This is a genomic window from Luteibacter rhizovicinus DSM 16549, from assembly GCF_001887595.1.
Lineage (GTDB): Bacteria > Pseudomonadota > Gammaproteobacteria > Xanthomonadales > Rhodanobacteraceae > Luteibacter > Luteibacter rhizovicinus.
The window spans coordinates 4,252,122-4,480,722 of the sequence record NZ_CP017480.1 but is presented as its reverse complement, the minus strand read 5'-3'; the positions used below and the strand labels follow the sequence as shown (position 1 = coordinate 4,480,722).

Annotated in this window: 213 protein-coding genes, 1 tRNA gene and 4 pseudogenes (1 of these 218 running past the window's edge); 133 read left to right on the top strand and 85 right to left on the bottom strand. The window is 63.6% G+C overall.

Features of this window, described 5'->3' with window-relative positions:
• Positions 1–797: the 3' portion of a dimethylarginine dimethylaminohydrolase family protein gene (locus BJI69_RS20490; protein WP_046969354.1), read on the top strand. It extends 37 nt beyond the left edge of the window; the window shows 797 of its 834 coding nt (coding positions 38–834); its start codon lies beyond the left edge, outside the window; it ends in the stop codon at positions 795–797.
• Positions 798–1,584: 787 nt separating this feature from the next.
• Here BJI69_RS20490 and BJI69_RS20485 read toward each other — a convergent pair.
• Positions 1,585–2,040, bottom strand: coding sequence for a YaiI/YqxD family protein (locus tag BJI69_RS20485; protein WP_046969355.1), 456 nt, complete (start codon positions 2,038–2,040; stop codon positions 1,585–1,587).
• Positions 2,041–2,042: 2 nt separating this feature from the next.
• The gene (locus BJI69_RS20480; protein WP_046969356.1) at positions 2,043–2,918 is read right to left on the bottom strand and encodes a PhzF family phenazine biosynthesis protein; all 876 of its coding nucleotides are present in this window, start codon (positions 2,916–2,918) and stop codon (positions 2,043–2,045) included.
• A 137-nt stretch (positions 2,919–3,055) separates the two neighbouring features.
• Between BJI69_RS20480 and BJI69_RS20475 the strand changes: the two genes are divergently transcribed.
• From BJI69_RS20475 to BJI69_RS20455, 4 genes are all read left to right on the top strand, one after another.
• Positions 3,056–3,661 carry a rhomboid family intramembrane serine protease gene (locus BJI69_RS20475; RefSeq protein WP_046969357.1) on the top strand — a complete coding sequence of 202 codons (606 nt, stop codon included), beginning with the start codon at positions 3,056–3,058 and terminating at the stop codon, positions 3,659–3,661.
• Positions 3,662–3,829: 168 nt separating this feature from the next.
• Complete coding sequence (locus BJI69_RS22565; protein WP_154670755.1) at positions 3,830–4,936, top strand: hypothetical protein; 1,107 nt, start codon at positions 3,830–3,832, stop codon at positions 4,934–4,936.
• Positions 4,937–5,075: 139 nt separating this feature from the next.
• A complete protein-coding gene (locus BJI69_RS20460) occupies positions 5,076–5,651 on the top strand; it encodes a hypothetical protein (protein ID WP_052767371.1) in 576 nt (191 codons plus the stop codon).
• A gap of 130 nt (positions 5,652–5,781) precedes the next feature.
• The gene (locus BJI69_RS20455; protein ID WP_078023385.1) at positions 5,782–8,094 is read left to right on the top strand and encodes a DNA internalization-related competence protein ComEC/Rec2; all 2,313 of its coding nucleotides are present in this window, start codon (positions 5,782–5,784) and stop codon (positions 8,092–8,094) included.
• Positions 8,095–8,472: 378 nt separating this feature from the next.
• Here the strand turns inward: BJI69_RS20455 and BJI69_RS20450 are convergent, their stop codons facing one another.
• The 3 genes from BJI69_RS20450 to BJI69_RS22425 form a co-directional block, all read right to left on the bottom strand.
• Positions 8,473–8,841 carry a hypothetical protein gene (locus BJI69_RS20450; RefSeq protein ID WP_125903148.1) on the bottom strand — a complete coding sequence of 123 codons (369 nt, stop codon included), beginning with the start codon at positions 8,839–8,841 and terminating at the stop codon, positions 8,473–8,475.
• A 183-nt stretch (positions 8,842–9,024) separates the two neighbouring features.
• Complete coding sequence (locus BJI69_RS20445) at positions 9,025–9,390, bottom strand: hypothetical protein (RefSeq protein ID WP_046969555.1); 366 nt, start codon at positions 9,388–9,390, stop codon at positions 9,025–9,027.
• 29 nt (positions 9,391–9,419) lie between these two features.
• Positions 9,420–9,635: a hypothetical protein gene (locus BJI69_RS22425; RefSeq protein WP_125903147.1), complete on the bottom strand. Its 216-nt coding sequence runs from the start codon at positions 9,633–9,635 to the stop codon at positions 9,420–9,422.
• Between the two features lie 242 nt (positions 9,636–9,877).
• Here BJI69_RS22425 and BJI69_RS20440 point away from each other — a divergent pair, with 242 nt between their 5' ends.
• The 5 genes from BJI69_RS20440 (at position 9,878) to lpxK (ending at position 17,307) form a co-directional block, all read left to right on the top strand.
• A complete protein-coding gene (locus BJI69_RS20440; RefSeq protein WP_052767388.1) occupies positions 9,878–13,246 on the top strand; it encodes a GH92 family glycosyl hydrolase in 3,369 nt (1,122 codons plus the stop codon).
• Positions 13,247–13,444: 198 nt separating this feature from the next.
• Positions 13,445–14,104: a MotA/TolQ/ExbB proton channel family protein gene (locus BJI69_RS20435; RefSeq protein ID WP_181016732.1), complete on the top strand. Its 660-nt coding sequence runs from the start codon at positions 13,445–13,447 to the stop codon at positions 14,102–14,104.
• 3 nt (positions 14,105–14,107) lie between these two features.
• A complete protein-coding gene (locus BJI69_RS20430; protein ID WP_046969271.1) occupies positions 14,108–14,536 on the top strand; it encodes an ExbD/TolR family protein in 429 nt (142 codons plus the stop codon).
• On the top strand, positions 14,533–16,305 hold the full coding sequence (msbA, locus tag BJI69_RS20425; RefSeq protein ID WP_046978527.1) for a lipid A export permease/ATP-binding protein MsbA: 1,773 nt from the start codon (positions 14,533–14,535) through the stop codon (positions 16,303–16,305). The genes BJI69_RS20430 and msbA overlap by 4 nt, the downstream gene beginning before the upstream one ends.
• 3 nt (positions 16,306–16,308) lie before the next feature.
• Positions 16,309–17,307, top strand: coding sequence for a tetraacyldisaccharide 4'-kinase (gene lpxK, locus BJI69_RS20420; protein ID WP_046969227.1), 999 nt, complete (start codon positions 16,309–16,311; stop codon positions 17,305–17,307).
• Here lpxK and BJI69_RS20415 read toward each other — a convergent pair.
• Both BJI69_RS20415 and BJI69_RS23085 read right to left on the bottom strand, forming a co-directional pair.
• Positions 17,298–18,176, bottom strand: coding sequence for a methylglyoxal synthase (locus BJI69_RS20415; RefSeq protein ID WP_046969228.1), 879 nt, complete (start codon positions 18,174–18,176; stop codon positions 17,298–17,300). The genes lpxK and BJI69_RS20415 overlap by 10 nt on opposite strands.
• A gap of 221 nt (positions 18,177–18,397) precedes the next feature.
• A complete protein-coding gene (locus BJI69_RS23085) occupies positions 18,398–18,847 on the bottom strand; it encodes a glycine zipper 2TM domain-containing protein (protein WP_046969229.1) in 450 nt (149 codons plus the stop codon).
• Positions 18,848–18,961: 114 nt separating this feature from the next.
• Here BJI69_RS23085 and BJI69_RS20405 point away from each other — a divergent pair, with 114 nt between their 5' ends.
• Positions 18,962–20,401 carry a cryptochrome/photolyase family protein gene (locus BJI69_RS20405; RefSeq protein ID WP_046969230.1) on the top strand — a complete coding sequence of 480 codons (1,440 nt, stop codon included), beginning with the start codon at positions 18,962–18,964 and terminating at the stop codon, positions 20,399–20,401.
• Here BJI69_RS20405 and BJI69_RS20400 read toward each other — a convergent pair.
• Both BJI69_RS20400 and BJI69_RS20395 read right to left on the bottom strand, forming a co-directional pair.
• The gene (locus BJI69_RS20400; RefSeq protein ID WP_046969231.1) at positions 20,340–21,527 is read right to left on the bottom strand and encodes a cation:proton antiporter; all 1,188 of its coding nucleotides are present in this window, start codon (positions 21,525–21,527) and stop codon (positions 20,340–20,342) included. The two genes, BJI69_RS20405 and BJI69_RS20400, sit on opposite strands and share 62 nt — an antisense overlap.
• A gap of 34 nt (positions 21,528–21,561) precedes the next feature.
• Positions 21,562–23,037 (bottom strand): MFS transporter, encoded by a 1,476-nt coding sequence (locus tag BJI69_RS20395; RefSeq protein WP_078023383.1) that lies wholly within the window; start codon positions 23,035–23,037, stop codon positions 21,562–21,564.
• Positions 23,038–23,080: 43 nt separating this feature from the next.
• Here BJI69_RS20395 and ligA point away from each other — a divergent pair, with 43 nt between their 5' ends.
• The 3 genes from ligA (at position 23,081) to gloA2 (ending at position 27,007) form a co-directional block, all read left to right on the top strand.
• The gene (ligA, locus tag BJI69_RS20390) at positions 23,081–25,471 is read left to right on the top strand and encodes an NAD-dependent DNA ligase LigA (RefSeq protein WP_046969232.1); all 2,391 of its coding nucleotides are present in this window, start codon (positions 23,081–23,083) and stop codon (positions 25,469–25,471) included.
• Entirely contained in the window at positions 25,468–26,418 is a 951-nt protein-coding gene (gene epmA, locus BJI69_RS20385; RefSeq protein ID WP_046969233.1) for an EF-P lysine aminoacylase EpmA, read from the top strand. Before ligA ends, epmA begins: the two co-directional genes overlap by 4 nt.
• A gap of 205 nt (positions 26,419–26,623) precedes the next feature.
• Positions 26,624–27,007 carry an SMU1112c/YaeR family gloxylase I-like metalloprotein gene (gene gloA2 / locus BJI69_RS20380; RefSeq protein ID WP_046969234.1) on the top strand — a complete coding sequence of 128 codons (384 nt, stop codon included), beginning with the start codon at positions 26,624–26,626 and terminating at the stop codon, positions 27,005–27,007.
• A 155-nt stretch (positions 27,008–27,162) separates the two neighbouring features.
• Here the strand turns inward: gloA2 and BJI69_RS20375 are convergent, their stop codons facing one another.
• Positions 27,163–27,849 carry a DUF2461 domain-containing protein gene (locus BJI69_RS20375; protein ID WP_046969235.1) on the bottom strand — a complete coding sequence of 229 codons (687 nt, stop codon included), beginning with the start codon at positions 27,847–27,849 and terminating at the stop codon, positions 27,163–27,165.
• Positions 27,850–27,866: 17 nt separating this feature from the next.
• A complete protein-coding gene (gene sbcB, locus BJI69_RS20370) occupies positions 27,867–29,297 on the bottom strand; it encodes an exodeoxyribonuclease I (protein ID WP_046969236.1) in 1,431 nt (476 codons plus the stop codon).
• Positions 29,298–29,347: 50 nt separating this feature from the next.
• Between sbcB and orn the strand changes: the two genes are divergently transcribed.
• The 4 genes from orn to BJI69_RS20350 all read left to right on the top strand — a co-directional run bounded on the left by orn (position 29,348) and on the right by BJI69_RS20350 (position 33,393).
• On the top strand, positions 29,348–29,914 hold the full coding sequence (gene orn / locus BJI69_RS20365) for an oligoribonuclease (RefSeq protein WP_046969237.1): 567 nt from the start codon (positions 29,348–29,350) through the stop codon (positions 29,912–29,914).
• 4 nt (positions 29,915–29,918) lie between these two features.
• Positions 29,919–30,821, top strand: coding sequence for a dihydropteroate synthase (gene folP, locus BJI69_RS20360; protein ID WP_046969238.1), 903 nt, complete (start codon positions 29,919–29,921; stop codon positions 30,819–30,821).
• Positions 30,822–31,034: 213 nt separating this feature from the next.
• Positions 31,035–32,438, top strand: a complete 1,404-nt coding sequence (glmM, locus tag BJI69_RS20355; protein ID WP_046969239.1) for a phosphoglucosamine mutase — start codon at positions 31,035–31,037, stop codon at positions 32,436–32,438.
• 19 nt (positions 32,439–32,457) lie between these two features.
• Complete coding sequence (locus BJI69_RS20350) at positions 32,458–33,393, top strand: isopenicillin N synthase family dioxygenase (protein ID WP_046969240.1); 936 nt, start codon at positions 32,458–32,460, stop codon at positions 33,391–33,393.
• Positions 33,394–33,711: 318 nt separating this feature from the next.
• Here the strand turns inward: BJI69_RS20350 and BJI69_RS20345 are convergent, their stop codons facing one another.
• Entirely contained in the window at positions 33,712–34,608 is an 897-nt protein-coding gene (locus tag BJI69_RS20345) for a DMT family transporter (RefSeq protein ID WP_046969241.1), read from the bottom strand.
• A 188-nt stretch (positions 34,609–34,796) separates the two neighbouring features.
• Here BJI69_RS20345 and BJI69_RS20340 point away from each other — a divergent pair, with 188 nt between their 5' ends.
• Entirely contained in the window at positions 34,797–35,651 is an 855-nt protein-coding gene (locus tag BJI69_RS20340) for an SDR family NAD(P)-dependent oxidoreductase (RefSeq protein ID WP_046969242.1), read from the top strand.
• A 36-nt stretch (positions 35,652–35,687) separates the two neighbouring features.
• Positions 35,688–36,671, top strand: a complete 984-nt coding sequence (locus tag BJI69_RS20335) for an SDR family NAD(P)-dependent oxidoreductase (RefSeq protein ID WP_052767343.1) — start codon at positions 35,688–35,690, stop codon at positions 36,669–36,671.
• A 90-nt stretch (positions 36,672–36,761) separates the two neighbouring features.
• Here BJI69_RS20335 and BJI69_RS20330 read toward each other — a convergent pair whose 3' ends face one another.
• The 5 genes from BJI69_RS20330 to BJI69_RS20310 form a co-directional block, all read right to left on the bottom strand.
• Positions 36,762–38,915: an AsmA family protein gene (locus BJI69_RS20330; RefSeq protein ID WP_425477387.1), complete on the bottom strand. Its 2,154-nt coding sequence runs from the start codon at positions 38,913–38,915 to the stop codon at positions 36,762–36,764.
• Positions 38,916–39,061: 146 nt separating this feature from the next.
• Positions 39,062–40,591, bottom strand: a complete 1,530-nt coding sequence (locus tag BJI69_RS20325) for a hypothetical protein (protein ID WP_046969243.1) — start codon at positions 40,589–40,591, stop codon at positions 39,062–39,064.
• A 46-nt stretch (positions 40,592–40,637) separates the two neighbouring features.
• The gene (locus BJI69_RS20320; protein ID WP_046969244.1) at positions 40,638–41,396 is read right to left on the bottom strand and encodes a siderophore-interacting protein; all 759 of its coding nucleotides are present in this window, start codon (positions 41,394–41,396) and stop codon (positions 40,638–40,640) included.
• Positions 41,393–42,004 carry a PadR family transcriptional regulator gene (locus BJI69_RS20315; protein ID WP_046969245.1) on the bottom strand — a complete coding sequence of 204 codons (612 nt, stop codon included), beginning with the start codon at positions 42,002–42,004 and terminating at the stop codon, positions 41,393–41,395. Before BJI69_RS20315 ends, BJI69_RS20320 begins: the two co-directional genes overlap by 4 nt.
• A gap of 157 nt (positions 42,005–42,161) precedes the next feature.
• The gene (locus tag BJI69_RS20310) at positions 42,162–43,136 is read right to left on the bottom strand and encodes a thioredoxin family protein (RefSeq protein WP_053057256.1); all 975 of its coding nucleotides are present in this window, start codon (positions 43,134–43,136) and stop codon (positions 42,162–42,164) included.
• A 115-nt stretch (positions 43,137–43,251) separates the two neighbouring features.
• Here BJI69_RS20310 and BJI69_RS20305 point away from each other — a divergent pair, with 115 nt between their 5' ends.
• Entirely contained in the window at positions 43,252–44,769 is a 1,518-nt protein-coding gene (locus BJI69_RS20305; RefSeq protein WP_046969246.1) for a fumarate hydratase, read from the top strand.
• A 112-nt stretch (positions 44,770–44,881) separates the two neighbouring features.
• Here BJI69_RS20305 and BJI69_RS20300 read toward each other — a convergent pair whose 3' ends face one another.
• From BJI69_RS20300 to BJI69_RS20280, 5 genes are all read right to left on the bottom strand, one after another.
• On the bottom strand, positions 44,882–45,916 hold the full coding sequence (locus tag BJI69_RS20300) for an acetate/propionate family kinase (protein ID WP_181016731.1): 1,035 nt from the start codon (positions 45,914–45,916) through the stop codon (positions 44,882–44,884).
• Complete coding sequence (locus BJI69_RS20295) at positions 45,913–48,282, bottom strand: phosphoketolase family protein (RefSeq protein WP_046969247.1); 2,370 nt, start codon at positions 48,280–48,282, stop codon at positions 45,913–45,915. Before BJI69_RS20295 ends, BJI69_RS20300 begins: the two co-directional genes overlap by 4 nt.
• 98 nt (positions 48,283–48,380) lie before the next feature.
• Positions 48,381–49,181 carry an aldo/keto reductase gene (locus BJI69_RS20290; protein ID WP_078023380.1) on the bottom strand — a complete coding sequence of 267 codons (801 nt, stop codon included), beginning with the start codon at positions 49,179–49,181 and terminating at the stop codon, positions 48,381–48,383.
• A gap of 63 nt (positions 49,182–49,244) precedes the next feature.
• Entirely contained in the window at positions 49,245–49,595 is a 351-nt protein-coding gene (locus BJI69_RS20285) for a hypothetical protein (RefSeq protein WP_046969248.1), read from the bottom strand.
• 245 nt (positions 49,596–49,840) lie between these two features.
• Complete coding sequence (locus BJI69_RS20280; RefSeq protein WP_052767345.1) at positions 49,841–50,704, bottom strand: restriction endonuclease; 864 nt, start codon at positions 50,702–50,704, stop codon at positions 49,841–49,843.
• A gap of 198 nt (positions 50,705–50,902) precedes the next feature.
• Between BJI69_RS20280 and BJI69_RS20275 the strand changes: the two genes are divergently transcribed.
• On the top strand, positions 50,903–51,445 hold the full coding sequence (locus BJI69_RS20275; RefSeq protein WP_046969249.1) for a hypothetical protein: 543 nt from the start codon (positions 50,903–50,905) through the stop codon (positions 51,443–51,445).
• Positions 51,446–51,450: 5 nt separating this feature from the next.
• Here BJI69_RS20275 and BJI69_RS20270 read toward each other — a convergent pair whose 3' ends face one another.
• Positions 51,451–52,500 (bottom strand): HDOD domain-containing protein, encoded by a 1,050-nt coding sequence (locus tag BJI69_RS20270; protein ID WP_052767346.1) that lies wholly within the window; start codon positions 52,498–52,500, stop codon positions 51,451–51,453.
• 120 nt (positions 52,501–52,620) lie between these two features.
• Between BJI69_RS20270 and BJI69_RS20265 the strand changes: the two genes are divergently transcribed.
• Both BJI69_RS20265 and BJI69_RS20260 read left to right on the top strand, forming a co-directional pair.
• A complete protein-coding gene (locus BJI69_RS20265; RefSeq protein WP_425476896.1) occupies positions 52,621–53,484 on the top strand; it encodes a pseudouridine synthase in 864 nt (287 codons plus the stop codon).
• Positions 53,485–53,502: 18 nt separating this feature from the next.
• Complete coding sequence (locus tag BJI69_RS20260; protein WP_046969250.1) at positions 53,503–54,927, top strand: MFS transporter; 1,425 nt, start codon at positions 53,503–53,505, stop codon at positions 54,925–54,927.
• 149 nt (positions 54,928–55,076) lie between these two features.
• On the opposite strand, the gene aat is transcribed toward BJI69_RS20260, so the two are convergent.
• From aat to trxB, 3 genes are read right to left on the bottom strand one after another with little or no spacing between them, the layout of a single operon-like run.
• Positions 55,077–55,787: a leucyl/phenylalanyl-tRNA--protein transferase gene (gene aat, locus BJI69_RS20255; RefSeq protein ID WP_046969251.1), complete on the bottom strand. Its 711-nt coding sequence runs from the start codon at positions 55,785–55,787 to the stop codon at positions 55,077–55,079.
• On the bottom strand, positions 55,784–56,920 hold the full coding sequence (locus BJI69_RS20250) for a GNAT family N-acetyltransferase (RefSeq protein WP_046969252.1): 1,137 nt from the start codon (positions 56,918–56,920) through the stop codon (positions 55,784–55,786). Before BJI69_RS20250 ends, aat begins: the two co-directional genes overlap by 4 nt.
• Before the next feature lie 40 nt (positions 56,921–56,960).
• A complete protein-coding gene (gene trxB, locus BJI69_RS20245) occupies positions 56,961–57,923 on the bottom strand; it encodes a thioredoxin-disulfide reductase (protein WP_046969253.1) in 963 nt (320 codons plus the stop codon).
• A gap of 206 nt (positions 57,924–58,129) precedes the next feature.
• Between trxB and BJI69_RS20240 the strand changes: the two genes are divergently transcribed.
• The 24 genes and pseudogenes from BJI69_RS20240 (at position 58,130) to BJI69_RS20125 (ending at position 79,122) form a co-directional block, all read left to right on the top strand.
• Positions 58,130–59,194: an alanine dehydrogenase gene (locus tag BJI69_RS20240; protein ID WP_046969254.1), complete on the top strand. Its 1,065-nt coding sequence runs from the start codon at positions 58,130–58,132 to the stop codon at positions 59,192–59,194.
• A 32-nt stretch (positions 59,195–59,226) separates the two neighbouring features.
• Positions 59,227–61,575 (top strand): DNA translocase FtsK, encoded by a 2,349-nt coding sequence (locus tag BJI69_RS20235; protein ID WP_046969255.1) that lies wholly within the window; start codon positions 59,227–59,229, stop codon positions 61,573–61,575.
• A gap of 7 nt (positions 61,576–61,582) precedes the next feature.
• Positions 61,583–62,011: a hypothetical protein gene (locus BJI69_RS20230; protein ID WP_046969256.1), complete on the top strand. Its 429-nt coding sequence runs from the start codon at positions 61,583–61,585 to the stop codon at positions 62,009–62,011.
• Between the two features lie 31 nt (positions 62,012–62,042).
• Entirely contained in the window at positions 62,043–62,693 is a 651-nt protein-coding gene (gene lolA, locus BJI69_RS20225) for an outer membrane lipoprotein periplasmic chaperone LolA (RefSeq protein ID WP_046969257.1), read from the top strand.
• Positions 62,694–63,099: 406 nt separating this feature from the next.
• Positions 63,100–63,438, top strand: coding sequence for an STAS-like domain-containing protein (locus BJI69_RS20220; protein WP_046969258.1), 339 nt, complete (start codon positions 63,100–63,102; stop codon positions 63,436–63,438).
• 7 nt (positions 63,439–63,445) lie between these two features.
• Complete coding sequence (locus BJI69_RS20215) at positions 63,446–63,910, top strand: hypothetical protein (protein WP_046969259.1); 465 nt, start codon at positions 63,446–63,448, stop codon at positions 63,908–63,910.
• A 395-nt stretch (positions 63,911–64,305) separates the two neighbouring features.
• On the top strand, positions 64,306–64,653 hold the full coding sequence (locus BJI69_RS20210) for a DUF805 domain-containing protein (protein ID WP_046969260.1): 348 nt from the start codon (positions 64,306–64,308) through the stop codon (positions 64,651–64,653).
• 125 nt (positions 64,654–64,778) lie between these two features.
• Complete coding sequence (locus BJI69_RS20205) at positions 64,779–67,634, top strand: DUF2339 domain-containing protein (protein ID WP_052767347.1); 2,856 nt, start codon at positions 64,779–64,781, stop codon at positions 67,632–67,634.
• Entirely contained in the window at positions 67,624–68,997 is a 1,374-nt protein-coding gene (locus tag BJI69_RS20200; protein WP_046969261.1) for a DUF3999 family protein, read from the top strand. The genes BJI69_RS20205 and BJI69_RS20200 overlap by 11 nt, the downstream gene beginning before the upstream one ends.
• A 56-nt stretch (positions 68,998–69,053) precedes the next feature.
• Entirely contained in the window at positions 69,054–70,385 is a 1,332-nt protein-coding gene (locus BJI69_RS20195; protein ID WP_046969262.1) for a replication-associated recombination protein A, read from the top strand.
• 216 nt (positions 70,386–70,601) lie between these two features.
• Positions 70,602–71,186 (top strand): hypothetical protein, encoded by a 585-nt coding sequence (locus BJI69_RS20190; protein ID WP_046969263.1) that lies wholly within the window; start codon positions 70,602–70,604, stop codon positions 71,184–71,186.
• Positions 71,187–71,272: 86 nt separating this feature from the next.
• Positions 71,273–72,814 (top strand): cation:proton antiporter, encoded by a 1,542-nt coding sequence (locus tag BJI69_RS20185; RefSeq protein WP_046969264.1) that lies wholly within the window; start codon positions 71,273–71,275, stop codon positions 72,812–72,814.
• 367 nt (positions 72,815–73,181) lie between these two features.
• Positions 73,182–73,832 carry a LuxR C-terminal-related transcriptional regulator gene (locus BJI69_RS20180; protein ID WP_046969265.1) on the top strand — a complete coding sequence of 217 codons (651 nt, stop codon included), beginning with the start codon at positions 73,182–73,184 and terminating at the stop codon, positions 73,830–73,832.
• Between the two features lie 117 nt (positions 73,833–73,949).
• Positions 73,950–74,510: a glycoside hydrolase family 108 protein gene (locus BJI69_RS20175; protein ID WP_046969266.1), complete on the top strand. Its 561-nt coding sequence runs from the start codon at positions 73,950–73,952 to the stop codon at positions 74,508–74,510.
• A gap of 3 nt (positions 74,511–74,513) precedes the next feature.
• Positions 74,514–74,936, top strand: a pseudogene (locus BJI69_RS20170) (DUF2589 domain-containing protein); the annotation flags it as partial.
• Positions 74,919–75,035 (top strand): annotated as a pseudogene (locus tag BJI69_RS23210) (DUF2589 domain-containing protein); the annotation flags it as partial. The pseudogenes BJI69_RS20170 and BJI69_RS23210, both read left to right, overlap by 18 nt.
• A gap of 68 nt (positions 75,036–75,103) precedes the next feature.
• Positions 75,104–75,781, top strand: a complete 678-nt coding sequence (locus BJI69_RS20165; RefSeq protein WP_046969268.1) for a DUF2589 domain-containing protein — start codon at positions 75,104–75,106, stop codon at positions 75,779–75,781.
• A gap of 69 nt (positions 75,782–75,850) precedes the next feature.
• On the top strand, positions 75,851–76,111 hold the full coding sequence (locus tag BJI69_RS20160; RefSeq protein ID WP_046969269.1) for a hypothetical protein: 261 nt from the start codon (positions 75,851–75,853) through the stop codon (positions 76,109–76,111).
• A gap of 4 nt (positions 76,112–76,115) precedes the next feature.
• On the top strand, positions 76,116–76,559 hold the full coding sequence (locus BJI69_RS20155; protein ID WP_046969270.1) for a hypothetical protein: 444 nt from the start codon (positions 76,116–76,118) through the stop codon (positions 76,557–76,559).
• Positions 76,560–76,801: 242 nt separating this feature from the next.
• On the top strand, positions 76,802–77,206 hold the full coding sequence (locus BJI69_RS20145) for a hypothetical protein (RefSeq protein WP_125903145.1): 405 nt from the start codon (positions 76,802–76,804) through the stop codon (positions 77,204–77,206).
• Between the two features lie 14 nt (positions 77,207–77,220).
• The gene (locus BJI69_RS20140; RefSeq protein ID WP_046967419.1) at positions 77,221–77,550 is read left to right on the top strand and encodes a hypothetical protein; all 330 of its coding nucleotides are present in this window, start codon (positions 77,221–77,223) and stop codon (positions 77,548–77,550) included.
• Complete coding sequence (locus tag BJI69_RS20135; protein ID WP_046967420.1) at positions 77,547–77,855, top strand: hypothetical protein; 309 nt, start codon at positions 77,547–77,549, stop codon at positions 77,853–77,855. The genes BJI69_RS20140 and BJI69_RS20135 overlap by 4 nt, the downstream gene beginning before the upstream one ends.
• Positions 77,856–77,929: 74 nt before the next feature.
• The gene (locus BJI69_RS20130) at positions 77,930–78,514 is read left to right on the top strand and encodes a hypothetical protein (protein WP_125903144.1); all 585 of its coding nucleotides are present in this window, start codon (positions 77,930–77,932) and stop codon (positions 78,512–78,514) included.
• Positions 78,515–78,573: 59 nt separating this feature from the next.
• On the top strand, positions 78,574–79,122 hold the full coding sequence (locus tag BJI69_RS20125; RefSeq protein ID WP_046967421.1) for a glycoside hydrolase family 108 protein: 549 nt from the start codon (positions 78,574–78,576) through the stop codon (positions 79,120–79,122).
• Positions 79,123–79,323: 201 nt separating this feature from the next.
• On the opposite strand, the pseudogene BJI69_RS20120 reads toward BJI69_RS20125, so the two are convergent.
• Both BJI69_RS20120 and BJI69_RS20115 read right to left on the bottom strand, forming a co-directional pair.
• Positions 79,324–79,446, bottom strand: a pseudogene (locus BJI69_RS20120) (DUF4262 domain-containing protein); the annotation flags it as partial.
• A 59-nt stretch (positions 79,447–79,505) separates the two neighbouring features.
• Complete coding sequence (locus tag BJI69_RS20115) at positions 79,506–80,543, bottom strand: hypothetical protein (RefSeq protein WP_046967422.1); 1,038 nt, start codon at positions 80,541–80,543, stop codon at positions 79,506–79,508.
• A 90-nt stretch (positions 80,544–80,633) separates the two neighbouring features.
• Between BJI69_RS20115 and serS the strand changes: the two genes are divergently transcribed.
• The 20 genes from serS to BJI69_RS20015 all read left to right on the top strand — a co-directional run bounded on the left by serS (position 80,634) and on the right by BJI69_RS20015 (position 97,340).
• Positions 80,634–81,914: a serine--tRNA ligase gene (gene serS / locus BJI69_RS20110; RefSeq protein WP_046967423.1), complete on the top strand. Its 1,281-nt coding sequence runs from the start codon at positions 80,634–80,636 to the stop codon at positions 81,912–81,914.
• Between the two features lie 60 nt (positions 81,915–81,974).
• Positions 81,975–82,064: transfer RNA gene (locus tag BJI69_RS20105), tRNA-Ser, on the top strand.
• Positions 82,065–82,948: 884 nt separating this feature from the next.
• The gene (nadA, locus tag BJI69_RS20100) at positions 82,949–83,962 is read left to right on the top strand and encodes a quinolinate synthase NadA (RefSeq protein ID WP_046967424.1); all 1,014 of its coding nucleotides are present in this window, start codon (positions 82,949–82,951) and stop codon (positions 83,960–83,962) included.
• Positions 83,962–85,491 carry an L-aspartate oxidase gene (locus BJI69_RS20095; RefSeq protein ID WP_071925046.1) on the top strand — a complete coding sequence of 510 codons (1,530 nt, stop codon included), beginning with the start codon at positions 83,962–83,964 and terminating at the stop codon, positions 85,489–85,491. The genes nadA and BJI69_RS20095 overlap by 1 nt, the downstream gene beginning before the upstream one ends.
• Complete coding sequence (locus BJI69_RS20090; protein ID WP_046967426.1) at positions 85,488–86,843, top strand: MATE family efflux transporter; 1,356 nt, start codon at positions 85,488–85,490, stop codon at positions 86,841–86,843. The genes BJI69_RS20095 and BJI69_RS20090 overlap by 4 nt, the downstream gene beginning before the upstream one ends.
• Positions 86,840–87,541 (top strand): HAD family hydrolase, encoded by a 702-nt coding sequence (locus tag BJI69_RS20085; protein ID WP_125903143.1) that lies wholly within the window; start codon positions 86,840–86,842, stop codon positions 87,539–87,541. The genes BJI69_RS20090 and BJI69_RS20085 overlap by 4 nt, the downstream gene beginning before the upstream one ends.
• A gap of 17 nt (positions 87,542–87,558) precedes the next feature.
• A complete protein-coding gene (locus BJI69_RS22420) occupies positions 87,559–88,131 on the top strand; it encodes a hypothetical protein (protein WP_125903142.1) in 573 nt (190 codons plus the stop codon).
• 262 nt (positions 88,132–88,393) lie between these two features.
• Entirely contained in the window at positions 88,394–89,137 is a 744-nt protein-coding gene (locus BJI69_RS20075; RefSeq protein WP_125903141.1) for a hypothetical protein, read from the top strand.
• A gap of 20 nt (positions 89,138–89,157) precedes the next feature.
• Positions 89,158–89,652 (top strand): dCTP deaminase, encoded by a 495-nt coding sequence (locus tag BJI69_RS20070; RefSeq protein WP_046967429.1) that lies wholly within the window; start codon positions 89,158–89,160, stop codon positions 89,650–89,652.
• Positions 89,649–90,200 carry a dCTP deaminase gene (dcd, locus tag BJI69_RS20065; RefSeq protein WP_046967430.1) on the top strand — a complete coding sequence of 184 codons (552 nt, stop codon included), beginning with the start codon at positions 89,649–89,651 and terminating at the stop codon, positions 90,198–90,200. Before BJI69_RS20070 ends, dcd begins: the two co-directional genes overlap by 4 nt.
• A gap of 304 nt (positions 90,201–90,504) precedes the next feature.
• Positions 90,505–90,861, top strand: a complete 357-nt coding sequence (locus BJI69_RS20060; RefSeq protein ID WP_046967431.1) for a hypothetical protein — start codon at positions 90,505–90,507, stop codon at positions 90,859–90,861.
• Positions 90,858–91,253: a hypothetical protein gene (locus BJI69_RS20055; protein WP_071925045.1), complete on the top strand. Its 396-nt coding sequence runs from the start codon at positions 90,858–90,860 to the stop codon at positions 91,251–91,253. The genes BJI69_RS20060 and BJI69_RS20055 overlap by 4 nt, the downstream gene beginning before the upstream one ends.
• Positions 91,254–91,327: 74 nt before the next feature.
• The gene (locus BJI69_RS20050; protein WP_071925044.1) at positions 91,328–92,407 is read left to right on the top strand and encodes a GMC oxidoreductase; all 1,080 of its coding nucleotides are present in this window, start codon (positions 91,328–91,330) and stop codon (positions 92,405–92,407) included.
• A gap of 224 nt (positions 92,408–92,631) precedes the next feature.
• Positions 92,632–93,171, top strand: coding sequence for a PucR family transcriptional regulator (locus BJI69_RS20045; RefSeq protein ID WP_052767139.1), 540 nt, complete (start codon positions 92,632–92,634; stop codon positions 93,169–93,171).
• 20 nt (positions 93,172–93,191) lie between these two features.
• Complete coding sequence (locus BJI69_RS20040; RefSeq protein ID WP_125903140.1) at positions 93,192–93,671, top strand: SRPBCC family protein; 480 nt, start codon at positions 93,192–93,194, stop codon at positions 93,669–93,671.
• A gap of 152 nt (positions 93,672–93,823) precedes the next feature.
• Complete coding sequence (locus tag BJI69_RS20035; protein ID WP_046967434.1) at positions 93,824–94,153, top strand: BufA1 family periplasmic bufferin-type metallophore; 330 nt, start codon at positions 93,824–93,826, stop codon at positions 94,151–94,153.
• Positions 94,154–94,284: 131 nt separating this feature from the next.
• A complete protein-coding gene (bufB, locus tag BJI69_RS20030; RefSeq protein WP_219811408.1) occupies positions 94,285–95,097 on the top strand; it encodes an MNIO family bufferin maturase in 813 nt (270 codons plus the stop codon).
• Positions 95,081–95,857 (top strand): HvfC/BufC N-terminal domain-containing protein, encoded by a 777-nt coding sequence (locus BJI69_RS20025; protein WP_046967436.1) that lies wholly within the window; start codon positions 95,081–95,083, stop codon positions 95,855–95,857. The genes bufB and BJI69_RS20025 overlap by 17 nt, the downstream gene beginning before the upstream one ends.
• Positions 95,854–96,363: a DoxX family protein gene (locus tag BJI69_RS20020; RefSeq protein ID WP_046967437.1), complete on the top strand. Its 510-nt coding sequence runs from the start codon at positions 95,854–95,856 to the stop codon at positions 96,361–96,363. Before BJI69_RS20025 ends, BJI69_RS20020 begins: the two co-directional genes overlap by 4 nt.
• A 110-nt stretch (positions 96,364–96,473) precedes the next feature.
• On the top strand, positions 96,474–97,340 hold the full coding sequence (locus BJI69_RS20015) for a hypothetical protein (RefSeq protein WP_219811407.1): 867 nt from the start codon (positions 96,474–96,476) through the stop codon (positions 97,338–97,340).
• Between the two features lie 151 nt (positions 97,341–97,491).
• On the opposite strand, the gene BJI69_RS20010 is transcribed toward BJI69_RS20015, so the two are convergent.
• Positions 97,492–97,731 (bottom strand): hypothetical protein, encoded by a 240-nt coding sequence (locus tag BJI69_RS20010; RefSeq protein ID WP_046967439.1) that lies wholly within the window; start codon positions 97,729–97,731, stop codon positions 97,492–97,494.
• A gap of 843 nt (positions 97,732–98,574) precedes the next feature.
• On the opposite strand from BJI69_RS20010, the gene BJI69_RS20005 reads away from it, so the two are divergent.
• Positions 98,575–99,108 (top strand): energy transducer TonB, encoded by a 534-nt coding sequence (locus BJI69_RS20005; protein ID WP_125903139.1) that lies wholly within the window; start codon positions 98,575–98,577, stop codon positions 99,106–99,108.
• 23 nt (positions 99,109–99,131) lie between these two features.
• Here BJI69_RS20005 and BJI69_RS20000 read toward each other — a convergent pair whose 3' ends face one another.
• Positions 99,132–99,608 carry a hypothetical protein gene (locus tag BJI69_RS20000; protein ID WP_046967442.1) on the bottom strand — a complete coding sequence of 159 codons (477 nt, stop codon included), beginning with the start codon at positions 99,606–99,608 and terminating at the stop codon, positions 99,132–99,134.
• A gap of 128 nt (positions 99,609–99,736) precedes the next feature.
• Complete coding sequence (locus BJI69_RS19995) at positions 99,737–100,801, bottom strand: GlxA family transcriptional regulator (RefSeq protein ID WP_244465254.1); 1,065 nt, start codon at positions 100,799–100,801, stop codon at positions 99,737–99,739.
• Positions 100,802–101,025: 224 nt separating this feature from the next.
• On the opposite strand from BJI69_RS19995, the gene BJI69_RS19990 reads away from it, so the two are divergent.
• The 5 genes from BJI69_RS19990 to BJI69_RS19970 all read left to right on the top strand — a co-directional run bounded on the left by BJI69_RS19990 (position 101,026) and on the right by BJI69_RS19970 (position 104,670).
• Positions 101,026–102,033 carry a zinc-binding alcohol dehydrogenase family protein gene (locus BJI69_RS19990; RefSeq protein ID WP_046967443.1) on the top strand — a complete coding sequence of 336 codons (1,008 nt, stop codon included), beginning with the start codon at positions 101,026–101,028 and terminating at the stop codon, positions 102,031–102,033.
• Positions 102,033–102,872: a helix-turn-helix domain-containing protein gene (locus BJI69_RS19985; RefSeq protein WP_052767140.1), complete on the top strand. Its 840-nt coding sequence runs from the start codon at positions 102,033–102,035 to the stop codon at positions 102,870–102,872. The genes BJI69_RS19990 and BJI69_RS19985 overlap by 1 nt, the downstream gene beginning before the upstream one ends.
• A gap of 16 nt (positions 102,873–102,888) precedes the next feature.
• A complete protein-coding gene (locus BJI69_RS19980) occupies positions 102,889–103,671 on the top strand; it encodes a hypothetical protein (RefSeq protein ID WP_211258484.1) in 783 nt (260 codons plus the stop codon).
• A gap of 8 nt (positions 103,672–103,679) precedes the next feature.
• Complete coding sequence (locus tag BJI69_RS22415; protein ID WP_125903138.1) at positions 103,680–104,213, top strand: hypothetical protein; 534 nt, start codon at positions 103,680–103,682, stop codon at positions 104,211–104,213.
• Between the two features lie 70 nt (positions 104,214–104,283).
• Complete coding sequence (locus BJI69_RS19970) at positions 104,284–104,670, top strand: hypothetical protein (protein WP_125903137.1); 387 nt, start codon at positions 104,284–104,286, stop codon at positions 104,668–104,670.
• Positions 104,671–104,942: 272 nt separating this feature from the next.
• Here BJI69_RS19970 and BJI69_RS19965 read toward each other — a convergent pair whose 3' ends face one another.
• The 3 genes from BJI69_RS19965 to BJI69_RS19950 are packed head-to-tail and all read right to left on the bottom strand — an operon-like array spanning position 104,943 to position 107,728.
• Complete coding sequence (locus tag BJI69_RS19965; protein ID WP_046967447.1) at positions 104,943–105,794, bottom strand: alpha/beta fold hydrolase; 852 nt, start codon at positions 105,792–105,794, stop codon at positions 104,943–104,945.
• Positions 105,795–105,832: 38 nt separating this feature from the next.
• Entirely contained in the window at positions 105,833–107,122 is a 1,290-nt protein-coding gene (locus tag BJI69_RS22150; protein ID WP_078023374.1) for a C2 family cysteine protease, read from the bottom strand.
• Between the two features lie 9 nt (positions 107,123–107,131).
• A complete protein-coding gene (locus BJI69_RS19950) occupies positions 107,132–107,728 on the bottom strand; it encodes a hypothetical protein (protein WP_046967448.1) in 597 nt (198 codons plus the stop codon).
• 657 nt (positions 107,729–108,385) lie between these two features.
• Between BJI69_RS19950 and BJI69_RS19945 the strand changes: the two genes are divergently transcribed.
• The 6 genes from BJI69_RS19945 (at position 108,386) to BJI69_RS19915 (ending at position 112,543) form a co-directional block, all read left to right on the top strand.
• On the top strand, positions 108,386–108,661 hold the full coding sequence (locus BJI69_RS19945; protein ID WP_046967449.1) for a hypothetical protein: 276 nt from the start codon (positions 108,386–108,388) through the stop codon (positions 108,659–108,661).
• 866 nt (positions 108,662–109,527) lie between these two features.
• Positions 109,528–109,938, top strand: a complete 411-nt coding sequence (locus tag BJI69_RS19940) for a hypothetical protein (protein WP_046967450.1) — start codon at positions 109,528–109,530, stop codon at positions 109,936–109,938.
• 503 nt (positions 109,939–110,441) lie between these two features.
• Positions 110,442–110,771 carry a hypothetical protein gene (locus BJI69_RS19930; RefSeq protein WP_046967452.1) on the top strand — a complete coding sequence of 110 codons (330 nt, stop codon included), beginning with the start codon at positions 110,442–110,444 and terminating at the stop codon, positions 110,769–110,771.
• A gap of 521 nt (positions 110,772–111,292) precedes the next feature.
• Entirely contained in the window at positions 111,293–111,793 is a 501-nt protein-coding gene (locus BJI69_RS19920) for a YciE/YciF ferroxidase family protein (protein ID WP_046967454.1), read from the top strand.
• A gap of 18 nt (positions 111,794–111,811) precedes the next feature.
• Positions 111,812–112,027, top strand: coding sequence for a hypothetical protein (locus BJI69_RS22410; protein ID WP_125903136.1), 216 nt, complete (start codon positions 111,812–111,814; stop codon positions 112,025–112,027).
• An 81-nt stretch (positions 112,028–112,108) separates the two neighbouring features.
• Positions 112,109–112,543: a pyridoxamine 5'-phosphate oxidase family protein gene (locus BJI69_RS19915; protein WP_046967455.1), complete on the top strand. Its 435-nt coding sequence runs from the start codon at positions 112,109–112,111 to the stop codon at positions 112,541–112,543.
• Between the two features lie 18 nt (positions 112,544–112,561).
• On the opposite strand, the gene BJI69_RS22685 is transcribed toward BJI69_RS19915, so the two are convergent.
• Positions 112,562–113,014, bottom strand: coding sequence for a hypothetical protein (locus BJI69_RS22685; protein WP_046967456.1), 453 nt, complete (start codon positions 113,012–113,014; stop codon positions 112,562–112,564).
• Between the two features lie 213 nt (positions 113,015–113,227).
• Between BJI69_RS22685 and BJI69_RS19905 the strand changes: the two genes are divergently transcribed.
• Positions 113,228–114,817 (top strand): putative bifunctional diguanylate cyclase/phosphodiesterase, encoded by a 1,590-nt coding sequence (locus BJI69_RS19905; protein WP_052767141.1) that lies wholly within the window; start codon positions 113,228–113,230, stop codon positions 114,815–114,817.
• Here BJI69_RS19905 and BJI69_RS19900 read toward each other — a convergent pair.
• Entirely contained in the window at positions 114,788–115,096 is a 309-nt protein-coding gene (locus BJI69_RS19900) for a hypothetical protein (RefSeq protein ID WP_125903134.1), read from the bottom strand. The two genes, BJI69_RS19905 and BJI69_RS19900, sit on opposite strands and share 30 nt — an antisense overlap.
• 170 nt (positions 115,097–115,266) lie before the next feature.
• Positions 115,267–115,878, bottom strand: coding sequence for a YajG family lipoprotein (locus tag BJI69_RS19895; RefSeq protein ID WP_125903133.1), 612 nt, complete (start codon positions 115,876–115,878; stop codon positions 115,267–115,269).
• 372 nt (positions 115,879–116,250) lie between these two features.
• On the opposite strand from BJI69_RS19895, the gene BJI69_RS19890 reads away from it, so the two are divergent.
• Both BJI69_RS19890 and BJI69_RS19885 read left to right on the top strand, forming a co-directional pair.
• Positions 116,251–119,310, top strand: coding sequence for a TonB-dependent receptor (locus tag BJI69_RS19890; RefSeq protein WP_046967592.1), 3,060 nt, complete (start codon positions 116,251–116,253; stop codon positions 119,308–119,310).
• Positions 119,311–119,642: 332 nt separating this feature from the next.
• Positions 119,643–120,854 carry a sensor domain-containing diguanylate cyclase gene (locus BJI69_RS19885; protein ID WP_052767142.1) on the top strand — a complete coding sequence of 404 codons (1,212 nt, stop codon included), beginning with the start codon at positions 119,643–119,645 and terminating at the stop codon, positions 120,852–120,854.
• 47 nt (positions 120,855–120,901) lie between these two features.
• On the opposite strand, the gene BJI69_RS19880 is transcribed toward BJI69_RS19885, so the two are convergent.
• Together BJI69_RS19880 and BJI69_RS22145 are read right to left on the bottom strand one after the other, a co-directional pair.
• Complete coding sequence (locus BJI69_RS19880; protein WP_181016772.1) at positions 120,902–121,864, bottom strand: alpha/beta fold hydrolase; 963 nt, start codon at positions 121,862–121,864, stop codon at positions 120,902–120,904.
• Between the two features lie 122 nt (positions 121,865–121,986).
• A complete protein-coding gene (locus BJI69_RS22145; protein WP_071925041.1) occupies positions 121,987–123,543 on the bottom strand; it encodes a GDSL-type esterase/lipase family protein in 1,557 nt (518 codons plus the stop codon).
• 174 nt (positions 123,544–123,717) lie between these two features.
• Here BJI69_RS22145 and BJI69_RS19870 point away from each other — a divergent pair, with 174 nt between their 5' ends.
• Positions 123,718–124,290 (top strand): hypothetical protein, encoded by a 573-nt coding sequence (locus BJI69_RS19870; protein WP_046967459.1) that lies wholly within the window; start codon positions 123,718–123,720, stop codon positions 124,288–124,290.
• An 11-nt stretch (positions 124,291–124,301) separates the two neighbouring features.
• Here the strand turns inward: BJI69_RS19870 and BJI69_RS19865 are convergent, their stop codons facing one another.
• The 4 genes from BJI69_RS19865 to BJI69_RS19855 all read right to left on the bottom strand — a co-directional run bounded on the left by BJI69_RS19865 (position 124,302) and on the right by BJI69_RS19855 (position 127,870).
• On the bottom strand, positions 124,302–125,138 hold the full coding sequence (locus BJI69_RS19865) for a hypothetical protein (RefSeq protein ID WP_046967460.1): 837 nt from the start codon (positions 125,136–125,138) through the stop codon (positions 124,302–124,304).
• A gap of 133 nt (positions 125,139–125,271) precedes the next feature.
• The gene (locus BJI69_RS22405) at positions 125,272–126,081 is read right to left on the bottom strand and encodes an SEL1-like repeat protein (RefSeq protein ID WP_125903132.1); all 810 of its coding nucleotides are present in this window, start codon (positions 126,079–126,081) and stop codon (positions 125,272–125,274) included.
• A gap of 23 nt (positions 126,082–126,104) precedes the next feature.
• On the bottom strand, positions 126,105–126,380 hold the full coding sequence (locus BJI69_RS19860) for a hypothetical protein (protein WP_046967461.1): 276 nt from the start codon (positions 126,378–126,380) through the stop codon (positions 126,105–126,107).
• 50 nt (positions 126,381–126,430) lie between these two features.
• Positions 126,431–127,870 (bottom strand): APC family permease, encoded by a 1,440-nt coding sequence (locus tag BJI69_RS19855; protein ID WP_052767144.1) that lies wholly within the window; start codon positions 127,868–127,870, stop codon positions 126,431–126,433.
• A 175-nt stretch (positions 127,871–128,045) separates the two neighbouring features.
• On the opposite strand from BJI69_RS19855, the gene BJI69_RS19850 reads away from it, so the two are divergent.
• A complete protein-coding gene (locus BJI69_RS19850; RefSeq protein WP_125903131.1) occupies positions 128,046–128,888 on the top strand; it encodes a hypothetical protein in 843 nt (280 codons plus the stop codon).
• 143 nt (positions 128,889–129,031) lie between these two features.
• Here the strand turns inward: BJI69_RS19850 and BJI69_RS19845 are convergent, their stop codons facing one another.
• On the bottom strand, positions 129,032–131,482 hold the full coding sequence (locus BJI69_RS19845; protein WP_078023367.1) for a glycosyl hydrolase family 95 catalytic domain-containing protein: 2,451 nt from the start codon (positions 131,480–131,482) through the stop codon (positions 129,032–129,034).
• A 286-nt stretch (positions 131,483–131,768) separates the two neighbouring features.
• On the opposite strand from BJI69_RS19845, the gene BJI69_RS19840 reads away from it, so the two are divergent.
• From BJI69_RS19840 to BJI69_RS19830, 3 genes are all read left to right on the top strand, one after another.
• The gene (locus BJI69_RS19840) at positions 131,769–134,675 is read left to right on the top strand and encodes a TonB-dependent receptor (protein WP_078023365.1); all 2,907 of its coding nucleotides are present in this window, start codon (positions 131,769–131,771) and stop codon (positions 134,673–134,675) included.
• Positions 134,676–134,782: 107 nt separating this feature from the next.
• Positions 134,783–136,609: a glycoside hydrolase family 35 protein gene (locus tag BJI69_RS19835; RefSeq protein WP_052767145.1), complete on the top strand. Its 1,827-nt coding sequence runs from the start codon at positions 134,783–134,785 to the stop codon at positions 136,607–136,609.
• A 70-nt stretch (positions 136,610–136,679) separates the two neighbouring features.
• Positions 136,680–137,870, top strand: coding sequence for a glycoside hydrolase family 27 protein (locus BJI69_RS19830; RefSeq protein WP_244890698.1), 1,191 nt, complete (start codon positions 136,680–136,682; stop codon positions 137,868–137,870).
• Between the two features lie 84 nt (positions 137,871–137,954).
• Here BJI69_RS19830 and BJI69_RS19825 read toward each other — a convergent pair whose 3' ends face one another.
• On the bottom strand, positions 137,955–138,353 hold the full coding sequence (locus BJI69_RS19825; protein WP_046967465.1) for a hypothetical protein: 399 nt from the start codon (positions 138,351–138,353) through the stop codon (positions 137,955–137,957).
• Complete coding sequence (locus BJI69_RS19820) at positions 138,343–138,798, bottom strand: hypothetical protein (protein ID WP_046967466.1); 456 nt, start codon at positions 138,796–138,798, stop codon at positions 138,343–138,345. Before BJI69_RS19820 ends, BJI69_RS19825 begins: the two co-directional genes overlap by 11 nt.
• Before the next feature lie 195 nt (positions 138,799–138,993).
• On the opposite strand from BJI69_RS19820, the gene BJI69_RS19815 reads away from it, so the two are divergent.
• The 6 genes from BJI69_RS19815 (at position 138,994) to BJI69_RS19790 (ending at position 146,909) form a co-directional block, all read left to right on the top strand.
• Positions 138,994–140,244 (top strand): efflux RND transporter periplasmic adaptor subunit, encoded by a 1,251-nt coding sequence (locus BJI69_RS19815; protein ID WP_046967467.1) that lies wholly within the window; start codon positions 138,994–138,996, stop codon positions 140,242–140,244.
• A 16-nt stretch (positions 140,245–140,260) separates the two neighbouring features.
• Entirely contained in the window at positions 140,261–141,007 is a 747-nt protein-coding gene (locus tag BJI69_RS19810; protein WP_078023535.1) for an ABC transporter ATP-binding protein, read from the top strand.
• On the top strand, positions 141,004–143,442 hold the full coding sequence (locus tag BJI69_RS19805; RefSeq protein ID WP_052767148.1) for an ADOP family duplicated permease: 2,439 nt from the start codon (positions 141,004–141,006) through the stop codon (positions 143,440–143,442). Before BJI69_RS19810 ends, BJI69_RS19805 begins: the two co-directional genes overlap by 4 nt.
• A 34-nt stretch (positions 143,443–143,476) precedes the next feature.
• Positions 143,477–144,865 carry a sigma-54-dependent transcriptional regulator gene (locus tag BJI69_RS19800; RefSeq protein ID WP_046967469.1) on the top strand — a complete coding sequence of 463 codons (1,389 nt, stop codon included), beginning with the start codon at positions 143,477–143,479 and terminating at the stop codon, positions 144,863–144,865.
• A gap of 97 nt (positions 144,866–144,962) precedes the next feature.
• Positions 144,963–146,165 (top strand): sensor histidine kinase, encoded by a 1,203-nt coding sequence (locus tag BJI69_RS19795; RefSeq protein ID WP_244465256.1) that lies wholly within the window; start codon positions 144,963–144,965, stop codon positions 146,163–146,165.
• 429 nt (positions 146,166–146,594) lie between these two features.
• Entirely contained in the window at positions 146,595–146,909 is a 315-nt protein-coding gene (locus BJI69_RS19790; RefSeq protein WP_046967471.1) for a hypothetical protein, read from the top strand.
• Between the two features lie 6 nt (positions 146,910–146,915).
• On the opposite strand, the gene BJI69_RS19785 is transcribed toward BJI69_RS19790, so the two are convergent.
• Positions 146,916–147,146, bottom strand: coding sequence for a hypothetical protein (locus BJI69_RS19785; protein WP_046967472.1), 231 nt, complete (start codon positions 147,144–147,146; stop codon positions 146,916–146,918).
• Between the two features lie 124 nt (positions 147,147–147,270).
• Here BJI69_RS19785 and yidA point away from each other — a divergent pair, with 124 nt between their 5' ends.
• Positions 147,271–148,128: a sugar-phosphatase gene (yidA, locus tag BJI69_RS19780; protein WP_244465257.1), complete on the top strand. Its 858-nt coding sequence runs from the start codon at positions 147,271–147,273 to the stop codon at positions 148,126–148,128.
• Here yidA and BJI69_RS19775 read toward each other — a convergent pair.
• Positions 148,121–148,855, bottom strand: coding sequence for a 3-keto-disaccharide hydrolase (locus tag BJI69_RS19775; protein ID WP_046967473.1), 735 nt, complete (start codon positions 148,853–148,855; stop codon positions 148,121–148,123). The genes yidA and BJI69_RS19775 overlap by 8 nt on opposite strands.
• Positions 148,856–149,059: 204 nt before the next feature.
• Here BJI69_RS19775 and BJI69_RS19770 point away from each other — a divergent pair, with 204 nt between their 5' ends.
• Positions 149,060–149,827 (top strand): SDR family NAD(P)-dependent oxidoreductase, encoded by a 768-nt coding sequence (locus BJI69_RS19770; RefSeq protein WP_046967474.1) that lies wholly within the window; start codon positions 149,060–149,062, stop codon positions 149,825–149,827.
• Positions 149,828–149,881: 54 nt separating this feature from the next.
• Here BJI69_RS19770 and BJI69_RS19765 read toward each other — a convergent pair whose 3' ends face one another.
• On the bottom strand, positions 149,882–150,775 hold the full coding sequence (locus BJI69_RS19765; protein ID WP_046967475.1) for a LysR family transcriptional regulator: 894 nt from the start codon (positions 150,773–150,775) through the stop codon (positions 149,882–149,884).
• A 96-nt stretch (positions 150,776–150,871) separates the two neighbouring features.
• Here BJI69_RS19765 and BJI69_RS19760 point away from each other — a divergent pair, with 96 nt between their 5' ends.
• Positions 150,872–151,636 carry a DUF72 domain-containing protein gene (locus BJI69_RS19760; protein WP_244890697.1) on the top strand — a complete coding sequence of 255 codons (765 nt, stop codon included), beginning with the start codon at positions 150,872–150,874 and terminating at the stop codon, positions 151,634–151,636.
• Positions 151,637–151,646: 10 nt separating this feature from the next.
• On the opposite strand, the gene BJI69_RS19755 is transcribed toward BJI69_RS19760, so the two are convergent.
• A complete protein-coding gene (locus BJI69_RS19755) occupies positions 151,647–152,399 on the bottom strand; it encodes an SDR family oxidoreductase (RefSeq protein ID WP_046967477.1) in 753 nt (250 codons plus the stop codon).
• A gap of 134 nt (positions 152,400–152,533) precedes the next feature.
• Between BJI69_RS19755 and BJI69_RS19750 the strand changes: the two genes are divergently transcribed.
• Positions 152,534–153,439 carry a LysR family transcriptional regulator gene (locus BJI69_RS19750; RefSeq protein ID WP_046967478.1) on the top strand — a complete coding sequence of 302 codons (906 nt, stop codon included), beginning with the start codon at positions 152,534–152,536 and terminating at the stop codon, positions 153,437–153,439.
• On the opposite strand, the gene BJI69_RS19745 is transcribed toward BJI69_RS19750, so the two are convergent.
• From BJI69_RS19745 to BJI69_RS19710, 8 genes are all read right to left on the bottom strand, one after another.
• Entirely contained in the window at positions 153,411–154,517 is a 1,107-nt protein-coding gene (locus BJI69_RS19745) for a sulfate/molybdate ABC transporter ATP-binding protein (RefSeq protein ID WP_046967479.1), read from the bottom strand. The genes BJI69_RS19750 and BJI69_RS19745 overlap by 29 nt on opposite strands.
• Positions 154,514–155,362 (bottom strand): sulfate ABC transporter permease subunit CysW, encoded by an 849-nt coding sequence (cysW, locus tag BJI69_RS19740; protein ID WP_046967480.1) that lies wholly within the window; start codon positions 155,360–155,362, stop codon positions 154,514–154,516. Before cysW ends, BJI69_RS19745 begins: the two co-directional genes overlap by 4 nt.
• Positions 155,359–156,183 carry a sulfate ABC transporter permease subunit CysT gene (cysT, locus tag BJI69_RS19735; RefSeq protein ID WP_046967481.1) on the bottom strand — a complete coding sequence of 275 codons (825 nt, stop codon included), beginning with the start codon at positions 156,181–156,183 and terminating at the stop codon, positions 155,359–155,361. The genes cysW and cysT overlap by 4 nt, the downstream gene beginning before the upstream one ends.
• Positions 156,184–156,185: 2 nt before the next feature.
• On the bottom strand, positions 156,186–157,184 hold the full coding sequence (locus BJI69_RS19730; protein ID WP_125903129.1) for a sulfate ABC transporter substrate-binding protein: 999 nt from the start codon (positions 157,182–157,184) through the stop codon (positions 156,186–156,188).
• Positions 157,185–157,291: 107 nt separating this feature from the next.
• Positions 157,292–157,636: a hypothetical protein gene (locus BJI69_RS19725; protein WP_046967483.1), complete on the bottom strand. Its 345-nt coding sequence runs from the start codon at positions 157,634–157,636 to the stop codon at positions 157,292–157,294.
• The gene (locus BJI69_RS19720) at positions 157,633–157,812 is read right to left on the bottom strand and encodes a hypothetical protein (protein ID WP_046967484.1); all 180 of its coding nucleotides are present in this window, start codon (positions 157,810–157,812) and stop codon (positions 157,633–157,635) included. Before BJI69_RS19720 ends, BJI69_RS19725 begins: the two co-directional genes overlap by 4 nt.
• 69 nt (positions 157,813–157,881) lie before the next feature.
• Complete coding sequence (locus BJI69_RS19715) at positions 157,882–158,475, bottom strand: hypothetical protein (RefSeq protein WP_046967485.1); 594 nt, start codon at positions 158,473–158,475, stop codon at positions 157,882–157,884.
• 61 nt (positions 158,476–158,536) lie between these two features.
• Positions 158,537–159,091: a hypothetical protein gene (locus BJI69_RS19710; RefSeq protein ID WP_046967486.1), complete on the bottom strand. Its 555-nt coding sequence runs from the start codon at positions 159,089–159,091 to the stop codon at positions 158,537–158,539.
• A 127-nt stretch (positions 159,092–159,218) separates the two neighbouring features.
• Between BJI69_RS19710 and BJI69_RS19705 the strand changes: the two genes are divergently transcribed.
• Complete coding sequence (locus BJI69_RS19705; protein WP_046967487.1) at positions 159,219–159,812, top strand: TetR/AcrR family transcriptional regulator; 594 nt, start codon at positions 159,219–159,221, stop codon at positions 159,810–159,812.
• On the opposite strand, the gene BJI69_RS19700 is transcribed toward BJI69_RS19705, so the two are convergent.
• Positions 159,790–160,101 carry a hypothetical protein gene (locus BJI69_RS19700; protein WP_046967488.1) on the bottom strand — a complete coding sequence of 104 codons (312 nt, stop codon included), beginning with the start codon at positions 160,099–160,101 and terminating at the stop codon, positions 159,790–159,792. The genes BJI69_RS19705 and BJI69_RS19700 overlap by 23 nt on opposite strands.
• 227 nt (positions 160,102–160,328) lie before the next feature.
• Between BJI69_RS19700 and BJI69_RS19695 the strand changes: the two genes are divergently transcribed.
• Positions 160,329–160,880, top strand: coding sequence for a hypothetical protein (locus BJI69_RS19695; RefSeq protein WP_181016729.1), 552 nt, complete (start codon positions 160,329–160,331; stop codon positions 160,878–160,880).
• 2 nt (positions 160,881–160,882) lie between these two features.
• On the opposite strand, the gene BJI69_RS19690 is transcribed toward BJI69_RS19695, so the two are convergent.
• Positions 160,883–161,182, bottom strand: coding sequence for a hypothetical protein (locus BJI69_RS19690; protein WP_046967490.1), 300 nt, complete (start codon positions 161,180–161,182; stop codon positions 160,883–160,885).
• A gap of 137 nt (positions 161,183–161,319) precedes the next feature.
• Here BJI69_RS19690 and BJI69_RS19685 point away from each other — a divergent pair, with 137 nt between their 5' ends.
• The 3 genes from BJI69_RS19685 to BJI69_RS19675 are packed head-to-tail and all read left to right on the top strand — an operon-like array spanning position 161,320 to position 163,220.
• A complete protein-coding gene (locus BJI69_RS19685) occupies positions 161,320–161,892 on the top strand; it encodes a cytochrome b (protein ID WP_046967491.1) in 573 nt (190 codons plus the stop codon).
• 22 nt (positions 161,893–161,914) lie between these two features.
• Positions 161,915–162,469, top strand: a complete 555-nt coding sequence (locus BJI69_RS19680; protein ID WP_046967492.1) for a sigma-70 family RNA polymerase sigma factor — start codon at positions 161,915–161,917, stop codon at positions 162,467–162,469.
• Positions 162,459–163,220, top strand: coding sequence for an anti-sigma factor family protein (locus BJI69_RS19675; RefSeq protein ID WP_052767151.1), 762 nt, complete (start codon positions 162,459–162,461; stop codon positions 163,218–163,220). The genes BJI69_RS19680 and BJI69_RS19675 overlap by 11 nt, the downstream gene beginning before the upstream one ends.
• Positions 163,221–163,274: 54 nt before the next feature.
• Here the strand turns inward: BJI69_RS19675 and BJI69_RS19670 are convergent, their stop codons facing one another.
• Positions 163,275–166,544 carry a protease pro-enzyme activation domain-containing protein gene (locus tag BJI69_RS19670; protein WP_046967493.1) on the bottom strand — a complete coding sequence of 1,090 codons (3,270 nt, stop codon included), beginning with the start codon at positions 166,542–166,544 and terminating at the stop codon, positions 163,275–163,277.
• A 204-nt stretch (positions 166,545–166,748) separates the two neighbouring features.
• On the opposite strand from BJI69_RS19670, the gene BJI69_RS19665 reads away from it, so the two are divergent.
• On the top strand, positions 166,749–168,176 hold the full coding sequence (locus BJI69_RS19665; RefSeq protein ID WP_046967494.1) for a sensor histidine kinase: 1,428 nt from the start codon (positions 166,749–166,751) through the stop codon (positions 168,174–168,176).
• Between the two features lie 4 nt (positions 168,177–168,180).
• On the opposite strand, the gene BJI69_RS19660 is transcribed toward BJI69_RS19665, so the two are convergent.
• From BJI69_RS19660 to BJI69_RS19635, 6 genes are all read right to left on the bottom strand, one after another.
• Entirely contained in the window at positions 168,181–168,897 is a 717-nt protein-coding gene (locus tag BJI69_RS19660; RefSeq protein WP_046967495.1) for a response regulator transcription factor, read from the bottom strand.
• Between the two features lie 114 nt (positions 168,898–169,011).
• Positions 169,012–169,311 (bottom strand): DUF3253 domain-containing protein, encoded by a 300-nt coding sequence (locus BJI69_RS19655; protein WP_244890696.1) that lies wholly within the window; start codon positions 169,309–169,311, stop codon positions 169,012–169,014.
• Between the two features lie 28 nt (positions 169,312–169,339).
• Positions 169,340–169,930: a DUF4124 domain-containing protein gene (locus BJI69_RS19650; protein WP_046967497.1), complete on the bottom strand. Its 591-nt coding sequence runs from the start codon at positions 169,928–169,930 to the stop codon at positions 169,340–169,342.
• A 107-nt stretch (positions 169,931–170,037) separates the two neighbouring features.
• Complete coding sequence (locus BJI69_RS19645; RefSeq protein ID WP_046967498.1) at positions 170,038–171,054, bottom strand: LLM class flavin-dependent oxidoreductase; 1,017 nt, start codon at positions 171,052–171,054, stop codon at positions 170,038–170,040.
• 72 nt (positions 171,055–171,126) lie between these two features.
• Positions 171,127–171,909, bottom strand: a complete 783-nt coding sequence (map, locus tag BJI69_RS19640; RefSeq protein ID WP_046967499.1) for a type I methionyl aminopeptidase — start codon at positions 171,907–171,909, stop codon at positions 171,127–171,129.
• Positions 171,906–172,118 carry a ParD-like family protein gene (locus BJI69_RS19635; RefSeq protein ID WP_046967500.1) on the bottom strand — a complete coding sequence of 71 codons (213 nt, stop codon included), beginning with the start codon at positions 172,116–172,118 and terminating at the stop codon, positions 171,906–171,908. The genes map and BJI69_RS19635 overlap by 4 nt, the downstream gene beginning before the upstream one ends.
• Positions 172,119–172,285: 167 nt before the next feature.
• Between BJI69_RS19635 and BJI69_RS19630 the strand changes: the two genes are divergently transcribed.
• The 7 genes from BJI69_RS19630 to BJI69_RS19600 all read left to right on the top strand — a co-directional run bounded on the left by BJI69_RS19630 (position 172,286) and on the right by BJI69_RS19600 (position 182,474).
• On the top strand, positions 172,286–172,930 hold the full coding sequence (locus BJI69_RS19630) for a YceI family protein (protein WP_052767152.1): 645 nt from the start codon (positions 172,286–172,288) through the stop codon (positions 172,928–172,930).
• A 26-nt stretch (positions 172,931–172,956) separates the two neighbouring features.
• Positions 172,957–173,406 (top strand): hypothetical protein, encoded by a 450-nt coding sequence (locus BJI69_RS19625; protein WP_125903128.1) that lies wholly within the window; start codon positions 172,957–172,959, stop codon positions 173,404–173,406.
• Positions 173,407–174,034: 628 nt separating this feature from the next.
• A complete protein-coding gene (locus BJI69_RS19620) occupies positions 174,035–176,848 on the top strand; it encodes a TonB-dependent receptor (RefSeq protein ID WP_052767153.1) in 2,814 nt (937 codons plus the stop codon).
• 2 nt (positions 176,849–176,850) lie between these two features.
• Positions 176,851–178,794 carry a beta-galactosidase gene (locus BJI69_RS19615; protein WP_052767154.1) on the top strand — a complete coding sequence of 648 codons (1,944 nt, stop codon included), beginning with the start codon at positions 176,851–176,853 and terminating at the stop codon, positions 178,792–178,794.
• Entirely contained in the window at positions 178,794–180,155 is a 1,362-nt protein-coding gene (locus tag BJI69_RS19610) for an APC family permease (protein ID WP_046967503.1), read from the top strand. The genes BJI69_RS19615 and BJI69_RS19610 overlap by 1 nt, the downstream gene beginning before the upstream one ends.
• Positions 180,134–181,081: a carbohydrate kinase family protein gene (locus tag BJI69_RS19605; RefSeq protein ID WP_244465259.1), complete on the top strand. Its 948-nt coding sequence runs from the start codon at positions 180,134–180,136 to the stop codon at positions 181,079–181,081. Before BJI69_RS19610 ends, BJI69_RS19605 begins: the two co-directional genes overlap by 22 nt.
• Positions 181,059–182,474: a family 4 glycosyl hydrolase gene (locus tag BJI69_RS19600; RefSeq protein WP_046967504.1), complete on the top strand. Its 1,416-nt coding sequence runs from the start codon at positions 181,059–181,061 to the stop codon at positions 182,472–182,474. The genes BJI69_RS19605 and BJI69_RS19600 overlap by 23 nt, the downstream gene beginning before the upstream one ends.
• Positions 182,475–182,577: 103 nt before the next feature.
• On the opposite strand, the gene BJI69_RS19595 is transcribed toward BJI69_RS19600, so the two are convergent.
• A complete protein-coding gene (locus tag BJI69_RS19595) occupies positions 182,578–184,161 on the bottom strand; it encodes a methyl-accepting chemotaxis protein (protein WP_052767155.1) in 1,584 nt (527 codons plus the stop codon).
• A gap of 436 nt (positions 184,162–184,597) precedes the next feature.
• On the opposite strand from BJI69_RS19595, the gene BJI69_RS19590 reads away from it, so the two are divergent.
• Genes BJI69_RS19590 through BJI69_RS19570 form a run of 5 tightly spaced genes read left to right on the top strand, consistent with a single transcriptional unit; the run spans position 184,598 to position 194,498 of the window.
• Positions 184,598–185,737 (top strand): hypothetical protein, encoded by a 1,140-nt coding sequence (locus tag BJI69_RS19590; protein WP_211258485.1) that lies wholly within the window; start codon positions 184,598–184,600, stop codon positions 185,735–185,737.
• Positions 185,737–186,894: an efflux RND transporter periplasmic adaptor subunit gene (locus BJI69_RS19585; protein ID WP_052767156.1), complete on the top strand. Its 1,158-nt coding sequence runs from the start codon at positions 185,737–185,739 to the stop codon at positions 186,892–186,894. The genes BJI69_RS19590 and BJI69_RS19585 overlap by 1 nt, the downstream gene beginning before the upstream one ends.
• Complete coding sequence (locus tag BJI69_RS19580) at positions 186,891–190,004, top strand: efflux RND transporter permease subunit (protein ID WP_046967505.1); 3,114 nt, start codon at positions 186,891–186,893, stop codon at positions 190,002–190,004. Before BJI69_RS19585 ends, BJI69_RS19580 begins: the two co-directional genes overlap by 4 nt.
• Positions 190,005–190,014: 10 nt before the next feature.
• Positions 190,015–193,131, top strand: coding sequence for an efflux RND transporter permease subunit (locus BJI69_RS19575; RefSeq protein WP_046967506.1), 3,117 nt, complete (start codon positions 190,015–190,017; stop codon positions 193,129–193,131).
• Positions 193,128–194,498 (top strand): efflux transporter outer membrane subunit, encoded by a 1,371-nt coding sequence (locus BJI69_RS19570; protein ID WP_052767157.1) that lies wholly within the window; start codon positions 193,128–193,130, stop codon positions 194,496–194,498. Before BJI69_RS19575 ends, BJI69_RS19570 begins: the two co-directional genes overlap by 4 nt.
• Before the next feature lie 170 nt (positions 194,499–194,668).
• On the opposite strand, the gene BJI69_RS19565 is transcribed toward BJI69_RS19570, so the two are convergent.
• The 10 genes from BJI69_RS19565 to BJI69_RS19520 all read right to left on the bottom strand — a co-directional run bounded on the left by BJI69_RS19565 (position 194,669) and on the right by BJI69_RS19520 (position 204,480).
• Positions 194,669–195,508, bottom strand: a complete 840-nt coding sequence (locus tag BJI69_RS19565) for a hypothetical protein (protein WP_046967507.1) — start codon at positions 195,506–195,508, stop codon at positions 194,669–194,671.
• Between the two features lie 95 nt (positions 195,509–195,603).
• On the bottom strand, positions 195,604–196,446 hold the full coding sequence (locus tag BJI69_RS19560; protein WP_046967508.1) for a hypothetical protein: 843 nt from the start codon (positions 196,444–196,446) through the stop codon (positions 195,604–195,606).
• Entirely contained in the window at positions 196,443–197,777 is a 1,335-nt protein-coding gene (locus BJI69_RS19555) for a lipopolysaccharide biosynthesis protein (RefSeq protein ID WP_046967509.1), read from the bottom strand. The genes BJI69_RS19560 and BJI69_RS19555 overlap by 4 nt, the downstream gene beginning before the upstream one ends.
• Positions 197,774–198,958, bottom strand: a complete 1,185-nt coding sequence (gene spt, locus BJI69_RS19550) for a serine palmitoyltransferase (protein WP_046967510.1) — start codon at positions 198,956–198,958, stop codon at positions 197,774–197,776. The genes BJI69_RS19555 and spt overlap by 4 nt, the downstream gene beginning before the upstream one ends.
• Positions 198,959–199,019: 61 nt before the next feature.
• The gene (locus BJI69_RS19545; RefSeq protein ID WP_046967511.1) at positions 199,020–199,262 is read right to left on the bottom strand and encodes an acyl carrier protein; all 243 of its coding nucleotides are present in this window, start codon (positions 199,260–199,262) and stop codon (positions 199,020–199,022) included.
• Positions 199,262–200,242 (bottom strand): NAD-dependent epimerase/dehydratase family protein, encoded by a 981-nt coding sequence (locus BJI69_RS19540; RefSeq protein WP_046967512.1) that lies wholly within the window; start codon positions 200,240–200,242, stop codon positions 199,262–199,264. The genes BJI69_RS19545 and BJI69_RS19540 overlap by 1 nt, the downstream gene beginning before the upstream one ends.
• A complete protein-coding gene (locus BJI69_RS19535) occupies positions 200,239–202,002 on the bottom strand; it encodes a fatty acyl-AMP ligase (RefSeq protein WP_046967513.1) in 1,764 nt (587 codons plus the stop codon). Before BJI69_RS19535 ends, BJI69_RS19540 begins: the two co-directional genes overlap by 4 nt.
• Before the next feature lie 195 nt (positions 202,003–202,197).
• Positions 202,198–202,956 (bottom strand): aspartyl/asparaginyl beta-hydroxylase domain-containing protein, encoded by a 759-nt coding sequence (locus tag BJI69_RS19530; RefSeq protein ID WP_211258486.1) that lies wholly within the window; start codon positions 202,954–202,956, stop codon positions 202,198–202,200.
• A 58-nt stretch (positions 202,957–203,014) separates the two neighbouring features.
• Positions 203,015–203,731 carry a nucleoside/nucleotide kinase family protein gene (locus BJI69_RS19525; RefSeq protein WP_046967515.1) on the bottom strand — a complete coding sequence of 239 codons (717 nt, stop codon included), beginning with the start codon at positions 203,729–203,731 and terminating at the stop codon, positions 203,015–203,017.
• 11 nt (positions 203,732–203,742) lie between these two features.
• The gene (locus BJI69_RS19520; RefSeq protein WP_211258487.1) at positions 203,743–204,480 is read right to left on the bottom strand and encodes a nucleoside/nucleotide kinase family protein; all 738 of its coding nucleotides are present in this window, start codon (positions 204,478–204,480) and stop codon (positions 203,743–203,745) included.
• A gap of 194 nt (positions 204,481–204,674) precedes the next feature.
• Here BJI69_RS19520 and BJI69_RS19515 point away from each other — a divergent pair, with 194 nt between their 5' ends.
• Positions 204,675–205,376, top strand: coding sequence for a nucleoside/nucleotide kinase family protein (locus BJI69_RS19515; RefSeq protein WP_046967516.1), 702 nt, complete (start codon positions 204,675–204,677; stop codon positions 205,374–205,376).
• 6 nt (positions 205,377–205,382) lie between these two features.
• On the opposite strand, the gene BJI69_RS22680 is transcribed toward BJI69_RS19515, so the two are convergent.
• Positions 205,383–205,718 carry a hypothetical protein gene (locus tag BJI69_RS22680; RefSeq protein WP_046967517.1) on the bottom strand — a complete coding sequence of 112 codons (336 nt, stop codon included), beginning with the start codon at positions 205,716–205,718 and terminating at the stop codon, positions 205,383–205,385.
• 28 nt (positions 205,719–205,746) lie between these two features.
• On the opposite strand from BJI69_RS22680, the gene BJI69_RS19505 reads away from it, so the two are divergent.
• The 3 genes from BJI69_RS19505 to BJI69_RS19495 all read left to right on the top strand — a co-directional run bounded on the left by BJI69_RS19505 (position 205,747) and on the right by BJI69_RS19495 (position 208,684).
• The gene (locus BJI69_RS19505) at positions 205,747–206,823 is read left to right on the top strand and encodes an alpha/beta hydrolase (RefSeq protein ID WP_052767158.1); all 1,077 of its coding nucleotides are present in this window, start codon (positions 205,747–205,749) and stop codon (positions 206,821–206,823) included.
• Between the two features lie 91 nt (positions 206,824–206,914).
• Entirely contained in the window at positions 206,915–207,817 is a 903-nt protein-coding gene (locus BJI69_RS19500) for an SDR family oxidoreductase (protein ID WP_046967518.1), read from the top strand.
• A gap of 99 nt (positions 207,818–207,916) precedes the next feature.
• Positions 207,917–208,684, top strand: coding sequence for a TIGR00266 family protein (locus BJI69_RS19495; RefSeq protein ID WP_046967519.1), 768 nt, complete (start codon positions 207,917–207,919; stop codon positions 208,682–208,684).
• Between the two features lie 11 nt (positions 208,685–208,695).
• Here the strand turns inward: BJI69_RS19495 and BJI69_RS19490 are convergent, their stop codons facing one another.
• Entirely contained in the window at positions 208,696–209,001 is a 306-nt protein-coding gene (locus BJI69_RS19490; protein ID WP_046967520.1) for a hypothetical protein, read from the bottom strand.
• A 272-nt stretch (positions 209,002–209,273) separates the two neighbouring features.
• Here BJI69_RS19490 and BJI69_RS19485 point away from each other — a divergent pair, with 272 nt between their 5' ends.
• The 7 genes and pseudogenes from BJI69_RS19485 (at position 209,274) to BJI69_RS23100 (ending at position 218,449) form a co-directional block, all read left to right on the top strand.
• Positions 209,274–211,529 (top strand): TonB-dependent receptor, encoded by a 2,256-nt coding sequence (locus BJI69_RS19485; protein ID WP_046967521.1) that lies wholly within the window; start codon positions 209,274–209,276, stop codon positions 211,527–211,529.
• Positions 211,530–211,559: 30 nt separating this feature from the next.
• Positions 211,560–213,566, top strand: coding sequence for a serine hydrolase domain-containing protein (locus BJI69_RS19480; protein WP_046967522.1), 2,007 nt, complete (start codon positions 211,560–211,562; stop codon positions 213,564–213,566).
• A gap of 21 nt (positions 213,567–213,587) precedes the next feature.
• Positions 213,588–214,598 (top strand): dipeptide epimerase, encoded by a 1,011-nt coding sequence (locus tag BJI69_RS19475; RefSeq protein ID WP_046967523.1) that lies wholly within the window; start codon positions 213,588–213,590, stop codon positions 214,596–214,598.
• A 5-nt stretch (positions 214,599–214,603) separates the two neighbouring features.
• On the top strand, positions 214,604–215,905 hold the full coding sequence (locus BJI69_RS19470; protein ID WP_244465261.1) for a peptide MFS transporter: 1,302 nt from the start codon (positions 214,604–214,606) through the stop codon (positions 215,903–215,905).
• A 10-nt stretch (positions 215,906–215,915) separates the two neighbouring features.
• Positions 215,916–216,836 carry a MurR/RpiR family transcriptional regulator gene (locus tag BJI69_RS19465; protein WP_046967525.1) on the top strand — a complete coding sequence of 307 codons (921 nt, stop codon included), beginning with the start codon at positions 215,916–215,918 and terminating at the stop codon, positions 216,834–216,836.
• Positions 216,833–217,924: pseudogene (locus BJI69_RS22140) on the top strand (serine hydrolase domain-containing protein); the annotation flags it as partial. The gene BJI69_RS19465 and the pseudogene BJI69_RS22140, both read left to right, overlap by 4 nt.
• A 30-nt stretch (positions 217,925–217,954) precedes the next feature.
• The gene (locus BJI69_RS23100) at positions 217,955–218,449 is read left to right on the top strand and encodes a DUF3471 domain-containing protein (RefSeq protein ID WP_342351449.1); all 495 of its coding nucleotides are present in this window, start codon (positions 217,955–217,957) and stop codon (positions 218,447–218,449) included.
• Here BJI69_RS23100 and BJI69_RS19455 read toward each other — a convergent pair.
• Together BJI69_RS19455 and BJI69_RS19450 are read right to left on the bottom strand one after the other, a co-directional pair.
• Positions 218,446–219,573 (bottom strand): NAD(P)/FAD-dependent oxidoreductase, encoded by a 1,128-nt coding sequence (locus tag BJI69_RS19455; protein ID WP_046967526.1) that lies wholly within the window; start codon positions 219,571–219,573, stop codon positions 218,446–218,448. The two genes, BJI69_RS23100 and BJI69_RS19455, sit on opposite strands and share 4 nt — an antisense overlap.
• Positions 219,574–219,575: 2 nt before the next feature.
• On the bottom strand, positions 219,576–219,920 hold the full coding sequence (locus tag BJI69_RS19450) for a RidA family protein (RefSeq protein WP_046967527.1): 345 nt from the start codon (positions 219,918–219,920) through the stop codon (positions 219,576–219,578).
• Positions 219,921–220,030: 110 nt separating this feature from the next.
• On the opposite strand from BJI69_RS19450, the gene BJI69_RS19445 reads away from it, so the two are divergent.
• From BJI69_RS19445 to BJI69_RS19425, 5 genes are all read left to right on the top strand, one after another.
• Positions 220,031–221,494, top strand: a complete 1,464-nt coding sequence (locus tag BJI69_RS19445) for a M81 family metallopeptidase (RefSeq protein ID WP_046967528.1) — start codon at positions 220,031–220,033, stop codon at positions 221,492–221,494.
• Between the two features lie 77 nt (positions 221,495–221,571).
• On the top strand, positions 221,572–222,624 hold the full coding sequence (locus tag BJI69_RS19440) for a class I SAM-dependent methyltransferase (RefSeq protein ID WP_046967529.1): 1,053 nt from the start codon (positions 221,572–221,574) through the stop codon (positions 222,622–222,624).
• A gap of 113 nt (positions 222,625–222,737) precedes the next feature.
• On the top strand, positions 222,738–223,517 hold the full coding sequence (locus BJI69_RS19435; RefSeq protein ID WP_046967530.1) for a YkgJ family cysteine cluster protein: 780 nt from the start codon (positions 222,738–222,740) through the stop codon (positions 223,515–223,517).
• 57 nt (positions 223,518–223,574) lie between these two features.
• Positions 223,575–224,348, top strand: a complete 774-nt coding sequence (gntA, locus tag BJI69_RS19430; protein ID WP_078023355.1) for a guanitoxin biosynthesis heme-dependent pre-guanitoxin N-hydroxylase GntA — start codon at positions 223,575–223,577, stop codon at positions 224,346–224,348.
• Positions 224,345–224,929 carry a DUF1989 domain-containing protein gene (locus BJI69_RS19425; RefSeq protein WP_046967532.1) on the top strand — a complete coding sequence of 195 codons (585 nt, stop codon included), beginning with the start codon at positions 224,345–224,347 and terminating at the stop codon, positions 224,927–224,929. The genes gntA and BJI69_RS19425 overlap by 4 nt, the downstream gene beginning before the upstream one ends.
• 109 nt (positions 224,930–225,038) lie before the next feature.
• Here BJI69_RS19425 and BJI69_RS19420 read toward each other — a convergent pair whose 3' ends face one another.
• On the bottom strand, positions 225,039–226,076 hold the full coding sequence (locus BJI69_RS19420; protein WP_046967533.1) for an alpha/beta fold hydrolase: 1,038 nt from the start codon (positions 226,074–226,076) through the stop codon (positions 225,039–225,041).
• A 129-nt stretch (positions 226,077–226,205) separates the two neighbouring features.
• A complete protein-coding gene (locus tag BJI69_RS19415; protein ID WP_046967534.1) occupies positions 226,206–226,499 on the bottom strand; it encodes a hypothetical protein in 294 nt (97 codons plus the stop codon).
• Positions 226,500–226,600: 101 nt separating this feature from the next.
• On the opposite strand from BJI69_RS19415, the gene BJI69_RS19410 reads away from it, so the two are divergent.
• Positions 226,601–227,566: a GlxA family transcriptional regulator gene (locus tag BJI69_RS19410; RefSeq protein ID WP_046967535.1), complete on the top strand. Its 966-nt coding sequence runs from the start codon at positions 226,601–226,603 to the stop codon at positions 227,564–227,566.
• 13 nt (positions 227,567–227,579) lie between these two features.
• On the opposite strand, the gene BJI69_RS19405 is transcribed toward BJI69_RS19410, so the two are convergent.
• Positions 227,580–228,587, bottom strand: coding sequence for a GlxA family transcriptional regulator (locus BJI69_RS19405; RefSeq protein WP_046967536.1), 1,008 nt, complete (start codon positions 228,585–228,587; stop codon positions 227,580–227,582).
• Positions 228,588–228,601 lie beyond the last annotated feature (14 nt).

Here is a 228,601-nt window from a genome sequence, read left to right as displayed (position 1 = left end):
CGACGTTTTTCGAAGTCAGCTACGTCATCAACCCCTGGATGACCGACCACGTCCACAACACCACGGCCGAGCGCTCACGCCGGCAGTGGGACGCGCTCCGGGAAACGGTCACACGTCATGCGGATGTCGCCCTGGAGGAGCCCGCCCACGGCCAACCGGACATGACCTTCGCCGCCAACGCCGGCCTGGTCTTCGGCAATACCTTCGTCCCCAGTCGCTTCCGTTATGCCGAACGCCAGGGCGAGGAAGCGCCTAACCGCGACTGGTTCCGCCGCCACGGCTTCGACATCGTCGAGCTTCCCGATGACGTGTTCTTCGAAGGCGCAGGCGACGGCCTGTTCGATCGCGGCGTCTCGCGTCGCCTGTGGATGGGCTACGGCCATCGCTCCGACCAGGCCGCGGCGCCCGCACTGGCTTCGCTGCTCGACGTCGAAGTGTTGCCGCTGAAGCTGGCCGATCCACGCTTCTACCACCTGGACACCTGTTTCTGCCCCCTGGCGAACGGCTACACGCTGTATTTCCCGGCAGCCTTCGACGCGCCATCGCTGGCACTTATCGAGAAGCACATCCCACCCAGCCACCGACTCGCCGTGCACGAACACGACGCCCTGGATTTCGCCTGCAATGCGGTGAACCTCGGCAAGGTGGTGATCCTCAACCGCGCGAGCCCGGATCTGCGATCCCGCCTGGAAGGCGCCGGCTTCATGGTGATCGAGGTGGCCCTGGACGAGTTCATGAAGTCGGGCGGCGCAGCGAAGTGCCTGACGTTGCGACTCGATGAGGTCGTCGGGACGTAGCCGCTTGTGTGGGAGCTGCTTGATGTGGGAGCCGCTTCAGCGGCGATAGCCAGGTTGCCAGGATCTTTTTCGCAAGCGGATAGCTCGCTCCGCGAGCTCATGTCCTTAGCGGCGTTCGCCGCCACACGCCGAAGCGCTTGCGAAAGCCGCGAGTGGCAAGGCCCTTGGGGCCGCCGGCGCAGCTCTTCGAGGCGGGCGGTAGCTGCTCGCTCGCTCCGTCAGTGAGTCGGGGCCGCCCTCAGCTCATGCGGCCCCAAGGGCCTTGCCCCTCGCGGCAGCGAACACTGAGGTGGCATGTGGTCGAGCGCACCGCCCGTAGGAGCCGACTATGTCGGCGAACCCTCAACCGTAATATCGCGACTGAGGCTGTGCGTCGCATCGTGCAGGCGGTTTAACCGCTCGCCAAATCATCGGAATGCCTCTTTCGCACACTGGAGAGCCCGAGGGTTCGCCGACGCAGTCGGCTCCTACAATGGCGTCGACGCTTGCCGGCGGTGCGCTCGACCTCACGCAACCTCACGGCACGGTGTCGCGGTCGGGTTGGCTCTGGGGGCCGCATGAGCTGAGGGCCGCTCAGTTCCATTGCAAGCGAAAGCGTAACTACGGCCCGTCTCGAAGAGCTGCGCCGGCGGCCCCCAGGGCCAACCCGACTGCGACTCCCCAGCAGCACGAGCGTGAGGCGGCTATGCCGCTTAAAACATGCGCTCGCGAAGCGGGCGGTCTTCTGCCAAGAGCATCGCCGATGAATCGGCTCCTACACAAAGCCGTGCTTCCACATCGAGCAGGTCTATTTGGTGGCGCGTCGTTTTGCCAGCCAAGTGTCGAGCGCATTGGCAAACGCCTGCCGGTCGCGCGGGTGCATCGTGGCGGGGCCGCCGGTGTTCACGCCGGAGCCGCGGAGTTCTTCCATGAAATTTCGCATGGAAAGGCGCTGCGCGATCGTGTCTTTCGTGTACATCTCGCCGCGTGGGTGCAGGGCCAGCGCGCCTTTTTCGATCGCGAAGGCCGCCAGCGGAATGTCCTGGGTGACGACGAGATCGCCCGGCTCGACGCGCCGTACGATCTCGTCATCGGCGACGTCGAAACCGCCCGGTACCTGGATCGAGCGGATGAAACGCGAGGTCGGCGTGCGGATCCAGGCGTTGGCGACCAGGGTCACGTTGACCTGCTCGCGCTCGGCGGCGCGGAACAGGATGTCCTTAATCACGTTCGGGCAGGCATCCGCGTCGACCCAGATCTGCATGCTCAGGCGTCCGTCCAGTCCACGTGGCCGTCGACGATCGTGTTGGTGCAGCCGCCGACCCACACGGCTTCGCCGTCGATGCGGATGATGATGCGCGCGTCGTGACCCACTTCGCGGCCCTGGCTGACCACGTAGCCCTTGGTCAGCGTGCCGCTGGTGTCACGCGCGGCGACATAGGCGGCGATGAGGCCGTTGGCGGCGCCGGAGGCGGGGTCTTCCACGATGCCGACGCCGGCCGGGAAGGCGCGCACGGCGAGACCTTCGGCGGAACGGGCGAAGACACAGAGGCCGAGGGTGTCGGTGGCGAGGGCAAGTGCGCGGATCGCGGCGTGATCGGGGCGCCAGCCGCGCAGCGCGGTCTCGTCGGCGAACTCGGCGACCCACCAGCGGCGACCGCCTTCGACGCAGGCCGGGGCGAGGGCGCCGAGCTTGACGCCGTAAAGGACGGCGGACAGCGTCTCACCGGCGCAGGAGGCGTCGCCGACGACGCGTGCCTTGGGCGACTGCACGAACAGCTCGCGCGCCTTGCCGTCCTTCTCCACGCGGATCGGCAGCACGCCGGCACCGCATTCCTGCCAGATGATGCCGGCGGCGTCGGGGGTGACCAGGCCGGCGTCGAGCGCGGCGTGGGCGCTGCCGATGGTCGGGTGGCCGGCGAAGGGAATTTCCTTGGTCGGGGTGAAGATGCGCGCCCGGTAATCGGCGCCTTCGGCGCGCGCGGGCATCAGGAAGGTGGTTTCGACCAGGTTGGTCCAATGGGCGAAGCGCTGCATGCGCTCGTCGGACCAGCCCTTGGCGTCGATGACGACGCCCAGTGGATTACCGCCGCCGTGACGGGCGGCGAAGACGTCGAGCTGCTTGTAACGAATGGGGGACATCGGTCGTGCCGGGAGCGGGGGAGGTCGGCCATGATAGCCGTCCATCGCCGGGTCGGCATGGGCCCGGGGGTTCGACATCGCCGCGCGTTACCGCCAAGATGCGGGCTGGCTCGGTCCCCAAGGACGCTGTTCGTCGCATGATCACGCTGCTTATCATCCTCGTGACCTCCGTGGTCTCGTTCTTCGCCTTCAGCAACCGCCGCCTGATGGACGACCTGATCCTCTGGCCGCCCGCGCTCTCGCGCAGCCGTGAGTACTACCGGCTGGTGAGCTACGGCCTGGTCCACGCGGACTGGTCGCACCTCATCTTCAACATGTTCACGCTGTACTTCTTCGGTCGGACGATGGAAGGCCTTTACACGCAGGCGATGGGCCCGCTGGGCTTCGTCACCTTCTACATCGGCGCGCTGCTCTTCTCGATCCTGCCGACGTACATGAAGAACCGTAATAACGCCTCGTACCGCAGTCTGGGCGCCTCCGGTGCGGTGTCGGCCGTCCTCTTCGCCTACGTGCTGATCAGCCCCTGGTCGAGCATCTACGTCTTCATCGTCAAGCTGCCGGCGATCATCTACGCCGTGCTTTTCGTGGCGTATTCGATCTACATGGACAAGCGCGGCGGCGACAACGTGAACCACAGCGCGCACCTGTGGGGCGCGGCTTACGGTGTGATTTTCACCATCGCGCTCGAGCCCTCGCTGCTGCCCCGGTTCATCGCGCTGCTGTCACAACCCAGCTTTTCCTGACCCGCAACCTGAATTTTTCCGAACCATTTATGTGACTTCGGACGACAGCTGATACATCATGCGTTTGTCCGGATCGAACGCCACCCTTTTCCAAGTCATCCGGCATGCACGCGGGTCTTCCCCGGTGGGGCAGTTCGCGTCGGCTACTAACGTAGGAGGAGTGAACGCATGGCTACCCGTAAATCCGCCGCGAAGAAATCCGCGGTAAAGAAGACCGTCGCGAAGAAAGCGGGCGTTCGCGCCGCTGCCAAGAAGACCGCACGCAAGGCCGCCGCCCGTCCGGCAGCGGCGAAAAAGGCTGTCGGAAAGTCGGCAAGCAAGAAGTCGGCTGTGAAGAAGACGGCGGTCAAGAAGTCAGCCGTTAAGAAGTCGGCGGTGAAGAAGTCGGCGGTGAAGAAGGCAACCGGCAAGAAGACCGCGGTCAAGAAGGCGGCGGGAAAGAAAACGGCAGTCAAGAAAGCCGTGAAGAAAGCCGCAGGCAAGAAGACTGCCGTCAGGAAGTCCGCCGCGAAGAAAGCGGTCAAGAAGACCTCCGCACGCAAGGCTGCCGTAAAGAAGTCGCCGGCACGCAAGGTCGCGGCCACCAAGGCTTCGCCGCGTAAGGCCGCCAGGAAAGCCAGCACCAAGGCCTCGGCTCGCAAGGCCCCGGCTCGTAAGACGGCTGCTACGAAGGCCGTCCGCAAGGCTCCGGCTCGCAAGGTCGCCGCCACCAAGGCGCCTGTAGCGAAGGCACCCGCACGCAAGACCCCAGCTCGCAAGGCCGCTGCGCCCGCCAAGAAAGTCCAGGCGACGCCGGTATCGAAGTCCGTCGCCAAGCCCGCGCCGACCAAGCGCAGCGCGAGCGCGCACACGATCGAGCAAAAGCCGGTATCGCGCGTTCCGGCGACCAGCACGCCGCGCAAGCCGCCGTTGACTGTCGCCCCGGCTGCGTCGTCGGCACCCACGCCTGTCGCCAAGGCGAAGCCGGCCGCAAAGCCCCGTCCGAAGCCGGCGCCGAAACCCGCTGCGAAGCCGGCCGAGCCGACCACCACGGACGAGCCGGTTCAGCACATCAGCCAGGAAGAGGCGGTTGCGCACATCCAGGCCCTCCTCGAAGCCAAGCGCGAGCGCGATCGTCAGCCGCCGTCGTGGCCGACGGGCGAGAACGGCAACGGCGTCCCGGCGTCGCAGCCTGGCAACGAGTCGACCCCGCCGTCGCCGACCGCCGCTTCGCCTGAGGCCAACTACGCCAACGAGGCGCATCAGCGCGGCGATCAGCAGAAGAACAAGGGCTGATCAGCTCGGTCTGACGTCGGCGAAGGCTGAATGAAGGGGAAGGGTCGCTTTCGCGACCCTTTCTTTTTTAGCGGGCGTTCAATCGCGCAGGCGCAGTGTCGAAGTCGTTCCTCACCGTTGTTCTCATCAGAGACTTCCTATGCGTCGTGCGCATTCCCTGCTTCTGGCTCTCGCGGCAACCCTGCCGCTCGCGGGTTGCTACTACGACCCGGGCTACGTTCGCAGTAGCTCCGGCGGCGACGCGTACTACGGCACGGAAACGACCACGGTCGTTCAACCGGTGGGTGGGTATTACGACCCTGGCTACGGTTACGGCTATGGACCGGGCTATTACGGTGGTTACTCGAACATTGCCGTCGGCTCGGTCTGGTATGGCGGTCGGGGTTACGACCGCGGATACGACCGTCGCTACTACCGCGACCGTGACGGACACGATCATCCGCGTCCGCCACCGCCGGGTGGCTGGCACGACCGTCCGGGCGATGGCGATCATCGGCCGCCGGGCGGTTGGCAAGGTGGTATCCATCAGCGTCCGCCAGGTGGCTGGCAGGGCGGCGATCATCAGCGTCCACCGGGCGGCTGGCAGGGTGGTGGTCGTCCGCCGTCGCAAGGCGGGCAGGTTGGCAATCGACCCTCGCAGGCGCCGGGCAACTCGGGTGGACATCCGGGTGGGCGCGGTAACTACCGAGGTAACAGCAACCGCGGCGATCACTGAGGGCCTGACGCCGCTGGATCATCGGTGATCACTCTGCCGGGATGACGACGCGGCGGTGACCTACAGCGAGTGACGGACTCCGACCCCGTCATTCGCACCTAGGCTGGGCTGCCGTCCGTCGGCCTTCCTCGTGGCGCTTCGCGCTCCATCGTTTTCGCTCATCTCGCTTGCCCTTTCCGCGCTGCTTGGCTGCACGGCGGTGCAGGGATGTGCGTGGCTTCCGGCGCTGCCGTGGTCGGTCGTCGCCATGGTGATCGGCCTGGTGGTAGCCGTCACATGCCGTTGGTCTCCTGCACGCCATGTCGCCGTGGTCACGTTGTTCGCGGCATGGGCAGCCGTGCAGGGTGCTCGCGGCGTGGCCGCTCGCCTGCCTCCGGAGCAGGAGGGTCAGGACGTCGTCGTTACCGGCCAGGCGACGGATCTTCCGCGCGCACGGGGTGGCGACGCGTCGTTTCTCTTCGTGCCTGACACGGTGGATGGCGCAGCGCCGTGGGCTCGCGGCAAACTTCGGCTCAGCTGGTACCGCACGCACGTCGTGCCGGCCCCTTGCGAGCACTGGCGACTGACGGTTCGCCTGCGACGTCCTCGCGGTAACGTCAATCCAGGCGGAGGGGACGCGGAGCGTACGGCGCTGCAGCGCGGCATCATCGCCACGGGCTACGTGCGCGCCGCTACGGACAACGCACGCATCGCTCCCGGTCGCTGTGTGGATGCCTGGCGAGACGGCGTAGCGCGGGCACTGGACGAGCGCCTCGGGGCCGCTGACGCACGCATCCTGAAGGCCCTGGCCGTTGGCGATACGCGTGGGCTCGACGCTGCCGACTGGGATATCGCCCGTGCGACGGGCGTCTCGCACCTCATCGCCATCTCGGGATTCCATGTCGGTGTCGCGGCCGGCGGTGGTGTGCTCGCGATACGGCTTCTTTACGCGTGGTGGCCCTTGCTAGGGCTGTGGCTACCGAGGCAGATCGCCCAGGCCTTGCTCGGCCTGCTGGTGGCAGGCGGCTACGGCATGCTCGCCGGTCTGGGCCTGCCGACCGTGCGCACTTTGCTGATGATCGGCGTTGTCGTGCTCGCCGGAATGTCGCGACGTCGCGCGGGTGGTCTGTCGCTGCTCGCGTTTGCGATGCTCGCGGTGCTCGTTTTTGATCCGCTGGCCGTGCTGTCGGCGGGGTTCTGGTTGTCGTTTGCCGGCGTTGGCTTTCTCATCTGCTGCGTGGCGCCACGGTCGCGAGGTTTTGTCGGATGGGTCAGTGAATTGCTTCGCGCGCAGGCGGCGATGAGCATCGCGTTGCTGCCGTTATCTCTATGCCTGTTCGGCAGCACGTCGTTGATGGGCTTTGTCGCCAACCTGATCGCGGCGCCGCTGGTGAGCTTCGTCGTGGTGCCGCTGACCTTGCTCGGCTGCGTGCTGTTGCCCCTGCCATCGCTTGCAGGGCCTCTGTTAGCCGGCGCTGCGTGGATGCTGGGCGGCCTGTGGCAGCTGCTTGCGCAGTTGGCGCGCGTGCCCGGCGCTCAGTTGACCGTGGCGGACAGTGGCGTGCTGCCGGTCGTCCTCGCTACCGCCGGAGCGCTGTGGCTCTTCACGCCGCGTGGCGTTCCCTTACGCGGTTACGGCGCGCTGCTGTTCCTGCCTCTGTTGATGCCACCGCGTGATATGCCAAAGCCGGGCGCGTTTCGGGTCTGGGCGCTGGACGTCGGGCAGGGACTCGCTGTGATCGTGCGTACGCGACAGCACACGCTGATCTATGACACCGGTCCGGCCTATGGTGGTGGCCGGGATGCGGGTGCAGGCATCGTGCTGCCCTCGATCACGGCACTGGGGCTTGGGCCGGTCGACACGCTCGTGGTCAGTCATGGCGATATCGATCACGCGGGCGGGGCGGCTGCCATTGTCGATCGTTATCCGGCGGCGCGGAGGCTATCGGGCGAACCGGGGCGGTTGTCGTTTGCGGCAGATCGGTGTACGTCGAAGACGAGCTGGAGTTGGGACGATGTCGTGTTTCGTTTCACCGACGTCCCGGGCAGTGAGCAAGGCAAGACCGCGAGCAACGATCGTTCCTGCGTGCTTTCGATCGAGGGGGAAGGGGGCCGCCTGTTACTCACTGGCGACATCAGCGGCAAAGCCGAGCGCCGCATCAATCGCGAGGCGCTGTGGTCGGACCTGCCGACGGTGACGACGGTGGCGCATCACGGCAGCAAGCATTCGTCCGATGTGCTTTGGTTGCGTGCCGTGCAGCCGGATCTGGCGATCGTGTCGGCGGGGTGGCGTAATCGGTTTGGGCATCCGCATGCGTCGGTGTTGGCGCGGCATCGGGATGCGGGGGCTGAGGTGCTTAATACCGCCGCGAGCGGTGCGGTCCGGGTCGACTTTCCTCGTGACGTCCTGCCACGCGTCGCCCGGGAATGGCGTCGACCGACTGGGCGTTATTGGCGCGAGTGAGGGTCTGGGATCGATACTAGCTGAGAGGGCGTTCTCACCTATTCGATAGCGGTGACTTCGATACCCACTGGCTTGCACGAATTGACTGAAACCACTCCTGGAGATGCGATATCGACGATACGGCCGATTACGGTCACGACGTATCCGTACTTTTTCTTGGCCAGCTCTAGCAGCGCGCGGTTGTCACTGGTGATTAGTACAGGAAGGCAAGTTTTCGAGGAGATGTGGTCGGTGCTCGTTCCGGGTGGGAAGAGGTTTCGATTCTCGAACGTCCGGTGCAACAGGCCTCTTACCTTGACGGTGGTATTCAGTAATGGAGGCTTATCGTCGAGGTCATAAAAACATCATGCATGAAGCGACAGCTCCGTTTTCGATGGCTTAAGGGGCGGGCGGTGCAGGCGCAGTGAGCATGCGGGCGATCGTGTCATCTACATTGGGATCCTTTCCGGTCGCTTTTTGCATCGTGCGGCTCGCGCTCTCCCGGCTCGGCTCAGTCATGGACGGCCATTGCGCCTCAAGACCTTTCAACGTGCTCGACAAGCGCATTTTTGCAAGATGTTCCGATAGGTCGGTTTTTGACGAATGGACGGCATTCAACATTGCTACGTCCTGGTTCAGATCGCCGAGAAGACGAAGCGTGTAGGACGCGACGATGAATCGCTGGAAAAAAGCGATGGATACAACGGTGCCGATGCCACACCCCAATGTGCAGAGGGCAGCTCCTTTTAGTAGTTGCTTTTTATTCAACGAAGGCCCCTGTTTACTTCATGAACCGCTCATCTTCGATCTTGTCGCTCGCACGATTGACCCCTGAGACGAGAAAGATGCGCATCATGCAAATTTGGCAGTTCGCGCACGTTGTGCGGTCGGGCGCGATTTCTGACTGCATGGACGATTGGCTGAAGAGTCCTGTGTCGACAAAAGTATGCACTAAAGACTCGACTCACCCGCTGTTGGCGGAACGTAGTCCGGTAAGTCTTTATATAGTTCCGAGATCCAGTAAGCAGCAGGATCCCGGAACCACGCATCGTCAGCTGGTGCTAAAAACTTGCGAAGCATGGCTAGCGGATATCCGTACCTAGTGAACAATGCCAGCAAGTCGTGGGCGCCTCCACGAGACAGGTATGCGCCGCGCAACGTTACTCGAATGCCTCTCGGCGTCCCCTCGGCCTTGACGACATCGTCGATGGACTCGAGCCATGCGTAGAAGTGATGTTCGTCAAGATATGAGAAGTACATCTTCTCTTTGAAGTAAAACGCATGTTCTTCTTCAACATCCTCGATGTTAGAAGTCATTTATGTTCTCGCCCGGTCTGACATTGATGTTACCGCCAGTTTTCCAGTGCGCAGGTCTCTGGTGATCCGACCGATGAGAAGTACGAGGTCCACGCTTCGGCTGTGGTGTCCTCTGTCCACGATTGTGCCGTCGGGCCGTCCCACTGGCGTAGTGTCGCGGTAAAGGTGCTGACGGCGTTGTAGTTCTGTGCGTACACCAACGGCGAACAGAAGTACAGCAGAAGGAAAATCCATATCCGGTTCATCGGTTCGCTCCACCACGAAATACAACGTCAGCACCGGCGCCATGGCGTCCGAGCACAGGTAATGGGGGCGTGTCCTGCCGCGCCGTGGCCCAACCCCCCAACAGTCAGGCGCCGTCGCGGCGAATCCTAAATCGGCGATATCTGGAAGTCTGTAGGGGAAGCCCTACGCACCCCCTTGCTGCACCGCCGTTTGACATTCCCAATTTAGAACGATTTAAATGCGGGTTCCGCTAGACAAGGGGATGAGCGTGACGGTATCGAAGCACGGTTGGGGCAGGGCGGCATTCGCCCTGGTGACGGCGTCTCTTGTGGTACCGGTGGGGGCTCTCGCGGCCACCCAGCGCTTTGACAGCTCCTTCGAGTCGGGTCAGCCCGCGCCGCTGGCGGCGAAGGGTGCGCTCGACGTTAGCGTGGTCGGTGGGCCGCCGGCCGAGGCCGTCCTGACGGCCAAGGCCAATGTCGGCTTCACCGGCATGCACTCCCTGCGCTACACGGGTAAGGGCAGCGGCGCTCCGGCGACGACGAAGCTGTTCGACACCGATGTCCGCATCGGCGACGACACGGTGCTCTCCTGGCTGGTCTTCCCGCGCTCGAACAAGGACGACCTGGTCAATCCCGTCAACTACGTGGCCGTGGATCTGGTCTTCGACGACGGCTCGCGCCTTTCCACCAGCGCAGCCCTCGACCAGCATCGCGTGCCCGCCACGGCGAAGGGGCAGGGCGAAGGTCGCGTGCTCTATCCCGACCAGTGGAACTATGTGAGCGTGGATCTGGGCAGCGTGGCCAAGGGCCGTCGTGTCCGCTCGATCGAACTCACCGCGGCCGCACCGGCTGGCGAAGCCTTCGAGGGTTACCTCGACGATGTCCGCATCGGCGACGTCAAGGCGATCAACAGCACGCACCCGACCGATTACGTCGACACGCGTCGCGGCTCGAACGCCAACGAAAACTACTCGCGCGGCAACAATTTTCCCGCGGTGGCGATGCCGCACGGCTTCAACTTCTGGACGCCGACGACCAACGCCGGCTCCAACTGGCTCTACCAGTACCAGGCCCGCAACGGCGACGACAACCGTCCGCGCATCGAGGCCTTCGCGCTCTCGCACGAGCCGAGCCCGTGGATGGGCGAGCGCCAGACCTTCCAGATCATGCCCGCGCAGGCGGCTTCGGGCGCCCCGGCGCTCAAGCGCGAGACGCGCGCGCTGTCGTTCGGCCACGATGCCGAGCTGGCCCATCCGGATTACTACCGGGTGCGCTTCGACAACGGCATCACCACCGAGATCACGCCGACCGATCGTGCGGCGATCTTCCGCTTCACCTTCACCGACAAGCGCTCCCAGCTGGTCTTCGACAACCTCAACGAGAAGGCTTCGGTCACGCTCGATCCCGGCCAGCGCAGCATCCAGGGCTGGTCGGACGTGAAGAGCAGCCTGTCGACCGGTGCCACGCGCCTGTTCTTCTACGCCGTTTTCGACAAGCCGGTGACCGAGAGCGGCCGCCTGACCGGCGAGAAGCGCGATGCCGCCTCCGCATGGTTCGGTTTCGACACGGCGAAGAAGGGCGATCGCGTCGTCACCATGCGCATCGCGACCTCGCTGATGGGCGTCGACCAGGCCAAGGCCAACCTCGCGCAGGAGATCGCGGCGGACGATACCTTCGACAGCGTCCGCGAGCGTGCACGCAAGGCCTGGGACGATCGCCTGGGCGCGATCAAGGTCGAGGGTGCGTCGCCTGACGAGAAGACCGTGCTGTACTCGAACCTGTACCGCCTGTTCCTCTATCCGAACCATGCCTACGAGAACACCGGCAGCAAGGATGCCCCGGTGTGGCGTTACGCCAGCCCGTTCTCGGCGCCTGCCGGCAGCAACACCGACACGACGACCGGTGCCCGCATCGTCGATGGCCAGCCGTTCGTCAACAACGGCTTCTGGGACACCTACCGCACCGCTTGGCCGGCCTACGTCCTGCTGACGCCGACCGAAGCGGGCAAGATGATCGACGGCTTCGTTCAGCAGTATCGCGACGCCGGCTGGATCGCGCGCTGGTCGTCGCCGGGCTATGCCGACCTGATGGTGGGTACGAGCTCGGATGTGGCCTTCTCCGATGCCTGGCTCAAGGGCGTGCGTAACTTCGACGTCTCGGCGTTCTATCAGTCGGCCATCCGCAACGCCTCCAGCGTCAGCGAGGAGAAGGGCGCCGGCCGCAAGGGTATCCAGCGTTCGCTGTTCAACGGCTATACCGATGACGGCGTGATGGAAGGCCTGTCCTGGTCGATGGACGGCTATATCAACGACTTCGCGATCGGCAACCTCGCCAAGGCGCTGGCCAAGGATGCGCCGGCCGGCGACGCGTATCGCGCCAACTATGCCGACGATGCGGCCTGGTATCGCTCGCGCGCCCTCGGTTACACCAACCTGTTCGATCCGGCCGTCGGTTTCTTCGTGGCGCGCGATGCGGCCGGCAAGTGGCGCTGGGATGCGAAGCAGTTCAGCCCGATTCGCTGGGGTGGCGATTACACCGAGACCGACGCCTGGAACATGGCCTTCCACGCGCCGCAGGACGGTGCCGGCCTGGCTGCACTCTACGGTGGCCGCGAGGCGCTGGGCGCGAAGCTCGACCAGTTCTTCAGCACGCCGGGCAAGTACGACGTGGGCGACTACGGCGACGTGATCCACGAGATGCTCGAGGCCCGCGACGTGCGCATGGGCCAGTACGGCCATTCGAACCAGCCCTCGCACCACATCATCTGGATGTACGACGAAGCCGGCCAGCCGTGGAAGACGCAGGACAAGCTGCGCGACGCGGTCTCGCGTCTGTATGTCGGCAGCGAGATCGGCCAGGGCTATCCGGGTGATGAGGACAACGGCGAGATGTCGGCATGGTGGCTGTTTGGCGCCGCCGGCTTCTATCCGCTACGCATGGGCACGCCGGAGTACGTGATCGGTGCGCCGCATTTCCCGCACATGAGCATCCGCCTCGAAGGCGGCGCGACGATCGACGTGAAGGCACAGGGTGTCAGCGACACGAATCGCTATGTGCAGTCGCTGACGGTCAACGGCCAGCCCTGGAACAAGGTGACCCTGCCGCACGAATTGCTGGCCAAGGGCGCCACGCTCGAGTTCACCATGGGGCCGACACCGTCGACCTGGGGCACGGGTGCCGACGCGCTCCCGGCCTCGATCAGCGCCGAAGGCAGCAAGCCGGCACCGCTGGTCGATCTGACGAGCGAGGGCGGCAAGGCCTTCGGTTCGTTGAAGGGGCCAGAGCTGGACAAGCTGTTCGACAACACCTCGGACACCTCCGCGCATCTCGCCGCGAAGAACGCGGTGGTCGGCTGGCACTTCGCCAAGCCGGTGACCGTCCAGATGCTCACGCTGACCTCCGGCGCCAAGCCGGGCGACGCGTCCGGGTGGGTGCTCGAAGGATCGACGGACGGCAAGCACTACCAGGCCGTGGACAAGCGCGACGGCGAGACCTGGCCGTGGCGCCGGCAGACCCGTGCGTTTGCCGTGGGTACGCCGGGCGCGTACGCCTGGTACCGCCTGCGTCTCGTTGCCGGTGATACGAAGGGGCTGGATCTGAGCGAAGTGGAGTTCCTCGGCCACAAGTAAGACGGGCTTTTGCTCGGTAGGAGCCGATTCATCGGCGATGGGTGCTCGCGGCGAACCTTGGCCACCCATCTCCGCAGGGTTCGCCGATGAATCGGCTCCTACCGAGCTGTCCCGATCTCGCAAGTGTTAAGGGCGCCTCAGTCCCCGTTGCGGGCCCTGCTATGATGCCGGCCTGACTTGTGTTCATTCGGGGTTGACGTGCTCGAGATTCTTCTGGCTGGCGGCTGGGCTCTGCTGCCGATCCTCATTTGTTCGTTCGTTGCGCTCGCCATCGTCCTCGAGCGTTTCTGGGCGTTGCGCCGCGCCGCCGTTTTTCCGCCGGGCCTGGGTGCCGAGGTGCGCGAGTGGGCGCGCTCGTCCTCGCTCGATGCCGCCCACCTGGAAGCGCTCGAGAAGGGTTCCCCGCTGGGTGAGTTGTTCGCCGGCGCGCTCGCCGTGCGCGACCGCCCGCGTGAGCTGATCAAGGAGCGCATCGAAGACACCGGCCGCCATGTGGTCCATCGCATGGAGCGCTACCTCAATACGCTCGGTACCGTTGCCCTCATCGGCCCGCTGCTCGGCCTGCTGGGCACCGTTATCGGCCTCATCCGCATGTTCCTCAGCGTGATGGCCGGCGGCATCGGCGATCCAACCAAGATGGCCGGCGGTATCGGCGAGGCGCTGATCTGCACGGCGTTCGGCCTGGTCGTCTCGATCCCGGCGTACGTGCTGCACCGATACTTCCGTTCCAAGGTCGGCGGCTATGTCGTCCAGATGGAGAAGGAGGCCACGGCCCTTCTCGACGATCTCTCCGCGCCGCGCCCGGTGCCGCGCCGTCGCACCGCCGCGTCGGAAGCCGCGACCTCGCAGGCTGGCTGATCCATGCGCATCGGTTCCCGTCGCGAGGACGATTTCGAGATCAACGTCATTTCGTTGATCGACGTGCTGCTGACCCTGCTGATGTTCTTCGTGCTCAGTACGACCTTCGTCGAGCACTCCCGTCTCAAGGTCAACCTGCCCAAGGCCGACAGCCAGGCGCGCGAGTCCACGGACAACGCGCTGACCCTGGTCGTCGACCGTGATGGCCATTACTCGGTCGGCAGCGACGAGGTGCTCGGCGAGGGCATCGAACCGCTCAAGGCGACCATCGAGCGTGTCGCCGGCAACGACCGCGATCGCCTCGTGGTGATCCGTGCCGACGCGATGACGCCGCACCAGAACGTGGTTCGCGCGATGGATGCGCTCGGCCAGGTGGGCTTCACCCGTCTGTCGATCGCGACCACGCCCAGTGAGGCGGGTCCGGCGCGGTGAGCAAGCAGAAGGTATCGGTGTGGGACGCCAGGACCTGGCAGACCTATAAGCGTCTGCTCGGTTATACGAAGCGCTACCGCACGGCGGGCATCGTCGCGATCGTCGGCATGATCATCGATCCGGCCTGCCTGTCGCTGTTCACCGGCATGCTGAAGCCCTTGATCGACCGGCTGTTCATCGACAAGGATCCGTACAACATCTTCTGGATGCCGATCTGGATCATCGCGATTTTCGCGGTGCGCGGCGTGGCGTCGTACTGCACGGATTACGGCATTGCCTACGTGGGTCGCAACGTCGTGCAGGCCATGCGCATCGACGTCTTCGCGGCCTACCTGCGCCTTCCGGCCACGTTCTTCGCGAAGGAGCCGTCCGGTCAGCAGATCTCGCGCATCACCTACACCAGCGAGCAGGTCGCCGCGGCCTCCGCGGACTCGCTGAAGGTCGCCATCACCGAAGGCCTGACGGTCATCGGCATGCTCTGCGTCATGCTGTACTGGAGCCCCTACCTGGCAATGGCGCTGCTCGTGCTGGTGCCTTGCGTGGTGGTGATCGTCACCGTCATCAGCCGCCGCTATCGCAAGATCAGCAAGCGCATCCAGGGCAATATGGGCACCGTGACCAGTGCCGTCGAAGAAGCCGTCGCGGCCAATCGCGAAGTGCGCATCTACGGCGGCCAGACCCGCGAAGGCGACCGTTTCGCCGAGATCGCCGAACGCCAGCGCCGGCTCAACCTGAAGGTATCGGCGACGAGCGCCGCGTCCAGCGCGACCATCCAGACGGTCGGCGCGATGGCGCTCGCTACGCTTGTCTTCCTCGGGACACGCCCGGACATCATCAACACCGTCACCCCCGGCGTGTTCACCGCCGTGCTTACTGCCATGGGTGGCATGTTGCCGTCGCTGAAGCGCCTGGCCGGCATCCAGGCCAGCCTGCAGAAGGGCGTGACGGCGGCCGAAGACCTGTTCGAGATCATCGACACGCCGGCCGAGATCGACACAGGCACGGAAGACCTCGTCCGCACCAAGGGCGACATTCGTTTCGAGAACGTCCACCTCGTGTACGAGCGCAACAACCACGTCGCCCTGCGTGGCGTGGACCTGATCTGCCAGCCCGGTACGGTGACGGCGCTCGTCGGCCGCTCCGGCAGCGGCAAGTCCAGTCTCGTCAGCCTGTTGCCGCGCTTCTACCAGGCCACCGAAGGCCGCATCCTGGTCGACGGTCGCGATTATTCGCAGTACACCTTGCCTTCGCTGCGCCGGCAGATCGCCTGGGTCGGGCAGAACGTGGTGCTGTTCGACGATACCGTGGCCGCCAACATCGCCTACGGCGAAATGGCCGGTGCTTCCGAGGCCGACATCACCGCGGCGGCCAAGGCCGCCAACGCGATGGAATTCATCGAGCGCTTGCCGGAAGGCCTGAACACGCAGATCGGGCAGGGCGGTAACTCGCTTTCCGGTGGCCAGCGCCAGCGCATCGCCATCGCGCGCGCCATCCTCAAGAACGCTCCGATCCTCGTCCTCGACGAAGCGACCAGCGCGCTCGATACCGAATCCGAACGCCTGATCCAGGATGCGCTCACGCGCCTGATGCGCGACCGCACCACCCTGGTGATCGCGCATCGCCTGTCGACCATCGAGCACGCCGACCAGATCGCCGTGATGGACCAGGGCCGCATCGTCGAGCTCGGCACGCACCGCGAGCTGCTCGACAAGGGCGGCCAGTATTCGGCCCTGCACCGCATGCAGTTCCACGAGCAAGCGGCGAGCTAAGCCGTGGGCCTGGGCGCCTCACTGCAACGACGCTGGTACGGCAGCGGCAAGCCGCCGCTCTGGACCCTGCCTCTCGAGGCGCTGTATCGCTCCGTCGTGCGGCGTCGTGCCGAGGGTTTCCGCAACGATCCGTCCTCGGTGGTGCGCCTGTCGGTTCCGGTCGTCGTTGTTGGCAACATCACCATCGGCGGCACCGGCAAGACGCCGCTGATCGTCGCGCTGGCGGCGGCGATGTCGGGGCGCGGCTTCGTGCCCGGTGTCGTCAGCCGTGGTTACGGCGGCAGCGAGCGCGGCCCGTATCTGCTCACCGGTCAGGACGATCCTTCGAAAGTCGGCGACGAGCCGAGCCTGATTCGCCAGAGTGGCGTACCGGTGGCCATCGGGCGCGAGCGTCCGGAAGCGGCGCAGCTGCTGATCGATGCCGGGTGCAACCTGATTCTCGCGGACGACGGGCTGCAGCATCATCGGCTCGGTCGCGACGTGGAGATCTGCGTGATCGACGGGGAACGCCGCCTGGGTAACGGACACCTGTTGCCGGCGGGCCCGCTGCGGGAGCCGGCGAGTCGTCTCGCCGATGTGGACTTCGTCGTCGTCAATAGCGGATCGCCGGGCGCCAACGAGATCGGCATGACGCTGGAAGGTGGCATGGCAGTCAACATGGCCGATCCGACGCTTACGGCGCCGTTGAGCGACTTTTCGGGGCGGCCTGCGCATGCCGTTGCGGGCATCGGCAATCCAGCGCGCTTCTTCGCCAGCCTTACGGCGCAGGGCATTGCCGTCGATGGTCATCCCTTCGCCGACCATCACGCATTCACTCGCGACGACTTTACCTTCGCCGACGGTTGCCCTGTCTTGATGACGGACAAAGACGCGGTGAAGTGCCGCCATTTCGCGCGCGCGAACTGGTGGCGCGTGCCGGTGCGCGCGGTATTGCCTGAATCCTTCTACGACGCCATAGCCGCACATGTGGGAGCCGCTTCAGCGGCGATGCTTCAACGCTGACTGACGTAGGAGGCCCTGTATGCCGCCTCGGCCCACCGCGAGGCTACGACAGGGCTGCCGATGTAGACGGTGTCTTCGGTATTCGCGGTGATGGCGCGTTCCAGCATGCTTATGTCGGCATCGTGCGGATGGGGTACGAGCGGGTCGCAGAAGAAGATGACGCGTTGGCATTGATGCCTTAGAACCAGATCGGCTATTTCTGCGTCGCCGCCGAGTGGGCCGCTCCTGTAGCACGATGTCCACGCGATATCGATCGGCCAACCTCGCCCTCGCGCAAGCTCATTGAGTCGCAGACCCGTGGATGCTGTCGAGACACGGCGCGCAAAGCGTGACAACAGGTCGAAATAGTCCTCGACGAAGGTCAGCATGGCCTTCTTCATGCCGTCGTGCGCGATGAGCGCGAGTGTCTGTGAGGACATCAGGTCGACGGTCGGGATGACCTCCGACCGGCGCGGATGCCCCGTCCAGAGGGACTCCGTCCCGATCCAGTCGAGGACGGACGCGACGGTGGAAAGATAAGGTTTCGCGTGAATCAGGGACTGGCGTTTCAAAGCGACAGCTTCGGGAAGCAGCGTCGATGTGTCGTCGGGGGAGGTCAGATAAATAACCCCATCCAGCGAGCCGGGATCACGGCCTACCAGGTCAGCCGTCATGCGTACGAGGCCTCGGTACCGATCGGTCGAATAATGATGCAGGCCTTCATAATTCGACATCACGCCGTGGCCGACGATCGCGCCATAGGCCTTCCCGACCACATGCAGGCCCACCTTCAGTCGTCGAATGTCGGCTTCGCATCGTCCCAGGAGGCGGAGCAGCGTCGACTCTTCGCTTCTGAGGTAAGTGCTGCTGGTGACAAGGCCCAATTCCATGGTGTTTCGGTCCGGCGCGTCATTGCGCCCGAGTTGACGAGTTCTATCCTAGGCCGATTGGAGGGGTGGCGGAGCGCGTCCCGCGTCGGTATGAATACGGGAAACCGGCACTATCAGGGATAAGTTTCCGACTGCGCATGCAAACAGCCATGTGCGTGGCATGAAAAAGGCCGACCCGAGGGGCCGGCCTTCCGAACCAGGACAACGAGGACCTGCGGCGTTTACTGCACGCGCTGGATATTGCCCTTGTCGTCGACCACCACGATGTCGCCTTCGCGGATGGCCGAGGCGTCGGCGACCTGGACATTCGTGTAGCCGCCGCCACCCATCTTCAGACGCAGGGTGTAGCTCTCGCTGCCGCCGCCCTTGCCGATGGCGTTGCCGGCGAAACCGCCGCCGACCGCACCGGCGACCGTGGCCACCTTGCGGCCATTGCCGCGACCGACCTGGTTGCCGAGGACGCCACCGGCGATGGCACCGATGACGGCGCCGGCGGTGCCATGGTCACGGCCCTGGGTGACGTTGCGCTCGATGCTCTGGACCACGCCGCACTGGTCGCAGCGGACGTAGATGCCATCGGGCTGCTTGATGGTAGCGGCGGAAGCGGGAGCGACGGCCGCAGTGGCGAGCAGGGCGGCGAGGGGAACGCCGAGGACGGTCTTGAAATTCATGGTGATCTCCTTTCGGGCGGCTGGCAGGGTTGGCCGCATGGGGACAGTCTAAGCATGTCGGCTGAACGAAGATGGAGCGATTCCGGCTTCACGTGTTCCGTGGATACTAGGCGGATGAGCACAGCTATCCTCTGGTTCCGCCGCGACCTGCGTCTTGCAGATAATCCCGCCCTCAACGCCGCCATGGCCGCCCACGCGAAGGTCGTGCCGCTCTACGTCCACGCCCCCGACGAGGACGGCGAATGGGCACCGGGTGCGGCCAGCCGCTGGTGGCTGCATCATTCCCTCGATGCGCTGGATGCCTCCCTGAGGCGGCACAAGGGTGGTCTGCAGATCCTGCAGGGGTCGAGCCTCGACGCCTTGCGTACCGCTATCGAAGCGACGGGCGCGACCGCCGTCTACTTCAACCGCCTCTACGAACCCAAGGCGATCGCCCGCGACAAGTGGGTGCGGGGCGAACTCGAAAAGGATGGCGTCGCGGTGGCCTCGTTCAACGCGGCGCTCTGGTGCGAGCCCTGGGACATCGCCACCCAGCAGAACGAACCCTACCGGGTGTTCACCCCGTTCTGGCGCAACCTGCGCACGCGCATCGATGCGGTCGCGCCGGTCGCCGAGCCGTCACCCATGCACCTGGCGACGTTGCCGACATCGTCGTCGCTCGACGCACTGGGTTTGCTGCCGACGCTGGACTGGGCAAGCGGCTTCGCCGAATGGACCCCGGGCGAGCAGGGCGCGCAGGAGATGCTCGACCTCTTTGCCGACGATGCCGTGGGTCACTACGTGGAAGGTCGCGACATCCCGGCACGACACGGGACCTCGCGCCTTTCGCCCCACCTGCACTTCGGCGAGATTTCGCCTCTGCAGGTGGCCGAAGGCCTGCGCGATCGGGTGAAGAAGCGAAAGAGCGGCGCCGATGTCGAACCCTACCTGCGGCAGCTCGGCTGGCGCGAGTTCGGACACCACCTGCTGTTTCATTTCCCGCACACGCCGAAGAAGAACTTCAATCCGAAGTTCAACGCCTTCCGCTGGGAAAAACGTGACGCCCACGCGCTCAGGCGCTGGAAGGCGGGCAAGACGGGCATTCCCATCGTCGACGCCGGCATGCGCGAGCTGTGGGCCACCGGCTGGATGCATAACCGCGTGCGCATGCTGGTCGCCAGCCTGCTGACGAAGAACCTTCGTCAGCACTGGTTGCTCGGCGAGAAGTGGTTCTGGGACACCCTGGTCGATGCCGACCTGGCCAACAACGCGATGGGCTGGCAGTGGGTGGCCGGGAGCGGCGCGGATGCCGCGCCGTACTTCCGCATCTTCAATCCGGTGACGCAGTCGGAAAAGTTCGATCCGGACGGCGCCTATATCCGTCGCTGGGTACCCGAGCTCGCGAGCGCCAGGGGCCGCCTCGTCCACGCACCGTGGGAAGACGCCGCCTTCCTGAAACAGTCGGGCTATCCGCAGCCGCTGGTCGATCTGAAGAGCAGTCGCGAAGACGCGCTCACGGCGTACCAGTCGATCCGGAGCGGTCCTTCAGGAGCAGGGCCAGAATCGGCGGCGTGACCATCGCGGTAAGCAGGGACATCGCCACGATCACCGCGTAAATCGTCTCGTCGAAGACGCCGGCGGCGAGGCCCAGGCTGGCGATGACCACGCCCACCTCACCGCGCGGCACCATGCCGAAGCCGACGATCAGGGCGCCACGCCGGCCCAGCGACATCGAGCCGAGGTAGCCGCCGGCGAGCTTGGACACGATGGCGATCAGGGTGACGACGGCGAGCATGCCCAGCGCGCTGGCGCTGGCCAACGCCGAGAGGTTCACCTTGGCGCCGGTGACCACGAAGAAAAACGGCGTGAGGAAGGCCAGCAGGGGGGCGGTCTGCTCTTCGAGCTGGTGCCGCTGGCGGGTCTCGGAGGCGATCATGCCGGCGAGGAAGGCACCGATGATGGCGGCCAGGTGGAACTTCATCGAGAGGAAGGCGAGACCCAGGCAGAGGGCCAGCACGATCGCCAGCGGCGACATCGGGTTGCTCGGCTTGTCCAGCCAGCCGGAGCCGCGACGCATGACGCGCGTGCCACCCCAGCCGATCACGGCGACGAAGCCGATGGCGCCGGCGAGGGTGCCGATCAGGCCACCGACATCGACATCGCCGCCGCCTTGCAGCGACGAGACGATGCCGAGAAGGAGCATGGCGAGGATGTCGTCGATGACGGCGGCGCCGAGGATGATCCGCGCCTCACGACGCTGCAGCACGCCCAGTTCCTGCAGCACGCGCGCCGTGATGCCGGCCGAGGTGGCGACGAAAGCCGCGGCGACGAACATCGAGCGGATCCAGTCGAAACCGGAACCATGCGCCCATACGGCGCCGCAGGCGAAGGGGATGATCACGCCGAGGACGCCGACCATGAAGGCGCTCGCGCCGACCTTCTTCAGGTCGTCGAGTCGCGTTTCCAGGCCGACTGAGAAAAGGAGCAGGATCACGCCGATTTCGGCGAGTACATCGAGCGGCGTGCCGGTGGCGATATCTGGCAGGCTGACCCAGCCCAGGGCCGAGGGACCGACCACGCAGCCGGCGGCGATTTCACCCACCACGGCGGGCAGTCGCAGGCGCTGCGCGATCTCCCCGCCGATCTGCGCGGCGACGAAGATGATGAAAAGCGTCAGCAGGATGCCTGCGGAATCGTGCATGGGGGTGCTCCGGATCGTCCTTGAGGGTAACCCTTTATGCCGTGGCGTCGACCACTTTGCCAGCCCGCGTCTCACGCAGGCGGCTGAAGATCCAGCTGGCGGCCAGAGTGATCATGCCGAGCACGACCACCGACCAGCGGAAGGCCCAGACGTAGCCCTGGGCATTGTGCGAGCCGAGGAAGCCGCCCATCAGCAGCGATGCCAGCGCGATGCCGAAGCTCATCGACAGGTATTGCGCGGTCGACGCCATGGACGAGGCCATCGCCGCGTGGCGCACGTCGAGGTCCACATAGGCCAGGGTATTCATCGCGGTGTACTGCAGCGACATGACGGCGCCATAGACGTAGACAAAGCTCGCGATGATCCACATCGGCGTTTCCGGCGTGAGCAGGGCGAACGAACACAGCACGATGGACACCGCGATGGTGTTGCCGAGCAGGAGCCGTCGATAGCCGAACTGCGTCAGCAACCGGTGAATGAAGGGCTTGACCGAGATCGAGCCGATCGCCTGCGGCACCATCATCAGGCCGGCATGCAAGGGCGACCAGCCGCAGCCGATCTGCAGGAACAGCACGAGCAGCAGGTACATGCCGGACACGCCGAGCCGGGTGAACAGGTTGCCTGCGAGCGACACCCAGACGCTACGCACCTTGAGCAGCGACAGGTCGCTGACCGGGTGTTCGGTGCGGCGGCTGTGGCGCACGTAAAGGATGCCCAGGCCCACCGCGGCCAGCGCGTAGCCCGCGATGCTCAGTGCGTGTCCCGACGTGCCCACGGTCTCCGCAGCCATCAGGAACAGGGCCGACGAGCCGGCGAACAGCAGGAAACCGGTGGTGTCGAAACGATTCGCTTGGTCCAGCCGGTACTCGGGCATTTCTCGCCGATTGAGCAACAGGCCGACGATGCCGACCGGGACGTTGATCAGGAAGATGAGGCGCCAGTTGGTGAACTCCACCAGCGCACCGCCGAGCAGGGGGCCGAACACCGAGCCGAGCAGACCGAAGGTGGCCACCGTGGTCATGGCGCTGACGAATTCGCGTCGGTCGATGCTGCGGACGAGCACGTAGCGGCCCACGGGCATCAATGCCGCGCCGCCAAGGCCCTGGACGATGCGCGAGGCGACTAGCTCGGGCAGGGTCTGCGCCAAGCCGCACAGGAGCGAACCCAGGGCGAACACGGTAATGGCACCGCCGAAAACGCGCCTTGTGCCGAAGCGATCGCACAGCCAGGGACTCATGGGAATGAAGATCGCCAGGGTCAGCACGTAGCTGGTCAGGGCGGTGCGCATGCTCAACGGGCTAACGTCCAGCGCGCCCGCGATAGCGGGCACGGCGGTGTTGACGATCGTCGAATCCAGCGCCTGCATGAAGAAAGCGGCCGACACGAGCCAGATCAGGCCGCGGTAGCGGGCCCTGCTCGATGGCTCCGCTGGCGCAAGCGCCGGGCGGTCGGTGGAGAGGGCGTGAACGTCGGTCGGCGGGAGGGTGTCGATGACGTCGTGGGCTGGCATGGCTGTAACATTATAGACGATCAGAGCCTGACGGACCCCGCACATGCCCCAAGCCGCCGCCCCAGCCGATGTCGTCGAGCGTGCCACCGCGCTCCGCCATCGCCTCGAAGACGCCAATTACCGGTATCACGTGCTCGACGATCCGACCCTCGCCGACGCCGACTACGACCGCCTCATGCGTGAGCTCGAGGCACTCGAAGTCGAGTATCCGGTGCTCGCCGTTGCCGATTCGCCGACGCGACGCGTGGGTGCGCGTGCACAGGGTGGCTTCGCCGAAGTGACCCACGTGCTGCCCATGCTGTCGCTGGGCAACGCCTTCGAACAGGAAGGCGAGACCGATCGCGAAAAATATCGCGAAGTCGCCGACTTCGAGCGACGCATCGAGCAGACCCTCGATCGTCGCGAGCCCGTGTTCTCGGTCGAACCCAAGCTCGATGGTCTTGCCATCAGCCTTCGCTACGAAGACGGCGTGTTCGTGCAGGGCGCGACGCGCGGTGACGGCGCGGTGGGTGAAGATGTCACGGCCAACCTGCGCACGGTCAAGGCGATTCCGCTGCGCCTGCGCGGCGAGGGGTGGCCGCGCGTGCTCGAAGTGCGTGGTGAAGTGATCATGCCGCGCGCCGGCTTCGAAGCCTTCAACGAACGTGCGCGCACGAGTGGCGAGAAGCCGCTGGCCAATCCACGCAACGGTGCCGCCGGTTCGCTGCGTCAGCTCGATCCCGCGATCACGGCGAAACGCCCGCTCGCGTTCTTCGCCTATGCGGTCGGCCGCGTCGAAGACGGCGAGTTGCCGGACACCCATTCGGCCACATTGGCGAAGCTGCGTGACTGGGGTTTTCCGGTCTCGCCGGAAGTTTCCACGGCGAAAGGTTTCGAGGGCCTGCTGGCGTACTTCCGCAAGATCGGCGAGAAGCGCGATAGCCTCCCGTACGACATCGATGGCGTGGTCTACAAGCTGGACGACTACGCCGGCCAGCGCGAGATGGGTTTCGTTTCGCGTGCGCCGCGCTGGGCCATCGCGCACAAGTACCCCGCGCAGGAGCAGATGACCACCGTGGAGGCGATCGAGATCCAGATCGGTCGCACGGGCGCAGCCACCCCGGTCGCACGACTGACTCCGGTGCAGGTCGGTGGCGTGACCGTCACCAATGCCACGCTGCACAACGCCGACCAGGTCGCACGCCTGGACGTGCGTGTCGGCGACACCGTGATCGTACGTCGCGCAGGCGACGTCATTCCCGAGGTGGCGCGGGTGGTCGAGGAGAACCGGCCGGCGGGCACCGTGGTCTGGAAGATGCCCGAGGTCTGCCCGGTTTGCGGTTCCGAGCTGTTGCGCGAAGAGGGCGCCGCGGCGTATCGCTGCTCGGGTGGCCTGATCTGCGCTGCGCAGCGCAAGGAAGCCCTGATCCATTTCGCCTCGCGTCGCGCAATGGACATCGACGGCCTCGGCGATCGCTTCGTCGATGCCCTGGTCGAGTTCGACATGGTGCATACGCCGGCCGACCTCTACTCCCTCACGGTCGATCGCTTCGTCAAGATGAAGAAGCTGGCCGACGAGCGCGACGGCTCGACACCGGAGACGGTGAAGCAGGGCAAGGTGGCGACCAAGTGGGCGGAGAACCTCGTCGAGGCGATCGAGGCCAGCAAGAAGTCCACACTGCCGCGCTTCCTCTTCGGCCTCGGCATCATGCATATCGGCGAGAGCACGGCGAAGACGCTGGCGTCCTGGCTGGGCTCGCTGGACTTCGTACGCCGCACGCCGGCGCCGGTACTGCGCGTGCTGCCGGATATCGGCGATGAAGTCGCGACCTCGATCGCCGCTTTCTTCGAGCAGGAGGGCAACCAGAAGGTGGTCGACGCCTTGCTCGATGCAGGGATCGCCTTTGCCGACGAGGGCGCGCCGTCGCCCAAGCTGCGCGATCGCCTGGGCCTGGATGTGCTGCTGGATGCTGCCAAGGTGTCGAAGCTCGGGCCGAAGAGCACGGGCATCCTCGCGAAGAACTACGCCAGTCTCGATGCGCTGGTGAAGGCGGGCGAGCATCAGTGGATCGTCGCGGGCGTGCCGCAGGCGGCGGCATCGAACCTCACGACGCTCCTGGCCGACGCCGAACGCGTGACCGAGCTGCGTCGTGCCGATGAAGCGATGCGTGCGCTGGCCGCCGCGCTCCCGTCGAAGACCGCTAGCGCACTGCCGCTCGAAGGGCTGACCTACGTCATCACCGGTACGATGGAAACGCTCAAGCGCGACGACGCTACCGAACGCCTCGAATCGCTCGGCGCCAAGGTGGCCGGCTCGGTGTCGAAGAAGACCACGGGTGTGTTTGCTGGCGAGGCAGCCGGGTCCAAGCTGGATAAGGCCAATGAACTTGGCGTGCCGGTGTATACGGAAGCGGATCTCGTGGCCCTGCTGAGCGAACACGGTGTGGCGCCATGAACCGCATGACGTCGCTGCGCCTGCGCGCGCAGACGTATGCGACGATCCGCGGGTTCTTCGCTGAGCGCGACCTGCTCGAGGTGGAGACGCCGATCCTCTCTGCCGCCGGCAATACCGATCCGAACATCCAGAGCTTCCATACGAGCTTCAGCGGTCACGTGGACGCCGGGGCGCGCGAGCGCTGGCTGCGCACGTCGCCGGAGTTTCCGCTGAAACGCCTGCTTGCGGCGGGCGTGGGCGATTGCTATGAACTGGGTCGCGTTTTCCGCAACGGCGAAGCAGGTGGGCGGCACAACCCGGAGTTCACCATGCTCGAGTGGTATCGCCTGGGCTGGGATCATACGAAGTTGGCGCGCGAGGTGATCGACCTGCTCGAGCGCCTGATGCTGCAGGCGGGACGTAACTTCGAAATCGTCGAGACCACGTATCGCGGCATGTTCCACGACACGCTGGGCGTGGATGCGCTGCTGGATCCGGTCGAGGCGCTGATGAAGCCGCTCGCCGATGTGCACATCTCCAGCGACGGGCTCGAGCGCGACGACTGGCTGGATCTCTTGATGACGCATCGCATCCAGCCGGAATTTCCGCGCGATCGCATTACCGTCGTGGCGGATTTCCCGGCCAGCCAGTGTGCATTGGCGCGTATTCGTCAGGGCGATCCGCCGGTGGCGGAGCGTTTTGAGGTCTACGTCGGGCAGTACGAGGTGGCCAACGGTTACCACGAGCTCAACGATGCGAACGAGCAGCGTGCGCGGTTCGAGCGGGATAAGGAAAAGCGGCGCGCGCGTGGCGATGCGGAAGTGCCGATGGATGAGCGGTTGCTTGGCGTGCTCGGTGATATGCCGGCGTGCGCGGGTGTTGCGCTTGGCATCGAGCGGCTTTTGATGGTGTTGGCGGATACCGACGCGATTGCGGATGTGCTGGCGTTTCCGTTTTCGGAGGCGTGAAAGGCGGCCGCTGCGCGCCGCGTCACGAGGCCGCTGCGCGGCGTGATACCAGGCCGCTGCGCGGCCATCGCCGATGAATCGGCTCCCACAAGTGAATCGGCTCCTACAAGTGAATCGGCTCTTACAAGAGAGCTGACCCAGTGTCGGGCTCTGTGTGGGAGCCGATTCATCGGCGATGCTGTTCCCCAGGAAACGAAAAATCCCCATGCTCGAATCAATCCACCACGTCGCCATCATCTGCTCCGACTACACCCGGTCGAAGGCCTTCTACAGCGAAATCCTGGGTCTCAAGATCATCCACGAGGCCTACCGCGAAGCACGCGATTCCTGGAAGCTCGATCTGGAAGTGAGCCCCGGCGTGCAGCTGGAGCTCTTCTCGTTCCCGTCGCCACCGAGACGGCCGTCACGGCCGGAGGCGCAGGGGTTGCGACATCTGGCCTTCGTGGTGGGCGATGTCGAGGCGGTCGTGGCGACCTTGGGCACGCGTGGTGTCGAGTGCGAGCCGATCCGCGTGGACGAATTCACCGGCAAGCGGTTCACCTTCTTCGCCGATCCGGACGATCTGCCGATCGAGTTGTACGAGCGGTGAGGTGGGGCGATGTTGTGGGAGCCGATTCATCGGCGATCCCGCGGTAGCGGGCCAGAGCTCTTTGGATAGGGAGCTTGCGGCTAAATCGCTCTGTTGGCTTTTCGCCGATGAATCGGCTCCCACATTTCCTTTTCGCCGCTGAAGCGGCTCCCACATTAGAACTCGAGTTCCTGGGCGGCGCAGAGGTAGTCGACCATGGGTGCGAGGCGCTTGAAGGTGTCGACGACGAACGGTAGCAACTCCGACGAGCAGGCCAGCGCCTCGTCGAAATTCTGCCCCGCTGCAAAGTTCTTCCGCTTCAGATCCTCGATCAGTTCGTGGTTCGGATCGAAGCCGCGCGGCGGTCGGGTCAGGCTCTCGCCCCAGAACTCGAAGCGCTCACGAAATGCCTTCCCGTGCGTCGCCCGCTTCCAGGAATCCGGGTTATCGGCGAGGAAGTCGCGCAGCTTCTTCAGCACCGGGGCTTCCGGATGCCACATGCCGCCACCGGCGAAGCACTCGTCCGGCTGGATATGCAGGTAGAAACCCGGCGCCTGGATCTCGTGGCGGCGCTCGTGGAAGAAGCGCGAGCCCTGCCAGCCCTTGTACGGCTGCTTGTCGTTGGCGAAGCGGGTATCGCGGTGGATGCGATACAGCGAGCCGCCGACCTTGCGCGTGTCGGCACGGTAGTGCGGGCTGATCTTCTTCAGCGGCGCATCGAGATCGCCGATGAGCGCGAGGAAGGGCTCGCGTACGTGTTTCTCGTAATCGTCCTTGTGCTCGTGAAACCACTCGCGGTTGTTATGACGCATGAGCGATTTGAAGAAGCGGAACGTGGCGGGCGTGAAATAGGTCTTGGCCATGGGTCAGGTCAGGTCGGTCAGTTCAGTGCGAGTTCGAGGCCCCAGGCTTCCAGCTCGTCGAGCAACGGAAGAGGCGAGCCGGGCAGGGCGCGCAGGGTGGCAAGCTCGGCGTTGTAGTCGTCGAGGGTGAGCGTGGTCAGCGCGCTGCGCCGGGTGAGACGGTCGAGGCGGAAGGATGCCCAGCGTTCCTGTTCGTCGGGGCTGAGCGTTTCCGGCCAGTTGCGCGCGCGATAGCGGAACAGCAGCTCCGGGTAACGCGGGTCGCGGAACGGAAAGGGACGCGTGCCGAGCTGGTCGGGCGGCGTCGCACGCACCTCGCCGAGCAGGCGGCGGTCCGCGTCCGGCAGGAAGCCGCCATAGAGGGAGAGTTCCGCATCCTCGGCCGGCGGTAGCGACGCGGCGTGGCCGTAGATGCGGCGCAGCTTCTCGGCCAGGCCATCGGCCTGGCGCAGCATGGCGAGGTGGCGCTCCACGGCGGCCATGTCGAGGCCCAGACGGCCGTGGTCGACCCCCTTGAGCACGGACAACGGCGCGAGCGCCGGTGCCTGGTTCGCGCGAACGGTGCGCAGGGCGACCCGCTCCACGCCTTCCGGCAGGTCGGCGCGCGAGGTGAAGACGCGATCGGCCACATCGCCGTCGTCGAGGGTGAGCAGGTCGGTGGGATCGGCGCTGAGGTCGTAGACGATGACTTCGCCGGCCCGCGAGGGATGCGCGGCCAGCGGCGCGATGACCGTGAGGCAATGACGGCTCGCCGGATAGCGCGAGGACACGTGCACTACCGGCGTCATCGCGGCGATGTCGAGCAGCTCGAACACCCGTTGCTTGCGGCGCAGCCCGTAATACCAGTCCCACAGTTTCGGCTGGTGCTGGCGGATCAGGCGGGCGAGGGCAATCAGGGCCTCGACGTCGGAGAGGGCGTCGTGCGCGCGGTCCTGTTTCAGCCCGTTGGCCGTGGCCAGGTGCTCCAGCTTGAAGCTGGCGCTGCCGTCTTCACGCGTCGGCCAGACAATGCCGTCGGGGCGCAGAGCCTCGCACAGGCGCACCAGGTCGATCAGGTCCCAGCGGGAATTGCCGTTCTCCCATTCCCGCCCGTAAGGGTCGTAGAAATTCCGGTAGAGGAGATGGCGGGTGAACTCATCGTCGAAGCGCAGCGAGTTGTAGCCCACCGTGCAGGTGCCCGGCATCGCCAGTTGCTCGTGGATGGCCGCGGCGAACTCGGTTTCCCGCATGCCTTCACGTTCGGTGAGCTGCGGGGCGATCCCGGTAATCAGGCAGGCGGCCGGCTGCGGAGGCATGTCCCGCGGCGGCTTGCAGTAGATCATCAGGGGCTCGCCGACGACGTTCAGGTCCGCATCGGTACGGATGCCGGCGAACTGGCTGGGGCGGTCCCGGCGGGGATCGGCGCCGAAGGTTTCGTAGTCGTGCCAGAAGAAGGTCGGTTCGGCCATCGGGGCATGATCGCATAGGCTAGACTGCGCGGTACTTCCAAGGAGAACCCATGACGCCCGCACACGAGGACAACCTCATCTGGATCGACCTGGAGATGACGGGTCTGGACACGGACAACGACTCCATCCTGGAGATCGCCACGATCGTGACCGACAAGGATCTGAACGTGCTGGCCGAAGGCCCGGTCTTCGCCATCTCGCACAGCGACGCCCGCCTGCAGAAAATGGATGCCTGGAACCGCAACCAGCACCAGCGTTCGGGCCTCTGGGGCCGCGCGGTCGAATCCGATGCCACACCCGAGCAGGCCGAAGAGGCCACCATCGCCTTCCTCAAGCAGTGGGTGCCCGCCGGCAAGTCGCCGATGGCCGGCAACTCCATCTGCCAGGACCGCCGCTTCCTGCACCGCGAGATGCAGAAGCTGGAGCGCTACTTCCACTACCGCAATCTCGACGTGTCCACGCTGAAGGAGCTGTCGCGCCGCTGGTCGCCGGAGATCTCGCGCGGCTTCGCCAAGGATTCCGCGCACACGGCGCTGTCCGACATCCGCGATTCGATCGACGAGCTGCGTTATTACCGCCGTTTCATGGGCCCCATGGCGGGCACCCAGCAGGGCTGATCGCATGAACGACCCCTTCGCCACCGTCCTGGACTGCAACGGCCGTGCCCTGGTGCTCGACCGGCCCCGAGTGGTCGGTATCGTCAACGTCACGCCGGATTCGTTCTCCGACGGCGGCCAGCACGACAGCCTCGACGCGGCGTATGCCCATGCGTTGAAGCTGGTGGAGGAGGGGGCGGACATGCTCGACATCGGCGGTGAATCCACCCGCCCCGGTGCCGACGATGTCTCCGTCGAAGATGAGATCCGGCGGGTGGTACCGCTGATCGAGCGCCTCGCCGCGGCGACCACGGTGCCTTTGTCGATCGACACGTCCAAGTCCGAAGTGATGCGCGCCGCCGTCGGTGCGGGCGCGGGCATGATCAACGACGTCTACGCGCTGCGCCGCGAAGGCGCGCTCGACACGGCCGCCGAGTTGCGCGTCCCGGTGTGCCTGATGCACATGCAGGGCGAGCCCCGCCGCATGCAGGATGCCCCGGATTACGACGACGTGGTTGGCGACGTCCATCGCTTCCTCACCGACCGCCTGTTCTCCTGCGAGCTGGCCGGCATCGACAAGCGCCGTGTCCTGGTCGACCCCGGCTTCGGATTCGGCAAGAACCTCGAGCACAACCTCGCCCTGCTGCGCGCCATGGCCCGGTTCGCCGAGCTGGGTGCCGGGGCGTATGCCGGCGTCTCCCGAAAGTCGATGATCGGCGCCATGACGGGCCGGACGGACCCGGCCGCGCGTGTCCACGGCTCGGTGGCGGCGGCCCTGATTGCCGTCCAGCGCGGTGCGATTCTGGTCCGCGTGCACGATGTGGCGCCCACCGTGGACGCCCTGGCGGTCTGGGCCGCTGTCAAAGCCGGGGACACCGCGCCCCGTATCGACAAGCCCTCGATGCCCCGCTGGCCCGACGACGACTGAAGCGCTCTGTGTGGGAGCCGCTTCAGCGGCGATAGGGTGCTCGCGGCATCCGGGCCCGCTGCCGCGGGATCGCCGATGAATCGGCTCCCACATTCGCCGATGGATCGGCTCCCACAAGGCTAGGCCAGCCTGACGAAAGTCTTACAGGCCTTTGGAATATCTGGCTAATACCGCTGTCGGAGTATGCTCTGCGTCCCCGGAAGGATGATCAGCATGAGCGAGCGCAAATACTTCGGCACCGACGGCATTCGTGGCCATGTGGGCACCTATCCCATCAGCGCGGATTTCATCCTCCGCCTCGGCCGGGCCCTGGGAGCCGTGCTGGCGCGCCGTCGCGCCGCCGACAACCGGGGGCCCAACGCCGGTCCGGACCGCCGCGACCACGGTCGCAAGGTCACCGTGGTGATCGGCAAGGACACGCGCGTTTCCGGCTATATGTTCGAGTCGGCGCTGGAAGCCGGCCTGGTCGCCTCGGGCGCGGACGTGCGTCTGCTCGGCCCGATGCCGACCCCGGCCGTGGCCTTCCTCACCCGCTCCTTGCGCGCCGATGCGGGCATCGTGATCAGTGCCTCGCACAACCCGCATCAGGACAACGGCATCAAGTTCTTCTCCGGCCAGGGCGAGAAGCTCGATGACGCGCTGGAAGCCGAGATCGAGGCCGAGCTCGACGCCGAGTTCGTCACCGTCGCCTCCGAAGCGCTGGGCAAGGCCAGCCGCATCGACGACGCGGTCACCCGTTACGCCGAATTCTGCAAATCCACCGTCGCCGACGAGTTCACCCTCAACGGGCTGAGCGTGGTCCTGGACTGCGCCCACGGCGCCACCTACCAGGTCGCGCCGAAGGTGTTCCGCGAACTGGGCGCCGACGTCTCGACCATCGGCGCCGAGCCGAACGGCCTGAACATCAACCACGGTGTCGGCTCGACGGACCCGGACGCCCTGGCCCGAGCCGTGGTGGATCGCGGTGCCGACCTCGGTATCGCCTTCGACGGCGACGGCGACCGTGTCCGCATCGTCGATCGCGACGGCACGGTGACCGATGGCGACGACATGCTCTACGTCATCGCCCGTCACTGGAAGCGTCGCGGCAACCTGCCGGGACCGGTGGTCGGCACGCTGATGAGCAACTACGGCTTGCAGCGCGCCCTGAAACAGATGGAAATCCCCTTCATCCGCGCCAACGTGGGCGACCGCTATGTGCTCCAGCAACTGAAGGAACACGGCGGCGTGCTCGGTGGCGAGACCTCGGGGCACGTGCTGTGCCTGGACCGTTTCACCACGGGCGACGGCATCGTGGCGGCGCTGGCCCTGCTCGAAGCCCTGGCCGACGACAACGAAACCTTTGCCGACGCCCGTGCCGGGCTGGTCAAGCTGCCGCAGACCATGCTCAACGTCCGCGTCGAGGGTGCCAAGGCCGCGCTGGGCAGCGAGTCGGTCAAGCAAGTGCTGGAAGAGGTCGAGGCCGTGCTGGAAGGGCGGGGGCGCGTGGTGTTGCGTGCGTCGGGCACCGAGCCGCTGGTCCGCGTCACGATCGAAGCGGCCGATGCCGCCGAAGTGGAACGGCTGGCGGCCAGGCTGGCGGACGCCGTAAAATCGGCGGCTCAGGCGACCGCCTGACGCCTCCACCGGACCCCGCATGAAAAAGGTACCCACCCTCGATATCCGTCGCTACGACACCGACCGCGAAGCCTTCGTGGCCGAGCTCGGCGCGGCCTATCGCGAATTCGGCTTCTGCTGCATCAGTGGCCACGGCATTCCTGTCGAGGCCGTCGACGGCGCCTACGACGCGTTCAAGCGCTTCTTCGCGCTGCCCGACGACACCAAGCGCAAGTACCACATCCCTGGTGGCGGCGGTGCGCGCGGCTACACGCCGTTCAAGGTGGAAACCGCCAAGGACAGCAAGTTCGCCGACCTGAAAGAGTTCTGGCACATCGGTCGCGAGATTCCGCGCGACTCGAAGTTCGCCGACGTCATGCCGCCCAACGTCTGGCCGAACGAAGTGCCGGACTTCGAGGACAAGGGTTACGGGATCTACGAGGCGCTGGACAACCTCGGCGCCCGCGTTCTTCGCGCCCTGGCCCTGCACATCGAGCTGCCGGAGGCCTTCTTCGACGACAAGATCGATTCGGGCAACTCCATCCTTCGTCCGATCCACTATCCGCCGATCGTCCAGGACGATGTCCCCAATGTGCGCGCTGGCGCCCACGAGGACATCAACTTCATCACCCTGCTGGTCGGTGCAAGCGCCGAGGGCCTGGAAGTGCTCACGCGTGAAGGCGAGTGGCTGCCCATCACGACCGAGGGCGACGCCATCGTCGTCAACATCGGCGACATGCTGCAGCGCCTGACCAACCACGTCTATCCGTCCACGACCCATCGCGTGACCAATCCGCAGAATGCGAACGCGCGCAAGCCCCGGTATTCCGTCCCGTTTTTCCTGCACCCGAACCCGGACGTCGTCCTCGACGTGCTGCCGTCCTGCGTCACGCCCGACAACCCGAAGCGCTACCCGGAGCCGATCACGGCCCATGAGTACCTGCTCGAACGCCTCCGCGAAATCAAACTGATCTGACGAACCCTTAGCGGGTTTTTTACCGGGAGGGTCCACCATGGACCCTCCCGGTCCTGTTTCCGGAGCACCCTGTGAAAGCATCCAGCCCGCAAGTGCGAGCCAAGCGTTCGTCACCCCAGAAAAAAGCCAGCACCCGCTCGCCTGCACAGCGGGCGCGGCGTCAGCGCATCGTCTCCTCGCGCGGCGGCCGGCGCTAAAGGCAGCTTGCCGGGGCCTGCTATGTGGGGGACCCGGCTCTGTGTGGGAGCCGGCTATGCCGGCGATGTCTTTGCCGCTGCCGCGGCATCGCCGATGAATCGGCTCCCACAAGAGTCTCTCCTACGGAACGACCAGATCCGACGCATCGGCCGCCTCACCCCGATGCAACAGCGGGTGCGCGAATACCGCGCCGATGATCACCGCGACCCCCAGGTAAAACGTCCACCCCAGCTCCCGCTGTTCACCCAGAAGTGGAATCGCCAGCACGATCGCGTAGACCGGCTCGAGATTCGTCACCATCTGCGTCGCGAATGCCGTGAGATGACGCAACGCCGCCAGGGCCAGGGCGAACGGCAGCAGCGTGCACCCATAGGCCAGCACCACGATCAGTGCGCCGTCATGCAGCGAAGGCAGCACGAAGGCCGGCGTCGCCATGAACGGCGCAAGCACGGTAAGGAACAACGTCCCCGTGCCCAACTCCACGCAAGTCACTGTCAGCGCGTCCGCGCGGTCGATCAGCTTTTTGTTCAACGCGCTGAAAAAGGCGACGAACAACGCCGAAAGCACGCCGATCGCCAGGCCCAGCCGCATCTCACCCGGCAAGCCGCCCGCCACGAGCGCCACGCCCGGCACGATGGCCGCGCCGATGAACAGCTCACGCGGGTCGAAGCGCCGACCCGCCACCCAGGGTTCGACGACGGCCAGAAACACGGGGCATAAGGCGATACATGTCGCCGCGACCGAGGCGTTCGCGAGCTTGATCGCGCCGTAAAATGTCAGCCAGTGCATCGCGACGATCACGCCGATGCCCGCGTACGAAAGCAACAGCTTGGTCGGCAGCGCGCGCAGCCCACGCCACACGCGTGGCATGCAGAGCAGGGTGGCCGAGACCAGCAACATGCGCCACCACACCAGCGGCAACGCCGCGAGGGTGATCAGCTTGCCCAGGATGGCGGTGAAGCCCCAGAGCAGGACGCAGAAGTGGATCTGTAGGTGGGCTTTGCGGGAAGGCGACATGAAGGGAAGCTTGCCGGTCGCTACGCTGATCCACAAGCGGCATTCGCCGCGCGTCCGCGCAACAATCAACGGCGTCGCTTCGGCACTGCCGTTTCGGCGCCTGATCTTCGAGGAAGAGGCACTTCCGCTGCCCATCCCGGAAAGGTAGAAGAGGACATGCTGGAGGCGTCCATCTCAAGGAGCGAGTGGTGACAAGGCAGGCTGAAAATACGTTACGCGAAGCCATCGTTCTCATCACTGGTGGTGGCCGTGGCGTCGGTCGGCTGTACGCGCACCGCCTTGCGGCCGAGGGTGCTTTCGTTGTGCTCGTCGCGCGCTCGGCCGCTGAACTGGAGGACGTTGCACGGTCGATCAGGGCCGAGGGTGGCAAGGTCGCCACCTATGTCGTCGATGTCACCACCAAGCCCGCGGTGGCACGCGTCGTCGAGGAAGTCGAAGAACAGCTGGGTCCGCTCGATGTGCTGATCAACAACGCGGGCGTGCGCGGTCCCATCGGCAACGCATGGGAATGCGATTGGGACGACTGGTGGAGCACCATCGAAATCAACCTGGGCGGCGCCGTTGCCTTCTGCCACGCAGTGATTCCGAACATGGCGCGACGCCGAAAGGGGCGCGTGGTGAACATCGTCAGCGAAGCCGGGGTATTTCGCTGGCCCACGGTGTTCGCCTATTCCGTCTCCAAGGCTGCGCTCATTAAATTCAGCGAAAACCTGGCATCGGAGTGTCGGGATGATTCGTTGAGCGTGTTTGCCTATCACCCGGGGTTCCTGCCTTTGGGGCTGGCGAACGAAGCGATGGACTTGCACGCGTCGGCCACTCCCGCGGAAGCCAGGGTGGCAGCCTGGTGCCGTGCACAGCTCGAGTCCAGCAGCGCCGCATCGCCCGGGTCATCCGCAGCACAGCTGGTTCGCCTGTTGTCGGGTGCGTACGACGTCCTCACCGGACGTTATGTCACGGTGCACGACGACCTCGATCTCCTGGTGGCGCGCGTAGGGACGGCGGCGGCATCGAGGGACTACCGTATGCTGCGGTCCAGCGCGTGACGCAGGAAGAGTCGCTTACGGTCCAGGAGGGACCCCATGAACCCACTCAAGTTAGCCCGCTCGACCAATCCAGCCGTTCCACTGCGTGGTTCGATCGCACTGATTACCGGCGGAGGTCGGGGTGTCGGCCGCTTGTTCGCACGACGCCTTGCCGCAGAGGGCGCGACGGTGGTCCTTGTCGCGCGGTCCGCGGACGAACTCGGTGAAGTGGCTGCTTGCATCGCATCCAGCGGTGGGCATGCAGAAACCTTCGTCGTCGATGTGACCGACATGGTCGCGGTGCAAAACGTTGTCGCGCGGATCGAGAAGCAGGTGGGACCGATTGATGTCCTGATAAATAACGCGGGCATATTCGGACCGATCGGGAATACGTGGGAATGCGACTGGCGAGCCTGGTGGAAGACGATCGAAGTGAACCTGGGTGGCGCCGTTGCATTTAGTCATTCGGTCATCCCGCACATGGCAGCCCGCCGCCGCGGCCGTATCGTCAACGTGACCAGTCAGGCAGGAGCGTTTCGCTGGCCTACCGTCTCCGCCTATTCGGTCTCGAAAGACGCGCTCATCAAATTCAGTGAAAACCTGGCCATCGAATGTCACGCATCGTCGATCAGGGTGTTCGCGTATCACCCTGGTTTATTGGCCTTAGGCATGACGCTCCAGGGGAAGTCCATGGAAGGGGCAGCGGATAACGCGCAGGCAAGGGTGGGGGCATGGTGCCGAGCGCAATTGGAATCCGAGATGGTCGCGTCCGAGGAGGACGCGGCCACCAAACTGGTCATGGTGCTGTCGGGGAGATATGACATATTAACTGGTCGTTACATCACGGTCTGGGACGACCTGGATGTGCTGGTCGAGCGGCTTGGTGGCGTAACGGCCGCTGGGTACAAGAACTACCTCATGCTTCGACCACAGCGTGATTGCCGCGACGAAGCCAGGTCGCCATGGCAGCGACCGACACGATCGTTACTGGGTACGGCGTGGAGCCGCCTTACGCGGCTCCTGCGCTGGCTGGGTCGCTGAACGAAGTCATACTTGGTTAGTCGGATATCGACAGAAGGAGGCTCGCCTGATGCCTCTGGGTCGTTGCGGTTAGTCACTACCCTAAGTGCGCTACTTCTTCTGGCCCGCGTTGGCTTGCGCTTGCGTCTTCCCCGGGGGCGGAGCCTTCGGCGGAGCGCTCTTGAGGTCGTCGAGCAAGGGCTTGCACTGCGTGGCGTCGGCCTTGCCGCTTTCCGGAACAGCCAGGGCGGCGAGCGCAGCCACCGGTGCAGCGAACACGGCGAGGGCGATGGCACCACCACCGCGAAGGATCAGCGGCCCCGGATGCACGCCGACGGACGGGTTCTTCATCGTGCCGTGCACGTACAGCGGCGAGCGCAGCGAGAAGAGGCGGAAGCCCTTGGTGTGCGGCACGATATCGAGGTTGAGCTTCTCGCTCTTGAAGTCGATGTCGCCGGTGACGTTGATCAGCGCTTTCTCGGTATCGAAGGCGAACAGCTTCGAGTCCATGTCGCCGTTGGTCGCGACCAGATCAGCGGCCATGCAGTTGATCTTGACCGTTTCGTCGCCGAACAGCTTGTTCACCGCGTAGCTGCCGACATTCAGGCCTGCCAGTTCCAGTAGCGAACTGCTGATCGCGCCATCGTTGATCAGTAGCTTGATTTCACCGTTGGAACTGCCGAGCAGGGCTGCCGGCGAATTGCCCACGGCCGTCAGCGACGCATCGCCGTTGAGCTCACCCAGGGTCGTATCGCCGGGAGCCAGCTTCGGGAAAAGCTCCTTCAGCTTGAGGTGGCGAGCGCCCATGTTGAACGTGCCCTTCATCGGCGTGGTCGAGCCATCCACGTGTATGTTGCTGCCGACCGTACCGCTGGCCACGCCGAACTTCAGCGGATCGAGCGTCAGGACGGCGTTCTTCATGGTCAGGTGCGTATAGAGATTATCGACCGGCAGGCGATCGCCATGGACGATATGCACGCCGGTGAATTCGACATCGGCATCCATCGCGTTCCAGCGATCCGTCTTGAACGGCTCGACGGGAATGACTTTGTCGTCGGGCTGCTTGACCGAATCGCCGCGCTCGTTTTTCTCCGCATTGGAGCCACCACCGATCAGCGGCGCGAGATCGGAGAACAGCAGCTGGTTCGACTTCAGCTTGCCAGTGAGGCTGGGACGCTGACCGCCGGTGTTGAAGGTGAGGCTGCCGCCGAGATCGCTTCCACCGACCTTGCCGGTGAAGTTCTCGTACGTGAAGACACTCGCGCCTTTCTTCAGGTTGGCCTTGAGGTGGCCTTCCGTCGCGAAGGGCGGCGTATCCGGCAGGGTGATGCCCGTCAGGTCGTAAAGATGGGACATGCTCGTGCCGGAGAACCACAGGCGGATATCGAGCGCACCCACGTTCAAGGGATCGGTCAGCGTACCGACGAAGGCGATATGCGTATCGCCGAAGCGAGCGTCGGCCTGCACCGGGAACGGGCGATTGGCATCGCGCAGGGCGAGCACGCCGCCGGTCTTCGCCTTCGCTTCCACTGTCGACTTCTTATAAGTGCCCTTGGCATCCCAGGCGAACAGATAGACCTGCTTCTTCTTGGTCTCGTCCTGGCGATCCTTCTCGTCCGCGCCGGACTTCGCCATGGTCTTGGCCGTCGCGCCGTTAGTCTTGTTGGCCTGCGCGCGCGAGTCCTTTTCCTGCTGGGCCATGATCTCGTCGAAGGGGATGCCCTTGCTGAGCGGCGTTACGTCGATGCCCATGGCGATCTGGTTGGTCGCGTCGTTGAAATCGATATGCCCCTTGTCGAAGACGATGGCGTTGAGCTCGAGCTGCCACTCGGACGGCCCCGTGCTCTCGGGCATCTTGAACGTCCAGGTGTTGTTGCCGTTCTTCACCCGCTCCAGGTCGATGTTCGGCTGACCCAGGCGGATCTCCGGCACGACGATGCGATGTGAGATCAGCGGGAAGGGCGACAGGCGGAATTGCAGTGACTGCAATGTCGCGAACTGCTTCGTCTTCGCCCAATCGGGGTTCGCCACGCTGATATCGAGTGCGGTGAAGTGCGGCCACGGGATCAGACTGACCAGTCCGTCTTCGCCCGGTTCACGCGACCAGTGCGCGGAAAGATCGCCGTTGATGGCGAACGGCCGGCCGATGGCCTCCGAAACCTTCTCGTTGATCGTCGGTTTCAGCCTGTTCCAGTCGAACAGGGCGATAAACAGGATGATCAAGATAATGAGCAGGACGAAGATGCCTACCACCCATGCCAACACTTTCCTTCCACGCCGCATCATGTCGCCTCCACTCCCGTAACCAACGAGGATAGAGGTAACCGGTGGGCTGGCAAGGTTATGTGTTCATGAACGGGGGCGATTAAGGGACGTCCACGGGATGTGATGATGCGAGTGTCGCCCGACGCCTAGGGCACCAGGCTCTTTTCGAACCTGGATACGAGCGCCGCATCCAGTGCATGGGACTGCCTCGCAAGCAGATCGAGAAGTTGTCGGCGGAGGGGCTCCGCTGTTTTCCACCAGCCAAGGGATCCGTCGGCCCAGGTGGCCAGCATGGAATTCCACCAGCGGCGCTCAACGTCCGACCTGGGCTCGAACGAAAGGAGCAGGTCGAGGCGTTCGCCGCCAGTTAGCGCGTTCAGAAGATCGCTGGCATGGGCCGGCGTGATGTCGGGAAACGCGCTCCAGAGCAACCTGAGTCGTTCAGCCCCAAGCGAGATATCACCCTTCTTGCACATCTCGGCGAGGAGGCGGCGAACGCGAGGGCTGGCATCGCTCGCGAAATCAATGAATTGTGCGTCCGTGGCGGTCATGCCCATCTTGATGAGCGCTCGCAATGCGGCGGCGCGCACGCGTCCATCAGGATGCCGGAGTGCGTCGTGCAGGCGGCCATCGTCTTCAGGTTTTGCCGATTCGGCGAGCGAAAGTACGACACTCCACGGGGCCTTCTTTGCGTCAACGAGCGACCGCCAGAAATCGGCGGGGTCTCCATGTTGCTGCGTTCGATACGTGTGGGCAGCAAAAGCGCGCATTCCTGCCGATTTGTCGATCAGCGCCCGATGCAAGACAGCGACAGGCACCGGCGGCGCAACGCGCGCCATGGCCCGGAGTGCGAGCTGCCTGACGATGGGGTGTTTCGCATTGAGGGCTATCGCGGTCAACTCCCGGCGCGATGTATCAGGGAGATCGTCCAGCATCCGGAATGCGATCACCGGAATGGACGGGTCGGGATCGTTGATGGCTCTCTTCAACAGCGCGTGCCCGATAGCCTCGGGGCGAGCGAGAAGGATGCTGAATGCCCAGCGCCGGAGCGGCGCATACGGTGAATCCAGAGCGTGTACGAGACGCTCATCGTTTCGCGTCAGCCAGGCTTCCAGTGTTCGATGAAGCCGGTCGCGATCGAAGCGCGAATGCCCTTCGAGCCTAAAAAACAAGGGCATCAAGGCAAACACGTCATCTTCGTCGCAGCGGTCGATCAGTCGGTCTGCAATATCCGTCGCCGCCTCACGCACCGGATTAACCCAGTCGGCGGAACGGATCAGGCTCGCTGTGAGCGCCAGGCGCGACGCGTTCGCCTCCAGTTCGCGAACCGCACGCTCACGCAGGTGACCAGACCAATGCATAGCGACGAGAAACTGCCCGGCCTCGCGAGTACCTTGATCGACATCGGGCCGGGCCAGGCGGTCGAGCAAGTCGGTCGGGAGATCGTCAGCGCGAGGACGGCGCCAGGAACGCATACGCTGATCGAGTTCGAGGAGCACTGATGGGCCGAGCTGCAGAAGTACGGCCCTTGCCTGGAGGACTCGGTCATCAGTGCCCGGCAGCCGGCCCGTGCTCTCGAGCGCCCATTGCAGGATGCCCTCCAGGAGATTCGCTTGTTCCGCCGATATGGCGTTCGGCCGTTTTCGCCAGTGATCCAGCCACCGAATGAAGCTCATTGTGCTGCAGTCCCTGTCCTGGCGAGTCGCCTAGTGTGGCGAGGACTCAGCCGGCCTGCCAGTACCCGGTCGCCTTCACCCAGTCCTTGTCGATGCCACGCGTCTCCACCAGCAACGAACGCAGCGCGCGTGCACGCATGGACTCGACGGCGACCCACCAGAACGTATCGCCGGCCGGAATCGGTAGCGCGGCGATGGCCTCGTCCATCGACGGCGACTCACCGCGAACGAACCAGCGCACATCGCGGCGCAGCGACTGCTTCTCGTCGGCCGAGGCGATTTCAGCGAGCACAGTCACCGGTGTAGACGAAGGCATTTCCTCGAGCCACCGGCCGATGGCGGGCAGGGCGGTTTCGTCGCCGACGAGTACGTAGTGATCGTAGTCGTCGGGGATGACCATGGAGCCGCGAGGACCGCCGACGCCGAGCTTATCGCCGACCTTCACCGATTCCGCCCAAGTCGATGCCGGGCCTTCGCCGTGCAGCACGAAGTCGATATCGAGTTCGTTGCTGGCGGCGTCGTAGCGGCGCGGGGTGTAATCGCGGGCGGGCGAGGGCGTGAGGCCTTCGGGGTAGACCGGGCCATCTGGCCCCATCGTCGGGCGATTGATCGCGCCGTCTTCCACCGGGAAGAACAGCTTCACGTGATCGTCCGGCGAGGCTGAGACGAAGCCGGCGAGGTCTGGACCGGTCAGCGTGACGCGCACCATGTGCGGGGTGAGCCGTGTGACCTGCTTCACCTCGAGCAGGCGCATCTTCAGTTCATGACGCACGCGCTGGATGGCATGCCGTTCGGTGGCGCTCATGCATTGCGCTCCGCGATCGCCTTGGCGGCGGATTCGATGATGGCGGCGACGCGCTGCGTTTCGGCGTCGTCCCAGGACTTGTGATGGTTCATGAGCTGGTGCTTGATCGTATGCATCGCTTCGCGGATGGCATTGGGCACGCCCATGCGGCGCATGTGGCGGGACATCACCTGCAGGCGCTCGGTGAGAGCCTCGAGGGTGTCGCGGTTCTCCAGGAGAAACTTGCTGCCCGCCTCGGTGATGGCGTAGAGCTTCTTGCCGCCGGTTTCCGCTTCGACGCGGGCGTAGCCCAGCTCTTCGAGCATGGTCAGGGTCGGGTAGATGGCGCCGGGACTGGGGCTGTACTGGCCGTCGAACATTTCCTCGATGGTGCGGATCAGTTCGTAGCCGTGGCGCGGCTGCTCCTCGATCAGGGCGAGGAGCAGCAGGCGCAGGTCGCCCGTGCCGAACATGCGGCCGCCACCGAACCGACCGCCGCCGCGACCGCCACGCATGCCGTCACGATCGTCGAAACCGAACGGGCCACCGCCGAAACGGCCGCCGCGGCCCATGGCCATGGCGGCCATCTGTTCGTGGAAACGGTGTTTGGCGTGATGGAAAAAGTGCATGGGTGCTCTCCGATGTATCGTACGTAGTGATCGTACGATATATCTTAAGAAACACTCTTGGCAAGGGGGTGGCAGTGCCGGTATGGGCCGGCTGCCGCCGGATCGCCGATAAATCGGCTCCCACATAAATCGGCTCCTACCGCGCGGGGGATGCGGTTTAGCCGAAGGTGAAAGTGAACATGTGGAAGTTGGCCTTCGGGATCTTGATGGTGAGGATGTGATCCTTGTAGCCATCACCATCGAACAGCGTGTAGAGCTTGCTCGCCTGCACCGTGACCGGCGCCTGGGGCTTGCCGTCCACGGCCACCTCGACGGTGATCGGGTCGTTGGCGCTGGCGACCATGTGCACCTTCTTCGCCTTGTAGTGCAGGCGAATCTCACCGCTGGCGCCGACCAGGCTGGCGTTGTCGCGGCCGATCTCCCAGCGTCCGACCAGGGCGAACTTGTTCAGTTCCAGGCGGGACGGCGCGGTGAAGTCGCGCGTACCGGTGTCCTTGCCCTCGGGGCTGGCGTTGTTCGCGCTGCGGTCGGCGCCGAAGTACATCTCCGGTGAGCCCAGCTGGGTGAAGTCCGGGGCGTCCTTGTCGGTCTCGCTGGCAGCGGCCGCGTCGGCCAGGCGCGGCAGGCCCAGCAACGTACGGATGGCGTTCTCCATGTCCATGTAGTTGCCTTCGCCGTAGTGGTGCGCCACGACGTTGCCGCGCTGATCCACGAGGTACTCGGCCGGCCAGTACTGGTTGTCCCAGGCGTCCCAGGTTTCCAGGTCGTTGTCCTGGGCCACCGGGTACTTGATGCCGAAACGGGCGATGGCGTCGCGGACGTTGCCTTCCTGCTTCTCGAACGGGAATTCCGGGGAATGCACGCCGACGATCACCAGGCCCTTGTCCTTGTACTGGTCGTACCAGTGGGTGACATGGGGCAGGGTGCGCAGGCAGTTGATGCAGGAATACGTCCAGAAATCGATCAGGACGACCTTGCCGCGCAGGCCTTTCATGGTCAGCGGCGGGGAGTTGTGCCACTTGGCGATGCCGGCGAACTCGGGCGCGGTCTGGGCGGCCATCGCCGTGCCGGTCGCGGCCAGGGAGGCCAGCGCGACGAACAGGGCGAGGAAGGCGAGGCGGATGGGACGCATGGAAACTCCGTGTTTTCTGGGTGCCGTGAGTAGACCGGCCGATGGCCCGGCACCTTACAACGGCAGGTGCGCTAAAATCCCGTCTTTGCCAGCCTCGCGAGCCAGCCGACGCGCCATGACTTCGATCAAGCAGGACGACCTCATCCAGAGCGTCGCAGACGCCCTCCAGTACATCTCGTACTACCACCCGGTCGACTACATCCGGAACCTCTCCGCTGCCTACGAGCGCGAAGAGTCGCCGGCTGCCAAGGACGCCATCGCCCAGATCCTGATCAACTCGCGCATGTGCGCCGAGGGCCACCGGCCGATCTGCCAGGACACCGGCATCGTCACGGTCTTCCTCAAGGTGGGCATGAACGTGCGCTGGGACGACGCCACCATGGGCGTCGAGGACATGGTCAACGAGGGCGTCCGTCGCGCCTATAACGATCCGGACAACAAGCTGCGCGCCTCCGTGCTCGCCGATCCCGCCGGCAAGCGCATGAACACGCGCGACAACACGCCGGCCGTGGTCAACGTCTCGATCGTTCCCGGCGACAAGGTCGACATCATCGTCGCGGCGAAGGGCGGTGGTTCGGAAGCCAAGTCCAAGTTCGCCATGCTCAACCCGTCCGACTCGATCGTCGACTGGGTGCTGAAGACGGTCCCGACCATGGGCGCCGGCTGGTGCCCGCCGGGCATGCTCGGCATCGGTATCGGCGGCACCGCCGAGAAGGCGATGCTGCTGGCGAAAGAGGCTCTCATGGAGCCGATCGACATCGTCGACCTGATCGCCCGCGGCCCGTCCAACCGTGCCGAAGAGCTGCGCCTGGAACTGTACGAAAAGGTCAACGCGCTCGGCATCGGTGCGCAGGGCCTCGGTGGCCTGACCACGGTGCTCGACATCAAGGTCAAGGATTACCCGACCCACGCCGCCAACCTGCCGGTCGCCCTGATCCCGAACTGCGCCGCCACGCGTCACGCGCACTTCGTGCTCGATGGTTCGGGTCCGGTCGCACTGGATCCGCCGTCGCTGGAAGACTGGCCGAAGCTCACCTACGACTCCTCGAAGGGCCGTCGCGTGGACCTCGATACGATCACCCGCGAGGACGTGCAGAGCTGGAAGCCGGGCGAGACCATCCTGCTCAACGGCAAGCTGCTCACCGGTCGCGATGCCGCGCACAAGCGCATGATCGACATGCTCAACCGCGGTGAACAGCTGCCGGTCGACTTCACCAACCGCTTCATCTACTACGTGGGTCCGGTCGATCCGGTGCGTGACGAAGTCGTCGGTCCCGCTGGCCCGACCACCGCCACGCGCATGGACAAGTTCACGCGCCAGATGCTCGAGACGACCGGCCTGCTCGGCATGGTCGGCAAGAGCGAGCGCGGGCCGACCGCGATCGATGCGATCCGCGACAACAAGGCCGTCTACCTGATGGCGGTGGGTGGTGCGGCGTACCTCGTGTCGAAGGCGATCAAGGCCTCGCGCGTGCTGGCCTTCGAAGACCTCGGCATGGAAGCGATCTATGAGTTCGAGGTGAAGGACATGCCGGTGACGGTCGCGGTCGATAGCGCCGGTTCGTCGGTGCATATCTCCGGGCCCAAGGAATGGCAGTCGCGGATCGGGAAGATTCCGGTCGTCGTGGTCTAAAGCTCTGGCTCTCTGTAGGAGCCGATTCATCGGCGATGGCCGCGCAGCGGCCGCCAGGGTGTCGCAAGCCCCCTATCGCCGATGAATCGGCTCCTACAAGAGCAGGGTTGCGTCAGCTGGTGAGGCGCCAGGTGTGCCTTGCAATTTGCTCATCCTCTTCTGTGGGGATGACGCGGGAATCGAAATCACCGATCCATTGCAGGCCGGCGAGGATGGTGTCGCGGGTGACCGCGTCGTTCTCGCCGATGCCGCCGGTGAAAACCAGCAGGTCGATGCCGCCGAGAGAGGCGATCATGCCGGCGATCTGCTTGCGTGCCGCGTGCACGAAGACATCGAGTGCGAGACGTGACGCCGCGGTGTCCATCGTGTGCAGCTCGCGCATGTCGCTCGTACCACCGGACAAACCTTTCAAACCCGATTCGCGATCGACCAGCGTCTCCAGGCGCCTGGCGTCGAAGCCGCGTTCGCGCATCAGGTAGATCAGCACGCCGGGATCCAGGTCGCCCGGACGCGTACCCATCACGATGCCGCCGGTGGGTGTGAGGCCCATCGTCGTGTCGATCGACTTGCCATCGCGCACGGCACAGAGGCTGGCGCCGTTGCCGAGGTGCGCGATGACGAGTCGGGCCGGCACGGCGTCGCCGAGTTGCCGCACGATGGACTCGTACGACAGCCCGTGAAAGCCGTAACGCTCAATGCCGCCAGCGCGCAGATCCGCGGGTAAGGGCAGGGTGCGGGCGACTTCCGGCATCGTCGCGTGGAACGCTGTGTCGAAGCAGGCGACCTGGGGCACGCCGGGGAATGCCACGCGGCAGCGCTTCACCATCTGCACTGCCGCAGGGACGTGCAGCGGCGCGAAGGCACGGGCTTCATCCAGATGCACCATCAACTGCTCGTCGATACGCGCATGCTCACGTACGTTCGGGCCGCCATGCACGAGACGATGACCGATGGCGTCCGGTGCCGGTAGCCCCTTATCGCGCAGCGTACCGACAATGGTCGTTACCGGGTCGCTGCCATTGCCCGCGGACTCGGTGTTCTCCGTGAGCAAGGCTTCGCACGTATCGCCGTCGACGCGGTACAGCCCGTACTTCAGTGACGACGATCCCGTGTTGAGCGCAAGCACATGGCCCGTGGTAACGCTCACTCGTCAACCTCCTCGGCCTTCCACTGCCAGTCACGCACGTCGGGCAGGTCCTGGCCGTGTTCGCTGACGTAAAGCTTGTGTCGCTGGATGTCCGACCAGTAGCGCTGCGTCGCCGCCTCGCGCTGGTCGGCGAGGCGTGGCACGCGGTTTATCACATCGAGGGCGAGCTGGAAGCGATCCATATTGTTCAGCACCATCATGTCCAGTGCGGTCGTCGTCGTACCTTCTTCCTTGTAGCCACGCACGTGGATGTTGTCGTGGTTGTGCCGGCGGTAGGTCAGCTTGTGGATGATGCCCGGATAACCGTGGAAGGCGAAGATCACCGGCTTGTCCTTGGTGAACAGGTCGTCGAACACGTCGTCGTCCATGCCGTGCGGATGCTCGTCCGGCGTTTCCAGCGACATCAGGTCGACCACGTTGACCATGCGGATGCGGATATCGGGCACGTACTCGCGAAGCAACATGATCGCGGCGAGCACTTCGACCGTGGGCGCATCGCCTGCGGACGCCATCACTACATCGGGATCGTCCTCGCCACGACCGGCCCACGACCAGATGCCTGCGCCGGCGGTGCAATGGCGCACGGCGCTCTCCATGTCCAGCCATTGCCAGTCCGGCTGCTTGCCGGCGATGATCACGTTGACGTAATGGCGGCTGCGCAGGCAATGGTCGGCGACCGAAAGCAGGCAGTTCGCATCCGGCGGCAGGTAGACGCGGACGATCTCGGACTTCTTGTTGGCGACATGGTCGATGAAGCCCGGGTCCTGATGCGAGAAGCCGTTATGGTCCTGATGCCACACATGCGAGCTCAGGAGGTAGTTGAGCGAGGCGATCGGCGGCCGCCACGACATCTTGCGCGTGACCTTGAGCCACTTCGCGTGCTGGTTGAACATCGAATCGATGATGTGGATGAAGGCTTCATAGCAGGAGAAAAATCCATGCCGGCCGGTGAGAAGGTAGCCTTCGAGCCAGCCCTGGCACTGGTGCTCGCTGAGCACTTCCATCACGCGGCCTTCGGGCGAAAGATTCTCGTCCACGCCTTCGTACTCGCCCAGCCAGGTCTTGCCGCTGACTTCGTAAATCGCCTCCAGGCGGTTCGACGCGGTTTCGTCCGGACCGAACACGCGGAACGTTTCCATGTTCTGCTGCATCACGCCGCTCAGGAACTTGCCGAGCACTCGCGTCGCTTCGGCCTTGTGGTCGCCCGGCGTCTTGACGTCCTGGGCAAACGGGCGGAAGTGCGGCATGTGCAGCTGCTTGAGCAGCAGGCCGCCATTCGCGTGCGGGTTCATGCCCATGCGCCGCTGGCCACGCGGAGCGAGCGTTGCGAACTCGTCGCGGAACCGTCCGCGCTCGTCGAAGAGTTCGTGTGCGTCGTAACTCTTCATCCAGTCTTCGAGGATCTTCAGGTGCTCGTCGTTATCGAACTTGTCGATGGGTACCTGGTGCGCGCGCCACGTCCCTTCCACGGGCTTGCCGTCGACCACCTTCGGGCCGGTCCACCCTTTGGGGCTACGCAGCACGATCATCGGCCAGCGTGGTCGTTTCGCCTCGGACGCCGTGCCCTCGCGGGCCTCGGTCTGGATACGCCGGATCTCGTCCAGGCAGGTATCCAGCGCCGCGGCGAAGGCCTGGTGCATCGGCTCGGGCTCATGGCCTTCGACGAAATGGGGTTCGTAGCCGTAGCCGCGCATGAGGTCGCGGAGCTCTTCCGGCTCGATGCGGGCGAGCACCGTCGGATTGGCGATCTTGAAACCGTTGAGGTGCAGGATCGGCAGCACCGCGCCATCACGCACGGGATTGAGGAACTTGTTCGAGTGCCAGCTGGTCGCCAGCGCGCCCGTTTCAGCCTCGCCGTCACCGACGACGCAACTGACGATCAGGTCGGGGTTGTCGAAGGCCGCGCCGAAGGCATGCGACAGCGAGTAGCCCAGTTCGCCGCCCTCGTGGATGGAGCCCGGGGTTTCCGGTGCCACGTGGCTCGGAATGCCATACGGCCAGGAGAACTGGCGGAACAACTCGCGCATGCCGGCCACGCTGCGGTCGATATGCGGGTAGATCTCGGTGTAAGAACCTTCGAGATAGGTATGCGCCACCAGCCCCGGTCCGCCATGGCCGGGGCCGATGACGTAGATCATGTTGAGGTCGCGCTCGACGATCGCGCGATTGAGATGGGTGTAGATGAAGTTGAGGCCGGTGGTCGTTCCCCAATGGCCGAGCAGACGATGCTTGATGTGTTCCCGCGTGAGGGGCTCGTCGAGCATGGGGTTGTCACGGAGGTAGATCTGGCCAACAGTGAGGTAGTTGGCGGCGCGCCAGTAGGCGTGCATGCGACGAAGCAGGTCGGGCGCAAGCGGCTCGGTCATGGGGAGCTATCCAGGCGACGGGGTCCCCTTGAGAGTATGCGGGGGAGGATTGCCACGGCGTGAAAGATCAGACCCAATTTGCCCCACGCGACCCTGCGTCATTGCCGCACCCAGTTGCTCGTTTCCGACGTCTCGTTGTCCATGAATGCGTCGAGTTCCTCAATGTCGTAGGCGTTCTCCCAATGCTCCAGGATGCTGCCGTCATCAAATCGCCATAATCCACAGAAGGGCATGTCGATCTCGCGATCGCCGCAGCGAGCCCGGATGCTGCCGAGTACGGCGCCAAAATAGTCATTGGCAACGATGATATCCACACTCATCTCTAGTGTTTGCTCGCTCTTGAGAATCAGCGCGTTCATCCTTTCGACCACGGCTTTCTTGCCGTAGACGATGCCGCTCTCGCCGGCGGTGCGTCGCTGAGCGGTATGCAGCACCATGTCCTCGTCGGCATGGCGCTCGATACGACGCAGATCGTCGTAGATAGACCGAAGGGTGGCTATGTTGGGATGCAGGGTCGACATGGGAACGTCTCCGGCTGGATGGATGTCAGCGCCCAGTGATCTTCGTCGGCGCGTCACGAGTGGAGCGCCAGCCGGGTCCGGGCCGACGAGGCCTCCGTGGCCCAGAGGAAACCATGGGATGAAGGCGATATGGTTCCGGGCCGCATGATCCAGCACGGCGTCGTCGGCCCGGTCGGCGACGTTGTGGAGGTTTTCGATGGCTACGATCCGCGCGGTCTTCTGGGCCCCGATCAGTTGTGGGACGCTGACGCCCGGCTGGTTCGACAGGCCAAGATGACGAATCTTGCCTTGTTCCTGGAGGCGCACGAGATGCAGCGTGTCGTCCAGCGTGATGACGTGCTCGGGTACGGCCACCGCGGGGCGGCAAAGCGTGACCATGGTGGCACTTCCTTGTCCACGAGGGGCCCGGCCGCTTTCCCGGCCGGGCCTGGGTTCACTACGTCACAAGACGATGAGGGTGGCGATGCCACTTGCGTTGGTCACGCCAGTGGGAGATGCGCACTGGTTGCCGAGCGTATCTGCGAGGTTTGCGAGGACGAACTGGGACGTCGCCGTGTGACCGCTGAAGCGACCGGAGGTGATACTTCCGTTTGCCGTGATGACAAGATTTCCATCGAGAGGTACCGGCGTCCACGTCGCATTGTGCATGCCCACCATACAAGCGACGGATTCGTCATTGTCATGCGCTTTTGACGGAGCAGACGCGAAAAGGGCCATGCCGAACAGCACGGCGACAATGACGAGGGTGATGCGCGATCCGTAAGCCGGACGGCTTGTGAATGACGTTGACATGGTGGTCCTCCCTGGACGATTGACACTGTTTCCCTGTGATCTAGCGGTCGATCTTTCACCCTGTTTCGCGGGCACGCGGTGGTCGCGCCTGAACCTGTGAGGGTACGTACGCTAGTCTCGGCTTTGTTACCTGCTCGTGAGGTTTTTCGAAGTAAAAGCAGGTGGTTCGGGAGCCGGTATCTGCACGCTGTCTGTCGGGAGAGGCACTTGCAGGGCGCCTGCCGAAATCACATGGCGATGGCCTGTCAGTCGTGCGATCCAAGCTCGCGCGTATTCTTCTCGAGCACTTTCAGGCCGTCTTCGTTCTTGCGCTGCGAGGCGCGTTCGCGCTCGGACTGTTCGAGGACGCGCTGGCGTTCCAGCAATTCGCGCGTCGGCGGCGGGGGCACGGAGGACGACGTCCGCGTGGACACGAACCCCGAGGTGTCGTTGGACGGCGGCGGGGCGGGCGGCAGGTCGGGAATCGGAGCGCGTGCCGGTTCCGGTGCGGAAGCCGCCGCGGGAGGCAAGGTATCTGCCACGGCATCACGACGCGACATGACTTTCCAGGCGAACAAGCCGAGCAGGACACCGATGCCGAGGACGAGCAAGGCGGGCAACAGGCGCGATCCATGCGACGACGCGCCGCGGCGACGGGCCGCCTTCGCGCCCTTCCTGGAGGCCGGAGCCGCCGCCGCGCTGCCCGGTAGCGCCGTGTCGAGGTGATCGGGAAGCTTGAGCAGCACGCGCAAGACCTCGCCATCCATCAGCTGCAGGCGCGGCTGGCGACGCTGGATGTTGATCGCCTCGCTGCTGAAGCGGCCACGGGTAACGAGGATGCCCTTGGTCGCGGCCTCGTTGAGCATCACGCTGAGCAGCTCGTTGACTTCCGCCACCTCCACCTCGAGGGCGTCCCAGTGCTTGCACTGCAGGATCACCGACTCGGTGCCACGGGTCAGTCGCAGGTCGACGCCGGCGGACAGGGCCTTGAGCGAGGTGACCGGTGCGTGGTGCTCCACCCGGTAGCCCTGCGCACGGTAGTGCTCGGCAAGCAGGTGCTCGAAGTCTTGCCAGGTCAGGCGCGCGAGTGCGTCTGTGCCACCGGCGGAAGGCTGTCGAGCGGAAAACATCGTTGGGTAAGTCCTGCCGGAAATCGGATCGGCATCATAACCGCTCGCGCGGCCTCATCGAAAAGGTTATCGGCGTCACGGAATCAGGCTTTAGCCGGCGCAGGTGGCGTCTTCACATTCGTGAGCGATTGCCGCCGGGGCGGCCAACCGCTAAATTGGGAGGAATGTCTTGGGGGATTACAGGGGTTTGAGCACGTGATGAAGTACGCAGTAGTGAAAGGTGCGATGGCTGTCGCCGTGACGACGATGCTGTCCGCCTGTGGTGGCAAGAACCTGATCGAAAGCGACATGAGCCGCACCGTGGCGGCCAGCCCGGCCTCGCCGTGGCTGACCCTGGAGAACAAGGGCGATCACGTGGTGGCCGTTGGCGGTCTGTCGGGCCCGTCCAAGGTCGAGGTGTCGCCGGACATTCCTTCGGCGGTCGAAGCCGTGCTGCGCACCTCGTTGCAGCCGAAGTACTTCACCGACCTGATCATCGGCTGCCGTGGGTTGCAGCAGGCTACCGCCGTGCACACACCGGAGGGTCAGACCTCGGTCATGACCATGGACCTGACGGTGAACTGCCGCATTGTCGCCCGCGGCGTCGTGGTTTCGAAGAGCTATCACGTCAGCCAGACGGCGCCGGTGGAGACTGATCCGCCGCGTCTGGATGCCATGGTGCCGAAGCTGATTACGGGGGCGTCGACGCAGCTGGCGGATCAGGTGTGGGCGGATGTGGTGGCTACTGGGGTGCGTCGCTGACGCCCTCAGGCTTCGGCGGGGGCTGCGGTGCGCAGGGCGTCGCGGCAGGCGATCAGTTGGGCCTGGGTGAAGGTCTGGCCAGGGCTCGCCAATAGGGCCGAGTCGGGGTCGGCCAGGCCTTGCTCGATCAGCACGTCCAGCATCGCCACGCGGCTGGCGGCCAGCAAGGCGCGTCCCAGCGGTGTGCGTGCGCCTGCGTCGGCGGGGTCCGCACGCTCGGCCAGTGCCTGGACCACGCGCGAGGGGAAGGCCCAGTGGCGTGCGGCGTGCAGCGACAGCCGCTCGATCTGCTGGGCCAGGGCGGCGACCAGCGGACGGCTGAAGGCCGTGGCGCGGGTGTCGTTCTGTTCCTCGAGCTCGAGCAGGATCGTCTGCGCCCCGGTCTGGCTGATCAGGCCGGCAAGAAAGGCTTCGAAGGGGTCGCAGACATCGCGGCCCAGGTAGATGCACGCGCGGGCGCAGCGCTCGGCGTGCTCCCACAGCCGCTCGCCGGCGTGCTGGCTGGCGCCGCCCATGTTGGTACGCAGGATCGGCCGCATGACCAACTGCATGACCACGCGGCGCAAGCCGTCCTGGCCGAGCAGGGTGATCGCCTGCGCCAGGCCGGTCACCGGCCGCGAGGTCTTGAAGAAGGCGCTGTTCGCCACCCGGACGATCTCACCCACCAGCACGGTGTCGCGGGCGATCAGCTCGGCCAGTGCGCGGCTGTCCGAATCGTCGTTGCGCAGCGAACGCATGAGCTGCGGCACCACCGATGGCAGCCGGGGCAGGGAGCCGACGTCGAAACGCTCGCCGCCGAACGCGTCGCGTACGCGACGCAACACGCTCTGTTCGGCGGGGGAGAACGCCGCGTCGTCCGACGGCGAGAGGCCGAGCACGAGGCGATAGAAGCGGTCTTCGATTTCTTCGGCGGCCAGCGCGCTGACCGGTGCTTCCACCACGGGCATGTCGATGACCACCGGCGTGCGGGTCACGGCGGCGTGCGCGGGCACGAAGGATGGGGCGGAAGGCGCGGTGCCGCCGCCGAACAACTTCCTGAAGAACCGGCCGATCACGCGGGTGTCTCGATATGGGGGACCCCGCCAGTATATGCCGCGGCCGGGTGGGAAACACTTGGCTGCCCATGCGCTGACGAGTGGGTTCGCGGCCTGGCGTGGCGCGGTTAGGATGGGGCCATGGACCACATGCCACTCAGCAGGATCGCCTTGCCACCCGGTGGCTGGCCGAGCGTGCTCGATTTCCTTTGCGAGCGCTTCCCAGCGGTCAGTCGCGAGGCCTGGGAAGACCGCATGGAACGCGGGCTCGTCCAGGCGAACGGCCACGGGGTCGATCACCTCACCCCCTACCGTCCCGGCGACATCGTCACCTACCGGCGCGAGGTGCCGGCCGAGCCGCGCATCCCGTTCGAGGAAACGATCGTCTACCAGGACGACGACCTCGTGGTGGCGGACAAGCCGCACTTCCTGCCGGTCATGCCGGCCGGGCGCTACGTGGAGGAGACGTTGTCGGTGCGCCTGGTCCGTCGTCTCGGCAATCCGGACCTGGTCGCGCTGCACCGGCTGGACCGCGGCACCGCCGGCCTGGTCGTGTTCTCGGCACGGCCGTCCAGTCGCGATGCCTATACGCGCTTGTTCCGCGAGCGCGCCATCGCCAAGACCTACGAAGCGCTGGCGCCACCGTTGCCCGGACTGACGTTTCCGCTTTCCCGATGCAGCCGCATCGAGCGCGGCGAGCCGTTCTTTCGCACGCACGAAGTGCAAGGCCCCGCGAATGCCACCACCCACGTCGACGTGATCGAGCGTGGCGAGCACGCGTGGCGCTACCGACTGGAGCCCGTCACCGGACGCAAGCACCAGTTGCGCGTGCACATGGCAGGGTTGGGCGCGCCCATCCTGGGCGATCCGATGTATCCCGAGCTGCGTGAGGAGACGGCGGATTTCAGCGAGCCGATGCAGCTGCTCGCTCGCGAGCTCGCGTTCATCGATCCCTTCAGTGGCGAAGAGCGGCGCTTTCTAAGTTTACGTTCACTCGACCTTTGATCCTTGCGGGCGCAGACTATGCGCTCCCCCGCCAACCCTTCCCGGATGACTCCCGCCCCTGGCTTCCGCACCGTAGCCCTGATCATCGCGAGCGCGATGTTCATGGAACAGCTGGACGGCACCATCCTGGCCACGGCGTTGCCTTCGATGGCGGAATCGTTCGACGTGTCGCCGCTGCACATGAGCGTGGCGCTCACCTCGTACATGCTCAGCCTTGCGGTGTTCATCCCCGCCAGCGGCGCCATTGCCGATCGCTACGGCTCGCGCAACGTCTTCCGCGCGGCGATCGCGATCTTCACCCTGGGCTCGATCCTCTGTGGGCTCTCGGGCAATCTGCCACTGCTGGTGCTGTCGCGCCTGTTGCAAGGCATGGGTGGAGCGATGATGGTGCCCGTCGGGCGCCTGGTGCTGCTGCGATCGGTGCCGAAGTCCGAGCTGGTCAGCGCCATGTCGTGGCTACTCGTGCCCGCGCTGATCGGTCCGGTCGTCGGACCGCCGCTGGGCGGCTTTATCGTCACCTGGGTGTCGTGGCGCTGGATCTTCTATATCAACGTGCCGATCGGCATTGCCGGCATGTGGCTGGCCACGAAGTACGTGCCCGACGTGCGCATTGCGGAGCGGCAGCGCTTCGACCGGGTGGGCTTCGTGCTCTCGGGCATCTCGCTGTCATGCCTGGTGTTCGGACTGGAGCTGGCCAGTCGCGGTGATACCTCGGGTCTGGGTTCCGTCGGGCTGATCGTGGGCGGCCTCATCGTCGGCGCCGTGTACGTATGGCATTCGAAGCGCGTAGCGAATCCCATCCTCGACCTGTCGTTGATGCGTTTTCCCACGTTTCGTCTTTCGGTGATCGCCGGTTCACTGACGCGCATCACCGCGGGGTCGGTGCCCTTCCTGTTGCCACTGATGATGCAGCTGGGCTTCGGTTTTTCCGCGGCGCACAGTGGCGTGGTGACCTTCGTGTCGGCGCTCGGCGCGATGCTGATGAAGGCCACCGCCGCACCGGTGCTGCGGATGTGGGGCTTTCGCGCCACCCTCGTCTGGAACGGCGTGCTGTCGATGGTCTGCGTCGCCCTGTGCGCGGCCTTTCGCCCGGACTGGCCGCTGTGGACGATCTACACCGTCCTGCTGCTGAGCGGTTTCTTCCAGTCGCTGCAGTTCAGTGCGTATAACACGGTGGCTTACGCGGACGTGCCGAGCGAGCGCTTCTCCAGTGCGACCAGTTTCTACACGACGTTCCAGCAGCTGATGCTGTCGCTGGGCATCTGCGTCGCCGCCGCGGCCCTGCATGTGTCGGTGACGTGGAACGGGCATGCCCATGCGCAGTTGCCTGATTTCAGCGTGGCCTTCCTGGTGGTGACGTTTGTCTCGTTGATCGCGGCGCCGGTGTGTTTGTTGCTGCCGAAGAATGCTGGCGCGGAAATGAGCGGTCACCGCGCCCGGTAGCATGGCAGCGCCGCTGTGCTGCTCCATGTGGGAGCCGCTTTAGCGGCGATGCTCTTCCCTGCAGAAAAGCATCGCCGCTGAAGCGGCTCCCACACAGGGCAGGCCCCGCAAGGCAGGCCCCACAAGGCAGGCCCCAATCAACCAAGGGGTCAGGGCAGGGTGATGGGGTGTTGCATCCACGAGCCGACCAGGCCGGGCATGGCTCCCAGGCGCTTCGCCTGCGCGACGAACTGTCGACGTGGGATCTCCACGGCGCCCATCGACAACAGGTGATCGTTGGTCACCTGGGCGTCGAGGAAGGGAAAGCCCCAGCGATGCAGGAACTGGCACATGCCGGCAAGCGCGACCTTCGAGCCGCCGGTGCGGGCCGAGAACATCGACTCGCCGCAGAACAGCCGACCGACGGCGACGCCGTATATGCCACCGACGAGCGAACCGCGATCCCACACTTCGACGCTGTGCGCATGGCCTTGCCGATGCAGCTCTTCGTACGCAGCGATCATGTCGTCGCCGATCCACGTGCCGACCGCGCCGCTACGCGGTGCCGCGCAGGCGCGCATGACGCGGGTGAACGAGGTATCCGCCGTGAGGCGCCAGTTGGACTTCGACAGCTGCTTGCGCAGGCTGCGACTGATGTGGACCGCATCGGTGCGAAACACGCAGCGCGGATCCGGCGACCACCAGAGAATCGGCTCGTCTTCGTTGAACCAGGGGAATACGCCCTGTGCATAGGCCGCGATCAGTCGCTCGGCAGAGAGGTCGCCACCCCAGGCAAGCAGGCCGTTGGGTTCGACAAGAGCGTCCTCCGGATCGGGAAACAGGCCGGGGCGCAGCGGATTCAGTTGCGGCAGGCGGATCATCGGTCCGCGTACGGCGAATGGGCGAGCAGTTCGTCGCGGTAGGTTTCGCGATGCAGCGCTTCCTGTTCGAGCGCGCCGGCCACGGCCTGACGGAAACCTTCGTGGGCGATGTAATGCCGCGAGTGGGTCAGGGTCGGCAGGAAGCCGCGGGCCAGCTTGTGCTCGCCCTGCGCGCCGGGTTCGAAACGGCCGATGCCTTCGCGGATCGCATAGTCGATGCCACGGTAATAGCAGAGCTCGAAGTGCAGTCCGGACACTTCCACGCTGGCGCCCCAGTAGCGTCCATACAGCGCATCGCCGCCGCGCAGGAACAGCGCCATCGCGACGATCTCCTGGCCGTCGCGCGCCATCGCCACCTGCACCTTCGGGCCGAGGGTGCGGCCGAGGTACTGAAAGAAGCGCGAGGTCAGGGCGGCGTGGTTGCCCTTGAGGTCGAAGGTGAGTGCGTAAAGTGCATGGATCTGCCGCCACTCGTCGTCGGACAGTTCGTCGCCGCCGCGCATGCTCAGGCGCAGGCCGGAGGCCTCGGCATAGGCGCGTTCCTGGCGGATGTTCTTCCGCTTCTTCGCCTTGAGCGAAGCCAGGAAGCCGTCGAAATCGGCGTAGGCCTGGTTGTGCCAGTGGAACTGGTAGTCGCTGCGGACCAGCCAGCGATCGTCGAAGGCGTCCAGGTCGGCGTCGGCGAGGAAGTTGGCGTGGATCGAGGACAGGCCGAGGCGATCCGCTTCGTCCACGAGTGCGGCGGTGAGCCGGTTGCGCAGGATGTCCGCCTCGAGGCCGTCACGCACCAGCAGCCGGGGGCCGGGTACGGGCGAGTAGGGCGAGGCGACCAGCATCTTCGGGTAGTAATCCCCGCCGGCGCGTTCCCAGGCCGAGGCCCAGCTCCAGTCGAAGACGAACTCGCCGTGCGAGTTGCCCTTGAGGTAGGTGGGCGAGGCAGCGACCAGCCGATCGTGGCTGTCGAAGATGCCCAGGTGGTACGGCTTCCAGCCGTAGTCTTCGCGCAGGCAGCCCTTCGCTTCCATGCCGCTGAGGAACGCGTGCGAGACGAAGGGGTTGCCGTCGGGCACAAGCGCGTCCCAGTCGGCGGCCGGAATGCCGCCAAGGCTGTCGAGAAAACGAATGCCGGTCATCGGCGGTTGCCCCGCGCGCAAGGCGCGGGGCCGGTTCCGGTCAGGTCAGCATGTGCTGCTGGTCCAGCCAGCGCTCGGCGTCGAGCGCCGCCATGCAGCCGAAGCCCGCCGAGGTGACCGCCTGGCGGTAGACGTGGTCGGCCACGTCACCCGCGGCGAACACGCCCGGCACCGAGGTGGCCGTGGCGCCGCCGTGCAGGCCGGACTGGATCTGGATGTAGCCGTCCTTCATCTCGAGCTGGCCTTCGAAGATGCCGGTGGCCGGGGTGTGGCCGATCGCCACGAAGAAGCCCTGGGCATCGAGGTCGCGCTTCACGCCGGTGTTGACGTCCTTGACGCGGACGCCGGTCACGCCGGAGTCGTCGCCCAGCACTTCGTCGACCTGGTGGTTCCAGAGCAGCTCGATCTTGCCGGCAGCGACCTTTTCGAAGACCTTGTCCTGCATGATCTTTTCCGCGCGGAATTTGTCGCGGCGGTGGACCAGGTAGACCTTGCGGGCGATATTGGCCAGGTACAGCGCCTCTTCCACGGCGGTGTTGCCGCCGCCGACCACGACCACGTCCTGCTCGCGGAAGAAGAAGCCGTCGCAGGTGGCGCAGGCGGAGACGCCGCGACCCTTGAACTTCTCTTCCGAGGCGATGCCCAGGTACTTGGCGGTCGCGCCGGTGGTGATGATCAGGGCGTCGGCGGTGTATTCGCCGCTGTCACCCTTCAGGCGGAACGGGCGGTTGCCCAGGTCCACGCTGTGGATATGGTCGAACACCATCTCGGTTTCGAAGCGCTCGGCGTGCTCGGCCATGCGCCGCATCAGTTCCGGACCCTGAACACCCTTTTCGTCACCCGGCCAGTTGTCCACCTCGGTGGTGGTCATCAGCTGGCCGCCCTGCGCCAGGCCGGTGATCATGGTCGGCTTGAGATTGGCGCGCGCCGCGTAGACGGCGGCCGTGTATCCGGCAGGACCGGAGCCGAGGATCAGCAGGCGGCTGTGCTTGGGGGTGCTCATGTATAATCCTTGAGGTTTACTGCGGCGTGTTTCGGTCGTACCGCTAGCCCCTTGCGGCAGGATGCTAAAGCCGTGTCGAGGGTTTGCGAGGTGTGTCGACCCGGAAGAATGGGGAAGACCGGGGTGCGATTCAAGACTCAATGCAATGACGGCTCTCGCCTTGTCCCCACGGGGCGGCTTTTATCTCATTCAGGATCCTCCAAAAGATGCGCATTGGTATCCCCTCCGAAACCAAGACCCTCGAAGGCCGCGTGGCCCTCATCCCGGCCGCTGCGGCCGATCTGGTCCGCCGTGGCCATGAGGTCTTCATCCAGTCCGGCGCCGGCAGCAAGAGCGGCTACTCGGACGCCGACTACTCGCTGCTGGGTGTCAACGTGGTGCCCGACGCCGCCGCCCTGTACGAAAAGGGTGAGCTGATCGTCAAGGTCAAGGAACCGATCGAGGGCGATCTCAAGCTGCTCAAGAAGCACCACCTGCTGTTCTGCTACCTGCACCTGGCCGCCGAACCGGCGCTGACCAAGAGCCTGCTGGACATCGGCCTGACCGGTATCGCCTTCGAATCCGTGGATGAGAACGGCGTCCTGCCGCTGCTGCTGCCGATGTCCGTCATCGCCGGCCGCATCGCCACCCAGATCGGCACGACCCTCCTGCACCAGCCCAACGGTGGCAAGGGCAAGCTGCTCGGCGGCATGGCCTCCACCCCGCGTGGCAAGGTCGTCGTCCTCGGCGCCGGCGCTGCCGGTGGTAACGCCGCTGCCCTGGCCGCCTCGGCCGGTGCCAACGTCGTCGTCTTCGACAAGCGCCAGGACCGCCTCGCCGAGATGATGGCCATGGGCCCGAACGTCACCGCGCTGTACGCCTATGAGTCGTCGGTCGCCGAAGAAGTCCGCAACGCCGACATCGTCGTCGGTGCCGTGCTGATCCCGTCCGCCAAGGCCCCGCGCGTCGTCACCGAAGCCATGGTCAAGACGATGGAGAAGGGCTCGGTGCTCGTCGACATCTCGATCGACCAGGGCGGCTGCTTCGAAACCTCGAAGCCGACCACCTGGAAGGCGCCGACCTACGACGTCCACGGCGTGACGCACTTCTGCGTGACCAACATGCCGGGCGCGGTCCCGCAGACCTCGTCCACCGCCATTTCGGCCGCCATCCTGCCGTACGTGCAGCGCCTGGCTGCCGGTAACGAGTGGCGCGACCACGCGGCGCTGGCCGGCGGTATCAACATCGAGGGTGGCAAGGTCGTGCACCCGGCCCTTCAGGGCATGGCATGATGCCGAAAACCCGATCCGAGGTCCTCTGCTAAGTGGCGCGCAGCGCGAAAGTCGTAAAGAAACAGGCACGGAGCCAGGTCAAGGCCCAGCAGCGGGAGGGCTTGAGCGACGAGCTCAAGCGCCGCCTGCGTGAAGCCGGGGCGTTGCTGCTGTTGCCGCTTGCCCTGTACCTGCTCGTCTGCCTGCTCAGCTACAACGATCAGGACCCGAGCTGGGGCCACATGGGCATCGCCGATCGGGCCACCAACTTCGGTGGCTCGATCGGGGCGAATATCGCCAACCTGCTCAGGTACATCTTCGGCCTGGTTTCTTACTGCTTTCCGCTGCTCCTGCTTGCACTGGGCGTGCAGGTGCTCCGCGCGCGCGGCGAACGTCTCGTCGCGCCGTGGGAGCCCTCCCTGCGTCTCATCGGGTTCGTGTTTTTCTTCATCACCGGCCCCGCGCTGGTGTATCTGAACGTCGATTCGCCCGTGTTGCCGGAAGGCCCGGGCGGCATCGTCGGCAAGTGGGTGGGCCACGGCCTGCACAGTGCGCTTGGTGACAAGGGCGCACCGCTGCTCCTGCTCGCCGTCTTCCTCATCGCCGTCACCCTTGCTACCGGTCTGTCCTGGTTCAAGCTCATGGATCTGACGGGGCAGGGCGTCGTGCGCCTGGGCGGCTGGTTCGGCGGGAAGATGCGTCGTGCACCGGAAGTCATGGCCGCACGCAACGCACGCGCCGAGCGTGAGGTGGTCAAGAAGGCCGAGGCGATCAAACAGGCCAAACGCGAGCCCGTGCGTATCGAGACCCCGGTCCCGATGGTGGTCAAGAGCGATCGCGCGTCCCGCGAAAACCAGATTCCCCTGTTTACCGGCGCATCGATGAACGGCGAAGTCCCGCCGCTGTCGCTGCTCGACGAAGCACCGCCGCAAGGCCCGGGCTACTCCGAGGAAACCCTCGAAGTCCTCTCGCGCCAGGTGGAGCTCAAGCTCAAGGATTTCCGCATCGAGGCCCGCGTCATGGGCGTCTATCCGGGTCCGGTGATTACCCGTTTCGAACTGGAACCCGCCGCCGGTGTTCGCGGCAGCCAGGTGTCCAGCCTCGACAAGGACATTGCGCGCGGCCTTTCCGTGGTCAGCGTGCGCGTGGTCGACGTGATTCCCGGCAAGAACGTCATCGGCCTGGAAATCCCCAACACGAAGAAGCAGATCGTCTACCTCTCCGAGATCCTGCGGTCGGAGAAGTACGATCAGATGAAGTCGCCGCTGGCGCTGGCGCTGGGCAAGGACATCGGTGGCAAGGCCGTCGTCACCGACCTGGCCAAGATGCCGCATCTGCTCGTCGCCGGTACCACCGGTTCGGGTAAGTCCGTGGCGGTGAACGCCATGGTGCTGAGCCTGCTGTACAAGGCCAGCCCGAAAGACGTGCGCATGATCATGATCGACCCGAAGATGCTGGAACTCTCGGTCTACGAGGGCATTCCGCATCTGCTGGCGCCGGTCGTCACCGACATGAAGGAAGCCGCCAACGCCCTGCGCTGGTGCGTGGCCGAGATGGAGCGTCGTTACAAGCTCATGGCCGCGGTCGGCGTGCGTAACCTCGGTGGCTTCAACAAGAAGGTGAAGGACGCCGAGAGCAGCGGCCAGCCCTTGCTCGATCCGCTGTTCCGCGCCAACCCGGACATGCCGGGCATGGTCGCCGAGCCGCTCGAGCCGCTGCCGCACATCGTCATCATCATCGACGAATTCGCCGACATGATGATGATCGTCGGCAAGAAGGTCGAAGAACTCATCGCACGTCTGGCGCAGAAGGCGCGCGCCGCGGGCGTGCACCTGATCCTCGCCACGCAGCGTCCGTCGGTGGATGTGATCACCGGCCTGATCAAGGCGAACATCCCGACGCGCATCGCGTTCCAGGTGTCGTCGAAGATCGACTCGCGCACCATCCTCGATCAGTCCGGCGCGGAAGCGCTGCTCGGTCACGGCGACATGCTTTACCTGCCCCCGGGTACGGCCACGCCCGAGCGCGTGCACGGTGCCTTCGTCGACGATCACGAAGTGCATAACGTGGTCGAGTGGCTGCGTGCGCAGGGTGCGCCGAACTACATCACCGGCGTGCTCGAAGAAATCCAGTCCACCTCGGACGGCAAGATCATCAACGACTCCGGCCTGCCGCAGGATGCCGAAGGCGATAGCGACAGCGACAACGCGCTCTACGACCGCGCCGTGCGTGTGGTCACCGAGACGCGTCGCGCGTCCATCTCCGGCGTGCAGCGTCACCTGCGCATCGGCTACAACCGCGCCGCCCGCCTCGTCGAACAGATGGAGCAGGACGGTATCGTCAGCGCGCCGCAGCACAACGGCAACCGCGAAGTGCTCGCGCCGCCGCCCCCGAAGGACTGATTCCCCCATGAACGACATGAAGCCGGGCGCGCTACGCCAGCGCCCCTGGGGCTTGCTCGTTACCGGTGACCTCGCACCCACGTCCGAGGTTCTGGACGAGGTCGAGAGCATTTTCGAGCTCAACCCCTCCATTCCGGGACTGGAGCTGCGCGCCGACGACGGTCGCGCCTGCTTCGTCACCCGCGATTACCCCACGGGCCATACCGCCGGCGTCGACGATGCGCTCGAAGTGATCTTCGCCGAACAGGAAGCCATCGCCGAGATCGTCGTGCTCGGCCAGGAAGCCCGGCCGGTCCACCACGCCACGCGCGCCGCGCCGTTCTGGCATCGTGACGGCAAGGCCATCGCCGATATCAGCGAGAAAATGGAAGCGGGCGAGATCAGCCCGACCGAAGCCATCGACATGCTTAAGTCGCTGTTCGAAACCGATCGCTGACAATCGCGCCGACCCTAATGGAATTCGCCCCATGAAACGCTTCCTGCTTGCCGCGACCCTGTCCCTCCTCAGCCTGCCGATCTTCGCCGCCGCCGGTCCGGCCCGCGAACGGCTGGATGCCTTTTCCAAGGGCCTGCACTCGGTGACGGGGCGGTTCAGCCAGACGTTGATCAACGCGAACGGCGACGCCGGCAAGACCACCACGGGCACCATGGCGCTGGAGGCACCGCGTCAGTTCCGCTGGGAAACGCTGGCCCCGTACAAGCAGACCATCGTCGCCGACGGCAGCCGCGTATGGCTGTACGACCCGGACCTCGAGCAGGTCACGGTGCGCAAGCAGAGCAGCGAAGAGGCACAGAGTCCTTTGACCGTCCTGACCGACCTGTCGCAGATGGACAAGGACTTCAAGGTCACCGAGAAGGGCGAACACGACGGCCTGGTCTGGCTGCGTCTGCAGTCCACCGGCAAGGATCCGCAGTTCGACTTCGCCGACCTCGGCTTCGACGCCGGCGGCTTGGCGCAGATGGTCTTCAAGGACCAGCTCGGCAATACGACGAAGATCCAGTTCGCCGGCTGGGTGAAGAATGGCCCGGTCGACGCCGGCACGTTCGACTTCGTGCCGCCGCAGGGCACCGATGTCATCGGCGATGCGCCGGTGTTGCAGACCCAGCCGGTCAAGTAAGCGGATAGCCGGTTGTGAACCGGATAGCCGGCTGCGCCGGCTCATGTCTCATGGGCCTTCGGCCCACCGCGGCATCGCTGGACTCACGCCAGCACGGTAGGAGCCGATTCATCGGCGATGCTCTATGTGGGAGCCGATTTATCGGCGATAGGGTGCTTGCCGTAACCTGGCCCAATGCCGCGGGTTCGCCGATGAATCGGCTCCTACACAACTCGCGGCAATCGCGGGAGCTGCTGAGAATAAATTCAGATGATCCCGACTAGGGTGCTTGGGCATCTCGCAGGCTAATTCCCGACGTACCGCGCCATGACACGCCTACGACGGTCTTGGGGGTGCCGGTCGGGACGAAGATGCCGTGCCGTTGTAGCCTTAAGTGCTGCCATGGTTGGCTCGCAGAGAACTCGCAATGACTAAAATCATCCGAATTGCCCAAGACTTTTCCGACGTCCCCAGTGGCCGCCATCTAGCGGATGGCGAGTTCAGCGGCGAACGGTTTCGTGAGGAATGGCTGGTCCCCGCACTTGAAAAAGAGGATGTTGTCGATGTGGTCTTCGACGATGCCGAAGGCTACGGATCTTCGTTCCTGGAAGAAGCTTTCGGAGGCCTCGTTCGCGCCCACGGCTACACCAAGGAATTTCTGGCAAAGCACCTCCGCCTGATCGCAGAATCCCGTGCCGCTCAGAGATATCGCCGGGTTGCCCAGTCGGTCATCGACGAAGCGTTGGTAACTGCCGGGCGGGAGTAACTAGCCGATGACTGACGGATATATCGATCAAGGCACGAGCGCACTTATTTCCGTGGGTGTGAGTACGCTGGTCAGTTATCTCGTTGCGAAACGAACTTCCCGAGAAACGAGTGCACAGGCTGCACTCACGGCTGCCAGGGACGCGGTGGGGTCGACCATTGAGCAGATCGCTCTTGCCGTGAAACGCTATTGGCGCGCTGACGGCCAGGATCCGAAGCTAGAGTCCGACATTGCCAGCTTGTTCGATGCGCTTGACCTTAGACTCGACGTGCTGTTTGCCCATGCGATACCCATCGTTTTGCCTGAGGTCGTTCGGGCTCGAATCGACGGGCTGTACACCCTGAGCACCGGCGCGACCTACGCTACGGTTGGACGAGTTCGCGATGCAGGCACCGTCGAGCGAATCAAAGTATTGGCAAGCGACCTACGCAGGTCATTGATCGACCTTAGCCTTACGCCAAAGCTCCGCTAGCGCTCCTTCAGGCAGCCTGCGGACGAAGCCGCAGCCTGAGGACATATGCGCGGCGGAGGCTGCGTGCCCATTTTCGGTGATGTGAGCGCCCGATTCTTCGGCGATGCTTCATGTGGGAGCCGATTTATCGGCGATAGGGTGCTTGCCGTAACCTGGCCCGCTGCCGCGGGATCGCCGATGAATCGGCTCCCACAATTGCCGATCCTGCACGGGTGTGGTGGTCTTGGAGGTTGACGGGGTGGTGGGGCGCGCGGGAAAGTACGCCCCGGTGACGACAGGGGCGTCCCAGGGGAAAACACTTCACTCTCGGAATGACCCGTCGTGCCCGTGCGCGCGACGCGGCTGTGTTCGCCTCGCGTTCGATCAATGGATGAAACGACGAGAAAGGAAGAGGCATGAATTGGTACGTGGAAGTGCTCAAGAAGTACGTGGTATTCGACGGCCGTGCGCGTCGCAAGGAATACTGGATGTTCGTCCTGTTCAACACGCTTATCGCGGTCGGTCTGATGATCCTCGGTGTCGTGATATCAGGTCCCGGGCGCGGCCAGATGCTGAGCAATGTGTATCAGCTCGCCGTGCTTCTCCCGAGCGTCGCCGTCGGCATCCGCCGCATGCATGACACGGATCACAGCGGTTGGTGGATTCTCGTGCCGATCGTGAACCTGATCTTCGCCTGCACGGAAGGCACGCGCGGTCCGAACCGCTTCGGCGGCGATCCGAAGCTGACCGAACAGTTCGCCTGAAAAGTCCGCGGGCCTCATTCGCAGGCCCGGGAGGCTGAGGGGAGGGGTCGGCCGTGCCGGCTCCTCCCGGTTCGCAATTTCATGCCAGACTCGCCGCACACAGGATGGTGGGGAGTGGGGAAGGCATGATTGTGGTCTGGGCCATCATTGGCGCGATCGTCGGGGCATTCGTTACCCAGGGTTGGGAGGGCGCGGTCGGCGGCTTGGCGATCGGGCTGGTCTGGGGACGGATGTCCGGGCTGAAGCGGGACCTCGACGAGGTTCGCAGGCGGCTGGCGACGCTGGGGACGATCGCCGGCAAAGCCGGCTCCCACGCGGAGCAGGGCGCTTCGTCCGAGACCTTTCTGGGTGAACGGGCCGAGTGGCCGGGTGCGACGACTATTGACGGCGCACCTACGGTGTCCGGGCCCGACAGGCCTATCGCCGGCGAAGCCGGCTCCCACATAAAGGCGGAGCCTTCGCCTGGCACCGGCGAAGCCGGCTCCCACATAAAAGCGGAGGCTTCTCCAATCGCCGGTACAGCCGGCTCCCACAGTTCTGCCACGCCACCGGCTATGCCGCCGTTGCCTTCGGGCGGCGGGGCGCCTGCGCCGCGGCCGATCTTTCCGCCGCCGGTGGTGCCGGCTGGCCCCTCGTGGGTCGAGCGGCTGGTCGATGCGGGCAAGCGCTGGATCACCGAAGGCAATGTGCCGGTGAAGGTCGGCATGCTGGTGTTGTTTGCCGGCGTGGCCGCCTTCCTGAAATACGCCTCGGACCAGGGGCTGTTCCATATGCCGATTTCCGTTCGCCTCAGCCTTGTGGCCGTGGCGGCGATCGCAGGAGTGGCGTTTGGCTGGGTGCAGCGCGACAAGCGCCGTTCGTTTGCACTGGCGTTGCAGGGCGGTGCGATCGGTGTGCTGGTGATGACGGTATTCGCCGCCTATCGCCTGTACGGACTCATTCCGGCGACAGCGACCTTCGCCTTGCTCATCGTCTTTGTCGCCGGCCTCGGCGTGCTTGCAGTGTTGCAGGACGCGCTCGCGATCGCCGTGCTTGGCCTCATCGCTGGTTTCGCCGCGCCGATCATCGCGTCGACGGGGCAGGGTAATCATGTTGCCCTGTTCTCGTATTACGCCGTGCTCAACCTCGGCATCCTCGGTATCGCGTGGAAGAAAGCCTGGCGCGTGCTCAACGTGCTCGGTTTCATCGCGACCTTCGGCGTGGGTACGGCGTGGGGCGTACTCAGTTACCGGCCGGCGTTGTTCGCCAGCACCGAGCCCTTCCTGATCCTGCATTTCCTGCTCTATCTCGCCGTGCCCTGGCTGCATGTCATGCGCTCGCCGAAGCGGGAGCGCGCGATCCTCGATGGTTGCCTGATGTTCGGCAATCCCCTCGCCAGTCTGTTACTGCAAGGTGCCTTGCTCGACTGGGCGCCGATGCCGCTGGCGATCTCCGCCCTGGTCGCCGCGGCGATCTATGTCGCGATCGCCTTCGCTATCCGCCAGCGCGATGACATGGGCCTGTTGCGCGAGACCTGGGCCGTGCTGGCCGTGGCCTTTGCGACGATCGCCGTGCCGCTCGCGCTGAGTGCGAGTGTCACCGCAAGCGTGTTCGCGCTCGAGGGTGCGGGGCTGATCTGGCTCGGTTTCCGCCAAGCACGACGTCTGCCACGCTGGGCCGGTGTGTTCCTGCAACTGGCGGCGGCAGCGGCGTGGACCCTCGCCACGCTGTTCACGCATCACACCAACGATCTGCCCATCCTCAATGCCGTGTTCATCGGCAGCCTGTTGCTGGTCGTCGGTGCCGGCATCGGCGTGTGGCAGTTCGACCGGCATGGCATGTCGCGTGGTGTCTCGGGCCTCGCGCGCGTGGGCCTGATGCTCTGGGCGATGGCCTGGTGGCTGGTGAGTTTCGCCAACGAGATCGATACGTTCGTGGTCGATCGCCCGCTGGCCTTCGGATCCTGGCTGGTCGTGCTTGCCGTAACGGCATGGATCCTGGCCGAAGCCTGCAAGCGCGTGCGCAAGCTCGATCTGGGCGTCGTCCTCGCCTTCAGCGTGCCGCTGTTCCTGTTCGCCGGCATGTTGCTGGCGTTGTCCGCCGCGAACGAAAACATCCAGCCGCTTGCCGGTTGGCCGCTGGCGGGTGTGGTCGTGATGCTGGTGACGGGCTGGTTCACGCTACGCGCGCTCGTTGCCCATCGGGTCGCGGCGATTCTCGCTGCGACGATCAGTTGGGTGCGCTGGCTCGCCATCGGTACCGCAGCGATCGCGCTGGCCTTCGACTTCGTCGTGACGATGGGGCAGGGCTGGAAGGTGCTGGCCGCCGCCATGCCGACCCTGCTGCTTGCGGCATGCGTGCTGTGGCGTCCGCGCGTCATTGCCGCGCCGCTCGCCGTGTATGCGGAGGCCATTCGCAACGCCGTCGGTGCCTGTGCCGCGGTGGCCTTGTTCTTCGCTGGCGTCATCGCCCTCGGCGCTGCCGGCGAGCCGCGTCCGCTGGTCTTCATCCCCGTCCTCAATCCGGTCGACCTGTTGCTGATCGCCGTGCTTCTGCTCACGGCACGCGGCATCTCCGATGCGAGCACACCGGTGGAAGTGCGTCGCGTCCGGCCTGCCGTCCTCGCCGTGATGTTCTTCATCATCGCGACGAGCATGACGCTGCGCTCCGTGCATCACCTCGGAGGCGTGCCGTGGGATAACGCCATGCCCGGATCGAGTCTCGCCGAGCTGTCGCTCACCGTGGTCTGGAGCATCATCGGCGTGGTCGCCTGGGTGCTGGGTTCGAAGCGTGGCCAGCGGCTGTTGTGGATGGCTGGTGCCGGGACCATGGCGCTCGTGCTGGCGAAGCTCTTGTTGGTCGATCGCGGGCATCTGGGCAACCTGTTCGGCATCGCCTCGTTCATCGCCTATGGCCTGCTGTGCACGGTCATCGGTTACCTCGCGCCCGCACCACCGCGGCAAAGCGCTGAAACCCCGCCGGAGTCTTCGCATGCGTCCTGACGTTCGCCACGCGCTGCTCGCCCTCGCCCTGGTGGCGAGTGGTGCCAGGGCCGCTGCGCCCGCGGATCAATTCGCCCAGGCGTATCCCATCAAGGCGACGCCCGGCGCGCCGGCCTATGTCGTGCCGCTGCCGCAAGACGCCTACAGCTGGACGCGGCCGGAAAGAGCGCTCGCCGATGTCGTCGTCGTCGATGCCACAGGGCAACAAGTGCCGTCAGGCCTCTATCAGCCTCTGCAATCGGTGTCTCGACCGGTGACCTTGCGCTTGCCGCTTCTCGCCGTACCACCGGCGGAAGCGGGCTCACCCGGACCGCGTATCGAGCGCAGCACCAATGGCGACATCGTCATCCAGCCCGGCAACGACAACGGCCCGGCACTGGTGAAGGAATGGCTGATCGATGCGCGTACGCCGATCAACCTCTCGCAAATCACCTTCCCGCCGACCCAGGTCAGCGACGGCGCGGATGCCCAGCTGGACAACGTGTCGATCGACGTCAGCGACGATCTGCAGTCGTGGACCAGCCTGATCCGCCAGGCCACGATCCTGTCCATGGGGCGTGGCGGCAACGCGTCCGATGTCTCCACGGTCAAGATCGAAGGTGCGACAGGCCGCTATTTTCGCGTGCGCATCGTCAGCGGCAGCGTGCATTGGGCGACAGCGGGCGAAGCGACCGCGACGCTTGCCGGTCGCGTGGAAGAAAAACTCGGCGCTGACGACTCCGTTCGCCAGTGGCTGGACGTGCAGCCCACCCGTTCCACGTCCAGCGGGCAGGGCGTCGACTACGATTACGAACTTCCCGCCGCCTTGCCGATCAACGCGCTGCGCCTGAAGCGAGGCAGCGATGCCGTCGCACGCGTGGATGCCGCGTCGCTCGAGGGCGATCACCTCAGTGAGTCACTCGGCACGCTCGTCGTCACCGCGGCGCAGGGTGACGACAACACCACGCTCACCATACCGGCCGGTCGCCGCCAAGCGCTCCGCCTTCACTCCGCCACGCCGTTGCGCGATCCGCCGCAGCTTGCCCTGGGCTGGGTGCCGGATCGCCTCGTTTTCCTGCCGGAGGGGCAGGCGCCGTATCGGCTGCTCGCGGGCAGCCGCGCGGCCAGCCGCCCGGCCTGGCCCATCGCCGATGCCCTGGCCGGCCTGCGCAAGCAGCAGCCGGAAGGCTGGCGGCCGACGGAGGCCAGCACCGGGCCGGGGGAGCGCCTGGCGGGCGAAGACGCTCTCGCCGCACCGAACGCACCTTTCGACTGGACCCGCGTGATCCTGTGGGTGGTGCTCGGCCTGGGTGTGCTGGTGGTCGGGGGGATGGCCGTGAGCCTGCTGCGCAAGCCGCCTACCGGGCCACGTGAAGACCCTTGAGCACGCGTGCACGGTGAACGCGCGATAATGTCCGTTCACCGTCGGCACCGAGTCCCATGTCTTTCCAGTCCCCCGGCCTTTTCGCCGAACCCGAAGCCCTGAAGCCCCTGGCCGAGCGCATGCGTCCGCGCAGCCTCGACGAAATCGTCGGGCAGCAGCGCGTGGCCGGCGAGGGCAAGCCGCTGCGTCGCGCGCTCGAGGCCGGCAAGGTGCATTCGATGATCCTGTGGGGGCCGCCCGGCTGCGGCAAGACCACGCTGGCCCTGCTTGTCGCCCGCTATGCGGACGCCGACTTCCGCGCGATTTCAGCCGTGATGAGCGGGCTGCCGGACGTGCGCAAGGCGCTCGCCGAAGCCGAGGGCAACTTCGCGCAGGGACGTCGCACCGTGCTCTTCGTCGACGAGGTGCATCGTTTCAACAAGGCGCAGCAGGATGCCTTCCTGCCGCACATCGAGCGCGGCGTCATCATCTTCGTCGGCGCGACCACCGAGAATCCGTCGTTCGAGCTCAACTCCGCGTTGCTCTCGCGCTGTCGCGTGCATGTGCTCGATTCGGTCAGCCCGGACGACATCGTCGCCGCGCTGCGTCGTGCGCTTGCCGACAGCGAACGTGGCCTGGGTGATCTCGAACTCACGGTGGAAGACGCGTCGCTGCGCATGATCGCCAGCGCCGCCGATGGCGACGTCCGTCGCGCGCTAACGCTGCTGGAAATCGCCGCCGAGCTGGCCGAGGGCGGCCACATCGACGACGCTACGCTCGAGCAGGTGCTCGCCGATCGAACGCGCCGTTTCGACAAGAGTGGCGAGCAGTTCTACGACCAGATCTCGGCGCTGCATAAATCCGTTCGCTCGTCCGATCCGGATGCCGCCGTGTACTGGCTCACGCGCATGCTCGACGGTGGCTGCGATCCGCTTTACCTGGCGCGCCGCATGACGCGCATGGCCGTCGAAGATGTCGGCCTGGCCGAGCCCCGCGCCTGGCGCATGGCACTCGATGCCTGGGATACCTACGAGCGGCTGGGCAGCCCTGAAGGCGAACTCGGTCTGGCCCAGTTGGCGATCTGGCTGGCGATCTCGCCGAAGAGCAATGCGGCGTACACGGCCTTCAACAAGGCCCGCGCCACGGTGAAACAGATGGGTACGCTCGACGTGCCGATGCACCTGCGCAACGCGCCGACGAAGCTGATGAAGGGCCTGGGCTACGGCACGGGCTACCAGTACGACCACGATGCCGAAGGTGGCGTGGCGCTGGATCAGCAATGCTTGCCCGATGAGCTCGTGGGGATGATGTTTTATGAGCCGGTGGATCGTGGACTGGAGTTGAAGCTCGGCGAGAAGCTGGCGGCGTTGAGGGCGGCGAGGGCGGCGGCTCGGGAAAAGAAGGGGTGAGACCCGCGGGTTGCCGGTCGGGCAACCGAAGGCCCCGTCGCTAGCACCCTATCGCCGATGAATCGGCTCCCACAGGGCATGAGGCATGCGAAACGGGAAAGTCGTGCAAAACGGCAAGGCCGTGCGATTTGGAAAGCGGCACCCTCCCAAAAGGCCGATAGGCGACGCCCCGGTTCCCGACGTACCCTCGAACCACCTCGGCCACGGAGAAGGACCATGCGCATTGCCATAGCCGCCTTGCTTGGCGGGCTTGTGATGTTCCTCTGGGGTGCGTTCGCGCACATGGTCATTCCCATCGGCGAGATGTCGATGCGGGCACCCGTCGACGAAGACAAGCTCATGACGGCCTTGCACGAGAACCTGCCGGCCGAGCACGCGATTTTTGTGCTGCCGTATTTCGACATGGGCAAGGCCAACGATCCCAAGGCGAAGGAGGCGTTCTCCGCGAAGGCCAAGGCCTCGCCTTTTGCCTTCATCGTCTATTCGCCCTATGGCCGTGACTACATGGAAATGGGCGCCAACCTGTTCCATCAGTGGCTGTCCGACACCTTGGCTGCCCTGTTGATCACCCTGATCCTCATCCGTGGCGCGGTGAGTGCGGTTCGCGGGCTCTACGTCGGACTGGGCTTCGGGGTGTTCGCGTGGCTATCGCTCATGGTGCCGTTCTGGAACTGGTACCGCTTCCCAGCCGCCTTCACCGTTGGCACGCTGATCGAGCAGGCGTTCGGCTGGTTGCTTGCCGGTGCGCTGATGGGGTGGTGGCTCGGCAGGGGTGTGAAGAAGGGCTTCGCATCGCGGTAAGCGGGGTCTGGCGGGAGGCTCGCAGGGTTCGCATTGTGTTCGGCGCGTCGTAACCTCCACGGAACCGATCCGGAAGGGCCCCGCGTTTGTCACTCTTCGAAAGCCTCCTTCTCTTGCTCATGGCCGCCGTCGCACTACTGCAGGTGGCACGGCGGCTATCCCTGCCGTACCCCTCGCTGCTCGCGCTGGCGGGTGTCGGCGTGGCGCTGCTGCCCGGTGCGCCGGATTTTCCGATCGATCCACGCACCGCCTTGCCCCTGTTCATCGCACCCGCCTTGATGGATGCGGCCTTCGATTTCCCTGTCGCGCGTGCCAAGCGCTTCTGGGTACCGCTGTTCACCCTGGCCGTCGGTGGTGTGCTGCTGACGGCGATGCTGGTCGCCTGGGCCGGTTGGGCGCTGGCAGGACTGCCCTTCGCCGCGGCCCTCGTGCTCGGCGCCATCGTCGCGCCGCCGGATGCCGCAGCTGCCACGGCGATCCTTTCGGGCATGGCCATTCCGCGCAACACCGACGCGATCATTCGCGGCGAGAGTCTGTTCAACGATGCAGCCGCGCTGCTGTTGTTCGGTGTGGCCTTGTCGGTGCAGACGGCGGGTGCGGTGACCGCGCCGCAGGTCGTCGGCTTTGCGCTGGCCGCGCCGGGTGGTGTGTTGTTCGGCATGCTGGTCGGGTGGCTGCTGCCACTCGCCACGCGATACATCAGCGGCGCACTCGACAGCAACCTGTTCCAGTTCGTCAATACCTTCCTCGTCTGGATCGTTGCCGAGCACCTGCATGTATCGCCGGTGCTCGCTGTCGTCGCGATGGCGATGACCGTCGCTGGCCGGCGCGCCGATCCATCCTCGCCGCGACTGCGTGTGCAGTCGTACGCGGTGTGGGGCGCGGTGGTGTTCGTGCTCAATGTCACGGCATTCCTCTTGATGGGCCTGCAGGCGCGGCGCATCGTCGGTGACATGAGTGGCGAGCATCTTCGCCAGGCCTTGATGTTCGCAGGGATCGTCACGGCCATCGTGGTGGTCGTGCGCCTGGTCTTTGCGTTGAGTTTCAACCGTACCGTCGCCTGGTACCGGGCGCGTCTCGGCAGGGAACCGGCTGCCAGCTGGCAGCAGGCGACGCTGGCCGGCTGGTGTGGCATGCGTGGCCTGGTGACCCTGGCGACGGCCTTCATCCTCCCGGAGAACTTTCCTCAGCGCGATACCGTGGTGCTCACCGCGTTCTCCGTCGTGCTCGCGACGCTTGTCGTGCAGGGTATGACGCTGGCGCCGGTGATCCGTCTGCTCGGCCTCGATCATCGCGCTGCCGGTGAGCAGGAGCTGCGTGCGGTACGCCTGGGGCTGGTCAAGGCGGCACTGGAGCGCATGGCTGTCGAAGCGGACGAGGAGGGCACACGTCTCGCTGCGCTCTATCGCATCGAGGCCGACGCCTTCGACGAACCGGCGCGCGCCGAGGCCTTCGACCGGCATTGCGCGCTGGCCCAGGCGGCGGTCGCCGCGCAGCGTGTCGAGCTGGAACGCTGCCGTGTCGACTTCCAGTTGAGCGATGACGATTACAACTTCCTCCTCGAACAACTGGACTGGCGCGAGCTCACCGTGCTTCCCGCCGAGGCGACACGCATCACCGGCGGCTAGCCGAAGATGCATATACGGCAGTAAGACGCAGTTCTCAGTTACGTCGTTTCCGTCGTGAAAATCAGGTTTTGGCCGATACGGCCGGTGGGGTGCGGCGACATACGGTGCCAGCACCACTCATCGACTGGAGCTCACGATCATGGCAAAGACCCTCATCACCTGGCCGCCCGGCTCCGTGGATGCATCCCTTCCTGGTAGCGAGATATCGAAAGATTTTTCGCACACCAGCCATCTCTGAAGTTCGTTGGGGAGTTGGCACTAGGGATTAATGGGGGTCCAGGATGTCTTCGCATGACCACACCACCGCCCCCCGTGGCGGTGTTTTCCGTTATGACCGTACGCTGCCGATCGCGGGGTACTTACCGTGATGCCGGTCACCGTGCTGCTGGCCGATGAGCAGGCGCTGCTGCGTGAGGGCGTCGCATCGCTGCTGACCGCGTTACCGCGCTACGAGGTGATCGGCAGCACCGCTGATGGACGCGACTGCGTGCGTAGTGCGTTGCGGTGCCAGCCGGGCCTGATCGTGTTCGACTGCGCCATGCGTGGGCTGAGCGGTCTGGAGGCCATCCGCCGTATCGCACCGCGCTGCCCGCGGACCCGGTTGCTCTGTCTTTCCTCCTACGACGACTCGCGCTGGGTGCGCGCCGCGTTCGATGCCGGGGCGCACGGCTATGTGCTCAAACGCGATGGCTTCGAGGTGCTGCACGAAGCGATCGACAGCGTGATGCGCTCGCGTTTTTTCATCAGTCCGGATATCGCCCATCTGCTGGTGGATGGCATGCGCCGAAGCAGTTCGCCGTCGTTCGCGCCGCGCGAGCCGTTGAGTCCACGCGAACGGGAAATCACCCAGCTGTTCGCCGAAGGGCTCAGTGCGAAGGACATTGCATCGCGGCTGCACGTGAGCGTGAAAACCGTAGGCACGCACCGTGAGCACATCATGGCCAAGCTCGGTATCAACGGCATCGCGCAACTCACGCGTTATGCCTTGCGCGAAGGCCTCACGGCGCTCGAACCATGAGATGAAGCGATCAGGCATCGCACGCGCGGGAATCAGTTTTTTCCCGATCCCGCGCGTGTGGTCCCGACCGGATAGTGGCTCCACCAGGACCCACTACGCCGCACCGGGAGATCACTCATGGCCGACTTCAACAGCTTCTTTCCCACCTTGCTCAAACACGAGGGTGGGTTCGTCAACGACCCGGCGGATCCGGGTGGTGCGACCAACAAGGGCGTGACCATCGGAACGTTCGGGCAGTGCGCCCAGCGCCTGCTCGACATCCCGCCCACGCTCGACAACCTGCGCGCACTGACCGACGCCCAGGCCGGCATCATCTACAAGGCGCTCTACTGGGACAAGGTGCACGGCGACGAGATCGCTCTGCAGTCGCTGGCGAACATCGTCTTCGACTTCCAGGTCAATGCCGGCGGCAACGCATCGAAGCTGCTGCAACGCGTGTTGAACACCCTCGGGGCCACACCGCCACTGGCCGTGGACGGCGCGATCGGTGCCGGCACGATGGCCGCCCTGGCAAAAGCCAATAGCGTGGCCGTCTACACGGCCTATAAGCAGGGGCGCAAGGATTACTACACCGATCTGGTGAACAGGAAGCCCACCCTGGGCAAGTTCCTCAAAGGCTGGCTGGCCCGCGTGGACTCGTTCCCCGACCTGGCACCCGCTGCAAAGGGAGGCGTCTGAGCCATGGCTGCGCAGACCTCCCTGAACACCTTGATCGAAGCCATTGCCGGCGCCGTCGTCGACGCGCAGGACCGCATCGAGCAACACCAGATGTCGCACCTCAGCGACTTCTTCGACGAAGACAACCGGCCGAAGAGCGTCGTCATCCGCATGCCGTCCATGCATCCGGATGCCGGCGAGGATGACGAAGACCTCTACCGTGCGCCGATCCTGCCGCTGGTCTCGACCAACGTGCTGCGCATCAAGGAGGTGGAAATCACCTTCGATGCCGACATCGGGCCGCTGATCGAGGGTGATACGCCGGACGACGACTCGACGTCGCAGCCGGGTTGGAAGGGCAAGCCCGCCTCATCGCGACCGCATCTCCGCGTCGATCCGGCCGCTGGCGGCAAGGAAGGCAAGGGTGGCTCGGTGCACGTGATGATTCGTGTGGAAGGCAGCGAACCCACCGACGGTGCGGCACGGCTGATGAACCACCTCTCACAGACCCAGGGGGTCTTCAAGACGTTCAAGCCGGGCGACTGATCCGTCGATCGCGCTGAACCGCGGTGCGCATCCCGCGCGGCGCGTCAAACACCATAAGGAGTCACATCATGGCTGACGAACTCGTCAACATCTCAAGCCAGTTCAAGGGTCTTCCCATCGCCGACCTGATCGGCTCGCCGCTCACCGCGGCGTGCGAAGCCCAGGTCAAGCTTGCCCAGGCCACCGCGGATTTCATCAAGGTCATCGGCTTCCTGCCGCCGGCCGCGAACGATGCCACGGGCGTGGGCGCCACACGTACCGCGAGCTTCAAGTTCAAGCGTCCCGTCGACGACCCGAACGGCACGGGCATCGCCGAAGAAGAGGTCGAGCTGGAAGTGCCGCTGCTGGCCATCGTCAAGGTCCCGAACCTGAGCATCACCACGGTGGACATCACCTTCAACATGGAAGTGAAGTCGTCCTTCAGCCAGACCGAGAAGGATTCCAAGAGCGGCTCCTTCGATGCCTCGATGTCGATCGGCTGGGGCATCTTCAAGGCCACCGCGAAGGTGTCCGGTGCGGTGTCCTCGTCGAAGGAAAGCACCCGTGCGTCGGATAACTCGGCCAAGTACAACGTCGCGGTTCACGCCGAAGACGGTGGCGCGCCGGAAGGCCTGATGCGCGTGCTCGACATCCTGCAGACCGCCTGCGCGCCCCGCAAGATCAGCGCGCCGGTGCCTGTCACGGATACGCCGGCGCTTGCCGGTGGTGGTGCGGCCGCCGGTGGCGGTGCCGCGGCTGGCGGTTAAGCGTTTCGGTTCCAACCCGGATCGCGGCGCCCGCGAGGTCGCCGCGATCCCTTCCCGGAGAGACACAGGATGTTCGACCTGACCGACGTGAAGTTCGTCAAACGCGTGGTTGTCGGTAGCGACAACCCCAACCAGATGAACAGTGAGGCGAAGATCGAGGAAGCGCGTGCGCTGCTCAATCGTTGCCTGACCGATTCGCCGCGCGGCTCCATCATCGCCACGGAAAAGAGCTTCACCATCCTGCAGATCGGCGAGCACCAGGTGGTGCTGCAGTGGATCTGCTACCACGTGGGTTTCCCACGCAAACCCTCCTGGCTGGTCGGGGAGTAGGGCGATGGCCGTCTGCACGTTCGACCAATTGCTGTATGCGCTGCGGGTGTCGGTGGAAGCGGCCAATGAAGCCTTGCGGCGGCGCCGCGCCCTGCACGTCGAGGCAGGCGACACCGATGGCCAGGCCCTGCACGTGGATATCCCGCGTGATCCCGGGCCGGATGCGCCGCTGGAACCGGTCGTGATACCGCTGCGTGCCTTTCGCGATCCCCGCGTACCGCAGGTGACTGAGCTGTCCGTGGCCTTCGACTGCCAGCTGCGCTATGAGCGCGGGCCCTTCGGCGTCGACGAACTGGTGATCGACATGCGGCCGCCAAAGCGCAGCTGGTTCCGGAAAAAACGGGTACATCACATGAGCATCAGTTTTCGCAGTACGGACGCCTGGCAGCCGCGCATCGTCCTCGATGATCGGGTCGTGCACGTGCCGGCCGAGGCGGGGGTGGGGTGATGGACAAGCTTTCGGGGATGCGGGTGTCGGCGCCGTGGGCGAGGGCAGTGCTGGCGTGTGTGGATGAGGTGCCGGCGGGGACATTGCGGCGGCGCCGGAGACGGGTTCTGGGGATGGTGCTTGTGGGGTTGATCGTTGTGGGAGTGGGGGTTGTGGTCCGGGTCTGCCGGGTTGGGGGCTTGGGTTTATTCATTCATTAGGAGGGAGTTTTTATGACTTTGAAGATTGGAAAAGCATCGCCGATGAATCGGCTCCTACAGGGGACGGTCGTGTTGGTGGGGGTCTGCCTGTTTTCCGGGGCGGCGGTGGCAGCGCAGCCGCAGGGGAAGTGGAGCGGGTTGGTGCAGCAGGGCAACTCGGATGTGAGCGCGCAGCTGGCGTTTACGCCGGACAAGGTGGACGTGCATTTCGACGAGCCGTTCTCGTGCAACGTGCCGGCGAAGTTCCTGAAAGATGGGGATGCCGGCGCCGCCGTGTATCGCTTCGGCGTCTCCACGAACGGCGGCAAGTTCTGCCAGGACCTTCAGGGTCGCGATCTGACCTTCAAGCCGGGTAAGGACGGTCGTCTGGCGATCGACTTCCCCTCGGCCAAGACCACCTGGCACGGCGACCTGAAACCGTCGTCGGCGGTTCCGGCGCAACCCTGAGGGAGGTCGCCATCATGGACACCATGCTGCTCTTCACCCGCTTCTGGCTGCTGCTGGCGGCAGTGGGCGGCGCCATCCTTCCGGTGGCGCTCGGTAACGAGGTCTCGCGCAAACGTGCCGTCGTGCAGGTGGTGTGCGGGGCGATGATGGCCATCTTTCTCGCGCCCATGTTGGAACGGCGTTTCCTTCCGGATTCGCCGGCCCAGATCCAGGCCGGCGTTTCCTTCCTGGTCGGCTGTTTCGGACTGCGCCTGACGATGATCGCCCAGCGGTTGATCGACTCGCGAGGCGAAACGCTGGCCAACCGCGTCATCGACCGTATCGCTGGAGGCGACAACCCGTGAACGATGGGCTTTTTTATCTCTATGCCGACCTTTCCTGCAGCGCGGTCATGATGGCCTGCGGGTGTTGGCTGCTGACCGACAGGCATCTGGGTCGGGTGCTACGAGTGTGTCACGCCTTCATCGCGGCGGGAGCGCTGGTGAACGTGCTGGGCATCGTCGCCGACCGGGTTGGCTTTCACGACATCAGCTATGGCCATGTCTGGCCTGGCGAGGTGATGACCAATATCGGGACGGCGGTGCTCATGAGTAAGTGGGTCTGGCGGTCGATGCGTCGTCGCCAGGCTGCGCTCGGCGACGTGGTCTGAGGTCGGGCCGATGTTCTCGCAAGAAGTCCCCGCGTACTATGCGAGCACGTCGGTGACTTCCTAAAGGACAGGTAATGGCATTCAAGAAGCGAGTTGCGCTAAGGCGGGTGTCTGCGTCGCTGATGTTGGCGCTCACTTTTCAAGCCACCGCTGCGGATCTGCCGAAAGACGTCCAGGCTCAGCTACCGAAGGGATTCGAGGTCATGCAGTCCAGGACCGGACCGCAACTTGGCGACCGTCGGGAAAGTCTTCTTGTCGTCGTGCATCAGGCCACCGACACCCGCGAACAGCCGTCGCCGCGTCCGCTCCTCATCTTCGAGCGTCAGGGGGAGGGCGACTTCAAGCTGATCGCGCGAAATGACACCGTCGTTCTTCGGGCCGACCAGGGCGGCCAATGCGATCCGTTCGAGGACGCCGACGAGGGGCTGGCCGTCAAAGGCCTGTACTTCACCGTGGAGAATGCGGTGGCGTGCGGGAGTCACTGGTCGGACTTCGTCACGTTCCGCTACGACGCGAATGCCAGCAGGTGGCTATTCAGTAGCGAGATCCTGACGTCGTCATTCCCTCTTGAAGGCAAGCCCGACAAGACCTCGGTGACACGGGCGAACAAGGCGAGCCCGGTCTCGTTTGCTGATTGGCGGTCCGAGCATTCCCCCTGACGGCGAGAAGGGATAGTGTTGCGGCCAGGATTTTCATAGCCGCAAAGGAAGAGCACCGCATGGCCGACTTCAACAGCTACTTCGCCCCGCTGCTCATGTCGAGGGGTGGGTTCGTCAACGACCCCGCCGATCCGGGTGGTGTCTCGAACAAGGGCATCGACATCGGCAGCTTCCAGCAGTGCGCCCAGCGCCTGCTCAACATCCCGCCGACGCTCGATAACCTGCGCGCGCTGACCGATGCCCAGGCCGCGACGATTTACAAGGCGCTCTACTGGGACAAGGTGCGTGGCGACGAAATCGCCTTTCAACCACTGGCGAATATCGTTTTCGATTTCCAGGTGATTGCCGGTGCGAACGCGTCCCGCTTGCTGCAGCGGGTGTTGAACGGCCTCGGTGCCACGCCGCCGGTAGCAATGAACGGGGAGATCGATGCAGCCACACTCGTTGCCCTGAGGCAGGTCGATGCGGTGGCGGTCTATGCCGCCTTCAAGCAAGGCCGCAAGGACTACTTCAAAGATCTGGTGGCCAAGCGACCGCCGATGAACAAGTTCCTCAAGGGCTGGCTGACCCACACGGACTCGTTTGCCGATTTGCCTGCGACGCCGTAGAGCGTTCGTGGTTGCGGCCCCGGTCCGCCCGGACCGCGTCGGTGTATCGGTCAGTCGGGATTCTGGCTGGCCGGTACTCCGAGCACCGGCTGCGCTTGGCGAAACGCGGCGCTGACCTCGGGGTCCCAGGGAAAGTGGCCGGTCTTCCCGCGGAAGCCCGAAGATAATGAGCTCGGGATACCCATAGCTATGAAACAGCCCCACGGTAAATGAGTAGGCGACATGCTCGCCTTCCGCGAGGATGTGGATGCAATGCCAGCCATGCGCGGCGACATTGTCGACGAGCTTCTGTTCGCTTTTGTCTTCGCCGGCGAGCCGAACCATCGTGTGATTGACCTATGGTCTGTTTGGAAGGGCGGCTGCCCGGGACGGGCGGCGCGCGATCACCGGCGGTCCGGTACGACATGCACGTTCTCGGTTGCCTGCATGCGCTCATAACGGACCTGTGCCCTGTGATCCTTCACCAGCAGGATGACTGACGCGAAGTACATCGCCACCAGCAGGAATGTCACCGGCCCGCGCGTGTTCAACGAGTGCCCGGCCTCGCGCATCCAGCGCGTCAGCCAATAGGTGACGGGGATCGAAAGACAGAAACCGAACATCCATGCAGATCCCCAATGACCGCCTTGCACATCGAACGAGCGCCAGAACAGCACCAGTGGCGACCAGCTGAGCGCCTGGACATTCGGGCCGTCGTCGTTGGCGCGGCTATGCAGGTCGACGGCACCGTCGGTGACAACGTTGATGCCCACGGCGAGTATCGGCATCGCGGCGATGATGAGGAACAGCGGCCAAGGTAGTGGCGCATCGTCGCCTAACCCCAGGGCCATAAGCCCGACGGGGATGGCGAGAAGGTTCAGGAAATTGGTGCGACCCAACCAGGTACTGCCGTTCCAGCGACGCTCCGCCTCGGAATCGCCGAGTCGTTCGTCGGTGGCGAAGCTGGCGTTCACCCGGTTGATATCCCTCTGGTCGAGGTCTTCGATGCCCTCGGCCCAGGTGTCACCCAGGAGCTTCTGCCCAAGCGCGTGCGGTACAAAGATCCGTTGACCCGACTTGTCGTAGAGCCACAGTTCGGTCCCGCGTTGGGAGTCGACGTAGACCTCGCGCGCGCCGCCGATGTCCGAGCGCTCGATGCGGCGCGTGGAGATGGCGTCCTTGATCACCACGGCATCCGGTTCGATCACGATGTGCGACCACAGGCTGTTCACCCCGTAAGCCGCGCAGCCCAGGGCCATCAGGCACAGGCTTACGCCGAAGGCGGAGACGGTCCGGTCGGTGGCCGTCCACCAGTAGTAGACGAAGAAGCCGCAAGCGCCGAGCGCCATCAGGATCAGGATGCAGATAAAGAATTTGACGAAGAGGTCAGGCCGAAGCTCCTCGAAGCGGCCCCTGTTCGCTGGTCCCGTGTGCCTGGCCATGCCCACCCCCATCCCTTGGTGGCCCGATCATACCGACCCGGCCCAAGTTTGCGATAATCCCCGGCTCGTAGACCCACGGAAGCCCCTCTCATGCTGGATCCCGCCCTCCTGCGCGGCAAGCTCGCCGAAACGGCTGAGCGCCTGCGCGCCGCCCGGAACTTCGACCTCGACGTCCCGACGATCGAGCGCCTCGAATCCGAGCGCAAGGCGCTCTCCACCGAGACCCAGGAGCTGCAGAACCTGCGTAATACCCGCTCCAAGGCCATCGGTCAGGCCAAGGGCAAGGGCGAAAGCGTGGACGCGCTCATGGCCGAAGTGGCCGGCATCGGCGACAAGCTCAAGTCCAACGAGCAGGCGCTCGCCGAGGTCCAGGCCAAGCTGGCCGACATCGCCCTGGGTATCCCGAACCTCCCCGACGACTCCGTGCCCATCGGCAAGGACGAGAACGACAACCTGGAGATCCTCCGCTGGGGTCACCCGCGTCCGTTCGACTTCCCGGTGAAGGACCACGTGGACCTGGGCGTCCGTCACGGCTGGCTCGACGGCGAAGCCGGGGCCAAGCTGTCCGGCGCACGCTTCACCGTGCTGCGCGGCCAGCTCGCGCACCTGCACCGCGCGCTCGCCCAGTTCATGCTGGACCTGCACACCACGCGTCACGGCTACCTCGAGCACAACGTGCCGTTGATCGTGAATGCAGCGGCGATGGAAGGCACCAGCCAGTTGCCCAAGTTCGAAGAGGACCTGTTCGGCACGATGGTCGACGAGGTGAAGCGTTACCTCATCCCCACCTCCGAAGTGACGCTGACCAACCTCGTGCGCGAGAGCATCGTCGACGCCGGCGAGCTGCCCATGCGCATGACCGCGCACTCCATGTGCTTCCGCGCCGAAGCCGGCAGCTACGGCCGCGACACCCGCGGCATGATCCGCCAGCACCAGTTCGAGAAGGTCGAGATGGTGCAGATCGCGACCGCCGAGACCAGCTTCGCGCAGCTCGAGGAGATGGTCGGGCATGCCGAGGCCGTGCTACAGGCGCTGAAGCTGCCGTACCGCAAGGTGCAGCTGTGCACGGGCGACATGGGCTTTGCCGCGGCCAAGACCTATGACCTCGAGGTCTGGCTGCCCAGCCAGAACACGTATCGCGAGATCAGCAGTTGCTCGAACTGCACGGACTTCCAGGCGCGCCGCATGTCGGCCCGCTGGCGGAATCCGGCGAGCAACAAGCCGGAGCTGGTGCATACGTTGAACGGCTCGGGGCTGGCCGTGGGCCGGACCCTGGTGGCCGTGATGGAGAACTTCCAGCAGGCCGATGGCTCGATCGAGGTGCCGGACGTGCTGCGGCCGTATATGGCGGGGATTGAGGCGATTGCCTGATCGTCGGGTATGATTGGCGCCGGCCGGGTGCAATGCCTGGCCGGCGCGTTAGAAAAATACGGAGAGATGGCCGAGTGGTTTAAGGCAGCAGTCTTGAAAACTGCCGTAGGTGTGAGCCTACCGTGGGTTCGAATCCCACTCTCTCCGCCAAAATCGTGGAAGCCCGGAAGACCGAACTTCTTGCCCAGCTGAAAGCGGCGGCCTGACCGTCGCGGCAGTTGAGCCGGCCGAACGTGGCCGGCTCAATGCTGGGCATGCCACGCTGAGGCTCACTGGGCTGGCGAGCTATGACAAAGCGGCGTAGATGAATCTTGCGTTTAGCCAACACCATCACGTGGAGACCAACCGCAGCCTCAATAATGCTTGCGCCAAGTGTCGACAGCGCGCACTTCATGACCCGCCCGCAGATCAAGATCGGCCACGCCGACGAGCGATGCGCGCAAGGACTGGGGCTGGCGAGTGTCAGGTTTTTCCTACGCCGATTCGGCAAGACATCAAACGACGTTTTGCGATGACCCCAGACTAAGCACTCGCTGCGGCGGCTCACCTCGAAGCGCTTTGTGGATACGGCCTCTGTGGGCACCCTGAAGTCACACTGTTGCGAAGTACGCCGCCTTCTGTGGCTCTGATCATGTATTTGCCGTGTAGCAGTATCGACTTCTCCACCGATCCATCGGTACTTCGGGAAGCGGTGGGCGGCGTCCCCCGTCCCCATAAATCCTACGTCGCGCGCAGCGTCACCTGCCTGATGCCGGCGCGACGTTACCCTTGTGCGTACCACTGCACGGCGTGCGACGAGTCTTCCACGTCTGCAACCATTCCGTTATCGCGAGACAAGCGTTCGCCAAGGGTCCGTAAGCGATGACAGAGCTACTAACGTCGAGCGCAGCACGGTGTCAGTAAATCGTAAGAAATTGGCTTGACAGGCGCGCATCGATCATATGATGCTCCGGCGGCACGAGAGCGGTCCCACGGTCGAGTATTCTGACGCCGGGCCGCACAATACTTACGAGTCGCGATGCAAAGGAGTTGCAGTGGAGAACGGCGTTCCGTTTCCGTCCGACGAGTTGTTGCAGCGATATGCCGCTCGCGGAGAATCACTGAAGCACAGTATTCCGTGTCTAGAGTGGGACTTTCATGTTCCATGGATTGACGCGATATTGCGACTCAAGGGTGAGCGCAACGCCGTTATCATGGCGCATAACTATCAGGCGCCTGAAATTTTTCATACCGTCGCCGACTTCACTGGCGACTCGCTTGCTTTGGCCCAAGAAGCCTCGCGTGTTACCGCAGACGTTGTCGTTCTGTGCGGCGTTCACTTTATGGCGGAGACGACAAAAGTTCTCGCCCCGGAACGCACGGTGCTGATTCCCGATATGGCGGCAGGATGCTCGCTTGCTTCATCCATCACCGGGGAGGACGTCCGCCGCCTTCGTAAGCAATATCCAGGCGTTCCTGTCGTCACTTACGTCAACACCTCTGCCGAGGTAAAAGCAGAGTCGGACGCATGCTGCACATCGGCCAACGCGTTGCAGGTCGTAGAGGCCATGGGTTCGGACAGGGTGCTATTTCTGCCGGATCGTTTGCTCGGCGCAAACGTCGCAAAGCAAACGTCAGTTGAACTGATCCTTTGGGACGGCGCTTGCGAGGTCCACGAGCGATTCACAGCGACCCAGGTGCGCAATGCGCGTGCCCAGTTCGGTGCGAAGGTTGTGGCGCATCCCGAGTGTTCGCCGGAGGTGGCTAGGGAGGCTGACTTTGTAGGATCGACGTCCGCAATGGCGGCCTGGCTCACTCGGGAAAAGCCTTCCCGGGTTGCCCTCATTACAGAATGCTCGATGGCCGACAATCTCAAGACGGACTTCCCACAGATAGAATTCGTTAAGCCCTGCAACCTTTGTCCCCACATGCAACGCATCACGCTGCCTGGGATTTATCGAGCACTTCGCGACATGGCGCCGGAGGTCATCGTTCCCCGCGACGTCATTCACGGCGCAAAGCGAGCGCTCGACGCCATGCTGGCCATCGGCCGCGGTGAGAAAGTCTAATGCGCGCGGGTGGTAGGCAGCCCGTCGTCGTCGTGGGGAGCGGTGTCGCAGGTCTTACCGTCGCGCTGTCTACAGCGGGGCGCGACGTTCTGATGGTAACTCGTGGTGAGCGCGGCCGAAGTGGTTCGACGCCTTTGGCGCAAGGAGGAATAGCCGCCCCGTGGCACGACCGTGATTCGCCAATGCTCCACGCACGGGATACGGTGAACGCAGGATGCGGAGTGAACAATGATTCCGCTGTTGATGTCCTAACTGATGGCGCGCGGAGCGCCATTGAATGGTTGATTTATCATGGCGTGCAGTTCGATGCCGGTATAGGTGGTCTGGCGCTTTGCCTGGAAGGTGGGCATAGCCTTCCAAGGATCTTACACGCAGGGGGCGATGCGTCAGGAAGGGCGATCGCCGAGGCGCTTACAAGTCGCGCAAGCCATTCCGCGCATATCCAGTGGCGCGAATACACCGAGGTGGCCGGCCTTGTCATGGCGGACGGTTGCGTGCGAGGCGTCTCTCTCACCGGGATAGACGGTCGTACAGAAGTGGTGGAATCCGACGCAGTCGTCCTTGCGACCGGCGGCATGGGGGCGCTCTATCGCTGGAGCAGCAACCCGGCCGAGAGTGATGGGACGGGCCTTGCGCTGGGTATTCTGGCCGGCGCGGAAGTGGCCGACCTTGAATTTGTCCAGTTTCATCCAACGCTCCTGCGGCCACAGAAAGAGACTGTAGGCACGCGCCTGCATCTTGTTAGCGAGGCGGTACGCGGTGCGGGTGGCCGGCTCATCGATAGCAGTAATGCGTTCATTATGGATGGCGTCCACCCATCGCGCGACCTCGCGCCGCGTGACGTCGTTGCCCGTCGGGTGTGGGAGGTTCTCACAGGTGGCGACGACGTGTTCTTAGACGCTCGCTGCGTTGGCGATGAATGGCCCAAGCGGTTCCCTGGAATTTTCGCTGCGTGTATGCAGCACGGCGTCGACCCCAGAGCTACTCCAATACCCGTGGTGCCTGCTCCGCATTTCCACATGGGCGGCCTGCGGACGGATCTTCAGGGTGCAACCAGTGTTTCTGGCTTATACGCAGTGGGTGAGGTTGCGTGCACCGGCGTACATGGGGCCAATCGTCTGGCTAGCAACTCTTTGCTTGAAGGCGTGGTGTTCGGCCGGCGTCTTGGGGCGCGACTCGGTTCGCCGGAAGTCCTTTCGGGCGATGCCTGCGTGACTGGCGACTCTTACGCTGTCTCATCAAAGGGTTTAGCAGACGGTTTAGCTGGTGAGTTTCGCGAGCGCGTCACAGAAGCTTTGGGTCCTGCACGTCATAAGGACGGCATGATTGCGCTGCGCAATTGGATCAACGATGCTCCGGGCGTCTCAGATGCGCGGCAGGCTATTGTGATCAAGGCAATTCTGGACGCTGCTCTTGCTCGATCCGTATCGCTCGGGGCTCACTTCCGGACAGATACGTCGAGACCTGAAAAACACGCAGCTCCAGCTGCCGAGCCGCAAGAACCGCTCCAAGCATCCGAACCGGCATGAACAACAAGCTGGCTATCATATCGGCGATGCTTTTCACCGCGTCTACGGCACTGACCTCGATGGGAAAGGTCACGCTGGACGTGTCGCTGGTCGGGGCCATCGGTAGCTCCGAACTCGCCGCTTTTGCGTTCGTTTTTCCTATCCTTTTTCTACTTATCAGTGTGGCCGGCGGTATTTATGTGGCGACAGCTGCGGCCTTCGCGGGGGAAGGGCGGCTAGACAACGGGCGAGTACGGCGCGGTCCGCTTCTTCAATCGGTGCTCGTCTCGCTCATTTTGGGTGCGTTAGTGGCTGCGGTATTACACGCATGCCTTCCAGTACTGCTAACAGCGATGGGGGCTGCGAACCATTTGGCACAGCTGGGCAGATATTTTTCGATCTGGCTCTGGACCGTTCCTTTGATGTTCGTGTCGGCCAACACCTTTGCGATCATCCGTAATCTCGGGTATTTCAAGACCGCTAGTGCTATCACTTTGGTCGCCACCGCGGTTGGCGCGAGTCTTTCGATTCTGCTCATCCCCGTTCACATGGGAGGCGCCATCTGGGGCGTCGCCGGATCCGCATACTCGACGCTTGCGACAAGTGCGCTGTCAACCACGTTATCGCTTGCGTTCGTTGCGGTCCTTTCTTGCGAGGGCGGTGAGAGCGCGTTCTGGAGCGCATTCGTGGAGATGGCTCAGAGCATTCTCATCATTGGACTTCCTGTTCTGCTGTCCAACATTCTATTGTTCTTATTTCTATCAATGTTGACGCGCGTCTTCTCGGGATTCGGCCAGGACTCCATTGCCGCCTACGGAATCAACGGCCGGGTTGAGCAAATCCTCCTCTACTTTCAAACTGCCTTCGTTACTGTCGCGACACCGACGATAACGCGGCTTTGGGCGAAACACGATAGTGCGAGCATGCTCGTCTTCATCAGAGGTATGGCTTCGCTAATGTTTTGGTTTTCTTTGGTCGGCGCGGTCATCGTATTCGTCGCACGGCACTGGATAGCGGCCATGGCATCGCCAACACCCGAAACCTACAAGATCTGCGTGTTCTTTCTATGCGTTGTTCCCGGAACGATCGGCTTACAGGGTATCTTTATCCTGGCGACGACCGCACTGAACCTGATGAAGAAGCCCGGTCGATCACTGCTCTGGTGCGGTGTCTATTACGGGGTCATTAACGCGCCGCTGCTGCTTGCGTCACAGTCGCTCGGCGACGCGCGTTGGAGCATCAGCGCGCTGGCGTTAGCGACCATTGTGGCGGGGGCGCTTTCCTGGCTATTGATTAGTCGGGAGATAAAGGCGGCCACCGGCTTCATGGATAACCTGATCATGCCAATGAGTAATGAGAGCGCAAAGCTATGACTGCCCGTGCCGATAAGATATTGGTGCTCGATGTGGATGGCGTAGTAGTCCACCCGGGTTCACCATCGCAGCGCTCTAATGTTCCTTGGACGGCGCAGCTCGAACGGGATCTGGGCATTCCGCCGTCAGTCCTTGTTAAGCGATTCTTCGCTCAAGATGCTGGACGTTCCGTGTCATTGATGGAGTCATGCTCAATTGGAGAGATGGCCGTCGAGGATGCACTATCTGCTGTCCTCATTCAGATTGGCTTTAGCGGTGGCGTCGAGACGGTTCTGCAGTATTGGTTCGAGCACGACTCCCATGTCGATCGGAACCTCTTGGCACTCGTCGCGCAACTGCGTGATGAGGTGGGACTGAAATGCTACCTCGCCACCTCTCAGGAGCACCGGCGTGCTTCGTATCTCTGGAATGACCTTGGGCTTAGTAACCATTTCGAGGGCATGTTCTACAGCGCGCGGGTCGGCTTTTCGAAGAAAACGCCCGCGTTCTATCAAGCGGTCGGCGAAACCATTGGCATAAGAGGGGCCGATTCGGTCTACTTCGATGACCGCCCCGAGTTCGTGCAGTATGCGGCGTCCGCGGGCTGGGCTTCGTCGCTGTACGAATCGCCAGCGTGCATTGCCGCACACCCCACCGTTACGCGGTGGCGCTCAGAAGCTCCGCGGCCTAAATTGGGCCTGGGCACCGGCCACAAATAATCACGGACGAATGACACATGGAGCGGCGAACATTCCTCGGCGGAATTGCCTTTGCCTGCTTGCCGATGGCAGCGCCTGCAGTAGTCGCTGTGCCGCCGGCCAAGGCCTCGTTGGACTTATGGCTTGCAGAGCCAGTCGTGGCGCCTGCGGGACCCCGGCAGCCTGGCCGGAAAGGAAATCTTGATCCCGCGCAAGCGGAAGCCTTATTCGGTTTTTTCAATCACATCGGGGACCGCTGGGAATTTCCTGCCAGCCGAGAAAAAAGGCGCGCGCTGTGTGAGGAACTGATACGGATCAAAACGAGCGCGGAACCAAGCTATTGGCGAGAATACACGGAAGCCGCATTGGTTATTGAGGCTCTGCTTCGCGCGCACGAGGGCGCGGCGTATGCCTACGACCGTCTACTCGAGCCTATGGGAGTGGCCGATGCTGTGCCGTCACGCATCGAGCGCGTCAAGCATTTTGTTTCGATCGAGTTCATCCGCTGGTTCATGTCTAAGGACGGATTTGCTCGCTTCGGCTATCGAAACTACCGCGGCTTGATGGCTGGGAGCTTTGCCATGTCCCCGCCGCCCTACAGGCACTTGTAGCACCTGCACACCACCGGCGAGCACAAGATCACCAAGGACGACGACGTTGCCATACGATATTCCCGACCGCTACCCATGCCCTTTCTGTGAGTCCGTCGCCTTGCGCCTGACGCATGTCCGCTTGTTCGAGAACACTCAGGCTATAGCAGAGATCTCGGACTGTGAACGGACCAAGGATGGGGGCGCCATCCTAGTATGGCCGCGACAGCACACCGAGCGAGTCTCACAGCTCACTGACGCACAAGTCACCGGTCTTGCGGAGATGATTTTCTGGGCCTCCTCGAGTTTGCTCCGGGCCTATGGGCCAGTGGCGTTTCACACGTTCTGTTCGGCAGGTGCGATGGTTGGTCAGTCGGAAGCACATGCACATTTCCAAATTCAGCCGCGGTATGACGGTCGTGAGTATTCGTTCGCTGGAGCCGCAGATCTACCGATCATTCCGCTTGCTGAGCGCGAGGCCATGGCGTTGCGCTTACGGAAGCGTCGGGCCAAGCCCGCCCTGGCGAGCGCAGAGCTTTCCGGGATTCGCTTTCGTGCCGCTTCGCTGCCAGAGCCATCGCCTCAAAGCGGAATCGATCCTAGGCTCGTTGTCGATGAGACGGAGGGGTTTATCGCCTATTGTCATCCGCAGTCTCGCGGTCCTGGCGCGGTAGTCATCGTAGCGAAGCGGGCGGTCAGCTGCTTCTTGGAATTTGATAAAAATGAGCGCGCTGAGTTCTTGAAAGTAATCCGTAACGTGGCCGTGCTTGTTGAGGAAGTTTGCGATCCGGACGGGTTGAGTATCTGGTGGGATACCGGCGAAGCCGCCAACCATGCGTTCGATGAATTCATCGCGGAGGTTGTGCCACGTTTCCAGGCTGTTCCGTATGTTCCCGAGTACCGGGAAGATCGCTCTCAAATAGGCGTTGCCTGCGTTGATGAGCTTGTCGCGTTCGTCCTGCGTTGCCGTGCCGTTAGGACGCGTGAGGTGGGCACGCGTTCGCAAGACTTACTTGTTCAAGCATGAAGTCTAGAGAGGGATAAGCGATGATTCTTACAGGCTCGAAAATCAGGGAAGAGGTGCTGGCCGGGAACATCATCATTGATCCCTATACTCCGCGACAGTTAAATCCCAACAGCTATAACTACCGTCTCGGGGACCGGCTAACCTTTCGAGAGGACGGCGGCGCGTATGTGACAACGATGCTTCCGGAAGACGGGTACATTCTTTCACCACACCGAACGTATCTTGGCCACACTCACGAGACGCTCGGCAGCGAGCGGTATGCGATGTCTCTTATTGGTAGGAGTTCTACCGGTCGCCTAGGCCTCTTCTTGCAGGTCTCAGCGGACCTCGGCCACACGGGCTCTATCCATAAGTGGACGTTAGAAATCGTGGCTGCGCGACCAATCATTATTTATCCCGGCATGGTCATCGGCCAGATCTCGTTCTGGGCAAATCTTGGTGAGGTATCGCCCTACAACTCCGGGTACTCGGCGTATTCGCTCCCCGAAATTTCTAAACTGGAGAAGGACCGATGATCCTCACCGGGAATCTAATTAAATCTGAGGTCAGTGAAAATCGCATCGTCATCGAGCCGTTCAATAGCGATCGGGTTACGACGAACTCATATGACTTGACGCTGGGCAGCACCCTCATCGCATACGAGGACGAGATCCTTGATCCGAAGAAGAAGCCGGCCACTCGTGAGATCGCCATTCCCGACGACGGTTACGTCATGCAGCGCGGCGAGTTCCTACTGGGCTGCAGTAATGAGCGGGTAGGCAGTGAACACTACGTGCCTATCATTCACGCCAAGTCGAGCATTGCGCGGCTGGGTCTTTTCATTCACATCACGTCTGGGCTTTTCGATATTGGATGCATCTGCGACGCCACTTTCCACCTCTACGCCACGATGCCTGTGCGGCTCTTCAAAGGTATGCCCATTGCGCAAATCACCTTCTGGAAAACCCTCGGCGAGGTGGCGCTCTACGATGGGAAGTATCAGGGTGATCGAGGGATCGTGCCCTCTCGGATCTATCGCGACTTCTCCATTCAGGAACCAGGCGTTACTGAGGTGATTGGCTAGACCGCGATATAGGCGCGGCGACACGGAAGGGCTAAAACGACTAGAGGTGAATCGGTTGAATAGCGTGAATTATGTAGGCATCGCCATGGTAGCTGGCGTCAACAGGACGTCGTCCGAGGATCGTACGCTTGGGTTTGCACTGTCTAATGATCGAACGGTATGCGTTGTGGAAAGATCTGAGCGTTGCGTAGAAGACGCAGCGCATGGAGAGGACGCCTCAATCGCCGATCGAGCACTGGTGGAATGGGCGAGCTTGCACGCAATGGAGCCGGGATGCATCGTGCCGGTCGGTTGGAACCTTTCAATGATCGATAAAGCATGGCTCCGCGCCGTATTGCCGGGGTTCTCGCTTTACCTTCACCCGCAAGTTGTCGATCTGACGGTCGGCTTCCATCTCCTTGCCGGAGCGCGGACATACCTTGGTGCTTCGCTCGACTATGTCGGGTGGGCTAAGGTGGCGCGAACGGTTGCCAATTACGAGGTGCTCAACCGCCGGGGTGCGCCGGTAGACCCGGCATCGGCAGCCGATGCAGCATCCGTGGCGCTGTTGACCTGGGGGTGGATGAAGAATGTGCTCGCGATGGCCTCTTCGGAAGTTGCCCTCTTCCAGGGAGGAGGCGCTGATGCGCCCTGCGGCTTCGCCGCGACGAGATCTTCATGAGCAGCGTCGTTGTGGTCGGAACAGGGATTGCCGGTGCCATCGTAGCAAAGCGCCTACTTGAAGACTCCGCGGTCGAACACGTCACTATGCTTGATGCGGGTGGTGTCGTTCCCCAGATGGACGGACGCAGATGGATGGATTACCTCACGACCTGGAAGTTGCCCTATGACGGAAATACGGATCGCCGCATGGACTACGACGTCGCGGGCCAACCGCTAGCGTTTGAGGGTGGCCGACTCGTCGTCCGGGGCGGCTCGACCATGCATTGGGGGGATGGGCGTTCCGCTACAAGCCCGAAGATTTTCGGGCATTTTCCAGTGCTGGCCGCGAACTGGACTGGGCTTTTAGTTACGATGATCTTGAGCCCTACTACTGGCGCGCCGAGCAACTGATAGGCGTGGCGGGGGCATCGGCCGACCGTGTGCCTCCCCGGCCGAGTGGCTCCTACCCTTTCGCCGCGCCGGCTATGGTGGCAGGGGATCGGTTGGTCATCGAAGGGCTCGACAAGCTTGGCGTGTCGTATTCGAATTTCCCGGTCGCCCGCTATGCAGACCGGTGCGTTACCACCGGGACCTGCCGGTACTGTCCGGTGGGAGGACGCTATAGTGCCACCCAGACGCTCGATGCGCTGGAGAGGACGCACGGGGCATCGGGTCGCTTTACGATTAGATCGCAGGTGGCAGTGCAGCGAATCGTGGTCGGCCCAGGGCACACTGCACGCGGCGTCGCATATCGGCCGGTGGGTGAAGACGATGTAACCGTACTCGACGCCGATCTGATCATTGTCGCAGCAGGTGCGATCGAAACGCCAAAGATTCTTCTTGCCTCGAAATCCTCGCTAACCCCTGCGGGGCTTGGTAACGCGTCGGGTCACGTCGGACGCCACTTCAAGATTCATCCGATGCTTCACGTTGACGCCAGATTTCGTGGCAACCCGATGCGCGTGCTTCAAGAGCTCGACTTTCCGACTCTGGCGAGCAGGCATTTCGATACTGAACGCGAGCAACGAGACGGAAAGCTTCTCTTTGGCCGCACTTCACGCATGCCGCAGCTTGATATCGAGGGGATGATGGCCGATGGGCGGTCGGCGCGTGATATTGACGCGCTGGTGTCCCAGGGAATGACTTTGACGCTCTCTGGCTTCATCGAGGAATTCGCGAGCGCGCACAGCGCTGTAGGCATCGCGGATGGAATGTCGTCTCACGGGTTGTCTCGCACACGGGTAACGTATGCGCCGTTGGACAATACGTTAGCTATACGGCGGCATCTGGCCACGATGGGGCGGATTCTGGAGGCCGCCGGAGGCGAGGTGATAGACAAGGGCCTCTATCAGCAACGCATCGACCATACGGCTTCAACGACACGTATGAGCAAAGATGCCGCGGTAGGAGTTGTCGATAGCGATTTGCGCGTGCACGGGACCGACAATGTGTACGTCTGCTCAACTTCGGTATTCCCAACGATCTCTGCGACGCCGCCGACACTGACCCTTGCGGCAGTTGCTTTGCGCCTCGGTGACCACTTGGCGGCCCGATTACGAAACTAGCCTAAGGGAGCTGCAGCGAAGCAGCGGGCCATGTTGGCTGCGCCTGCAGGAGAAGCACCAGAACCGTGGAGAGGCGCGCCTCGGCCATTGAGCACTCCGTGTCTATCATCGATACATCGTCGGCGTTTGGCTGAGATTCTGGCGATGTATGAACCTCGCCCTGAGTCAGTCGCGCACACACTTCAGGCGGCGCTTCGACGGGAAGCGAGGAGCTCTTGTGCACGATGCATCGAGGGCGTCTGGTTGTCTGGGTCCCGACGACGCGCGGGGAGTCCATTCTGGCGACCGATCGCCTCCTCCGTGGACACGCGCATGCGCTGGTCCGATCCGTGCCTGGGGTGAGTGCCGTCGGGGTAGGACTGATGAACGACGGGCCCGCCGGATGGGCCGAGTCCGTTGGCGAAGCCTTCAAGGCACTCGAGGCCGGCCTGCGCGGGGGCAAGGACGCCGACGTTTTTCTCTATTCGGACGTTGCCGTGAGCGACAGCGTGCTGCGGGCTGGAAACGTTTTGCGTTACCTGAACTCGCTGCTCGAGCGCATTTCACTCGAACCGGACTTGTTGACGACCCTGGCGACGTACTTCGACCAGGGGCAGCATCGCAAGCTCACGTCGGCAGCGCTGGGTATCCATCCGAACACGCTCAACTACCGGCTCGAGAGGGTGGAATCGATATTGGGCGCCCGTCTAGACGAGGCCGGGTGGATATCGCGTCTTGACGTTGCCGTACGCCTCAGGCGGCTGAGCCACATCCGGGAAGTCTGATCTGACAGGAGCGCGGCACCTTGAAAATCACAATGGTCATCTCGACCGCGATTGAGCAAGACTGCGGCCTAGTCTTCGATCTTCTCACCGACCTGCGGCAGTACGGCCTGTGGCTTCGCCGTTCCGGTGTCTTCAGGGGCACAACAGCCATTGCGCCCGGACCGATAGGCGTTGGAACAACGTATGTCGAATCAAGTCTGTGGGGTACACGGCACGGCATCATCAATGCCCTGGAACGGCCTGCACTGGTCAGCTATAGACAGCCGATGGCCTTGCGTCCTCGCTGGCTTGGCACGGTCGACGTCCGGATCAACGACACATTGGCGACGGTCGAGGGCGTCACGCTCCTTACCCGAAGCATTCGGCTGACGTTCTTTGGCCCGGTCCGGTTCATCAAGCAGGCTGTGGCTTTGGCGTTTCAGCGCGAAATTGTCAGGACCCAATCCGCTTTGAAAGAGTATGCCGAGTCGCTTGCGCCCAGCACCCCGCGCAATATGTGACGAACCTGCGCAACGGTGCGCAAGATAGTCCAATCACGAAAGCGGATTGTATTCCCCGGTGGCAACCTCCGAGGAATTGGGGGAAGGGCGACCTTAGATAGCACAGCGTCGTCTCGTTCTGGGGCGACATCAACCTATGTGGAGATTGCGTCATGTCCAATAAAAAGTCGGCTTTTGTGTTCGGTGCCCTGCTTGTCGCAGCCGTTGCCGGTCCGTCCATGGCCGCGGAAAAGCAGCTCACCCAGGCTGACCGCGAGGCCCTGAAGGCCGAGCACACCGCGCTGGTCAAGGCAGGCAAGGTTGAGCCGTGTTTCGGCGCCGCGCTCAAGGGCAAGAATGACTGCTACGCGGGCGCAGGTACCACGTGCGCCGGCACCAGCACGAAGGACTACCAGGGCAACGCGTTCAAACTCGTGCCGACGGGCACTTGCGTGTCGATCAACACTCCCGACGGCCCCGGCAGTCTGACGCCGAAGGCCTAATCGTCCTCACCGGGCGGCTCGGTTGCCGCCCGGTTCCAACCGTGTCGTAGAAGGACGCCCTGATGAGCCGGAATTATCCCGCCATGTCTACGTGGCCTTCTTATGCAGGCGTAGGGTTAAAGCCCCAACACGTGGGCGAGATTCTCACGGCGCCGCGCGAGCTCGGCTTTTTCGAGATCCACGCCGAAAACTACATGGGTGCGGGAGGCGTACCGCATCGTCAGCTCGCGGCTATCCGCGCCGAGTACCCGCTTTCCGTCCACGGGGTCGGCTTGTCGCTCGGTAGCGCCGGTCCTCTCGACGAGGCTCACCTGGCACGTCTCGTTGCCGTCGTCGAACGGTACGAGCCGGTACTGGTATCCGAGCACTTGGCATGGTCGACGCATAACTCGCGTTTCCTCAACGACCTCCTGCCAGTGCCATATACGATCGAAGCATTGCGTCGCGTGGCCGAACATGTTGATCATGTCCAGAACGCACTCGGGCGGACCATCGCACTGGAGAATCCTTCCACCTACCTCTCTTTCGCAGAGAGCGCTTTCGCAGAAACGGACTTCATTTCGGAGGTGGTACGCCGTACCGGCTGCGCGCTGCTGTTGGACGTCAATAACGTCCACGTTCGTTGTGTCAACGGACATACCAGCGCGCTGGCTTACCTGGATTCGTTCCCAATCGGTCACGTCGCTGAGATTCACTTGGCGGGTCATGCCTCCAACGTTGAAGCTGGTACCGACACGTTGCTCATTGACTCCCACGACCGGCCGGTTTCAGAAGCCGTGTGGGCTTTGTACGCGCACGTCATCCGCTCGACGGGTCCTATACCAACCGTCATTGAGCGCGACGCCGACATTCCAAGCTGGTCCACCCTTCGAGATGAGGCGCTGCGCGCGCAGGCTACGACGGCAGCACTTTCGGCAGGAGACACCCATGAAGTCGCTTGCTGAACGACAGGACGGTTTTGCCCAGGCCGTCGTTGGGCTTGCGCAGTGTCCCGACGGGCTTGAAGTGCCGCCGGGCGTCGACGCTAGCGGGCGCTTTGACGTGTACCGGAACAATGTTGCGGTGGGCCTGATTGAGGCCCTGCGCACGACGTTTCCCGTCGTCGAAAGGCTCGTCGGAACGGACTTCTTCCGCGCTATGGCGCGGTCGTACGCGCGGGAGGATCTTCCAAGAAGCCCTGTGCTCCTCGAGTACGGCGAAGGGTTCCCCGCCTACATTGCGGCCTTTGAGCCAGCAGCTGAACTGGCGTATCTCCCGGATGTCGCTGTGCTGGAGTGGCACTGGGTGCGCGCCTACCACGCGATGGACGCTGAGCCGTTGACATTGCGTGCGCTCCACCGGTTCGTGGCCGAGCGGATACCCGAGCTGAGGCTTGACCTTCATCCGTCGGCCAGCATTCTCTCTTTTGCAAGTCCGGCGCTGTCAATTTGGAGCCGGCACCAGAATGAGGAGACGCCTTCCATGGCAGACCTTACTTATGCGTCGGAGGCAGTCCTCATATGGCGAGACGACGTTTACGTTCGCGTCCTTTCGCTCGAACCCGGCGAACTTAGATTTCTGCGGGCAGTTCGCGACGGCCAGTCAGTCGGGGGTGCGGCGGCATTCACTTACGCAGACGTACCAGCAGCCCGCTTGTCCGAGCTCATCCGGACGCTTTTCGAAGGAAGTCTGTTTACCGGTGCCCGAATGGAGGGTTCAACGTGACCGGAAATCGTGGGCGGACGTGCCGCCTTTCCACCGTAGACGGCCTGATGCTTGGGCTCGCGCGACTCGGGCGTATCTTCGCTTCACCGTTCCTGCGCGTGGCCCTCGCCTTGCCGTTCCTGCGCTCGGGCCTGACGCGTTGGGATCCCTTTCCCGACCTCTCACTCGGAACACAGTTTCTCTTTGCGTATCAGTTCAAACTGCATCTGTTCGGGCGCGTACTCGATATGCCTGCACCCACCTTGCTCGCGTACGCCACGGCCGTCGCAGAAATCATCCTCCCCGTACTGCTCCTGGTCGGGCTTGGTACGCGGGTGGCTGCCCTGATGTTGCTTGTCATGACCGCCTTCATCCAGCTCGTCGCGCCCGATGGGTGGGCAAACTTTCATCTTTATTGGGCATCGATGGCCCTTGCGCTTGTTGCCCTCGGGGGAGGGCGGTTGTCTCTGGACAACCTGATTGACCACGTGCGTCGCCAGCGCCCTGTATCGGCGCAGCGGACATGACACAAGGACGGCGCGTACTGCTTTATTTTTCTTGGAGCCGGCCGGCGGAAACCGGGGCGCCCCTTGAGTCCATTGATGACCGGTTTCCGGCCCTCTTTGAGCTTCGACGTATGCTCTATCCACGTTTTGAAGCCATCGCAGATCCGCAGGAGTTCGACCCGGGCATCGGCGGCTTTCTCGACCACGTACAGCGGCCGAATTTTGCCGCCTTCAGTGCGCAGGCGTCACTGGATACGGGAAATGGCGTGCTCGACATCGAGCGCGTTGATGGCGACGGTGTGCTACATCCCCTGGATGATGCATTGCTTCAGAACATCGATACCGTGATTGTCATCGGCTTCGACTCACTCCGGACAAACCAGTTTGCATCAGCCTCTGAAGTCGGGGCGGTCAGGCGCTTCCTATCCGACCCGGACCATCTGATCTTTGTCTGTGTGCATCACGATATCGGTGAGGCCGACGCCCTGAGTCCCATCGATCGCGTTGCCGAACAGGCAGCGGAGTACTATCACCACGGCGACCGCACGATCCCACCGCGGCAGGGCTTCGGTGGGTTCGGCCGGTCGCTGCTCGCCGCACTGGACGTACCTGTCATCAATCGCTTTGGGTTGCGCCCTGCAGCGCAGTTTGATGGCAGCCCCCAGCCCATCGTGGCGGCACACGCGCTTGACCGCTTGGGTCTGCTGAAAGGCGTCGACACGTTCAATCTGCATCCTCACCTTCCGCACCTTGAGCGGGTTGGAGAATCTGTCGGAAAGCTCGATGTGCTCGCCCGTCAGCATGTCGATGTCACAGCGCCTCCGCATCCCTTTGTACAGGCCAGTGTCAACGCATTCGATGCGTTGCTCCAATCGCGCGCTGATGTGTTTCCTGGCGCTCTGCTGGTCGGTGACACCACGCTCTGGAGTTCGACAGCGGGTGGCGTGGCCAGTCTGCGGCGGCTTTGGTCTAACGTGGTGACGCGCGAGCGACGCTGACAGGAATGGAGTCGCTTCCTCTCATCCTTGTCTTGCTCGGCTGGGTCGTCCTGAGCAGCCTGTTTCGAACTTAGCTAGTGCCAGCCATAATCCAAGGTCGCCGGATCATTCTGGTGCCGGAACTCTCGGTATGGGCTTTTCGCCATCCTGGCTAACTTAGATCCAAACCAAGTTTCCTGCCAAGGGCGAAGGTAAAGAACAGTAGCCCCGCGAGTAATATCCCGAAAATCACGATCACCAGAGCTACCTTGCCGACCACGCGTAGCACCTCGCGCTTCTCAGTCGGCTGTCCCTTCTTTTTTTGATCGTAATGCCACTTGATGGCCAAGAACATGCCGGTCCCGAATACGAGGACCTTGAAGATAATAAAGACGATGGGAACCCAATCCATTTTTCTGTGTTTCCGGGCGGTGGCTTGTTACTGTCTGCAGGAATGGTGCTCCAGGCGCCACGCCATACTATCCACAAACAATATCCATACATTGGGACAAATTGCCCCAGCTGTACCCGTTCTTCTTGTTCTGGCGCTGGCCGGTTTGCTGGCCGGATGCACCGCCCCCATGGGTACCTTGCGCCCTGGTCCCGTGGTGTCGATCGATCGAACGGCCATCCCGGCAAGGGACGCCAGCTCTCTCTACCGGCTCCGGGACGACTGGCTTCGGTTCGACTTTGATTCCGATATGGACTATGCGCGACTCATCCGGCGGCGGGAGCTGAATGTCTCCGTCCGCCTGCATTGGTGCGGGAAGGAGGTGCCAAGGCGCTGGCTGACGTCATCACCGCTGTTCGGTGAACACGGGCAAGTGAACGACGCGAGGTGGCTGGTGCCCGTATCAGACAGCCGACCCGGCGGTTCTACCGTTTACACGTACCACGCGTACGTGCGCATCCATGCCCCCGGTGGGCCGGCGATGCCGCCAGGCTCCCCGAGCAGGGCGGGGATTACGATCTCCGCCACCCAGCCGATGACTTGTGTCTGTTTGTCGGGGAGGGGACATGGTCGGAAACCATGGGGAGTCGACGATTCTTGTGTATCCCGTGGACGTCGTCGGTACGGCGGCTCGCGGAGGGCATCAGCGCTGACATGCCAGTGCCTCGGTCGTAAAGATACCGCCTACACTCGACGGGTAAGGGGCGTATGCACTGTGCGGAGCCGAAACGAGCGGTCTTTCCCAACTCACTCCAAGACATGGTTTCGCTATCGTTTCATTGCCGAGAGAGTTAGAAAGGCGCCATGCAAATGCCGGCTCCTGAGTGCCGAAAGCAAGATGGGTTACCATTCCGTTCGCCAAGCTTAATCCCGCACACCGGCCGGCAATTAGGGAAGCCTGAGATGATTCATGCCTTGCTCGCGATTTTGCTTCTAGGCGACCCGATTCCTCACTCGCCTGATTGTGGCGCCGAGTTGCACATCGCAGAAATCGCGCGGACTCAGCTCAGCGTAAAGAAAGCGGTTCCTGTCGAAACGCTGTCTGGCGAGTTTCCAACGAAGCATGGCACCTACGAATGCGTCAGGGTTTCGTTCTTACTGACTCCGTGGGGATCGATGTACTACTTGCGATTCCACGAGTCGACCGGAAACTTTGTGTTCGAGATGGCTGCCAGACGCGCCATTGAGAAGTATGAGTTCAAAGGATCCGTACTGGGCGTTTTCGACACGAAAACCCTGATTCTCAAAGGCATCTACAACAAAAGATCGCCTGACTGGGACGTTTATTGTGCGACCCACCATTGTATTGATGGACCGGAAAATCGCCGTCCGCCGTGAGGGTGCGGAAGGTTGATCGATAGTTAGCCTGCCGGCGTCATTTTGCCTTTGTCTATCGTTGGCGTGCGAAACATAGCCCTGGCGAGCACTCTCCCCAAATAAAGCCGATCCATCCGACAAACATTGAATCCCGTGATCGTCACCGGCGCCATTCCGCGATAGGAAACCGAGAGGTCTTCCTTGCATGCCTCCCCGTCATCGAAGCGGACAGCAGCCTGACCGCTTCTTCCACCGATCAGCGGCCCACCAAGATCGAGAGCACGCCAACGGTGCGTTCCCACGGGAGCGGCTTCGATAGACGTCACCGTCCGATCCGAGTCGTTCACGAAAGTGACAAAGTGCGGCGCTGCCTGCACCGACGATGCGCACCCCAGGCTCAGGAGCAGGAAGGCCGACGGTGCCCACAACCGCGCGACGCAGCGGTGGCTGCGTTGATTTTGATCCAGCATGATGATTCCCTTTATGGCGTCACGTAGCGGCGTGACGATGTCGTCCGACAATCAAGCTCGCTTGAGCAGGCACACGTCGCCGGCAGCTCTGCAAGCTATTGGCCAAGGGTGGCGATTTTAAGGCGACAAACTGACGCCTTAGCGAAGCTGCATGTCAGACTTCAGTCGCAGGTCTCGGCTTAGACCTGGGTCTTGCGGTCAGCGCTCTCGACAGAACCCGTTCGCCTCGTTGGCGCACGCCGCTCGCGCCGGAGGACCTGTGGCGTGATGCCGTAGCCGCGGACGAAGACCTCACGAAGGTGCTTGCGGTCCCGAAAGCCCGTTTCCCTGGCGACGATTTCAAGCGAATGTCGCCCGCGTTCGATCATGTTGCGCGCTTCCTCGAGCCGCATCTGCTCGATGGCCTTTCGCGGGGAGTGTCCCGTTTCCGACTGGAAAACGCGGCTGAACTGCCGGGGGCTGAGGTGGACGGCGCGGGCGAGATCGTCGACGGTGATCGGCTGGGCGAGGTTCTTGCGCGCATAGTCGAGAGCGGACTGGATGCGGTTCGACTTCGCTCCGAGATGGAGCATCTCCGAGTGCTGTGACTGTCCACCGGCGCGTCGGTAGTGCATGACCAGGGCGTGGGCGACCGAGCTTGCGATCTTGTGGCCCAGGTCTTTCTCGACCATGGCCAAGGAGAGATCCATCGCCGCCGTCAGTCCCGCTGACGTCCAGATTTCCCCGTCAACGATGAAAATACGGTCTTCTTCAACCTGTGCGCGCGGATATCGCGCCCGGAGGGCGTCGGCAAAGGCCCAGTGGGTCGTCGCCCTTCGTCCATCAAGCAATCCGGCGTCGCCCAGGGCAAATGCGCCCGTACAGAGCCCGGCGAGCCGCCTGGAGCTTCGCGCGGCGGCCTGGATGAAGTCCATCTCGGCTTGCGAGTGCGGGGCCGAAAGGGGACTGACCACGCCACAAATCATCCACGTGTCGGCAAGAGTCGTTTCGGTCGCCTTTTCAGTAAGAACCGCGGTGCCCAGGGAGGAGCGGACAGGGCCTCCGGCAAGCGAGTAGTCGATGACCTGGTAGACCTGCTCGCGCGCGACGATGTTGGCGATTTCGAACACGGACTGCGTTCCCATCGCCATGACCTGGTAGTTCTCCGGCAGGAAATATCCAACTCTGTGCATCGCGTGTGCCTGGGCGTGTCCGAAAAAAGGGCGGTCTGTGTCATTGGCGTAATGGGTCGGGTCGCGCAGCATTCAACAAAGCGCGCAACGGTCTGCCGTCTGGAAAATCCATGACGACGTGAGACCTCGGTGCTAGTCACGCTGCTTGATGCGGGCGTTACCCGGAATTTTCAAGCGAAGGCGCACATTTCTCCGTGCCGCGTCGACCGTTTGCCATTTCGTATGTAATTCAAAGCACTTCCGTGCATTCCTTGTTGTGTTTTGACCCATCCATTCCCAGCTTTGAGGAGCAAACCATGAAGGCAATCGTCTACGACAAGGCCGGCCTGCCTGCCACCGATCCCGCCTCGCTGTACGAGGTGGAGTTGCCCACGCCCGTTGCGGGTGAGAACGACCTGCTCGTCCGGGTCTCTGCCATCGCCGTCAACCCGGTGGATGCCAAGCTTCGCGCTGCCGTCCAGCCGCCAGGCCCGCGGATTCTTGGATGGGACGCCGTGGGCATCGTCGAGGCCACAGGCACCGCCGTGAGTGGCTTCAAGGCGGGCGATGTCGTCTGGTTTGCCGGCGACATCACTCGTCAGGGCACGTATGCCGAGTACGCCCTTGTCGATCACCGCATCGCCTCCCGTGCACCGACGAGCATCTCGGCGGCCGAGGCGGCAGCCCTGCCATTGACGGGTATCACCGCGTGGGAGTTGCTCTTCGACCGCCTCCGTATTGCTGAGAACGGGGGCCGTGGAGAGCGCCTGCTCGTCATCGGCGCTGCAGGAGGCGTCGGCTCCATCCTGGTCCAGCTCGCGACGAAGCTCACGAAACTGACGGTCATCGGTACGGCATCCCGTCCCGAGACCAAGGCCTGGGTCAGCGAGCTGGGTGCCCACGACGTCATCGACCACACCAAACCGCTCCAGCCCCAGCTGGCTGAACTCGGCCATGCGTCGGTCGATCACGTCACCAGCCTGACCCACACCGAGCAGTATTACGCCCAGATTGTCGAGATACTCAAGCCTCAGGGCCAGTTCGCACTCATCGATGATCCGGCTACCCTGGATGCCCTCCCGCTAAAGCGAAAGTCGATCTCGCTCCACTGGGAGTTCATGTTTACCCGCTCGATGTACCGGACGAGTGATATCGGCAAGCAGCATGACCTGCTGGCCCGGATCGCCTCCCTGATTGATGAGGGCGTCCTCAAGACCACGCTTGGCGAGAACCTTGGCGTCATCAACGCTGCCAATCTGCGCAAGGCCCACGAGCTGCTGGACAGCCATCGGGCGCGTGGCAAGCTGGTGCTATCGGGGTTCTGATGAGCGTGACCCTGCCGAACATTGTTGCGGTTGGCTATCGTGTCGACCGGGTCTCCGTAAAAGCCGTTCATGTCACTGGCGATGCGCTTTCGCGTGTCGCCGATTTCCTCGATCGTCGTCAAGGGATCATTGAGGTTCGATTTAAGCTACTGGACGGTGACTCGGCGGTGCCCTTTTTTCTCGCCTATGCTGAGAGACAGGGCTTGCGGCCCGACCTCGGCTACGTCGTTCGTCCGGACACTGAGGCAGCGGACGGCACGGGCCTGGCGCCACCCAATCCTATTGTGTCGAAACTCTGCTCGGTCCTTTCGCGCCTGAGCGCGCTGTCGGATTTTCCGTCGGCGCTGTTTGCTGAGGTTGCGCTCGCGCTGCGTGCCGCCCACGGAACTGCCCATGCGCCGCTCGTTGGGGTTCGCGAGCGCGGTCTGGCGACATTGAAAAGCGAGATGGCGACGCGCTTTATCACTGAAAACCTTGTCTCCGAATTTGATCCGAAGGCACTGGCCGACGCATGTGGCATGACGCCGCGCGAATTGTCTCGTGCGTTTCGGGTCACCCACGGCCTGAGCCCGCTCAACTGGCGAAGGTGGCAACGAATCGAACGCGCCAAGGGCCTTCTCGCTGACACATCGTGGCCACTGGGAGATATCGCAGCAGCGTGCGGCTTCAGCGGGCTTGTGCAGTTTGTCCGTACATTTACGAGCTTCGAAGGCATCTCGCCGCTTGCCTGGCGCAGGACCGTTCCCGTCTCCGCGCCCGCTGACCGCCCGCGCGCGGTGCCGCTCAGATCCGCTCCATGTCTTCCGGCCGCCGTGGCGCGTGGATGCTGTCCGGAATGATGGCCGTCTTTGTCCTTTGAAGGCGAAGCTGCCGAGGTCACCATGCTCTAAGTCATTCTTCGATCGGGATTCATTTTCTGTGAGCAGTCTTCTTCAGTTTGCCATTGACGCTGCCGGCGGCATCGAGCGCTTCGAACGATTCACCACCCTTACGGCCGACCTTCGGCATACGGGAATCATCTGGGGCCTCAAACAGCGCGAAGGCGTCCTGACCGAGTGCAAGGTCGCGGTGCAGCTTCACGAACAGCGTGTGTCGCATGGCCCATTTGCGCCGTCACAGAACCACTCGGTCTACACACCGTCACGTGTCGAACTGCGGTCGCCGGAAGGCACCCTTATTGAAGCGCTCGATAATCCGCGTGACTCGTTTGCGGGATTTGAGATGGAAACACCCTGGACCGATCCCCAGCTTGGCTATTTCGCGGGCTACACGATGTGGACGTATCTCACCTCGCCGTTTCTTCTGGCGCGACCGGATGTCGATGTGGAGGAAATCGAGCCCTGGATGGTCGATGGCCTGCCTTTGCGCCGGCTGAGAGTTAGCTTTCCGCCATCCATCGCCACGCATAGCACGGTACAAACGTTCTACTTCGACGTCGACGGCTTGTTGCGTCGCCATGACTACGAGGTCGACATTCAGGGACGGAATGCTGCGTCGCGTTATTTGGCCGACTACGTGGACGTTCAGGGCATAAAGATGCCAAGCCGCTTCCGCATCTATCCGCGAACGCTGGAGAACACGGCGCTTTCCGATCCGCTCATCGTCGGTGTCGACCTCTCGAACTTTCATTTCAGCTGAGAATTCTCATGAAAAACCTTGTCGACGAGATTCTTCACGCGCATGGTGGTCTTGACCGCTGGCGTCAATTCAAGACGGTCGAAGCGCGCCTGGTGCAAGACGGTGCTCTGTGGGGCCTCACCTTGCGCAACCCGTGGGGTCACAACATGCATCCCACGCACGGCATTCATTCCCACGACGCGACCGTAGAGGTCGACCTCAAGACGGTTACTGAGAATGGCCACATCCAGGTCTTTGATCGCGGCGCCAAACCAGTCCATCGCAACCCAATATTCGAAGAGGTCGATGGGCGTCACGCACCGGCACCCGACGACATCCGCACGGGTGATCGGGAGCTTGACGCGCTTCTCGACAGCCTCGGTAACCCAGATGCAACAACCATGGCGCTCCGAGACCTCGCGTTGTCACCAGATGGACAGCAATTCAGAGCCCTCGGCCAGGAGCAGTATGCAGAACAACAGGTTGCTCAAGAGAATATGCGCCAAATGGCCGCACAGGAACCATGCCCTCCTGTTCAGCACGGCCCAGTCATGTGCAGATGAGCGAGGCGCAAGACCGCTTAGTCGGTGGACGTTTACGGTCCTGGCGTTCTTTTTTTTGACGACGTCTCCTGTGACCGCGCACGGTCAAACGTCCGCAGCGATTATTGACTTATTACCCACTGACATCTTCGAATCGCGAGCGCCGGCCCAGTTGAGTGACTACGTGCGGGAGCAGGCTGCCATGCACCGAGCCCTTGCTTTCTACCTGGATGAAAAGTACGAAGTCATCGCCTACCGTCTACATCTGTCCGGATCATTCGGCAGGGTGATCAAGAGCTGCTTGTACGACTTCTTCGTCGATGAGTTGCATGCGAAGAAGATCTCGAGCCGATGGCCGGATGGGCTATCGTCCGTGACGATCTGGAAGTCCCGCCGCCAATACATCGCCATCGTCGTTTCGGAGATGATTCCGGGTGATAAGGCGATTTATGGCTACTTTGCTCTTCGGAAGCGATAGCTCTTGGACCTCGTCCCGAAGCTAGAGGCTCGGCGAGGTCGACAGTGCCACCAAAGAGTGCACGAAGCCATGTAAGGAAGACCTCTCGGTTACTTATCGCGGTATGGCGCCACTCAAGATCACAGGGTTCAACATCTGCCAAACGGACCGGCTCTGGTTGGGAGAAGCGCTCGCAAGGTACGCTCTCATCGTGCGCGCCTGATGCTGATCGGGTGTTGTCCACTGGACAGGTGAGACGAACTATCCCGAGGCTGCGCGCGTGCTGCTCGACGTCAGTCCACCGCAAGGAAGGTTCGCGTGTGCGACGCATAGTCCGCCGCGTACTGGAAGAGCGCGCCGTGTCCCGCATTCGGGTAGATGATGAGAGTGGCATTGGGAAGGTACGTGGCCAAGGTGAATGTGTTGGCCGTCGGGATCATCGTGTCGTTGTTGCCATTGGTCACCAGAACGGGCTGTGTGATCTTTTCGAGCTTGGCCCCGACATCGCCCTGCCAGTTTGCCCACGAAATCATTGCCTGCAATTGGCTGCTTGCCACTGCCGGATCAGGAGCCAAATCCGCCTCGGCCGTACGAGTGGCAAGGCGTGCCAGGAACCCGTCAGCCGACTCGAGCCCGGCAGGAGTCGCGGGAAAGAACAGGCGCTTGAGCTTGTCAGGTGGAAGGATCGCCGCATCGGTGTAGATGGCGAGAAGCTCAGGGCGGTCCATGCCGGCTCCTGCTCCGCCTTCCGGTGCGCTGCCGGACAAAATGAGTCGACCGATCAGCCCAGGACGAGAGATGGCGATCTCCTGTGCCAGGAAGCCGCCTAGCGAATAACCCAGGATATGCACTTTCGACAGGGCGAGCGCGTCGACAAAGTGCAGGACGTGCTCAGCCATGCCAGCTATGTTGGACGGCACAGTTCCGCCGGAACGGCCCACGCCTGCGTTCTCAAAAAGTATGACCTCACGGTCGGCTGCATGTGCATCGACAATCGCGGGATCCCAGTTGTCGAGCGTTCCGGTGAAGTGCTGCAGGCAAAGCAGCGGGGTCCGCCCCGGCTTGCCGAACCGCCGGTAGGCGTACCGCACCCCGCCCGCTTCCACATACTGGTTGTCGGCAGATGCCGCTGTTTTCTGGCTCATGAATGGCTTTCCGGATTCATCAAACGAAAAAAGGATGCTCAGCGAAGCGAAATGTCGCTCAACTCGATGGACACGACCAAAGGCTCGCCCAGGGGCCGACCGTCGGGTAGCCGTGGGAAAATTCGCCGCCGCGTTGCAATCTGGATACCGGAAACGTCGATGTACTTGTCGACGTAATGCGCCCCAGGCGTGTTGCCCGCAATCTCAACGTCGTAGTCGAGGCGACGGACGAGGCCATCCGGGCCTATATAAATCGACTGCGCCTTGCTGAAGACTTCCAGTGACTCCGGGTAGTGAACGTCAATCTTGCGCCACGTCTCACCTTGCTCCTCCCATTCCCCGGCATCCTCGACGCGAACGCCATCCCAGGCAAGCAAGAACGGGGTATTGAGGTACGTCCACATGGCGCAACCCGCAAAAAACGCCAGTTGCAGGTCATCCCAAGGTGTTTCGAGCGAATGGCCGGCGAAAGAGGTGCGTGGGTGGTCCGACGCATCGATGACCCGACCTGCGCCGTCGAGCAGCGCGATGCGGGCCCCAGTGAACTCAGAGCGTGCTGCGATCGTGCCGAACGGAGAATGAGATGCCCACTGTCGGTCCGTAGCCACCGTCACGGCCGTCTCATCGAGTACGCCGGCCCTGCCTTTGATCTTGACCTCGTCGTCGACCTTTCGTATCCCCTCGACCATATAAGCGTGGCCCGCGCCATTGTCAGACGACAGAAGACCATCCTCCTTGGTCAGCTTCACCGGATTCGTCGATAGGACGATGGGTCGATGGTCTTCCAGGTCGTGCTTTAGGTCTTCATATACTTCAGAGAGTTCGCGGTGTTTCACCCGGAAGCCCGTAAGCTGGTCGGCAGGGGCACCACTCAGGGCGAAGAGGGCATCCTTCGGCCATCCGCCGTTGTCGATGCGATCGAAGCCATCTGCCAATGTCTCGCCGGGCCCGACGGCATGCTTCGCATAGGCGGTCTCGATGACTGCAGGCCAGACTGCTGGCGGTGAGCTTGTAGCGGTAGCGGGATAGTTTCCCGTCCTGGCGAAATCGGTTGCCAGATCGGCTTGCGTGACCTCGACATCGACCTTCTTTGGCGATTTATGAAATCCGAGAAGGCTTCGCTGGGCTTCGTAGAGCGAAACGCGGAAGCTCTCCCGTTCCGCGTCGTAACGAATCGCGCTCTCGATGAGTGCCGGCTGCTGAAACGCGAGCGATCCCATGGATGCCAATAGATAGCAGTCCCCGAGCTGGCCTTGTTTGATGTCCGAGGAGACGGGGTGGCCCGACTTCCCATACAGATCCTTGTTCGAATACTTCCGCTGCTCCATGCCGTGTCCTTACCTGACGGGTCCTTTCATTTCGACCAGAACGTATTCGCCGCGCGTTCCCCAGCGCGGAGCTTTCTTGTCGAGCTTCACGCATGGCTTCCCGCCGCATGAGGTCAAACCCACACGAACATAGGCTTCGTAGACCTCCGCTTGAATCTTCGCCTCAGAGACCTTGGCTCTTGCATCCCAGTACGTCGACAACTCAGCCCAGATGAGGCATCCACCTCCCAGAGCCAGTAGGGCGATAGACCCTGCGACCGAAACATAAGTCCTCCGGAGATGCTTCACCATGCTCGATCGCGCAAGGTTCGCAGCGATGTCCACCGCTTCCGTGGCTGCCCGGATCTGCGCTGTGCGAGCATCGACATCGCGATTGAGTTCTTCAGCTCGTTCGCTAAGAAGTCGGTCGAGGCTGGTCCGGGTGGAATGCTCGATCTCGCGACGGGCCGACTGAAGAAACGTATCGATGCTCGATTTCGCGGAACCGACCGCGTTATGCAGGTCGAGCGCAGATCGTTCCTGGACCGAAATGGCTGTGGCCGATCGACGTTCCAACGTCTCGCCGAGAAGAGCCAGCTGCTTGGCCGTCTTCGCGACTGCCGACAAGTTTCCATCCATGAAGCGTCGAGCCCGTTTGTTGATCGGGCAATTCTGAAGGACGCGTGGGCCTTCGGATCATCAGTAGGTGATTTTTCAGAATTGTTCTATGTCGCGAGTCCTCAGCGACAATCTCGACGTTGGCACTTCGGCGACCACACCTACAGACAACCTTAAGTTGTTTTGATACGGTCATCCACGTTGCCTGCGTCGTGGCTTCGAATTGCTCCGCAGCCAACCATCGCTCTAAGCGGTGAGAAGCGCGGCCCAGAGGTGTTAGAGCACCCCTGGACCGCTAACCGTAACGAACTATCTGGAAGTTAGTCATGGCTAGAACCGATCATACGGTACCCGCACGCCCGCCGAATCCCCCAGGCGACATCCCCATCGGTCACCGAGCGCTCTGCCTTCCCCGCAGACACGGTTGAAGAACCGCGGCGGTAGCCGTAACCCTGAGGTTTTTCTCGGCCGAGCCACCCGGCGTGTCGCCGTGTAGACCCGAGACAGGCGCGACTGCCCCCGCCACATACTTCGTCAATCAAGCCGCCCGGCGCCCGGACACGGGCAGCCGATGAACCCGCGAATCCGTTAGATCCGCGGCACGTCATGCCATGCGTGGCGTGCCGCACCTGGATAAGGGGTAGGGCGTTACTCAAGGAGATCCCCATGTCTGCATCGAAAGGAAACACCCAGGGCGTCGGCTTTCACTACCACATCGATCCCGAAGCCACCGCGCACGACCTCATGAACGAAGCCACCGAATGGCTTCAGTACGCACGTAGCCTCACCCGCCTGCTCTCTGACCTCATCCACGAAGCCGATACGGTGGACTGCCAACGCCTGGCCCACAGTCTGGAAGCCATCGGTGCGCTGACCCACATGGGCGTGCAATGCACAGCGCAAGCGCACGCGCGGATGTGTTGGGAGAACAGTGGTGGGTAAGGCAGCAACCGCCATGCTGTGAAAATTCTGCAATAAATCCTCGGCGACGCCGAGCGGACGCGGCGATTTTCTCGGGTCGTCTAGGGCGGTCAAGGTCGAGCAGCAACTTTACATGTAGGGACTCACCGCGTCGTCGCGTAAGCGGTTTCCTACAGCGAAAGTTATACAACCAGCCTGCTCCAACGCTCCGCCGATTCGGTGTCGCAAGAAATCACCGACACCAACCTCGGGGAGCTACTTGGCGCCGAGTATCCGACCATGCCCGCTGAAGAGGCGAAACATCGGCATGACAGCATGCTCAACTTTGGTATTCGTAGTATTGATGTCTGCGTGTCATGAAGTGTCAGACTCGGGTTACGCCGCAACGGGAACGGAACTCGCGCTCAATCAAAGGTACCAGGGATTTCCGAACTTGCCCGTTACGCGCGCGGTTTTCGGGGCGAATCTGGGAAGGTATGGTCTACGGTCAGAAGAGCGGTCCGGGAAATTCATGCAGGAAAAGCCGCTGACGTGTCCTGACCCGATAGGTGGTCCTCCGGGTTTGACGCGACGTGTCGAGAAGTTTCTCGTCATTGGTGGACAAGTTAAAAATGGGGTAGCCGAGCGCTATGTTGGTTTCATCGACGCAAGGGGGATGTGATCTTAGTCGAGAATGATTTTGAGTATCCTGGGCGCCGAAGGCCCATGAGACCATCATTAAGGCTCAGCTACCGTTGTGGTCACGCAGCATGGGGAGAGTCATACGTTATGGATAGTAACGATCGGGTGATAGCTGTCTGCACGGCTGGCCTGAACAAGGTTCTTGTTATCGATAAGAAACTGACCTCGTCGAGCTTCAAAAGACCGGGTGACTTGATGTTCGAGCTATGACCGACGCTTTCGACGAAATCATCCGTTCGGCAGTTATCTCGAGTCGAACGCTGCTTCGGAATGGGCGGAGCCCGGACGACGTCATTCCGTTGATGTTGGAGGCTGTGGGTTGCATCGACGACATTCCCCTTCTTCCGACACAAATTATTTTGAGAGCTTGGTTGCCAGAAGCTATACGTGCCGCAGAAAGAGGCAATATCGACCGCGCTGTGGCAGTGCTGAACTTTCTACATAACTTACCCCTTACACCGCAGGAGCGAGAGCGCTGGAGCTTGGACTATTTCCTGGTCATAGAGCTGCCGACGTTCCTGGACACTTTTGGACTCAACGAAGTACCGACTGTGGACATGCTGCAGACGCTAGATGCAATTGTTACATTGGGTTTGCCAGAAGGCGGTGGGGCGTAGCCAGGACCGCATCCGCTTACGCAAGCGAAGCTGCTGTCTGGCTTGCTGCTGAGCAGGGTTGGGGTCCGCTGTTCGCCGATTGGCAACCATCGGTTTGAATGGGGACCAGCGAGCCCAAAAATTGATACAGCGGAACCCAAATCGCAGTCCGAGCGGCAACTAATCATGGCGACCATCAAGATCCCAGTCGACTTTAATGCTATCAACGATGACTCTTCCGTCCGCCTCAATACGCGGGGAGCCCTCGAAGCGTTGGCAAAGCAAGGTCTTAAGCTCCGTGAGGGAATGGAAGTCTTGATTGAGGATAGCGAACTCTGGGCAAGAGCTAGGGTTTACCTTCGGCATGGAATTTGGTCGGCCGAGATTATTGGGAATGTGCATTCTGCGGAATAACTTCGGGGTGATGCCTACCAGGCGGCACAGGTTTCCGACAGGAAGGCGCATGTACGGGCACTAGGCGCTCTGGACATCGAGCATCAAGCAGAGGCGAACGGAAATTAGCCATGTCCAGATATATCGCGATCTCTGCGCTGATTCTCTCGGTGGTGACCTTCGTTGGGCAGCTCTTTCTTTTCACACATACCGATGAACAGGTTATCTGGGGGATGATTGGGGTTTTCGTGTACGGGGTCGGCGTTGGAAAATCCAAGCTTTTCCATTCGTCGAACGTGATCGCCGTCGGTTCCGCCGTGACTGCAGGCATAATCCTTGGGCTTCTCCCTCCGCGATTACGCCTGGGCGGAGCGGTGGATTGTTTTGTGCTGTTCTTTCCTCTGGTCCACTCTGTGCTACTTACGATCTACTTGATTCTGGGTGCGGATGAGTTGGGATAAAGTGCCTGACTAGGACGGGATGGCACGCCTCACGAAACTGCGCTGGAGACTGCGTTATGAAGACCTTTCCCATCGATGACGAAGAAGCGCGTTGCGGCGCCTTCGAGATCGAGAACGCCTACGTGTCTCGGCACTCAGTCGCAAAAGTCCTCAAGGGGATTGCAGGCGTAACCGCCGTTCAACTTCGTGGAAGGGTCCTGTCTGCGGATGAGGTGAGAGTCGCATTTTGCTTTATGGGGCAACCATGCATCGTCTGGGAACCCTTCAGCGACAATTCTCGCTACTGGATAGGGCCGGAAGGCCCCGAAGCGCGAGGGCCTGACATATCCCCAATAAGGACGGCTTTTGACAGGCATGAGCCGCCATTCCTCCGAAGGCTGTTCTGGGACCTCTTGCTCGGCCGCTTCTCACGGTAGAGGCCATTTCACCCACGTCAGGGTCCGCTTCACGCGGTCTGGGGGTGCCCTTGATTCCCGCTCGCCCATGGTTGCCGCTCTACGACCGCTTCGGGACGAGCTGCCATGACAATCAAAACCATTGAAGACCTGTTCATCCACGAACTGTCCGACATTTACAGCGCTGAAAAGCAGCTGACGAAAGCACTTCCAAAGCTTGCCCGCGCCTCGACCTCACCCGATCTGAAAGAAGCCTTTGAGTCTCACCTGGAGGAGACACAGGGCCAGGTCGAGCGCATCGACCAGATCGTCGAACTGCTCGGCATTCGCCTCAAGCGGATCAAGTGTGCGGCGATGGAAGGCCTGGTGGAGGAGGGCAAGGAAGTCATCGACGGCGTCGAGGAAGGTCCTCTTCGTGATGCGGCCCTGATCGGCGGCGGAAACAAGGTCGAGCACTATGAGATTGCCTCCTACGGCACCTTGATCGCCTTGGCCAAGCAGCTTGGCTACAAAGAAGCCGTGCCTCTTCTGGTCGAGACCCTGGCTCAGGAAAAGGCGGCCGACGAGAAGCTCACCATGCTCTCCGAGCGCCTCTCGACCCAGACCCGCGCCGAGAAGGCCGCGTGACCCTGGCCTGGTGACCCCATGACTGCCGTCACCATCTACATCGCACCGCCTGCCACGAGTCGCGGACGCTGGCGGGTGCGCTTGGCGGGCCGCCCGGAAGTCGAGCAGCCAGACAAGGCATCAGCCGTTGCGTTTGCGAGAGATCATGCGCGGATGATCGGAAAAGCCGGAGGGAACGTGGTCGTGAAGATCGAGCGGCCCGACGGTTGCTGGGATACGTTGCTCTCGGCGTAAGCGCCTTCCAACGACGTAACGTTTACGTGCTCGTCGCTATTGGGCGACCAAAGTCGCCGCAACCCCGCCCGGAGACCCACCATGAGCGACCTGACCCTGCCCGAGCTTGCAAAGAAGATGGCTAGCATCGACTTTGCGATGCTGCTGACCCACACCCCTTCAGGCGACATTGCCGGCCGACCGATGAGCAACAATGGCGATGTGGCCTACGATGGCACGAGCTGGTTCTTCGCGTTCGAAGACAGCGACGTGGTCCGTCAATCGTCGGCCAACCCCAAAGTGTCATTGTCGTTCTCCGGATCGAAATCACTGCTCGGCAAGCCACCTCTGTTTGTGGCCGTCGAAGGCGATGCCCATATTGCTCGCGAGCGTGCAGTGCTGGAAGCGCACTGGGTGGATGGGCTCGATCGCTGGTTCGAACAGGGCATCGACACCCCAGGTATCGTCCTCATCCGTGTTACAGCTCGCCGTGTCCATTGGTGGGAGGGTGAGGAGAACGGTGAAATTGTGATGTGAGTCAGATCGGACACCACGCTAATCGACAGGTGGCGAAGAGGCTGCGGATGGCGTCACTTTGAAGTTGAGGCCGAAGCGGCGCGCCCAGATGTGTAAAGCCGGATGGATGGGGCCCTCGCCAAAGTAGGTGATCTCGCCCCGTTCTTCGTCAAAGTAAGCGGCGAACGTTCGACCGTCGGTGTAATGGATAAACGCGGCGGCGTGAGCGAGTGGGGCACCTGTCCGCCAGCCGTCCAGGAACAACCCGCCGTCCTTGAGAGCAACCGGTTGCGCGGTCTCAGCGAAGTTTCGGGCAAAGGCCGGGTAGGCGTTCCCGAGTGTCTGGCGAAGATCCGCCTCGGCGCCACTGATGACGAGCGCCTCCACTGGCGAGTCATTCAAACGTTGAGGCAAAGCCTGCAACGGAGCGCTGGTTGTAAGAAGGGTAGTGGCGAAGAGGGCCGAAGCAAGAAGGTTATCGAGCAGGTGCATCACAGGGTTCCTCGTCTGATCTGGACGGAATTGTATCCACTACCGATTTCCGCGACTGGCGCCTCGATGGACATGACGGTTCGAGGTTCGCATGCCCCCGGACCCGACAACCAACGCATTTTCGGCAGCGAACACGTCGCCCCTGCCACTCCTCCCGCACAATGCCCCCCGTACGTCCTAGGTTTCACACTCCTACCGCACGGAAGGACGACCATGAACTCAGGTACCGTCGGGGGTTGGGTCATGCGCAACCGCTTCCTTCTGTGGGATGGGCTGGTTCTCGGCGCCGTCGGCGCGCTTCTCGTCTTCCTCGGCGTCGAGTACGAACTGCTGCGCCATGTCGGTATGTCGTCCGGCGCCGCGGGTGCCCTTGAGCTATCCGAGGTTCTCGCCATCGCGCTCGTGCTCGGTGCCTTCGTCTTCGTCGCCCGACGTCGTATGCAGATGCAACAGCGGGAAGTGGATCGCCGTACCACCGCCGAGGCTCATGCCCGCGAACTCGCCTTCCAGGATCCGCTGACCGGACTGGCCAATCGTCGCCGGTTCGACGACGCGGTCAACGAGGCCATTGCCTCGCCCCCTGGCGCCCGGCGACTGCATGCCTTGCTCATGATCGACCTGAACCGCTTCAAGGCGATCAACGACGTCTACGGACATCCGGTGGGAGACGAGGTCCTCATCGTCGTCGCGACGCGTCTGGCCGCGGCGGTGCGGCAGGGGGACGTCGTCGCCCGTCTCGGTGGTGACGAATTCGCGGTGGTGGCAAGCCAGCTCTTCGGGACGGAAGAAGCGGCCGGCATCGCCTTGCGCATGATCGACGCGCTGGCCCATCCGATCGTGGTTGGCGGCACGGAGCATCTGGTCGGGGTGGGTATAGGTATCGCCTTGTTCCCGCAGGACGCGGACAGCGGAACCGAGCTCGTCCGCAAGGCCGACATCGCCCTTTACCGGGCCAAGGCCGAGCTTGGCTCGGCCGTACGGTTCTTTCAGGAAGAGATGGATGCGCAGGTTCGTGAGCGCGCCCATCTCGAGTCCGAGCTTCGACGTGCCGTGACGAAAGGCGATATTGCCGTCCATTACCAGCCGCAGGTCGACCTCGCCAATGGCGAACTCACGGGGTTCGAGGCTCTCGCGCGCTGGAACCACATTGAGTGGGGCGACATTCCTCCTGAGCGGTTCATTCCGGTGGCTGAGGAGTGCGGCCTTATCGTGGAGCTCGGTCGGAACGTGCTCTTCCAGGCGTGTACCGATGCGGCGACGTGGTCCGGTGGCGAGACGGTGTCGGTCAACGTGTCGCCCGTCCAGCTGCACTCGGTGGATTTTGCGCAGACCGTTGAAGGCATCTTGCTGGAAACCGGCCTGGCACCAAACCGGCTGGAGCTGGAGATCACCGAGAACACGCTCGTCCGCGACCTCCAGGCGGCGCAGGTAGCGCTATCCGGTCTGCGGGAGAAGGGCGTTCGCATCGCCCTCGACGATTTCGGTACGGGTTACTCGAGCCTCTACCACCTGCGCAACTTCAAGGTCGACCGCATCAAGATCGACCGTAGCTTTGTCGAAGCGATGGACACCGAAGCGGAGAGCGCAGCCATCGTTCGTGCGCTCCTCGGCCTTGGCCACGGTTTGGGCGTGAAGGTGACCGCGGAGGGTGTCGAGGATGCGGCGCAGCGCCAGGCGTTGATCCGGCAGGGGTGTGATGACGCCCAGGGGTTCTACTTCAGTGCGGCGATGACGGTCGAGGATGCGAGGGCGCTTAGCCTGGCGCAATCCCGATCACTGGTAGACGAAACGTACGATCCCTGAAATGACCGCTACCAGACCGGCGACGACAGCGGTCGGATAGTGGATGTTCTCGAAGGCGTAGGTTCGTTCTCCGAAGCATTGAACGACAAGGGGGTAGAGCAGGACGACCAACGCCCCGGTCATGACGAACGTGACGCCGACCGATTTCCTCAGTAGGAGGAAAAGACCGCCCGCCAGGGCCAGCGCGGATGCCGTCAGCCAGCTCGCCCAGTAGACGATGAAGTGCGCTTTCCAGCTGGCTGGCTGGTAGGCCTGATTGACGGCCTTCGACGCTTCCATCAGGACGTGACTTATGTTGGTCGCGCTTCGTAAGCCGTAGATGGCGATGTTCGTCTCGAACGACAACGTCGCGTGGGCCGCTCATAGGCAGCCCGCGCGACGATCACGAAAAGCCCGGTTCCGTTACCTACAGTATCGAAGGAGTAGTTGGAACCACGGGCTCTAAGCCATCAGGTTCCAGTCGTCAGGAAGTGATCGAGCGCGGTATCGCTGAACACCTTCTGCAACAGTTCCGACAAGGCCGTATTCATCCATACCGCGTTGGTCTCGGCGGTCGGAACGACAACCACGCGTTGCTTGTCGTCGACGCGGTAGAGCTGCTCATAGCTGCTTGATCCGCTTCGACCCACGGTCTTGAGGGCGCCGGCGATCTCGATGCCGCCCGTCCAGAATCCCTGTGACGTCGAATACGTCAGGTCGCGGAGCTCGAACGAAAGCTGGCGGTCGGCCGACGCTCCACCCGCAACCACGCGATAACCCTGATCCTCGAGACCCTTGCGAATCCTGTCCTGTACCAGCAGCGCGATATCCTGGTTCGTCGTAATTTCCGCCGCCGCCCCGTAGACGTTGCCCCGGTGACCGAGCGACGTGTTCGCACGGTCATCCACTACCTTCAGCGCTACCGTGACCCCTGAACCCACGACCGACTTAGGTACGTTGACCGTCGGATTGAGCGTGACCATCTGCTTGTTATAAGCACAGCCGCTCAGAAGCAAAATCATCAAACCCAACGCTAGCTTTTGCATCACTGCTTCCCCCCTCTCCATGAAAAGTTTGCGCACGCTAGCAGAAACGGCGCCTCATCGGGAAGCGTCTTAGGGAAGAAAGAACGAGCGGATGAGAGCGCCGCTATTCGTCGAGTTCCCGCCGCTTCCAACTCCTTTTCAGAAACGTATTTTCTTACGAGTGTTCCCTTGCGAATTCCTGTTGACACCGTGAGTTCTTGGCTCCTAATCTTGCGACCGGCGCATGGTTAAGGTTTCGTAATGCAATCGTCACCGTGCCGCCGCATTTACGTCCCTCTCTGACGCGTGGGGGTGCTCGCTCGGGGGAGCAGCGCCTAAAGACTTCACCGTGAGAGTGCGTTGGATGGGGGCACATCAGTTGAGTCATTTTTGGCCGCCTTGGCCAAGTTCGGGGGATTTGCAATGCAATTGTTGAATTCAGAGCGGCGCATTCGTATGCGTCCGTCGGTGCTGGCTGTCGCGCTCGCACTGGGTATGACGGCAACGGGTACGGTTTTCGCTCAGGCGACGACTGGCGCCATTTTCGGTCAGGTCCCGGCCGCGGCTGGCGAGTCCGTCGTTGCTACCAGCGACACCGGCTTCAGCCGTGAGGTTCCGGTCGATGCCGACGGCCGTTACCGCATCAGCAACCTGCCGCTGGGCAGCTACACCGTTGCCATCAAGCGTGACGGTGCCGTCGTCGACACGCGCAAGGACGTCCAGATCAAGGTCGGTGGTTCCACCGATGTGTCCTTCGCGGGCGCTGCCATTGCTGCTGCCGCGCAGTCGCTCGACTCCGTGACGGTCACCGCCAACAGCCTGCCGCCGATCGACGCGACGGCTGTCGATTCGCGTACCGTGATCACGTCCGAGACGCTTGCCCGCCTGCCGCTCGGCCGCAACGCCGAAGCCATCGCCCTGCTCGCACCGGGTGCCGTCCCGGGCAACAGCAGCCTCGGCAATGGCCGCTATCGTACGGTGTCGTTTGGCGGTTCCGGCACTTCCGAGAACGCCTACTACATCAATGGTTACAACTCGTCCGATCCGTACCGCAACCTCGGCGGCGTCGGCCTGCCGTATGGCGCGATCGATCAGCAGGAAGTCTATACGGGCGGCTACAGCGCCAAGTACGGTCGCTCCGACGGCGGCGTGATTTCGCAGGTCGGCAAGAGCGGCACGAACGACTGGCATTTCGGCGCCCAGGTCCTGTGGGAGCCGAAGTTTGCTTCGTCCGCACCGGGCAGCATCTACTACAAGAACAACACGCTTCCCGCGGGTTACGGTTATCAGTCGCCTGAGTCGGTGGGTACGATCTACCGCAGCCGCGCGGACAATACCAAGTGGACGACCACGTACTCTGCGTACGTCGGCGGTCCCTTGATCAAGGACAAGCTGTTCTTCTTCGTCGCTGCCGAGGCGGAGAAGTCCGAGGGCGAGAGCACCGCGTCCGTCGAGGCGAACCCGGTCGCGACCAACCACTACACGTACAACCTGCCGAAGTACTACGCCAAGCTCAACTGGAACATCAACGATAGCAATATCCTTGAATTGACCGGTATCCATTCCAACGACGAGCAGCGCGGTGTCTACACCGGCTACGACTACGACACGCGTTCGAGCACCGGTCCGACCGGCGCCAATGCCGACACGTCGAAGCTCGAGTCCAAGTACGCCATCGCCAAGTACACCTCGTACATCACCGACGATGTCACCTTGACGGCCACGTACGGTAAGAACTGGACGAAGGATTACCTGAGCAATCCGACGCCGGACCTCGGTCTCCAGCCGTACCTGGACCGCCCGGATCTCGAAGACCCCGCCCTCACCGGCGGCACGCCGCGGACCAACCTCAACTCGTCGCCCGATTCGCAGAATCCCAATGCAGGCAGCAAGACGCGTGGCCTGCGCCTCGATCTCGAGTGGCAGGTTGGCGACCACCACCTCGCCGGTGGTATCGACAACATGCACTACGATGCCAACAACGAAGGCACGTCGCCGAGCGGTGCTGGCTATGAAGTGCGGTATCGCAAGGCATCGCCGGGCAATGAGAACGTCCCGATCTCGGTATCGCAGGGCGTCGGCGCACCGGGTGGCAATGGCTACTACTTCTACAAGCAGATCTTCAGCACCGTTACCAGCATGTCGCTGGACCAGCGGGCCCAGTACCTCGAGGATCGTTGGCAGGTCACCGACCGCGTGCTGCTGAGCATCGGCGCCCGCAACGACCGCTTCAAGAACTTCAACGACCAGGGTCGTTCGTATGTCAACAATGCGGCGCAGTGGGCTCCGCGCCTGGGCGCCTCGTGGGACGTGTTCGGTGACTCGACCCTGAAGCTCTACGCCAACCTGGGTCGCTACTACCTCGCGCTGCCGAACAACGTCGCCGTTCGTGGTGCCTCGCCGTCGACCTACACCCGCGAATACTTCGCGTATTCGGGCGTCGACCAGTTCGGCGTTCCGACGGGCCTCACGCCCCTCGGCGGCGGCCTGACCTCGCCCGACGGCGAGTTCGGCAACCCGGTCGATCCCGAGTCGGTCACCGCGCGCGACCTGAAGAGCCAGTACCAGGACGAGGGCATCGTCGGCTTCGACAAGATGCTCGGCAGCGAGTGGGTTACCGGTGCGAAGTTCACGCTCCGCCGCCTGCGTACCGCCATCGACGACGTTTGCGACACCGGCAAGATCGGCGACAAGCTGACCGCTGAAGGTATCGATCCGGACTCCGTGACGGTTCCGGGCTGCGTCATCTTCAACCCGGGCTTCACCAATACCTTCAGCCTGGCCAATGCCAACGGCATCGGTCGTACCGAAGTGAAGATGAGCAAGGACGATTGGGGCTTCGCCGACAAGGCCAAGCGCGCCTACTACGCCCTCGACATGTACCTCGAGCATCCGTTCAACGGCAAGTGGCAGGGTCGCATCGATTACACCTTCTCGCGTAGCTACGGCAACACCGAAGGCCAGACCAAGTCCGACATCGGCCAGACCGACATCTCCAAGACGCAGGATTGGGATTCGGCCTTGCTGATGGAGAACTCGAACGGCCTGCTGGCGAACGACCGTACGCATCAGTTGAAGGCGTATGGCGCGTACCAGATCGCTCCCGAGTGGCTGGTCTCCGGCAACCTGCGTCTGGCCTCGGGCGCTCCGAAGTCCTGCCTTGGCTATCTGGACGGCCAGGCCGATCCGGATCCGCTCGGCTACCAGTCGTCGTACCACAACTGCAATGGCCTGCCGTCGCCCCCGGGCAAGACGCGCAACCCGTGGTACAAGCAGCTGGACCTGGCGATCACGTACCGTCCGTCGTACTTTGAAAACAGGCTCGCCTTCGGCCTGTCGGTGTTCAACGTCAGCAACGAGCGCAAGCCGCTTAACTCGTTCTCGACCTACGAATCCAGCTCGCCGCAGACCGTGCTCAACAACTACGACCTGGGTCAGTACTACCAGACCCCGCGTTATGCACGCTTGACCGCAACGTACGACTTCTAAGCTCGAACGTTGTTGATCGCTCTACGGCGCGTTTGCTTTCTTCATTCTGGCGAAGGCAGCGCGTCGTAGGGCATCTCTCGTCCCCGCCGGACGATGGATGTTGCCCCCTGCGTCGGGGCCCGATTCGGACGGACCGTCCCATCGACAATTTCCTATATCGCGGACGCCGTGCCGGGGGCATTATCAAATCCTTCGACCGGGCGCGCGTCTGAATGCTTGGCCTAATAACGAGAAATGCCCTGCGAGGGCACAACGCGTCTCCCCAGTGCCGCCTGCTCCCACAGGTGGCCTTTTTTTTGTTGCATCATTAGGGGGACCCGCCGGAGTGCCCCATGTCTGAGCCGCCGAATGCCTTCGACCTACTCGACCACATTGGCCAGCTGGCAGGGGTCGGTGGCTGGGAGCTGGACCTGGCGACCAGTACCCTGCGCTGGACGGCGCAGACCTGCCGCATCCATGACCTGCCGCCCGACCACCAGCCCACGCTCGACGAGGCCATCGGCTACTACGCGCCGGCGGTCCGCACCGTGCTCGAAGCGGCCGTGCTACGTGGCATCGAGCAAGGCGAGGGCTGGGATCTGGAGTTGCCGATGACCACTGCCACCGGCCGGCAGATATGGGTCCGGGCTCATGGTGCTGTCGAGCAGCGTGACGGCAAGCCCTCACGATTGATCGGCGCGTTTCAGGACATCACGGAACGGCGGCGGGACATCGATGCACTGATCGCCAGCGAGCGGCGCTTTCGCAGTCTGTTTACTTATAGCCTCGGCCTGATCTGCACGCATGACCTGGGCGGCCGTCTGCTTACCGTCAATCCGGCGGCATGCCTGTCGGTGGGGTACTCCGAAGCGGAGCTTGTCGGTCTGTACCTCGGAGAGCTGATGACGGCGCGCGATGCAACGCGTGTGCCCGACTATCTCGCGCGTATCCAGGCACGGGGTACCGACGCGGGACGTCTTCGCTTTCATGCCAGGGACGGGAGCCAGCGCGTTTGGCAGTATCACAACGTGGTCGACACCTACGATGGCCAGTCTCAAGTGCTGGGTCACGCGCAGGACATCACCGAGCAAGTGCTGCAGGAGCATCGTTTGCGCGAGTGGTCCGTCCGCGATGCGCTGACGGGATGCTACAACCGGCGCTTTCTCGCGCAATATTTTGAAAGCGCGGGCAATCAATCCGGCTGGGCGTGCGTGACCGTGGACCTGGACAAGTTCAAGGCCATCAACGATACCTTTGGTCACCAGCGCGGCGATGAAGTGCTAGTCGCCATGACACAGTTCTTTCAGCGCCACGTGCGTGCCGGGGATTACGTGATCCGCCTGGGTGGCGATGAGTTCCTCGTCATCTTGCCGGAAAGCGGAGTGGACCAGGCGCATGCGCTGGCGGCGCGCTTTGCTCAGGATGCCCATGCGGCGCCGTGCGGATTTACGGAGGGGTGCGCGGTGCATACGGCAGGTGCTTCGATTGAAGCGACGCTGGCTGAGGCTGATCGGGCGTTGTACACCGTGCGCAGGCAGCGGCGAGTCGATGACCACGCATCGTAAATGCGGGGCAAGGGCGGCGCCCGGCCGGGCGCCGCCCCCTGGCAAACTCAGCCCTTGATAAAGGCCAGCATGTCGTTGTTGAGCTCTTCGGCATGGATGGTCAGCATGCCGTGCGGATAGCCCTTGTAGATCTTCAGCTGCGCGCCCGGGATGAGCTTGGCTGAAAGAACGCCGGCATCCTGGTACGGGACGATCTGGTCGTCATCGCCGTGCATGACGAGCGACGGCACCTTGATGTTCTTCAGATCGGTGGTGAAATCCGTCTCCGAGAACGCCTTGATGCAATCGTAGTGGGCCTGTATGCCGCCCATCATGCCCTGGCGCCACCAGTTGTTGACGGTGCCTTCGATGGGTTTGACGCCCGGGCGATTGAAGCCGTAGAACGGCATCGGCACTTCGCGATAGAACTGCGCGCGATTGGCGGCAAGCTGTTTGCGCAGGTCGTCGAACACCGAGATGTCCAGGCCGCCCGGGTTCGAGGCCGATTTGACCATGACCGGCGGGACGGCGCTGACCAGGATGGCCTTGGCAACCCGGCCTTCGTTGTGCTGGGCCACATAACGGGCGACTTCGCCGCCACCGGTGGAGTGGCCGATATGCACCGCGTTCTTCAGGTCGAGGTGTCGGACCAGTTCGGCGACATCGGACGCGTAGGTGTCCATATCGTTGCCAGTGATCGTCTGGGTCGAGCGGCCGTGGCCGCGACGGTCATAGGCAATGACGCGGTAACCCTTCGACAGGAAGAACACCATCTGGGCGTCCCAGTCGTCGGACGTCAGCGGCCAGCCGTGGTGGAAGAAGATGGGCTGACCGGTACCCCAGTCCTTGTAGTACAGCTCGACGCCGTCCTTGGTCGTGAAAATCGCCGACTCGGCGTGTTTCTTCCCGGCGGCCGGCTTGGCCGCTGCAGCGGAGCCCTTCGACGCGGCACCTTCCGCGGCGATGGCGGCTCCGGCTACCAGCGTGCCGGCGGCGAGGCCTGCCGTGGCGACGAAACTACGGCGCGACATGGGGTTCTTGAGGCTTGGATCGTGTGAGTCGGTCATTGGGATTCTCCTGGTGGAGGCAGCACTTTATGGGACCCTCGTTCGAGGGTCTTGCATGTCCGCCTTGCACGGTTCAATCGCGATTGTTACTGGCCGGCCGTATTCGACGCCCATACGGCCTGCGTCGGCCCATAGATAACGAGGTTACCGTCGCCCTGCAGGAATGCCTGCGCCGCCGTCTGGCCCGCGTTCCCCGAACGCCACAGCTGCTCGCCGAGCTTGCCGTAAACGATGAAGTCACCGGATGGCGTGAGCTCCAGCTGGGCGCTGTCCTGGTTGACCGTGTTGGCAGCCCACAGGGGAATGCCCGGTTCCTTGTATAGAACGAGGTTGCCGTCACCCTGCAGGATGAGGGTGAAACGTCCGTCGCAGGAATGGATCGCCTGGTTGGGCAGCAGGCCATTGCCTGGCTGGAAGCTGCCGCAACCGGTCGGTGCCGTGACGGCCGAAAGACTGACCGGGGTGAACAGCGCGAGGTTGACCGCGCCAGCGATCGCGGCATAGCCGGCATCGTTGGGGTGCAGGTGGTCGCCGGAGTCGAAGGCGGGGAGGAAGGCCGTCGGGTGGGCGGGGTCGTGCGTGGCGGCGTCCTGATCGATGACGGCGTCGCAGGTCGACGTGCTACCCCGAATCCACGCGTTGATGTCGCCACGTACGGCTTCGCGGGCGGCCGTCCAGTTCGAGGAACCTTCCCACGGCGTCAACGTCGAGCAGGCAAAGCGCACGCCTTTCGCGTGGCTCTTGTCGATGAAGGACTGCAGGGCAGCGATGACGTTGGGTGCCGTCGCTTGCGGATTGCCATTCCCGAGGTCGTTGAGCGGATCGTCGGAGAAGATGACCCAGCGCACGCCTGCCTGTCCGAGCGCATCCCGGTCGAAGCGCTTGAGGCCACTGTCGCCCGAACCGTCGGCAAAGAGGTTGTTGCCGCTGATGCCTTCGTTGATGACACCCACGTCGATACCCGCGGACTGCAGCCGTTCGGCGAGGCGATTGGGCCAACGGTGATTCGCTCCGTAGGTCGACGCGTATCCATCCGTGATGGATGCACCGATCGCGACCACGGCGCCCCTTGTGGTCGGGCTCTGGACGTCGACGTTGGTCAGGAACTCGTAATCGCCGATCGCCTGCGCCGAGATTACCGGACTGCCGCTCACGTCACCGCTTGCTTCATATCTGTCCTGCTGGCTAAAGGAATGACCGGTCAGGGCGGCGGGTGCTTGCTGCACATAGAAGGTCACCGCGACGTTTGCCGTTGCCGGTACCGGAAAGTCGATGCCGTCGCTGGTGGCCGTTGCGCCGGGCGCAACGCTGACTGTCGTGTTTCCAGCAAAGGTCAGGACATGGTCGGTGGCAGGGTCGACCGAAGAGCCTGACGTCGGAAGGGCGGCATGTACATCCGACAAGGTCAGCGGTGTGGTGCCATAGAGGTTCGAGACCGTCACACGTAATGCGGTGCCCGCCATGCTGGTGTGGACGATATGCCTGAGCGTCTTGCCCGTGGGCGAGGTGGCGCTTGAGTAAGACTGCGGAGCGACGCCCCAGGTACCCACCCAGGGATCGAGAACGCTGGTAGCGCTGGCTGAACTGGCAGACAACGCGAGTGCGATGGTTGTCGCTAGCGTCTTGAATGAGGACGAAGCCATGAGGAAACCTGGGGGGATGCGGGGAAGAGAGGGGCATCGTGCCATCGCCGTACTTCGCTGCCTGCAATCGGGTTCACAGATTTCGATGCCGCTTGCCACGATCTGGACTCCACGCAAGACTTGGCGCACACGTGTCATGTGTCGGCCGATTCAACACACGAGGTCCAAATGCCTATGAGCTTCGCTCGCCAGTCAACGCTCCGCAGCCTGACGCTGGGCCTGATGCTTGCTGTTGTTCCCTTCGGTGCGTGCCTCGCCGCATCAACGAACCTGGAGTTGAAAAAGCTCGAAGAAGCAGATCAGGCGGACCGGTCGCCGGGCTCCAACACGATCGACTGGGACGTGGTGGGAAAGCACGACGTCGCTCGGCAACGTCGCGTGACAGAAATCCTCAAGGCAGGCGACGTTCGCACCGCCGATGACTATTTCAACGCGGCTCTCATCTTCCAGCACGGCGACAAGGTCGAAGACACGGAGCTTGCGTTGGCGCTCGCGACGACGGCAACCCGGCTGGATAGCTCGAACAAGGATGCGAAGGTTCTGACCGCGCAGGCGTGGGACCGGATCCTGGTCAAGCGTGGCAAGCCGCAGTGGTATGGAACTCAGTTCTTCAAGAACAAGGCCACCGGCAAATGGGAACTCTCGCCGACCGATCCGACAGCCGTCTCGGAAGCTCAGCGCGAGGCTTTGGGCATCCCGACGATCGGCGAGACGAAGGCGCATCTCGACGCCTTGAATGCGAAGTAGACGGGGCTCCCTCAATAGATGAGATGTCTTAGTTGCGCGGCAAACTTCTGGCCGAGCTCCTGAAACCCTGCGTCCGAAGGATGCAGTTCATCATGCCAGAGCGTCGGATCCGGGCCCAAGGTGCCGAGCAGCGGACAGAAATCAAAGAGGCCGGGGTTTGCCGTCTTGAGCGGAACGAGGATATCGTCCCGAAAGGCGTCCAGGAGCAGGCGGACAAACTCGAGCTGGTCCGTCCTTGCCGGGAGCACCGCCTGCACATAACTGCCGATCCAGTCACCAACCTTCGACACCAGCAGCGCGATGAGCCCGATGCCTTTGAGGTCGAGTTTCGCCGGGACGCCCAGCCGCACGGGGTAGTCGTAGGTATGGGCGAGAATCGGGACCTTTCCCTTGCCTTTGTCCCGGACCACGGCGATCAGATTTTCATAGCTTTGGCGGACCACGCCGAATCGGGCTGCCTTGACGAGGCCCACCGCTGTCTGCGGCGTGAGGGTGGGTTGGCCTGCAAAGACCCCTTCGAGATGCTCACCGACGATATCGTTGCCGCCCGCACTGATCAGCACGGCATTGAAATTGAACGTCGCCAGGTGTTCGCCGATACGGTCCAGATTCCTGGAGCCGCTCTTGAACATGCGGACGGCTTCATCGCCGTTGTCCTCCAGGCGAAGATAGAGGCCGGGGACAAGTGTCGTGACCACGTCTAGCAGGTTGAAATTGTCGAGCGGGAAGGCGAACCATGAGTCGCCTTCGCTGAGGATGACGGGCGTGCTACCAAGGGTGCGCGTCCGTTTGGCCTCGCGGTAAGCGTCCCTGAAAGCCTCGAACTTGGTCATCGGCTGTGCGGGCATGGCAGTTCTCCTGCGATCGTATCGGGGCGTTGGGCAGAGATTGGATATCCTTGCTCTGGGCCGCCGCCGTGCCGTCAGAAAAAATACTTAGCAGGCTGCCGTCATGAGCTGCTCGTTTTCGGCATACAGTAGGCTAAGGGCGCTGGCCGCCGAATATTGGGGACTGCGGACGATTCCATGGGGGCAGGTCCGCAAGTCTCGGGTCCTGCGGATGCTTGGAATTGACGGCGGCACCCCTGGCCATCAGAGCGAGAAGGCGAACCGCAAACACGGGTAGGTACCAGACGCCTTTGGTAGCACGGTCGTAGTGAAGAAGACGGGTCTGGCTCACGAAGTACCCGTGGCGCGCACCTACCGCGTAATGCAGGTTGGCCTTTTGTTCGTCCTTCGCTACGCCGATGCCTTGTCGGTAAAGCTCGCCAAGGAGCTGATGTGCAGCCGGGCTGCCTCGTTCGGCGAGGGCTTCCAGATGTGGAAGGGCCGCAATCGTATCGTGCTGTGAGACGAGAAGCTTGGCCACGTGCATGACATCGCCTTCCCTGCCGAACGCTGCGAGTCGCAGCGACCACTCGACGAGCTTTTCTCTATTTCCGAGATCGAAGTAACGCGACATCAGGAATCGTTGTGATGTCTCGAGATGACATAGAGGTGGTGACTCGGCCAAGGCGAGCGCTTCGTCGCGAAGACCCTCTCGCCACATTTGAATCGCACACTCCATGCAATCTGCGATGGCGGCCTCGTTACCCTGTCGGGCGGCCTTCAGGTACCAGGATGCGGCGACAACGACATCGCCCCGCGCGTTGTGAATCCATCCTATATATCGTTGCCCACGTGAGTCGTTCCTCAGCTCTGAGCCAAGCAAATGATCGAGTGCGCCGGAAACGTTCCCTGCTTCATCAAGGCTCGCGAGAGTTCGCCACAGATCGTCCGCATCGTCCACCATGCTAGTTCACCGATAGATTGTAGCTAGAGCGGATCTTGTTCAAAGACCGCTGGATATCTTGGGCCAATCAACCCGAAGTATCTCTTCGATTCAAGATACTGCCTGATCCGGGGAAGGATCGTGTCCTTTTCCTTCTCAGTCAACGCGTGCGATCGAAAGTCGTTTCCTTTTGATCCGGGCAAATAGACTTTCCATGTCTTATCCGCCAGCGCCACATTGAATCGGTAGACGCCGTGCGCATCCGAGTATTCGACGCCTTCATTTCGGGCGACGAGTCTTATCCGATAGCCCTCAGTCATCCCATTCTCCGAACACGGCTTTCGTTACCCCGGAAGATGGCCTCTGGAACTCAGCCCACGCTCGCCCGCACCTCGACCAACGCCAACTGCGCATACTGCGCCGGCCGGGCCTTCCGCAGCCAGACGCTGAAGCCGATCCCGACAGCGAGCGTAACGAGGTACAGCGCTGGCAGCCAGGCCACGAACGGCGTATTCACCGTCGACAGCAGGGTGAAATTGATGCACACGGTCGTCAGGGCGACGGATAGCCCAATCGCGGCAAGGACCGACGCGACGAGAACGACCGGCCCCGCTTCCTTCCTGCGCTTGAAGACGTAGAAGACAATTGCGATCGCTGCAGCGGCCTGCAGGGCAATGATGCCCAGCGTACCCATACCGATCAGCACGGGGATGATGGCGGCGTAGGGGTCGTTCCGGGTCGACGCGATGCCGATCAGGCATACGACGGTCGCCAGCGACATGCAAAGGGTCGCGGCCACGGGCACGTTGCGCACCTCGTCGAACTTGGCAAGCATGCGAGGCAAGAGGCCTTCGCGGGCCAGGGCAAACACGTAGCGGGACGCTGCGGCGTGGATGGCGATGTAGGTCGCCAGCATCGAGGTACACAGGAGCACGCCGGCGATGTCCGAGGCGACCTCACCGTCATACTGCTTGATGAGATCGAGGACGAGCGTGCCACCGTGCGCGAGGGCCTGCGCCTTGACGTCACCGGAACCCATCGCGCCGACTGTGATCCAGGCGGTCAGCAAGTAGAACGACCCGATAAGGATGACCGAGACGTAGCTGGCCAACGGGATGCTGCGGACAGGATCGGCCGCCTCCTTGGAATAGAGCGCACCGGATTCGAACCCGACAAAGCAGGTGAATGCCGTCATCAGCGAGACGCCGATACCGGGCGCCAACCACTGGCTCGGGGCGAAGGAAGAGAGAGGGAAGGCGGCCCAGCCCTTCGCGACAACGACACTGGTGTCGAAGACGACGAGCACCGCGGTCTCGACGACGATAATGACAGCGAGCAGCTTGGTCGACGCGTCCATGGACCGGTAGTTGAGAACGCCGGTGAGCAGGACGGACACTGCGGCGCAGATCGTCCAGTCGACCTTGTATCCGACGGCGATGGAGACCTGCTCGTCGAAGTATCCGCATGCCGCCGCGAGCCCGAAGGCGAACGCACCGTACGAGATGATCGCGCAGAACGCGGTCCCAACCCCCAGCGGTTTGCCGAGGCCCTCAGCCACATAGGTGTAGAACGCACCCGTGCTGACGACGCGACGGCCGATGAAGGCATAGCCGGTGGTGAACGCGACCAGGATCAGGCCCGCGATCAGGAAGGCGACGGGTACGTTGGCCCCGGTGCCGCGCGAGATGGCAATGGGCAGGTTGCCAATCATCGAGGCGAGTGGCGCGGCAGCCGCCAGGACCATGAAGACGATGAACTGCGTCGACAGCTTATGGCTGCGTGGGGGCTTTACAGCGGTCGAACGGGTCACGGGAACTCCTGGATCAAAGACGTCGCGATCAAAGCCGGCGATTGTATGCCACGAGCACGACCATGGCCTTACAGCAGTAACAAAACAGTACGCGCGACAGATGCCGGTACTGATATTCCACGCGACGGATCCACTATGCTGAAATCGTCACCCATGGTCGACGCGGAGGGATTCGATGGCCCGGGAACGAAGCATGCGGGAAGAGCGGAAGGCAGGTCTTGTTCCAGTTGCGCTCGTGACGCTTGTCCGGCGGGTTCCGATGTTCGCCGTGGGCCGGCTCCTTAGCTTGCTCGCTCTGAGCGTCATGAGCCTGCCAGTAGCCGCGTATGAGATACCGAAGCGGAGCCTGGAAGCACGCATCCACGACGCCGACCTGGTGATCTTTGGTCAGGTCGTCGCGCTCGAAAGTAGCGAGCCCGAAAATGAGTTTGCCGACGGGTACGCGCAGGTGCGGGTAACCACGTTCCTGAAGGGGAGCGAGGGCAAAACCATTCGGGTGCTCTATCGAGGAGGCATCTCAGAGGCCGCTCCCCTTTGTTGCACCGTCGGCGCCAGCTATTTCATGATCCTCAGAGGACCGGCATCGGGAGTGTACGAAAGCGTCGATGGACCCTACGGCGTTTTCGAAATCAACGCCTCTGCAGGCACCAGCTTCCCCATCAAGCCCGAAGGACTCGAAGACGCTCGTCTCCTCCATGCACGCGTTATGACGATCTCCGATTTTCCACCAGTGATGTCCGGCATCATAAAGACGTGGATCAGCATGGCCGTCGTTGAGGACGGGACGTCGACGCGCCAGGAATTGCTTATGGTCTATCTGGGGGACCAGCAGCCGATGCCCAAAGTACGTGACGATTGCCTTTTCACCGTGCACCGGGAGGAGGCCGGGGGATTCGTCGGGCGCGGCTCGCGTGCGAATCACCTTGCGACGGTCGTGGACGATTATCGATGCGGGAGTGACATGCCCAGGGCGCTGCAAGGCGTCTCGGTTTCATGGCCGGGAATTGCGGGGCCATGAAAGAAAAAGCCCACGGAGGGGAGTCCATGGGCTTCTTGGTGTTATCCGTCGGTGCAAAGCGGCAGGGGAACCGCAGACTGCTTGGGACCGGCGCCTCTCGGCTGCCTTGGGAATAACTATACTCGGCGGTTTATGAATCGTTCTTAAGTTTCGCCCGGGCCGGGGGTGAAAGTGACCGATTTTCCCGGCTGGAGGGCGATCTCTCGGGCCCAGAGGCCCCATCTGAGGCGGGTCCGGCTGCCTCCGGCACTGTGGATCGTCACCGAAGCGACCTTCCCCTGACTCCAGGCCAGGTCGACCCGGAACCCCCCGCGGGCCCCCATGCCGGTCACGCTCCCGGAGGTCGCCCACGCCTTGGGCAGCGCCGGCAGCAGCTCGATCAGGCCGGGCCGGGACGACATCAGCATCTCCAGCATGGCGACAGGCGTGCCGAAGTTGGCGTCGATCTGGAAGGCGTCGGTGCTGGCATCCAGGGCATACATGTCGAAGAAGTTCTGCGCGGTGCCATTGCTGTGGTTCTTCGATGGCGACAGGTTGGTGAGGATGAGCCGGTAGGCCTTCTCGGCATCGCCGAGTCGGGCCCAACAGATGGCCCGCCAGGCGCAGGCCCAGCCATAGCCGCCCGTGCCTCGCGCTTCGAGCAACCTGGTTACGCCGTCGATCAACGCCGGCGGGCTTCCGTCGGTCGTGATGCGGTCGCCGGGAAAGAAACCGATCAGCGGCGACAGGTGCCGGTGCTCGGGTTCGCCGAGGTTGTCCGGGGTCATCCATTCTTCCAGCCAGCCGGTCTTGGGGCTGACCTGGGGCAGATAGAGCCGCGCCTGCAGCTGCGCGATCGTCGCGGCGTACTCGGGATCCTTGCGCAGGAGCGAGCCGGCCTGACGATAGTTGTTGAACAGATCCCAGACGAGTTCCTGCGAATACGTGTTGCCCTTCGCGTCGGTCGGTCCTTGCTCGGGCGACCAGTCGGCATCGTCGATCAGGACCTCGCGCACGAGGCCGGTGGCCGGGTCGGTCACGCTGACACTCAGCAGGCGCGACTCCCAGAACTCGCAGGCGCCTTTGAGCAGGGGATAGATGCGCGCCAGGTAGGCCCGATCCGGGTTGTACTGATAGTGCTGCCACAGGTTATTGCACAGCCACGCATTCCCGGCCGGGTGCCAGCGCCAACCGCCGCCACCGTAGATGTTGGTGGAGATGCCCACGGTCCAGCCGGCGATCTTGCCCGAGCTGTTGCGATAGCCGTTGCGGGGATCGTTGAAGTGCTGATGGGTGACGGCCGTCCAGGTTTCCACCTGGCTGAGACAGTAATCGGTGAACGGCTCGAAGCAGGACGGCAGGCCAGCCCGGTCGGGCAGCCAGTAGTTCATCTGGATATTGATGTCGTTGTGATAGTCGGCCATCCAGGGTGACGTGTTGCTGTTCAACCAGAGGCCTTGCAGACCGGTCGGCAGACTGTCACGGGATCCGGCGATCGTCAGGTAGCGGCCGTACTGCAGATAGGACGCTTCGAGTTCCGGATCGACGGCAGCGACTGCCGTTGCCCGAGCCTGGAGACGGGTCCAGGTATCCATCTTTCGCTGTGCCTTGGTCGACGCGCCCAGGTCGACACGCATCGTATCGAACAGGGAACGGTAGTCGGCGATGTGCGTACGCAGCAGCATGGTCGGCGATTGCGTCGCGGCGGCCTGCGTTTTCTGGATCGAGAGCTTCAACGGATCGACCGACGCATCCATGGTGTTCCTGGCGAGGTCCGGCGAGTAGTTGGTGCCGCCGCACAGGAGGACCGTCAGCGCACTGCAGTCCGCGAAGTGGATACCGTTCGCGTCGGCGTGAACGGTGCCGGACTCTGCGACCGCCGTGACGTTCGTCGCGTACCGGAGGCCGTTCTCCAGAACACCTTCGAAATGACTGCTCGCGGTCCCACTCGATCCTTGTAAGGTCGCTGCCTGGGACGTTTCCCCATGCATGCCACGCAACTGGACCGATCCGTTGTAGCGGCCTGCGCCGGACTGGGACAGGTGGATGACGATCAGGTCGTCGGGGTGGCTGGCGAAGACCTCGCACGTGTAGGCGATGCCGTCTTTCCGGTACGAAACACGAACGTATCCCTGGCCGAGGTCGAGCTCGCGCCGGTAGTCGGTGATCCTGGCGGCTTCATGACCTTCGACCGACAGGTGCAAGGTAGCCAGCATCACCAGGCTGCCGAAGTGCTCGGTCGTGTAGTCGAACTGGCCGTCGTCGCCCAGCACGACATCGCGTTTGCCAAGCCACATCGATGCATCTGTGACGTAGAGCACATTCGACGAGGGGTCACCACCGACCAGTGCACCCAGGCGACCATTGCCGATGGGCAGGCCTTCGCGCAGCAGGTTCGATTCCGGTGCGGGTGTGCCATACCAAAGAGACTGCCTCGCCGCAGCCGGCATGGGACCGATGGGGCGGTCGACAGGTTGGCTCTCGGCAAACCGGGGCAGGGTGAGCCACGGCAACATGGCCGCCATGGCACCCGTCATCTTCAGGAAGCGGCGCCGGTCCATCGGGTCGGCGAGCGCTTTTTCCAGGCACGTGTGCCGATCCCTGCCACTAGTCATGAAGTGTTCCGACGCCCCTGGAAAATCAATTTGTAGGACAAAAGGAAATCTAGAACGGAGCACCCACATTGTCATGCTGCGGCGCAGCTTGTTGCCATGATCAAGCTAGGTATTATGAATAAGTACTACAAATAAGCGGTAGCAGCTAACTGCTCTGTCAGGGGTAAGGGGTGACGGGGATTTCGGGGCTTTGTGGCGCCGTTGTGGGTAACGGAGCCGATGAGTGCCGGGCAGCAAACCGTGTGTGCTCATCGGATGTTATTCCACAGAGTGGGGGAGGGTAGCCATGCAGCTAACGAAATTGGCGGTCGCCGTGCGGCGGTCGCTTGTGGCAACGGGTGTCGCCTGGATGGTGGGTTACGGCGCACCAGGTTACGCACAGACCGCGACAGCGGCACCGGAGGCCGCTCCGGCCGGAACGCAGTCCGCCACGCCGCCCGCCAAGCCGGGCAAGCCGGCCAAACCGGCGGACGACAAGAGTGACGAGAAGAAGGTCACCGAGTTGGGTGAGGTCGCCGTTACCGGTCAGCTCGCGGCGCTCCAGCGCGCGCAGGCGATCAAGCAGGAGTCGGTCAACGTCGTCGACTCCATTTCCGCTGAAGAAGCGGGCAAGTTCCCCGATCCCAATGTGGCCGACGCGCTCCAGCGCGTGCCGGGCGTATCGGTGAACCGCAGTGGTGGCGAGTCCAGCCAGATCGCCGTGCGCGGTTTTGGTCCCGACTTCGTCGCCGTCACCATCAATGGACGCCCGATGGCCACGGCCTCCGGCTCGCGCGCCTTCAACTTCGATGTCCTTCCCTCGGAAATCATCAGCGTCGCCCAGGTCAACAAGACCTCGTCGGCGGACATCTCCGAAGTCGACATCGGCGGCGTGGTGGACATCCAGACCGCGCGTCCGCTGGACTTCAGCGGTTACCACGGGGCTTGGAGCGGGGCGGGTATCAACAGCAACCTGACCGGCGACTGGAAAGGCAAGACCACGCCCAAGGCCTCGGGCCTGCTCGGGTGGACGAGCAAGGATCACACCTTCGGCTGGATGCTTTCCGCCTCGTATTACAAGCGCAAGGACACCCAGCTCAACACGCAGGCCAACTCCTGGTATGCCGACCAGGACATTTACACGACGCCGGGCGCGACTACGCCCACCTATAGGAACGTGGCGCTCCCGGAAACGCTGGCGAGCAACGTGTTGAACGAGATACGTACCCGCAAGGGCTTCAGTGGCGCCATGGACTGGAAGCCGATCGATGCCCTCACGGTCCAGTTCGACACCTTGTACTCGAGCTACAAGGTCGACCCGATCGAGCACGAGTTCGGTCAGTACGGGAACACCTCGGACATCCAGTCGCTGACGACCGATGCCAACAATACGGTGACTAGCTTCGTCCGTAACAGCCAGGGCCCGAACGTCATGGCGAACGACTATGTTGCGTCGTATACGCCGAGCTACGAGAAGAGCTACCAGAACGGTGTCAACCTCGGTTTCGACATCGACGATTCGACCAAGCTGATTCTCGATGCATCCAGCTCGAAGGCCTGGAACAAGCAGAGCCCGAACGGTTACTTCCTGGTGGTCGGCGCGAAGAACTTCGGCACCAACCCGACCTGGACCAACGGTGGCAGCAACGAGCCGCCGAGCTACTCGAACATCCTTTCGCCGACGAACCTGGACAACCTCACGGCGCATTGCTGCAATGCCGGCTCTGGCAACAACGTGACCAACAAGGTCGACAACTACCAGTTCAAGCTGGACAAGGCCTTCAACGACAGCGTCATTACGCGCTTCGAGGCGGGCGTGCAGTACACCAAGGAATCGGTGAAGTCCGTGAGCTGGGGTACGCCGAACGGTATCCTCTGCAACGCGTACTGCGGCTATTCCATCCCGGTCCCGGCGGACGCCATCGGTGCCTACATCTTCAACGCGCCGTCGAAGATCAAGGGGGTGTCGTCGCCGGGCTTGCCGTCCCAATGGATCCAGTACGATCCGCGGGCCTACCTGGACTGGCTGGCGTCGCCGGCCGCGTATAACCAGCTCCCCGACGACAAGCGTGCCGCGTTGCTTGCCGGCATGGCTGCCAACGGTGGCAACCTGGATGCCGCGCCCAACCCGGGCAGCTACAACGACGTGGGCGAGAAGGAGAAGTCGTTCTTCACCAAGGCCGTGTTCGAAGGCACGATGTGGAACATGCCCTGGGCCGTCGACGTCGGCGTGCGTTATCTCAACGTCGTCTCGACATCCACGGCGATCAACCAGCCGCCGATCGCGTACTACGTCGATCCGCACGACACCAGCAACGGCCAGGTGACCTACGGCCCGCTGGCGCCGCAGTCGGACAAGGGCGGCTACCACAAGTGGCTGCCGTCGATGAACTTCAAGTGGACGCTGCTGGACAACCTGATCTATCGCCTGTCCCTGTCCAAGACGCTGACACCGCCCCAGCTCAGCAACCTTTACTACAACAAGAGCTTCGGCACGCGCCCCAACTCGCTGACCATTTCGCAGGGCAATCCGCAGCTCCAGCCGTATACCTCGCGCAACTACGACATGGGCCTGGAGTGGTACATCGACGACGCCAGCTACATCGCCGTCGAGGGCTTCTACAAGAAGGTCAGCAACTTCAGCACGCTGGTGAGCACGCCGGTCCCGTTCCTCAACGACCAGAATACCGGGCAGCCGTTCATCTGGTCGCTGACCCAGCCGATCAACCTGAACTCGTCGAACATCTACGGCGGCGAAGCGACGTTCAACTATCAGTTCACCCATCTGTTGCCCGAGCCCTTCAATGGCCTGGGTATGGCCCTCAACTACACGCACGTGAAGAGCAGCACGGCGCTGAGCCCCGGCATCATCGCGGCATCGGGCAAGTTCGCCGTGCCCGGTATCGGCGACTCGGCCAACGCCAGCGTGTACTACGAGAAGGGCCCCGTGCAGGTGCGCGTGGCGTACAACTGGCGCGGCAAGTACCTGGAAAGCCTGGCCTACGGGTCGGGTGCTCAGCCGGCCACGCGCAGTGCCTACGGACAGGTCGACCTGAGCGCGAGCTACGCGGTGAACAAGCACCTGTCGGTGTTCGTCTCCGGCACCAACCTGACCCACGAGCATCTCTACGACTACTCGGTGTACAGCAATCGTTTCCTCTATGCCGAAGCGGACGGCACGATCTACACCGTGGGTGTGCGCGGAACGTTCTGATGTCCTCCGGGGCATGAAGTAGCCCGACACCGGCTCGCCTTCGAGCGAGCCGGTGTCGATGCCGGGGTCCTGATGTGAGGTGTCTAGTGAGTCGATCGAAAAGTGTCGTGGCCTCCGTGCTGTTCATGGGCGCCCTGTCGTGTGGCATGGCATCCGCGGTGCCTGCCGCATCCGGCCAGCCGATGAGCATCGAGAAGGGACACTTCGTCCTCGACGGCAAACCGTTCCGCATCGTCTCCGGCGAGATGCATTACGCCCGCGTACCCCGTGAGTACTGGCGGGATCGCCTGAAGATGGCCAAGGCCATGGGCCTGAATACCATTACGACGTATGTGTTCTGGAACGCGCACGAAGCGACCCCGGGTCACTTCGATTTCAGCGGACAGAACGATGTCGCCGAGTTCGTTCGTGAGGCGAAGGAGGAGGGGCTGTACGTGATCCTGCGTCCTGGCCCTTACGTGTGTTCCGAGTGGGAGTTTGGTGGCTTGCCTGCGTGGCTGCTGAAGGACCCCAACGTCAAGGTGCGTAGCACCGACCCGAAATTCATGGAGCCTGCCCAGCGCTGGTTGCACCGGATGGGCCAGGAACTGGCACCGCTGCAACTGAGCCGCGGCGGCAACATCATCGACGTACAGGTCGAGAACGAGTACGGCAGCTTTGGCACCGACACCGCGTATATGGAGCAGATCCGCAAGGGGATCGTCGATGGCGGGTTCAACGCCTCGCTGCTCAGCACGTCCGATAGCGCGGAAACACCCGGATCCTTGCCCGGCGTCCTGCAGGTCATCAACTTCGGCGTGGGCCACGCTCAGAAGAAGTTCGAGAAGCTGCATACCTGGCAGCCCGGTGGCCCCTACATGGTTGGCGAGTACTGGATTGGCTGGTTCGACCACTGGGGTGCACCGCACCACGTCGAGCCCGCCAAGAAGGTCGCCGACGAACTGTCATGGATGTTGAAGCAGGGCTATTCGGTCAACTTCTACATGTTCCATGGCGGTACCTCGTTCGGCTGGATGAACGGCGCGAACTGGGACGACAATAGCTACCAGCCCGACGTCACCAGCTACGACTACGACAGTCCCCTCGACGAGAGCGGGCGTCCCACGCCGAAGTACCTTGCCGCGCGCGCCGTGATCGCCAGGGAAACCGGCGTCTCGCTGCCGCCCGTGCCCGCCACGCCGCCGACCCAGGCGATCGAGGGCATTCGGCTGGGTGAGTCCGTGTCCTTGTGGGATAGCTTGCCTGCGCCGGTATCCTCGGCCGAGCCGAGAACCATGGAGTCGTTCGACCAGGCGTATGGCGACATCCTCTATCGCAAGCGCGTCGACGCCGATGTATCCGGCGAGTTGCTTGTCGACACCTTGCACGACTATGCGCAGGTCTACGTCAACGGCAAGCGCGTCGGCACGCTCGATCGCCGGTTGAAGCAGGACCGCCTGAAGCTCGCCTTGCACAAGGGCGACACGCTGGACCTGCTGGTGCAGAACGATGGGCGCATCAACTTCGGCGAGAAAATGCTGAACGAGCGCAAGGGCATCCTTGGGCCCGTCAGCCTGGCCGGTAAGCCGCTGCATGACTGGCAGAACTACTCACTGCCATTCACCGATAGCGCATCGCTGCACTACACCTCGGCGGCCTGCCAGCATGCGCCGTGCTTCTACCGCGCCACGTTCGACGCACCGGTTGCCGGCAGCGCCGCGGCGGATACGTTCCTGGACACGGCGGGTTTGGGTAAGGGCTTCGTCTGGCTCAACGGCCATGCGCTGGGTCGTACCTGGAGCATCGGTCCGCAACGGACGCTGTACGTACCCGGGGTGTGGCTCAAGCCGCGCGGCAATCAGATCGTGGTGCTCGACCTGCTGGTGGAAGGTGCGCCTGTGCTCAGCACGCGCAAGCACCCCATCCTCGGCACGACCACGGTGGGCATCCCATGAGGCATAACGCTCGCTCGTTTCTCTTTCTACTTTCTTCCGACCGACATGAGGCGTATCGATGAGCGATTCCATGAACAGCATCCTGCGAGGCGCGATCGTTTCCGCCCTCATGTGTGTCGCGGCCGTCGCCGCCGCGCCGGTCAAGGCGGACGAGACGCCCTCCGTCCTCCCACAGATGGGCTTCAACAACTGGAACTCCACCCACTGCCGTGCCGAGTTCGATGAAGGCATGATCCGCGGCGTGGCCGACAAATTCATCAGCCTCGGGCTGAAGGATGCCGGCTACCAGTACGTCAACATCGACGACTGCTGGGCCAACTGGCAGCGCGACAAGGACGGCCACCTGCAGCCGAACCCGAAGCGTTTCCCGAGTGGCATCACCGCCCTGGCCGACTACATCCACGAGCGCGGGCTGAAGTTCGGCCTCTACTCCAGCGCGGGCACCTCGACCTGCGAGCCGCTCGAGGAGAACCGCGGCTTCCCGGGCGGCCTGGGTCACGAAAAGGACGATGCGAAGACCTTCGCCTCCTGGCATGTCGACTACCTCAAGTACGACAACTGCAATAACCAGAAGGTGGACGCGCATAAGCGTTACACCGCCATGGCCGAAGCCCTGCGCGGCAGCGGCCGGCATATCTTCTTCAGCATGTGCGAGTGGGGCGAGAACAAGCCGTGGCTCTGGGCCGGCAAGGACCCTGTCGATGCGGGCTCCTGGCGCACCACCGGCGACATCAGCGACAACTACGCCTCGATGCTGAAGATCTTCAAGCAGAACGTCGTCCTCGATGGCTACGCACATCTCGGCCATTGGAACGACCCGGACATGCTCGAAGTGGGTAACGGCGGCATGACCGATGTCGAGTATCGCAGCCACTTCAGCCTGTGGTCGATCATGGCCTCGCCGCTGCTGATCGGCACCGACCTGCGCACCGTGAAGCCTGACGCGCTGCAGATCCTGCTCAACAAGGACGTCATCGCGATCGATCAGGATCCGCTCGGCGTGCAGGGCAAGCAGGTGCGTGACGCGGATGGTATCCACGTCATCGTCAAGCCGCTGAAGGATGGTGGCCGCGCCGTGGCGGTGTTCAATGAAGCCGATACAGCGAAGGACGTCATGGTCGCGGCCACCGAGATCGGCCTGAAGACTGGCGGAAGCCACACTGTGCGCGATCTCTGGGCGCACACGGATGCGAAGGGTGACGGCTCGATCAAGACGAAGCTGGAACCGCATGCGACGGTGATTTACCGCATCAGTAAGTAATGCGGTGGCGTCGACCGGGCGATTGCGCCCGGTCGATGCGCTCGTACCTCGGTAAAGGGAGGGAAGAGCCTTTTGCTGTCGGCGTTATGTGCCGGAAAGTGCATCTCGCCAGTCTTCGGCGACTTCGCGTGCATTATCTTCCGACGCGGTCGCGCTGAGGCGGTTTATGACGTCGCCGAGATATTCCAACCCGCGACGATCGAACTGGATAACGAGGAAGCGAAACGTTACTTCGTAGGCAGCATCTGTCGTTATTGCATCGCCGGTGGAAGCGTAGTCGTCGTTGGTCAGTGTTGCCAGCACCTCCGCCCAATCATCATCGATAGCCGGGTCGGACCTACGGCCTTCAATCGTTTGGGCCCCTCCCAGAAGTCCGGGAAGCGATGGCCAGCCGAGATCTCTCATCTTTGTCGTGAACAGCACCATGGCTTTGAATGTGCCTTCGCGCGTCAAGCTCGGTGAACCGGCTCCGTCATGTTTCATCGCGTCGATCCTGACTTTTTGCATGCGAATTGACAAACGTATCTCGAAGAAACTCGATAAGCGGTTCGTTCGGAAACCATCGCTGTCTCTGGCCTTCCGGGCGCAGCCTGAGGTACAGCATCACGAGCAGGGCGGTGCTGCCTGCGACGAGCCCGATCAGGATGGCCACCTTGAGTTCCAAGGGGAGTGTGGGCCGATCGTTTTCGTCGAAGGGTGGGAATAGGCCGAAGATGGTGAAAGCCGTTCCGATGAACACAATATAGAGGGACGCGCGTGCGGCCCAGCGGCGGCCCTTGAAGTGGCAAAATGCGATGCCGCCGAGCACGAACGTAAGTATCGTGGAGGCGGTATAGCTCTTAGCGATCAACCATTGCGGCAAGAGGACGAGCAAGAGGCCCGTTTCCAAGGCTGCGCATATGAGATCGACTTTCCGGTTGAAGGCCATCGTCCAGGTCTCTTCCTCTGCGACCCCGCGAGCATAGCCGGTTGCGCGGGTGTGACCATCGAGCCCGAGCCGCGATCGAAGTAGCGGCCGGGTACAAAGCCGGACACCCACTGTCCGCCACCGTACGCTCGCCTCCCTCGAACCCACGCCACCAAGCCAATCCCGCCTTGGCATGCCTCGTGCTCTACCCATGGCATGGACATCGCCAAATCTCCCGCCTCCTCGCTTCGTCGCCCACGCACGTTATGGCTTGCCGGGGGCGCAGCCACCCTGATCCTCGCTTTGGTCGCCACGCTGGCCCTCGGCAAAGCCGCCCCCACGGTCGTGCGCTCCGACATCTGGATTGGCACCGCCGAGCAGGGTGAGATGAAGCGCGAGATCCGCGCCAACGGCACGCTGGTGCCGAGGCAGATTCGTTGGATCACGGCGGGTGCTGCGGCGACCGTGCAGCAGGTGGTGGTCGAGCCGGGTGCACGCGTGCAGGCCGACACCTTGATCCTGCAACTGGTCAATCCCGAGTTGCAGGCCGATTTCGAGAAGCAGAAGGCCGCGCTGGCCGGTGCCGAGGCGGGGGTCGCTGCGCAGAAAGCGCTCCTGCGATCGCAGCTGCTCGATGCGCAGGCCGTACAGACCCAAGCGGAGTCCGACCTGCTCACGGCGGACATCAAGCGGGTGGCCAACGAGCGTGCGTTCTCGAAGGGCGCTGCTGCCGAGATCGAGGTCAAGCAAAGCAAGATCACGGTGGAACAGGATCAGAAGCGTCTCGCCATCCAGAGTCAGCGGGTTACGGCCATTCGCGCCAACATTGAGGCGCAGCTGCGTGCGGAGGAAGCCAAGCGCGACCAGGCGGCCCGCGCGCTGGACATCGCCCGTCAGCAGGTGAATTCGCTGGGCGTGCGGGCCGGCATCGACGGCATCCTGCAGCAGGTGGATGTGGAACCCGGTCAGCAGATCGCCTCGGGCGCCAAGCTGGCGAGGGTCGCCCGTCCCGATGACCTCATCGCCCGTTTGCAAGTGCCCGAGGCGCTGGCGAGCGATCTTGCCCTCGACCTGCCTGTCGATATCGACACACGAAACGGCAAGGTTGCCGGGCGCCTGATACGTGTCGACCCGTCGGTGCGCAATGGCAGCGTCACCGTCGATGTCGCCTTCGACACGCCGCTGCCTGCGGGCGCGCGGCCCGAGCTCTCGGTGGAAGGCCGTGTCGTGCTGGGCACCCTGCCGAACGTGGTGAATGTCGGCCGGCCCTACGGAGCATCGTCCGATGGCGTCGGATCGCTGTTCGTCATCCACCCGGGGGAAAGCCAGGCGCATCGCGTCCCGGTGCGCTATGGCGCGATGTCCAGTGACCGCGCGGCCGTGCTCGAGGGCCTGCGTGCCGGCGACCAGGCCATTCTTTCGGACACCAGCCAATGGAACGGCTATGACACCCTACGCATACGCTGATATGGAGAGCGACCTGATGAATACACCTCTTATCCGCCTGGAAGGCCTGGGCAAGGTGTTCCACACCGACGACGTCGAGACGCATGCGCTCTCGGACGTATCGCTGGATATCGGCGCGGGTGACTTCGTGGCGATCACCGGGCCGTCCGGCTGCGGCAAGTCCACCTTGTTGTCGATGCTGGGCCTGCTCGACTCGCCGACCGCCGGGCGCTTCCTGCTCGATGGCGCCGACGTAGCCGGGCTCGACCTGCGCAGTCAGGCACGGGTGCGCAACGCCAAGATCGGCTTTATCTTCCAGGCCTTCAACCTCATTGCCGACCTCACGGTGGAGGAGAACGTCGCGCTGCCGCTGACCTTTCGTGACGACTACCGTCGCGACGTCGCTCAGCGTCGCGTCCGCGAGGTGCTCGATCAGGTGGGCATGAGTCACCGTCACCGCCATTACCCAGGGCAGCTCTCCGGCGGTCAGCAGCAGCGTGTGGCGGTAGCGCGCGCCCTGGTGGGCGAACCGCGCATCCTGCTGGCGGACGAGCCGTCGGGCAATCTCGACTCGCGTAACGGCGAAGCCGTGATGCAGCTACTCGAACAGCTCAACCGTAACGGCGCCACCCTGTGTATGGTGACCCACGATCCCGCCTTCGCCCGACGCGCCGACCGGGTGGTGCACATGCTCGACGGCTGCATCGTCGACGAAGACACCTTCGAGCGCCTGCGTGGTGAAGAAGACCATGCCATGCCGATGATTCGCGAGGCACTGCCATGATGCCTGCCGCGGTCGTCCTCACCGAACTTCGCCAGTCGTGGCGCGGTCTGCTGCGCCGACCGGCCTTCTTGCTGCTGGCCACGTTCACGCTGGCGCTCGGCGTGGCGACGATCACCGCCATGTTCGCGTTGGTCGATCAAGCGCTGCTCAAGCCGCTGCCTTTTCCCCATGCCGACCGGCTCGTCACCATGGGCACGTACATGGACGAGAACGTGTACGGCGCGGCGCCCGCCTATTACGCGCCACTTCGGGCGATGTCTTCCATCGAAGCCGCCGGCACGGCCGATGGTCCCGGCGACGTGAACATTGCTCCCGGCGGCCGGCCACAGGTGGCGGTGGCCATGCATGCCGATCGCGCCTTCTTCGACGTACTGGGTCTGCCAATGGCGCTCGGCCGTAACTTCGACGACGCGGAAAATCGGCCGCACGGACCGGGTGCCGTGATCCTTACGGACGCCTTCTGGCGCGCCCGCTTCGGCGCGGATCCTTCGGTGGTCGGGCGCACGCTGGAGGTCGAGGGGCAGGGCATGCAGATCGTCGGTGTTCTTCCGAAGGCCTTTCAATGGCCGTGGGGTGCGGACATCGTATTGTCGATGCAGCCGGATCTGGCCTCACGCGACATGTCCACCAATCAGATGGTCGTCGGCCGCATGAAGCCGGGCGCGACGGTGACAGGCACGGCGGCAGAAACGGCCGCCGCACTCACGCCGCTGTTTCTTTCATCGTCCGACGACATGGCGAGGATGCGTGAGGCCTTACGAGAGCAACCGCCGTCGGCGCTGCCGTTGCTGACCGGTGTCTTCGCGCCCGATACAGGCAAGACCTTGGGGCTGTTCTTGGGCGCATCTGCCTGTGTCTTGCTGATCGCTGTCATCAACCTCGCCAGCCTCATCCTGTTGCGCTCCTTGTCCCGCACGCATGCGAGCGCCGTCCGCGCCGCTCTCGGCTCGTCGACCGGCCGCCTGAGCCTTCCGGCCTTTGGCGAAGGATTGCTGATCGGAGTGCTCGGCGCGGTGTTCGGCCTTTTGCTGGCGTGGTTAGGGCTACGCTTGATCGGTGACATCGTGCCGCCGGAGTGGCTGCGCGGCGAACCGGTGGGACTGACCGGCATGAGCGTGGTCTTCGCGCTGGTGGCGGGTCTGGCGGCGGCGATCGGCGCCACGGTGCTCGCCGTGCTGCGCGGTCGGCGACGCGACTGGCGGAGCGAACTGGTCGGTGGCGGACGCAGCGGTCTCAGTCGCGAGGATGGGCGCACGGGACGGGCGCTCGTCGTGGCCCAGATCGCCGTCGCCGTCGTGTTGCTGGTGGGTGCGGCCCTGTTCACCCGCACCTTGCATGAACTCGAATCCGTGCCGATGGGCTTCACCAGCCGTAACGTCACCACCTTCGCCCTCTCACCGGTGAAGCAGCGTTACGCGACGATCGCCGACGTCTCGGCGCTGTCGCGCAAGCTCCTGGAACGGTTGCGCCGGTTACCACAGGCAGAGGCGGCGGGCGTCTCCACCAACCTGCCGACGGGCTCGCAACTCAACTGGCCGATCGTGCTTCCCAATGGCTCGATGGTCGGCACGCAATATCGCTTGATGACCGCCGGGTTCCTCGAGGCGGTGGGCGTGCCGTTGTTGTCAGGGCGTGGTATCTCGGACAGCGACGTCGCCGGGGCCGACCCGGTCTGCGTGGTGAGTGCATCCTTCGCGCGTCAGTACTTCGGTGTCGAAGACGCACTCGGACACACCGTGATGCTGAGGGTCGACAATACGCGGCAAGTGCCGTTGCGCGTGGTGGGGGTCGTGGGCGACGTCCGCCAACGTGGCCCTGCCGAGCCATCGCCGCCGATCCTTTACACCGCGCTGGCCCAGGTGCCCGAAGCGATGTGGTCCATCATGCGGGAGTTCGGTCCGCTCAACGTCGCGGTTCACCTGCGACCGGGCACCGGATTGAACGACGGCACCCTGCGCGACGTGGTCAACGAGGTGGCGCCCGGTCAGCCAATTTCCAACCTGCGTACCCTCGAGACCGTAGTGGCCTCTACGACGGCCGCGCAACGCCTCAACCTGCTGCTTGTCGGGCTGTTCGCCGGACTGGCGCTGCTGTTGGCGTCGGTCGGCCTGTATGCGGTGATGTCCGTGGCCGTGGCGGCGCACCGACACGACTACGGCGTTCGTGCCGCCTTGGGCGCGACACGTCATCGTCTGTTGTTCACGGTCATTCGTTCCGCGGCCCTGCAAGTGGGGCTGGGCCTGGCGGTGGGTCTGGCCGCGTCGATGGTGTTGTCGCGCCTGCTCACCAGCTTCCTTTTTGGCGTCCAGGCGCTCGACCCGCTGGCGATCGGCGCCGTCCTGCTGGTTCTCGGCCTGTCGGCCTTGCTTGCCAGTGTGCCTCCCGCATGGCGCGCCGCGCGCGTGCGGCCGATGCAAGCACTGCGCATCGACTAGCCGTGGCCGCATCCACCTCATTAGACTGGCTCTCATGACCGAACTCTCTCGTCCAGGCGGTGCGCTGCCGCATGTTCTCGTGGTCGACGACCAGGACGCCGTGCGCGACGCGCTTCGCCTGTTGTTGAAACACTCGGGCTACCGAAGCAGCGAAGCGGCGACGCCTGCTGACGCGTTGTCGATGATTCAGGGCGACGATCTCGCGGCCGTCCTTGTCGACATGAACTACGGCCGCGACACCACCTCCGGCGAAGAAGGTCTTGCGCTCATCCGTGAACTCACGGCGCGCAGGCCCGACCTTCCGGTGATCGCCATGACCGCCTGGGCCAGCATCGAGCTGGCGGTGGAAGCGATGCGCGAGGGTGCGGTCGATTTCATCGAGAAGCCCTGGCAGAACGCGCGGCTGCTCAGCGTCCTCGAATCACGTATCGCGCTGAAACACCGGGAGCGCGACGTCCGCCGCCTGAGCGACGCCCAGGCCTTGCTGCTCGACGATGGCGAGATCTTCGTGGCCGAGTCGTTGGCGATGCGCCGACTGATGGACGACGTCGCGCGTATCGCGACGAGCGATGCCGCCGTTCTCCTGCTGGGGGAGAATGGCAGCGGCAAGAGCGTGCTGGCCAAGCGTATCCATCGGTTGTCGCCGCGCCGCGCGCGACCCTTCGTCAAGGTGGATATCGGTGGTCTGGCACCGACGCTGTTCGAGGCCGAGCTGTTCGGCCACGTCAAGGGCGCCTATACCGACGCGCGGCAGGATCGCGCCGGCCGATTCGAGACGGCGGACGGTGGCAGCTTGTTCCTCGACGAGATCGGCAACCTGCCGCTGGAACAGCAGCCCAAGCTGCTGCGCGTGCTGGAAGGCGGTGAGTTCGAGCGCCTGGGTGCGTCACGCACGCAGCGCGTGGATGTGCGCGTGATCGCAGCCACCAACGCCGACCTCGACACCGAAGTGGATGCCGGCCGCTTTCGAGAGGACCTGCTTTACCGCCTCAGCGTGTTTCCGCTGCGCCTTCCGCCGCTGCGCGAACGTCGCGAGGACATCGTGCCGCTCGCGCGTCACTACCTCGCCACCGCGAGTCGCCGGTATCGTCGCGATCCGCCCGTACTCGATACCTCGGTCGAACGCGCGCTGCTCGAACACACCTGGGCCGGCAACGTGCGCGAACTGGCACATGCGATGGAGCGCGCGGCGCTACTCGGCGGCGATCGCGTCAGCACCGACGATCTGCGTCTGCGCAAGCCGACGAAACCGCGCGGTATGGAAGACATGACCCTCGACGATGCCGAAGCGGCGATGCTGCGCGTGGCCATCGAGCGTCACGACGGCAACCTGCTGCGTGCGGCGGAACATCTCGGCATCACTCGCCAGCGGCTGTATCGGCGGATGGAGAAGTACGGGCTCCAGCGCGATGATGCGGAGTAGGGTGGCCTCGGGCACTTTTCTTGTCGCGTTGCCCGCGCTTATGGCCCTGGGCGGCGTCCTGTTGGTCGGCATGCCTCCCTCGTTTGCGGAAGCGGCGGTGTTATTCGTCCTGGTGGCGGTGCTTACCGTCGCCGCTGGGCGTTTCACCGGCGGGCGTCCCAGCCGGATGCAAACGGTGGTGAACCTGCTTGAAGCCCTGCGCGAAGGGGATTACGGCGTACGCGCTTCGGGTGCCGAGCGTCCCGACGATTTCGGTGACATCGCGCGCCGCTTCAACGAGCTGGCGGTACGGCTCCAGGACGAGCAGCGCGGACTTCAGGAGTCGTTACAACTGCTCAGCAAGACGCTGGCCGCCCTGGATGGCGCCGTGTTCGCGTTCGAGCGCGACGGTCGTCTGCGCCTGGTCAATCCCGCCGGCGAGCGCATCCTGGCGCGGCCGGCCGCCGAGCTGTTGGGGGCGGAAGCGTCTGCGCTGGGCCTTTCCCCGTTGTTCGAGGTGACCTCGGGCGACATCGTTCCGTACGCGTTCGCCGGACAGGCGGGTCGCTGGCAAGTGGGCCACGCCACGTTGCGTAGCCGTAGCCAGGAAGGTCGATTACTGGTCGTGCAACCGATGGAACGGGCGTTGCGCGAGGAGGAAGCGCAGGCGTTCCGTCGCCTGCTTCGTGTGCTCAGCCACGAGATCACCAACTCCATGACACCGATCGGCTCGATGGTGGAAACGCTGCAAGGGCTCCTGCCTGGCGCGGGGAGGGTGCTCGACGATGACGTCGACGCAGATCTGCGCCACGGGCTGGACGTGATCGGCCAGCGTAGCGCCGCGTTGCAACGGTTCATCGGTCATTACGCCCAGCTTGCCCGGTTGCCGCCGCCGCAACCGGCGACGGTGGATGTCGCTTCGTTGTGCGAGCGGGTAGCGTGGCTCTTCGACGATGCGCGTATTCGCGTAGTGGCGGGCGAAGCGGTGAGCCTGCGCGGCGATCGCGACCAGCTCGAGCAGGTGCTGATCAACCTGCTGCGCAACGCGGTGGAGGCCGGTGGCGAGGAGGAGGTGCTCCTCAGTTGGCGTCGCCTCGACGCACGTGTGGTGGTCGAGGTGAGCGATCTGGGGCCTGGACTTCCGGCAAGCGGGAACCTGTTCGTGCCCTTCTTTACGACGAAGGCGCATGGCGCCGGAATCGGGCTGGCGCTGTCGCGGCAGATAGTGGAGGCGCAGGACGGAACGTTGGACCTGCACGCGCGGGAGAGTGCGCGAGGTGTGGTGGCGCGGATGACTCTCCCGATGGCCGAAGGCGACTGAGCGAACACGGGCGCACTGGCGGCTGGCCATACGTTTGAGTACTTTACAGCGCGGGGGAATCATCTTTCAGGGAGGTCGGATGCGGTATGTCGCTGCTTTACTGCTCGTCATCGTCTCGAGTGCGATTTGCGCAGCGGACGCCAAACCACCGGCATCGCTGGTCGGGCTTTGGCAATTTCGCGACAACACGGTATGGATAAGCATCCAACCGGACGGCACGACGTTTCAATGCCGGGTCGCGCCGGGGGGAACAGTGTTCAAGTCGGAAGGACATTTCACGTCGACGCACTCCATCCAATGGAAAACGATCTGGGGGACCGATGACGTGACTTTGAAAGTCGACCATCTCGTCGTTCACGGGAAATGGGGAGACTTTTCTTACCATCGGACAGCGGTACCGATGGGCTCGCCGTGCGCACGGCCCGGTAAGTGAGCATCCACACCTTGTCGGCCGCACAACTCATGCTTCTCGCCGTTGGATATGGCTTTGTCTACGTGATCATCGCCCGAAGTACCATTTCTCGTGTCATGGATGCCGACCCGGCATACAAGGGGAGGTGGCCCAGGCCGACCTGGCTCGCCGATGCCCGCAATGCGTTCGCTGTTCTTCACATCATGATCAACATGAACCTTCCAAAGCCCGACTATCCGAGGTCTTTGCAATGGCGCATCTGGGTCGCGAGGGTAATGCTCTGGCTCTGGCCATTTGTGCTGGTAGCCGTGCTGGTGTTGACGCCGCACTAGGCTTCCCTAGTTATCGGTATGCCAGCATCCCGCCTCATCTTCACGGCGCACGCGAATAGGTACCTCGCGAGTTCTGCGGATCATGTCTGCCTGTTGCAAGGCGAATTGCATGGCCTCGGCCTGCGTCCTAAATCCTCCGATACGCTGACGATCCTGGAACACCGCGTACGGTTCGGGACCGCCGCTGGGCTGCGGTAGATACAGGGTGATCGTGTTCCCGAGATCGCGGGCTTCCATGGCAGCTCCTGGCTTGGCGGTCCGAGACATCGGGTGGGAAGCTATCGTCTGGTCCCGCCCGTGAAGCGAGCGCCAATGCCTCTCGACGGGCCCTTCGAGGTGGTCATTGCTGCAATGCAGTAATATGGGCAATTCCCCTTACCAGATGCATCCGATGATCGACCTGATTGCCATCGACATGGACGGCACGCTGCTTGACTCCAGTCACTCCATTTCGCCCCGGGTCAGGGGAGCCATCGCCGCCGCGCGGGCCCAGGGCATCCGTATCGTCCTGGCGACCGGGAGGCCTTACTCGGGCATCGAGGAATACCTGGCCGAGCTCGGCCTGGCCGGTGACGAGGACTACTGCATCACCTTCAACGGCGCCGTGATCCAGAATGCGTCCGGTACGACCTCCGTGGAAGAAACCACGCTCGGTTACGACGATTTCGTCTATTGCGAGAAGGTCGCGCGCGAGCTCGGTGTGCATCTTCATGTGTTGTACGAGCGGAGCATGATGACGCCGAACGCGGACATCAGTTACCACACGGTGCGCGATGCCTATATTTCACGCACGCCGTTGATGTTCCGTTCCGTCGATCAGGTGGATCCGGCGTGGCGCTTTCGCAAGTTCATGATGGTCGATGACGAAGCCATCCTGGACAAGGCGATCGCTCGCCTGCCGCCCGAGCTCATGCAGCGCTATACGGTGGTCAAGAGTGCTGCCGACTTCCTCGAAGTGCTTCATCCGGACGCCGGCAAGGGCAGGGCGCTTGCCACGTTGGCAACGCATCTGGGCGTGCCTGCGGAACGCATCATGGCGATCGGCGACCAGGAGAACGACCTGGTGATGCTGGAGTTCGCTGGTGTTGCGGTGGCCATGGGCAATGCGATCGACGCCGTCAAGGCGGTTGCGGATCATGTGACGACCAGCAACAACGAAGACGGCGTCGCGGTAGCGATCGAGCGCTACGCCCTGAAGCAGGCCACCGGCGTCAGTTGAGTTCCTTGATCCGGATATTGCGGAACGCGATCCGGATCGGCGGCACGCCCTTGTCTTCTCCGCCTTGCAGCGCGATGCGGCCCTTATGGAACCGTGCGAAGTCCGCCATCTTCGCGAACTTCGTCTTCGCGACGAGGGCGGTCCATTCCGGCGTCCAGAGCGTCGTGTCGACGGTCTTGTGGCCGTTCTGGAAGAACTGCACGTGGCCGTGGTCGACGATGATCTCGATGGCGTTCCAGTGCCCGTTCTCGTTGACGTTTTCGATGTCCGAGGAAATCAGGTCGAAAAGGTCGCCAGACCGCTCATAAAGCGTGTAGCTGTCCGGCTTGGTGCAGACAAGGTCGGCGATCTGCATTTCCGGACCGGTTTCCCAGGTGTACTTATACTTCGGCGATTCCTTGACGTTGAACATGACGCCGGCATCGGCGCAGGCGGTCATCTTCCACTCGAGCTTGAGGTCGAAGTTCTCGTATTCCTTCTCGGTGACGAGATCCGCGAAGTCGGCGTCCGGCGCCTTGAGATCGCGATCGAGCTGGATCGCACCGTCCACCACGCTCCAGTCCTTGCCCGTGCCCTTCTGGCCGAACGAGTGCCAGCCCTGAAGGGTCTTGCCGTCGAAGAGGGGTTGCCAGCCCTGCGCGGTCTCGGCAGCGGTCAGGGTGTTTTCGGCGGCAATGGCGGGAAAGGCGGCCGTGAGGCAACAGGCGATAGCGAGCGCACGAAGCATGATGACGTTCCGGGGAAGGGTAAGCGCCGAGCGTAATGGCAGGAACCGCCGGCATACCCTGCCGGAAGTCACGTTGCGAACAACTCGACGGCCATTCCTCCCAGGCATGGACGATATGCCCTTCGCACGGCTTCAGAGCGTGCCGCCATGAGCGGAGCATGTGTCTCGTCCGCAGCACTCCTGCTTCGGTTTTGAGAGGAACGTATGCAAAAGCCACTGGAACACAAACTCGCCCTGGTCACCGGCGCATCTCGCGGCATCGGCGCGGCCATCGCTGCTCGCCTGGCTCGCGAAGGCGCCGCCGTCATCGTCAACTACAGTGCCAGTGCAGACAAAGCCGAAGCCGTGGTCAACGCCATTCGCGCGGAAGGCGGCCAGGCCGAAGCCGTGGGCGCGGACCTGTCGACGCTCGCCGGCGTGGCAAAGCTCCTCGCCGCCGTCGACGGCGCGTTTGGCGGCCAGTACAAGGGCCGGCTCGACATCCTGGTCAACAACGCCGGCACGGTCGATTACGGTCCGTTCGTCGACGCGACCGACGACGCTTACGATCGTCAGTTCAACCTCAATGTCCGTGCTCCGGTGGCGCTGGCGCGCGACGCGGCCAAGCGCATGATTCCCGCGGGCTGGGGCCGCATCATCAATATCGGCTCCGCCTTCGGCGAAGCGGCTCCGCTGCCGGGGGTGACGCTCTACATCGCGACCAAGTTCGCCGTGCGTGGCCTGACGAAGGGACTGTCCCGCGAGCTCGGGCAGTACGGCATCACCGTCAACGCGGTGCAGCCTGGCCCGACCGATACCGAGCTTGCCCCGCCGCCGGGTAGCGAAGCGCATGCCACCATGACGCGACTCGCCAGTGTCGGCCGGTTCGCACGGGTCGATGAAATCGCTGCAGCAGTGGCCTATATCGCCAGCCCCGAGGCCGCCTACACGAACGGCGAAAGCCTGACCGTCGACGGCGGCTGGAACGCCTGATCGCCAGCGGGTGGGGCCGCGATGGCGCCACCCGCCATTAACGCATCCGGCCGATCAGGACACGCCGGGCGCAGCGGCCATGACACCTTGCACGAAGCTCGCGAAGGCCCGGGCCTTTGCGCTGGCCATGCGGCCTGACGGGAAGACAGCCCACAGGTCGATCGGTGGCAGACTCCAGTCCGCCAGGACGCGCCGCACCGAGCCGTCGATCAGTTTGTCGGCGAACATCCAGTCCGACGTCACCGCCAGCCCCATGTCCGCGAGCACCGCCGCGCGCAAGCCTTCCGCGGCACTGAACCGGGCGCGCCCGCGAACCACCACGGGGACTTCCTCGTCCGCATTTTTGAAAACCCATGCATCCGGCAGCTGGCTGTAGACGACGGCTTCGTGTTGCGTGAGTTCTTCGGGCCGGGTCGGTACGCCCGCGCGCTCCAGGTACGCGGGAGTCGCCACGACGGATCGACGTCCCGTCGCAAGTTTCTGCGCGACCAGGGACGAGTCGGCGAGCGTACCCATGCGCAGCGAGAGGTCGATGCCTTCCTGCATGAGGTCGATGAAGCGGTCGTCCAGGATCACATCGACATCGAGGTCCGGATGCGCCGCCATGAACCGTGGCAGGTGAGGGACGATGTGCAGGCGTGCGAAGGTCGTCGCCGCCGATAGGCGCAGTCGTCCGGACAGACTCTCGCCTTCATCGCGCGCCGCGATCTCGGCTTCGTCGGCTTCCTCGACGGCGACGCGTGCACGTGCGTAGTAACGCTGGCCCGCCTCGGTCGGCCGCAGTCCGTGCGTGGAGCGGACGATCAGTCGGACGTTCAGCGCCTTTTCCAGTTGCGCCACGGCCTTTGACACGGCGGGCTGGCCGACGCCCAGAACACGTGCGGCGGCCGAAAACGAGCCGGTTTCGACGACCCGAACGAAGGTCAGCATCGACTGGTACTTGTCCAAACCTTATTCCTCGACGTCGCCGATGGTGGTGACTCACCTGCGGAAGGATACCGAAGGAACGCCTTGTTCACGCGATCGCGATACGGGATGCCGAGAATGCGATCCATGACCAACCCTCCACCCCAGCTCCCAACGAACGCCATGTGGGTCGGCTGCGCGGGCTGGTCGCTTGCGTCGAAGGATGCGCCGTCCTTTCCGGGCGAAGGCACTCACCTTGAACGGTATGCGAGGGTGTTTCCGTGCGCGGAGATCAATTCGTCGTTTTACCGGTCACATCAGGAAAAGACCTATGCCCGTTGGGCGGCGAGCGTGCCCGAGGGTTTTCGTTTCAGCGTAAAGATGCCTCGTTCGATCACGCATGAGCTTCGCCTTCGGCAGTGCGAAACCCTGTTGCTGGCCTTCCTCAGCGAGGTGGCCGCATTGGGTCCCAAGCTGGGCTGCATCCTGATTCAACTCCCGCCGACCCTGGCACTCGATGTGCGAACAGCCAGGGCCTTTTTCGCTCTTCTGCGAAAGCACACGCCATTGCCTGTGGTGTGCGAACCGCGGCATGCCACGTGGGTCACACCTAAGGGGGCGGCTGTCCTCGGCGAAGCGGACGTCTCGTATGTTTGGGCGGATCCGTCCCCGGTGGCTGGTGTCGAGCGTCCCGACGATCAGTCGCTGCTGTATCTGCGCTTGCACGGCGCGCCGCAGGTGTATTACTCGGCTTACGACGACGCCTTCATCGAAGGCGTCGCATCGCGGATGCGCCTGGCGCGATCGGAAGGAAAGGCCGCATGGTGCATCTTCGACAACACCGCGCGCGGCGAGGCCGTGCCCAATGCGCTGACCTTGATACGGCGGTTGAGGGAGGCGTAATTGAGCCGCCTCAGCCGTTCAACGTACGTCCCCCATCGACGATCAGCTCGGAGCCAACCGTCCAGCGGGATTCGTCGGAGGCAAGATAGACGACCGCCTTGGCGACTTCCTCGGCGGTACCGAAGCGACCGGCAGGAATGGACGCGATGATGTCCTGGTTCACCTGCTCGCGGTAGGCGTCGGGAATGCCCAGCTTGTCGTACAGCGGCGTTTGCACGGGGCCGGGGCTGACCGCGTTGACCCTGATGCCGCGGTCGAGAAGCTCGCTCGAAAGCGTTCTCGACATGCTGAGGAATGCGGCTTTGGTCGCCGCGTAGACGGACGATCGGACGGCCCCAACGTGGGCGTTGATTGAGGTGTTGAGCACGACCGATGCCGGATTCGCGAAGGTCGTCAGCAATGCCTGGATAAGGAAATAAGGCCCTTTCACGTTCGTGGCGAAGGAGCGATCGAACATCGCTTCGGTCCAGTCCTCCATGGGCTGCCAGACCGACACGCCGGCATTGAGGAAGGCGATGTCGAGCTGGCCGAAGTGTTCGAGCACCGCCCGCGCCAGTTGCTGCTGGGCCGGCACGCTGGCGGCATCGGCCCTTATGACGAGGACGTCCTTGCCCAGGCTGCTCCGTGCCTCTGCCAGCGTGTCCGGATTCACACCGGTGACGATGAGGCGCGCGCCTTCGGCGAGCATTTGTCTGGCGGTCTCCAGGCCAATGCCGCTGGTGCCGCCGGTGATGAGGGCACGCTTACCTTGCAAACGGGACATTTCATTCTCCAAATCACGTCGGGCTGTCCGGGATGGCAGCTCGCTGTGAGGGGATCATGGACTCATGCTCCGGAGGCGATAAGACGGGTTGTGGGGATATAATCCATGTTCAAATTGCATAGGTGAGCCGTCCCGTGGATCGCTTTCTGCTCATGACCTGTTTTGCGCGCGCGGTTGAAACCGGCAGCTTCTCGGCAGCCGGACGCGACCTGGGTATCGGACAACCCAATGTCAGCCGAAACATCGCGGCGCTCGAGGACCACCTGCAGACGCGACTCCTGCATCGATCCACCCGCAAGCTGACCATGACGCCTGAGGGCGAGCGGTATTACGAGGAGGCGCGTCGCATCCTGGACTCGGTCATCGAGTCGGAATCCTCGTTGCGGAAACACGCCGAGGCGACAGGGCTGTTGCGGGTTGCCTGCCCGACAGCGTTGGCTCACGCCTTCGTTGTGCCCCGGATTCCCGAATTCCTCGACCGATATCCCGCAGTGTCGCTGGATCTGCAGTTCAGCGATCGCTATGCGGGTCTGGTCGACGAGGGCGCGGAACTCGCTATCCGCATCGGGCATCTGGACGACAGTTCACTTCGGTCCAGGCGCGTGGCTCATTTCGAGCGCGTGTGCGTGGCGAGCGAAGACTATGTTTCACGTCACGGCTCACCGGAAAGACCCGATGACCTGCGTCAACACGAATGCGTTGTTTATACCTTGCTGGCGTCCGGACACACCTGGCGATTCAAGAACGCGGATGTGTCCGTGAGTGGGCGTCTTCGTGTCAGTTCGCCCGAAGCGGGTCGCGACGCTGTCGTTGCCGGCGTGGGGATAGGGTACGGACCAGCCTGGCTGTTTGCCGCGGGTCTGGAAAGCGGACGGCTGAAGCGACTACTGTCTGACTACGAAGCACCGCCCGTTCCGATTCAGATGCTTTATCTCGTCAGTCGCTTGCTGCCAAGGCGCGCGACCGTCTTCATGGATTTCATCGCGGAGATCTTCGCCGAGGTGCCTTCGCTCAACGTTGCATCACCCAGCGTTCGCTGACCAGAGGCTGCGCGGCAGGCGTCTCATCCAGCGCAAAGGCGACGAGTCTCGTCGGCGCGACGCGCAAGGCCGTACCCGGGACGAGGGACAGCCGGGCCAGGTCCTCGCTCGCCACGTCCACCTCCAACGTCTGGTTGATCTCGGCGATATGGATGTCCAGATGCGCGATGCTTCCTGCAAGGTAGACATGCCGCAACCGCGCGTTCCACGCGGGCTCATCGTCGGGCACCGAGAGCGACAGGTGTTCTGGCCGGATATACGCCACGGCTGACTGGAATCGCCCACCCGATGCGCCGGCCGGCAGGGACCATCCTCCGGCACCCCACGTCGTGCCCCGGCGTTGCAGCGGAATGCGGTTCGTGCGGCCGATGAACTCGCAGACGAAGGGTGTGGCGGGATCCTGGTAGACGTCATGCGGCCGACCCACCTGCTCGATGCGGCCCTTGTTCATCACGACGATGCGATCGGCGAGCTCGAGCGCTTCTTCCTGGTCATGGGTGACGAAGACGGTGGTCAGCTCCAGTTCTTCGTGCAGCTCGCGCAGCCAGCGGCGCAGGGCCGTGCGCACCTGTGCATCGAGCGCGCCGAAAGGCTCGTCCAGCAGCAACACGTCCGGCTCGACCGCGAGGGCGCGCGCGAGGGCGACACGCTGGCGCTGGCCTCCGGATAGCTGGCTCGGATAGCGGCCACCCAGTTCCACCAGCTGCACGCGCTTGAGCAATTCGTCGACGCGTGCGCGAATCTGGTCACGGGAAGGGCGACGTCGACGGGGACGTACACGCAGGCCGAAGGCGACGTTCTCGCGCACGGTCAGGTGACGGAACAGGGCGTAGTGCTGGAAGACCAGGCCGACGTTGCGTTCCCTTGCCGTCGCCGCCAGGAAGTCATCGCCATTGAGCGTGACGCTTCCCTCATCGGGATAGTCCAGCCCCGCGAGAATGCGCAGCAGGGTCGTCTTCCCGGAGCCCGACGGGCCAACCAGGGCAATGAACTCCCCCGGTGCGATATCGAGGCTCACGTCGTCGAGCGCGGCGATATCGGGAAAGTGTCGGCTCAGCCGTTTGAGAGCGAGTGTCATCGGTGGTTCTCGGCGGCTTGATAGCGCCATTCGAGGGCGGATTTCACTGCAAGGGTCAACAGCGCCAGGAGGGCGAGCAGCGACGCGATGGCGAAGGCTCCGACGTAGTTGTACTCGTTGTAGCGCATCTCCACCTCCAGCGGCATGGTGGTGGTCAACCCGCGAATGTGTCCCGAAACGACCGACACTGCGCCGAACTCGCCCATGGCGCGCGCGTTGCACAACAGGACGCCATAGAGCAGCGCCCAGCGGATATTGGGCAGCGTCACGCGGAAGAACGTTTGCAACCCGCTCGCACCGAGCACGCGGGCGACCTCTTCTTCTTCGCTGCCCTGGGCCTGCATGAGCGGAATGAGCTCCCGCGCGACAAACGGCAGCGTGATGAAGATAGTCGCGAGCACCAGGCCGGGCACGGCGAAGATCACCTTGATGCCGTGGGCCGACAGCCATGGCCCGAACCAGCCCTGTGCGCCGAACATCAGCACATACAGCAGGCCCGAGACGACGGGTGAAACGGAGAGAGGCAGGTCGATCAGTGCGCCAAGCAGCGCCTTCCCCCGGAACGTGAAACGGGTCATGGCCCAGGCAGCCGCCACGCCGAAGACCACGTTGAGCGGCACCGTGATGGCGGCCACCAGCAAGGTCAGCCGGATCGCCGCCATGGCTTCGGGCTGGTCCAGGCTCGCCACGAGAGCCTGGGCACCCTGACGAAGGGCTTCGACGAACACGGAAGCCAGCGGCACCAGGAGGAAAAGGCAAAGAAATGCGCATGAAGCCACGACGATCAGCACCTGGCCGATGCGCCTCGTGGCACTCACGGGTCGTCCGGATCGGCGCGCCTTCATGCGTGCTGCTCCGCCCAGCGCCGCGTCCAGCGTTGGAGCATCGAAATCAGGATGAGGAGAACCAGCGAGAAGGCCAGCATGACCACACCCAGCGCCGCGGCGGTGGCGTAGTCGAATTCCTCGAGTCGCTGGACGATGAGGAGCGGCGCAATTTCCGAGCGCAGCGGGATGTTGCCGGCGATGAAGATCACCGAGCCGTATTCACCTACGGCGCGGGCCAGAGCGAGGGCAAAACCGGTCAGCAGGGTCGGCAGGAGCGTCGGCAGGACGACTTTGACGAAGGTCTGCAGCCGCGACGCACCCAGGCTCTCCGCGGCATCTTCGACGTCGCGCTCCAGCGACTGCAGCACGGGCTGCAGCGTCCGCACGACGAAGGGAAAGCCGACGAACACCATGGCGACAAGCACGCCCAGTGGGGCATAAGCGACCTGGATACCCAGCGGGACCAGCCAGCGGCCTAGCCAGCCGTTAGGCGCATAGACGGCCGTCAGCGCGATGCCGGCGACGGCCGTCGGCAGAGCGAATGGCAGGTCGATCAGGGCATCCAGTATCCGGCGGCCGGGAAAGCGATAGCGGACGAGTGCCCAGGTCACCATCAGGCCGACGACGACGTTGATCGACGCGGCCACCAGGGCGCCACCGAAGCTGAGCTTGAACGCCGCCAGCGTACGGGGCGACGACAGCAACCGCGGGATGCCGGCGAGCCCGATCTCGGAGGCCTTCCATGCCAGTGCCGACAGCGGCAAGAGCACGATGAGGCCAAGATAAGTGACGGTAAAACCGAGGCTCAATCCGAAGCCGGGCAAGACCCGTCGGCGCATGGTCAGTTGCCCGGGCCGATCTGGTCGAAGAGGGCGCCATCGGCGAAGAACCTGGACTGCGCTTTCCGCCAGTCACCGAAGACCTCGGCCAGGGTGAATGTCTTTACCTTTGGAAACTGTGCAGCGTATTTCGCGGCGACCTCGGGTGAACGGGGGCGGTAGAAGTTGCGCGCCTCGATGTCCTGGGCCTGGGGCGAGTAGAGGAAGGTGAGGTACGCGTCCGCGACCTCGCGTGTACCGTGCGCCGCCGCGTTCTTGTCGACGACCGCGACCGGTGGCTCGGCGAGGATGGTGATGGAAGGGGTGACGATGTCGAACTGGTCACCGCCGGCTTCCTGTTTCGCCAGGAGTGCTTCGTTCTCCCAGGCAATCAGCACGTCGCCGATGCCGCGCTGGGTGAAGGTCGTCGTCGCACCGCGGGCACCGGTGTCGAGCACCGGCACATGCTCGTAGAGCGTCTTGACGAAGGCCTTGGCCTTGTCGTCGTTGCCACCCGGCAGCTTGAGCGCGTAGCCCCAGGCGGCAAGGAAGTTCCAGCGGGCGCCGCCGGATGTCTTGGGGTTGGGGGTGATGACCTGCACCCCGGTCTTGACCAGATCGCCCCAGTCGCGGATGGCCTTCGGATTGCCCTTGCGGACCAGGAACACGATGGCCGACGTATAAGGCGAGGCGTTGTCTGGCAGGCGGGTTTGCCAGTCCTTGGCCAGCAGGCCACGGTCGGCGATGGCATCGATGTCATAGGCCAGGGCGAGGGTCACGACATCGGCCGGTAAGCCGTCGACGACGGAGCGTGCCTGTTTGCCGGAGCCGCCGTGGGACATCTGGATAGTCACGGTGTCGCCGTGTTTGGCCTTCCAGTCGGCGGCGAAGGCCGTGTTCAGGGCCTTGTAGAGCTCACGGGTCGGGTCGTACGACACATTGAGCAGGGTCACGTCCTTCGCCATCGCGGGAAGGACCATGACCGTCGCAGCGAGGGCAAGAAGGGTGGGACGAAGCTTCATCGTCATGCTCCTTGGGTGCCGGATGACGTGGACAGGGGGATACGTCGATGTAGCTGGTCGGAGTGTCAGCGCGACGTGAAATTCCTGGTTGATCACGTTGCTCCAAATCACCAAACCCATGGGGCCTTTCCGAAAGGCGTAAACATCGCTGCCTCGACCTGACGCTTCGAGTCTTCGTCCAGTGGAACAGTCAGTCGCCCGTAGTCGCCAAAGTCGATGTGGATAGCAGTGTCTGGGATTTCCTCAACTGAGGTAACGATCTTCGCGATCAGCGCGCAGAGTTCGTCTCTGTAGTTGGAAATCTCTTCCTGGAAGAGGTGTGCCTTCGGCGCCGTGTAAACGGTCAATACACTCCCATCAAACTGGAACTGAAAATAGTCGAGGACGAAGGTCACAGCGGCGAGCTTCTGGCCGATGAGGGCTTCTCTCAACATCCCAGTGGCCTCATTCATGTCGTGCCTTTAGGCCCTTTATCCGCCATCCGTTGGGTGTCCGCACCATAGAGCTTGGCGACGACCGTCGTCGGGCCGGCCGAGGCGACGAGCCCGGCGCCTGGCTTCGACTGCGCGAGGGCCACGGGCGTGGCCGCCACCGCCAGCAGGGGGATGCACTGGAGGAAAACACGCATGCCGCCGTCCTTGAATCCATGGATGTGTGGCCGGCAGATTAGCGCAGGTGGGCAGCAGCCATGAACAGGTCAGGGACAGGTCACCTGGCTCTTCACCCGCTCCACGTCAGGAAGGTATCGATCGAAGTCATCCTCGTTCGCTGCGTACCAGACGCTGCAAGTGATGTTTTCAGAGCCCATGGCGAAGATAGTTCGCTGGCGAATACGTTGGTTGGTCCCGCTGTAGACAAAACTGTCGTCGTATCGAAGAGCGGGGCGGCCTGGCCAGGTGTCTTGTACCGGGGGCGACAGGTCAACATTCTCTCCTTGCTTGCGTGTGACCCTGATTTCCGCCTTGATGCGTTGTGCGACCTCGTCGTCGAGTGTTCGATGCTTCGTAAAGCGATCGATCAGGACGACGATGGTCGCGACTTTCTTACCACCCACCATGAAGACGGCTGACGCCATCTCGCTATGTGCATTGGCGACTCGTCTTTCAGGGATCGGCGTCCAGCCGAATGGCCACGAAAAACTCAGAGGATCATGCTCGGCACTCTGTGCCGCATCCTGATCTGCCTGCCGGTTCCGCGCCGACACATAGTCATACGCAAGGACGGCCACGATGGTGAGCAAGGCAGCGAGGAGGCCGGATAGCCAGAAGGTTCCGTTCTTCTTTGTGACCACGGCGGAGAACGTCCAGGTAGGTGGCCTGACTTTAGCAGGCCACCCGGGGCGCCAGCGGCGCTCAGTTGGCGTTGCCCTGATACGCCTCGTGAGTCGGGCGCTTGAAGGTCAGCCGCAACGCGGACAGCAGGAAGTAGAGCCCACCGAAGGCGGCGTACGGTGCCAGCTTGGCGATGCTCGGCGCGTCGCCAAATGCCTGGATGGTCATGAAGACGCCGGCCAGGGCCGACTGCCCGCCGCTGATCATCATGAAGACCTGGCCGCCCAGCTTGCGGCGACGAATGCCGACGAAGAGCTGGAGCAGGCCGGCAAGCAGCGCCCAGATGCCGAAGACAAAGAGTCCGCCGGCATTGCCGCGGACGATCAGCGCGACGACCAGGACGGCGGCGGTGGCGATACTGACCACGGTGTTGAGCCGCTGACCGGGATTGGTGCGCAGGCCGCCGGATCGCTGTGCATCGAGGAAATTGGCGAGCGCATCCCACGCGGGGTAAAGGACCAGGAGGGCGCCTGAAACGATGGCCGGCACGCCCATGTTCGACAGGAGGACGACGAGTGCCACCCAGGCGAAGGACACGCCGGCGCGGAGGAAGTAGTAGCTGCGGAGGGTATTCATGGGGAAGTCTTTAGGGAAAGTGTGCACACCCTACTAGTAGGTAGGGTTCATGGTCAATAGTGGTAGGGAAGGCGCGGGGATCAGCCAGTTATTGAATGAACAGCCTACTAGATGGTAGGCTGCGACCATGACGACCCAGCAGAAACTCATCGACTCAGCCCGGTATCTCATCCAGACACGTGGCTACAACGGCTTCAGCTACGCGGATGTCGCCGAGCAGGTACAGGTGCGAAAGGCGAGCATCCATCATCACTTCCCGAGCAAGTCGGACCTCGCGCGCGCGGTGGTCGAAGAATCGCGCGCCGGCATCGTCGAGCAGATCGCACTGCTCGAAGGCGACGACTTCGACCCGGTGAAGAAGCTCGGGTTCTACACGGGCTACTGGGAGCAGTGCATCGCCGATGCGTCGGCGCCTTTCTGCGTCGCCGGCATGCTGGCGGCGGAGCTGCCGTCACTGCCGCCCGAGCTGGCGGAATGTGTCCGCGCCCATTTCCGCGACTTGTCTAGGTGGCTCGAAACCATTCTCACCAAGGGCGCCCAGCAAGGGGCGTTCCGACTGCAGGGTGCCGCCAGTAGCGAAGCCGAAGCGTTCATCTCGCTGATTTACGGCGCCATGCTCACCGCCCGTGCGTTCGGCGATCCGTCGAAGTTTGCCGACGTCGCTCGCGGTGGATTGCGACGCCTCGTGAGCACGGCGGCTATCCCGACTGCGCAGGGCTGATCGGCTTGGGCCTTCGCATGATGGCGAAGGCTGCCACCCCGTAGATCACGAAACCGAGTGGCACGCTTGCAAACCACGCGATGAAGGTGAGGGGCGTGCCCTCGGCAAACGGATGCTCCGCCGCGCCGATGTCCGGCGTGGGAACGAGAGCCTGCAGAAGCCAGTTCTGCCAGAACAGGACGTTCGACAGCGTCTCGTGTCCGGCGTCGTCGGCGGCGAAGGACGAGGCGATGAGCAGCAGCGTGACCGTCACGCCAATGAGCGCTGCCAACAGGATTCGCTTGATCATGGACCTCTCGACGTCGTATCCCTGGCTTGTCGGGATCGTACGCGAACGAGCCCGGGCGCTGTTACATTTCCAATCGCTCCTGGAGACCTTCCTGTATGACGCTGCCAAGGCACGCGCTGGCGACTCTTGAGCTCTACCGCCCAGACGAGGGCGGCAGGGCCGGGCCACTCCTTGCCAGGGACTGGCGGGTAGACATAGGCATCGGTCAGGAAACGCGCATTCACTATATGACCAGGGTGGAGGTCGAGGAAGATCTTCACCCGGGCGAGGTTCGTCGTGTGTATCTCACGTTCGGACAGCCCGACATCGTGGGCCCGCTCCTTCAGCCCGGAACGTCGATCTACTACGGCGCGGTCCGGCCAGTCGGCCGGGGCGAGATCGTGGAGTTGTACTTTTCGGACGAAGAACGGAGAGGCGACGGCCTGTCGGTGGATGACCGTATCGCGGCCTGGGATGAGAGAAGCCGCATCGCTATCGAGAACATGAGGAAGTCACTCGACGCCCTGCTCGAACAGCGAATCGGACTCACCGAAGGTGTGCGCGAGGTGCTGCACTGGGCGAACGACGTGCGCAGGCTCGAGGGAGCGCTACTTACGCCTTTCAGGGCGGTCGACTCGGAGACGAATCGCTTCCCGGCGGGCGAGGTGCGCAAACACTGGCACGAAGATCGACTGGTTGCGCTGGATGCCGAGCGACGCGTGCTGGAAGAGCACTACGAGCCGTGGATCATGACGACGGCGAAGCGACTCAGGAAGACGTTGGGGCCATCGGATGCCTGAGCCTAGTGGCTCTTTGCCAGCGCCTTTTCACACGTGCGACGCGCCGACGCAGCCGCTTCGGGCGGCGAGAGCGACTTTGCCGGGCCGCGATACATCGTCTGGATGATTTCGATGTGCGACAGGCGAACCACGAACGAGGCATTGGGATCCGTCGCCGCGGCCTCGGTGACCGAGCGCTCGTCGAGCCCCTTGCTCCTGGCGACCGCGACCAGGGACGCGAAGTTGCCGCGCTCGGCACAGACATTCGGGGCTGCCGTGGCGGCCAAGGGTGCGGCAAGGAGGAGGGCGGCGAGGTACTTCATGGGCTGACCGAGCGGGGTGGCGCGGCAGTATAGGGGAGGGGTCGGGCCCCTCCAACCGGGCGGGAATAAAACCGGTCCCCGGACGATCTGGTCTGTCGTGGGCACGCTTCCCGTGCCGCGAACCCGAGGCCCCAGCCATGTCCGTCCCCGCACACGCCAGTTATGCCACCTCGACGACTCACCCGAGGTCGTACACGAAGGTCGCCGTCGCGATGCATTGGCTCATTGCCTTGCTTATCTTCTCGAACGTCGGCCTCGGTTTCTTCATGGAAACCTTCCCGAAGAAAGCCCCCGGTCACGATGAGGTCCTGTTCTACCATGCCTCGATCGGCAGCCTGATCTTCATGCTCGCCGTGTTCCGCCTGGTCTGGCGGTCGACACACAAGCCACCTGCCTTACCCGCGCATATTCCCTCCTGGCAGCAGAAGACCGCCCATACACTGCACTGGGTACTGTATTCGTTGATGTTCCTGGTTCCGCTTACCGGCTACCTGCATCGCATGGCCGGCGGCCATCCGGTCAGTTTCTTCGGAATCGGCTTCCTGCCTGTACTGATCGGCAAGGACGAACCCTTGCGCTTGCTGACCGATACGCTCCACGTGTGCCTGGTCTGGACGCTGTGTATCCTCGTGGTCGGCCATATCGGTGCCGCCCTGAAGCACCGCTTCTTCGACCGCGACAGCGTCATCCAGCGTATGTTGCGGGTATAACCGGCATGGGGACGCAGTCATCATGATGTCGACGAGTAGCCGCGCGTTTGTCGATGATCTGGCGCTCAGCCATCTTGACGCTGCCTACAATCTCGGCCGTTGGTTGCTGGGTAGCGAGCAGGATGCGGCCGATGCCGTCCACGACGCCTACGTTCGCGCGGCTCGCTCATCGGAGACCTATGCCGGTGGCAATGCGCGTGCGTGGTGGCTCGCGATCGTCCGCAACTGCTGCCTCGCCCGACTTGCCCTGCGCAACAAGGAAAAGCGAAACGTTGCGATCGACGATAATCCCGTCGCCGCCGAGCACTGGATGCCACGCGCGGAGGCGGACGAGATCGAGGAACGCCTGGACAGTTCCAGGCGAAGGCAGATGATCACGGTGCATTTGCGTAACCTGCCGGAGCATTTTCGCGAGGTGCTCATCCTGCGTGAGATCGAAGAGTTGTCGTACCGGGAAATCGCCGACGTGTTGCAAACGCCCATCGGTACCGTGATGTCCCGCCTGGCCCGCGGACGTGCACTGCTACAGAAGGCACTGACCGATAACGGCACGATGGAGATCCCTCATGGATTGTAAAGCTGCGAGTGAGCTGCTGCCGCTGTACTTTGACGGCGAGCTGGATCGTGCCACGGGCCGTGAGTTCGAGGCACACCTGGACGAATGCGCGGACTGCCGCGCCGCCTTGATCGAGCTGGATGCGCTACGCCACACCTTGCGTAAGGACGCACCGCGCTTCAGTGCGCCCGATGCCTTGCGCGCGCGCATCGAGAAAGAAGCCGCGGCGGCAGCCAGTCACCAGGCACCTCGCACACAACGCCCCTGGCTGGCCATGGCCGCTTCATGGGTTCTCGCCTTCGTGGCGGGCGGCGCAACCTTGGCCGCTTGGAACCACGGCACGAGCCCCGCCGATGGGCAGTCGCAACTGACCCGCGATCTGTTCGCCAGTCACTGGCGTGCGTTGGCCGCGACGTCGCCGATCGATGTCGTGTCGACGGACCAGCACACGGTCAAGCCCTGGTTTGCAGGCAAGATCGCCACGGCACCCGTTGTGGAGGATTTTGCCACCGAGGGTTACGCACTCATCGGCGGTCGTATCGACTACGCCGGCAGCGAGCGCATTCCCGTGCTTGTCTATCGCCACGGCAAACACGTGATCGATGTGTTTGTCCTGCCAACGACTATGGGCACGGGTGCGCCTGAGTCCATCCAGATGCAGGGCTACGTGCTGGAAGCTGCGACCTTGGGCGGACAGCCTGCGGCTATCGTGTCGGACATGGATCAGGCCGAGCTGGCGCGTTTCAGGAATCTGTTGAGTACGTCGAAGTGAAAGAAAAAGGGCGAACGGTTTCCCGTCCGCCCTTTCATTTACCGTTACGACGAGTTAGTGCGTAGCGACCGCCGCGACCTGCGCCGCAGTGCCCGACGAAACCGCCGCATTCACCACACCCTGCAACCGATTCATCTGCACCTTGTAGCCTGACGGCACGACATACGCGGTGCCCTCACCATCAGCCACTTGCTGCGAGACGAAGCCGTCGCCGACACCTTGCCATAGCAGGGCCTTGCCCTTGGCATTGGTCCAGAACAGGTCGGCGAGGCCGTCGCCGTCGAAGTCCTCGATGGTGGCGACGGTGTAGCCATCCGGTGCCGCGATGGTCTTCGTGCTGGCCACCGTCGTGCCGTCCATCTCCCACCAGCGCAGCTTGCCGGTGTCGGCGTTGAACCAGATCAGATCGGTCTTGCCGCTGCCGGCGATCTCGCCGGCGCCGACGAAGGCGAAGCCCGCCGGTGCATTGCTGCCGTCGTTCTTGGTGAAGCCACCCTGGCCATTGTTGATCCAGTACTTGATCGCGTTCTTCGGTCCGGTCCAGACGATGTCCAGGATGCCGTCGCCGTTGAGGTCGGCCAGGTTCGGGGTGAAGCCGGCCGGCGCGGCAACCGTCGTGGCCACGCTCTGTGCGCACTCGAGGCTGTCGAAGCGCCCGAACTTCAGGGTGCCACTGCAGTCGATGGTCCAGAACGACAGCTTGCTGGTGTTGGCGTTGAACCAGACCTGCTTCGACTTGGCCGAGGCATCGACCAGGCCCGCGCCAACCAGGCTCCAGCCTGCCGGATACGGGAAGCGGAAATCGGCCCAACCGTAGCTGTAGATCGCCAGGTTCATTTCGTGGGTGGTGGCGTTGTCGCTCTCCATCACCGTCTGGTTGGCCAGGGCGCCGTCGAAGATGTCGAACGGAATGGCCTTCACCTGGTCGCCCGGCACGAAGCCGTCAGCAACCTGTGAGCCCTGTTGCACGGGGACCCACGTATCGCTGTCGAGGACCGTGCTGCCGTTCAAGCGAACGAGGGTGGCGTTACCGGTCTTCGGACCGACCAGCAGCAAGGTGCTCTTGCCGTCGAGGACGGCGTTCAGGCCGACGCCGGGATTGGCACTGTCGTTGGCGCCGACCAGATCCCAGGTGCGCGGAATGATCTGCCCGCGGGTCTGCTTCGCGGCGATGGCATTGGTCAGGTTGGTGACGTTGACCGAGCCGAGGCCGGTGGCATAGTCGTAGCCCTTGTTCGTCTTCCACGCGGTGACGAGCGAGGCACGGCCGCCATCGCTGACAACACCGTACTGCTGGCCTTTCTTGACGAAGCAATCGCCAGTACCTGCGAAACAGGGCACGTCGATATCGCCGACGGTCACGTCGTGGAACACGCAGGTGGTGTCGTTGGCCTTGCAACCTGCCGCCGGGGTGGCGACCGTACCGTATTGCGTGCGGGCCAGACCGTAGAGCGTCGGGCCGACGTTGCCGAGGCGGTTGGCGCTGGCCTGATCGACGAGGGCCTGGACGCCGGCCATGGCCGGTGCGGCGAACGAGGTGCCGCCAGCACTGTTGAACAGCGAGTCGGTCGGGTCGAGGTAGTTACACGGCACGCCGCCCTGGTCGCTGTCGGACATGCAGAAGATCAGTGCATGCCCGTAGAGGCCGTTCGCCGCGAAGAGCGAGACATCGGGAAGCGCGCGGGTGACGTTCTGATCGATACCCGCGATGCCCTGCTGCCAGGTGGGCTGCGACCAGACGTAGCTCGGGCCACCGCTGCCACCGGCGGTGTTGAGAAAGTTTTCGCCGGCGGCCGAGTTGCACGCGTTGTTGGGATTGGCGATGCCGAGGACCTTGTCGAGCTGGGCGCTGGCACAGGAATCGTTCCACGTCTGCTCGGGGATATAGCTGATCGCACTCGCACCCAGTTCGCCGTTGCCCGGCAACCAGTACTTCTGTGTTTTCTTGAAGTCGTCGAAGTCGGTACCGCCAACGGCGATGTTGTAAGGCGTGCTGCCCAGGCCATTCACGGCGATACCGAAGCTGGAGGCGACCTGGTTCTGGTCGCAACCGGCCGAGCCTGCATCGCCGGTGGAGACGAACACGGTCACGCCTTCGGCGGCGGCCGTCGACCACAGTGCAGCGGCTTCGGCGAGGTCGCCGACGGCGGCGCTGACCGATTCACACTCGCCGTAGCTCAGGCTCATGATTGGTGGCGGCGCATCCTGCTCCAGCAGGTTCTGTGCGGCCAGGAAAGCGCCGAAGTCGGCACCGCTGTCTGCGCAGGAGGCGAGGGTCACGTTGGCGTCGGGCGCCGCGGCGCCGGCCCACTCGGCGTCGAGTGCGGCTTCACCTTCATCGGCGTTCGTGCCCGGATCCCCGCAGCTGGTGTCGCCGGCGAAGCCTGCCGGATGGATCTGCGTGAAGACGCCCTTGGCGTCGGTCGGCAGGAAGGTGTGCCGGAAGGTGGCGACGTCGGCGTCCAGTACATTGGTGCGTTCGAGCACGGCGACAGTCTCGCCGGCTCCACGCACGGGACTGGACTGGTTCCACAACGGATTGACGTTGTAGATCGTGCCGAAGTCGGCCGGCACCACGTCGTACTGGACGTCGCCCTGATAGACGAAATTGAAGTCGGACGACGGCGCACCGGCGGTGACCCATTCGCCTTTCTTGTTGCGCTTGACCGGCTGCGCATCCTTCTTCTGCGGCTTCGGGAAGAAGTCGGTCAACGAGGCGACGCCGCTGACGACAGGGACCAGGGCCGTAGGCAGTTTCTGCTCGGTCGAGTTGGCGAAGTGTCGCTTGCCGTCCGCGCCGGTGAAATGGTGCAGGGAGGTCCCGAACGCCTGCTGCACGGCGCTGACCGATCCGTTGAAGCGAATGAGCATGCCGTCGGCCGATACGTTCTTCACGCCAAGCCCTTGGCTGGCGAGCCACGCCTTTACCGCCGTGATGTCTTTCTGGTTCGGCCCGAATTGCTCACCTACCTGACGCGCGGTCAGCCACTTGTGGAAGTTGGGGGAGGAGGGATTGTCCAGCGAGGCGAGGTAATTATCGAAGCGCTTCTGTTGATCGTCGCTGCGCTTGAGCACCAGGGTCATCGAGGAGATCACCTCGGTGGTCCCCATCGGTCCGGCATCGGCGCTGCTGCGGACCCTGGCAGGCACGCTGCCTGGCAGCGTGGTCATCTGACTCTTGTCGACCGACTTGGTGATCAGTGGCGTGGTGCTGGTGCTGCCTACCGTGGCGCTGGCGGCTGCGGCGTGCGCGTCGCATGCGGCGCCGGCGGCCACGAACAGCGCCGCGCCGGCCAGCCAAGGCCTTGCAATGATGGATGACATAGTACCCCCGAAGGAAAGAGCCCGTAGTGCGTCGTAACTTCTTGCGCCCAGTCCGTGACGAACTGCCCCTTCGGCACAACGTCCGCACGACGCAGGTTCATGCGGACGCTCGACGATAGCTTTACATCCGTCGCAAAGTCACACACGCTCGACTGGCCGAGTTCTCACCGAGTTCTCACGCCGCGCAGCAAGGGGAATGGCACGATGATGTCCCGCATCCGCGACTGGCTTGCCAACACGCCGATCGACGATCCGGTCGACCGGCGCAATGCCGGCTTCATGCAGTTGTTGCTGGTCTTCGAGGGCCTGCGGATTCCTTTGACGAAGCTCTATCTGTTCGGACTTCACTGGTCGTACCTGCACGAGCATTTCTACGCCAGGGCGCGCATCGGAGCGTCCGCCGCGCTGGCTATCGACGTCGGCACCGATCTGGCGATGACCCTCTCGGCATGGGTGGGCTTCTACTTGATCCGTCGCGGACGATTCCCGCCCGCCGTGGCCCAGTTCGTCGCCACCATGCTCGCGTCCGGCGCCGTGGCGTATGCCGCCTTCGGCTACCACGCCACCGATGGCAACCTCACGCTGATGATGATCCTGGCGCTGAGTGGCCTGATGCTGGGGCGCAAAGCGTTGTGGATCACCTATGCCGCCGAGGCGCTGATCCTGATCATGAGTGTGGACCCGCTGAAGGCCTCGGGTGCCGGTGAGCCGGTCGGTGTGCTGCTCGCTATCTACGATCTCCTGCCGATGCGGGCGCTGACCAGTTACCTGCTGATCGCACTGATCGTGGATCGCAGCATCTATGCCTTGCGTGAGAGCCTGCTCGAGTCCGACCGGCGCCGACAGCAACTGGCGCGGGAAATCGCCGAACGTGAGCGCACGCATGAACAGCTATTGCACGCCCAGAAGATGGATGCGGTGGGCAAGCTTGCCAGTGGTGTGGCGCACGATGTCAACAACGTCTTCGACATCATCCTCGGCTTTTCCACCGAGCGCGACCGTTTGCCGGGGGAAGATGAGCCTATGGACGGTAATACGCGAGCCGTAGCGGACGCGTTGGAAGGGATCGAGCTGGCTGCCCGACGCGGTACCGCCGTGTGCCGCAAGTTGCTCAACTTCAGCCGCAACGATGTCACCCTGACCGAAGAGTTCGACGCCGTGGCGGCGCTGGAAGAGTTGCGCCCGCTGGCTCGACAATCCTTGCCGTCGCATTGCCAGCTGCGGGTGTTGTTGCCGTCGGGTCCGCGGATCATCCGCTTCGATCGCAGCCAGTTCGAGTTGGCCATCATCAACCTGGTGACCAACGCACGCGATGCCATGCCCGACGGCGGCAGCTGCACGATCACCCTGGAAGCTGCGGAAGACATCCTGGCGATCTCGGTGCAGGACACCGGCATGGGCATGGCCGAGTCGATTCGCGCGCAGGTGTTCGAACCCTTCTTCACGACCAAGCCAGCCGGCCACGGCACCGGGCTCGGGCTGAGTGTGGTTTACGACCTCGTCGTGCAGGCCGGCGGCCGGATCGTGGTGGAGAGTGTGCCGGGGCAGGGGACGACGATTCGACTGATGCTGCCCTTGGTCAGCGCCGTGTCGGAAATGTCAGGCTTGCGCAACGTCGCTCGAGCCGTGTAACGGGTCAGGCCTCCAGCACATACCCTGTGCCGTGAGCCGCGTTCAACGGCAGGGGCTCGCCAAGCGCGGCAAGCACCTTCCGACGCAGACGGTGAACCATGGAATCGAGTCGGTGGGGATCGAAGGCATGGACGTCTTCGGTCAGCACGGCGATCAGGGCTTCCCGCGAGACGACTTCGTTGGCGTGCTGGAGCATTGCATCGAGGAGGAGGCGCTCGCTCTTGCTCAGCATCACCCGCGCGCCGGACGGCGAGAGCAGGAACCACTCGTCCGGGCTGAGGGTCCAGCGGCCGGCCGGCGCTGTCAACGCAGCGGGCTCCAGTCGCCGCGCCACGCTGTAAAGGGTGGCCACAAGGACATCGAGTTCCACCGGCTTGGTCAGATAGGCGTCTGCACCTTCGAATAATCCACGCACACGGTCGACGTTATCGCCACGACCCGAAAGCATGATGATGCCCGCGCGCGGTACCGCTGTGCGGAGCGAGCGCGCTACTTCGAAACCGTCGCCGTCCGGCAGGCCGATGTCGAGAAGAAAGATGTCCGGCGCGCCCCGTCTAACGACGTCGTGTAGTTCGGCGGCGCTACCCGTTGCCGTCACCTCGAAACCGAATTGCCTCAGCCGGGGCGCAAGAATCCGGTCACGCAGCAGCTCGTCGTCGTCCAGCAGCGCCAGCCGCAAGGGGCGTGCCGGCGCTCGGGCCTCGGGGATCGAATTCGTCATGCCCACGCCTCGAATCTACCGTGATGCCCGAAGCATATCCGGCAAACGAACGAAATTTGTCTTCCCTGCTCACGACGAGACTTCGTAAGTTCCTGTGGCCCCGTTTCGGAGCGACTAATGTCGTGGAAACGACGGTCCTCGACGAAGTCGAATAGGACCACGGTCGACCTCGCCGGGATCGATGTGACGCTCGCCTTGCGTGATGACGATGAGGCTTTTGCGCGCCATGTTGGCTGCCGCGTCTCGTACCGGCTGCATCAGTGCGCGCCATGCGTGCTCACCGGTCGCCAGGGCACGGGCGACGTCGGAGGGACAGATCGAGGCGTCCGGTGCCCGCTCGCGTAACAGCGAAATGATCTCGGCATCGATATCCATGCCGCGAACGTAGCGCCGCCACGGTGAAGGTGGCGGCACGTGAGTCATCGGCCTCGATGGAGCATTTCTAGGGGCAATCAGCCGAAATCAGCCGCTGGCGCTCCCCTGTCTGAGCCAGGAAGAACACGATGGTCTGCCCGGATTTGTCCTGGCCGCGGTAGAGCCCTTCGAGCAGTTGCCGGCTCTGCATGCGTAGTGCTTCGTCGGACACGGTGGAGGCGCGCATGCGATAGCGATAGGGCACGGGCTGGGGCGCGTCGACATGGCGGTTGATGCCGGCTACGGCCCGCCACGGGCCCATGCTGGACACCATCGCGAGCTCCTCCGAGGATGCCGGTTTGAGGACCGAGGAGGAGCCGATGTAACCCATCGATCCCTGCGGCGCGGTGCGTCGAAAAAGGCCCGTGCCGATGGCTTCGATGCGCCACACGCTGGGATACCGGTTGCGGTTGTCGGGGGTGATCCAGCAGCCGACGAAGTCGCCGCTGTGGGTCTGCTGCTGCGCCACTTGCTGTGCGCCGGCCTCGCAGGGGGTCTCCTGGTAGGCGACCTGGCCCTGGCGCGTGCACTTGTAGATGTCGGCATGGGCCCCTGACGCCGCCAGGAGTCCCACAAAAGCCAGGCTCACCTGTCCCCACCAACGCTTCCCTGCCTGCATGCCGACCTCCCTGAGTTGACGAGAGTCTACCCAATTGTTCGGGATCTAAGGAATGGCAACGGCGCAGGCGACACCGCGCCGACGGTGTCGCTTGCTCAGGTGTGCCTTCAGCGCCACCCCATCGCTGGCGCCACCTGCGTGAGGATGGATTCGATCAGGTGCACGTTGTAATCGACGCCCAGCTGGTTGGGCACCGCGAGGAGTAGCGTGTCCGCTTCGGCGATGGCTTCGTCGGCGGCGAGTTCCGACACGAGCACCTCGGGAACGGCGGCATAAGTTCGGCCGAAGACGGCTTCCATGTTATCGATGAAGCCGACCTGGTCGGTGGACTTGCTTCGCCCGAAGTAGGCGTGATCCATGTCATTCATCAGGGGGAAGATGGAACGCAGGACGGAGACCCGCGGTTCGCGTGGGTGCCCGGCCTTGGTCCACGCATCACGATAGAGGCGGATCTGCATTGCTTGCTGCACGTGAAGCGGTTCGTTGGTCTCGTTCGCCTTGAGAGTCGAGCTCTGCAGGTTCATACCCATGGTCGCGGCCCACACGGCGGTCGCATTGGACGCCGAGCCCCACCAGATGCGCTCACGCAGACCGGGCGCGTGCGGCTCGAGGCGTAGAAGACCGGGCGGGTTGGGGAACATGGGCCGCGGATTGGGCTGGGCGAAGCCTTTGCCATCGAGCAGTTGAAGGAAAACTTCGGCGTGCCGGCGTCCCATGTCGGCATCCGATTCGCCTTCCGCAGGCGCATAGCCAAAGTGACGCCATCCCTCGATGACCTGCTCGGGCGAGCCCCGACTGATGCCGAGTTGCAACCGCCCGCCGCTGATGAGATCCGCGGCGCCGGCGGTTTCCAGCATGTAATGCGGGTTCTCGTAGCGCATGTCGATCACGCCGGTACCGATCTCGATGGTGCTGGTGCGCGCGCCGATGGCCGACAGGAGAGGGAAGGGCGATGCCAGCTGATTGGCGAAATGATGGACGCGGAAGAAGGCGCCATCCGCACCGATCTGTTCCGCGGCAACCGCGAGGTCGATCGACTGCTGCAGGACGTCGCGTGCCGAGCGGGTCGCCGAGTGCGGCGAGTCGGTCCAGTGGCCGAACGAGAGGAAGCCGATGCGTTTCATGGGGACTGTCGAAGATGACCAGGGATGCCGTGATGATACGGCGGCACGGCAGCATGCGACGATGACTTCAGGTCAGTGACGTTCTACCGGGCATAGCGGCGTCTCGCCTGGTCGCAGCGTCAACACCCGCACGCCATGGCGCGTCACGGCCACCGTGTGCTCGAACTGCGCGGAGAGCTTGCCGTCGCGGGTGTAGACCGGCCATTCGTCGGGCTGCGAACGAATGGCCGCCTTGCCCTGGTTGAGCATCGGTTCGATGGTGAAGACCATGCCTTCCTTCAGCGCCAGCCCGGTTCCCGCGTGGCCGTAGTGAAGGATCTGCGGATCCTCATGCATCTCGCGACCGATGCCGTGCCCGCAGTACTCCTTGACCACGCTGTAGCCGTGTTCGCGTGCGTAACGGGCGATCGCATGGCCGATGTCGCCCAGGCGAGCGCCGGGACGGACAACGGCGATGCCTTTCCACATTGCCTCATAGGTGGCGCGGACGAGTCTACGGGCGGGGTAGGGAACATCGCCGACCAGATAGGTCGTGCTGGAGTCGGCGATGAAGCCATGCTTTTCCAGCGTGATATCCAGATTGACGATCTGTCCGCTGCGGAGCACGTCATCGGCCGATGGCATGCCGTGGCAGACAACGTCGTCGATCGACGCATTGAGCACGAACGGGAAGTCGTACTGGCCTTTGCTGGCCGGCCGGGCGTGATGCTCGTCGACGATCAAGCGTTCGACCAGATCATTGATTTCCAGGGTGCTCCGACCCTCGAGCGACGTGCGATCCAGTCGGTCGAAAACCTGCCCAAGGAGTGCTCCGGCTTGCGCCATCAACTCCACTTCGTGGGGCTGCTTGATCACGCACGGCCCTCTTTGAGGACCGGTGACGTGACTCCGGCACCACGTAGCTCCCTCGCGACGAGGTCCTGGAAGCTCATTTCGGGATGCATCTCGCAGAGCATCCCGATCTTGATCCAGAAATTGGCCTGCGCGTTGATCGAGCGGTGCGTGACCGTGCAGGCACGCCGGAGTTGGTCGTGAAGCTCGTCGTCGATGTTGACAATGCCCATGCCTGGATCCGATTCGGGAATATATGAATCGTATATGTTGCATATATATCGATCAAGCGGGGTGCTGCTCACCAGGCCGAACGTTGGGATGACGCCATGCCGAGGGCAGCGTAGGGTGATCGCAGACGAGAACCCGTCAGCCTTCCACTTCCATCGGACCCGCCTCAATGCCCTTGCCGAAGATCGTCTCTACCGTGGCCTTGACCGTTCTGGTCGCAGCATCCCTTTCGGTCGCCGCACAAACGGATCAAAAGCCGGCGGAGGACGCCAGTGCCGTGTCCCAGTACAAGAACCTGAATCTGACGCGGGATCCGAAAGCCGCAGCAGTAGGCAATTACACGCTCGACCCACACCACACGTCCGTGACGGCAAAACTGGCGCACATGGACCTGTCTCGCTACACGCTTCGCTTCGACAGTGTCAGCGGCGGATTCTCATACGATCCCTCATCAGCGACCGCGTCGAAGCTGTCGATCACGATCGATCCTAACTCGGTGAGCACCGGCGATCCGAAGTTCGACAAGCGTATTGCTCAGAAGTACTTCGAGTCCGATAAATATTCATCGATCACCTTCACCGCCACGACCGTAAAGCTCGTTGGCGAGCACACGGTGGTCGACGGCGTTCTGGATTTCCATGGCGTAAAGAAGCCGGTAAAACTGAGCGTCGTCTATCGTGGATTTGCTCAGCCACGCATGGGCTTTTCGGGCGAGGCGACATTCAAGCGATCGGAGTTCGGCGTGGGCGAATGGGTGCCGCTTGAAGCCGACGAAGTCACGATTCTTGTCGAGACCGAATTCGTGAAGTCGTGATGGGGATGGGAAGAGGGGCGCTTTGCGTGTGCTTTCTTGGCGGCTTTGTCTTGTCCGGAGCGGTACACGCGGCCGAGCAAGAGCTCTGCGCGACGCTCTCTGAGCAAAGCTCGATCGTGAGGAACGAGCGTGGCCACATACTGCGGATGACGATTCACAATCCTACGAAGAAGACGATCGAAACCGAAGAGTATTATTTCTGGTCGAACGGCCTGTCGCTCGGAGCTGTTTCGAAGGCAGACGGTCGCAAACTCAAGGCCACCATTCCCTTCATCGATCCGGGTGTGGGGCCCCTGTTGATCCGACCGAACGAAACGGTGACCAGGGAGGTTTTGCTTGAGGATGTCATTTCCGACCTGGGTACGGCACTCCGGAGTTCTGATGTGGATGTGTCGTGGGCTTTGACCTTGCGGCCAAACAAGGGATGCTTCTCTGAACAAGTAAAGAGCACGGTGACGCTCGAAAAGTTTCCGTAATCCCGTCGCGCGTCGAGGGACGTGTGCCCGCTGGCGCGGGATCGCCGACAAGTCGGCTCCTACCGAGCAGAATGCGTGCGGGCAGGGCGCTGTTCGTTGGTGCGTCGCAACATCCCGTCACCTATGCATTTTTGGCAGTTGACGCCTTTTTTACAGTGCGCTATATCTTGTTCCACGCGCGGCGTTCGATTGGACGTCCGTATGCGTAACCCTTCCGGCAGGCTCTCTGGCATGCCGATTCGCAGCTCGCGATGAATGACGGACAGACCGCTACGATGCGTCGGCCCAATTCAAATGAAAACGCCAGCTGCCATGTCGCAGGTCGTCCGTTCGCGCGTGTGATGGCCGACGGCTTGCCGATCCTCGTGCGTGCCAAGCTGAGCGCCCTGCGTTCCCGCGGCAAGTGCGTTGCCGGCTACTCTCCGCCGCAAACCTCCCTCTGATCGTCCGACCGTCCTGATCGGCACGTTCACCCGTCCGTCGTGATCTTTACGCACGCCCGCTAGCGCTGGCGTGCATGTCTGCTCACGTCCGGTCCGCGCGACGAACCCGCTGGTCAGCTGAACTGCGCATGGCGCGGCATCGTGCCGTGCGTGCTTTTAAAAGCATCTCGGGGTGGGGGTAAGTCGTGGGTATCGATAAGGGTTTCAACAAGAAGTGTCTGGTCGCGGCCTTGTGCGCCGTGCTCGGGGGAACGGCGTTCGCGCAGGACGCGGCGCCGGCAGTGTCTTCGACGTCGGCCAAACCGCCCGCGAAAGCCGCGGCGGACAGCCAGTCGACACCGGCCAAGCCGGACAAGGCTGTACAGATGAAGGCTTTGAGCGTCGTGGCCAATCGCTACGACGCGACGAACATGCGGATGGACGCGATCAACACCGTTGACGTGCTGTCCGCGGCGGATCTTCAGCACACCGCGGTGCATAACGTCGCCGAGGCGCTGGGCTTGATGTCGGGCGTGAACGTGACGACGACAGGCTCGGGCTATTTCGGCGGCATCGATGGCGCGGCACGTGGCGAGGGCATGTTCACGTCCGTTCGCGGCCTGCCGTCCGAGTACAACGTCAACCTGGTCAACGGCAGCAACGTAGCCCAGGGCATGCCGTACAGCCGTAGCGTGCAGCTCAGCCTGCTGCCGCCGTCGGGTTTGCAGACCATCGTGCTCAACAAGACCTCGACCGCCGACATGGACGGCGATGCGATCGGTGGCACGATCGATTTCCGCACGCCGAGCGCCTTCGACTTCAAGAAGGATTTCAGCGGTAGCGTGACCGCGAGCGGGCGTGTCGAGAGCCGCGCGCGCGACTACGGCGGCAGCGGACTCGGTAGTGGCCTCGCCGCCGAGCTGCAGGGCAAGTTCGGTGCGGAGAAGCAGTTCGGCGTCTACGTGAGCGGCTATTACGACTACCGCAACATCGCCAATAGCGAGATCGGAGCGGCGGAAAGTGCATCGAACGACGGCTCCTGGGCCTTCCTGCATGCCACGGCCGATGGCCAGAACGCGGCGGGTTACGATCCGGCGCACAACCTGACCAGCCTCGGCACGAACGTAGGTATCGCATCCGGCTTCGAGCGTCGCTACGGGGGCAACATCTCGTTCGACTGGAACGTGGATCCCACGCTGAAAGCGTACGCGCGCATGACCTACGCCTATGCGCTCACCGAGCAGAACACGACGTACAGCCAGCTGCTTCCGCAGGATGTCACGTACGTTCCGACGGCCACGCCCGGTGTCTACACGCCGAACATCGGTCGCATTGCCAACCGCTTCTGGTACGAAACCAACCCGGAGCGCGCCGACCTGGCGACGATCCAGCTGGGTGCCGACAAGACGGCGGGCGGCTGGACCATCTCGCCCAATGTGTTCTGGAGCATTGGCCGCAACGATCGCCCGAACCACGTCGAGATCGACGGTCGCGAGGACAAGTACTCGCAGGACAATTTCGCCTACAACCAGAGCTCGCTGATGAGCTACGGTGGCCACGGCTTCCCGTACCCCCAGCTGACCCCGGGCCTGTTGAACTCGGTCAACAACCTGCAGAACATGTACGCCAACGACTATGGCGAGGTGACCGATATCCGCTCGGGCCAGAAGCGCGGCGGCGCCAAGCTCGATCTTCGCTATGACTTCGAAAACGGTCCGCTGCAGTCGATCAAGTTCGGCGTGAAGTACAGCGACAGCTCGCGCGAGTTCACCGATCGCGACTACTCGACCGCCGGCATCAACGACGGCACGACCACCTTGAACGACCTCGGGATCATCAAGGGCTATTACAACCAGATCTTCCCGGGCAAGTTCGACTGGACGACCCCGCAGATCAGCCGCTCGGCGGTGGCTGGCCTGATCGCCGATCACCTGCAGCCGGGTGACCTGGATACCTGTAGCCAGCTCGACTACAACAACTTCAATTGCGACACGATGCGCGGCACCGAGGCCGTCACCGCGGCCTATGCCATGGCGACGTTCCAGAGCGGTCCGTGGGAGGTCATTCCCGGCGTGCGTTTCGAACACACCTCGATCCGCAATACGTTCTGGACGACGCCGCAGGACGCCGACGGTAACGAGATCCCGGGGTACTTCTCCAATAACCACACCATCTACAACGAACCGCTGGGCAGCCTGTTCATCAACTTCCGCCCCGATGGCAACATCGTCTATCGCGGTGCGATCTGGCAGAGCTACACCCGTCCCGCGTTCGTGCAGCTTGGCGGCGGCTCGCAGATCAACGTGTCCGATGGCGTGACCACGATCACCACCGGCAACCCCAACCTGAAGCCGATCAAGGCCACCAACGTGGACCTCGGCGCGGAGTGGACGACCGAGAACGGCGGCTACGTCTCGCTGTCCAGCTACTACAAGAAGCTGCGTAACTACATCTACGACAGCGGTGGTGGCCAGGCCGACCCCAACACCTCGGGCGTGGGTACCGTGCTCACGAAGACGCCGACCAATGGCGGCGATGGGCGCGTGGTGGGTCTGGAGGCGACGTATCGGCAGAAGTTCCAGAACCTGCCCGAGCCGTTCGACGGACTGGGTTTCAGCGTCAACGCCACGCGGCAGAACTCGAAGGTGGACCTCGGGCGTGACGGCTTCGAGAACGAGCGCCTGCAGTCGGCACCGCAACGCATGGCCAATGCCGAGTTGTTCTACGAGAAGTACGGGTTCTCGGCCAACCTCAGCTACCACTACACCGGCTCCTACCTGTCGACGTACGACTTCCTCAACCAGGGCAGCCCGTGGGATGACCTGTGGATCCGCCCGATTCGCCGGGTCGACCTCCATCTGGGCTATGCGATGTCCAACGGCCTGCAGTTCGACCTGCAGGTCAGCAACCTCACCAAGCAGTATTCGTATTGGTCGCACATCGGCAGGAACAGCCTGGCCAATTCGGATATCGTCGATGCGGGCAGAACCACCCTGCTGACCGTGAAGTACAACTTCTGAGCATGCATCGACGAAGCTTCCTCGCGCTGTCGCTGCTCACCCCGCTGGCTTTTGCCGGTCGTGGGTGGGCGGCATCGCCCGCTGGCATACGCGTTGCGAGGGTGCCGGACGGCCGGCATCACGCCTTCACCTTCGGCAAGCGTGAGTTCCTGCTCGATGGTGAGGCGTTCCGCGTGCACAGCGGCGAGATGCATCCGGCCCGGATCGCGAAGGAGCACTGGCGGCATCGCATCCGCATGGCGCGGGCCATGGGGCTCAATACCGTGGCGATCTACGTGATGTGGAATCACCACGAGCGTGAGCCCGGGGTATTCGATTTCGAGACCGGCAACCGGGACGTCGGGGCCTTCATGCGCCTGTGTGCGGAAGAAGGGATGTGGGTTTATCTGCGTCCCGGCCCGTACATCTGCGGCGAATGGACCAACGGCGGACTGCCGGCGTATCTGCTGCGCGATCCGGATACGCGGCTGCGGACGCGTGACGATCCACGCTACATGGCGGCGGTACGACGTTATTTCGCTGCGCTGGCCGAGCGCGTCGCACCACTGATGGCCAGCGCCGGTGGCCCGGTGTTGATGGTGCAGATCGAAAACGAGTATTCGATGTTCGCCGACGACATTGGCTATCTCGATGTCCTGCGCGATATCTGGCGAGAGCACGGCATCGACGGACCGTTTTCGGTGTCGGATGGCTGGAAGGATTTGCAGCGCCGCAAGGCCTATCCCGCAGGCACCGCCTTGGGGCTCGACGGGGCCGATGTGGCCGATTTGTTGAAGGGCAGGGGATTTGCCGGCGAGTCTCCCGTGTGGGTGGGCGAAGCCTATCCCGGCTGGCTGACCCACTGGGGCGAGCCGACCTTCGCCACGAAGGACTACGAGACCACGTTGCGGCACATCATGCGTGCGGGGTATTCGTTCAACCTCTATGTCGTCCATGGCGGCACGAATTTCGGCCTGACGGCCGGGTCCAATGCGGAAGACGACGGCTCGCAGTTCCAGCCTGTCATTACCAGTTACGACTATGCTGCGCCGATCGATGAGCGTGGACGCCCGACGGAGCAGTACACGCGGCTGCGTCGTGTCATCGAAGAGGTTACGCGCGTCACGCCGGCTGCTCTTCCGCCAGCGCCGCCGTCAGCGAGCTTTGCACCGGTGACGCCCCAGGCCTTCGCGTCGTTGTGGGACAACCTGCCTGGAGCGCCGGCGACCCTGCCGTCGCCGGGTCCGAACGAGATCCTGTTCGGGCTGGACCAGGGGCTGGTGGTCTACCGCAAGCGCATCGACGCGGGTAGCGTGCTCAGACTGGAGAACGTACGCGATTACGCCGTGGTCCATGTCGATGGGCAGGAAGTCGGTTCGGTGTCGCGCGTGGAACATCCTTCGTTGAACTCGCAACCTGAGGTACGGCTGCCTGCGGCGGGGGGTGCTACGCCGCGGGCGCTGGATATCCTTATTGATACCTTTGGGCATATCAATTTCGGGCCGCGTATTGGTGATCATAAGGGGCTGATTGGCCCGGCATCGATTGATGGTGTGCCGTTGCGGGAAGTGGAGGCGTGGGCGATTCCGCTTGAAGGGGATTGGATTCATGGCCTTCGGGCCATCGCCGATGAATCGGCTCCTACAAGAACAGCTACCGCCCCTGTGGGAGCCGATTCATCGGTGAAAGCCAGTCCGCCTCGCGGCCCGATGTTCTTCAAGACAACCCTGCACATCGAATCCCCAGGCGATGTTTACATCGACCTCTCCGCCTGGTCCAAAGGCTACCTCTGGATAAACGGTCAACTGCTCGGTCGCTACTGGAACATCGGCCCCCAGCAGCGCCTGTTCTGCCCAGGTCCTTGGATACGTGCCGGCGATAACGAGTTGCTCGTGCTCGACCTCCACCGCAAGACGCCTGCCATGATCACCGCTGCAGATAGCCTGCACACCTCGGGGAACAGCTGATGCGCGCGACCGTCATCGAGGCGGGTGCGCCGTCGTCCCCGCCGCGCGCCATCGGCTTCTGGGGCGGACTCTCGGCCAACGTGCTGAACATGATCGGCATCGGGCCCTTCGTCACGATCCCTATCGCGCTCTCGGCGCTCGCCGGCCCCTCGGTATTGCTTGGCTGGATCGCCGGTGCGCTGTTGTGCCTGTGCGACGGCATGGTCTGGGCGGAACTCGGTTCCACGATTCCCGAATCCGGCGGACCGTACCACTACCTGCGCGAGGCGTACGGGCGCGAGAAGGCAGGGCGCCTGTTTGGTTTCCTCTACCTCTGGCAGACCTTGCTCACCGCACCACTGTCGATCGGTAGCGCCGCGGTTGGCTTTGCCCAGTACGCGGGCTTTCTGATTCCTTCACTCGGCGATACGGGCAGGGCGCTCATCGCCGCCGGCCTCTGCCTGCTCAACACCGTCGTGCTTTATCGCAAGGTGGGCCAGATCCAACGGCTTTCCGTGTTCGTCAGCGCGATCGTCGTGGTGGCCTGCGCCTGGATCGTCTTCAGCGGCATCACGCACTTCGACATGGCCGTGGCCGGCCACTTCTTCCAGGCACACGTCGACTCGTCGCACGGCTTCTGGCTCGGGCTGGGCGCGGTGGCCCTGATCGCGGTGTACGACTACGGCGGCTACAACAACGTCTGCATGCTGGGCGGCGAGGTGAAGCGGCCGCGACGCACGATTCCGATGGCGGTGCTGATCTCGATCCCGCTGGTGGCTGTGCTTTACCTCGGGCTCAATCTCAGCATCCTCGGCGTGCTCCCCTGGGAACAGGCGGCACATTCGAAGGCGGTCGTCGCGGATTTCATGCAAGCCATCCATGGCCGCACCGGCGGCACGCTGGCCGTGCTGCTGATCCTGCTCGCGAGCTGGGGTTCGGCGCTGGTTGTCCTGCTGGGCTACTCGCGTGTGCCCTACGCGGCGGCGGCCGATGGCCAGTTTTTCCCCGTGTTCGCCCGGCTGCATCCGCGGGGCGGCTTCCCCACCGTGTCCCTGGTGTTTGTCGGCGTGACATCGGCGGCGGCGTGCTTCCTCTCGCTGGAACACCTGATCGCGACCCTGATGGTCACCCAGATCCTCTTCCAGTACATCGCGCAATGCTTCGCCGTCGTCGCCTTGCGTAAACGACGCGCCGATGCGGACGTCTTTCGTATGCCGCTGTATCCGCTGCCGATCGTCGTCAGTGTGATCGGCTGGCTTTATCTGGTCGCTACGGCCGGCACGTCGTCGATCGTCACGGCCGTGGGCGCGGTCGTGGCAGGCACCCTTCTTTTCCTGTGGCAAGCACGGAGGTCCCGCACGTGGCCATTCCCGCAACCCTGAAGTCGTGGGACGTCGCCGTGGTGGGTGAAATCTTTGCCGACCATGTGTTCAGCGGCTTTCCTGCCTGGCCCGGTCCCGGCGAAGAAGTGATCGCCGAGAACTACCTGCGCGAGCTCGGTGGCGGCGCCATCAACACTGCCTGTGCCCTGTCGCGGTTAGGCCGTCGCGTACGTCTGGTCGGCCTGATCGGCGAGGCCGATCTCGACTGGTTCGAAAGCCGCCTGGGCGAGTTCGGCGTCAGCATGGAAGGTATCCGTATCGGCAACGACGGTACCGGCATCACGGTCAGCGTCTCCACTGTCGAGGACCGTTCGTTCTTCACCTATGCCGGCGTGAACCGCGCGCTGCCCGAACTGCTGGCCTCGCCGGAGATCCTCGCCGATCTCGCCGCTGCGCGTCATGTGCACTTCGCCTTGCCCCTGCCGCGCGATCTGGCCGAAATCCTGCTGCCCTTGCTGCGTCAGGCCGGGTGCACGACCTCGCTGGATGTCGGCTACAGCCCGGCCTGGCTCCGCGATCCCGTGAACCGGCCCAGTCTTCGCGACGTCGACCTGTTCCTTCCCAATGCGAAGGAAGCCGCCTTGCTCGCGGGGGACGAAGAGCCCTCGTCGTTCGAGGCCTGGTCGGTCGGCGCCGGCATCGGCCGTGCCGTGATGAAACACGGCGCCGGCGGCGCCTGGATTGCTGACGAGCGCGGTCTGCGCCGGGTACCGGCGCCGCGTATCGATGCCGTCGATTCCACCGGTGCCGGCGACGCGTTCGACGCGGGCGTCATCGATGGGCTGCTCGATGGCGAGTCCATCGACGGCTGTGTCGAGCGCGGCTGCGTCTGTGGCGCGCTGTGCACGACCGCGGCCGGTGCCCTTCAATCCCTTCCCCATTCCCCCCAATTGAGGACCCTTCGTGAGCAAACGTACGGATCGTAAGATCGCATTGATCGGAGGTGGCGGTGTTCGTTCACCGCTCGTGGTATTTGGCGTGAATGAAGCCGCTGAAGCGCTTGGCGCGGCCGAGATGGTGTTGTACGACCCGGATCCTGCGCGACTGCGGATCATGGTCGACCTCGGCAAGGCGGTAGTCCGCCGCTTCGGCGGCGGCCTGCGGCTGCGTGGCGCGACATCGCTGGAAGACACCATCGAGGGCGCGGACTTCGTGCTCAACAGTGTACGCATCGGCGGTATTGCCGGCCGGGCCTCCGACGAACGCGCGTCGATTGCACAGGGCTATCCGGGTCAGGAGACGACCGGCCCCGCGGGCGTCGCGATGGCGTTGCGCACCATTCCCGTGGCTATCGAGCAGGCACGGCTGGTCGAACGCCTGAGCCCGCAAGCGTGGCTGGTCAATTTCACCAATCCCGCCGGGCTGATCACACAGGCAGTGAGCGACCACAGCAAGGCACGCATCGTTGGCATCTGCGACACGCCGACGGAGCTTTTCCACAACATCGCCCACGCGCTTGGCGAGCCGGCCGACGATGTCGAATGCGATTACGTCGGGCTCAACCACCTGGGTTGGGTGCGTGGCGTGCGGGTACGCGGCGAGGAGGTTATCGACCGGTTGCTCGACAGCGATGAGCTCTTGCGCAAGCTTTATCTGGCGCCGCTGTTCGACTTCGACATGATCCGCACCTTGCGGCTCATTCCGACCGAGTACCTGTTTTTCTATTACGAGCGGCAGCGTGCCCTCGACAACCAGCGCAAGCAGGGCGGCAGCCGTGGCGGCGAGATCCAGCGGCTCAACGACGATCTGCTGGCGGGCCTGACCTCACGCCTGGATGCCGGCGATGGCGACGCGGCCGTGGATATCTATGCCGCCTACCTCAACCAGCGCTCGGGCTCGTACATGAAGCTGGAAGCCGAGGGCGGTTCGGCCTTCGATCAGGGCGTGAGCCTGAAAGGCGATCCGTTCCGCGTGGCGACGGGCTACCACCGCATCGCGATCGACGTGATGAGTGGCCTGACCGGTGCGAAACCGGCGCGTATCGTGGTCAACACGCGCAACCGTGGCGCACTGCCGGACCTGCCGGACGACGATATCGTCGAGATCGCCTCAGACATCTCGCTGGATTCCATCGTGCCGCGGCCCATCGCGCCGTTGCCCGATGCGGTGAACGGCCTTGTGCGTTCGGTCAAGGCCTATGAGCGTGCCGCTATCGCGTCGGTACTGAACGACAAGCGGCTCGAAGCACGCAAGGCGATGCTGATCCATCCGGCGATCGGGCAGTGGACGCCATCGGGCGACTTGCTCGATGCCTTGCTGGGTCATGCGAACGAGGACGGCGAGTGCCTCTGCCAGGGGCCGGTGCACCGGCACGGGTGAATCCGTGACGCCTGTGGGAACCGATTCATCGGCGATCCCGCGGCAGGCTGACCCGCTGCCGCGAGATCCCCGGCACAGCCGGCTCCCACAGAGAGGCACTGGCTCAATCCCCGACGGCTCCCCGAATCCGGAAGAAGTCGACCCGTGCAAGCAGCTCGGCCGCCTGCTCCTGGAGCGAGCGGCTCGACGCGGCGGCTTCCTCGACCAGTGCCGCCGTATGCTGCGTGGCTTCGTCGAGCAGCGCGACCGTGCCGTCCACCTGTTCGATGCCTGCGGATTGCTCGGCGCTGGCGGTGGCAATCTCTTCGACGAGCACGCCCGTGCGACGTACCTGCTCGACGAGATCCTGCAGCGCGCTCGCCGACAGGCCGACCAGCGCGTTGCCGTGGGTGACCTTGTCGCTCACATCGGAAATCAGCACGCGGATCTCCTTCGCCGATGCGGCGGAACGCTGCGCCAGCCGCCGGACCTCCGCTGCGACGACCGCGAAGCCGCGGCCTTCCGATCCCGCCCGCGCAGCTTCGACAGCCGCGTTCAAGGCAAGAAGATTGGTCTGAAATGCGAGCTCGTCGATGAGGCTGATGACATCGACGACACGGTGACTCGATGCCTCGACCGCATGCATCGCGAGCGCTGCCTCGCGGGTGACTTCCTGGCCGGCATGTGCGCTTTGCAGGGCGGATGCCGCCAGCGAGGCCGCATCCCTGGCATGCGTCGCGTTCTGTTGGACTGAGGTCGTCATCTCCTCCATGGCGGAGGCCGTTTCCTCCAGGGACGACGCTTGCTCCTGCGCGCGGCTCGATAAGTCGTCGTTGCCCTGGGCGAGTTGGCGCGCTGCGCCGTCGACCGTCTGTGCGCCGCGACGTACCTCGCGGACGATACCGGTGAGCTGCTCGTCCATTCGTCCCAGGGCGAGCAGCAGATGGCCGACCTCGTCGTGGCGTGTCACGTTCACCACGTGATTGAGTTCACCGGAGGCGATGGCGTCGGCGAGGGCGGCGGCCTGCCTGATCGGTGTCGCCACGGCGCGTATCAAGGCGACGAGGAGGAGCAGGGCAATGAGAAGCCCCGCGACGATCGCGATGGCCGAGACGATGAGGGTCCTGCGGTACGCCACTTGCGAGCTTTCATACGAATCGCGCGCCTGACCCAGGTTTTCGGCGTAAAGGATGCCGATCCGCTCACTGAAGCTCTTTAGTGTGGCGACGTAATCCGCACTTGCCACCGAATGTGCGGGATCGAAGTCCCCTTTGGCGGCGGCCGTGAGCGCCTGTTGATTCAGGTCATCGAGTTTTCGACGGAGGCCGACGACGGCGTCGGCGGCTTCTCGTTCGACATCCGACGAGATCATCGGGTAGTAGGCGGCCCAGGCCGCATCGGCGGACGACTTGTCGCTTTCGATACGTGTGCGTGTTGCGTCGACCGCGGAGGGGTTCCGCTTCAAGAGCATCTCGTCGAGGGCGGTTTCGTCGGCGTGAACGCTTTGCCGTGCGTCGGTGATATGCAGGATCGGAATCAGGTCGCCCTGATAGATGTCGAGTGTATTGATGTTGATGTTGCGTTCGCCGTGTGCGCCGATCAGACCGATGCCGAGCATGAGCAGTGAACAAGCGGATAGCCCGGCAATCAGTTTGGCGCGAATGGTGAGGCTGGAAAGCTGGAACATCGAGGTTCGGCCTTGCGACATGGGATGGGTCGTTTTCGGCCGTAAGGAAAGAAAATGAAGAGAAGAAAAGTGCAGATCTGTTGTGCGTATTTCACGGTCTTTTTGAAAGGAAAAAGAAAGCAGTCGTGCGGTCTGATAATGGGGAAAATCGGCGGCGATCCATCACGCACGTGCAACTGTCGCTGATTTGGTACAAGACCGTGGCGGTTCCCGATCCGGGACGACCTTGCCTATTTACGCGGCCAGTTCGGGGCGAATGGGGCGCCGCGAGGCACATGGGGCACCTATGCTCCGGTCGCAAGGCTTCTGTGACGCCGTCGCAGGGTATTCAAATGGCCGCCGGCAGGCCTAAAATGTCATTCAGAAAATTCGTCAATGGCTTTTCAGCCTGACGACGATGGAGTAGCCGTGTCCACCTGGCGCGGGCTTTATCCTGTTTGATAACCGGAATTCACTAGTGAGCACACCCGCTTCGCTGCGCATTGTCCCGCTTGACAGCAAGGCGGACCTGGATCGCTTCATCAAGCTGCCCGCGACCTTCCTGGGTTCCGACCCCGCGTGGATCCCGCCGCTGACGCTCGAACGCCGCCTGCACCTTGGTGCCAAGACCAACCCGTGGTTCGAGCACGCCCGCTGGAAGGCCTGGATCGCCTACCGCGGCGACAAGCCGGTCGGCCGGATCAGTGCCCAGATCGACTCCCTGCACCTGGAGATCCATGCGGACGACGCCGGCTTCTTCGGCATGCTGGACGCCGAGGACAACCAGGAGACCTTCGACGCGCTGACCAAGGCGGCAGAGGACTGGCTGCGCAGCGAGGGGATGAAGCGCGTGCGCGGCCCGCTCAGCCTGTCGATCAACGACGAGGTCGGTCTGCTGGTGGATGGTTTCGATACCTCGCCTTATTTCATGATGGGCCACACGAAGCCGTATTACGGCGCGCGCGTGGACCAGGCGGGTTACCACAAGGCCAAGGACGTGCTCGCCTATGTCGTCGAGCCGGACTTCCCTGCGCCCAAGGTGATGAAGCGCCTGCTCGGCAAGTCCAAGCAGAGCATCCGGGTACGTCCGCTGGACAACAAGCGGTTCGACGAAGAGCTCGCCACGCTGCGCGACATCTTCAACGATGCCTGGTCGGACAACTGGGGCTTCGTGCCCTTCACCGAGGCCGAGTTCAAGGACCTGGGCCACACGCTCAAGGTGCTGATCGCCTCGGAACTGATCCAGATTGCCGAAGTGGACGGCGTGCCGGCGGCGTTCATCGTCGCGCTGCCCAACGTCAACGAAGTGATCAAGGATTTCAACGGCTCGCTGCTGCCGTTCAACTGGGCGAAGCTGCTGTGGGGCCTGAAGGTCAAGTTCCCGACGTCCTCGCGCGTGCCGCTGATGGGCGTGCGCAAGATGTTCCACAACACGCCGCTGGGCCCGGGCCTGGCTTTCCTGGTCATCGACGCCGTGCGTCATCACCTCGTCGCGCGTGGCGTGAAGGAAGTGGAGCTGTCGTGGATCCTCGAGAACAACGACGGCATGCGTAACATCATCGAAGCGATCGGCGGCCGAGACTACAAGCGCTATCGCGTGTACGAGAAGGAGCTCTGATGAGCACGTCATTCTCTCGGCTAGGGCCGATCCTGCTCGGCGTCGTCGCGATTGCCGGTGTTGCCTGTTCGAAGAAGGGTGGGGCGGACGCCGACCAGAGCGTGCCGGTGGTCGTCGCCACCGCGCGCCAGGGCGGTTTCGTCGTCTACCGGTCGCAGCCGGGCACCGTGACGCCCTCCAATAGCGTGCTGGTGCGCAGCCAGGTGGACGGTGTGCTCAAGAGCATCGCCTTCAGTGGCGGCCAGATGGTCAAGCAGGGCGACGTGCTGGCCGAGATCGATCCGCGCGCGTCGCAGGCACAGCTCCAGCTCGCCACCGGCGACCTGGCGGCCAGCCAGGCGAAGCTATCCAACGCGCAGGAGACGCTCAAGCATTTCGAGGTGCTGGCCACGCAGGATTCCATCTCGGCACAGCGTCTGGCCGACCAGAAGTCACTGGTCGCGCAATACGCCGCCGAAGTGAAGTCGGAGCAGGGCCGCATCGGCACCGCCAACCTGCAGGTGGCCAATGCGCGGATCACCTCGCCCATCGCGGGCATGGTCGGTTTGCGCCGGGTGGATCCGGGCAACCTCGTCGGTCCCTCCGATTCGCGCGGCATCGTGGTCGTGACGCAGTCCCAGCCGAGCAAGGTGGTTTTCTCGGTGCCGGTGAACGTGGTGCCGCGTGTCCTGCAGGGTCTCAATGCGGGCACGTGCATTCCCGTCGACGCCTATGGCGACAGCCCCGACGAGGTGCTGGCCACCGGCCGCCTGCGCGCGGCGAACAACGAGGTGGACCCGGCGACGGGCACCGTGAAGTTCGAAGCCGAGTTCGCCAATACCGACAACGCCCTGTTGCCCAACCAGTTCGTCACGGCCAAGCTGCCTGTCCAGGTGTTGCCGCAGGCCATCCTGGTCCCGGCTGCAGCGGTTCAGCAGGGGGCCCAGGGTCCCTTCGTCTATGTGATCAACGACGACAAGACCGCGGCTGTGGTGCCCGTCAAGCTCGGCCCGGGCGACACCAGCACGGCGGTCATCGCCTCCGGCATCGCCGCCGGCGCGAAGGTCGTCGTCGAGGGGGCGGACAGGCTCCGTTCCGGGACCTCCGTCACCGCCACGGCCAGTGCCGCGCCTGCACCGGCGTCCGCTACGAGCGCTCCGGAATGCCATAACCCGTGAACCCGTCCCGCCTGTTCATCCTGAGGCCGGTTGCGACCTCGCTGCTGGCCATCGCGATCCTGCTGGTCGGCCTGTTCGCGTACCGGTTCCTGCCGCTTTCGGCGTTGCCGGAAGTCGACTTCCCGACCATCGAGGTCGTCACCGCCTATCCGGGCGCGGGCCCCCAGGTCGTCGCATCGACCGTCACGGCACCGCTCGAACGTCAGCTGGGGCAAATGCCCGGTCTGAGCCAGATGTCGTCGACGAGCGCCGCCGGCGCATCGACGATCACGCTGCGGTTCAACCTCGAACTGCCGCTGGACGTTGCGGAACAGGAAGTACAGGCCGCGATCAACGGCGCAGCGCCCCTGCTGCCGCCGGACATCTCGCAGCCGCCCATCTATCGCAAGGTGAACCCGGCCGATGCGCCGGTGATGACCCTGGCCCTGACCTCGCCGACCCTGTCGCTACGAGTGCTCCGTGAGCTGGCCGATACGCGCCTGGTGCCCAAGCTTTCGCAGGTGACGGGCGTTGGCCTGGTCAGCCTCGAGGGCGGTCAGCAGCCGGCGATCGTGGTGCAGGCCGATCCGGCCAGGCTCCGCTCGCAGGGGATGACCCTGGACGACCTGCGTGGTGCCATCCACGATGCCAATTCGAACCAGGCCAAGGGCAGCCTCGAAGGGCCGGTCCGTTCCTCGAACATCGCGATCAGCAATCCCATCGACACGGCCGCCGAGTTCGAACGCCTCACCGTCGGACATCGCGATGGCGCGGTCGTCCGGCTGGGTGATGTGGCCAAGGTGGCCGATGGTGCGGAAAACGCGCGGCTGGCCGCATGGTCGGGCCAGGATCCGGCGATCGTCCTGTCGATCCGCCGCCAGCCCGGCGCCAACGTGGTGGAGGTGGTCGATCGCATCCGCGACCTGCTGCCCCAGCTGAAGACGACGCTGCCGGCCGCGGTCGATGTCGCGACACTGACCGACCGTACCCAGACCGTGCGCGCCGCCGTGCGCGACACACAGCTGGAATTGATCTTCGCGATCGTCCTCGTGGTGATGGTGATCTTCCTGTTCCTGGGCAGCGGCGCCGCCACGGTGATCCCCGGCGTGGTGGTCCCGCTCTCGCTGATCGGCACGTTCGCGGTCATGTACCTGGCCGGGTTCTCGATCAACAACCTGACCCTGATGGCGCTCATCGTGGCGACCGGCTTCATGGTCGACGATGCGATCGTGATGATCGAGAACATCGCCCGCTACGTGGAAGCCGGTGAGGATCCGTTCGCGGCGGCACTGAAGGGCTCGCGGCAGATCGCCTTCACCGTCGTGTCGCTGACCCTGTCGCTGCTGGCGGTGTTGATCCCGCTGTTGTTCATGGGTGGACTGGTCGGACGTCTGTTCCGTGAGTTCGCGATCACCCTGGCGGTGGCGATCCTGATTTCCTGCGTAGTGTCGCTGACGCTCACGCCGATGATGTGCGCCCGCATGCTCCGGCGTACGCCCGAGGTATCCCAGCAGAGCCGCCTCGCCCGCAAGGGCAGGGAATGGCACGACACCGTGTTGGCAAAGTACGCGCGCGGGCTGGAATGGGTGCTCGCACGCCAGACCGCCACGCTGGTGACGGTCGCCGGCATGGCCGCGCTCGCCGTCGTGCTGTATGTCGTGATTCCGCGCGGCTTGTTCCCGACACAGGATTCCGGCGACATCCAGGGCATTTCCGTGGCTTCGCCGACGGTGTCCTTCGCCGCGATGGCCAAGCGTCAGCAAGCCTTGACCGCCGAGATCCTGAAGGATCCCGCGGTGGAGAGCGTGGCGTCCTTCATCGGTGTCGGTGATGGCGCGTTGTCGCTCAACAGTGGCCGCCTGCTCATTCATCTCAAGCCGTTGAGCAAGCGCAGCCGCGTACCCAAGGTCATGCAGCGGCTTTCGGATGCCGCCAGCAAGATCGAAGGCATCACGCTCTACATGCAACCCGTGCCTGACCTGACGATCGACGATCGCGTCAGCCCGGGGCAGTATCAGTTCTCGGTCGAGAATTCGGACCCCGCGCTGTTGTCCCAGTGGCTGCCGCGCATCGTCGGCCCGCTGCAGAACATCAGCAAGTTGTCGGGTGTGACCAGCGACCAGCACGACAAGGGCCTGGAGGCCTTCGTCCAGGTCGATCACGATCTGGCGAGTCGCTATGGCATCTCGTCGGCCGCCGTGGGTGACGCGCTGTATAACGCGTTTGGCCAGCGCCAGGTGAGCACCTTGCTGACCCTCGCCAGCCAGCGTCGCGTGATCCTTGAAGCGGCTCCCAACGCCGACGGTACCGCGGGCGCGATGAGTGGGGTTTATCTCGCCCCGCAGGCTGGCACCGGCGTGACCGGCGCGGATGCGAGCGATCCGTCGTCCACGTTGATTCCGCTCTCGTCGATCGCCCAGATCAGCGAGCGCACAGGGCCGCTGGTGGTCACCCGCATCGACCAGCTGCCGGCAGCGACGGTGTCGTTCAACGTCGCGCGTGGCATCGCGCTGGATGCCGCCATCCAATCCGTGGACAAGGCGTGGCGCGAGTTGAAGATGCCGGCCAGCATGCAGATGCGTTGGCAGGGTTCCTCGCAGGCTTTCCAGGCCTCGCGCGATGGTCAGCCGTGGCTGATCCTCGCCACGCTGATCACCGTCTACATCGTGCTGGGCGTGCTCTACGAGAGCTACATCCATCCGTTGACGATCCTGTCGACACTGCCGTCGGCGGGCATCGGCGCCTTGCTGGCGCTGATGATCGGCGGGTTCGAGCTTGACGTGATCTCGCTCATCGGCGTGATCCTGCTGATCGGCATCGTGCAGAAGAACGCCATCATGCTGATCGACTTCGCGATCGACGCGCAGCGGCAGCAGGGGCTGGCGCCGCGCGATGCCATCGTGCAGGCCTGCATGCTGCGCTTCCGTCCGATCATCATGACCACGCTGGCCGCCATGCTCGGCGCGTTGCCGTTGATGCTGGGCGGCGGCATGGGTGCGGAGCTGCGCCATCCGCTCGGCGTGGGCATCTTCTGGGGCCTGCTGGTGAGCCAGTTGCTGACGCTGTTCACCACGCCGGTGATCTACCTGGCCTTCGAGCGCGTGCTGCAGCGTCGCGGGCTGCGGGCGTGAGTCGGCGGGCATGAACATCTCCAGGCTCTTCATCGACCGGCCGGTGGCGACGTCGCTGCTGTGCCTCGGGCTGGTGATCGCCGGCGCGCTGGCCTGGCGGCTGCTGCCGATCGCCTCGCTGCCCGAGGTGGACGTGCCGACCATCAAGGTCTCCGCCAGCCTGCCCGGGGCGAGTCCCGCCACGATGGTCTCGGCGGTCGCGACCCCGCTCGAACGGGCGCTGGGGCGCATCGCCGGCGTGACCGAAATGACCTCGGTCAGCACGAGTGGCTCGACGGACATCCGCCTCAGCTTCGATTTTTCCCGCAACGTGGTGGGCGCCACCCGCGACGTGCAGGCAGCGATCAATGCCGCTCGCGGTGACTTGCCATCCGACATGCCGGGCAGCCCGACGTATCGCGCGGTGAGTTCGGCCGATGCCCCGGTGCTTGTGCTCAGCCTGACCTCGCGCGATGCGAGCCCGGGCCAGATGTATGCCGTGGCCTCGACGACCTTCAGCCAGATGCTGGCGCAGGTGGACGGCGTGGGTGACGTGGAACTCGTCGGCAGTTCCGTGCCGGCGATCCGCATCGACCTGGATCCGATCGCGATGAACCAGCGCGGGGTGGGCTTCGAACAGCTGCGTCACGCCGTGGCCGCGGCCGTCTCGAACCAGGCATCCGGCGCGTTGGAGGTCGGTGACCGTTACCTGCAGGTAGCCACGAACGGCCAGCTCGCTACCGCCGATGCGTTCCGCTCGCTCGTGGTTGCCGGGCGTGACGGCACGGCCGTTTCGCTGGGCGATATCGCCCGTGTCGTCAATACCGTGCGCGAACCCGACAACGCCGCGCTCGCCAATGGCGAACCGGCCGTGCTGGCGCTGGTCCGGCACAAGGCCGGCGCCAATATCATCGAAGTGATCGACGGCATCACGCGACGGCTTCCGGCGCTGCAGGCGTCCTTGCCCGGCGACATGAAGGTCAGCGTCATCGTCGATCGCGCGACCTCGGTGCGCGGTTCGCTGAGCGGTGCCGAGCACACGCTGGCCCTGGCGGTGGTGCTGGTCGTCGTGGTGATGTTGCTGTTCCTGCGCGACGTGCGCGCGGCGTTGATCGCCAGCGCCGTGGCACCGATTTCGCTGCTGGGCGCGATGACGGTGATGTACCTGCTCGGGTACAGCCTCGACATCCTGTCCCTGATGGCGCTGACCATCGCGGTGGGCTTCACCGTGGACGACGCCGTGGTGGTGGTGGAGAACATCGCCCGCCACATCGAGGACGGCATGCCGCCGCGCGAAGCGGCACGCGTCGGTGCGGGCGAGGTCGGCCTGACCGTGCTGTCCATGAGCGCCGTGCTGATCGCGGTATTCATCCCCTTGCTGCTGATGGGCGGCTACGTCGGCCTGTTCGTGCGCGAGTTCGCTGTCACGCTCGCGGTGGTGATCGTGATCTCCCTGGTGGTCTCGCTGACCTTCGTGCCGATGGTGTGTGCGTTGTGGCTGAAGCCGGAAAGTACCCGTCACGCGCATGGCCGCGTGTTCGAGTGGAGCGAGCGCGCCTTCGCCAGGCTGCAGAGGGCCTACGACAAGAGCCTCGTCGTCGCCCTGCGCCGTGCGCCGCTGACCATGTTGTCCCTGCTCGCGGTGTTGTGCCTGAGCGTGGTCCTGTACGTCGTGGTGCCCAAGGGTTTCTTCCCACGCCAGGATACCGGCGAGCTCACGGGCGACTTCGATACGGACGGCAGCGCCTCCTTCCCGGTGGCCAAGGCGAAGCTCGCCGTGTTCCTCGATGTGGTGCGCGCCGATCCTGCCATTCAGAGCGTCGCTGGCTATGCCGAGCACGATTCGGGTTCCCTGTTCGCCACCCTGAAGCCGCTTTCGAAGCGCGACGCCAGCGCCGACGAGGTGGCCGCGCGACTGAACGCCAAGCTCGCCCGTTTGTCGGGCGGCACGTTCACCGTGACCTCGGTCCAGAACATTCGCGTCGGCGGACGCCGCAGCCGGGCCTCGAACGAATACACGATCCAGGCGGATTCACCGGAACTGCTGCGTACATGGGCGCCGCGCATCGCCCAGGCCATGACCACGATTCCGCAGATCAGCAACGTGCACAGCGACAACGGCGGCACGGCGCTGGCGACCTCGCTGGACGTGGATCGGGATACCGCCGCCCAATATGGCATCAGCTACGCCCGCGTCGATGGCGTGCTGCGCGATGCCTTCGCCGGCCGGCGCGCGGCGACCATCTTCTCACCGTCGGACCAGATCCCCGTGTTGATGGGCGTGGCCCCCGAGCAGGCGCAATCGCCGGAAGCGTTCAACCTGATCCAGGTGCCGGGTGCGGGCAGAGGCGACGTCCCCTTGCTGATGCTGGGCCATGTACGCCAGTTCAACACACCGCTCGGCATCTCCCATTACGGGCAGTCCCTGTCGGCAACGATTTCGTTCGACAGGGCACCGGGTGTCTCGCTGTCGCAGGCCACCCAGGCCATTCAGCGCGCCGTGGATCGTACGGCCATGCCGACCTCGGTACGCAGCACCTTCGCGGGTTCCGCGGGCGCCGCCCGACAGGTGGCGTCGAGTGAGCCGGCACTGATCCTCGGCGCCTTCCTCACGCTGTTCATCGTCCTGGGCATCCTCTACGAGAGCTGTTTCCATCCGCTCACGATTCTTTCGACCCTGCCTTCGGCGGCCGTCGGCGCCGTGTTCGCGCTCATCGTTTTCCGGACCGATCTGGACGTCATTGCATTGATCGGTATTTTCGCCCTCATCGGCATCGTGATGAAGAACGCGATCATGATGGTGGACTTTGCGCTCGCCGCGCAGCGCGGCTCCGGCATGACGCCGGCCGAGGCGATCCAGGAGGCATGCCGCCTGCGTTTCCGCCCGATCCTGATGACCTCGCTGGCGGTCATGGTGGCGGCGGTGCCCCTGGCGATCTCCCGGGGCAACGGCTCGGAAATGCATGCGCCGCTCGGTATCGCCATGGGTGGTGGTCTGGTAGTCAGCCAGTTGTTGACGCTTTACACGACTCCGGTTGTGTACCTTTATCTCGACAGATTCAGCAGGTGGGCAGCACGATGGACGCAGAGTTTCAGGGCCCGAGGGGACGCCGGCTGGTCGGCAGGCCGCAATGGAGCGCTGAAGTGAGCGCGCGCCTTCCTGCAAACGCCCTGCGCGCGCTGCTTGTCGCGGGCGCCGTGATGGCGGTCGCCGCCTGCACCGAGGTCGGCCCGAATTACGTGCGCCCCGCGGCCCCCGTGCCTGCCGCCTTCAAGGAAGCCAGCGCGCAGAAGGCCCCGCACGCGGAATCCGTGATCGCCGGCAAGTGGTGGGAAATCTACGGTGACCCCACGCTCAACGCGCTGGTCTCGCAGGTTGCGGTGAGCAACCAGTCGCTGGCCGCCGCCGCGGCACGCGTGCGTCAGGCCCAGGCACTGATCGAGGTAGCGCAGGGCGCTTCGGTGCCGTCGGTCACGGCCGGTACGCTCAAGTCCGGCCGCAAGAATGAAAACGACATCGGTATCGGTGTCAGCTGGGAACTGGACCTATGGGGCCGGATTCGCCGCGACGTCGAATCCCATCGCGCCATCGCCGAAGCGAGCAGGGACGACCTTGCCGCCGCCACGTTGTCGATGCAGGCGCAGCTCGTACAGAGCTATTTCGCGCTGCGCCAGGACGATGCCGTGATCGACCTCCTGCAGCAGTCCGCGGACGCCAATGAACAGTGGCACCGGATGGTCGGCAACCAGTACGCGCAGGGCCAGGCGTCCAGCGCGAACGTGGCCGACGCGACGATGAAAGCCAGTGCGGCACAGCTCCAGCTGGCGGATACGAAGGCGGCGCGTGCCCAGTTGGAACACGCGATCGCGGTCATGCTCGGCAAGGCGCCGGCGGACTTCGCCATCGCCCCTGCTGCGTTCATCGCGAATGTTCCGGACGTGCCCACCGGCGTGCCCGCCAGTCTCCTGGAGCGTCGCCCGGACGTCGCCGCGAGCGAGCGCCGCATGGCGGCCGCCAGCGCGCGCATCGGCGTCGCCAAGGCCGAGACCCTGCCGTCGATCAACCTGGCCGCCGGTATCGGCATCCTGAAGGGTCCCACGGGCACGGCGGATATTCGCGCCCCCTTGTTCACGGGCGGCCGTCTGACCGGTCAGGTCACGAACGCCGACGAGGCCTTCAACGAGGCCGTCGCGAACTACCGGCAGACCGTGCTCGATGCGTTCCGCGAAGTGGAAGACGGCCTGGTGGTGACCAGCACGCTGGCGGCGCACGCCGAGCTGCAGGCCAGGGCCGCCAAGGCCGCGACCGAGTCGGATCGCGTCACGCGCAACCAGTACAAGCAAGGCGTCGCCGACTATCCCGCTGTCGTTGAGTCTGCCAACGCGGCGCTCGATGGCGTGCGCGGTGACATGCAGCTTCGCCTGCGCCGTCTCGACGCGAGCGTGAACCTGATCATGGCCCTCGGCGGTGGTTGGGAGCCCGCGTCCGTGCGCGATCCCAAATCGCCGCGCTGAGGGTCTGGCCACTCGGCTTCGCCATCGGTCGACCGGCCTCGGCTTCGCCATCGGCTATGCCGTTGTGGGAGCCGATTTATCGGCGATAGGGTGCTCGCGATTGACTGGCCCGCTGCCGCGGGATCGCCGATGAATCGGCTCCCACAAGGAGCCGAGAAGCCGGGCGCCGGTTAGGTCGGGAAGCGGGCAATAAGGGTCTCTAGGCGCGAGCGGGTTTCGCTGGCCAGGGGCGCCGGCGTTTCGTAGTGGCGCCGACCCGACAGGGCCTCGGCGACCATCTCGTCGTGACGGGATCCCATCAGGCCGTTGATCGCCGCGAGGAACCGCGACATGCGATAGGCGTGATCGTTGGGACCGAGCGAGCGCAATGTGTCGTAGAAAGACACCTGCATGCTTACGATTTTTCTCACAGCATGGAACTGATGGCCGGCGAAGGTCGTACGCGACACGGCTTTTTTCAGGCTGCGCATTTCCGACTGCTGGAAAGCGACGAAGCCCGCTTCGTTGTCCAGCCGCGTGTTTTGCATCGCGCGCCTGACTATGGACCAGACAGGTTTCGATAACAGGATGCGCAGCAGCAGGCCGCTGCGGACTATGCCGCTGCGCCGGCCGCTGCGAAAAGCATCCTGTAATTTGCCGAGGACGCGCGTGGTCAGGTCGAAGACGCGGTTCGAGCGATGTTGCTTGCTGTACAGACGCTGCGCGAAACGCAGATGCTTGTAGCGCGCGCGGATGTCCTTGAATTCAAGGCGTTCATCGGCGCTGAGGCCCTCGTTGCGAAGCAGCTTTTCGACCAGGCGCAGGGTGTTTTCACGGGTGACGCCATCTTCCCAGAATTGCAGGCATACGGCGTAACACTGCCGAATCGACTCATCCGGGCAGCCCAGCACGATGGGCTCGGGCAGGGCGACGTGCGCGTCGACGATATCGTCGACAGCCACGGCGTCAAACAGGCGCTGCAAGGTTTCGGCCGGGAATTTCTGCCACGTGGGCCCACTGCTGCGGGTCATTACTGCGCTTCCTTAGACTTTTATTACGAAAGCGTATGCCGCTTGCGGGGATGACAAGTTCGCAAGTATTTACCGAAACGCTTTCGTTTTCCAGCTCAAAGCGGATAGCGGTCGACCAGCATCTCCAGACGGGACCGGGTTTCGTTGGCCAGCGGTGCCGGCGTATCGTAGTGGCGGCGGCCCGATAGCGCTTCGGCGATCATCTCGTCGTGTCGCGATCCCATCAGGCCGTTGATCGCTGCGAGGAACCGGGACATCCGGTAGGCGTGATCATTGGGACCAAGCGTTCTCAGGGTGTCGTAGAAGGACACCTGCATGCTGACGATCTTGCGCACGGTATGGAACTCGTGGCCTGCGAAGGTCGTGCCTGTGATGGCTTGTTTCAGCGCGCGTATTTCCGCTTTCTGGAATGCGATCAGTCCCGCTTCGCTATCCAGGCGCGTGTTCTCCAGCGAGCGCTGGATAATCCACCAGACAGGCTTCGACATCAGCACGCGTAGTTTGAAGCCGCTGCGGACGATGTCCCCGCGCTGGCCGCCGCGGAAGGCATCCTGCAGCTTGCCCAGGATGCGCGTGGTCTTGTCGAACAGATAGTCCGACCGGTGACGCTTGCTGTACAGCCGTTGGGTGAAGCGCAGCTGCTTGTACCTCGCACGGATGTGCTTGAATTCGAGGCGTTCGTCGGCGCTCAAGCCTTCGTTGCGAAGCAGCTTGTCGATCAGACGCAGCGCGTCCGCGCGAACGACACCGTCTTTCCAGAATTGCAGGCTCAACGAATAACACTGCTGGATCGACTCTTCCGGGCATGCCAGGACGATGGTCTCGGGCAGGGGGACATGCGCGTCGACGGCATCGTTGACATCCACGGCGTCGAACAGGCGCCGCAATGTCTCAGCCGGGAAGGTCTGCCACTGGCCCGCACGACGCCCACTCGTCACTGCACTTCCTCAGGTTTGTAGAACGAAAGCGTATGTCGCTTACGGTAAGCGGATACGGTCGGGACCAGGAAGAAAAACGCTTCCAGGCACTGGCCACCGAAATAGGCGAGAGCCGCGCCCATGATGCCGAAGTGATGTGTCAATCCGATGAGCAGCCCGACGTACAGCATCGCTGCGAGTCCCTGCGCGACCAGGGCCGCACGCTGGCGGCTGGCGATGTAGAGCAGTGATTCCAGGGGGAAGGCCGCCATGGAGACCACGAGGGCGCCACACATGACCTGGAGCAGACTGTAGGACTCGAGATACTTCGCGCCGAACACCGAGGAAATCAGCGGCTTGCCGACGACGAAGACGAGCAGCGCGACGAGTATACCCAGCCCGCCGGCCAGGGCGGCCGAGCGCAAGCCCAGCTTCCACGGGCGGGTGCTGGCCGGATCGAGGCGCATGATCTCGGGATAGAAACTTTTCTGCATCAGGGAGGCGGGTGTGCCGGCCGCGTCGAAGAAGGTCAGTGCGACCTTGAACAGACCGGCGGCGGTGGGGCCCAGCATGATGCCGACGAGCACGTTGCTGCCGGCATTCCGTGCCGACCAGATCGAGTGGGAGAAGTTGGTCGTCCAGACGAAGTCCCAGGCGCCCTTGATCCGGCGCGCCGGGCCGAACAGACCCGGTCGCAGCGCATGATCGATGTTTTGCCGGCGCAGCTCCTGTACCGCGAAGATCCACAGCGCGATGTCGCCGACCAGGCTGGACACGTACCACGTCGCCAGGAAGCCCGGGAAGCCGAGGTGGGCGAAGTAAGCGATGACACTGCCGATGGCGCGCAGGAACGGTGTGACGGCCTGTTGCACGGCGATGAGGTCGAAACGATCGATCGAGCGCAGGATGCCCGTCGGCGTTGCCGCCGTCATGGTGGGAATCAGCGTGCAGTAGGCCAGCGCCCACCAGAAATCTTCTGTCGAAATGCCGACCGAATGGCTGAGCAGGGGCAGGAGGATCATGCCGCCCACGGCGGCGATGATGCCGCTGGCCAGATCCAGGCCGAACGAGAACCCGGTGACGTCACGAAAGCGCGCGATGTCCTTGTGGGTGAGGGCAGGCGTGCCGAACTGGACGACGAACTGCCAGGTCTGGAACTTGGCGATATCGCTGACCGTCTTGGCATACGCCTGGACGACGACCAGCGTGCCGAACAACGCCGGCGTCATGCCACGGCCTGCGCAACCCAGCGCCAACAGGCTCAGCAACGCGCTGACGACGTTGCTCGAGCCGAGGATGGATGCGTTGCGCACGATGGCGCGAAACGCGCCATCGGAGAACCAGTGCTTCATGCGCGTGCGCCGTTCCAGCTTCCGAACGCGGCACAGATGGCATCGATCTGCTCGAACGTATGCGCGGCGCTGACGCTGCAGCGAAGCAGCGATTCGTTGCCTGGTGTGGCCGGCGGCACCATGAGGTTCACGTACACACCTGCTTTGAGCAGGTGGTCCCAGAAGCGCAGGGCTTCGAGTTTTTCGCCCACGAGCACGGCGACGACGGCGTTGGCCGGCGCACCCAGGCGGAAGCCCAGTGCCGACAGACCCGCGTGAAGTCGCTCGGCGTTGGCCTGGAGGCGCTTGCGGAGATCGCTGGCGGCTTCGAGCTTGCGCAGGGCCGTACGTGTCGCTGCGATCGTGGCGGGCGCGAGCGAGGCGGTGAACACGTACGGACGGCTAGCGTAACGCAGCACGTCCATGTCGTCCGAGTCACCGACGCAGAAGCCACCGGTGTTACCGAGACTCTTGCTGAAGGTACCGACCACGTAGTCGATGTCATCGAGCACGCCGTCCACCTCGGCCAGACCACGACCCTTCTCGCCGAGTACGCCCATCGAGTGGGCTTCGTCGACCATCAGCGTCGCGCCGAATTCGTTCTTCACGCGGACGAAGTCGCGCAGCGGTGCGCGGTCGCCGAGCATGCTGTAGACCCCTTCCACGATGATCAGGGCATTGGCTGCCTCGTCGCCGAGGCGGCGCATGCGCTTGGCCAGGTCGTCGGCATCGTTGTGGCGGAAGCGGATCGTGTTCGCGCCGGCCAGCGTGCAGCCGTCATAGATGCTGGCGTGGCTGTCGGCATCGATCATCACGGTGTCGCCCGGGCCAGCCAGGGCCGAGATCATGCCCAGGTTGGCCTGGTAGCCGGTCGAGAAGACGATGGCGTCGCGCTTGCCGTAGAAGCGGGCCAGGTCCAGCTCGAGCTCGCGGTGCGAGGCGTAGCTGCCATTGGCCATGCGCGAGCCGGTGGTGCCGGTACCCGCCGTTTCCAGCGCTTCACGCGCCGAGGCGACGCAGTCCGCATCGAAGGTCATGCCGAGGTAGTTGTTGGTACCGGCGAGGATGGTCGGCCGGCCGTCGATGATGCCCTCGGTGGGCGAAACGATCCGGTCGATCTGGACGCCGAACGGGTCGATGCCGACCTGCGCCAGCTCCTGCCGGACGGCACGAACCGCCTTCAGCCTGGAATTCTCTTTCATGCGATGTTTGCCCGTGGAATGCTGGAACAGTGACGCGTCGGAGTGCGCTCGATGAAGCGCTCTAGCCCGCGGATTTCTGGATCAGCGACGCAAAGTCGCCAACGGTCCGCACTTCCGCCAATGCATTGATCGGCACGGAAATGTCGAACTCGTCCTCGACCGCCACGACCAGGTCCATGACCTTCAGGGAGTCCAGTCCCAGCTCACTGGTGATGCCGGTGGTTTCGTTGATGACCAGGGCGCGACCTTCCGCGAAGGGCGTGACGAGCTCGATAAGTTTCGCAACAACATCTTGATGATTCATCAGGGCACTCCGTTCGTTGCGGCAGAGGGTTTGCCGAGCGTGTCGGCAAGACCGCGCTCGAAGCCAAAGGTGGGCCGCCAACCGGTTGCGTGTTCGAAAGCCGTGCCATCGGCCACCCAGTCGGCGTGCGTGACTTCGCGCACCTTGCCGAGGGTGAGCATCGGTGCGTATCCGAAGACGCGCGCCGCGGCGAGATTAACCCCGCCGATAAGTCGCAGTAATGACGCGGGAATCGTCAGCCGCCGAATCGGCGCGTTACCACGTAGCACGCGGGATGCCGTGCCCAGCACGGTGTCCCAGTCGTAGCCGTTTTCGTGGCCGTCATCCAGTTCATAAGTATTTCCCGAATCGCCCTCGGACGCCAGCCAGGCCGACACGGCCGAGGCGAGGTCGGCGACGTGGATCAGCGAAAACCGTCCGCGACCGTCGCCCGGGATCGGCGCCAGTCCGCGCTGCATACCCTGGAACAGCGGAAGCATCTCGCGGTCGCCGGGGCCATAGACGGCCGGCGGGCGCAGGGCGACCCAGGCCAGTCGGCCCGCATGGGATGCAAGCGCACGCTCGCCCCGCCACTTGCTGCCGGCATAGTCGGACAGCTGCGGTTCGCGGGCGGCGAGGGAGGAGATAAGGAGGTATCGACGGCAGCCGGGTTCGTTCCTGGCGGCTTCGACGGTGTCCAGGACGCCTTGCTCGTTGACGCGATCGAAATCGGTACGGCGGGCGCCACGAACGCTGCCTGCACAGTGCACGAAGGCCTCGGCGCCCTTGACCAGGGTCGCCAGCGCCGCGCGATCGGCGAGATCGCCGGCGATCCATTCAACGTTGAAAGTGTCTTTGAGGACCCGCCCCGGGCGGGGGCGGTACAGGGCGCGAACACGGTAGCCCGAAGCTACCAACTGTTGCCGCAACGCGGTGCCAACGAAACCGGTGGCACCCGTCAGTGCAACGACGGGCTGCCTTGCGGCAGCAACGTCGCTCATGCCGCGGCGGCGGCCTGCGGAGCCTGTTCCTGAGCCTGACGCTCCAGGTAACCGCTGCGGGTGGCCGAGCGGGACAGCTTGCCCGACGACGTACGCGGCAGGGTGTGACGCGGCACCAGCTCGATGAGGCAGGCAATGCCGAGCTCTTCCAGGAGGTCGCCACGGATACGGTTGATCAGCGACTCGCGGACCTCGACGTCGTCGGTGTTGCACTGGACGACCACGGCGGCGACTTCGGCGCCGCCCGGGCCCGGCACGCCGAACGCGGAGGCGTCCTGCGAACGCAGTTCCGGCTGACGCTCGACGATGCGCTCGATGTCCTGCGGCCAGATGTTGCGGCCGTTGACGATGATCATGTCCTTGTGACGGCCGGTGACGACGACCTCGCCATCGACGACATAACCGATATCGCCGGTGTCGAGCCAGCCATCGGCGGCCAGTACTTCAGCGGTCTTTTCCGGCTGCTGGTAGTAGCCCGACATGATGCTCGGACCACGCACCATGATGCGACCGACGTGGAGGTCGGCCAGCTGCGTGCCGGCGTCGTTCCAGATCTCGAGCTCGTGGCCCGGCAGCGGGCCGCCGCAACGGACGAAACCCGTACCGGTGCCGGCAGCGACCGGCGTCGCGATGAGGTCTTCGGCGAGATGGGTCGGATCGATCCATTCGACGACGATGCCCGCCTGCAGCGGTGAGAAGCTGATCGCCAGCGACGCTTCGGCCATGCCGTAGGACGGCACGAACGCGCGTGCGTCGAAACCAGCCGGCGCCAGCAGTTCGGCAAAGCGCGCCGGGACTTCCGGCAGGATCGGCTCGGCGCCGATACCGGCAACGCGCCAGTGCGACAGGTCGTACGAAGCGATGTCGCCCGGACGGACGCGACGTGCGCACATCTCGTAACCGAACGGCGGGCTGTAGGCGATCGTGGCCTTCGACGAGCTCATCAGCTCGAGCCAGCGACGCGGACGCATCGCGAACTCGCGCGTGTCCAGATAGTCGATCGAGCGCTGGCCCGCCATGACGGTCAGCAGACAGCCGACCAGGCCCATGTCGTGATAGAACGGGAGCCAGGAGACGAAACGGTCGTCATCACGCAGGTCGAGACCGTGATTGTTCGAACCCTGCAGGTTCGCCATCAGCGCCTGCTCGGTGATCATCGCCGCCTTCGGCGTACCGGTGCTGCCCGAGGTGAACTGGAGGTAGGCGACTTCGGTCGGGCCGAGCGGCTGCAGTTCGACGTTGTGGTTCGGCAGCTCCGCGAACGCGGCAGGCGTGCCCCACTTGGCGATATTCAAGCCAGCGACGGCTTCGCCGAGGAAGCCGATGAAGCCTTCCGAAGCGACGGCCACCGAGGCACCAGCGGCCTGGAGCATGCCGCGAAGCTTCTTCACGTACGCATCATGGCCGCCGAGATTCACTGTCGACGGAAGGGCCACGGGAACGAGGCCGACGTACTGGCAGGCAAAGAAGAAACGCAGGAAGTCGGCGTTCGTTTCAGCCACGATGGCCAGACGGGCACCGCGCTCGAGCCCGAGCGTCGCGAGTCGCTGCGCCAGCTCAAGGGCTTCTTTACGAAGGGTCCGGTAGGGCAGGGCCAGATCAAGCTTGCCGCCCGCGTAGAAGTTGGCACCCGTGACGCCACATGCGGCGTAGTCCAGCACTTCTGCAAGGCTGGCAAAGTCCGCACGGCGCAGGGGCACCGTGTTCATGGTGGGCGTGGCTAGCCCGACCTGGATGGCAATGTTTCCGTCTGCGCTCATGGTCTTATCGCGTTCTCAAGCGTTCTCCGAAACTAGATGGGGACATTCCCACGTTGTTTCCAGGAGGTTACTGTACCTAATGGTACCATAATTGGTCGGTTTGTTAAGAATTTACTCAATCTTTCGTTAAAGAATACGGAAGTTGCTTCAGCAACGCTACAGCCAGAAGTCGGGGTCCTTTCTGAGCCCTTTCAACTAGCCCCGCTTGTGCTCCTGATTCCACTTCTTAAGATTCTTCAACGGGGCCTTCACGTACGGGCTCGCCTGGATCAGCGCGAAGATCGCGCGATTGAATAGCGCGCCGATCCTGTCCGAGGGCCGGTCGATGTCGATGAACAACACCGCCCGATACTCGTCCGTATCGTTGTGGACTTCGTGCTCGTAGCTGTCGTCGAACAGGACGACCTTGCCTTCGTGCCAGTGCAGGATCTGGTCGTCGACCCGGATCCACACGTTCTCCCAGTCCTTTGGCACCTTCACGCCCAGATGGGCCCGGATTACCGCACGGGTGGGTCCCTTGTGGGCGGCGATGCGGTACTGCGGCTTCAGGATCGAGAACATCGCCGTACGCATGCCCGGGATGCCGTCCAGCGCCGCGGCGGTGTTCGGGCATACGGCGCAGTTCTCGTCGACGCGCTTGCTGTAGATGTAGAAGCCGAACGTCTTCCAGTTGTCGCCCTTGGAAATGCGCTTCTGGTCGGGAGACAGCTGGTGGAACGCCGGGATGTCTTCCGGGTGCAACAGCAGGTGGTCAAGCTCTTTACGAATCTCGGGCCAGGCCGCTTCCAGCTTCGGCACCCAGTCGAACACCTCGTTACCGATGACCGGCGTCGTCGGCACGAGCGAATGCTTCGCCTGGAAGTCGCCACTCCAGCGCAGAAAGCGCTTGCCACCCTGGATCAGGGCGCGGCGCCACAGCGGTGCTTTCGATGCCGTCGGAGTAATCGTATTCACGTCTGTTCGGTTATCTGAAAGGTGGGCGTTGGTCGGCAAAACCTCGTCGCGACGCGCGCTAGGCGGCAGCGTCGTGAACGAAGGGAAGCGTCGAGGTATGCGAAGTGATGGCTCCCAGCGCCTTTTGCAATACGTCGGCGTAGGGCACGCGGGTGTCCAGATCGAAGAGGGGTGCGCCGTTGAACCGGAGCCGCCTCATGACTGCGATCTTGTCGTTCAATTCGGCCGTGCCGTGATCGGGCTTGCGGCCCTGTGCGGTGGCGAGGTCGATGTCCAGCTTGATCACCAGCGCGGGGCGAATCTGTGCCATGCGCTCGTACAGCGCCTGCTCGCGCGCGGCCAGCTTGCGCACCAGCCAGTGGTGGCTGCGCGCCATGCCCAGGCCCGGGCCGTCATAGCGGAAACCGGCGATTTCCGCCTGCGGATAGCGATCGGTGATCACCGTCACACCACTCTCGGCGAGGCGAACCACACGTCGCAGGTGAGCGGCACGCCACAGCGACAAGCCGTACATGACCAGCGCACCGAAGGCATTGGGCAACTTGTTCTTCATGTCCTGCGCGTGCGCGGCCTTGGCCGCGAGGCGCTTCTCCAGGCGAGGACCGATCAGCGGCAGGCGCTTGATCTTGTCGCCGGTTTCGCCGGACACCAGGCCGAGATAGCGACGCACGGCGGAACCGTCCTGGCCCAGCACCTTCACCAGGTCGTGGGTAAGCGTCGACTTGCCGGTGCCGTCGCAGCCGACGACCGCAATGAGTCCATGGACGGTGTTCATCGAAGCTGCCGTCACGCGGCGGCCACCTGGGCCGGCGTTCCGTTGAGTGCCGCGTGAATCGCGCTGAGCGAATCCTTCAGCACCGAAGCCGCTTCATCACGAGCATCGAGGTCGAGAATGGACGCGCCGTTGAAGCGGAGCAGCGGAAAGCCTGCGGCCTTCTCGCGCAGCGACGACAGTTTGTGGTCGGGCTTGCGTGCGTGCGCGGTTTCCGCGTCGACGTTGAGGCGGATCACCAGCAAGGGAACGCTGGTCGCCATCCATTCGTAAAGGCGGCGCTCGCTCGCACGCAAGCGGCGGACCCACCAGTTGCCGCCTTCGGTCTTTGCCAGCTGGGGACCGTCGAAACTGAAACCGGCTTTCTCGGCCTGCGGGTAGCGGTCGGTCACCACGAGGACGCCACGGCTGGCCATGGCCAGCATGCGACCGAACTTGTGGGCGCGCCAACGGGAAAGCAGATAGATAGCCAGGGCGGTCACGTTGCCGGGAGGAGCGGACGGGCGGTCGTGGACCTTGTCCGACTTGCTTAGCAGGTAACGGTTGAAGGACTTGCCGATAATCGGCAGCGTCGCAATCCATTCACCGATGCGGCCCGATGATTGGCCCAGGTACAGCGCCTCGGTCGGACCGTGCTCACGCAGATGGGCGACGAGATTCGCTTGCAGCGTCGACTTGCCCGAACCATCGCTCCCGGTGAGGGCGATGACAGGCAGGGAGCGCGAGGCATGGAGTAAGGATGGACTAGGCACACCAGATCCCCGGTTTGTGCTTGATGGCAACAATTTTATTACATTGTTCATACTTGCGTCTACCTGAGTGCAACTTCGCCTTCACAAACGCGAAGATGCGGCCTACGAATTGTCTCAATGTGGCTACACGCTGGTATCATTTCAATGACACATTTATTAACGCGGGTACGGTAATGCGGGCAGAATCCGGCGCAATGGCGCCGCTGATTGCGATAATCGGTAGCGATGGCTCGGGCAAGTCCACCGTCGGTGACCATATCCTCGAGTGGATCGGCCGTTACGGTCCGGCAGGCCGGGCGCACCTGGGCAAGCAGTCGGGAAACGTGGGTCGTGCCATCGGCCAGTTGCCGCTGGTCGGCGGCGTCCTGGACCGGGTGATCAACCGAAAGGCGGATGATGTAAACCGTCGCCTCAAGGAAGATAAGCAACCCACGCTGTTGCCGGCACTGGTCATTACCGCCTTCACCTTGCGACGCAAGCTCCGTTTCAAACGGATGCTCGCCATGCGTGAGCGGGGGCTCATCGTGGTAACCGACCGTTTTCCGCAGGTGTCCGTGCCGGGCGCCTACGATGGCCCCGGGTTTCCGGAGACCTCGGGTGGATCACCGGTCGTGCTCGCCCTGGCTCGCCGCGAAAAGGCAGTGTTCGAGTGGATGGCGAGCCACCGTCCGGACCTCGTGCTGCGCCTCAACGTCGATGTCGATACCGCCTTCGCACGCAAGCCGGATCATCGCCGGGAGGCCCTGGCCCGCAAGATCGCCGTGACGCCTCGCCTGACCTATGCCGGTGCTCCGATCGTCGACATCGACGCCAACCAGCCGCTCGAACAGGTGTTCAAGGATGCCGAGGCGGCCGTGGCGAAGATCATGGCCGAGCGCGGTTATACCGTGAAATAAGCGGTTTTACGGGGCGACGCGCGGGCTGACCGCGCCGTAGGGCGGGATCGATACCGACGCCGTCGTCGCGTCGTGGCTGATCGCCCCGTACGGAAGGATCGAGGCCGATGCGGTCGCGACGGCCGGGCTCATGGCACCGTACGGAAGCACCGAGGCCGAGGAAGCCGCCGCGTCGTGGGCAACGGCGCCATACGGCGCGATCGTGGCGACCGATGCGGCCGCCGACGAGGCGACCACGGTCGCTGCGGTGTGGTCTTGGGAGGCCCAGGCGCCCGCGCCGGTGACCAGCAGGGCAAGGGGAAGCAGGCGGAGCGGCGAACGGGCGAAGGCGAGGGCGGTCATGGCGGTTTGGTCTGAGAGTGATCCTCCTATGTTGCGCCGCACCAGAAAAGTTATCCAATTGTTAATTGCTATGGGCGCGATAGCGGCGGTGAATGCCGCCGGGCCCTTGGCAGCCGCTGCACCGGCGTCGCCAGCAACAGACGATGCGGTCTACCTGCATCCCGCAAGACAGGTCGTCGTGGAGCCCGGCCGGCGGCTCAACCTCTATTGCATCGGCTCAGGGAGTCCAACGGTCCTACTCGAAGCCGGGCACGGCGACGGGCTGACCACCTGGGCGCGCGTACAGCCGGCGATCGCCAGGCTGACGCGCGTGTGCTCGTATGACCGGGCAGGCTTCGGCTTCAGTGATCCACCGAGAAAACCCGGAACCATTCAACAGGCGGCCGATGATCTGCGCGCTCTGCTTGCCAGGGCGAGCATTCGTCCGCCCCTGGTGCTGGTCGGTCACTCGATGGGTGGCATGGTCGTCCGCCTTTACGCCGCCGAGCATCCTGACGACGTCGCGGGAATGGTGCTGGTCGACGCCACCAACGAGGGTCAGGCGGAGGGTTATAACCGGGTTGACGGGCGATCGCATGCGGATTGGGATCGAGCGAACCAGCGAGACTTCCGGGAAGCGGAGCAGTGCGTGGTCGCTGCGGCCGCAGGAAAGCTCGTCGCGGATACGCCGATCTATGCGTCGTGCGTTGCGGAATACGATCCCAACTTCGGTCCGCGTTTGAATGCGCAGCTCATCAGGCAGTCGCAGTCTTATGGCGCGCAGCGCGCGATGGTGTGGGAGCAGGAGAGCACCTTCTACGCGAGCACCGCGCAGCTCGCCGCAAAGCCCGGGGCGTATGGAGCTATGCCTCTTCTCGTGCTGTATCGCGGTTCCGACTCGCGCCGACGGGGACAGTCGCAGGCGCAGGCAGACGCCGAATATCACATGCTGGTCGGTCTGCATGACAGCGTTGCCGCCCGTTCGACGCAAGGTGTGGCGCAGGTCGTTCCGGACACCGGGCACTATATCCAGATGGACGCTCCCGACGTCGTGATCGACGGGATCACGCATGTTCTGTCGCAGGTACAAAAGCCAAGCGTCGCGGTGCCATCGACGCACCCGTAGCCTGTTAGTCCACATACCCTGATAACGACCCTACTTATCGGCGGAGTCCCGACGCGCGATAAAGCCCTCCGGATCAAACGGAGATGACTTCATGCGCGTATTTCTTACTGGTGCGACCGGCTTTATCGGCTCCCGCGTCGTTCCCGAACTGCTGGCCGCCGGGCACCGCGTGATCGGGATGACCCGGTCCGATGCCGGGGCACAATCCCTGTCCGCTGCCGGTGCCGAGGCGCACCACGCCACCCTGGAAGACCTCGAAAGCATTCGTGCCGGGGCGGCCAAAGCCGATGCCGTGATCCACACGGCCTTCGATCACGACTTCTCCCAATTCGTCGCCAACTGCGACAAGGACCGGCGCGTCATCGAGACCCTGGGTTCGGTGCTGAAGGGGTCCAGCCGCCCGTTGATCATCACATCCGGCACCGGTATGGGTGCGCTGAATCACAGCGGCATGGCCAAAGAAGACGTTTTCAACGCGAACAACCCGAACCCGCGCGCCGCGTCCGAGATCGCCGGCAATGTTCTGCTGGACGCGGGAGTGAACGTGTCGGTGGTGCGGCTGCCGCAGGTACACGACCCGGTGAGGCAGGGACTGGTATCGCCCTACATCGACATCGCACGAGCGAAGGGCAAGGTGGCTTTTGTTGGTGAAGGCCGGAATCGCTGGCCGGCGGCCCATGTGCTCGATGTCGCGAAGCTTTATCAGCTGGCGCTCGACAAAGGAAAGGCGGGTGCGCGTTACCACGCGGTGGCCGAAGAAGGCATCGCCGCGCGCGATATCGCCGAGGTCGTGGGGGCCGGTTTGCAGCTGCCGGTGGTTTCCCTGTCGCCGGAGGAAGCGAAGGAACACTTCGGCTGGTTGGCCATGTTCATCGGCATGGACCTGCCGGCCTCCAGCGCCTGGACGCGCGAGGTCCTCGGTTGGCACCCGACGGGACCGGGCTTGATCGCCGATCTGAAGCAAATGGATTACGCGGTCGAGACGTCGCACTAGAACGGCGTGTCGCAAGTTCTTGCTTAGCGGATGCTCACTTGTATGGACGCGTCCGCTGCGCAAGACTCCCGGCGGGGAATTCCGCTGAGAGAACACGACATGCAGACTCGTATCCAGGGCACGGTGATGCCGGTGCTGGAAGTACAGCTCGATTCGGGCGAAAGCGTGTTCGCCGAGAGCGGCGAGCTCTCCTGGATGACGGCCTCGATCCAGATGACCACGCACACCCAGATGGGTGGCGGCGGTGGACTGCTCGGTGTGTTCAAACGCGTGGTCGGCGGTGGCACCCTGTTCATGACCGAGTACCGGGCCTCGCGCTTTGCTGGCGAAGTCGCCTTCGCCACCAAGGTGCCGGGCCACATCGTGCCGGTAACCTTGAATCCCGGTAACGAGTACATGGTGCATCGTCACGGTTTCCTGTGCGCGACGCCGCAGGTCACGATCGGTGTCGGCTTTCAGCAGTCGCTCGGCGCAGGCATCTTCGGCGGCAGCGGCTTCATGTTGCAACGCGTGGGTGGCACGGGCACGGCATGGCTCGAACTGTCCGGTGAACTCATTCGCAAGGATCTCAAGCCGGGCGAAACCCTGCGAGTCCATCCCGGACACGTCGGTGCCTTCGAAGCGTCGGTCGGCTTCACGATCACTACGGTTCCCGGCATCAGGAATGCCTTGTTCGGTGGCGACGGTATCTTCCTCGCCGCGCTTACCGGCCCGGGCACGGTATGGCTGCAGACGCTGCCGATCTCGCGGCTCGCGCATCAGATCGCTGAATACATGCCCGGTCGTGAGGGCGCCGGTCGCGCCGGTGTCGGCGGTGCGCTGCTTGGCGGCATCGTTGGCTCGTTGATGAGTCGCGACGACAACTGATCGACCCGATGCTAAGCGGAACGCCTGTCCGAGGTTGCATTGCACTGATCGGTCCAGATGCCGATATCGTGTATCTCGCGCTCCGCTTCGGAGAGCAGACGATCGACGGCTGCGGCCAACTCGCCAGGGGTAGGGTCTTCACCTGCCAACAGTTCTACCGTGCGCGCACGCGTCGCAATGACGCGTGAGCCGCTGCGCTCAGCGACACCCTGAATACGCCTTGCGAGGCGCCCGACTTCCTTCTTGTCTCCGGCGACTGCGGCGTCGGCGAGAAGAAGCAGGTCGATGATGATGGACGACGATGGGCTGAGGGACATGAGACTCCCCGAATAGCAGATAGTGAAGCCTGTAGTTTTCCCGGTTCCATGTGGTGCCGGTCTCGGCATGGGGTGACGGCCGCTTCATGGATGTGATGCAAGCGCGTGCAAAGCGCTAAACATCAATAACTGGAACGCGCGTGGCGCCGTGTGGTGCACACCGGCGGTCCCATAGGTTCGAGAGAGATATTGAAATATCATTGACACGTAAATGATAACAGGCTAACAATGGATCCCGGGGCAAGCCATTCGCTTATCACGGGGGAGTCGTCATGCGGCATCGCTATCTTCAGCACAATCGCCGTGCTGTCTGCGCAGCCATCGCTGTCGCGTTGATCGGCGCAACCAGCGCCGCGCCTGGTGCGGATGCGCCGCAGGAGCCGACGCCGGAAGCGACGCGCAAGCAGGCGGCGGATTTGCCAGCGGTGGTGGTGACCGCGAACAAGCGCACGGAAAAATTGCAGGACGTCCCGATGGCGGTGTCGGCGATCTCCGGCGACGACCTGAAACGTGCGGGCGCGAACGGTTTCGCGGACTACGCCACGCAGGTGCCCGGCCTCAATGTCATATCGACGTCGGAAGGCCAGACGCAGCTCGTGCTGCGAGGCATCACCTCTGGTAGCGGGCAGGCCAACTCCGCCGTCAGTACCTATATCAACGATGCGCCGTACGGATCGAGCACGGTATATGCCGGCGGCGGTCTGCTCACGCCGGATCTCGATCCCGCCGATCTCGAGCGCATTGAAGTGCTGCGTGGCCCGCAGGGCACACTTTATGGCGCCAACTCGCTCGGTGGCCTGGTCAAGTTCGTGACCGTGCCACCGGATGCCACGCGCGCTTTTGGCTATGTGTCGACCGGATACAGCAGCGTGAAGGGCGGCGGCAGCGGCTTCAGCGAGCGCGCCATGTTCAACGTGCCGCTGATCGCCGATACGCTGGCACTCCGGGTCAATGCCTATGACCGGAAGGATCCGGGGTACATCGATAACGTCGCGACGGGCAAGTCGGACGTCAACGAGGCGACGGTCCGCGGCGGACGTGCGGAGGTGCGCTGGACACCCACGAAGACGCTCTCGGTGAGCCTGTCGGCGCTGGCGCAGAACCTCGACAGCGATGGGCTGGCGAACACCGGCGTGGATGTCGATCCTGCAACGCTGCAACCACTGTATGGCTACCAGAAGCAAAGCCGAGCGGCGGGCACGGGCTTGTTCAAGATCAAGTACCGCCTGTACGACGCATCGGTCAATGCCGACTTCGGCTGGGCGAAACTGGTCTCGTCGAGTAGTTACAGCACGCAGAAGGTCAACACGGACCAGGACGTCACCGCGGCCTACGGACCGGTCCTCAACCCGGCTTTCGGACTCGATAACGGCGGCTATTCCATTACCGATCCGATCACCCTGGGCAAGTTCACCCAGGACCTTCGCTTGCAATCGCCCGAAGACCAGGCGCTGGAGTGGCGTGTGGGCGTGTTCTATACGCGCGAAAGCACGACCAACCAGCAGCTGGTGAATGGGTTCGATGCCACGACGGGCGCGCCGCTCGACCTTCCACCACTGGGTGCCATCAGCGTAGGTCCGGGCATCTTCAAGGAATGGGCCGGCTATGCGGATCTGACCTGGCATGTAACTTCCCAGCTCAGCATCCTGGTCGGCGGACGCTACAGCAAGGACAAGACGACATTTACCCAGACCGGCTCCGGTCTGCTGGTAGGGGACATCGGCTTCACCACCCGCAGCAAGGACACCCCCACCACCTTCCTGTTCAATCCCAGCTTCAAGTTCAACGACGATGTCATGGCTTATATCCGCGTTGCCTCGGGCTTCCGGCCTGGCGGCCCGAACGTGGGCGTGCCGCCGGGCCTGGGTGCGCCGGTGAGCTTCGGGCCGGACAAGCTGACCAGCTACGAGTTGGGCTTCAAGGCGACGATGCTCGACCGGCGCATGTCCCTGGACGCCGATGTCTTCTACATCGACTGGAGCCATATCCAGTTGACCTCGACGGCTGGTGGTTTCAGCTTCCTCGGCAACGGTGGCAAGGCGAAAAGCCAGGGCGTCGAGGCCAGCTGGAAATACGCTCCCGCCCGTGGGCTCGTGCTTTCCGCGAATACCAGCTATACCGACGCCGCGTTGACTGCGGATACACCGCCGGGATTGTTCGGGTACGACGGCGACCGTTTGCCCTGGGTGCCGAAATGGAACGCGACGATAGGCCTGGATTACGACTTTCCCATCGGCGGAGGCTGGTCGGGCTCTGCCGGTGCTACCTACAACTACGTCGGCGGACGCAAGACGGATTTCCTTCCGGTTCCCGGCCCGCGCCTGAATGCGCCGAGCTACCACGGCATCAATCTGCATGCGGGTTCCTACTACGGGGCGTGGACGCTGCAGGCCTACGTCAAGAACCTCACCAACCAGCGAGGTATCACCTCGCTTACGTCCGAGACGATCGACCCGCAAGGCAGCCCGTTCGCAGCCTCCTACGTGCCGCCGCGCACCGTGGGCGTCAACGTCACTTATGACTTTTAAGTCGCCCGCCAGCCCGGCATGGGAGCGCTCATGAATCGCTATACCAGGACCATCGCGGCCCTCGTCATCACGTGCGGGATAGGCGTCGCGTCGGCGCAGGTGCCACAGCCGCTCGCTCCCGCGCCCGTCAAGCCGGCATCGACACCCGCTGTCGCAGAGGCGGCCGAGGCCGATGCGGCACCCGCGCTGACGGGCAGGGACCTGTCGACGTTCTTCGATGGTTTACTTCCATTTGCACTCCAGCGGGGCGATGTCGCTGGCGCCGTGATCAGCGTGGTCAAGGACGGCAAAGTGGTTTTCGCCAAAGGCTACGGGTATGCCGACCTGAAGACGTTGGCGCGTCCATCACCGGAAACCACGCTGTTTCGTCCCGGCTCGACATCCAAGCTCTTCGCGTGGACGGCGGTCATGCAACTGGTCGAGCAGGGCAAGCTGGATCTCGATCGCGACGTCAACAGCTATCTGGATTTCACGCTTCCTCCGCTGGACGGCAAGCCGATCACCCTGCGCGACCTGATGACGCACACGCCGGGATTCGAGGAAAGCGCGAAAGGTCTCATCACCGCCGTGGGGACCCACCCGTTGACGCTTGGTGAGTACCTGAAGAGTCATGTGCCCGCGCGTATCTTTCCGCCAGGCCAGATCGTGGCCTATTCCAATTATGGATGCGGCGTGGCTGGCTACATCGTCGAACGCGTATCGGGTGAGCGTTTCGAAGACTATGTCCGGCAGCACATCTTTGCGCCGCTGGACATGCAGCATTCCACCAACGATCAGCCGGTGCAGGGCGCGCTGGCGCCGTTGATGGCGAGCAGTTATCTGACTTCCTCGTCGGGTGAGGCCCAATCGTTCGAGGTGGTCAATCCCGTTCCCGCCGGCGGCATGAGCAGTACGGCGATCGATATGTCGCACTTCATGATCGCTCAGCTCGAGGGTGGGAGTTACAACGGATCGCGAATCCTTCAGCCGGCCACGGTCGCGCAGATGCACAGCCCGCAGCGCACGGCGGCGCCGGGGCTCAACGGATTCGATCTCGGCTTTTACCAGGAGGATAGCCATGGTCAGCGCATCGTCGGGCATGCGGGCGACCTCGACTATTTCCACACCGACTTGCATCTGATGCTCGACGCCCACGTGGGTTTCTTCATCTCGATGAACAGTGCGGGGAACGAGGGTGGGGCTGGCGTGATCCGGGCCGCCATGTTCCGCGCTTTCCTCGATCGTTATTTTCCCGACAGCACGCCGGCGCCGCCGACCGTGTCGAGTGCGAAGGCCGATGCGGCACGGGTGGCCGGGTGGTACCAGTCCAGTCGTCGCAACGAAAGCGCGATGCGCCCTCTCTACCTGTTGACCCAGATCAGCGTTGTGGCCATGCCCGACGACACCATCGCGGTGTCGGCCTTGACCAGCGACGCGGGTGTACCGCTGCATTGGCGCGAGGTGGGACCGCTGACCTACCGCGAGGTCAACGGTAGCCGGAAGCTGGCCTTCGTCACCGATGCGCAGGGCGCGATTCGCTACTGGGCCACGGATGCCGAGCCGCCCGTGTTCGTGTTCCAGCCGGCGACGGGTTTCCGGTCGTTGGGCTCGGTGCGTTGGCTGGCGTCGCTTTCGCTGCTGATCGTGGTGATCACGCTGGTGAGCTGGCCGCTGGGGCGGGGGGTGCGCAGGCATTACCGTCACGAACTGCATCTGACGTCCGCACAGATTCGCACGCGACGCCCGTCGCGCCTGGGCGCGCTGGCCTTGTTTGCCGCGGTGTTCGGTTGGCTGGTGCTGCTCGTGGTGCTGACCGCGACCAATGCGGTGCCGCTGGTGCAGGGCACGATCACGCCTTGGCTTTACGTGCTCTATGTCCTGGGTGTCGTGGGGTTGATCGGCGCCGTCGCGGTCGTTGTGCACGCGGTGCGGGCCTGGATGGCGCCTCGCCGCGGTCGGTGGGTGCTCATTGGCGAAACCCTGCTGGCCCTTGCGGCCGTCTATCTGGCCTGGTTCATCGTGGTCTTCGGTCTGGTCAGCTTCAGCGCTCGTTATTGAGCGAACGCATTCGGAGTCGTCATGCAAAGCAATCCACGTACCCGCCTGCAACTGCAGGCGGGTATCGAAAAGTGGCCGACCAAGGCACCGTTCCACATTACCGGCTACACCTTCACGGCTTTCGAGGCCGTCGTGGTCACGCTGCGCGATGGTGACCTTGTCGGGCGTGGCGAAGGTCTTGGCGTCTACTACAAGCGCGATACGCCAACCTCGATGCTGGCGCAGGTCGAGGCGCTCAGGACAAGGATCGAAGCAGGAATGACGCGCCAGGAGCTGCAGCTTCTGTTACCGGCGGGTGGCGCCCGCAACGCGCTCGACTGTGCGTTGTGGGACCTCGAAGCCAAGCGTAGCGGCGAGTTCGTGTGGGAACGGGCCGGACAGGAACCGCCGCAGGCCCTGGTGACCACGTTCACCGTAGGCGCCGACGAACCCGGGATCATGGCTGATCGCGCGATCGCCTACACGAGTGCCCGCGCCATCAAGCTCAAGCTTACCGACGACGAGTTCAACGCGCAGCGCGTGCTCGCCGTGCGTGCGGCACGGCCCGACGTATGGCTGATGGTCGATGCCAACCAGGGGTTCACGCGCGATTCGTTCGCGCGCCTGCTGCCGACACTGGTCGCGGCGAGGGTCGATGTCGTGGAACAGCCGTTTCCGATCGGCAATGAAGCGTGGCTCGATGGCCTGGATAGTCCGATCCGCATCGCTGCGGACGAAAGCGTGCAGGATCGCCACGATCTGCCGAACGTGCTCGGTCGCGCCGATATCATCAACATCAAACTGGACAAATGCGGCGGTCTTACCGAGGCGTTGGCGCTGGCGAGCGAAGCGCGCAAACTCGGTTTCGACCTGATGGTGGGGAACATGTCCGGTTCGTCGCTGGCCATGGCGCCCGCCTTCGTGGTCGGGCAGTTGTGCGACGTGGTGGATCTGGATGGGCCGACGTTCCTGACCACGGACCGTAGCCCGGCTGCAACCTATGAGGACGGCAAGATATGGTGTCCCGAAAGCCTGTGGGGTTCGCCCCGATGAGGCCGGTGAGGAGCACTGACTGGTTCGGACACCCGCGCGGCCTGAGCGTGCTGTTCCTGACCGAGATGTGGGAGATGTTCTCGTTCTTCGGCATGCGCGCGATCCTGGTCTATTACATGACCAAGCACCTGGACATGGGCCAGGAGTACGCCTCGCTGGTGTACGGTGCCTATGCGGCCTTCGTCTACCTGACGCCGATTTTCGGCGGCGTGCTGGCCGACCGCTGGCTCGGCAAGCGCAACGCGGTGGTCATCGGTGCCACCGCGATGGCGCTGGGGCACTTCATGATGTCGTCCGAAGCGCTGTTCTATCCGGCGTTGGTAACGATCGCACTCGGTAACGGTTTGTTCCTGCCGAGCCTGGCCAGCCAGATCGAAGGGCTCTACCGCGATGGTGACGTGCGCAGCAAGAGCGCTTACAACATCTACTACGTGGGTATCAATCTGGGTGGCTTTCTCGCCCCTCTGGTGTGCGGCACGCTTGGCGAGGTCTATGGCTGGCACTGGGGCTTCGCAGCGGCTGGCATCGGCATGCTGCTGTCGCTGGTGATCTATCTGGCTGGCCGACGCTACCTGCCGGCCGAGCCGGCGCGCGGTGCGGCCATGCGCGCATCGAGGCCGCCGTTGGACCGTGCAGCGCGCGATCGCTTCGCCTTGCTGATCGGCATCGCGGCGATCGTGGTGGTCTTCCGTGGCGCGTACGAGCAGAACGGCAATACGATCGCCTTGTGGGCAGACACCGGCATCGACCGGCAGCTGGCCTCGGGCTGGGTTATCCCCATGACGTGGTTCCAGTCGATCAATTCGCTCGCGGTGTTCGCGTTCACGCCGTTCCTGGTTGCCCGCTGGTCACGCCTGGCCCGTCGCGGTGTCGAAACCTCGCTGCTGGGCAAGATGGCGTTTGGTGCTGCCATCGTGGGGATGTCCTTCGTTGCGCTGGGTGCCGTCGCGGCGTGGAACGATCTCCATGGAACGCGTGCGAGCTGGCTGTGGTTGTTCGGTTGGTTCCTGGTCTTCACGGTTGGTGAGCTCTATATCCTTCCGGTCGGCCTGGCGTTGTTCGGGCGCCTGGCGCCGGACGGTTTTCGTGCGACCAGTATTGCTACGTGGTTCTTCGCCGGATTCTTCGGCAACCTGCTTGCTGGCGCACTGGGTACGTTATGGAGTTCGCTGGCGCATGGCTGGTTTTTTGTCCTGATCGGTGCGGTCGCGGGCATTTCCGCGACACTCCTGTATATGCTTGGTCGCCGGTTGGGGGACGTGGAACGACACGGATCCGTGGAACCGGCGATGGTGATGACTCGGTGAGCAGAAGACGATGAGCAAGGACATCAAGAAGAAGCTGAAAAGCCGCTGGGACAGCTTCACCACGGCTGAGCAAAAAATAGCTTCCCACCTGCTGCAGAACATCGACAGCATTCCGTTCGAGACGGCGGCGTCGTTGGGCAAGAAGGTCGACGTCAGTCCGATGACGGTGGGTCGGTTCCTGCGCAACCTGGGCTATGCCGGCCTGGCCGAGCTCAAGGAGGAGTTGCGCGGTGGCGCGCCATGGCTGCAGTTGTATAGCAGTCCGGGTGGTGCCCAGGCGGCGTCTCCTTCGGAGGCGCTGCAGTCGGAGATCCGCGGGCTGACGGCTGTTCATGCGTTGACCACGACACGTGAGTGGACAGCCATCGTCGACCTGCTGGTCCAGGCCGATCGGGTGTCGGTGACCAGCTTTCACCACGGCCGTTTCCTTGGCATGGGTCTCGCGAGCCTGTTGCAGCATGTCAAGCCGCGCACGTCGTTCGCTGACGGCCTCGATGGCGCGTATGCCGATGTCCTGCTCGACTCGACCGAGCAAAGCTGCGTCGTCCTGATCGATTTCCGCCGATACTCGCGGCACTTCCGCCTGCTGGCGGAGGAAGTAGCCCAGCGCGGCATTCCGTTGGTGATCATCACCGATACGCCGTGCTACTGGGCGCGGCAACTCACCGATCACGTACTCATGCTGCCGATCGACGACCATCGGGCATGGCATAACTTCAGTGCAGCCAACAGCTTGTTCAGTCTGCTGATCGGCGCGGTGAGCAACGAGATGGGTGACCGCTTCGAGCGTATCGGCGACACCACGCAGCTCAGGCAGAAATTCGTCGGTTATGTCGAGGCGCCGGCGGCCGGTGAGCGGCCTCCGTCGAAGCCGACAGCGAAGAAAGCCGGTGGCACGACGCGCAAGCGCCGTCCTTCGCCGAAGGGATGACCATGGCGAGGCCGAAACGGTTCCCCGCGCTGGTCGCCGCCCTCTTAGGGCTGATGTGGTGCGTCGCTGCGCCGGCCGCATCGGCGGCGGCATCGGCAGCGTCGGGCAAGATAGCCTCGGCCGACCTCGATGCTTACGCCACCCGGGCCATGAAGGCCTTCGAGACGCCGGGGATGGCCGTGGTCGTCGTGGACGGCAAGAGCACCTCGACCCACGCTTATGGTGTAAGGACGCTCGGTAAGGCAGCACCGGTGGATGCGCATACCGTCTTTCCGCTCGGCTCGAACACCAAGGCGTTCACCAGTACCGCTCTCGCCATGCTGGTCGACCAGGACAAGCTGCGATGGAGCGACCGTGTCCAGGACAAGCTCCCGGGCTTCCGCATGTACGACGCTTACACCTCCAGCGAGATGACGGTCACCGATCTCCTCGTGCATCGCAGTGGTTTGGGGCTGGGGGAGGGCGACCTGATGCTCGTGCCCCAGACCAACCGCTCACGGGCAGAGCTCGTGCATGCGATCCGCTACCTGAAGCCGGTGCACTCGTTTCGCGCGAGCTACGACTACGACAACGTGCTTTACATCGCCGCGGGACAACTGCTCGAAGCGGTCAGCGGCCAGCGCTGGGAGACCTTCGTGCAGCATCGCATCCTCGATCCGCTGGGGATGCGGGACACCCAGGTAAGCATCGATGCGAAGGTGGCGGACCAGGTATCGCTGCACGCGAAGATCGCCGGGCCGGTGCGTGGATTCGGTCCACCCTCGGTTCTCACCAACGTCATGTAGGGTGATGCCTTCGCACCGGCCGGCGCGCTGATGAGCAGCGCCGACGACATGGGCAAGTGGTTGCGGGTGCAGCTCGATCGCGGTGTCATGCCCGACGGCAAGTCCTTGTTCAGCCCGGCGGCGTCGACGGCGCTGTGGACGCCGCACACGCTGATGCCGATCACGCCCGGGCCGGCGTCGCTGGCGCTCGCCGATCCGAATTTTCTCGCTTACGCGCTGGGTTTCGAAGTGCGCGACTATCGCGGGCACAAGATCGTCACCCACCTCGGCGGCGTGCTCGGCGGTATTTCCGCTGTCGTGTTGATTCCGGATAGGCGCGTCGCGTTCGCCGTGATGATCAATTCGGAGGACGCCGGCACCTTGTTTGCCATGCGCGAACACCTGCTGGACACGCTTCTGGACCTGCCGTCGCCGGATTGGATCGCCAGCTACCAGGGCGTGATGCGGCAGGAGGAGGCTGAGGCACGGCAGGCAGTCGCCACCAGCACGAAGGCGAGCCATCCGGGGCAGGGTCCGTCACTGCCCATGGCCGGCTACGTCGGTGTCTACAAAGACCCCTGGTACGGCACGATCACGATCGGCAAGACCGGAAACGCCCTGTCGATCCGCTTCGATCGCTCGCCCGGCCTCGACGGCGCGCTCGAACACGTGCAACACGACACGTTCCGCACGCGCTTCTCCACGCCGGGCTATGAAGATGCGTACGTCACCTTCGCCCTCAAGCCCGATGGGCGTGTCGACAGGATAAGCATGAAAGCCGTATCGCCGGTGGCCGACTTCAGTTGGGACTACCAGGATCTGCAGTTCACTCCGGCTGGAGAGCCTTAGGCGAAGCGCTCCGGTGCGATCGATGCCAATGGCAGCCCGAGCGCCTGAAGGTCGGCGGGCGCGGCTTCCCGACGGATCAGCGCGGCAGCGAGGCGACCAACGGCGGGTGCCGTCTGGATACCGTAGCCTCCCAGCGCGGCGATCCAGAAGAAGTCCGCCACTGCCGGGTCGTAACCGATAACCGGACTGCGGTCGGCGACGAAGCTGCGCAAGCCCGCCCATTTCTGCCGCACGTGATGGATCGTGAGAGTCGTCGCCTGCTCGATGCGGTCTACCGCGATGGCGATGTCCATGTCGTCGGGCAAGGCATCGCATGGCGCACTGGGAGTCTCGTCGGCCGGTGACAGCAACAAGCGGCCCGCATCGGGTTTCAGGTAGAACTGCTCATCGATGTCGATCGTCATCGGCCAGCGATCGCAGTCGCTCCCCACGGGCGCGTCGACCATGAAGGCGGTGCGTCGCAGCGGTCGAATGCCGATAGGTGACGCGCCGGCCAACGCGGCGATTTCGTCCACCCAGGCGCCGGCCGCATTGACCAGGACCCTGGCGTGGAAGATGCCGGCGTCGGTGGATATCGACCACCTGTCGTCCTCCCGTTGGATCGCGCTGACGCCGGCGTTGTTCACCAGTCGCCCACCGCGCTCGCGCAAGGACCGCAGATAGCCCTGGTGCAGGGCATGCACATCGACATCCTGCGCCTCCGGCTCGTAGACCGCGGCGGCGACATAGCCATCGCGCAGGCTGGGTGACAGCGCGCGCGCCTCGCGCGCATCCACCCGGCGAGTGCCGGCGGCGACGTCGGGCAGCGAAGCGAACTCTTCCAGCGTTGTCAGCTGTTCGGCGGTGGCGACGTACAGCGCACCGCGCGTCGTCACCAGGGGCGCCTCGGCGAAACTCGCAGGCGGCGCGAACAGAAAGGCGCGGCTGGCCCGGGTCAAGGCGCGAATCGCCGCGTTGCCATAGATCTCCGAGAACAGCGCCGCGGAGCGGCCCGTCGCGTGATAGCCCGGCTGGGTTTCCCGTTCCAGCACCAGCACCCGCGCATGGGAGGCCAGATTGGCTGCTACGGACGTTCCGGCGATGCCTCCGCCGATGATGGCGACGTCGAAGACGGCCTCGTTCATGGTCAGACTCCCCGGGAAGCAATCGCCTCGATTTCCACCAGCGCATCAGGCAGCGCGAGGCCGCTGATCACGGTGGACCGTGCCGGCTTGTGAGCACCGAAGTAGAGGGCGTACGCGTCGTTGAACGCGGCGAAGTCACTCTCGTGGCGTAGCCAGATGGTGCACTTCACGACCTGGGAGAGGGTGAGACCCGCATCGTGCAGGACGTTCTCCAGGCGCTGCAGGCAGCGACGCGTCTGCGTGGCTGCGTCACCGGTGATCGCGCCGCCCTGATCGAAGGCGATCTGGCCCGACAGGAAGACGAGCGACCCGGTGTCGACGAAGGGGCTGAGGTGCGGTGCGGCCATGAGGCGTTCCAGTGGGCAGGCGGAAGGATGTCGTCCTGTGATGCGTGATATAACATATTCATCTGAAAGATACATAAGTAACATTCCATCACTACCGTGGACGTCGAACCATGCGCATCTTCGCAGCCGGCATATCCACCGAAACCAATACGTTTGCGCCGTGGCCAACCGGAATGCGTGGATTCGAAGAGGGCGGCCTTTACCGCGGTGATGCCAGCACATCGGACCATGGCACGAACGGACTGGTTGCGCGGCTCTACGGCAAGCTGTCCTCCGAGGATGGGCACGAATTCGTCGAAGGATTGTTCGCCAATGCGGAACCCTCGGGACCGACGGTGCAGCACGTCTGGGAAGACCTGCGCGACGAGATCGTCGCGCAGGCGACGGCAGAAGGGCCTTTCGATGTGATCCTGCTGCTACTGCACGGGGCGATGGTCGCCACTGGCTGCGACGACTGCGAGGCCGACCTGGTCATCCGGCTACGCGCGGCCTGTGGCCCGGATACCTCGATCGGCGTGGAGCTGGATCCTCATTGTCACCTCTCGCAGGTCCTGGTCGACGTGGCCGACGCAGTGATCCTGATGAAGGAATATCCGCACGTCGACTATGCCGACCGCGCGCGTGAGTTGTATGACCTGTGCATCGGCAAGGCACGCGGCCGCCTGCATCCGGTGAGCGCCCTGTTCGACTGCCGCATGATTGGCTTCTATCCGACCACCGGCAAGGTCATGGGTGAGCTGTTGTCGCGCCTGCGTGAGGCCGAGCGCAGGCCCGGCATCCTGTCGGTCAGCTTCGTTCATGGTTTTCCCTGGGGCGATACCCTGGAAACCGGATCGAAGATGCTGGTGATTGCCGATGGCGACGTGGATCTTGCCAGGCGTACGGCTGACGAACTCGGCCGGGACATCTATGCACAGCGTCAGGCCTTGCTACCGCGCATGCCCGGAATCGTCGAGGCACTCGATCAGGCGGTCGCGCTAGCAGGCAGGGTGGTATTGGCCGACACGGCCGACAATCCTGGTGGCGGCGCTCCCGGCGATAACGTCAGCCTGCTGAAAGCCATGCTTGTGCGCGGCATGCAGAATGCCGCCCTGGGGGCCGTATGGGATCCCATGAGCGCCCTGGTGTGCGCCGAAGCGGGCGTCGGCGCGCGCCTCATGCTGCGCCTGGGCGGCAAATGCGGGGCATCCTCCGGCGATCCTCTCGATGTGATGGTGACGGTGCGCTCGGTGGTCGAGTCGCACACGCAAGTCGGTCTTGGCGGTGCGCCCGAATCGATGGGACGTTCGGTCTGGCTGACCTGTGACGGTATCGATGTCGTGGTGAACTCGATTCGCGGGCAGGTCTTCTCGCCGGACGCATTTACCGGACTGGGCATCGATCTCCATGGCAAGCGATGGATCGTGGTGAAGTCCAGCCATCACTTCCATACGAACTTCGCGCCACTCGCCGACCACATCCTTTCAGTGGCAACGCCGGGGGCGATACAGATGAACTTCGCCGCTATCGACTACGTCAAGCGGCGTGATCTGGTCTATTTTCCACGCGTGGAGGATCCACTGGCACACGTTTGATACATAGGCTATTCGTCGAATGGAACGAGAGGACGTATTGCGCTAAACCGGCAGGCGGTGTCCAGGAGTGCCCACTCATGTCCATCGACGAAGCAAAACTCAATGCGTTCCTCGGCAAGGCGGTCGGCGATCTTGGCGCTGCCTTCAGCGCGGTTCTCGTCTTGCTCGGTGACGAGCTGGGCTTGTACAAGGCGCTTGCGAAAGAGTCCCTGACACCTGCCGAGCTGGCCGCGCGCACCGGGACCAACGAGCGCTACCTCCGGGAATGGCTCGGTAACCAGGCCGCCGGTGGTTATGTCGACTACGACGCCTCCTCGGGGACCTTCCGGCTCAGCGACGAGCAGGCGGCGTGTCTCGCCGATCCGGCGGGCCCGGTCGATCTCGCCGGTGCCTACGAAATTGCCCGGGCGCTCTTCCATACGTATCCCCGCGTGCGCGACAACTTCCGCAGCGGGGCCGGCATGGAATGGGGCGAGCATCACACCTGCCTGTTCCACGGTGTGGAACGGTTTTTCCGCGGCGGTTACCACATGCATCTTCTGAATGCGTGGCTGCCGGCGCTCGACGGTGTCGTCGACAAGCTCGGGCGCGGTGGCAAGGTAGCCGACATCGGCTGTGGACATGGTGCGAGCACCGTGCTGATGGCGAAGGCCTTTCCCCAGTCGCACTTCATTGGCTACGACTACCACGCACCGTCGATCGAGGTCGCTCGCAAGCGGGCGAAGGACGCCGGGGTGGGCAACGCCTCGTTCGAACAAGCCGACGCCACCGGTTACGCCGGTCGCGATTTCGACCTGATCGCTTTCTTCGATTGCCTGCACGACATGGCCGATCCCGATGGCGCCGCACGTCACGCGCGGACCGCGCTGAAAGACGATGGCACCTGCATGGTCGTCGAGCCATTCGCCGGCGACAGCACGGCGGACAACCTCAATCCGGTCGGCCGCATCTATTACGCGGCGTCGTCGATGATCTGCGTCCCGGTCTCGTTGGCCCGGCACGGCCCCGCCCTCGGCGCGCAGGCGGGTGAGGCTCGTCTGCGCAAGGTCATCGTGGATGCCGGCGGCTTCCGTCATCTCCGGCGCGCCGCGGAGACACCGTTCAATATCGTGCTCGAGGCACGGCCCTGATCCCTCAAATCGGCGAAACTTGCAGGATCCCGACCGGGACCTGTAACCGGATCGGTATCTGAACCGAATGGTCAGGCGTACCTCCCCTCGACCCCGATCTGGACCCGGCTTCCATGCCCCTGCATTTTTCCTGCACGATGTGCGGCCGTTGCTGCCACGGCCTGAGACTTCCCCTCGGACTTACCGAAGCCCGGACCTGGCTCAGCGAGGGTGGCACGGTCGAGCTCTTCTGCGAGGCGATCCCCTGGCCGCAGGAGATGCCAGCGGACGACGGCGTGGCCCAGCACAAGCGCAAGCGCTCGTTCCCGGCGGCGAGCGGTTCGCTTCCGGTACGCGTCATCGTGTCCTTGTTGGCCAGCTTTGCGGGGGCCTGCCCGAACCTTCGCAGTGACATGACCTGCGGCATCTACGAGCGTCGGCCGATGGCCTGTCGCATCTATCCCGCCGAGGTGAATCCGTTTATTTCGGTCGATCCCGGACAGAAGCTATGTCCTCCGGAAGCATGGGAAAGCGATGCTCCGCTGCAGACCGATAGGGGAGGCTGGGCAGACACGAGCGTCGCCGATGCGGTGGATAGCCGGCGTGGGGCGGACTATCGCGAGGCCGACGCCAAGGGACGTCTATGCGAGTTGCTCGGTATCAATGCGGCGGGTCTCACCAACGAAGGCGTCGTGACGCACACGCCGGAGCGTTCGCGCTTCCTGGCCGCGCTCGATGCGGTATCGACCGAAGACGGACCCGAGTCGGCTCGATCACCATGGATCATGGTGTCTCATCGCGACCGCACGCTCTCCCTGCTGGCATCGGCGGGCGCCCATCTCCTTCACGCAGGCGAAGTTCTGAACCCTGGCAGGCGTTTCATAGCGTTCGTCGAGCCGGGAACTTACGTGTAACAGAAGCCCGGTGCATTCGCGAGAGCACTCCCGTGAGGGCGTCGTACACGCCCGTGAATGCGACGGCCGGGTGCTCACACGGGTCAGCAAAGCCTTCACGGAGGTTGCCCCGGCTATTCACGCCTCAACCGCGAGGGTGCGTACTCATTTGTACCGAGTACCTCCATGTCTGTACGCCCTTCTGTCGAAACGATCTTCGCCGACCATCTTTCGAGTAACGTCTTTCCCTGCCTTGCCGCGAAAACGGCTCATACGCGAAACCAGATCACGCACGTCGTCTCTGGTGACATTCGCTGTGGCAAAGATGACGCATGGCTGGCGCAGGCGATTCAGGGCTTCGCAGGCCGTCGGAAGCCCGAGCACGTGTTTCACAGCCTCGTCGTTCACTTTCCGGACTCCCGCGGAATGGATGAGTCAGGATTCGAAGCGTCTCTGTTCGCGCGTTTGCAGGGCATCCACGATGTCGACAGCGAGTCGTTCGCGTGGGATCCGTCGGTCAGCAGCGATCCCGCGTCCGAAAAATTCAGCATGAGCGTCGGCGGCCAGAGCTTTTACGTCATCGGTCTTCATCCCGGCGCCAGTCGCGAAGCGCGCCGGCTGGCTCATCCAGCCATGGTCTTCAATCTCCATGCGCAGTTCGAGTACTTGCGGGAACAGGGCCGCTACGACAGGTTGCGTGAAGCCATCATCGAGCGCGACGTGGCGATGAATGGCTCGGCCAATCCGATGCTCGCGGTGCACGGCGAAAGCTCGGAAGCCTTGCAATACAGCGGCCGGAAGATCGACGGTCCGTGGCAATGCCCGTTCAAACCGCACGGGAGAGCCGCATGACCGAGGTGATCCCGCCGCAGAGCGGCGTGGCGTTCGAGCTGAAGGCGGGACAGCGACTGACCGTGATCGATCCCATGGGTCAACAGGTTGCCGACATGGTGGCGTTCAACGCCGTGGATGTTGCGGAAGTCATTTCATCAGGACGCACGTTCGATTATGCGAGCAAGATCTACCTCTCGACCGGGGATGTGCTGTATTCCAATCGCAGCAGAGAAATGCTCACGATCGTCGAGGATGAGGTCGGTCGGCATGACTTCCTGCTCGCGCCTTGCTCCGCCGAGATGTTCCGCAAGCTCTATGGTCATACCGAGCCGCACAAAGGTTGCTTCGGCAATCTGCGCGACGCCCTTGAGCCCTTCGGTGTCGACCCGGATGCCATCCCCACCGCGTTCAATGTGTTCATGAATGTTCCGGTCAATGGCCAGACCGGCACGCTGACTGTGGAGCCGCCGCTCAGTAAGGCCGGCGACAGCACCGTATTCCGGGCGGAGATGGACGTCATCATCGGGCTCACGGCGTGCTCGGCCGGCATGTCCAACAACTTCAAGTTCAAGCCAATTCACTACCGCATCGACGGTTAGGACACGCTCGCCCCGGCGCGGCATGTGACGCGTCAGCCGTCAGCAGGCAAGGCAGCCGAGACCGCCAACGAAGTTTGAGCCTCAGCCATCACCGAACAGTCGCATAACGCTACTGTTCGGTGGTCGCCTGCCGCTGCGAGTAAGGCACCTCACCCCGCCTGAGTGCTTCGACCAGGCGGGTGATTTCGCGATTGACGAGATCCGGCCGATCGACATGGACGTAATGATCGCTGCCCCTGGCGATGATGCGCCGGCTCAGCGGCGAGAGGCCTTTGCTCTCCTCCTGCATCTGGTTCCAGACAAGAGAGTTCGCCTTCGCGACCTCAGGTGGCCAGTTCGAAGGCATCGACGTCGGGTCGCGCGAAAGAATCAGGACGGGCAGGTGGGGGAAGGGGCCGACGTTCCGAGTTTCTTCGCCCGATTGGCGTACCGCATCGAGCTCCGCCTCAAGCGCGTCGTATTGCGTCGGGTCGCAGTTGTTCGCCCGGATGATCGCGCCATACGACTCGAATCCCGGCGGGACGCTCGAGCAGATGCCTTGCAGCCGGTACCAGCCGATCGTCATGAGCAGCTTCTGCCACGGCATGCCGGCGCGCTGCGCATCCTGGATCGCAACAAGGCTTCGCGGTACGCGATCGTCCTGGAGCGGCGTGGCGCCGTCGATGAAGACCAGGGCGGCGAGCTCGTTCGAATAGTGTTGGGCGTACGCGCGAAGATAGAGGCCGGAGATCGAGTGGCCGGCCAGCACGAAGGGTGTGTCGATGCCCGCGGCCCGCACGAGGTCGTGTAGCCGGCGTGCAAGCGTGTCGGCATCGTGCGGGCGCGGCGTCATCTCGCTGGAGCCGAAGCCACTGCGGTCGAACGAGCAGACGCGCGTGACCTTCGACAATTCGGGCTGCACTTTGAGCCACGTGGTGAAGTCGTCGCCGAGACCGGTGTCGAGCACGATCGTGGGAGAGCCTGCCCCCGAACAGAACAGGTGCATGTCGTAACCGTCGACCTTGTAGATCTCGCCGGGTACATGGGCGGTGGCACGTAGCTGGCGCAGGGCCAGCTGGTTGTAGATCGTTCCGGCGATCAACGTCACGACCAGGAGCGAGGTCGCGACGATCACGGTGGCAAGGAAGAATCGGAAGGGCTTGGTCATGTGGTCTGCATGCTGAGCGTCGGTGCACGCGCGGGCCCGTGCCACCAGTCACGGAGCATCCAATAAACCATACATTCCGATGATTCGCGGGACGCGCCGTGGTGGGCGCCCCGCGGCAACGTTCCGTATTCAGCGGCCCTGGAGCAGCAGACCCAGGGGAGCCAGCGGGCCGACCGGGAGGTACTCGAACGTCAGCAGGCCGGCCGAGGCCAGGGGCAGGGCGCGAATCGCATCCTTGGCCTGGTCGAGGGTCTCCGCTTCCATCAGGAAGACGACGCCCGGCCGGTCGGTGCGGAACCAGAACTGCTCCATCTTGCCGTCCAGGTAGAGCTGGAGCGTGGCCGGCACTTCAGCGGGCATGTACTTGGCCGATGCCTCGGGGCTGAACTGGCCATTGGCCGTGCCGATAGCGAAAACTTTCATGGTCTTGCTCCTGGATCGTGGGGGGGATGACGGGTCCAATGTAGGCGCCGGGAGCGGATGCTGGTATTGTCGTAAACGACAACATAAGAGTCATTTACGCCATGCGTATCTGCATCCTCGCCATCGATGGCGTTTTCGATACAGGGCTTGCCGCCCTCATGGATGTGTTCCGGCTCGCCAACAACCTTTCGCTTCGCGAGCGTGGCGTTGCGCCATTCGACGTATCGCTCGTCGGCGTGCGCAGGAAGGTTCTTTCCGCCCAGGGATTCGGCATTCCGGTGCAGGCCATCGCGTCCGATGCACCGGCTCCGGACTGGGCGGTACTCCCCGCCCAGGGCACGGGCGATCCGGTGACCCTGGTGACGGCGCTCCAGCGCGCGGATGCGAGGAAGGCGAGCGCACAGCTGGTGGCATGGCACGCGCGGGGCGCACGGCTCGCTTCGGCCTGCAATGGAAGCCTGCTGCTGGCCGAGACGGGCCTGCTCGACGGTCGCGAGGCGACGATCAGCTGGTGGCTCGCGCCTTTGTTTCGGCAGCGCTACCCGAAGGTGCTACTCGACGAATCGCGCATGCTGGTACCGACCGATGTGGGTGTCACGGCTGGCGCGGCGATGGGCCACCTGGATCTTGCGTTATGGCTGGTGCGGCAGGCGAGCCCCGAACTGGCCACCGTGGTGGCGCGCTATCTGCTTGCGGATATCCGTTCGCTGCAGGCGCCGTACATCATTCCCAATCACCTCGCGCATGCGGATCCGCTGATCGTCGGTTTCGAGCGCTGGGCGCGGGGTAACCTGAAAAAGGGCTTTTCGCTGAAGGACGCCGCGGACGCGCTCGCGACCAGTTCGCGAACCTTGCAGCGACGCTGTGAAGCGGTACTCGGCAAGTCGCCGCTGTCGTATTTCCAGGATCTGCGCGTGGAGAGGGCGCGCTCGCTGCTGCATGGCAGCGACCTCGATATCGAAGCCATCGCCACCGAGGTGGGGTATGTCGACGGCGCCACCTTGCGGACCCTGCTACGTCAAAAGCTCGGGCGCGGCGTGCGTGATCTTCGCGCCGATCTCCACTGATCGGCTCCCACAGTCAGGCCGAAAAGCGCAGCGCGTAGTCCTTCGGGCTGACACCGAAGCGGCGGATGAAGGCTTTCCTCAGAACGTCGACGCTGTGGTAACCGTGGCGCCTGGCGATGTCGTCAATGGCTAACCCGCCACGTTCCAGCGCGCGGCCGATCGCTTCGAGACGCACTTCTTCGACGTACTTCGCGGGCGTGGTCTTCAGCTCGCGCTGGAAGAGTCGGATCAGGGTGCGCACACTCGTGGCCTGCCGGTCGGCGAGGCGTTCCACGGTGAGATCGTGGTCGAGGTGCTCGCCGATCCAAACGCACAAGTTGCTCAGCTCCGAACTCATCGCCTGGTTGCGCAGGGCGACACTGAACTGTGCCTGGCCTCCCGGGCGGCGCAGGAAGAGGACGAGGTTCCTGGCGATGTTCAGTGCGACGGTATCGCCCAGGTCCTCACCCACCAGCGCCAATGCCAGATCGATACCCGAGGAGATACCGGCGGAGGTGTACACGTTGCCGTCCTTCACCCAGATAGGTGTGGGATCGACGTCCACGTGGGAGAAACGTTCCGCGAGCTGATCCGCCAGTCGCCAGTGGGTTGTGGCGCGCCGTCGGTCGAGGAGGCCTGCCTCGGCCAGGGCGAAGGCACCGACACAGATCGAGCAGACGCGTCGGATGCCGGGAGCACGCCGACGGATCCAGTCGATGGCCACCGGGTCGAGGCGATCGATGGCGCCGAATCCCGTGGCGACGATCAACGTATCGATCGGTCGGCCACCGCGCGTTTCATCCTTGAGCGTGTGACGGGCCGTCAGGCCGAAACCTGCCTCGGTGGCGAGGTGCACGTCCGGCCCGGGAGCCACCAGTTCCAGCAGGTAGGGGGCCGGCCCATCATGAAGCTGGTTCGCATAGGCGAATACCTCCGCCGGGCCGACCACATCGAGCGCGTCGACCGGCGGAAGGGCGAGGATGACCACGCGCCGTCGTGTCGTGCGAGCGAGCGGTTTCGCCTCGGTGGTCCGCTTCTTCATGGTCAGGATAGTAA

Bases quoted from the DNA above. Each gene is read 5' to 3' on its own strand.
- BJI69_RS20485 (WP_046969355.1), bottom strand. From the start codon at position 2,040: ATGCAGATCTGGGTCGACGCGGATGCCTGCCCGAACGTGATTAAGGAC.
- BJI69_RS20480 (WP_046969356.1), bottom strand. From the start codon at position 2,918: ATGTCCCCCATTCGTTACAAGCAGCTCGACGTCTTCGCCGCCCGTCAC.
- BJI69_RS20475 (WP_046969357.1), top strand. From the start codon at position 3,056: ATGATCACGCTGCTTATCATCCTCGTGACCTCCGTGGTCTCGTTCTTC.
- BJI69_RS22565 (WP_154670755.1), top strand. From the start codon at position 3,830: ATGGCTACCCGTAAATCCGCCGCGAAGAAATCCGCGGTAAAGAAGACC.
- BJI69_RS20460 (WP_052767371.1), top strand. From the start codon at position 5,076: ATGCGTCGTGCGCATTCCCTGCTTCTGGCTCTCGCGGCAACCCTGCCG.
- BJI69_RS20445 (WP_046969555.1), bottom strand. From the start codon at position 9,390: ATGACTTCTAACATCGAGGATGTTGAAGAAGAACATGCGTTTTACTTC.
- BJI69_RS22425 (WP_125903147.1), bottom strand. From the start codon at position 9,635: ATGAACCGGATATGGATTTTCCTTCTGCTGTACTTCTGTTCGCCGTTG.
- BJI69_RS20440 (WP_052767388.1), top strand. From the start codon at position 9,878: ATGAGCGTGACGGTATCGAAGCACGGTTGGGGCAGGGCGGCATTCGCC.
- BJI69_RS20430 (WP_046969271.1), top strand. From the start codon at position 14,108: ATGCGCATCGGTTCCCGTCGCGAGGACGATTTCGAGATCAACGTCATT.
- BJI69_RS20415 (WP_046969228.1), bottom strand. From the start codon at position 18,176: ATGGAATTGGGCCTTGTCACCAGCAGCACTTACCTCAGAAGCGAAGAG.
- BJI69_RS23085 (WP_046969229.1), bottom strand. From the start codon at position 18,847: ATGAATTTCAAGACCGTCCTCGGCGTTCCCCTCGCCGCCCTGCTCGCC.
- BJI69_RS20405 (WP_046969230.1), top strand. From the start codon at position 18,962: ATGAGCACAGCTATCCTCTGGTTCCGCCGCGACCTGCGTCTTGCAGAT.
- BJI69_RS20400 (WP_046969231.1), bottom strand. From the start codon at position 21,527: ATGCACGATTCCGCAGGCATCCTGCTGACGCTTTTCATCATCTTCGTC.
- BJI69_RS20395 (WP_078023383.1), bottom strand. From the start codon at position 23,037: ATGCCAGCCCACGACGTCATCGACACCCTCCCGCCGACCGACGTTCAC.
- ligA (WP_046969232.1), top strand. From the start codon at position 23,081: ATGCCCCAAGCCGCCGCCCCAGCCGATGTCGTCGAGCGTGCCACCGCG.
- epmA (WP_046969233.1), top strand. From the start codon at position 25,468: ATGAACCGCATGACGTCGCTGCGCCTGCGCGCGCAGACGTATGCGACG.
- gloA2 (WP_046969234.1), top strand. From the start codon at position 26,624: ATGCTCGAATCAATCCACCACGTCGCCATCATCTGCTCCGACTACACC.
- BJI69_RS20375 (WP_046969235.1), bottom strand. From the start codon at position 27,849: ATGGCCAAGACCTATTTCACGCCCGCCACGTTCCGCTTCTTCAAATCG.
- sbcB (WP_046969236.1), bottom strand. From the start codon at position 29,297: ATGGCCGAACCGACCTTCTTCTGGCACGACTACGAAACCTTCGGCGCC.
- orn (WP_046969237.1), top strand. From the start codon at position 29,348: ATGACGCCCGCACACGAGGACAACCTCATCTGGATCGACCTGGAGATG.
- folP (WP_046969238.1), top strand. From the start codon at position 29,919: ATGAACGACCCCTTCGCCACCGTCCTGGACTGCAACGGCCGTGCCCTG.
- glmM (WP_046969239.1), top strand. From the start codon at position 31,035: ATGAGCGAGCGCAAATACTTCGGCACCGACGGCATTCGTGGCCATGTG.
- BJI69_RS20350 (WP_046969240.1), top strand. From the start codon at position 32,458: ATGAAAAAGGTACCCACCCTCGATATCCGTCGCTACGACACCGACCGC.
- BJI69_RS20345 (WP_046969241.1), bottom strand. From the start codon at position 34,608: ATGTCGCCTTCCCGCAAAGCCCACCTACAGATCCACTTCTGCGTCCTG.
- BJI69_RS20335 (WP_052767343.1), top strand. From the start codon at position 35,688: ATGAACCCACTCAAGTTAGCCCGCTCGACCAATCCAGCCGTTCCACTG.
- BJI69_RS20325 (WP_046969243.1), bottom strand. From the start codon at position 40,591: ATGAGCTTCATTCGGTGGCTGGATCACTGGCGAAAACGGCCGAACGCC.
- BJI69_RS20320 (WP_046969244.1), bottom strand. From the start codon at position 41,396: ATGAGCGCCACCGAACGGCATGCCATCCAGCGCGTGCGTCATGAACTG.
- BJI69_RS20315 (WP_046969245.1), bottom strand. From the start codon at position 42,004: ATGCACTTTTTCCATCACGCCAAACACCGTTTCCACGAACAGATGGCC.
- BJI69_RS20310 (WP_053057256.1), bottom strand. From the start codon at position 43,136: ATGCGTCCCATCCGCCTCGCCTTCCTCGCCCTGTTCGTCGCGCTGGCC.
- BJI69_RS20305 (WP_046969246.1), top strand. From the start codon at position 43,252: ATGACTTCGATCAAGCAGGACGACCTCATCCAGAGCGTCGCAGACGCC.
- BJI69_RS20295 (WP_046969247.1), bottom strand. From the start codon at position 48,282: ATGACCGAGCCGCTTGCGCCCGACCTGCTTCGTCGCATGCACGCCTAC.
- BJI69_RS20290 (WP_078023380.1), bottom strand. From the start codon at position 49,181: ATGGTCACGCTTTGCCGCCCCGCGGTGGCCGTACCCGAGCACGTCATC.
- BJI69_RS20285 (WP_046969248.1), bottom strand. From the start codon at position 49,595: ATGTCAACGTCATTCACAAGCCGTCCGGCTTACGGATCGCGCATCACC.
- BJI69_RS20280 (WP_052767345.1), bottom strand. From the start codon at position 50,704: ATGTTTTCCGCTCGACAGCCTTCCGCCGGTGGCACAGACGCACTCGCG.
- BJI69_RS20275 (WP_046969249.1), top strand. From the start codon at position 50,903: ATGAAGTACGCAGTAGTGAAAGGTGCGATGGCTGTCGCCGTGACGACG.
- BJI69_RS20265 (WP_425476896.1), top strand. From the start codon at position 52,621: ATGGACCACATGCCACTCAGCAGGATCGCCTTGCCACCCGGTGGCTGG.
- BJI69_RS20260 (WP_046969250.1), top strand. From the start codon at position 53,503: ATGCGCTCCCCCGCCAACCCTTCCCGGATGACTCCCGCCCCTGGCTTC.
- aat (WP_046969251.1), bottom strand. From the start codon at position 55,787: ATGATCCGCCTGCCGCAACTGAATCCGCTGCGCCCCGGCCTGTTTCCC.
- BJI69_RS20250 (WP_046969252.1), bottom strand. From the start codon at position 56,920: ATGACCGGCATTCGTTTTCTCGACAGCCTTGGCGGCATTCCGGCCGCC.
- trxB (WP_046969253.1), bottom strand. From the start codon at position 57,923: ATGAGCACCCCCAAGCACAGCCGCCTGCTGATCCTCGGCTCCGGTCCT.
- BJI69_RS20240 (WP_046969254.1), top strand. From the start codon at position 58,130: ATGCGCATTGGTATCCCCTCCGAAACCAAGACCCTCGAAGGCCGCGTG.
- BJI69_RS20230 (WP_046969256.1), top strand. From the start codon at position 61,583: ATGAACGACATGAAGCCGGGCGCGCTACGCCAGCGCCCCTGGGGCTTG.
- lolA (WP_046969257.1), top strand. From the start codon at position 62,043: ATGAAACGCTTCCTGCTTGCCGCGACCCTGTCCCTCCTCAGCCTGCCG.
- BJI69_RS20220 (WP_046969258.1), top strand. From the start codon at position 63,100: ATGACTAAAATCATCCGAATTGCCCAAGACTTTTCCGACGTCCCCAGT.
- BJI69_RS20215 (WP_046969259.1), top strand. From the start codon at position 63,446: ATGACTGACGGATATATCGATCAAGGCACGAGCGCACTTATTTCCGTG.
- BJI69_RS20210 (WP_046969260.1), top strand. From the start codon at position 64,306: ATGAATTGGTACGTGGAAGTGCTCAAGAAGTACGTGGTATTCGACGGC.
- BJI69_RS20205 (WP_052767347.1), top strand. From the start codon at position 64,779: ATGATTGTGGTCTGGGCCATCATTGGCGCGATCGTCGGGGCATTCGTT.
- BJI69_RS20200 (WP_046969261.1), top strand. From the start codon at position 67,624: ATGCGTCCTGACGTTCGCCACGCGCTGCTCGCCCTCGCCCTGGTGGCG.
- BJI69_RS20195 (WP_046969262.1), top strand. From the start codon at position 69,054: ATGTCTTTCCAGTCCCCCGGCCTTTTCGCCGAACCCGAAGCCCTGAAG.
- BJI69_RS20190 (WP_046969263.1), top strand. From the start codon at position 70,602: ATGCGCATTGCCATAGCCGCCTTGCTTGGCGGGCTTGTGATGTTCCTC.
- BJI69_RS20180 (WP_046969265.1), top strand. From the start codon at position 73,182: ATGCCGGTCACCGTGCTGCTGGCCGATGAGCAGGCGCTGCTGCGTGAG.
- BJI69_RS20175 (WP_046969266.1), top strand. From the start codon at position 73,950: ATGGCCGACTTCAACAGCTTCTTTCCCACCTTGCTCAAACACGAGGGT.
- BJI69_RS20165 (WP_046969268.1), top strand. From the start codon at position 75,104: ATGGCTGACGAACTCGTCAACATCTCAAGCCAGTTCAAGGGTCTTCCC.
- BJI69_RS20160 (WP_046969269.1), top strand. From the start codon at position 75,851: ATGTTCGACCTGACCGACGTGAAGTTCGTCAAACGCGTGGTTGTCGGT.
- BJI69_RS20155 (WP_046969270.1), top strand. From the start codon at position 76,116: ATGGCCGTCTGCACGTTCGACCAATTGCTGTATGCGCTGCGGGTGTCG.
- BJI69_RS20145 (WP_125903145.1), top strand. From the start codon at position 76,802: ATGAATCGGCTCCTACAGGGGACGGTCGTGTTGGTGGGGGTCTGCCTG.
- BJI69_RS20140 (WP_046967419.1), top strand. From the start codon at position 77,221: ATGGACACCATGCTGCTCTTCACCCGCTTCTGGCTGCTGCTGGCGGCA.
- BJI69_RS20130 (WP_125903144.1), top strand. From the start codon at position 77,930: ATGGCATTCAAGAAGCGAGTTGCGCTAAGGCGGGTGTCTGCGTCGCTG.
- BJI69_RS20125 (WP_046967421.1), top strand. From the start codon at position 78,574: ATGGCCGACTTCAACAGCTACTTCGCCCCGCTGCTCATGTCGAGGGGT.
- BJI69_RS20115 (WP_046967422.1), bottom strand. From the start codon at position 80,543: ATGGCCAGGCACACGGGACCAGCGAACAGGGGCCGCTTCGAGGAGCTT.
- serS (WP_046967423.1), top strand. From the start codon at position 80,634: ATGCTGGATCCCGCCCTCCTGCGCGGCAAGCTCGCCGAAACGGCTGAG.
- BJI69_RS20095 (WP_071925046.1), top strand. From the start codon at position 83,962: ATGCGCGCGGGTGGTAGGCAGCCCGTCGTCGTCGTGGGGAGCGGTGTC.
- BJI69_RS20090 (WP_046967426.1), top strand. From the start codon at position 85,488: ATGAACAACAAGCTGGCTATCATATCGGCGATGCTTTTCACCGCGTCT.
- BJI69_RS20085 (WP_125903143.1), top strand. From the start codon at position 86,840: ATGACTGCCCGTGCCGATAAGATATTGGTGCTCGATGTGGATGGCGTA.
- BJI69_RS22420 (WP_125903142.1), top strand. From the start codon at position 87,559: ATGGAGCGGCGAACATTCCTCGGCGGAATTGCCTTTGCCTGCTTGCCG.
- BJI69_RS20075 (WP_125903141.1), top strand. From the start codon at position 88,394: ATGATTTTCTGGGCCTCCTCGAGTTTGCTCCGGGCCTATGGGCCAGTG.
- BJI69_RS20070 (WP_046967429.1), top strand. From the start codon at position 89,158: ATGATTCTTACAGGCTCGAAAATCAGGGAAGAGGTGCTGGCCGGGAAC.
- dcd (WP_046967430.1), top strand. From the start codon at position 89,649: ATGATCCTCACCGGGAATCTAATTAAATCTGAGGTCAGTGAAAATCGC.
- BJI69_RS20060 (WP_046967431.1), top strand. From the start codon at position 90,505: ATGATCGATAAAGCATGGCTCCGCGCCGTATTGCCGGGGTTCTCGCTT.
- BJI69_RS20055 (WP_071925045.1), top strand. From the start codon at position 90,858: ATGAGCAGCGTCGTTGTGGTCGGAACAGGGATTGCCGGTGCCATCGTA.
- BJI69_RS20050 (WP_071925044.1), top strand. From the start codon at position 91,328: ATGGTGGCAGGGGATCGGTTGGTCATCGAAGGGCTCGACAAGCTTGGC.
- BJI69_RS20045 (WP_052767139.1), top strand. From the start codon at position 92,632: ATGCATCGAGGGCGTCTGGTTGTCTGGGTCCCGACGACGCGCGGGGAG.
- BJI69_RS20035 (WP_046967434.1), top strand. From the start codon at position 93,824: ATGTCCAATAAAAAGTCGGCTTTTGTGTTCGGTGCCCTGCTTGTCGCA.
- BJI69_RS20025 (WP_046967436.1), top strand. From the start codon at position 95,081: ATGAAGTCGCTTGCTGAACGACAGGACGGTTTTGCCCAGGCCGTCGTT.
- BJI69_RS20015 (WP_219811407.1), top strand. From the start codon at position 96,474: ATGCTCTATCCACGTTTTGAAGCCATCGCAGATCCGCAGGAGTTCGAC.
- BJI69_RS20010 (WP_046967439.1), bottom strand. From the start codon at position 97,731: ATGGATTGGGTTCCCATCGTCTTTATTATCTTCAAGGTCCTCGTATTC.
- BJI69_RS20005 (WP_125903139.1), top strand. From the start codon at position 98,575: ATGCAAATGCCGGCTCCTGAGTGCCGAAAGCAAGATGGGTTACCATTC.
- BJI69_RS19995 (WP_244465254.1), bottom strand. From the start codon at position 100,801: ATGCTGCGCGACCCGACCCATTACGCCAATGACACAGACCGCCCTTTT.
- BJI69_RS19990 (WP_046967443.1), top strand. From the start codon at position 101,026: ATGAAGGCAATCGTCTACGACAAGGCCGGCCTGCCTGCCACCGATCCC.
- BJI69_RS19985 (WP_052767140.1), top strand. From the start codon at position 102,033: ATGAGCGTGACCCTGCCGAACATTGTTGCGGTTGGCTATCGTGTCGAC.
- BJI69_RS22415 (WP_125903138.1), top strand. From the start codon at position 103,680: ATGAAAAACCTTGTCGACGAGATTCTTCACGCGCATGGTGGTCTTGAC.
- BJI69_RS19965 (WP_046967447.1), bottom strand. From the start codon at position 105,794: ATGAGCCAGAAAACAGCGGCATCTGCCGACAACCAGTATGTGGAAGCG.
- BJI69_RS22150 (WP_078023374.1), bottom strand. From the start codon at position 107,122: ATGGAGCAGCGGAAGTATTCGAACAAGGATCTGTATGGGAAGTCGGGC.
- BJI69_RS19945 (WP_046967449.1), top strand. From the start codon at position 108,386: ATGTCTGCATCGAAAGGAAACACCCAGGGCGTCGGCTTTCACTACCAC.
- BJI69_RS19940 (WP_046967450.1), top strand. From the start codon at position 109,528: ATGACCGACGCTTTCGACGAAATCATCCGTTCGGCAGTTATCTCGAGT.
- BJI69_RS19930 (WP_046967452.1), top strand. From the start codon at position 110,442: ATGTCCAGATATATCGCGATCTCTGCGCTGATTCTCTCGGTGGTGACC.
- BJI69_RS19920 (WP_046967454.1), top strand. From the start codon at position 111,293: ATGACAATCAAAACCATTGAAGACCTGTTCATCCACGAACTGTCCGAC.
- BJI69_RS22410 (WP_125903136.1), top strand. From the start codon at position 111,812: ATGACTGCCGTCACCATCTACATCGCACCGCCTGCCACGAGTCGCGGA.
- BJI69_RS19915 (WP_046967455.1), top strand. From the start codon at position 112,109: ATGAGCGACCTGACCCTGCCCGAGCTTGCAAAGAAGATGGCTAGCATC.
- BJI69_RS22685 (WP_046967456.1), bottom strand. From the start codon at position 113,014: ATGCACCTGCTCGATAACCTTCTTGCTTCGGCCCTCTTCGCCACTACC.
- BJI69_RS19905 (WP_052767141.1), top strand. From the start codon at position 113,228: ATGAACTCAGGTACCGTCGGGGGTTGGGTCATGCGCAACCGCTTCCTT.
- BJI69_RS19900 (WP_125903134.1), bottom strand. From the start codon at position 115,096: ATGGAAGCGTCGAAGGCCGTCAATCAGGCCTACCAGCCAGCCAGCTGG.
- BJI69_RS19885 (WP_052767142.1), top strand. From the start codon at position 119,643: ATGTCTGAGCCGCCGAATGCCTTCGACCTACTCGACCACATTGGCCAG.
- BJI69_RS19880 (WP_181016772.1), bottom strand. From the start codon at position 121,864: ATGTCGCGCCGTAGTTTCGTCGCCACGGCAGGCCTCGCCGCCGGCACG.
- BJI69_RS22145 (WP_071925041.1), bottom strand. From the start codon at position 123,543: ATGGCTTCGTCCTCATTCAAGACGCTAGCGACAACCATCGCACTCGCG.
- BJI69_RS19870 (WP_046967459.1), top strand. From the start codon at position 123,718: ATGAGCTTCGCTCGCCAGTCAACGCTCCGCAGCCTGACGCTGGGCCTG.
- BJI69_RS19865 (WP_046967460.1), bottom strand. From the start codon at position 125,138: ATGCCCGCACAGCCGATGACCAAGTTCGAGGCTTTCAGGGACGCTTAC.
- BJI69_RS22405 (WP_125903132.1), bottom strand. From the start codon at position 126,081: ATGGTGGACGATGCGGACGATCTGTGGCGAACTCTCGCGAGCCTTGAT.
- BJI69_RS19860 (WP_046967461.1), bottom strand. From the start codon at position 126,380: ATGACTGAGGGCTATCGGATAAGACTCGTCGCCCGAAATGAAGGCGTC.
- BJI69_RS19850 (WP_125903131.1), top strand. From the start codon at position 128,046: ATGGCCCGGGAACGAAGCATGCGGGAAGAGCGGAAGGCAGGTCTTGTT.
- BJI69_RS19845 (WP_078023367.1), bottom strand. From the start codon at position 131,482: ATGACTAGTGGCAGGGATCGGCACACGTGCCTGGAAAAAGCGCTCGCC.
- BJI69_RS19840 (WP_078023365.1), top strand. From the start codon at position 131,769: ATGCAGCTAACGAAATTGGCGGTCGCCGTGCGGCGGTCGCTTGTGGCA.
- BJI69_RS19830 (WP_244890698.1), top strand. From the start codon at position 136,680: ATGAACAGCATCCTGCGAGGCGCGATCGTTTCCGCCCTCATGTGTGTC.
- BJI69_RS19825 (WP_046967465.1), bottom strand. From the start codon at position 138,353: ATGAAACATGACGGAGCCGGTTCACCGAGCTTGACGCGCGAAGGCACA.
- BJI69_RS19820 (WP_046967466.1), bottom strand. From the start codon at position 138,798: ATGGCCTTCAACCGGAAAGTCGATCTCATATGCGCAGCCTTGGAAACG.
- BJI69_RS19815 (WP_046967467.1), top strand. From the start codon at position 138,994: ATGGACATCGCCAAATCTCCCGCCTCCTCGCTTCGTCGCCCACGCACG.
- BJI69_RS19810 (WP_078023535.1), top strand. From the start codon at position 140,261: ATGAATACACCTCTTATCCGCCTGGAAGGCCTGGGCAAGGTGTTCCAC.
- BJI69_RS19805 (WP_052767148.1), top strand. From the start codon at position 141,004: ATGATGCCTGCCGCGGTCGTCCTCACCGAACTTCGCCAGTCGTGGCGC.
- BJI69_RS19800 (WP_046967469.1), top strand. From the start codon at position 143,477: ATGACCGAACTCTCTCGTCCAGGCGGTGCGCTGCCGCATGTTCTCGTG.
- BJI69_RS19785 (WP_046967472.1), bottom strand. From the start codon at position 147,146: ATGGAAGCCCGCGATCTCGGGAACACGATCACCCTGTATCTACCGCAG.
- yidA (WP_244465257.1), top strand. From the start codon at position 147,271: ATGGGCAATTCCCCTTACCAGATGCATCCGATGATCGACCTGATTGCC.
- BJI69_RS19775 (WP_046967473.1), bottom strand. From the start codon at position 148,855: ATGCTTCGTGCGCTCGCTATCGCCTGTTGCCTCACGGCCGCCTTTCCC.
- BJI69_RS19770 (WP_046967474.1), top strand. From the start codon at position 149,060: ATGCAAAAGCCACTGGAACACAAACTCGCCCTGGTCACCGGCGCATCT.
- BJI69_RS19760 (WP_244890697.1), top strand. From the start codon at position 150,872: ATGCGATCCATGACCAACCCTCCACCCCAGCTCCCAACGAACGCCATG.
- BJI69_RS19755 (WP_046967477.1), bottom strand. From the start codon at position 152,399: ATGTCCCGTTTGCAAGGTAAGCGTGCCCTCATCACCGGCGGCACCAGC.
- BJI69_RS19745 (WP_046967479.1), bottom strand. From the start codon at position 154,517: ATGACACTCGCTCTCAAACGGCTGAGCCGACACTTTCCCGATATCGCC.
- cysW (WP_046967480.1), bottom strand. From the start codon at position 155,362: ATGAAGGCGCGCCGATCCGGACGACCCGTGAGTGCCACGAGGCGCATC.
- cysT (WP_046967481.1), bottom strand. From the start codon at position 156,183: ATGCGCCGACGGGTCTTGCCCGGCTTCGGATTGAGCCTCGGTTTTACC.
- BJI69_RS19730 (WP_125903129.1), bottom strand. From the start codon at position 157,184: ATGAAGCTTCGTCCCACCCTTCTTGCCCTCGCTGCGACGGTCATGGTC.
- BJI69_RS19725 (WP_046967483.1), bottom strand. From the start codon at position 157,636: ATGAATGAGGCCACTGGGATGTTGAGAGAAGCCCTCATCGGCCAGAAG.
- BJI69_RS19720 (WP_046967484.1), bottom strand. From the start codon at position 157,812: ATGCGTGTTTTCCTCCAGTGCATCCCCCTGCTGGCGGTGGCGGCCACG.
- BJI69_RS19710 (WP_046967486.1), bottom strand. From the start codon at position 159,091: ATGAATACCCTCCGCAGCTACTACTTCCTCCGCGCCGGCGTGTCCTTC.
- BJI69_RS19705 (WP_046967487.1), top strand. From the start codon at position 159,219: ATGACGACCCAGCAGAAACTCATCGACTCAGCCCGGTATCTCATCCAG.
- BJI69_RS19700 (WP_046967488.1), bottom strand. From the start codon at position 160,101: ATGATCAAGCGAATCCTGTTGGCAGCGCTCATTGGCGTGACGGTCACG.
- BJI69_RS19695 (WP_181016729.1), top strand. From the start codon at position 160,329: ATGACCAGGGTGGAGGTCGAGGAAGATCTTCACCCGGGCGAGGTTCGT.
- BJI69_RS19690 (WP_046967490.1), bottom strand. From the start codon at position 161,182: ATGAAGTACCTCGCCGCCCTCCTCCTTGCCGCACCCTTGGCCGCCACG.
- BJI69_RS19685 (WP_046967491.1), top strand. From the start codon at position 161,320: ATGTCCGTCCCCGCACACGCCAGTTATGCCACCTCGACGACTCACCCG.
- BJI69_RS19680 (WP_046967492.1), top strand. From the start codon at position 161,915: ATGATGTCGACGAGTAGCCGCGCGTTTGTCGATGATCTGGCGCTCAGC.
- BJI69_RS19675 (WP_052767151.1), top strand. From the start codon at position 162,459: ATGGATTGTAAAGCTGCGAGTGAGCTGCTGCCGCTGTACTTTGACGGC.
- BJI69_RS19670 (WP_046967493.1), bottom strand. From the start codon at position 166,544: ATGTCATCCATCATTGCAAGGCCTTGGCTGGCCGGCGCGGCGCTGTTC.
- BJI69_RS19665 (WP_046967494.1), top strand. From the start codon at position 166,749: ATGATGTCCCGCATCCGCGACTGGCTTGCCAACACGCCGATCGACGAT.
- BJI69_RS19660 (WP_046967495.1), bottom strand. From the start codon at position 168,897: ATGACGAATTCGATCCCCGAGGCCCGAGCGCCGGCACGCCCCTTGCGG.
- BJI69_RS19650 (WP_046967497.1), bottom strand. From the start codon at position 169,930: ATGCAGGCAGGGAAGCGTTGGTGGGGACAGGTGAGCCTGGCTTTTGTG.
- BJI69_RS19645 (WP_046967498.1), bottom strand. From the start codon at position 171,054: ATGAAACGCATCGGCTTCCTCTCGTTCGGCCACTGGACCGACTCGCCG.
- BJI69_RS19635 (WP_046967500.1), bottom strand. From the start codon at position 172,118: ATGGGCATTGTCAACATCGACGACGAGCTTCACGACCAACTCCGGCGT.
- BJI69_RS19630 (WP_052767152.1), top strand. From the start codon at position 172,286: ATGCCCTTGCCGAAGATCGTCTCTACCGTGGCCTTGACCGTTCTGGTC.
- BJI69_RS19615 (WP_052767154.1), top strand. From the start codon at position 176,851: ATGCATCGACGAAGCTTCCTCGCGCTGTCGCTGCTCACCCCGCTGGCT.
- BJI69_RS19610 (WP_046967503.1), top strand. From the start codon at position 178,794: ATGCGCGCGACCGTCATCGAGGCGGGTGCGCCGTCGTCCCCGCCGCGC.
- BJI69_RS19595 (WP_052767155.1), bottom strand. From the start codon at position 184,161: ATGTCGCAAGGCCGAACCTCGATGTTCCAGCTTTCCAGCCTCACCATT.
- BJI69_RS19585 (WP_052767156.1), top strand. From the start codon at position 185,737: ATGAGCACGTCATTCTCTCGGCTAGGGCCGATCCTGCTCGGCGTCGTC.
- BJI69_RS19575 (WP_046967506.1), top strand. From the start codon at position 190,015: ATGAACATCTCCAGGCTCTTCATCGACCGGCCGGTGGCGACGTCGCTG.
- BJI69_RS19565 (WP_046967507.1), bottom strand. From the start codon at position 195,508: ATGACCCGCAGCAGTGGGCCCACGTGGCAGAAATTCCCGGCCGAAACC.
- BJI69_RS19555 (WP_046967509.1), bottom strand. From the start codon at position 197,777: ATGAAGCACTGGTTCTCCGATGGCGCGTTTCGCGCCATCGTGCGCAAC.
- spt (WP_046967510.1), bottom strand. From the start codon at position 198,958: ATGAAAGAGAATTCCAGGCTGAAGGCGGTTCGTGCCGTCCGGCAGGAG.
- BJI69_RS19545 (WP_046967511.1), bottom strand. From the start codon at position 199,262: ATGAATCATCAAGATGTTGTTGCGAAACTTATCGAGCTCGTCACGCCC.
- BJI69_RS19540 (WP_046967512.1), bottom strand. From the start codon at position 200,242: ATGAGCGACGTTGCTGCCGCAAGGCAGCCCGTCGTTGCACTGACGGGT.
- BJI69_RS19535 (WP_046967513.1), bottom strand. From the start codon at position 202,002: ATGAGCGCAGACGGAAACATTGCCATCCAGGTCGGGCTAGCCACGCCC.
- BJI69_RS19525 (WP_046967515.1), bottom strand. From the start codon at position 203,731: ATGAACACCGTCCATGGACTCATTGCGGTCGTCGGCTGCGACGGCACC.
- BJI69_RS19515 (WP_046967516.1), top strand. From the start codon at position 204,675: ATGGCGCCGCTGATTGCGATAATCGGTAGCGATGGCTCGGGCAAGTCC.
- BJI69_RS22680 (WP_046967517.1), bottom strand. From the start codon at position 205,718: ATGACCGCCCTCGCCTTCGCCCGTTCGCCGCTCCGCCTGCTTCCCCTT.
- BJI69_RS19505 (WP_052767158.1), top strand. From the start codon at position 205,747: ATGTTGCGCCGCACCAGAAAAGTTATCCAATTGTTAATTGCTATGGGC.
- BJI69_RS19500 (WP_046967518.1), top strand. From the start codon at position 206,915: ATGCGCGTATTTCTTACTGGTGCGACCGGCTTTATCGGCTCCCGCGTC.
- BJI69_RS19495 (WP_046967519.1), top strand. From the start codon at position 207,917: ATGCAGACTCGTATCCAGGGCACGGTGATGCCGGTGCTGGAAGTACAG.
- BJI69_RS19490 (WP_046967520.1), bottom strand. From the start codon at position 209,001: ATGTCCCTCAGCCCATCGTCGTCCATCATCATCGACCTGCTTCTTCTC.
- BJI69_RS19485 (WP_046967521.1), top strand. From the start codon at position 209,274: ATGCGGCATCGCTATCTTCAGCACAATCGCCGTGCTGTCTGCGCAGCC.
- BJI69_RS19480 (WP_046967522.1), top strand. From the start codon at position 211,560: ATGAATCGCTATACCAGGACCATCGCGGCCCTCGTCATCACGTGCGGG.
- BJI69_RS19475 (WP_046967523.1), top strand. From the start codon at position 213,588: ATGCAAAGCAATCCACGTACCCGCCTGCAACTGCAGGCGGGTATCGAA.
- BJI69_RS19465 (WP_046967525.1), top strand. From the start codon at position 215,916: ATGAGCAAGGACATCAAGAAGAAGCTGAAAAGCCGCTGGGACAGCTTC.
- BJI69_RS23100 (WP_342351449.1), top strand. From the start codon at position 217,955: ATGATCAATTCGGAGGACGCCGGCACCTTGTTTGCCATGCGCGAACAC.
- BJI69_RS19455 (WP_046967526.1), bottom strand. From the start codon at position 219,573: ATGAACGAGGCCGTCTTCGACGTCGCCATCATCGGCGGAGGCATCGCC.
- BJI69_RS19450 (WP_046967527.1), bottom strand. From the start codon at position 219,920: ATGGCCGCACCGCACCTCAGCCCCTTCGTCGACACCGGGTCGCTCGTC.
- BJI69_RS19445 (WP_046967528.1), top strand. From the start codon at position 220,031: ATGCGCATCTTCGCAGCCGGCATATCCACCGAAACCAATACGTTTGCG.
- BJI69_RS19440 (WP_046967529.1), top strand. From the start codon at position 221,572: ATGTCCATCGACGAAGCAAAACTCAATGCGTTCCTCGGCAAGGCGGTC.
- BJI69_RS19435 (WP_046967530.1), top strand. From the start codon at position 222,738: ATGCCCCTGCATTTTTCCTGCACGATGTGCGGCCGTTGCTGCCACGGC.
- gntA (WP_078023355.1), top strand. From the start codon at position 223,575: ATGCGACGGCCGGGTGCTCACACGGGTCAGCAAAGCCTTCACGGAGGT.
- BJI69_RS19425 (WP_046967532.1), top strand. From the start codon at position 224,345: ATGACCGAGGTGATCCCGCCGCAGAGCGGCGTGGCGTTCGAGCTGAAG.
- BJI69_RS19420 (WP_046967533.1), bottom strand. From the start codon at position 226,076: ATGACCAAGCCCTTCCGATTCTTCCTTGCCACCGTGATCGTCGCGACC.
- BJI69_RS19415 (WP_046967534.1), bottom strand. From the start codon at position 226,499: ATGAAAGTTTTCGCTATCGGCACGGCCAATGGCCAGTTCAGCCCCGAG.
- BJI69_RS19410 (WP_046967535.1), top strand. From the start codon at position 226,601: ATGCGTATCTGCATCCTCGCCATCGATGGCGTTTTCGATACAGGGCTT.
- BJI69_RS19405 (WP_046967536.1), bottom strand. From the start codon at position 228,587: ATGAAGAAGCGGACCACCGAGGCGAAACCGCTCGCTCGCACGACACGA.